The 230,686-nt window shown below is 45.2% G+C and carries 193 protein-coding genes, 6 pseudogenes and 1 riboswitch (1 of these 200 only partly in view); of the genes and pseudogenes, 89 read left to right on the top strand and 110 right to left on the bottom strand.

What is annotated here, in order from left to right; all coding sequences use genetic code 11:
• Window positions 1–101 precede the first annotated feature (101 nt).
• Window positions 102–253, bottom strand: a pseudogene (locus tag EAE30_RS04480) (LysR family transcriptional regulator); the annotation flags it as partial.
• 111 nt (window positions 254–364) lie between these two features.
• Between EAE30_RS04480 and EAE30_RS04475 the strand changes: the two are divergent.
• Window positions 365–1,015, top strand: coding sequence for a glutathione S-transferase (locus EAE30_RS04475; RefSeq protein ID WP_123014861.1), 651 nt, complete (start codon window positions 365–367; stop codon window positions 1,013–1,015).
• Between the two features lie 210 nt (window positions 1,016–1,225).
• Here the strand turns inward: EAE30_RS04475 and EAE30_RS04470 are convergent, their stop codons facing one another.
• Window positions 1,226–1,681, bottom strand: a complete 456-nt coding sequence (locus tag EAE30_RS04470) for a GNAT family N-acetyltransferase (protein ID WP_123014860.1) — start codon at window positions 1,679–1,681, stop codon at window positions 1,226–1,228.
• A 682-nt stretch (window positions 1,682–2,363) separates the two neighbouring features.
• Complete coding sequence (locus EAE30_RS04465; RefSeq protein ID WP_123014859.1) at window positions 2,364–3,305, bottom strand: sugar-binding transcriptional regulator; 942 nt, start codon at window positions 3,303–3,305, stop codon at window positions 2,364–2,366.
• 233 nt (window positions 3,306–3,538) lie between these two features.
• On the opposite strand from EAE30_RS04465, the gene dalD reads away from it, so the two are divergent.
• The 4 genes from dalD (at window position 3,539) to hxpB (ending at window position 8,484) form a co-directional block, all read left to right on the top strand.
• Window positions 3,539–4,906, top strand: a complete 1,368-nt coding sequence (gene dalD / locus EAE30_RS04460; protein WP_123014858.1) for a D-arabinitol 4-dehydrogenase — start codon at window positions 3,539–3,541, stop codon at window positions 4,904–4,906.
• Window positions 4,907–4,915: 9 nt separating this feature from the next.
• Window positions 4,916–6,382 (top strand): xylulokinase, encoded by a 1,467-nt coding sequence (gene xylB / locus EAE30_RS04455; RefSeq protein ID WP_123014857.1) that lies wholly within the window; start codon window positions 4,916–4,918, stop codon window positions 6,380–6,382.
• 101 nt (window positions 6,383–6,483) lie between these two features.
• Window positions 6,484–7,758, top strand: a complete 1,275-nt coding sequence (locus EAE30_RS04450) for an MFS transporter (RefSeq protein WP_123014856.1) — start codon at window positions 6,484–6,486, stop codon at window positions 7,756–7,758.
• Between the two features lie 60 nt (window positions 7,759–7,818).
• Window positions 7,819–8,484 (top strand): hexitol phosphatase HxpB, encoded by a 666-nt coding sequence (hxpB, locus tag EAE30_RS04445; RefSeq protein WP_123014855.1) that lies wholly within the window; start codon window positions 7,819–7,821, stop codon window positions 8,482–8,484.
• 486 nt (window positions 8,485–8,970) lie between these two features.
• Here hxpB and EAE30_RS04440 read toward each other — a convergent pair whose 3' ends face one another.
• The 5 genes from EAE30_RS04440 to EAE30_RS04420 all read right to left on the bottom strand — a co-directional run bounded on the left by EAE30_RS04440 (window position 8,971) and on the right by EAE30_RS04420 (window position 13,895).
• A complete protein-coding gene (locus tag EAE30_RS04440) occupies window positions 8,971–10,335 on the bottom strand; it encodes a TrkH family potassium uptake protein (protein ID WP_123014854.1) in 1,365 nt (454 codons plus the stop codon).
• A 1-nt stretch (window position 10,336) separates the two neighbouring features.
• Window positions 10,337–10,990, bottom strand: coding sequence for a potassium channel family protein (locus EAE30_RS04435; protein WP_123014853.1), 654 nt, complete (start codon window positions 10,988–10,990; stop codon window positions 10,337–10,339).
• Window positions 10,991–11,230: 240 nt separating this feature from the next.
• Window positions 11,231–11,938, bottom strand: coding sequence for a response regulator transcription factor (locus EAE30_RS04430; RefSeq protein WP_123014852.1), 708 nt, complete (start codon window positions 11,936–11,938; stop codon window positions 11,231–11,233).
• A complete protein-coding gene (locus EAE30_RS04425) occupies window positions 11,939–12,964 on the bottom strand; it encodes a sensor histidine kinase (RefSeq protein WP_123015012.1) in 1,026 nt (341 codons plus the stop codon).
• Between the two features lie 214 nt (window positions 12,965–13,178).
• A complete protein-coding gene (locus tag EAE30_RS04420) occupies window positions 13,179–13,895 on the bottom strand; it encodes a glutamine amidotransferase-related protein (protein ID WP_123014851.1) in 717 nt (238 codons plus the stop codon).
• Between the two features lie 99 nt (window positions 13,896–13,994).
• Here EAE30_RS04420 and EAE30_RS04415 point away from each other — a divergent pair, with 99 nt between their 5' ends.
• Window positions 13,995–14,798: an AraC family transcriptional regulator gene (locus EAE30_RS04415; protein ID WP_123014850.1), complete on the top strand. Its 804-nt coding sequence runs from the start codon at window positions 13,995–13,997 to the stop codon at window positions 14,796–14,798.
• Between the two features lie 184 nt (window positions 14,799–14,982).
• Here EAE30_RS04415 and EAE30_RS04410 read toward each other — a convergent pair whose 3' ends face one another.
• A complete protein-coding gene (locus tag EAE30_RS04410) occupies window positions 14,983–15,477 on the bottom strand; it encodes a DUF2938 domain-containing protein (protein ID WP_123014849.1) in 495 nt (164 codons plus the stop codon).
• Window positions 15,478–15,564: 87 nt separating this feature from the next.
• Here EAE30_RS04410 and EAE30_RS04405 point away from each other — a divergent pair, with 87 nt between their 5' ends.
• Window positions 15,565–15,954 carry a helix-turn-helix domain-containing protein gene (locus EAE30_RS04405; protein ID WP_123014848.1) on the top strand — a complete coding sequence of 130 codons (390 nt, stop codon included), beginning with the start codon at window positions 15,565–15,567 and terminating at the stop codon, window positions 15,952–15,954.
• Window positions 15,955–16,171: 217 nt separating this feature from the next.
• Here EAE30_RS04405 and EAE30_RS04400 read toward each other — a convergent pair whose 3' ends face one another.
• The 6 genes and pseudogenes from EAE30_RS04400 to EAE30_RS04375 all read right to left on the bottom strand — a co-directional run bounded on the left by EAE30_RS04400 (window position 16,172) and on the right by EAE30_RS04375 (window position 21,736).
• Window positions 16,172–17,137: a GlxA family transcriptional regulator gene (locus EAE30_RS04400; RefSeq protein WP_123014847.1), complete on the bottom strand. Its 966-nt coding sequence runs from the start codon at window positions 17,135–17,137 to the stop codon at window positions 16,172–16,174.
• A gap of 96 nt (window positions 17,138–17,233) precedes the next feature.
• A complete protein-coding gene (locus tag EAE30_RS04395) occupies window positions 17,234–18,010 on the bottom strand; it encodes an MBL fold metallo-hydrolase (RefSeq protein ID WP_123014846.1) in 777 nt (258 codons plus the stop codon).
• 595 nt (window positions 18,011–18,605) lie between these two features.
• Window positions 18,606–19,121: pseudogene (locus EAE30_RS04390) on the bottom strand (IS30 family transposase); the annotation flags it as partial.
• 2 nt (window positions 19,122–19,123) lie between these two features.
• Entirely contained in the window at window positions 19,124–20,314 is a 1,191-nt protein-coding gene (locus EAE30_RS04385) for an ISL3 family transposase (protein ID WP_123015011.1), read from the bottom strand.
• Window positions 20,315–20,403: 89 nt separating this feature from the next.
• Window positions 20,404–20,853: pseudogene (locus tag EAE30_RS04380) on the bottom strand (IS30 family transposase); the annotation flags it as partial.
• Window positions 20,854–21,025: 172 nt separating this feature from the next.
• Window positions 21,026–21,736, bottom strand: a complete 711-nt coding sequence (locus EAE30_RS04375) for an aspartate/glutamate racemase family protein (RefSeq protein ID WP_123014845.1) — start codon at window positions 21,734–21,736, stop codon at window positions 21,026–21,028.
• Window positions 21,737–22,387: 651 nt separating this feature from the next.
• On the opposite strand from EAE30_RS04375, the gene EAE30_RS04370 reads away from it, so the two are divergent.
• The 3 genes from EAE30_RS04370 to EAE30_RS04360 all read left to right on the top strand — a co-directional run bounded on the left by EAE30_RS04370 (window position 22,388) and on the right by EAE30_RS04360 (window position 24,734).
• On the top strand, window positions 22,388–23,149 hold the full coding sequence (locus tag EAE30_RS04370) for a class I SAM-dependent methyltransferase (RefSeq protein ID WP_123014844.1): 762 nt from the start codon (window positions 22,388–22,390) through the stop codon (window positions 23,147–23,149).
• A 168-nt stretch (window positions 23,150–23,317) separates the two neighbouring features.
• Window positions 23,318–24,193, top strand: coding sequence for an aspartoacylase (locus EAE30_RS04365; RefSeq protein WP_123014843.1), 876 nt, complete (start codon window positions 23,318–23,320; stop codon window positions 24,191–24,193).
• A gap of 232 nt (window positions 24,194–24,425) precedes the next feature.
• On the top strand, window positions 24,426–24,734 hold the full coding sequence (locus EAE30_RS04360) for a hypothetical protein (RefSeq protein WP_123015010.1): 309 nt from the start codon (window positions 24,426–24,428) through the stop codon (window positions 24,732–24,734).
• Between the two features lie 32 nt (window positions 24,735–24,766).
• Here the strand turns inward: EAE30_RS04360 and EAE30_RS04355 are convergent, their stop codons facing one another.
• Window positions 24,767–25,237: a putative quinol monooxygenase gene (locus EAE30_RS04355; protein ID WP_123014842.1), complete on the bottom strand. Its 471-nt coding sequence runs from the start codon at window positions 25,235–25,237 to the stop codon at window positions 24,767–24,769.
• A 138-nt stretch (window positions 25,238–25,375) separates the two neighbouring features.
• Between EAE30_RS04355 and soxR the strand changes: the two genes are divergently transcribed.
• Window positions 25,376–25,819, top strand: a complete 444-nt coding sequence (soxR, locus tag EAE30_RS04350) for a redox-sensitive transcriptional activator SoxR (RefSeq protein WP_123014841.1) — start codon at window positions 25,376–25,378, stop codon at window positions 25,817–25,819.
• Between the two features lie 19 nt (window positions 25,820–25,838).
• On the opposite strand, the gene EAE30_RS04345 is transcribed toward soxR, so the two are convergent.
• Window positions 25,839–26,255, bottom strand: a complete 417-nt coding sequence (locus EAE30_RS04345) for a MarR family winged helix-turn-helix transcriptional regulator (protein ID WP_123014840.1) — start codon at window positions 26,253–26,255, stop codon at window positions 25,839–25,841.
• A gap of 9 nt (window positions 26,256–26,264) precedes the next feature.
• On the bottom strand, window positions 26,265–27,215 hold the full coding sequence (dmeF, locus tag EAE30_RS04340) for a CDF family Co(II)/Ni(II) efflux transporter DmeF (protein WP_123014839.1): 951 nt from the start codon (window positions 27,213–27,215) through the stop codon (window positions 26,265–26,267).
• Between the two features lie 239 nt (window positions 27,216–27,454).
• Here dmeF and EAE30_RS04335 point away from each other — a divergent pair, with 239 nt between their 5' ends.
• The gene (locus EAE30_RS04335; RefSeq protein ID WP_123014838.1) at window positions 27,455–27,934 is read left to right on the top strand and encodes a peptide-methionine (S)-S-oxide reductase; all 480 of its coding nucleotides are present in this window, start codon (window positions 27,455–27,457) and stop codon (window positions 27,932–27,934) included.
• Here the strand turns inward: EAE30_RS04335 and EAE30_RS04330 are convergent.
• Window positions 27,931–28,830, bottom strand: a complete 900-nt coding sequence (locus tag EAE30_RS04330; protein WP_123014837.1) for a LysR family transcriptional regulator — start codon at window positions 28,828–28,830, stop codon at window positions 27,931–27,933. The two genes, EAE30_RS04335 and EAE30_RS04330, sit on opposite strands and share 4 nt — an antisense overlap.
• A gap of 150 nt (window positions 28,831–28,980) precedes the next feature.
• Here EAE30_RS04330 and EAE30_RS04325 point away from each other — a divergent pair, with 150 nt between their 5' ends.
• The 3 genes from EAE30_RS04325 to EAE30_RS04315 are packed head-to-tail and all read left to right on the top strand — an operon-like array spanning window position 28,981 to window position 31,880.
• On the top strand, window positions 28,981–30,156 hold the full coding sequence (locus EAE30_RS04325) for a M20 aminoacylase family protein (protein WP_123014836.1): 1,176 nt from the start codon (window positions 28,981–28,983) through the stop codon (window positions 30,154–30,156).
• 51 nt (window positions 30,157–30,207) lie between these two features.
• On the top strand, window positions 30,208–30,429 hold the full coding sequence (locus EAE30_RS04320; protein WP_199287010.1) for a DUF3311 domain-containing protein: 222 nt from the start codon (window positions 30,208–30,210) through the stop codon (window positions 30,427–30,429).
• The gene (locus tag EAE30_RS04315; RefSeq protein WP_123014835.1) at window positions 30,426–31,880 is read left to right on the top strand and encodes a sodium:solute symporter family protein; all 1,455 of its coding nucleotides are present in this window, start codon (window positions 30,426–30,428) and stop codon (window positions 31,878–31,880) included. Before EAE30_RS04320 ends, EAE30_RS04315 begins: the two co-directional genes overlap by 4 nt.
• 70 nt (window positions 31,881–31,950) lie before the next feature.
• Here EAE30_RS04315 and corA read toward each other — a convergent pair whose 3' ends face one another.
• Window positions 31,951–32,907: a magnesium/cobalt transporter CorA gene (corA, locus tag EAE30_RS04310; protein WP_123014834.1), complete on the bottom strand. Its 957-nt coding sequence runs from the start codon at window positions 32,905–32,907 to the stop codon at window positions 31,951–31,953.
• 148 nt (window positions 32,908–33,055) lie between these two features.
• Window positions 33,056–33,691: a flavin reductase family protein gene (locus tag EAE30_RS04305; protein ID WP_199287009.1), complete on the bottom strand. Its 636-nt coding sequence runs from the start codon at window positions 33,689–33,691 to the stop codon at window positions 33,056–33,058.
• Between the two features lie 275 nt (window positions 33,692–33,966).
• Here EAE30_RS04305 and EAE30_RS04300 point away from each other — a divergent pair, with 275 nt between their 5' ends.
• Window positions 33,967–34,296, top strand: a complete 330-nt coding sequence (locus EAE30_RS04300; protein WP_241967612.1) for a DUF2750 domain-containing protein — start codon at window positions 33,967–33,969, stop codon at window positions 34,294–34,296.
• A gap of 70 nt (window positions 34,297–34,366) precedes the next feature.
• Here EAE30_RS04300 and EAE30_RS04295 read toward each other — a convergent pair whose 3' ends face one another.
• Both EAE30_RS04295 and EAE30_RS04290 read right to left on the bottom strand, forming a co-directional pair.
• Window positions 34,367–35,500, bottom strand: coding sequence for a glycerate kinase (locus EAE30_RS04295; RefSeq protein ID WP_123014831.1), 1,134 nt, complete (start codon window positions 35,498–35,500; stop codon window positions 34,367–34,369).
• A 15-nt stretch (window positions 35,501–35,515) separates the two neighbouring features.
• The gene (locus EAE30_RS04290; RefSeq protein ID WP_123014830.1) at window positions 35,516–36,781 is read right to left on the bottom strand and encodes a GntP family permease; all 1,266 of its coding nucleotides are present in this window, start codon (window positions 36,779–36,781) and stop codon (window positions 35,516–35,518) included.
• Between the two features lie 388 nt (window positions 36,782–37,169).
• On the opposite strand from EAE30_RS04290, the gene EAE30_RS04285 reads away from it, so the two are divergent.
• The gene (locus EAE30_RS04285; RefSeq protein ID WP_123014829.1) at window positions 37,170–37,688 is read left to right on the top strand and encodes an RNA methyltransferase; all 519 of its coding nucleotides are present in this window, start codon (window positions 37,170–37,172) and stop codon (window positions 37,686–37,688) included.
• On the opposite strand, the gene EAE30_RS18735 is transcribed toward EAE30_RS04285, so the two are convergent.
• The gene (locus EAE30_RS18735) at window positions 37,685–37,843 is read right to left on the bottom strand and encodes a hypothetical protein (protein WP_164711788.1); all 159 of its coding nucleotides are present in this window, start codon (window positions 37,841–37,843) and stop codon (window positions 37,685–37,687) included. The genes EAE30_RS04285 and EAE30_RS18735 overlap by 4 nt on opposite strands.
• A gap of 130 nt (window positions 37,844–37,973) precedes the next feature.
• Between EAE30_RS18735 and mdcA the strand changes: the two genes are divergently transcribed.
• From mdcA to EAE30_RS04245, 8 genes are all read left to right on the top strand, one after another.
• Window positions 37,974–39,629, top strand: coding sequence for a malonate decarboxylase subunit alpha (mdcA, locus tag EAE30_RS04280; RefSeq protein ID WP_123014828.1), 1,656 nt, complete (start codon window positions 37,974–37,976; stop codon window positions 39,627–39,629).
• Window positions 39,630–39,633: 4 nt separating this feature from the next.
• Window positions 39,634–40,497, top strand: a complete 864-nt coding sequence (locus EAE30_RS04275) for a triphosphoribosyl-dephospho-CoA synthase (protein ID WP_123014827.1) — start codon at window positions 39,634–39,636, stop codon at window positions 40,495–40,497.
• Window positions 40,498–40,513: 16 nt separating this feature from the next.
• Window positions 40,514–41,665 (top strand): biotin-independent malonate decarboxylase subunit beta, encoded by a 1,152-nt coding sequence (locus EAE30_RS04270; protein ID WP_123014826.1) that lies wholly within the window; start codon window positions 40,514–40,516, stop codon window positions 41,663–41,665.
• Complete coding sequence (mdcE, locus tag EAE30_RS04265) at window positions 41,662–42,459, top strand: biotin-independent malonate decarboxylase subunit gamma (protein ID WP_123014825.1); 798 nt, start codon at window positions 41,662–41,664, stop codon at window positions 42,457–42,459. Before EAE30_RS04270 ends, mdcE begins: the two co-directional genes overlap by 4 nt.
• A gap of 66 nt (window positions 42,460–42,525) precedes the next feature.
• Window positions 42,526–43,479, top strand: coding sequence for an AEC family transporter (locus tag EAE30_RS04260; protein WP_123014824.1), 954 nt, complete (start codon window positions 42,526–42,528; stop codon window positions 43,477–43,479).
• 9 nt (window positions 43,480–43,488) lie between these two features.
• Window positions 43,489–44,115, top strand: a complete 627-nt coding sequence (locus EAE30_RS04255) for a malonate decarboxylase holo-ACP synthase (protein WP_123014823.1) — start codon at window positions 43,489–43,491, stop codon at window positions 44,113–44,115.
• 10 nt (window positions 44,116–44,125) lie between these two features.
• Window positions 44,126–45,049: an ACP S-malonyltransferase gene (locus EAE30_RS04250; RefSeq protein ID WP_123014822.1), complete on the top strand. Its 924-nt coding sequence runs from the start codon at window positions 44,126–44,128 to the stop codon at window positions 45,047–45,049.
• A gap of 28 nt (window positions 45,050–45,077) precedes the next feature.
• Complete coding sequence (locus EAE30_RS04245) at window positions 45,078–46,019, top strand: LysR family transcriptional regulator (RefSeq protein ID WP_164711787.1); 942 nt, start codon at window positions 45,078–45,080, stop codon at window positions 46,017–46,019.
• 34 nt (window positions 46,020–46,053) lie between these two features.
• Here EAE30_RS04245 and EAE30_RS04240 read toward each other — a convergent pair whose 3' ends face one another.
• Window positions 46,054–46,914 (bottom strand): NAD(P)-dependent oxidoreductase, encoded by an 861-nt coding sequence (locus tag EAE30_RS04240; protein ID WP_123014820.1) that lies wholly within the window; start codon window positions 46,912–46,914, stop codon window positions 46,054–46,056.
• 363 nt (window positions 46,915–47,277) lie between these two features.
• Between EAE30_RS04240 and EAE30_RS04235 the strand changes: the two genes are divergently transcribed.
• Window positions 47,278–47,649, top strand: a complete 372-nt coding sequence (locus tag EAE30_RS04235; protein ID WP_123014819.1) for a hypothetical protein — start codon at window positions 47,278–47,280, stop codon at window positions 47,647–47,649.
• A gap of 67 nt (window positions 47,650–47,716) precedes the next feature.
• Here EAE30_RS04235 and EAE30_RS04230 read toward each other — a convergent pair whose 3' ends face one another.
• Window positions 47,717–48,475 (bottom strand): SDR family NAD(P)-dependent oxidoreductase, encoded by a 759-nt coding sequence (locus tag EAE30_RS04230; protein ID WP_123014818.1) that lies wholly within the window; start codon window positions 48,473–48,475, stop codon window positions 47,717–47,719.
• Window positions 48,476–48,691: 216 nt separating this feature from the next.
• Here EAE30_RS04230 and EAE30_RS04225 point away from each other — a divergent pair, with 216 nt between their 5' ends.
• A complete protein-coding gene (locus tag EAE30_RS04225) occupies window positions 48,692–49,453 on the top strand; it encodes a ribonuclease H family protein (protein ID WP_123014817.1) in 762 nt (253 codons plus the stop codon).
• 349 nt (window positions 49,454–49,802) lie between these two features.
• On the top strand, window positions 49,803–51,104 hold the full coding sequence (locus EAE30_RS04220; protein WP_123014816.1) for an MFS transporter: 1,302 nt from the start codon (window positions 49,803–49,805) through the stop codon (window positions 51,102–51,104).
• A gap of 64 nt (window positions 51,105–51,168) precedes the next feature.
• On the opposite strand, the gene EAE30_RS04215 is transcribed toward EAE30_RS04220, so the two are convergent.
• Window positions 51,169–52,569: a M20 family metallopeptidase gene (locus tag EAE30_RS04215; protein ID WP_123014815.1), complete on the bottom strand. Its 1,401-nt coding sequence runs from the start codon at window positions 52,567–52,569 to the stop codon at window positions 51,169–51,171.
• 123 nt (window positions 52,570–52,692) lie between these two features.
• Between EAE30_RS04215 and EAE30_RS04210 the strand changes: the two genes are divergently transcribed.
• Entirely contained in the window at window positions 52,693–53,601 is a 909-nt protein-coding gene (locus EAE30_RS04210) for a LysR family transcriptional regulator (RefSeq protein WP_123014814.1), read from the top strand.
• 25 nt (window positions 53,602–53,626) lie between these two features.
• On the opposite strand, the gene EAE30_RS04205 is transcribed toward EAE30_RS04210, so the two are convergent.
• The 4 genes from EAE30_RS04205 to kdgR form a co-directional block, all read right to left on the bottom strand.
• The gene (locus tag EAE30_RS04205; protein ID WP_123014813.1) at window positions 53,627–53,923 is read right to left on the bottom strand and encodes a hypothetical protein; all 297 of its coding nucleotides are present in this window, start codon (window positions 53,921–53,923) and stop codon (window positions 53,627–53,629) included.
• A gap of 94 nt (window positions 53,924–54,017) precedes the next feature.
• Window positions 54,018–54,728 carry an exonuclease domain-containing protein gene (locus tag EAE30_RS04200; RefSeq protein ID WP_123014812.1) on the bottom strand — a complete coding sequence of 237 codons (711 nt, stop codon included), beginning with the start codon at window positions 54,726–54,728 and terminating at the stop codon, window positions 54,018–54,020.
• Window positions 54,729–54,730: 2 nt separating this feature from the next.
• The gene (locus EAE30_RS04195) at window positions 54,731–56,605 is read right to left on the bottom strand and encodes a DUF294 nucleotidyltransferase-like domain-containing protein (protein ID WP_123014811.1); all 1,875 of its coding nucleotides are present in this window, start codon (window positions 56,603–56,605) and stop codon (window positions 54,731–54,733) included.
• Window positions 56,606–56,691: 86 nt separating this feature from the next.
• Entirely contained in the window at window positions 56,692–57,474 is a 783-nt protein-coding gene (gene kdgR / locus EAE30_RS04190; protein WP_123014810.1) for a DNA-binding transcriptional regulator KdgR, read from the bottom strand.
• A gap of 243 nt (window positions 57,475–57,717) precedes the next feature.
• Between kdgR and kduD the strand changes: the two genes are divergently transcribed.
• From kduD to EAE30_RS04170, 4 genes are read left to right on the top strand one after another with little or no spacing between them, the layout of a single operon-like run.
• Entirely contained in the window at window positions 57,718–58,479 is a 762-nt protein-coding gene (kduD, locus tag EAE30_RS04185; RefSeq protein ID WP_123014809.1) for a 2-dehydro-3-deoxy-D-gluconate 5-dehydrogenase KduD, read from the top strand.
• A gap of 18 nt (window positions 58,480–58,497) precedes the next feature.
• Complete coding sequence (locus EAE30_RS04180; protein WP_123014808.1) at window positions 58,498–59,016, top strand: YgjV family protein; 519 nt, start codon at window positions 58,498–58,500, stop codon at window positions 59,014–59,016.
• 20 nt (window positions 59,017–59,036) lie between these two features.
• Window positions 59,037–59,360, top strand: coding sequence for a cupin domain-containing protein (locus EAE30_RS04175; protein ID WP_123014807.1), 324 nt, complete (start codon window positions 59,037–59,039; stop codon window positions 59,358–59,360).
• Window positions 59,361–59,408: 48 nt separating this feature from the next.
• On the top strand, window positions 59,409–60,044 hold the full coding sequence (locus EAE30_RS04170; RefSeq protein WP_123015008.1) for an RpiB/LacA/LacB family sugar-phosphate isomerase: 636 nt from the start codon (window positions 59,409–59,411) through the stop codon (window positions 60,042–60,044).
• On the opposite strand, the gene EAE30_RS18730 is transcribed toward EAE30_RS04170, so the two are convergent.
• Window positions 60,041–60,181, bottom strand: a complete 141-nt coding sequence (locus EAE30_RS18730; RefSeq protein WP_164711786.1) for a hypothetical protein — start codon at window positions 60,179–60,181, stop codon at window positions 60,041–60,043. The genes EAE30_RS04170 and EAE30_RS18730 overlap by 4 nt on opposite strands.
• A 70-nt stretch (window positions 60,182–60,251) precedes the next feature.
• On the opposite strand from EAE30_RS18730, the gene kdgK reads away from it, so the two are divergent.
• Both kdgK and EAE30_RS04160 read left to right on the top strand, forming a co-directional pair.
• Window positions 60,252–61,190, top strand: coding sequence for a 2-dehydro-3-deoxygluconokinase (kdgK, locus tag EAE30_RS04165; RefSeq protein WP_123014806.1), 939 nt, complete (start codon window positions 60,252–60,254; stop codon window positions 61,188–61,190).
• Window positions 61,190–61,813: a bifunctional 4-hydroxy-2-oxoglutarate aldolase/2-dehydro-3-deoxy-phosphogluconate aldolase gene (locus EAE30_RS04160; protein ID WP_123014805.1), complete on the top strand. Its 624-nt coding sequence runs from the start codon at window positions 61,190–61,192 to the stop codon at window positions 61,811–61,813. Before kdgK ends, EAE30_RS04160 begins: the two co-directional genes overlap by 1 nt.
• A gap of 88 nt (window positions 61,814–61,901) precedes the next feature.
• Here the strand turns inward: EAE30_RS04160 and EAE30_RS04155 are convergent, their stop codons facing one another.
• From EAE30_RS04155 to EAE30_RS04145, 3 genes are all read right to left on the bottom strand, one after another.
• On the bottom strand, window positions 61,902–62,237 hold the full coding sequence (locus EAE30_RS04155) for a zinc ribbon domain-containing protein YjdM (protein ID WP_123014804.1): 336 nt from the start codon (window positions 62,235–62,237) through the stop codon (window positions 61,902–61,904).
• 143 nt (window positions 62,238–62,380) lie between these two features.
• A complete protein-coding gene (locus tag EAE30_RS04150) occupies window positions 62,381–64,612 on the bottom strand; it encodes a right-handed parallel beta-helix repeat-containing protein (protein ID WP_241967541.1) in 2,232 nt (743 codons plus the stop codon).
• Window positions 64,613–64,687: 75 nt separating this feature from the next.
• Entirely contained in the window at window positions 64,688–65,431 is a 744-nt protein-coding gene (locus EAE30_RS04145) for an oligogalacturonate-specific porin KdgM family protein (RefSeq protein ID WP_123014803.1), read from the bottom strand.
• A 636-nt stretch (window positions 65,432–66,067) separates the two neighbouring features.
• Here EAE30_RS04145 and EAE30_RS04140 point away from each other — a divergent pair.
• A pseudogene (locus EAE30_RS04140) lies at window positions 66,068–66,790 on the top strand (sodium:solute symporter family transporter); the annotation flags it as partial.
• A 35-nt stretch (window positions 66,791–66,825) separates the two neighbouring features.
• Here EAE30_RS04140 and EAE30_RS04135 read toward each other — a convergent pair.
• The 5 genes from EAE30_RS04135 to EAE30_RS04115 all read right to left on the bottom strand — a co-directional run bounded on the left by EAE30_RS04135 (window position 66,826) and on the right by EAE30_RS04115 (window position 75,234).
• Window positions 66,826–67,773, bottom strand: coding sequence for an IS30 family transposase (locus EAE30_RS04135; RefSeq protein WP_123014135.1), 948 nt, complete (start codon window positions 67,771–67,773; stop codon window positions 66,826–66,828).
• A gap of 220 nt (window positions 67,774–67,993) precedes the next feature.
• Window positions 67,994–68,743, bottom strand: a complete 750-nt coding sequence (locus EAE30_RS04130; protein WP_123014802.1) for a hypothetical protein — start codon at window positions 68,741–68,743, stop codon at window positions 67,994–67,996.
• The gene (locus tag EAE30_RS04125) at window positions 68,740–72,231 is read right to left on the bottom strand and encodes a T6SS effector BTH_I2691 family protein (protein ID WP_123014801.1); all 3,492 of its coding nucleotides are present in this window, start codon (window positions 72,229–72,231) and stop codon (window positions 68,740–68,742) included. Before EAE30_RS04125 ends, EAE30_RS04130 begins: the two co-directional genes overlap by 4 nt.
• Window positions 72,224–73,120, bottom strand: coding sequence for a DUF4123 domain-containing protein (locus EAE30_RS04120; protein WP_241967539.1), 897 nt, complete (start codon window positions 73,118–73,120; stop codon window positions 72,224–72,226). Before EAE30_RS04120 ends, EAE30_RS04125 begins: the two co-directional genes overlap by 8 nt.
• Complete coding sequence (locus EAE30_RS04115) at window positions 73,120–75,234, bottom strand: type VI secretion system Vgr family protein (protein ID WP_199287049.1); 2,115 nt, start codon at window positions 75,232–75,234, stop codon at window positions 73,120–73,122. The genes EAE30_RS04120 and EAE30_RS04115 overlap by 1 nt, the downstream gene beginning before the upstream one ends.
• Before the next feature lie 200 nt (window positions 75,235–75,434).
• Here EAE30_RS04115 and EAE30_RS04110 point away from each other — a divergent pair, with 200 nt between their 5' ends.
• The gene (locus tag EAE30_RS04110) at window positions 75,435–76,382 is read left to right on the top strand and encodes an IS30 family transposase (RefSeq protein WP_123014135.1); all 948 of its coding nucleotides are present in this window, start codon (window positions 75,435–75,437) and stop codon (window positions 76,380–76,382) included.
• Here the strand turns inward: EAE30_RS04110 and EAE30_RS04105 are convergent.
• The 8 genes from EAE30_RS04105 to EAE30_RS18980 form a co-directional block, all read right to left on the bottom strand.
• Entirely contained in the window at window positions 76,371–76,865 is a 495-nt protein-coding gene (locus EAE30_RS04105; protein ID WP_123014799.1) for a hypothetical protein, read from the bottom strand. The two genes, EAE30_RS04110 and EAE30_RS04105, sit on opposite strands and share 12 nt — an antisense overlap.
• A 314-nt stretch (window positions 76,866–77,179) precedes the next feature.
• Window positions 77,180–78,127: an IS30 family transposase gene (locus tag EAE30_RS04100; protein ID WP_123014135.1), complete on the bottom strand. Its 948-nt coding sequence runs from the start codon at window positions 78,125–78,127 to the stop codon at window positions 77,180–77,182.
• Between the two features lie 172 nt (window positions 78,128–78,299).
• Window positions 78,300–78,632, bottom strand: coding sequence for a hypothetical protein (locus tag EAE30_RS04095; protein WP_123014798.1), 333 nt, complete (start codon window positions 78,630–78,632; stop codon window positions 78,300–78,302).
• 10 nt (window positions 78,633–78,642) lie between these two features.
• Window positions 78,643–78,876 carry a hypothetical protein gene (locus EAE30_RS04090; protein WP_123014797.1) on the bottom strand — a complete coding sequence of 78 codons (234 nt, stop codon included), beginning with the start codon at window positions 78,874–78,876 and terminating at the stop codon, window positions 78,643–78,645.
• Window positions 78,877–78,986: 110 nt separating this feature from the next.
• Window positions 78,987–80,579: an RHS repeat-associated core domain-containing protein gene (locus tag EAE30_RS04085; protein WP_241967538.1), complete on the bottom strand. Its 1,593-nt coding sequence runs from the start codon at window positions 80,577–80,579 to the stop codon at window positions 78,987–78,989.
• Window positions 80,580–80,950: 371 nt separating this feature from the next.
• Window positions 80,951–81,292, bottom strand: coding sequence for a hypothetical protein (locus EAE30_RS04080; protein ID WP_123014795.1), 342 nt, complete (start codon window positions 81,290–81,292; stop codon window positions 80,951–80,953).
• A complete protein-coding gene (locus EAE30_RS18985) occupies window positions 81,292–82,275 on the bottom strand; it encodes an RHS repeat-associated core domain-containing protein (protein WP_241967537.1) in 984 nt (327 codons plus the stop codon). The genes EAE30_RS04080 and EAE30_RS18985 overlap by 1 nt, the downstream gene beginning before the upstream one ends.
• The gene (locus EAE30_RS18980) at window positions 82,221–83,108 is read right to left on the bottom strand and encodes a hypothetical protein (RefSeq protein ID WP_241967536.1); all 888 of its coding nucleotides are present in this window, start codon (window positions 83,106–83,108) and stop codon (window positions 82,221–82,223) included. Before EAE30_RS18980 ends, EAE30_RS18985 begins: the two co-directional genes overlap by 55 nt.
• Window positions 83,109–83,693: 585 nt before the next feature.
• On the opposite strand from EAE30_RS18980, the gene EAE30_RS04070 reads away from it, so the two are divergent.
• Window positions 83,694–84,641, top strand: coding sequence for an IS30 family transposase (locus EAE30_RS04070; protein ID WP_123014135.1), 948 nt, complete (start codon window positions 83,694–83,696; stop codon window positions 84,639–84,641).
• A gap of 57 nt (window positions 84,642–84,698) precedes the next feature.
• Here EAE30_RS04070 and EAE30_RS04065 read toward each other — a convergent pair whose 3' ends face one another.
• From EAE30_RS04065 to EAE30_RS03950, 24 genes and pseudogenes are all read right to left on the bottom strand, one after another.
• Window positions 84,699–85,001, bottom strand: coding sequence for a hypothetical protein (locus EAE30_RS04065; protein ID WP_123014794.1), 303 nt, complete (start codon window positions 84,999–85,001; stop codon window positions 84,699–84,701).
• 3 nt (window positions 85,002–85,004) lie between these two features.
• Window positions 85,005–86,861 carry an RHS repeat-associated core domain-containing protein gene (locus EAE30_RS04060; RefSeq protein ID WP_261809186.1) on the bottom strand — a complete coding sequence of 619 codons (1,857 nt, stop codon included), beginning with the start codon at window positions 86,859–86,861 and terminating at the stop codon, window positions 85,005–85,007.
• Window positions 86,862–87,015: 154 nt separating this feature from the next.
• Window positions 87,016–87,372 (bottom strand): annotated as a pseudogene (locus EAE30_RS04055) (contractile injection system protein, VgrG/Pvc8 family); the annotation flags it as partial.
• Window positions 87,373–87,639: 267 nt separating this feature from the next.
• The gene (locus tag EAE30_RS04050) at window positions 87,640–88,029 is read right to left on the bottom strand and encodes a hypothetical protein (protein ID WP_123014792.1); all 390 of its coding nucleotides are present in this window, start codon (window positions 88,027–88,029) and stop codon (window positions 87,640–87,642) included.
• Window position 88,030: 1 nt separating this feature from the next.
• Entirely contained in the window at window positions 88,031–91,882 is a 3,852-nt protein-coding gene (locus EAE30_RS04045; protein ID WP_123014791.1) for an RHS repeat-associated core domain-containing protein, read from the bottom strand.
• The gene (locus EAE30_RS04040) at window positions 91,875–92,894 is read right to left on the bottom strand and encodes a Rhs family protein (protein ID WP_241967534.1); all 1,020 of its coding nucleotides are present in this window, start codon (window positions 92,892–92,894) and stop codon (window positions 91,875–91,877) included. Before EAE30_RS04040 ends, EAE30_RS04045 begins: the two co-directional genes overlap by 8 nt.
• Window positions 92,891–93,613, bottom strand: coding sequence for a DUF4123 domain-containing protein (locus EAE30_RS04035; RefSeq protein WP_123014790.1), 723 nt, complete (start codon window positions 93,611–93,613; stop codon window positions 92,891–92,893). The genes EAE30_RS04040 and EAE30_RS04035 overlap by 4 nt, the downstream gene beginning before the upstream one ends.
• Window positions 93,601–95,673: a type VI secretion system Vgr family protein gene (locus EAE30_RS04030; protein WP_123014789.1), complete on the bottom strand. Its 2,073-nt coding sequence runs from the start codon at window positions 95,671–95,673 to the stop codon at window positions 93,601–93,603. Before EAE30_RS04030 ends, EAE30_RS04035 begins: the two co-directional genes overlap by 13 nt.
• Window positions 95,674–95,947: 274 nt before the next feature.
• On the bottom strand, window positions 95,948–97,240 hold the full coding sequence (locus EAE30_RS04025; protein ID WP_123014788.1) for a type VI secretion system ImpA family N-terminal domain-containing protein: 1,293 nt from the start codon (window positions 97,238–97,240) through the stop codon (window positions 95,948–95,950).
• Window positions 97,241–97,290: 50 nt separating this feature from the next.
• The gene (gene tssM / locus EAE30_RS04020; protein WP_123014787.1) at window positions 97,291–100,833 is read right to left on the bottom strand and encodes a type VI secretion system membrane subunit TssM; all 3,543 of its coding nucleotides are present in this window, start codon (window positions 100,831–100,833) and stop codon (window positions 97,291–97,293) included.
• Between the two features lie 16 nt (window positions 100,834–100,849).
• Complete coding sequence (tssA, locus tag EAE30_RS04015) at window positions 100,850–102,259, bottom strand: type VI secretion system protein TssA (RefSeq protein WP_123014786.1); 1,410 nt, start codon at window positions 102,257–102,259, stop codon at window positions 100,850–100,852.
• 8 nt (window positions 102,260–102,267) lie between these two features.
• Window positions 102,268–102,921, bottom strand: a complete 654-nt coding sequence (gene vasI, locus EAE30_RS04010) for a type VI secretion system-associated protein VasI (protein WP_241967606.1) — start codon at window positions 102,919–102,921, stop codon at window positions 102,268–102,270.
• A gap of 8 nt (window positions 102,922–102,929) precedes the next feature.
• Window positions 102,930–104,516 carry a sigma-54 interaction domain-containing protein gene (locus EAE30_RS04005; protein ID WP_123014784.1) on the bottom strand — a complete coding sequence of 529 codons (1,587 nt, stop codon included), beginning with the start codon at window positions 104,514–104,516 and terminating at the stop codon, window positions 102,930–102,932.
• Window positions 104,517–104,518: 2 nt separating this feature from the next.
• On the bottom strand, window positions 104,519–107,140 hold the full coding sequence (gene tssH, locus EAE30_RS04000; protein WP_123014783.1) for a type VI secretion system ATPase TssH: 2,622 nt from the start codon (window positions 107,138–107,140) through the stop codon (window positions 104,519–104,521).
• Window positions 107,141–107,166: 26 nt separating this feature from the next.
• Window positions 107,167–107,940 (bottom strand): type IVB secretion system protein IcmH/DotU, encoded by a 774-nt coding sequence (gene icmH, locus EAE30_RS03995; RefSeq protein WP_123014782.1) that lies wholly within the window; start codon window positions 107,938–107,940, stop codon window positions 107,167–107,169.
• A gap of 2 nt (window positions 107,941–107,942) precedes the next feature.
• Window positions 107,943–109,277 (bottom strand): type VI secretion system baseplate subunit TssK, encoded by a 1,335-nt coding sequence (tssK, locus tag EAE30_RS03990; protein ID WP_123014781.1) that lies wholly within the window; start codon window positions 109,275–109,277, stop codon window positions 107,943–107,945.
• 6 nt (window positions 109,278–109,283) lie between these two features.
• Window positions 109,284–109,781 (bottom strand): type VI secretion system lipoprotein TssJ, encoded by a 498-nt coding sequence (gene tssJ, locus EAE30_RS03985; RefSeq protein WP_123014780.1) that lies wholly within the window; start codon window positions 109,779–109,781, stop codon window positions 109,284–109,286.
• A 2-nt stretch (window positions 109,782–109,783) separates the two neighbouring features.
• Window positions 109,784–111,274 (bottom strand): type VI secretion system-associated FHA domain protein TagH, encoded by a 1,491-nt coding sequence (gene tagH / locus EAE30_RS03980; protein WP_123014779.1) that lies wholly within the window; start codon window positions 111,272–111,274, stop codon window positions 109,784–109,786.
• A 2-nt stretch (window positions 111,275–111,276) separates the two neighbouring features.
• A complete protein-coding gene (gene tssG, locus EAE30_RS03975; protein WP_123014778.1) occupies window positions 111,277–112,296 on the bottom strand; it encodes a type VI secretion system baseplate subunit TssG in 1,020 nt (339 codons plus the stop codon).
• Window positions 112,260–114,029 carry a type VI secretion system baseplate subunit TssF gene (gene tssF, locus EAE30_RS03970; RefSeq protein ID WP_123014777.1) on the bottom strand — a complete coding sequence of 590 codons (1,770 nt, stop codon included), beginning with the start codon at window positions 114,027–114,029 and terminating at the stop codon, window positions 112,260–112,262. Before tssF ends, tssG begins: the two co-directional genes overlap by 37 nt.
• Before the next feature lie 5 nt (window positions 114,030–114,034).
• Window positions 114,035–114,472 (bottom strand): type VI secretion system baseplate subunit TssE, encoded by a 438-nt coding sequence (gene tssE / locus EAE30_RS03965; protein WP_123014776.1) that lies wholly within the window; start codon window positions 114,470–114,472, stop codon window positions 114,035–114,037.
• A 2-nt stretch (window positions 114,473–114,474) separates the two neighbouring features.
• Window positions 114,475–115,950, bottom strand: a complete 1,476-nt coding sequence (gene tssC / locus EAE30_RS03960; RefSeq protein ID WP_164711785.1) for a type VI secretion system contractile sheath large subunit — start codon at window positions 115,948–115,950, stop codon at window positions 114,475–114,477.
• Between the two features lie 58 nt (window positions 115,951–116,008).
• Window positions 116,009–116,506: a type VI secretion system contractile sheath small subunit gene (gene tssB / locus EAE30_RS03955; RefSeq protein ID WP_123014774.1), complete on the bottom strand. Its 498-nt coding sequence runs from the start codon at window positions 116,504–116,506 to the stop codon at window positions 116,009–116,011.
• Between the two features lie 202 nt (window positions 116,507–116,708).
• Window positions 116,709–117,743, bottom strand: a complete 1,035-nt coding sequence (locus EAE30_RS03950) for an SEL1-like repeat protein (protein ID WP_123014773.1) — start codon at window positions 117,741–117,743, stop codon at window positions 116,709–116,711.
• Window positions 117,744–118,739: 996 nt separating this feature from the next.
• On the opposite strand from EAE30_RS03950, the gene EAE30_RS03945 reads away from it, so the two are divergent.
• The 5 genes from EAE30_RS03945 (at window position 118,740) to EAE30_RS03925 (ending at window position 123,632) form a co-directional block, all read left to right on the top strand.
• Window positions 118,740–120,425: an RluA family pseudouridine synthase gene (locus tag EAE30_RS03945; protein WP_123014772.1), complete on the top strand. Its 1,686-nt coding sequence runs from the start codon at window positions 118,740–118,742 to the stop codon at window positions 120,423–120,425.
• 78 nt (window positions 120,426–120,503) lie between these two features.
• A complete protein-coding gene (locus EAE30_RS03940) occupies window positions 120,504–121,100 on the top strand; it encodes a TetR/AcrR family transcriptional regulator (protein ID WP_123014771.1) in 597 nt (198 codons plus the stop codon).
• An 83-nt stretch (window positions 121,101–121,183) separates the two neighbouring features.
• Window positions 121,184–122,221 (top strand): NADP-dependent oxidoreductase, encoded by a 1,038-nt coding sequence (locus EAE30_RS03935; RefSeq protein WP_123014770.1) that lies wholly within the window; start codon window positions 121,184–121,186, stop codon window positions 122,219–122,221.
• 2 nt (window positions 122,222–122,223) lie between these two features.
• Window positions 122,224–122,844 carry a glutathione S-transferase family protein gene (locus tag EAE30_RS03930; RefSeq protein WP_123014769.1) on the top strand — a complete coding sequence of 207 codons (621 nt, stop codon included), beginning with the start codon at window positions 122,224–122,226 and terminating at the stop codon, window positions 122,842–122,844.
• Window positions 122,845–122,978: 134 nt separating this feature from the next.
• Window positions 122,979–123,632 (top strand): HAD family hydrolase, encoded by a 654-nt coding sequence (locus tag EAE30_RS03925; RefSeq protein WP_123015004.1) that lies wholly within the window; start codon window positions 122,979–122,981, stop codon window positions 123,630–123,632.
• A gap of 52 nt (window positions 123,633–123,684) precedes the next feature.
• Here the strand turns inward: EAE30_RS03925 and EAE30_RS03920 are convergent, their stop codons facing one another.
• On the bottom strand, window positions 123,685–124,722 hold the full coding sequence (locus tag EAE30_RS03920) for an oxidoreductase (protein WP_123014768.1): 1,038 nt from the start codon (window positions 124,720–124,722) through the stop codon (window positions 123,685–123,687).
• Between the two features lie 217 nt (window positions 124,723–124,939).
• Complete coding sequence (pncB, locus tag EAE30_RS03915) at window positions 124,940–126,247, bottom strand: nicotinate phosphoribosyltransferase (protein WP_123014767.1); 1,308 nt, start codon at window positions 126,245–126,247, stop codon at window positions 124,940–124,942.
• Between the two features lie 296 nt (window positions 126,248–126,543).
• On the opposite strand from pncB, the gene EAE30_RS03910 reads away from it, so the two are divergent.
• The 5 genes from EAE30_RS03910 (at window position 126,544) to EAE30_RS03895 (ending at window position 129,929) form a co-directional block, all read left to right on the top strand.
• Window positions 126,544–127,260 (top strand): NUDIX domain-containing protein, encoded by a 717-nt coding sequence (locus EAE30_RS03910; protein WP_123014766.1) that lies wholly within the window; start codon window positions 126,544–126,546, stop codon window positions 127,258–127,260.
• A 144-nt stretch (window positions 127,261–127,404) separates the two neighbouring features.
• On the top strand, window positions 127,405–127,575 hold the full coding sequence (locus tag EAE30_RS18965) for a hypothetical protein (RefSeq protein WP_241967533.1): 171 nt from the start codon (window positions 127,405–127,407) through the stop codon (window positions 127,573–127,575).
• Window positions 127,572–128,702, top strand: a complete 1,131-nt coding sequence (locus EAE30_RS03905) for a hypothetical protein (protein WP_241967532.1) — start codon at window positions 127,572–127,574, stop codon at window positions 128,700–128,702. The genes EAE30_RS18965 and EAE30_RS03905 overlap by 4 nt, the downstream gene beginning before the upstream one ends.
• Before the next feature lie 531 nt (window positions 128,703–129,233).
• On the top strand, window positions 129,234–129,551 hold the full coding sequence (locus tag EAE30_RS03900; RefSeq protein ID WP_123014765.1) for a hypothetical protein: 318 nt from the start codon (window positions 129,234–129,236) through the stop codon (window positions 129,549–129,551).
• A gap of 51 nt (window positions 129,552–129,602) precedes the next feature.
• Window positions 129,603–129,929, top strand: coding sequence for a hypothetical protein (locus tag EAE30_RS03895; RefSeq protein ID WP_123014764.1), 327 nt, complete (start codon window positions 129,603–129,605; stop codon window positions 129,927–129,929).
• A 141-nt stretch (window positions 129,930–130,070) separates the two neighbouring features.
• Here EAE30_RS03895 and EAE30_RS03890 read toward each other — a convergent pair whose 3' ends face one another.
• Together EAE30_RS03890 and EAE30_RS03885 are read right to left on the bottom strand one after the other, a co-directional pair.
• Window positions 130,071–131,684, bottom strand: coding sequence for an IS1634 family transposase (locus tag EAE30_RS03890; RefSeq protein WP_123014954.1), 1,614 nt, complete (start codon window positions 131,682–131,684; stop codon window positions 130,071–130,073).
• Window positions 131,685–131,899: 215 nt separating this feature from the next.
• Window positions 131,900–132,847: an IS30 family transposase gene (locus EAE30_RS03885; protein WP_123014135.1), complete on the bottom strand. Its 948-nt coding sequence runs from the start codon at window positions 132,845–132,847 to the stop codon at window positions 131,900–131,902.
• 328 nt (window positions 132,848–133,175) lie between these two features.
• Here EAE30_RS03885 and EAE30_RS03880 point away from each other — a divergent pair, with 328 nt between their 5' ends.
• Window positions 133,176–133,496 (top strand): hypothetical protein, encoded by a 321-nt coding sequence (locus EAE30_RS03880; protein ID WP_123014763.1) that lies wholly within the window; start codon window positions 133,176–133,178, stop codon window positions 133,494–133,496.
• Window positions 133,497–133,621: 125 nt separating this feature from the next.
• Here EAE30_RS03880 and EAE30_RS03875 read toward each other — a convergent pair whose 3' ends face one another.
• From EAE30_RS03875 to poxB, 7 genes are all read right to left on the bottom strand, one after another.
• Window positions 133,622–134,932: an alpha/beta fold hydrolase gene (locus EAE30_RS03875; RefSeq protein WP_123014762.1), complete on the bottom strand. Its 1,311-nt coding sequence runs from the start codon at window positions 134,930–134,932 to the stop codon at window positions 133,622–133,624.
• Window positions 134,933–135,066: 134 nt separating this feature from the next.
• Window positions 135,067–136,104 (bottom strand): DUF2955 domain-containing protein, encoded by a 1,038-nt coding sequence (locus EAE30_RS03870; RefSeq protein ID WP_123014761.1) that lies wholly within the window; start codon window positions 136,102–136,104, stop codon window positions 135,067–135,069.
• Between the two features lie 12 nt (window positions 136,105–136,116).
• Complete coding sequence (locus EAE30_RS03865) at window positions 136,117–137,178, bottom strand: HlyD family secretion protein (protein WP_123014760.1); 1,062 nt, start codon at window positions 137,176–137,178, stop codon at window positions 136,117–136,119.
• Between the two features lie 28 nt (window positions 137,179–137,206).
• Entirely contained in the window at window positions 137,207–137,662 is a 456-nt protein-coding gene (slyA, locus tag EAE30_RS03860; RefSeq protein WP_123014759.1) for a transcriptional regulator SlyA, read from the bottom strand.
• A gap of 125 nt (window positions 137,663–137,787) precedes the next feature.
• On the bottom strand, window positions 137,788–139,206 hold the full coding sequence (locus tag EAE30_RS03855; protein ID WP_164711784.1) for an EAL domain-containing protein: 1,419 nt from the start codon (window positions 139,204–139,206) through the stop codon (window positions 137,788–137,790).
• Window positions 139,207–139,452: 246 nt separating this feature from the next.
• Window positions 139,453–140,067 (bottom strand): esterase/lipase family protein, encoded by a 615-nt coding sequence (locus EAE30_RS03850; RefSeq protein ID WP_123014757.1) that lies wholly within the window; start codon window positions 140,065–140,067, stop codon window positions 139,453–139,455.
• A gap of 72 nt (window positions 140,068–140,139) precedes the next feature.
• The gene (gene poxB, locus EAE30_RS03845; protein ID WP_123014756.1) at window positions 140,140–141,867 is read right to left on the bottom strand and encodes a ubiquinone-dependent pyruvate dehydrogenase; all 1,728 of its coding nucleotides are present in this window, start codon (window positions 141,865–141,867) and stop codon (window positions 140,140–140,142) included.
• Between the two features lie 298 nt (window positions 141,868–142,165).
• Here poxB and nhaD point away from each other — a divergent pair, with 298 nt between their 5' ends.
• Together nhaD and EAE30_RS03830 are read left to right on the top strand one after the other, a co-directional pair.
• Window positions 142,166–143,602: a sodium:proton antiporter NhaD gene (nhaD, locus tag EAE30_RS03840; protein WP_123014755.1), complete on the top strand. Its 1,437-nt coding sequence runs from the start codon at window positions 142,166–142,168 to the stop codon at window positions 143,600–143,602.
• A 356-nt stretch (window positions 143,603–143,958) separates the two neighbouring features.
• Window positions 143,959–144,396, top strand: coding sequence for a DoxX family protein (locus tag EAE30_RS03830; protein WP_123014753.1), 438 nt, complete (start codon window positions 143,959–143,961; stop codon window positions 144,394–144,396).
• Between the two features lie 35 nt (window positions 144,397–144,431).
• Here EAE30_RS03830 and EAE30_RS03825 read toward each other — a convergent pair whose 3' ends face one another.
• Window positions 144,432–145,331, bottom strand: a complete 900-nt coding sequence (locus EAE30_RS03825; RefSeq protein ID WP_123014752.1) for a LysR family transcriptional regulator — start codon at window positions 145,329–145,331, stop codon at window positions 144,432–144,434.
• 146 nt (window positions 145,332–145,477) lie between these two features.
• Here EAE30_RS03825 and EAE30_RS03820 point away from each other — a divergent pair, with 146 nt between their 5' ends.
• On the top strand, window positions 145,478–145,858 hold the full coding sequence (locus EAE30_RS03820) for a MaoP family protein (protein WP_123014751.1): 381 nt from the start codon (window positions 145,478–145,480) through the stop codon (window positions 145,856–145,858).
• A gap of 77 nt (window positions 145,859–145,935) precedes the next feature.
• Here the strand turns inward: EAE30_RS03820 and EAE30_RS03815 are convergent, their stop codons facing one another.
• Window positions 145,936–146,190: a DUF3081 domain-containing protein gene (locus tag EAE30_RS03815; RefSeq protein ID WP_123014750.1), complete on the bottom strand. Its 255-nt coding sequence runs from the start codon at window positions 146,188–146,190 to the stop codon at window positions 145,936–145,938.
• A gap of 230 nt (window positions 146,191–146,420) precedes the next feature.
• On the opposite strand from EAE30_RS03815, the gene nagB reads away from it, so the two are divergent.
• On the top strand, window positions 146,421–147,221 hold the full coding sequence (gene nagB / locus EAE30_RS03810; RefSeq protein WP_123014749.1) for a glucosamine-6-phosphate deaminase: 801 nt from the start codon (window positions 146,421–146,423) through the stop codon (window positions 147,219–147,221).
• Window positions 147,222–147,246: 25 nt separating this feature from the next.
• Here the strand turns inward: nagB and EAE30_RS03805 are convergent, their stop codons facing one another.
• Window positions 147,247–147,579 (bottom strand): bactofilin family protein, encoded by a 333-nt coding sequence (locus EAE30_RS03805; protein ID WP_241967531.1) that lies wholly within the window; start codon window positions 147,577–147,579, stop codon window positions 147,247–147,249.
• A gap of 8 nt (window positions 147,580–147,587) precedes the next feature.
• Window positions 147,588–148,538, bottom strand: a complete 951-nt coding sequence (locus tag EAE30_RS03800; protein WP_123014747.1) for a M23 family metallopeptidase — start codon at window positions 148,536–148,538, stop codon at window positions 147,588–147,590.
• A gap of 876 nt (window positions 148,539–149,414) precedes the next feature.
• Between EAE30_RS03800 and EAE30_RS03795 the strand changes: the two genes are divergently transcribed.
• From EAE30_RS03795 to phaC, 4 genes are all read left to right on the top strand, one after another.
• Window positions 149,415–150,155, top strand: coding sequence for an SDR family oxidoreductase (locus EAE30_RS03795; RefSeq protein WP_123014746.1), 741 nt, complete (start codon window positions 149,415–149,417; stop codon window positions 150,153–150,155).
• Between the two features lie 11 nt (window positions 150,156–150,166).
• Window positions 150,167–151,372 (top strand): acetyl-CoA C-acetyltransferase, encoded by a 1,206-nt coding sequence (locus tag EAE30_RS03790; RefSeq protein WP_123014745.1) that lies wholly within the window; start codon window positions 150,167–150,169, stop codon window positions 151,370–151,372.
• Window positions 151,373–151,413: 41 nt separating this feature from the next.
• Window positions 151,414–151,764, top strand: a complete 351-nt coding sequence (locus tag EAE30_RS03785) for a phasin family protein (RefSeq protein WP_123014744.1) — start codon at window positions 151,414–151,416, stop codon at window positions 151,762–151,764.
• A 77-nt stretch (window positions 151,765–151,841) separates the two neighbouring features.
• Window positions 151,842–153,629 carry a class I poly(R)-hydroxyalkanoic acid synthase gene (phaC, locus tag EAE30_RS03780; protein ID WP_123014743.1) on the top strand — a complete coding sequence of 596 codons (1,788 nt, stop codon included), beginning with the start codon at window positions 151,842–151,844 and terminating at the stop codon, window positions 153,627–153,629.
• A 109-nt stretch (window positions 153,630–153,738) separates the two neighbouring features.
• Here phaC and ribB read toward each other — a convergent pair whose 3' ends face one another.
• The 6 genes from ribB to EAE30_RS03750 all read right to left on the bottom strand — a co-directional run bounded on the left by ribB (window position 153,739) and on the right by EAE30_RS03750 (window position 163,443).
• A complete protein-coding gene (gene ribB, locus EAE30_RS03775) occupies window positions 153,739–154,395 on the bottom strand; it encodes a 3,4-dihydroxy-2-butanone-4-phosphate synthase (RefSeq protein ID WP_123014742.1) in 657 nt (218 codons plus the stop codon).
• A gap of 89 nt (window positions 154,396–154,484) precedes the next feature.
• Window positions 154,485–154,623, bottom strand: a riboswitch (FMN riboswitch).
• A 198-nt stretch (window positions 154,624–154,821) separates the two neighbouring features.
• Window positions 154,822–156,711, bottom strand: a complete 1,890-nt coding sequence (locus EAE30_RS03770) for a methyl-accepting chemotaxis protein (protein ID WP_123014741.1) — start codon at window positions 156,709–156,711, stop codon at window positions 154,822–154,824.
• 326 nt (window positions 156,712–157,037) lie between these two features.
• On the bottom strand, window positions 157,038–158,537 hold the full coding sequence (gene putP, locus EAE30_RS03765) for a sodium/proline symporter PutP (RefSeq protein WP_123014740.1): 1,500 nt from the start codon (window positions 158,535–158,537) through the stop codon (window positions 157,038–157,040).
• A gap of 74 nt (window positions 158,538–158,611) precedes the next feature.
• Entirely contained in the window at window positions 158,612–159,313 is a 702-nt protein-coding gene (locus EAE30_RS03760; RefSeq protein ID WP_123014739.1) for a 1-pyrroline-5-carboxylate dehydrogenase, read from the bottom strand.
• A gap of 14 nt (window positions 159,314–159,327) precedes the next feature.
• Window positions 159,328–162,447, bottom strand: coding sequence for a bifunctional proline dehydrogenase/L-glutamate gamma-semialdehyde dehydrogenase PutA (gene putA / locus EAE30_RS03755; protein WP_123014738.1), 3,120 nt, complete (start codon window positions 162,445–162,447; stop codon window positions 159,328–159,330).
• A 186-nt stretch (window positions 162,448–162,633) separates the two neighbouring features.
• On the bottom strand, window positions 162,634–163,443 hold the full coding sequence (locus EAE30_RS03750; RefSeq protein ID WP_123014737.1) for an AraC family transcriptional regulator: 810 nt from the start codon (window positions 163,441–163,443) through the stop codon (window positions 162,634–162,636).
• 448 nt (window positions 163,444–163,891) lie between these two features.
• On the opposite strand from EAE30_RS03750, the gene EAE30_RS03745 reads away from it, so the two are divergent.
• Complete coding sequence (locus tag EAE30_RS03745) at window positions 163,892–164,992, top strand: PEGA domain-containing protein (RefSeq protein WP_123014736.1); 1,101 nt, start codon at window positions 163,892–163,894, stop codon at window positions 164,990–164,992.
• A 157-nt stretch (window positions 164,993–165,149) separates the two neighbouring features.
• The gene (locus tag EAE30_RS03740; protein ID WP_123014735.1) at window positions 165,150–166,973 is read left to right on the top strand and encodes a formylglycine-generating enzyme family protein; all 1,824 of its coding nucleotides are present in this window, start codon (window positions 165,150–165,152) and stop codon (window positions 166,971–166,973) included.
• Window positions 166,974–167,247: 274 nt separating this feature from the next.
• Here the strand turns inward: EAE30_RS03740 and pdxH are convergent, their stop codons facing one another.
• The 5 genes from pdxH to EAE30_RS03715 form a co-directional block, all read right to left on the bottom strand.
• On the bottom strand, window positions 167,248–167,883 hold the full coding sequence (gene pdxH / locus EAE30_RS03735) for a pyridoxamine 5'-phosphate oxidase (RefSeq protein WP_123014734.1): 636 nt from the start codon (window positions 167,881–167,883) through the stop codon (window positions 167,248–167,250).
• A 104-nt stretch (window positions 167,884–167,987) separates the two neighbouring features.
• On the bottom strand, window positions 167,988–169,679 hold the full coding sequence (locus EAE30_RS03730) for a DUF342 domain-containing protein (RefSeq protein ID WP_123014733.1): 1,692 nt from the start codon (window positions 169,677–169,679) through the stop codon (window positions 167,988–167,990).
• A gap of 223 nt (window positions 169,680–169,902) precedes the next feature.
• The gene (locus tag EAE30_RS03725; RefSeq protein ID WP_164711783.1) at window positions 169,903–171,912 is read right to left on the bottom strand and encodes a GNAT family N-acetyltransferase; all 2,010 of its coding nucleotides are present in this window, start codon (window positions 171,910–171,912) and stop codon (window positions 169,903–169,905) included.
• A gap of 145 nt (window positions 171,913–172,057) precedes the next feature.
• A complete protein-coding gene (locus tag EAE30_RS03720) occupies window positions 172,058–173,029 on the bottom strand; it encodes a ParB/RepB/Spo0J family partition protein (RefSeq protein WP_123014731.1) in 972 nt (323 codons plus the stop codon).
• A 7-nt stretch (window positions 173,030–173,036) separates the two neighbouring features.
• Window positions 173,037–174,254, bottom strand: coding sequence for a ParA family protein (locus tag EAE30_RS03715; protein WP_123014730.1), 1,218 nt, complete (start codon window positions 174,252–174,254; stop codon window positions 173,037–173,039).
• A gap of 1,261 nt (window positions 174,255–175,515) precedes the next feature.
• Here EAE30_RS03715 and EAE30_RS03710 point away from each other — a divergent pair.
• The 18 genes from EAE30_RS03710 (at window position 175,516) to EAE30_RS03625 (ending at window position 201,525) form a co-directional block, all read left to right on the top strand.
• Window positions 175,516–177,492: a replication initiator protein RctB domain-containing protein gene (locus EAE30_RS03710; protein WP_123014729.1), complete on the top strand. Its 1,977-nt coding sequence runs from the start codon at window positions 175,516–175,518 to the stop codon at window positions 177,490–177,492.
• Between the two features lie 508 nt (window positions 177,493–178,000).
• A complete protein-coding gene (locus EAE30_RS03705) occupies window positions 178,001–178,201 on the top strand; it encodes a hypothetical protein (protein WP_123014728.1) in 201 nt (66 codons plus the stop codon).
• Window positions 178,202–178,364: 163 nt separating this feature from the next.
• Window positions 178,365–178,574 carry a DUF3283 family protein gene (locus tag EAE30_RS03700; RefSeq protein ID WP_123014727.1) on the top strand — a complete coding sequence of 70 codons (210 nt, stop codon included), beginning with the start codon at window positions 178,365–178,367 and terminating at the stop codon, window positions 178,572–178,574.
• 92 nt (window positions 178,575–178,666) lie between these two features.
• Window positions 178,667–179,386 (top strand): YebC/PmpR family DNA-binding transcriptional regulator, encoded by a 720-nt coding sequence (locus tag EAE30_RS03695; RefSeq protein WP_123014726.1) that lies wholly within the window; start codon window positions 178,667–178,669, stop codon window positions 179,384–179,386.
• Window positions 179,387–180,296: 910 nt separating this feature from the next.
• Window positions 180,297–181,283 (top strand): ubiquinol oxidase subunit II, encoded by a 987-nt coding sequence (gene cyoA, locus EAE30_RS03690; protein WP_123014725.1) that lies wholly within the window; start codon window positions 180,297–180,299, stop codon window positions 181,281–181,283.
• 5 nt (window positions 181,284–181,288) lie between these two features.
• Complete coding sequence (gene cyoB, locus EAE30_RS03685) at window positions 181,289–183,313, top strand: cytochrome o ubiquinol oxidase subunit I (RefSeq protein ID WP_123014724.1); 2,025 nt, start codon at window positions 181,289–181,291, stop codon at window positions 183,311–183,313.
• The gene (gene cyoC, locus EAE30_RS03680; protein WP_123014723.1) at window positions 183,303–183,896 is read left to right on the top strand and encodes a cytochrome o ubiquinol oxidase subunit III; all 594 of its coding nucleotides are present in this window, start codon (window positions 183,303–183,305) and stop codon (window positions 183,894–183,896) included. The genes cyoB and cyoC overlap by 11 nt, the downstream gene beginning before the upstream one ends.
• Window positions 183,893–184,207: a cytochrome o ubiquinol oxidase subunit IV gene (gene cyoD, locus EAE30_RS03675; RefSeq protein WP_123014722.1), complete on the top strand. Its 315-nt coding sequence runs from the start codon at window positions 183,893–183,895 to the stop codon at window positions 184,205–184,207. Before cyoC ends, cyoD begins: the two co-directional genes overlap by 4 nt.
• Before the next feature lie 9 nt (window positions 184,208–184,216).
• Complete coding sequence (cyoE, locus tag EAE30_RS03670) at window positions 184,217–185,086, top strand: heme o synthase (RefSeq protein ID WP_123014721.1); 870 nt, start codon at window positions 184,217–184,219, stop codon at window positions 185,084–185,086.
• A 105-nt stretch (window positions 185,087–185,191) separates the two neighbouring features.
• Window positions 185,192–185,548, top strand: a complete 357-nt coding sequence (locus tag EAE30_RS03665) for a YibL family ribosome-associated protein (RefSeq protein ID WP_123014720.1) — start codon at window positions 185,192–185,194, stop codon at window positions 185,546–185,548.
• Between the two features lie 596 nt (window positions 185,549–186,144).
• The gene (locus EAE30_RS03660) at window positions 186,145–188,598 is read left to right on the top strand and encodes a glycogen/starch/alpha-glucan phosphorylase (protein WP_123014719.1); all 2,454 of its coding nucleotides are present in this window, start codon (window positions 186,145–186,147) and stop codon (window positions 188,596–188,598) included.
• A gap of 87 nt (window positions 188,599–188,685) precedes the next feature.
• A complete protein-coding gene (gene malQ, locus EAE30_RS03655) occupies window positions 188,686–190,872 on the top strand; it encodes a 4-alpha-glucanotransferase (protein ID WP_123014718.1) in 2,187 nt (728 codons plus the stop codon).
• Between the two features lie 209 nt (window positions 190,873–191,081).
• Window positions 191,082–193,268 carry a 1,4-alpha-glucan branching protein GlgB gene (glgB, locus tag EAE30_RS03650; protein WP_390258202.1) on the top strand — a complete coding sequence of 729 codons (2,187 nt, stop codon included), beginning with the start codon at window positions 191,082–191,084 and terminating at the stop codon, window positions 193,266–193,268.
• 341 nt (window positions 193,269–193,609) lie between these two features.
• A complete protein-coding gene (gene hcp-2, locus EAE30_RS03645; RefSeq protein WP_123014716.1) occupies window positions 193,610–194,128 on the top strand; it encodes a type VI secretion system effector Hcp-2 in 519 nt (172 codons plus the stop codon).
• 129 nt (window positions 194,129–194,257) lie between these two features.
• On the top strand, window positions 194,258–196,384 hold the full coding sequence (locus tag EAE30_RS03640; RefSeq protein WP_123014715.1) for a type VI secretion system Vgr family protein: 2,127 nt from the start codon (window positions 194,258–194,260) through the stop codon (window positions 196,382–196,384).
• Between the two features lie 5 nt (window positions 196,385–196,389).
• Window positions 196,390–197,268, top strand: a complete 879-nt coding sequence (locus tag EAE30_RS03635; RefSeq protein ID WP_123014714.1) for a DUF4123 domain-containing protein — start codon at window positions 196,390–196,392, stop codon at window positions 197,266–197,268.
• Window positions 197,269–197,272: 4 nt separating this feature from the next.
• Window positions 197,273–200,773 carry a T6SS effector BTH_I2691 family protein gene (locus EAE30_RS03630; RefSeq protein ID WP_123014713.1) on the top strand — a complete coding sequence of 1,167 codons (3,501 nt, stop codon included), beginning with the start codon at window positions 197,273–197,275 and terminating at the stop codon, window positions 200,771–200,773.
• Window positions 200,770–201,525, top strand: a complete 756-nt coding sequence (locus EAE30_RS03625) for a hypothetical protein (RefSeq protein WP_123014712.1) — start codon at window positions 200,770–200,772, stop codon at window positions 201,523–201,525. The genes EAE30_RS03630 and EAE30_RS03625 overlap by 4 nt, the downstream gene beginning before the upstream one ends.
• 214 nt (window positions 201,526–201,739) lie before the next feature.
• Here the strand turns inward: EAE30_RS03625 and EAE30_RS03620 are convergent, their stop codons facing one another.
• Window positions 201,740–203,353, bottom strand: a complete 1,614-nt coding sequence (locus EAE30_RS03620; protein ID WP_123014954.1) for an IS1634 family transposase — start codon at window positions 203,351–203,353, stop codon at window positions 201,740–201,742.
• Window positions 203,354–203,591: 238 nt separating this feature from the next.
• Between EAE30_RS03620 and EAE30_RS03615 the strand changes: the two are divergent.
• Window positions 203,592–205,592, top strand: a pseudogene (locus EAE30_RS03615) (type VI secretion system Vgr family protein); the annotation flags it as partial.
• A gap of 112 nt (window positions 205,593–205,704) precedes the next feature.
• Here EAE30_RS03615 and tnpC read toward each other — a convergent pair.
• Both tnpC and EAE30_RS19170 read right to left on the bottom strand, forming a co-directional pair.
• Window positions 205,705–206,850 carry an IS66 family transposase gene (gene tnpC, locus EAE30_RS03610; protein WP_315972111.1) on the bottom strand — a complete coding sequence of 382 codons (1,146 nt, stop codon included), beginning with the start codon at window positions 206,848–206,850 and terminating at the stop codon, window positions 205,705–205,707.
• Between the two features lie 14 nt (window positions 206,851–206,864).
• Window positions 206,865–207,125 (bottom strand): DUF6444 domain-containing protein, encoded by a 261-nt coding sequence (locus EAE30_RS19170; RefSeq protein ID WP_315972110.1) that lies wholly within the window; start codon window positions 207,123–207,125, stop codon window positions 206,865–206,867.
• A 96-nt stretch (window positions 207,126–207,221) separates the two neighbouring features.
• On the opposite strand from EAE30_RS19170, the gene EAE30_RS18725 reads away from it, so the two are divergent.
• Both EAE30_RS18725 and EAE30_RS03605 read left to right on the top strand, forming a co-directional pair.
• On the top strand, window positions 207,222–207,383 hold the full coding sequence (locus tag EAE30_RS18725) for a hypothetical protein (protein ID WP_164711782.1): 162 nt from the start codon (window positions 207,222–207,224) through the stop codon (window positions 207,381–207,383).
• Between the two features lie 50 nt (window positions 207,384–207,433).
• Window positions 207,434–208,012 carry a hypothetical protein gene (locus EAE30_RS03605; protein ID WP_123014710.1) on the top strand — a complete coding sequence of 193 codons (579 nt, stop codon included), beginning with the start codon at window positions 207,434–207,436 and terminating at the stop codon, window positions 208,010–208,012.
• 126 nt (window positions 208,013–208,138) lie between these two features.
• On the opposite strand, the gene EAE30_RS03600 is transcribed toward EAE30_RS03605, so the two are convergent.
• The 3 genes from EAE30_RS03600 to EAE30_RS03590 form a co-directional block, all read right to left on the bottom strand.
• Window positions 208,139–209,086, bottom strand: coding sequence for an IS30 family transposase (locus tag EAE30_RS03600; protein WP_123014709.1), 948 nt, complete (start codon window positions 209,084–209,086; stop codon window positions 208,139–208,141).
• Between the two features lie 265 nt (window positions 209,087–209,351).
• The gene (locus EAE30_RS03595; protein ID WP_123014708.1) at window positions 209,352–211,322 is read right to left on the bottom strand and encodes a glycoside hydrolase family 3 protein; all 1,971 of its coding nucleotides are present in this window, start codon (window positions 211,320–211,322) and stop codon (window positions 209,352–209,354) included.
• Between the two features lie 310 nt (window positions 211,323–211,632).
• Entirely contained in the window at window positions 211,633–212,589 is a 957-nt protein-coding gene (locus EAE30_RS03590; protein ID WP_123014707.1) for an AEC family transporter, read from the bottom strand.
• A gap of 496 nt (window positions 212,590–213,085) precedes the next feature.
• Here EAE30_RS03590 and EAE30_RS03585 point away from each other — a divergent pair, with 496 nt between their 5' ends.
• Window positions 213,086–214,480: an SLC13 family permease gene (locus tag EAE30_RS03585; protein WP_123014706.1), complete on the top strand. Its 1,395-nt coding sequence runs from the start codon at window positions 213,086–213,088 to the stop codon at window positions 214,478–214,480.
• An 86-nt stretch (window positions 214,481–214,566) separates the two neighbouring features.
• Here the strand turns inward: EAE30_RS03585 and EAE30_RS03580 are convergent, their stop codons facing one another.
• The gene (locus EAE30_RS03580; RefSeq protein ID WP_123014705.1) at window positions 214,567–215,211 is read right to left on the bottom strand and encodes a DUF2057 family protein; all 645 of its coding nucleotides are present in this window, start codon (window positions 215,209–215,211) and stop codon (window positions 214,567–214,569) included.
• Between the two features lie 257 nt (window positions 215,212–215,468).
• On the opposite strand from EAE30_RS03580, the gene EAE30_RS03575 reads away from it, so the two are divergent.
• From EAE30_RS03575 to EAE30_RS03550, 6 genes are all read left to right on the top strand, one after another.
• On the top strand, window positions 215,469–215,834 hold the full coding sequence (locus EAE30_RS03575; protein ID WP_123014704.1) for a GntR family transcriptional regulator: 366 nt from the start codon (window positions 215,469–215,471) through the stop codon (window positions 215,832–215,834).
• Window positions 215,834–216,706, top strand: coding sequence for an ABC transporter ATP-binding protein (locus EAE30_RS03570; RefSeq protein WP_123014703.1), 873 nt, complete (start codon window positions 215,834–215,836; stop codon window positions 216,704–216,706). The genes EAE30_RS03575 and EAE30_RS03570 overlap by 1 nt, the downstream gene beginning before the upstream one ends.
• Window positions 216,703–217,560 carry a hypothetical protein gene (locus EAE30_RS03565; RefSeq protein ID WP_123014702.1) on the top strand — a complete coding sequence of 286 codons (858 nt, stop codon included), beginning with the start codon at window positions 216,703–216,705 and terminating at the stop codon, window positions 217,558–217,560. The genes EAE30_RS03570 and EAE30_RS03565 overlap by 4 nt, the downstream gene beginning before the upstream one ends.
• Window positions 217,561–217,815: 255 nt before the next feature.
• Window positions 217,816–219,702: a methyl-accepting chemotaxis protein gene (locus EAE30_RS03560; protein WP_123014701.1), complete on the top strand. Its 1,887-nt coding sequence runs from the start codon at window positions 217,816–217,818 to the stop codon at window positions 219,700–219,702.
• Between the two features lie 202 nt (window positions 219,703–219,904).
• Window positions 219,905–220,639, top strand: coding sequence for an IclR family transcriptional regulator (locus EAE30_RS03555; RefSeq protein ID WP_123014700.1), 735 nt, complete (start codon window positions 219,905–219,907; stop codon window positions 220,637–220,639).
• A 163-nt stretch (window positions 220,640–220,802) separates the two neighbouring features.
• The gene (locus EAE30_RS03550) at window positions 220,803–221,561 is read left to right on the top strand and encodes a phosphatase PAP2 family protein (protein ID WP_123014699.1); all 759 of its coding nucleotides are present in this window, start codon (window positions 220,803–220,805) and stop codon (window positions 221,559–221,561) included.
• Between the two features lie 37 nt (window positions 221,562–221,598).
• On the opposite strand, the gene EAE30_RS03545 is transcribed toward EAE30_RS03550, so the two are convergent.
• Complete coding sequence (locus EAE30_RS03545) at window positions 221,599–222,303, bottom strand: DUF445 domain-containing protein (protein ID WP_123014698.1); 705 nt, start codon at window positions 222,301–222,303, stop codon at window positions 221,599–221,601.
• A 255-nt stretch (window positions 222,304–222,558) separates the two neighbouring features.
• Between EAE30_RS03545 and EAE30_RS03540 the strand changes: the two genes are divergently transcribed.
• Window positions 222,559–223,518, top strand: coding sequence for an arginine deiminase-related protein (locus EAE30_RS03540; protein WP_123014697.1), 960 nt, complete (start codon window positions 222,559–222,561; stop codon window positions 223,516–223,518).
• Between the two features lie 91 nt (window positions 223,519–223,609).
• Here EAE30_RS03540 and EAE30_RS03535 read toward each other — a convergent pair whose 3' ends face one another.
• From EAE30_RS03535 to glgX, 4 genes are all read right to left on the bottom strand, one after another.
• Window positions 223,610–224,395 (bottom strand): DUF5718 family protein, encoded by a 786-nt coding sequence (locus EAE30_RS03535; RefSeq protein ID WP_164711781.1) that lies wholly within the window; start codon window positions 224,393–224,395, stop codon window positions 223,610–223,612.
• A gap of 349 nt (window positions 224,396–224,744) precedes the next feature.
• On the bottom strand, window positions 224,745–226,532 hold the full coding sequence (locus EAE30_RS03530) for a GtrA family protein (RefSeq protein WP_123014695.1): 1,788 nt from the start codon (window positions 226,530–226,532) through the stop codon (window positions 224,745–224,747).
• Window positions 226,510–227,472 (bottom strand): glycosyltransferase family 2 protein, encoded by a 963-nt coding sequence (locus EAE30_RS03525; RefSeq protein ID WP_123014694.1) that lies wholly within the window; start codon window positions 227,470–227,472, stop codon window positions 226,510–226,512. Before EAE30_RS03525 ends, EAE30_RS03530 begins: the two co-directional genes overlap by 23 nt.
• A 297-nt stretch (window positions 227,473–227,769) precedes the next feature.
• Window positions 227,770–229,734: a glycogen debranching protein GlgX gene (gene glgX / locus EAE30_RS03520; protein ID WP_123014693.1), complete on the bottom strand. Its 1,965-nt coding sequence runs from the start codon at window positions 229,732–229,734 to the stop codon at window positions 227,770–227,772.
• 411 nt (window positions 229,735–230,145) lie between these two features.
• Between glgX and EAE30_RS03515 the strand changes: the two genes are divergently transcribed.
• Window positions 230,146–230,686, top strand: partial view of a tetratricopeptide repeat protein gene (locus tag EAE30_RS03515; RefSeq protein ID WP_123014692.1) — the 5' portion only. It continues 662 nt past the right edge of the window; 541 of the gene's 1,203 nt are visible here — the first part of the coding sequence; its start codon is at window positions 230,146–230,148; its stop codon lies off the right edge, out of view.

The raw sequence follows: 230,686 nt of genomic DNA, 5'->3' as shown, positions 1-230,686 counted from the left end.
TTGTGGTGCGCTTACACTTAATCGTTCATGCAATAATGTTTAAAGATTACGTCTAACTGGAACGAAAGATTGCAATACGATCAGGACACCCACGGTATCCACTTGCTTTGAAACAACGCACATCTCAACTGTTTTTCCAGCTTGTGCATTTGTGCGCTAAACGCCGATTGTGTCCGAAATACCTGCTGAGCGGCCCGTGTATAACTGACTGTTTCTACAAACGCCATAAAACTGCGAGCGCATCGATATCCATACATCCATCACTTTTATTAATAGAAGCTATCAATACTATCCGTTATACCCAAGCCGACGTTTTTAGTTTACTAAGCACTGACTTACACCACGACTACTAACAGGATGTTCTATGAAGCTTTTTATTGCCAACCAAAATTATTCAACTTGGTCGCTGCGCGCTTGGTATCTCACGCAGCGCTTTAATTTAAACGTTAATATCCACAAATTACCGTTAGGCTCTACCGAGTTTTACACCACGTTAAAACCGTTTGCCGCCAATAATAAAGTCCCGCTGTTGGTTGATGATGACCAGCCTATTTGGGGATCGCTCGCCATTATGGAATATCTCAATGACGCGTATTTAGACAACCAAGCTTGGCCAGCAGATCGCCTCGAGCGGGCAAAAGCGAGAGCCATAAGCGGTGAAATGCAATCTGAGTTCACCGCATTACGCAGTGAAATGCCAATGAATTGCCGAGCGAAACGCCACTTAGTACTGAGCGATGCTGCGCAACGAGATATTGCCCGCATCGATGCCTTTTGGAGCCAGCAGATGACGCAATATCCGCAGCAATGGTTGTTTGGTGAGTGGTCGATTGCCGACGCCATGTTTGCGCCAGTGGCGTTACGCTTTATGACCTATGGCATTGAATTATCCCCTGCTGCCGCGCACTATCAACAGCGTTTAATAAGCGATAAAACGATACAGCGTTGGCTTCAGGAAGCCTCGCAAGAAACGGAAATCGTGGCTGAAGATGAAGCCGGGATTGATATCACTTAGGCATGGCTAAAGGTTGATACACTATCAGCGCTAGCCATAACTTTTATGCTTAAATATTATAAGCCTAACGTATGACTGTCACGCTACTTTGGAGTGTCGTTGATCGAGCACTGTATGCAGACTGTTACGGTGCTCGGATTCAATATGACCTAAACGGCAAGGATGTCATCACTACAATGAAGTGCCAAACGTTGTGAATCCCTCTTAAATTTATTGTGATGTGACAAGCGCCTTAGAGAGGCAAATTGAACGTCTGACACCAACGTACTTACCATATGCATCCGACTCTGCATAAGCGTTACGCAGATAAAAGTTCACTGCTTTTAAATTGACTCTTCGTGTCGACAGTACGGCATTTTTATAGCCTTTTTCAATCGCATAACTTTCAAGTTGTTCAAGTAAATAAGTGCCTGCACCTGATGTATTTGAGTACATTCGCTTCAGTTCACAAATGTCACCTTGGTGGTACCTAAAGACTCCACACGCTACTGCGCTTTTATTTAGATACACCACAATACAGCCATCTTTCAATGAATCGAAAGCATCCAATGAAAACGAACTTTCACCAGAATCCTGAGTAATCTGACTAAGTGAAGAGTTCAATTCTGCTACGAGCGATTGAAAGTCAATGTTGTTGGGTTCTACTTTCTTGTGTTCGAATTTCATACCTATCACATAACGCCAGTAATGGGTTCACCTTAGTAAGTAATGTTCCAAATACAAATATCTATTCATAAGCATTAGAACGAAACTTCCTTTGTTATTACACAGAAGAGTATAATCTCAATAAAACTTAAATGAGTTAAAGTGGTAGTAGAATGTCAGTCACTGCTTTATAAGTTGCTGGGTGCCAATCGGTGCCTTCGTGAAGGCTTGAGCCTAGTGCGGTGAAAGTTGCACGCTGGGTTCTTAGAGGGACGGCACTTGGTAAAAGGTGTCGTCTACTCGATATTTCTGTTTTACACGCCCCATCAGCACACCTTTGTACAAAATCTTGTCAGTGGTTTTGCTAAATTTATTTAGGTGGCTAGGAACTAGAAGGCAGCAGGTTGTAACGGATTTAGGTATAGAACAGTCCTGAGCGGCAAAGGCACTCTTGATACTTGATGTATCCAAAATCTGGCTCAGTTTAGGGGAAGTGCACAATAGCATGCTTATATACTCCAAACTTTACCATTCCATAAATATGAGAATCTATATTTTGCTTGTATTGCTTAGTTAATCTTACTTGCTTGTCATTTACACTTAGTCCCAGAGGGACTTTCATGGTTTTCTCCCATTGCTGTATAGATCCAAGAGAGTTAATAGCACCGATTAAAAGGGTTTTAGTCGCTTATTGGTAATATTGTTATTGGGTTAATAACCATCGTGCGGTTGCCTCATCGGTAACTAATCCATTTATCCAATGCCCTTTTAACGCAGCGAGAATTGCAGAACGTTTATCTTCGCCAAACGCGGCACCAATGCGAGGGCAATCGTTGATGCGTATATCGTAGCTGGTAATGAAGGTGTTGATGGTGCAATCAACCACCTCGCCTTCGGCGTTGATAAAACGGCCCAGGATTTCACCAACCGCACCTTGCAGATTGAGTTCATCAGCCTTGTCGGACGAAATGAAACCATCTTTGATGATCGGGCTTGCTTTACTCAGTGAACCAATGCCTGTAAACACCACACTCGCGCTGTCAGCAACACGGGCAACCTCTTGAAATACGCGCATGCTTGTCCAGAGCTTCAGTTCCTCGCTAGAAGTGGTGTAACGTGGAGCGGGCAATTGGTAATAGTTGGCCCTAATTTTACGCGCTAAAATCAGTGGTACATCGTCATAGTAATTACATTGCCCATCGACCCCCATGGCACTTATCAACGCGACACATTTACTGTTCGGTGATTCGAAATCAATTCGGTTGATCGCTTTTTTCAACGTCAAGCCAGAGCCGATACCGATGACTTGGTTCTGCTGGTCTTTGGTGTATTTGGACATCAATTGAAAACAACCAAACGAGACATTATCCAGCGTCTCATCACTACTGGTGGTGGGTACGATGCTGCATTCCACCAACTGGTACTTTTCTTTGAGCAGCTCTGCGTAATCTAAACAAGTTGAAATTGGATGGTGTAGACCAACCGATACAATTCCTTCTTCTTTCGCTGCGGCGATCAAACGTTGAACCACTGGGCGTGACAATCCTAGCTCAACAGCAATATCGCGTTGATTACGGCCAGAGATGTAGTACATCCAAGCTGCGCGAACCATCTGATCAGTTTTATAAGTGTCATCTTTAGCCACGTTAATTCCTTATTTTCAATGCCTTATAGCATCAGTGAAGTCATTATTTCTTTCTTTGGCGAGTCAATAGCTCATATCTTCTCGCGAATGTTTAATGAATGCAATACCAATCAATTTCCCACAAATGAATAAAAAATATTTAAATGGTCTTTTATTCATTTGTGATCTATAGCTCTTTACTTGTTCTTTTGATCAATTAGGGTGGCATCATTAAACAAAAACAAGGAACTATTATGAAAAACCAATACACGTGGCTTCACATCGGTCTAGGCTCATTTCACCGTGCTCATCAAGCTTGGTACCTACATAAATTGCTCGAATCGGGCGATAACAGCTGGCACATCGCAGCGGGCAACATTCGCAATGATGTGGAAGCGACCGTTGAAGCGTTGAGATCTCAAAATGGCGAGTATGTACTGGAAACGGTCAGCCCAGCAGGCGAACGTGACTACGAAGTAATTAAGTCAATTCAGACTTTGCTACCTTGGCAGGAAGACTTGGCGCCTTTGGTTAACGAAGGAGCGAAAGTGCAGACGAAAGTCATCGCGTTTACCGTCACAGAAGGTGGTTATTATCTGAAAACCGACCACACATTAGACTTAGATAGTACGGTATTAAATGCCGATCTAAATGGTGCTCATCAAACCATTTACGGGACAGTGACGAAAATTCTGGAGCGCCGTATTGCCGATAACACAGGTCCGGTGACATTGCTCAACTGTGACAACGTGCGCCATAACGGTGAACGTTTTCGTGATGGTTTGATGGAGTTCCTCACTCTTACAGGAAAAGAAGACGTTCTTCAGTGGGTAAAAGCAAACACCACATGTCCAAACACGATGGTGGATCGCATTGTTCCTCGTCCTGCGGCTGATCTTCCTACACGAATCAAAGCTAAAACGGGTATTGATGATAAAGCGCCAGTGATGGGGGAAACCTTTATCCAGTGGGTAATTGAAGACGACTTTAAAGACGCACGGCCAGCTTTGGAAAATGTTGGTGTGGAAATGGTGGATTCAGTCATTCCTTACGAAGAAGCGAAAATCCGTATCCTGAATGCGTCTCACAGCTGTATCGCTTGGGCTGGTACTTTGGTTGGTCAGTCATTTATTCACGAAAGTACCCTTACCGATTACATTTATCAAATTGCGCACGACTACGTGAGTCAAGATGTAATCCCTAGTTTGGTCGAAAACGGTATCGATCTGCCGACATACCGTGATGTAGTCCTTGAGCGATTCACTAACCCTTATATTAAAGACACCAACCAACGTGTGGCGGCCGACGGATTCTCCAAAATTCCCGCGATGATCACCCCAACCATGATTGAATGCTATCAGCGTGGAGTGGCTCCTCAGGCGACTGCGATGCTGCCAGCGTTGTTCTTTGTATTTATGTTGCAATGGCATAAAGGCCTACTGCCATATGAATACCAAGACGGCATTCTAGATACGCGTGTGGGGCATGAGATGTTTGAATCCGCTGACCCAATCGCGGTGTATGCGCAAAATAAAGCTTTGTTTGGCGAACTTGCTGAGAATGCGGAGTTTGAAACTCTGCTGCGCGATAAAATTGCTGCTACTTACTCAATGATTCAATAAGGGACTGTCATGTATTTAGGTATTGATCTTGGCACCTCGGAAGTCAAAGCCCTGGTAATTGATGAACAAGGTGAAACGGTTGCCACGCATAGCGCACCGCTGACCATTCAGCGCCCTCATCCACATTGGTCAGAGCAGGCGCCACAAGAGTGGTGGGAAGCGACCAACTATCTGATTGGTACGCTGCGAGAAAAGTGTTCTGAGCATTGGGGGGCAATCAAAGCGATCGGCCTTTCTGGTCAAATGCATGGAGCAGTACTATTAGATGAGCGAGATGAGGTGATCCGCCCCGCTATTTTGTGGAATGACACCCGTAGCCATCAAGAGTGCCTTGAGCTGGAAGCCGCCGCACCAGATTTGCATTACATCGCTGGCAACTTAGCGATGCCGGGTTTCACCGCGCCTAAGTTGCTTTGGGTCCGTAAGCACGAGCCGAACCATTTTGCTCGTATCAACACAGTCCTGTTACCCAAAGACTTTCTGCGTATGAAAATGACCGGACGAAAAATCTCGGACATGTCAGATTCTGCGGGCACGTTATGGTTGGATGTGGCGAAGCGCGATTGGTCGGATTCTTTGCTCGATAAATGCCACCTCAGCCGAGTGCAGATGCCAGATCTGGTGGAAGGCTGTGAAGTTTCGGCATATTTGTCCGCTGAGGTGGCACATAAGTGGGGACTGAGCCCTTCTGTGATTGTTGCTGGCGGCGGCGGTGATAACGCCGTTAGCGCAATTGGTGTAGGCGCCGTGAATCCGGGGGATGCGTTTATTTCTCTTGGCACTTCTGGTGTGCTGTTTGTTGTCAATGAACAGTACCGCCCGGCGCCTGAGTCTGCGGTTCATGCTTTCTGTCATGTATTGCCTCAGCGTTGGCATCAAATGAGCGTCATGCTCAGTGCAGCTAGTTGTCTGCAATGGTTTTGTCGCATTGTTGGCGTGACAGAGGTTGAATTGCTGGAAGGCATCGAGCAGCTAAGTGAGGAAGATAAAGCCAAAGCGCCACTTTTCCTACCTTATCTTTCTGGCGAGCGCACTCCGCACAATGACCCTCAGGCAATGGGGATGTTCCACGGAATGACTCATTCCACCAATCGCGAACTACTGGGCTATGCGGTTATTGAGGGCGTGAGCTTTGGGATTGCCGACGGACTGCGTGTATTGCAGGAGAGCGGCACACACATCGAACAATGCTCTCTCGTCGGTGGTGGTGCACGCAGCGCGTTTTGGGCGCAACTGTTGGCCGATACACTCTGTCTACCTATTGTCACTCATAAAGGTGGAGAAACGGGTGGGGCACTCGGCGCGGCTCGACTGGCATGCCTCGCTTCTGACAAAGCCGTCGAAGATGTGTGTAAAAAACCGGAAATCTTCCGAGTATATCAACCATGTGCAGAGCGTGAGCCCGTGTTGAGTAAGCGTTATGAGCGTTTCCGGGCGCTGTACCAAAACGACTTGGTTTTGCGGTCATGGCATTAGCACTAACAGTCAGATCTTAGAAAGAGAATCACTAATAAAAACAAGGACTACGCCCCTGAAAAGGGGCGTGGGATTCCTTTACCCTACAAAACGAGGAATATATGGAAAATGTAAGCAAACAGTGGCTTGGATTGCCGCTAAATCTGATATGGGGATATATCGCCATTGCTATCTTTATGACGGGAGATGGTTTTGAACTGGCGTTCCTGTCGCACTATATCACCGAGTTAGGTTTTACGCCTGCTCAATCATCTTTTGCGTTTACGCTTTATGGTTTGGCCGCAGCGCTGGCCGCTTGGGTGTCAGGAGTGGTTGCGGAAATTATCACACCGCAGAAAACCATGAGAATCGGCTTTTTGCTGTGGTGTCTCTTCCATGTCTTGTTCTTAACCTTGGGGCTGAGTCAGTCAAACTACGCGTTAATTCTTCTATTCTATGGTATTCGCGGATTGGCTTATCCACTCTTTCTCTATTCCTTTATCGTGGTCATTGTGCACAATGTTCGCAGCGATGGTGTCAGTTCTGCACTTGGTTGGTTTTGGACCGTGTACTCCATTGGTATTGGCGTAGCGGGCAGTTACATCCCAAGCTTTACTATCCCTTGGATTGGTGAATATGGCACCTTGTGGTTATCGCTAGCGTTTTGTGCAACAGGCGGATTGATCGCCATGATTGCCCTGCGTAATGTTAAAACGCCAACCCACATGCACAACCTAACCAATAAACAGAAACTGACCGAGCTGAGCCGTGCCGTCACGCTACTCTATACCAATAAAAATGTGCTCTACTCCAGCTTTGTACGCATTATCAATACTCTGTCGCTGTTTGGTTTTGCCGTCATTATGCCGATGATGTTTGTTGATGATTTGGGCTTTACGACATCTGATTGGCTTCAGGTCTGGGCGGTGTTCTTCTTTACCACCATTTTCTCCAACGTTTTCTGGGGCATAATGGGCGAGAAACTTGGCTGGATGAAGGTTGTACGCTGGTTCGGATGCATTGGAATGGCAGTTTCTAGTCTAGCGTTTTATTACATCCCTCAGCATTTTGGCAACAACTTCTACATGGCGCTGATCCCAGCGATTTCTCTGGGCATTTTTGTGGCCGCGTTTGTACCAATGGCCGCTGTGTTTCCTGCACTAGAGCCAAATCACAAAGGGGCGGCGATTTCTGTCTATAACTTGTCTGCGGGACTGTCTAACTTTCTTGCGCCAGCCATTGCAGTAGTCTTGCTGCCGTATTTCAGCACGATAGGTGTGGTGGTTGCCTATACTACTTTGTATGTATTAGCATTTTTCTTCACTTATTTAATTAAGGTGGATCAACCTGGATTTGAAGCGAGAGGCGTTGAATCGAGTAAAGTGTCCGTTGCGTAGACGGCTTGAGTGTGGCTACGATTTTGGTAGCCACACTTTTTTCTATTTTTTGAGGTAAGTATGAATAAAAAAGCGGTTATTTTTGACATGGATGGTGTGATTATTGACTCCGAACCTTTGTGGCAGCAAGCACAGATTGAATCATTGGCTGGTGTTGGCGTGAGTATCACCCGTCAGGACTGTGAACAACTGACGATGGGTAAGCGCGTTGATGAAATCACGCGTATTTGGTGTGAGATGTACGCACTGTCTATATCAGCGAAAGAGTTGGAAAACCTGATTTTAACTAAGCTGTGTAACCGCATTTCAAGCACGGGTGAAGCAATGACGGGTGTCTATGATGCGTTGAGTTTTTTTTCACAGCAGGGACTAAAGCTGGCACTAGCAACCTCATCGAACCACGTGGTGATAAAAGCCGTTTTTGACCGTCTTCAATTGTGGGATAAATTTAGTGTGATTTGCAGTGCAGAAGACGAAGAGCACGGTAAACCGAGCCCAGATGTTTATCTGACAGCGGCTCGTATGCTAAAGGTCGATGTCTCGGAATGTTTGGTGATAGAAGACAGTTTTGTCGGCATGACCGCCGCTAAAGGAGCGAACATGATGACTTGTATAATTTCTCCATATTGTCAGCAAAGTAAATTTTCTAAAGCAGACAAATGCTATGTCAATTTAGATTGTTTATTGCAGAGTGATCTGCTCCAGCCTGGCTGGACATTTCGATAAGCGACTTCCCACGACTTAAATTAATCCTCTTGTGTTGTTTTGGCAAAGATGTGAGCGAATATGTACAAATACTTTTGTTAGTTCAGAAGTGTTGTTATTTTTTATATGTGGGGTTAGTAGTCCTTGGTATGTATCTAGCAAATGTAATATTTGTAGTTTTCCATGTTGTGGGCGGCTATCTACAAACTCTTCGACTACCTTGAAAATATGTGGGGGTAAAGTCTTGGCCAATGAGTTGAGTCTTTCTTCTATTATCATTTTAACGCCTTTATGAACCTTTCAATTAGGATTTTATAGAATAAAATAGATGAAAATATATAAATATCATAATGTTACTATTTTTTAAATGGGGAATAAGGTGACACTTTTTAGTAATACCTAATCATATCCTAGCCGTAGTCATTAAGGCTCGCTATTATTGATGACACTGCTTTGGTGATGAATTCGTGAAATCTGCGTTCACTTCCTTGTGTTCGTTTTAAACGCTCATCCAATGGCTAATTTTGTCTCCGCAAAACGCAGTTTTTTCTGGCGTGGGCTGGCTAAAAAGTACGCCAAAGTTAATGGTCCCAATCTTCCCATATACATCAAAAAAATGATGATCAGTTCACCCGATGTGGAAAGCTGACCTGTTAAGCCACGAGATAATCCCACCGTGCCTAATGCAGAAATAGCTTCAAACACGACATCTATCATCGGGGCATTTTCCGTCAAGAGTAATGCAAAGATGGCTAACCACGTCACCACAACCGAAATCATCGTCAATGCAAGGGCTTTTCTGATCGTGTCTTTTGCTATTTCACGTTTGAATACATGAATTTGTTCATCACGGCGTAGGTATGCATAAGTCGATAAAATCAACACCATAAAGGTCACGACTTTGATGCCACTGGCGGTACTTAACGAGCCGCCGCCAATGAACATCAGCACCAGAATGATCGCGGTTGTGGCATCTTTGAGTTGATCAATAGCGAGTGTATTAAAACCCGCGGTTCTTGGCGTCACCGCCTGAAACCACGAAGCCAGCCACTTACCTAATTCACTGAGTGGCCCTAATGTATTGGGGTTATCACGCTCGATTAAATAGATTGCTATCACAGCAACCGCATTGATCAGCACGGTTCCCGTTATCATCATGCGACTATAAACCGTCAGCTTTGACCATCGACGATTGCGCTTTAAATCCATCCACACCGAAAAGCCCAACCCGCCAATAATAAAGAGTCCTGTAATCGTCAGGTTAACGACGGGATCCTCCACATAAGGCATCAAGCTATCAGCACTTAAGGCAAACCCTGCGTTATTGAACGCACTGATGGTATAAAAGAAACCGTGAAATACACTGGTTGCCCAGCCAAGTTCATCGCTCCAATACCAAGACAGTATGATCATTCCAACCAGCTCGACGGTGAACGCAAACATCAGCACGGATTTAGCGGTCGCCACAAGCGTCGAGGCATCGGTTTGATCGAAGGCTTCTCTGGCAACCGTGCGCTCTAAAAAGCCAATTTTTCCTCCCAAAGCAATCAAGGTCACAATGGCAAAAGTCATGAGTCCGAGACCGCCACACTGAATGAGTAACGCGATGACCACTTGCCCAAACAAAGTGAACTGTGTGCCCGTATCCACCACCACGAGTCCTGTCACCGTCACCGCTGAAGTCGCCGTAAACAGACTCTGTATCCAAGTGATAGGCTCATGCGCCGCAATAGGCAGCTTGAGTAAGACTGTCCCCAACAGAATAAGCAGTAAAAAGCTGCCACTTAAAATCAGTGGCGGCGCACCGACTATTTTTTTGCCTGACTTGGGTTTGCGTTCTAACGGCGTGATAGAGGGATGCCACAATACCATGTCACACCAACCTTGGAGCGAGGTACTTTAGCTCAGCGCGTGTGCCACATAACAGAATGATATCATTGGCTTTCAAGACAAAATCCTGATCAATCTGATTAAGTACGTCTTGTTCACGTTGGATGAGGACCGTTTGCACGCGGCCTTTGGCACAACCAAGAATGTGTCCAATCGGAGTATCGTGTAATGATGCTTTGATATGAATTTCAACCACATACAAACCGTGGCCTAAGGACAAGTAGTTATTCACCATGGGGTAGTTGAGTGACTGAGCAACACGCACGCCCATTTCCTCTTCTGGATGAATAATACGTTGCACGCCAAGTTTCGAGACAATGGTGTGATGTGCTTTGCTGCTGGCCTTAACCCAAATCTCTTGAACACCGAGATTTTTCAATGCCAACGTGCAAAGCAAACTGGATTGCATGTCTTCCCCAATCGCGATCAATACCGCTTCACTATTGCCAAGATCTAATTCACGCAGCGCGTTTTCATCGGTAGAGTCACAAATAATGGCTTGCGTTAGCTCCTCGACATATTTATCGACAATTTTGGGGTCGCGATCAACGCCCGTCACAGTATGTCCGAGATAGATCAATTCAAGACTGGCCGCGATACCAAAACGTCCGAGCCCAATGACAGTAAAATGTGCCATGACAATACCTTTACTATTTTGTCCAAAAGTGTGGCAATAACATGGCCAACACCGCGAAGTATTTCCGCCAACGCAGGATCATTGCCAGATGTAATATTCAGATGCCTGTATTAAAACACGTGGAAAATTGCTTGCTACCACGTCTAAGTGCGTTGATACGAGGTCTTAATCGACTCAGGCGTTTCTGCTTTAAGCAGACCCATTCGTCCGATATGGAGCATGACCAATCATCAAGTGGTGTTATGAAGATTCATCACGAGGTGACGCCATCGAAACTAAACGGTAGCCGATCCCTGATTCGGTTTTAATGATCTGTTGTTCGTCTGCACTGTCGTTGAGTTTTTTGCGTAACTGACTAACCAGTATGCGCAGATAGTGGGTATCGTCGGTATGACTTTCGCCCCACACCTCTTTCAACAAATCCGTCTGCTTCACCAGTTGCCCCGGTGTCCTCATCAGCATGTCGAGAAACGCAAACTCCTTTTTGGTTAGAATGACTTCTGCATCGGAAAGCCAGCATTGGTGGGTACTTTTTTGTAGCTTGAGCGGACTAAAAGTCACGATATCCTCACCAAAATGGTGACTGACTAAGTCTCGCAGTAGTACCTTAATGCGTACAATAAGTTCTTTAATGCCAAACGGCTTACTGAGGTAGTCATTCGCCCCTGCTTCAAGCAAGCGGATCTTCTCTTCTTCTTGATCGCGTGCCGTGAGGATAAGCACCGGTGTTTTACTTGACTGACGAATAATCGATAGGAATTCAATGCCATCACCATCAGGCAATCCTAAATCGAGCACCACCACATGCGGTTGAACACGCTCAAATTGCACTTTTGCCGTCGCTAACGAGTCTGCTCCTACGTAATCAAAGCCTTCAGCCGCCAAAGAAATACGCATAAACGTTTGGATTTGAGGCTCATCATCCACCACCAGTATTTTGTAATTCATTTACTGTTCTCCTTGTTGACTGCTAGGCAGCACAATCCGAATCAAACAACCTTGTGGTACGTCGACACACTCAATATCGCCTTGGTGGACTGAGATCACACCTTGAGCCACACTCAATCCAAGTCCCGAGCCAGAATCGTCACTTCTTTTTTCCTTGTCGGAATAAAACAGCTCAAACATTCGTTGTGCGTCTTCGGGTTGCAGTGATTGCCCTTGATTGTAAACATCAATCACCACATTCTGCTGGCTCTGATACATCGTCACACTGACCTGTTTATCCTTGGGAGAATAACGCAGCGCATTGTCTAGCACATTGAATAACGCTTGCTCTAACAAAGCCCGACTGACTTCAACCGATGGCACCGCCCCATTTACGACCACCTCAATACGAGTAGTCGATGAGGAGAAACGGCCGATGACACTTTTTACAATGTGTACAATGGATTCTTGTTGCTTCTGGATGCGAACCACGCCGTGCTGCAATTTCGTTGCTTGCAACAGGTTCTCTATGTATTGATGCAAGCGATGACTCTCTTTGATGGCACTGTCGAGCAGTTCATCCTTTTCTTTGGCTTGCAGTTGCATCTGATATTCTTTGAAGGTGGTAAGGTTACCGATAATCCCCGCGAGCGGGGTTCGCAAGTCATGGGATACAGAGAGCAAAATTTGGTGGCGCAATTGCACTTGTTTTAGCGCATTGTATTGACGTCGATATCGCTCGGCGAGTTGGCTGGTGGTAAAGGCCACCACAATAAAAACGACTAAATTGATGATGTCATCTAAGTGGAACATCTGAAGCGAATATCGAGGCGTGGTAAAGAGAAAGTTGAAACTGACGGCTTCGGCAATCGCCGCCACATAAGCGAGTCGTGAGTGACAATGGAGAGCAATGACAACAATAGAAAGCTGGAGTATCAGTAACACAGCCATTGTGGAGCCTAACCAGTGATCAAGTCCGAAAGAGACGACAAGTGCCAAAACCAACACCGACGCGGATAAAAGGTAACGCTTCTGTAGCCAACTCATGGTCATAGCCGTCATTTGAAATGAAAATTTAACAGCGACTCTATCAGATGCGCAATCTGGGTTCGCGTAAAAAAAGCGTAAAAAATGGCGACATCTAGAGATAGTAGCGTCAATCCACTCAAAGGAAGTCACAAACAGCATTGTGACTTCCTCGATTGATTGGTTTAGGTTTTGCAGAGCCAGAGTATTCCCTGAGAAAACACCGAAAAACGACTTAGTGCTTTGATTGATAGTACCGTTCTAATTTATCTAAATACTCATGTAATTTTTGATTCATCTCATCATAGTCATGATGAAGTAAGACGTCTGGATCCTCGACAAATCGATATTTTGCCGCGTCACTGAGATCATCGTTTTCAATTAACAGTGCTACGACATCTTTGGTCAGCTCCATATGGCACTGAAAACCAAACACTAAATCACTATAAGCAACGATTTGTCGCGGACAACCCTCACTGTACGCAATGATTTGTGCCTGTTTGGTTAGCCCTGGCATATCGTTATGCCAATGACCCACGTCCAGAACATCGCCAAAATGGTCAAAGAGCGGATGTGCCAACCCCTCAGCCGTTAACGTAATCGGAAACTTACCGATTTCACGCTCAGGGCTATGGTCGTATTGTCCGCCTAATGCTTGGCCAATCAATTGCGCCCCCAAACAGACACCAATCACAACTTTTCCATTGTGAATGGCTTTTGAAATGACTCCCTGTTCGCGTTTCGCATCAAAGTGAGCACATTGATCCGTGGTTGTTCCTGGAGCTTGAGGTCCTCCCATGACAATCAGAAAGTCAACATCTTCAACACGTTGTGGGAGATGTTCCCCTTCATATACGCGAGAATAGGTGATGGTATGACCATGACTTTTTGCCCAAGACTCATAAGCGCCTGGCGCTTCAAAATATTCGTGAATAATAAAGTGGATATGCATCTTTCTGCCTTGTAAGTAACGATTGGCTTCAAATGCTATATCAAATCTAGATGGCGCACTTTATACTAAATGACAACTAATATAGATAAGCAGCCAACCATGCAAGCGAATGAACTCATACAAGGCTTTTCTAATAAACAACTCATCACCAAAACGATGACAATGGTTTCTGGCTACGTTGATGACTTTCACACGCATCCATGGCATCAAATCGTGTTTCCTCTTAAAGGCTTATTGCAATCAAACATTGGTGATAAATGTGTGATAGTTCCTCACAATGGTATGCTCTATATCCCCGCCAACACCGTTCACAAATCCATCGCCATTACCGATACTCAATTTTTAGCGATTTATCTTAACCCAGATAAATGTGTCCAATATGACGATAAGCCTAAGTCTTGTCTTGTAAACTCATTCATAAAAGAGTTGATACTTATTTTGTTTGAGAACAGCACCCTCTCGCAATCGGAGTCCAACATCACACATTTACTATTGGTATTGCGAGATCAAATCATGACGGCAACCCGTTATGAAATTCCCCTACTCATTCCGACAGATAAACGGCTGTTATCCATTTTTGTGCAGCTTAAGCAGCAACCTGATTTGTCATTCACATTAAGTCAGTGGGCGAAAAAAGTGGGAGCATCAGAACGAACGCTATCGAGGCTATGCTCGAAAGAGTTTTCCCAATCATTTTCACTATGGCGGCAAAACATTCGGTTAGTGTTATCTTTGCAATTGTTAGGCTCAAGAAAGAGCATTCAGGAAATTGCGATAGAATTAGGGTACGCTTCTGATTCTGCCTACATATATGCTTTTAAAAAACTGTTCAATCAGACACCCAGCAAATATCGCACTGAACGCTTAGCGCTAGGATTGACACTCAGTCATTGCTTAACTTAGCCAGATCGTACTGTCACTTGTACACTTTCGGGCAACGTCCTACTAGGCAAATGAATAGTGATCGAGCCATTATGACTCGGTGCTCTAACTCGATTATAGGCAGACATCAGGTAACGAAAATCATGCCCTACCTGATCATTCATAACGTTGAGAAACCATTGTGCGTTATAGAATTTACTCAAATTTAAAAGAAACGAGAATTCAATACCCAAGCCGACCAAAATAAACCCACTCCATAGAAGCTGTGGACCAATAGACTCAGTCCCCTCGCTTTCCATGGCGAAGGAGTTTTACTTGCTGCGACCCCAAAACCAAAGCAAGGTTGGATGATGCAGAAAGGAAAAATCAGCGTAACAACACCAGTAATAAGCGCTGGCAGTATACGCGGGCTGTTTAACCATACTTCTCCCCATAGCAATACATGAATTAAAGCCAAAACGATCCCTATCAAATAATGTAAGCCCCAGCCCAACCGCTTTTCTCCTTTTATCGGTGGTGTGTTCACTATTGTATGATGAATCAACTGACCTCTTGGAATGAAGCTTACCCACCGTACTACCAGTCCATAATCGAGAGGCTGAATTCTTAATACTCGTTTTTGAAAACAAGCCCATGAGTCCATAACTAGAGTAGCACCAATACCAACCAGAATTGTTTGTAGCCATTCCATTGTATCCATTCGAGATTCCTCATTATTTCATTAAAATTTTGCTAGATTGCAGCTATCATACAACTTGAAGTTAACTTTAAGTCAATGAGGAATTTTATGGATATTGCGACCGTGTCCAGTGAGTCTGGATTCAATCCTTCAACACTGAGATATTATGAAAAACTCGGACTTATCCATTCTACAGGTAGAAAAGGACTGCGACGGCAATACGCACCAAACGTACTAAATAAGCTGAGTATTATCTCTCTAGGCCGTTTGGCTGGATTATCACTCAGTGAAATCTCAACGATGTTTAATGAACACGATGAGTTGGCTATTGACCGAGTTTTGCTGACTCAAAAAACGGTAGAGATTGATGCGCAAATTAAACGTCTCAAAGTGGTACGAGATAGCCTAAAACATGTAGCAACGTGCCCTCAACCATCTCACTTAGAGTGCCCATCGTTCCAAAAAATGATGAAATCAGTTAAAAACTATCTGTCTTAGGATCGGTATGGTAAATCAGCGGCGATTCATGGAGAACCAGACAGACAAAATGTATGTAAGCTTACTATTATGTGAGGATCGAACAAGAACGTGCTATCGAGCATCGGCTGGCACGTCTCTGGACATTAATGAGCTACGCTAACCTCCCTAATAATCGGAATTGACATGAGGAAATGTATGGCAAACCTTAGTTGGGGCGCTGAATATTTATCTAAGGCTATTGGTGGAACGTTTTCCTCCAACGGTTGGGGGTCACCTCATAACGCTCTTTAAATTTATCTCTGAAAATGAGAACTGAGCTAAACCCAGTTTTTGCGACAATCTGTTCAATAGACAAATCTGTAGATTCAAGTAGATCCTGAGCCAAGTTTAGTCGCTCAGCCGTCAGCCATTCTCCAAATGACATACCTGTAGCTCTATTAAATTTTCTCGTAAAAGTTCGACGGGTCATCATCACTGAATCTGCTAACTCATCCAGTGAATATTTTTGATTGATATTGCGCCTGATATTGTCCATTAATGCATTGATACGTGAATCAGATGTCGTCACAGGTATTGGTTGATCGATAAACTGAGCTTGCCCGCCATCTCTGTATGGAGGCACAACCATTCTTCTTGCTACTCGATTCGCAATTGTACTGCTGTAGTATTTGCGGAAAACATACAGACAACAATCGATACCTGCGGCAGTACCTGCTGAGGTGATCACCCCGCGATCTTCAACATATAAGGCGTTCGTATCGAGCGAAACTTCTGGAAAGCGTTGACTAAAATCCTGTTCTAATTCCCAATGTGTCGCAGCTCGTTTCCCCGCTAATAAGCCTGCATAGGCGAGAACATAACCACCAAGACATAAACCGACAACCAATGCGCCTCGGGCATGAGCACGACAGAGAGCATTGAGCAACTTTTCATTAGGGCGTTCGTCAATTGTTCTCCAATAAGGTACAGCGATGATGTCGCAATACTCTAGAAAATCAAGCTGCGCCTCTGTATGAATTTCCATACCGATATCAGATAAAATCGGTCCTTCCTCTCCAGCGACAAATTTAAGCTCGAAAAAAGCTTCATTAAGGGTATCTCTTCCAAACACAATGCTAGGGACAGAAATATGAAACGGGCTAAAGCGATTGAAAACAACAACAGCAACGGAAGGAATTTTATGGTTTTCATTGAGATACATAGTTCGTTTCCAAAGTAAAATGCACAGAGCAATGTTAGTACACTACTCTGTGCGGTTCATAAACGCAGGCCATAGGTTTGCTTTATGACATCAAAACTAGATTATCACTGTTTCACCATCTTCTGGAACAAACACAAAATCGCTAATCATATTTGAAGCTGCGTATTCGCGCATTTCTTGAGTAGTCACCAATACATGGTTAACCGCCCCCATATGAGTCGCAACGATTTTCGCTTTAGGTAGCACTTGGTGTGTTTTTAGTACATCTTCTTTACCCATAATAATAGGACCAAAGCCCAGTACATGCGCCCAACCTGTATTGAGAATAACGACACCAGGTTGTTCTTTTTTCATGGTTTCTTCTACACTTGGAATCCAAATCGTATCACCAACCACATATAACTTTTCTTCATCGGCATGGGAAAAAATCACGCCTGTCACTTCACCCAAAATTTCAGCCATTTGATCATGTTGGAACGCTGCATCAGAGCCATGCTGGCAGACGGTACGTGTAAATGAAATACCGTGATAGTCAGTCTCTTCAGAGAAGATTTTAACGTTGGTAAAACCTTGTGATAGAAGAATAGCCTCATCACCTTTGTGCTGTACAAAAATCAATTTATCTTTAGGTAACGCATTCACTGCTGTTTCATCCCAGTGGTCTGGGTGAGTATGAGTTAGAAGAACAGCGTCCACATTGATGATGCTTTCAAGAGGCAGAGGCAATTCAACTGTTGGATTGCGTAAGTGTGAATTTGCTGTTCCTTCAAATCCAGGGTAAGTGCCTTTTGGCGCTAACATTGGGTCAATAAGGAATGTTTTACCTGCATAATCGATGACTTGTGTTGCATTGCGAATTTGTGTGATTTTCATAATTGTGCTCCAGTATTGCTGTGTTTTGCTGTAATGGAGTCATTTTATGCAATAGGATAGACGCTCAAAAGTGGCTTAAAGGACACATAAGGATACTATTGGGACAAAAATTTGTTCTTGGAATTAGTTGTTATTAGATAAATTGAGGGAAACTAATAGAAACCATTTTAGTATTCAACAACTGACGTAACACTGTTTGGGGCAGAAACGTGTTAACAATTTTCCTCTTCATAAAAAAATCTGTATAAATTCATTTTAGACCTAATGATCTAAATCGCTTATTTTACATTAGAGAAATACATTAATACCGCAATCGATTGTTGTATATTATAATCCACGTAATAACTGAAAAATACAATCAGGACACCCACGGCATCCGCTTCAAAACTGGCAAAATCTTTTTACGATCAATTCGGTATATATTTCAATATGCAGAATAACTCTTCTGTAATCACCCATATACATCAAGATATTGATGATCTGTTAAGCCACGAGATAATCCCACCGTACTTAATGCATAAGGGTATTGGTAAAGTCATGTCACGTGAATTTGGTTACCCCCGAATTCAACTGCGAAGTGCGACACTCTCCAATATCAAGAAGCTAAAGCCATCTCCTCAAATATAATGGCTGCCTGCTTGAAGCCTAAACACTTTCTCGGACGGTAATTTATCCGCGATAAAGCGAACTCTATATCGATGTCCGTCACTGTCGTTAGATCGGTTCCTTTCTTCACATATTGCCTTAAAAGACCGTTCGCATTCTCATTAGCACCACGCTCCCAAGAACTGTACGGATGAGCAAAGTACACATCAGCCTTTAATTCTTTTGCGATGGTTTCATGACCTGCAAACTCTCGCCCGTTATCTGCCGTAATGGTATGGACATGTTTCTTATAGGGCTTCAGTAGCTCTATTGTCGCTTTGGTGACATCATCCGCTGACTTAGATGGCACTTTCTTTACCACGTAAAATCGAGTCTTACGCTCTAAAATAGTCACCATTGCACCTGTACCATGCTTACCTAGCACAGTGTCGATTTCCCAGTCACCAAACCGCTCCTTACTGTCAACGATGCTTGGTCTATCATCAATCGAAACGGCATTTTTTAGGTTCATCGCGGCTTTCCGGGGAAAGCCGCTTTTATCTTTAAAAAGAAGTAATCAGTATCTCGATAGCCGTAACCCATTCGCTTGATTAACTTTATCTTGTTGTTTATGCCCTCGAGCGTACAGGTATTGAGTGGATAGCATGCAGAAGCAACGATGCCATGAAGATAAGGTTTGAGCTTTCTTGCGAAGTCCATAAGCGGCTTGATCCCGCTTTCTTGAACTTGCCCCCACCATACGTCCCATAAGTCTCTCGCTTCGCTTTCTGACTGGCATCGCCATAACTCTTTAAGCTGAGAGCCAAGTAAATACGTCACCATTAAGTCCTTGTTCATACTCAGTATCTCACTTAGGTAGCTCTCCTGCTTACTGTCTAAGTTGCCTCTGTTTTTAAGGAGAATCCAGCGAGAGCGCTTAATCCATTGGCGTGCTTTCTTGTCTTGTTTGAGTTGATTCGCTTGATCAACTCTGACTCTATCCATCACTTCCCGACCAAATTTGGCGACCACATGAAATAAGTCGTACACAATGCGAGCGTTGGGGCAATGTTGCTGCACTTCGAGGTCGAAAGCCGTATTCATATCCATCGCAACCGCCCCTATGTTCTGGCAATACTGACCAAGTAACTCAAAGAAGGGACGGATATCTTGTCGACTTCGTCCAACGCCTATCCACAGCACTTGATGCGTCTTAGCATCCGCGATAACGGTGGCATAACGATGTCCCTTAAAGAGCGCAAACTCATCCATGACCAGTTGTTTCAGCTCGGCCCAGTTGACCTCTGGCACCCCATTTTTTAGTCGGCGCTTATCTATCTCCTTAATCGTGTGCCAATGAACGCCCGTCATCTGGGAAATATGCTTAATAGGAAGAAGAGGCAGCAACTGTTCAATATAACTACGTAAGCGGTTAGTTAGGCGCGCAAAAGGTTCAAGCCAAGAAATAGATTCGGTTTTGATACCACAGTCAGGGCACTTGATACGCCTTGTTTGTACGGATAGTTCGACAGGTACGCCGAGCATCATCGCTTCCTTAATCGTTCGCCACTGATAATCATGTATGGCTTGAACATATTGCCCACATGAACACCGAGCGGTTGTGCTGGGTTTGAGAGTAATGGTGATAAGAGAAGACGTTTGAGCAGACTTTACGACATGAAAGCCTTCCCAAAAAGAGGATAGAAAAGTATGATTCATCATGAAAACGGTAGTTTGTGTATGATTTTTGTTTGGCGACTAAACCATATCACTTTCTACCGTTTTTGTTTTAAATTCCCGCTAATCCGCGATGAACCATTTTTTATCGCTGGAGCTTTCTCTTGTTTACCTCGGCGATACCGCTTATGACCTTGTCTCAAGTGACGATATAACTTACCGCCCAAGCGTTTATCTTGAGCAACAAAGCGATAGATCCACTCATGACTGACAGATGCACCAATTTTCGTTAATACATTAGAAATCTGCTCTGGACTCCAATCTGTTTCTAAAAGAAGGCGGATAAAATCGACACGTTCCTTTGGTATTCGGTATTTACGTGCTGTTTTGCGCTTTTTGGTAGACGACATCTGGGCTTCGTTAGGGCAATAATGCTCTCCCTTCCGACCGCGTTTAAGCTCACGGTATACCGTCGAGCGGTGGCACTGAACTGTTTTAGCTATTTCAGGAACCGAAATTCCCCGTTCCAAAAGAGCAGAAATCTGGTATCTTCTGCCTTCGGTCAACTGTTGATAATTCATGGTAGTACTGCTTGTTTCTTTGGCGAGAAGAGCGTACCACTTTCAGCAGTTGGCTTCCTCTTCTACATATTTCCATGAATGTCGCACTTATTATCTGAAATCGGGCCTGTTTAGTGCTAAAAATCCTCCCGTGCCAAGCAAATACCTGCCTGGGCATCATGGCTAAATTCAGCTACTGGCTCAGCCTCATCTTTGCAAAATCGCGAATGACAGCTTCAGCGAGACTTGTTGCCGTATCCACCATCGGCAGCAGCTGTTGAGGATGGCTTTTAAGCAGAGGGCTTATGTCCGTACAGGCAATAAGCAGCGCCTGAGCGCCAGCTTTCTGCGCTAAGGAAATCAGGGTCCCCCACTGTGTTATCACTTCAGGATCGGCAAATCCGTTTTGCTTAATCAGCGCAATTAAACGCGTGGTAATCACGCGTAATGAGTCAGAAGAGACACAGCGCTTTCCCGCTATATGTAGACGTTGCTGATAAAAACCCGCATCAAGCGTAGCCTCAGTCGCAATCACGGCAATGTTCTCCGCTTCATCAGGCAAGTGTTCAAGCGCACAATCGGCAATATGCAGGACAGGAATGCCAGCACTGGCTTCCAGCATCTCAGCGAAGTAACAATGGGCCAGATTACAGGGAACTGCGATCAAATTAACCCCTGCTTTTACCAAATCGCTAATCCCATCGCGCAGTGCTGCTGACATTGCAGCATCTTCAACCACCCGATCAGGGAAAAAAGGTGTCGGCAAGGAAATGATGTGCATTTTGGGATAGTCGATATCGAATTTGGCTCCGTATTGCTTTTGGCACTCATCCACCAACATATCGATAAAAGGCGCTGTGGAGCGAGGCCCCATACCAGCTAACACCCCAAGACTGTATGACATTACGCTCTCTCCTTCTGATAACGCGTAAAATTCATCATGCATAGCGCCAGCAGTAAAGCAAGATAAGTTTTAGGCATGGTCGTTCTCCTTCAATGAATGAATAATCAACGCTGGAACGATTAAAGATTGAAGAATTTCTAAGCTGCCTATGCGGCAGTGAACATATGACAAATGAGTCTTTCGAAACACTATTTTTTTCTAAGCTGCCTGTGCGGCAGTGAACATTTTCATGTTCATCACCCTTTTACAAAACACTTTCTAAGCTGCCTGTGCGGCAGTGAACTAGAACAATATAGCACAAAGCGGCGTAATACCAAGCGCTTAGCACTCACCCCCTAATTTGACCCTTTTCAGTGGCGTATTTTTAACTCTTTGTTTTTATTGATGATTGCAAATAAGAAAAATAAAGGGTCTATGACGCCCTTATAAAACCACTCTAGACCAGTCGCATAGCAATAGTCTATCTATGGCAATGACGTCGGCGTAGAGCGAGAAGAGCATTAAGCAGACTCTTGCGTAGAAATAAGCCATTATTTTCAATAAATTATATCGTTATGGGGTGACATCTAAGAAGCGATTGGTTATCTTCTATTCAGACCGCACGTACAATCGCTAGGCGGCCAAAGTCAGCATGCTCACTAAGGAGAAGTAATGTCTACACAACAATGGAATGCCAATCAATACCAAAAAGATGCTCAGTTTGTGTCTGAATTTGGACGCTCAGTCATTGACTTACTGGCTCCAAAAGCCAATGAGACCATTTTAGATTTAGGGTGCGGAACCGGAGAACTTGCCGAGCAAATCATGCAAGCAGGCACCAATGTCTATGGTGTTGACGCTAGCCCAAGTATGATTGATGCGATAAAAGCGCGAGGACTGAAAGCGGAAGTCATGAGTGGCGATGCACTCACCTTTGATGCAGAGTTCGATGCCGTATTTAGTAACGCAGCGTTGCATTGGATCACCGACTATCACCACGTACTGCAAGGCGTAAATCGTGCTTTGAAACCTAATGGACGCTTTGTCGGCGAATTTGGCGGAGCCGGTAACATCCATGCCCTAACCACCGCAATGCAAGCGGTGATCGAAGCTCATCCGGAAATGGGCACATTCCATAACCCTTGGTACTTCCCAACAGCAGAAGAGTATAAAACGCAACTGGAAAAGCATGGGTTTAAAGTCCATTTCATCGAGTGTTTCTCTCGACCAACACCGCTAGAGTCTGGCGTGGAAGCATGGCTTACTATTTTTGCCAATCACGTCATTTCAGGCATGCCGAGCGAGTTAGAAGAGACCTTTCTTAACGCCACCGCGCAACGAGTCAAACCCCAATTATACTCGCCAGAGCAAGGCTGGATGGCCGATTATGTTCGACTGCGTTTCCACGCGGAAAAGATCGCTGAGAGCGAATAAACACGGTCATAGTCAATGATCAGCTCAAGCTTGGCCATTGCACTCAAAAATCGTTGTGTTAGCGTTCTAGCTAGCGACGTGCGTAAAGAGCGCCACAACACACGCTGGCGCTTATTCACATTGTAATACGCATTCCCACCACTTCATCCAGTTATAAGGTCAGACATCATGGAAGCTATCGATAGCGTACTGCTCGTTTCGGGAACACACGGCAATGAACTTTCAGGGATTTACCTGCATCATTTAATACAACAAGGGCTCTATCGTACCGAGCGCGACTCTTTATCTGTTGAAACGCTCATCGCCAACCCCGCCGCCATGGACAAGGGGCTGCGCTATGTGGATCAAGATTTGAATCGCCAATTTAACGCGCGTGCGCGTCAAAACGCCCAGTCCGGTAACGAAACCCGCCTTGCCCACTCTCTTCGCGAGACCTATGCAGACCGTGAGCAACAAATGGTGATCGATTTACACAACACCACCAGCAATATGGGCGCAACCCTCATATTATTGTCCAGCTCTCCTTACTACAAAAAGATGGGCGCGTATGTCAAACAGCAGATGCCCAATGCGTATATTCTATTTGAAGACCAAATTGCTTGGGAAGAACAAGCGTATTTATGCAGTATGGGGAAAAATGGTGTCATGATTGAAGTGGGCGCACAGGCGCATGGTGCACTCCAATTTGAACCATTGGAATTAATGAAAGACATGCTGACCGCCGTGTTGGATTTTATTGATCTCGCCAACCGTAACGCTCTACCAGCCTTAACCCCAAACTATGAGGCGTACTTCTATCTCGGCCCTGTCACACTGCCATTAGACGAACATGGTGTGAGAACGGCCATGGTGCACCCTCGCCTGGATGGTCGAGACTTTGAGGTACTGCGCCGCGGTGATCCTATGTTCATCACGTTCTCTGGCGACGATATGGTATGGGACAAAGACGAGGACGTGTATCCTCACTTTATCAATGAAGCGGCGTATTGTCTCAGCCACGTCGCGATGGAATTGGCCCAGAAAAAGACCGTATCACTGAGCTAAACACACCCAGTAGGTTGGCGGGAATGATGGGTTAAATAACCAGCACATCGCCCGCCATTGCTGCTTTTCTACGCAAATTTGACACAATTAACCTCATCTCTTACACAATCTCATCGTATTCTCTCATTACCGTAAACAAACTGTCATGAGAAATGCGTACAGTACGTCTGCATTCAAGCATGGCGGGCTTAGCCATGTCATCGATATAATTAATAATGAAAGGCATGACACATTGACTAAACAGCTGCACAACCTCGACCAAGCAATCATTAAGTTGCTGCAACAGCAGGGGCTAATCAAAAAAGAAGCCGAAGCGCGTTTAAAACAAGAAGTGTATAAACTTGATGCAAGCGAAGTGGCCAAAATCAAAAACTACACCACGCATTTTGGCTTACGCTCTCAAGATGTAATGATCAATGAGATTCTCGAGTTACGCCGTGAAGCCATGTATAACAGGCTGATTCGTGAGGCTGAGGCTCCTCGAATGCTTCCCTCTTCACGCGTCTCGCCACGCTACTTCGAAGCCAGCATGGCCCACTAACTAAAAAGAGGAGCCGTCTCGGTATTACGGCTCTATATCAGGTAATCATCACAGACCGTAATGCGATAGCGAGTCTGTGAGTCAAGTAGACAGGCTCGCATCTGTTCACGGGCTTTAAGGTAATTCTCACCGGTCAGCGTGTGCTGTTTTTCCCATTGTTCACGACTTGGCCACTGTGCATACGCAACGTACACATCTGGTTTATCGGTTCTATGTAAACGTGAGCCATAGCTGCCACATTGCAAATAGATCCCCTCGGTGACGGTTCGCCAAGCTTGGCGGAAATCGCGGTGACAATCCGGTTTTAAGGTGAATTCATAGACCGCAATAAACCGGTCTCGCGCTACGGGTTGCTGAAAAGCCAAACGTCTTATCCGCCAACGGCGGCCCAATCGTGTCAGCCAAGCCAGCAGCGCATGTGTCTTCCTCTTCACTCGCCAGGTTGCCTGCTCTTGATAAGTTTTTGTCAGTAACGTTGGAATGTAATCGTGATAGTTCAACATGGCGCTTCCTTGTGTTCGCATAACCACAACACGCAACGTATCAATTAAGCGTGTTTGTCATTGATGATGTCTTCGGTATTGAGTATGCTAATTCCTCAAGTTAACTTGAGGTCAAGGCTTTTTTAGGGAGAAAAATCCATGGAGATGAGTGTCGGAGAAGTGGCCAAACGCACCGGAGTCAGTGTGGCCACATTGCACTTTTATGAGGAAAAAGGATTGATTTTCAGCACGCGGAATGCGGGGAATCAACGGCGCTATCAGCGTGCGATATTACGCCGCATTGCGGTCATCAAAGCCGCGCAGCAAGTAGGGTTAACGTTACAAGAAATTGTTCAAGCGCTGGAGATTCTTCCCAAGCACAAAGCGCCAACAGCAGAGCAATGGCAAACGCTCAGTCAAGCGTGGCATACATTACTTGAAAACCGTATCACCAGCTTGAAAATGATGCAAAATCAACTCGGCAGTTGCATTCAATGTGGATGCTTGTCGCTTGAGCACTGTGCGTTATATAACCCCGAGGATAAACATGGTATTTATCAATCGGGGGCTAAGCTTATCCATCACCAGCCCCAAGAATCATAGCCAATGGGCATCAAACCGATTAGAACTCCTGATTCACTCGCGCTAATAATGCGCTTAATTGCTGTTGTTCATCCTGAGTAAGCCCTTTGGTAAGCTCCTCAGTTAAGGCGAGATGAAATTGATTATGATGTTGATAAATCTCACTCCCTGCCTCAGTCAGCTCAACCACAATCGAGCGACGGTCCTGCTCACTGTATTGACGAGTCAACAATCCTAATTTCACCAGCTTATCCACTTGTACGGTCAATGTGCCAGTGGTCACTCCAAGATGGTGCGCTAAGGCTTTCATATTCATGGCACCGTGATTACCCAGCGCTTCAAGCGTATGAATCTGCGCGAGCGAATAATCCGATTCCCGTACCACGGACGATTCCCACGAGGCCATCTTATCGTAAAACTCGGTTAATACATGACTTAGTGACGCAATCGATGACATACTGCTCTCCTAGCTAGGGTTCACTTCAATCACAAGGTGTTCAATCTTATCAAACTCTTGCAAACGTTGCTTAAAGTATGCAGGTTGACGATCTTGCTCATCGTGAACCACCAGAGTCGCACAAAAGTGATCGGCACTGACTTTCCAAATATGCATATCCTTAATGGTCACTCCCTCAGACTGTAACACGTCAACAATCTTCTCTTCGTAATACTCATCGATCGCTTGATCCAACAGCACTGGCGCGGTTTGCTTCATTAATCCCCAAGCCCACTTACTGATCACGATACTGCCGATCACGCCCATCATCGGGTCAAGCCAAATCCAACCGACATATTTGCCCATGATCAATGCGCCAATCGCTAAAAGCGATGTCAGTGCATCCGTCAGCACATGAATATACGCCGCCTTTAAATTGTGGTCGTGATGACCGTCTTGATGGTGATGTTCATGGTGTTCATGATGTTCATGATGTTCATGATGTTCATGATGTTCATGGCCATGATGATGGTGGTCGTGGTCTTGTAGCAACACCATGCTTAATGCATTAACAATCAAACCAATCACCGCCACAAAAATCGCTTCATTGAATTCGATGGACACGGGATTCACGAAACGATCCACGGACTCTAACGCCATGCCCAGCGCAACGATGCCTAAGATCAATGCACTGGTGTAACCTCCGAGCACGCCAACTTTGCCCGTGCCATAGGAGTACTTGCCACTGTGCTTGTGTTTACGCGCGTAGCGATAAGTAAATAAGGTAATACAAAAAGCGGCGGCGTGGATTCCCATGTGCCAACCGTCGGCCAAAAGCGCCATCGAGCCATAGAGTGAGCCAGCCCCAATTTCTACCACCATGGTGATGAAGGTCAACGCCAACACATAGCGGGTTTTCTTCTCATTCTCAGCATCAAAATAGGAAAACGTCTCTAATTTTTTGCAGTCAGGTATCTTCATAGCCATTTACTTTGATTATCAAATAATAATTAAGACTAGATTATTTGATAATCAAAGTAAATAGACAAAATAAGGCAGACAATTCTTTCTGACCACCAGTGTATTCATCTTGGCTTGTCACCTGCTATCGTGTGAGCGCTATCGTGTGAGCGCCATCGTGTTGACATTGTGTGATAGGATTGCGTGAATTGATAAGCTGTGTGCATCCTTGCACAGCACTATGCATAATGGAAAAGACAATGGAAGAGATCGTACTCGCAGGCGGCTGCTTATGGGGCGTGCAAGAATTCATCCAATACATCCCTGGCGTGCTCAGTACCGAAGCAGGCCGCGCAAATGGCACAACCAATACGACGCAGGGCCCGTATGATGGCTATGCCGAGGCGGTGCGCGTCACCTTTGATCCCCACACTCTGTGCGTTGAAGCACTGATTGAACACCTGTTCGAGATCATCGATCCCTACAGCATCAATCAGCAAGGGCCCGACCGAGGAGAAAAATACCGTACTGGCATTTACAGCGAACAGGCCGAGCATCTGACACGTGCTCGTCGCTACTTCGCCTCTCGTGCTGACGCCGCGCAAATCGCACTGGAAGTGCTCCCGCTGACCAACTTTGTGGCGAGCGACGAAGAACACCAACATCATTTAAGCCGCTACCCAGAAAACCATCACTTATGCCCCATTCCGTGGGAACTGTTGCATCGCTATAAGCGCTAGTTTTTGGCTGTCGTCTCGAGGCTTTTCGCCAGTTGAATCATATTGTCGAGCATGGGGTTTCGCGTGTCTTTTTTCCAAACGAGGTTCAAATCCAATGGTAGGGTTTGCAAGTCATCAAGTTCGAGTATGCACACGCCAGCCATGGATTCAGACACCGTGGAACGAGGCACGATCGTGCAACCGACACCAGAGGCGACAATCGCCAGCATGGTCATGCTGTCATTGCCCGTTTCCACAATTTTGGGGGTAAACCCACACTGATCAAAGTATTGCGCTAATTGTTCGTGATAGTTCGGACTGTTCTCTTTATCAAACCACACAAAATCATAGTCACACAACTGCCTCAAGACACGCGGTGGATCGCTAAGAATGGGCGAACAATCAGGGACAACAAAGACGAGATGATCCCGATAAAGGGTTAAACGTTCGAACTGGGGATCATCGGGCGGGAAAATCACGACGCCCAAATCAATATGATCATCGCGCAGCGCGACCATTTGTGGCCCTGACAACAGCGTATTGAGTTTGAGCATGACATGGGGATAACGCTCTCGAAAGGCTTTCAGCAGCGAACTAAGCTCTTCAACCCACAACAACATAATGGTTGTCCCGACGCGTAATTCTCCTAGCATCCCCTGCTCGGTGCATACCGCTTTATTTTTGGCGTCCTCAAGATCCGCCAACACCTTACTCGCCTCTTTCAGAAACACTTTACCAGCGGCGGTTAAGGCGACGCCGCGCGCGGTTCTTTCCAGTAACTGCACACCAACGGACGCTTCTAAGGCTTTAATTTGGCGGGTTAGCGCCGGTTGCGCGATATGAATTTTTCGCGCAGCCGCTGAGAGCGAGAGCTCACGAGCGACAGCAATAAAATAACGAATCTGGCGAATTTCCATGCTCTTTTCTCATCCATACCGAATTGTTATCGGTGTTACACCTATTTGATATTTTCCTTATACCTTGAGGAATGTAACACTGAAATCGTTGACATAATACCACTCAGTATTCGGTCTTAAGCGATAACCAGCATGACAAGGAAGTAAGCTATGGAGAGTTTTTTTACCGAACACCACGCGTCATTAGTGCAATTACGTCGTGAGATTCATCAACACCCTGAGCTCGGGTTTGAAGAATTCAAAACCTCAGAAAAAGTTAAAACCATACTGACGCAGTTAGGCATTCCCTACATCGATAACCTAGGCGAAACGGGCATTGTTGCAACCATCACAGGTCAGCAGCAAGATAATGGTCGACGTATTGGCTTACGTGCCGATATGGATGCCCTTCCGTTGCAAGAAAAAAATACCCATGATTATGCGTCCAATGTTGCCGGGTGCATGCACGCATGCGGGCACGACGGCCATACCACGATATTGGTTGGCGTTGCACAATATTTGGCGCAGCATCGCGATTTCTCGGGCACGATTTACCTGATTTTCCAACCGGCCGAAGAAGGCCGTGGCGGCGGCGATCGCATGGTCAAAGATGGCCTATTTACGCGTTTCCCGATGGACGAAATCTATGGATTACATAATTGGCCGTATCTGGCCGCCGGTAAGATCGCAGTATTAGATGGGCCGGCCATGGCAGCCGGAGATCGCCTTGCCATTTCCATTCGAGGACTAGGCGGGCATGGCGGGGCAACGCCGCACCTCACGATCGATCCCGTCCGTATCAGTGCCGACTTAATCACCACTTTGCACACCATCATTGGTCGTGAAATTGCCCCTCTGGATCAAGCGGTTCTCAGCCTATGCGCCATTCAATCAGGGGATATGAATGCCTTTAATGTGATTCCTGATACCGCAGAAATCATTGGCACCGTCAGAACGTTTAAACCTGGCATTCAAGATCAAATGGAAGCCGCAATCAAGCGCATCTGTGCGGGCGTCGCTGCGACCTATGGCGCCGACATCAGCGTCGATTACCAATGCATTATTCCAGCCACAATCAACACCCCCGCCTGTGCTCAATTTGTTCGCGAGACGATTGAAGCCAACTTCGCAGACGGCACGCTCGATACCGAAACACCCCCCACATTTGGCGGAGAAGATTTTTCCTACATGCTCAACCAAGTACCGGGCGCTTACATTTTCTTAGGCAGTGCCCGACACGATGAGGACGAACCGCTGCATAGTCCTCATTTTGACTTCAATGACGACGTCATTCCAACTGGCGCAAAACTGTTAACGGTGACCGCATTGAACGCACTTGAACGTTAATTTAACGCGTCATTAAGGCGCAAAAAACAGTTCATTCTAATGGAGGGACCCATGAAGAACCGTAAATATCCTATGCACCCCGTAATGATGGTGTACTTCTTAATCTGTGCGCTCGCGATGATTTGGCCGGGCGCAACGCTCGCGAATCACATCGAGCCAATGATCATTGGCTTACCTTTTTATCTATTTTGGTACTTCGTATGGCTACTGGTGACGTTTGTCGGGTTGGTCATCTGCTATCAAATGGAAGACGAAAAGGAGGATGACGCATGAGCCACTCATCTTTGGTGATCACAGGCATCACCGTGATCTATATGATTGTTATTCTATGTGTGGGGTTATCCGCAAAACGCGGTCAAAAATCCACATTGGAAAACTACGTTGCAGGCGGCCGCAGTGTCGGCTTCATCGTGCTATTTTTTATTTTTGGCGCGGAGTGTTTTTCGGCATCGGCGTTTTTAGGCACGCCCGGTTGGGCCTACAGCAAAGGCATGCCGGTACTGTATATCGTCGCTTACCTCACTTTAGGGGTGGTCGTCTGGTGGCTTATGGGGCCGAAAATAGCCAATTCGGGGCGGCAAAAAGGGTTGCTGACCCAAGCCGAGTTTTTTACCGCGCGATACCCCAATAAGGTTTTGGGGGTATTTATTGGCATCATTAGCTTAGCGGCGATGATCCCCTATTTAACCGTACAAATTGCCGGAGCTGGCATGCTCTTTCAAAGCGCAACGGATGGCGCCATTCCCTTTTGGCTCGGTGCCCTGATTGCTACCGCCGTGGTCGCGATTTATGTGTTTGTCAGTGGCCTAAGTGGTATTGGTTGGACCAACTTACTGCAAGGCATCATGATGGTCGGCATCGCTTGGTATCTCGGTTTAGCCACGCCAGAGCATTTCTTTGGTGGCGTGAGTAACATGTTTGAGCAAATTAAAGAGAAAGCGCCCGAGTATCTCACCATGCCGGGCGCGACGGGGATGGGCTGGGGTGCGTACACCACCGCGATTTTAGTCAGCTCACTGGGTATTGTGATGTGGCCGCATATCTTCATGAAATTCTATACAGCCGAGAGCGGGAAAACCTTAAAACGCGTGTTTGTGTTTTATCCGCTATACGGGCTGATTATGATTCCACTGATATTCATTGGCTTTACCGGAGTCTTAGTGTTTCAAGGAGAGCCGCTAGCCAAAGCCGATGATGTTTTGTTGGAACTGGTCATCCATCGTGTCGGGTTCTCCGACTGGGTCATCGGTATCGTCTTGTCAGGAGCATTGGCAGCCGCAATGTCAACCGCCTCCAACTTGGCACACACCAGTGCCTCGATTTTCTCCAGAGATATTCTCTATCCAATGCCCATGTTTAAACAGATGAATGAAAAGCAAATGCTGCGACTGACACGCATTGGGGTCATTGTGGTATCGCTTCTCGCCTACGCCTTAGCCATGGCAAAAATTCCCACCTTAGCCGCGCTACTTTTGGCTGCGTATGGGATTATTGTCCAGCTTTTCCCCATGTTGGTCGGCGCGCTCTGGTGGAAAAAAGCCACAACACCCGCCGCCGTTTCTGGGTTGATTATCGGCTCAGGATTGACCTTGTATTTCCAACTGTTCGGCCATAGCCCATTTGATTGGAACGGTGGATTTATCGGGCTGATCGCCAATAGCGTGATATTTGTCTCTGCCAGCTTATATAAACCCGCAACCGCTAAACACACGGCTGAAGCCTAAACGCATCGGCCCAATACACAACAGGGCGAGTTCGTGATGAACTCGCCCTGTTTATTTTTATCGCGTCTGGCTATAACCAACCTTTGCGTTTGAAATACCAATACGGGGCAAACCCCGAGGCCAGCATCAAACCGAGTGCAAACGGATATCCGCCTTTCCAAGTTAATTCCGGCATGAACTGAAAGTTCATCCCGTAAATACTGGCAATCACTGTCGGCGGTAAAAAGACCACCGAAGCAATCGAGAATATTTTGATGATCTGGTTTTGTTCAATATTGATAAAACCTTGAGTCGAGTCCATCAAAAAGTTGATTTTATCGAACAAAAACGTGGTATGAGACATGAGCGCTTCAATATCATGACCCACTTCGGTAAACGTCTCACGGTGCTCATTACGCGATTTTAAATTCCGTAATAAGAAAGAAATGGTGCGCTGAGTATCCATCAAACATAAGCGAATTTTACCATTGCTGTCTTCTAAGCGTGCCAGTTGACTAATGCTATCCTCGAGATCCGCATCATCGCGCTCAAGCACATCATGACTGACTTTCTCTAACTGGCGATGAATGTCTTCTAAAAGGTCGGCATGGTTCTCGACTTTTTGCTCAAACAAGGTCACCAGCAAACTATCCACATCGTTGCAATAAATCTGACCGCGGCGAGCGCGCAAACGTAATAAGCGAAAATCGGCGACATCACCATCGCGAATCGTGATTAAGCGCTTTTTTTGCAAAATACACGCCACCGTTACCGAGTTATGCCGCCCCTCAGATGGCGATAAAAATAACGAGTGGACGTGAATACCAGATTGGTCAATGAAACATCGTGCTGAGGTTTCAATTTCATCCACATCGTTCGACTCAGGGAGCTCCATACTCCATAACGAGCTGATTAAGTACCGTTCTTCGTCGGTGGGGTCATGTGCATCAATCCACTCGGCTTGAGCGACAAATTCACGTAAATCGCTGTACTCATCGGTTGGCATTGCGGTAATCACGCCCTGCTCGATTCTAAAAAATCGCAGCATCTGATACTCCTCTACTTGAATACGAGTCGACTCGTTGTTCGTGCCTATTCTTATTGATGTCCTTTATTTTATCCGTCCATTAAGACAGCGGGCTTTCACTTCCATGAAAGCCCGCTTCCGTGTCTTGACACTCAGTATACAGGATTTTTTAATCAAGAGGATACTGAGGACGGAACAGATGAAACTCGGTTGACTCGCTGATGCCAAAGTACGTCGAAGGCCCACCAGCACGCATGACGGGCTGGGCTTTAACGGTTTGGAAGACGCCTTCTTCGAGGAAGCGATTGTCGATATGCACGCCCACGACTTCACCGAGAACCAACCAGTTGTCGAGCGCATCGGCACTGGCCGATTGCAATTGGATTAATTGGGTGAGTTTGCATTCAAAGGAAACGGGAGCTTCAGCGACTCGCGCCACGTTGACTAATTTCGACGCCACCGGCGTTAAACCACTATGCTCAAATTCCGAGACCTCCGATGGCACTGGAGCGCAGCTTTGATTCATTTTCTCCGCCAAAGATCTCGTGGTCATATTCCAACAAAACTCACCCGTCTCTTGGATGTTGCGCACGCTGTCTTTCCAGCCAGCACTCGCGAACCCAATGATCGGAGGCGTATTGGCAAATGCATTGAAAAAACTGTAGGGCGCTAGATTATCCACCCCTTGTGCCGACCGCGATGAAATCCAACCAATGGGCCGTGGGGCGATGATGGCTTTAAACGGGTCATGGGCTAAACCATGTCCATGCTGCGGTTCATAGAAATGACTGTGTTGCGACATCATAAGCTCCTTTTCACGCTCATTACGTTGTCAATAATGATTTCATCTTAACACTCACGTTCATCAGGTAAACCACAAAAACCCGATTGCCCTCTGTCCCTCATACTCAGTATCATGAGTGTCACGGCCATCGCGATAGCTGCGGTTTGTGACAAACTGCTTTCGAGATCACCGACTCTACCGTTATACTAGCTAGGAATGTTTCCACAAATAAGCAAGGGCTGTGCATGACCACAACAATCGCGTTAGACCAACTTCCCAAAGATCCGACGGAACGAATGAATCTGTTTTTTAAAGCGGTCGCGACCGATCATAAAATTTGGTTGTTGATCGATGAACACGGCAGCGTATTGCTCTCGGCCGAAGACGAAGACTGCGTTCCAGTCTGGCCAAGCCACGATTATGCGGCGCAATGGGCGACCGATGACTGGGAAGGTTTTACACCGGAACCGATTTCAGTGGCAAAATGGAAAAGTCGTTGGACGACCGGTTTAGAAGACGATGAACTCTCGATCATTGTGTTCCCAGATCAAGAAGGGGAAGGCATTATCCTATACCCTGACGAGTTTGAATTCGAACTGCAAAAGCGCGAAGCCAAACGTCGCTAACCCTCGAGATGGTGTGATTAAAAAGCCCGCTAGGAGCAAACGCTCCAGCGGGCTTTTTTGCAGCACGAACTTAACGTGGTAAGCGATATAACGCCGCGATATTACGTGCAGTGAGCGTGATATTTTGCGAAGCGTGACTCAGTGCCGTGGCAAGATCCACCGCACCATTGACCACCGAGAATACCGCGTCAATGCCGTAATCATGCACCACACCACAGTCTGACGAAAGACTGCCCGCGATACCAATCACCGGGCAATGATGCGCTTGCGCGACCCGAGCGACGCCTGCGGGCGTCTTTCCATAGATAGTTTGACTGTCTATGCGCCCTTCGCCGGTAATCACCAAATCAGCGTCAGCGACATGAGTCGCCAAATCTACAGCCTCCATGACGATATCAATGCCCGGCTTCAAAGTGGCCTGTAACAAGCCAAGTAACGCGGCGCCTAAGCCCCCGGCCGCGCCAGCACCCGCAAGGTCTTTTACATCTTGTCCCAAATCACGCTGCATCACCTTAGCAAAATGCGCCAAGTTATCATCAAGCTGTTTGACCATGTCGGGTGTCGCCCCTTTTTGCGGACCAAAGACTTGGGAAGCGCCCCTCGGCCCACATAATGGATTGTCCACATCACACGCCACTTCGATATGCGTTGTCGCCAAACGCGCATCCAGTCCCGACATGTCAATCTGCGCCAGCGTATGTAACGCCCCGCCTCCATGGGCGATCTCTTTGCCGTGGTGATCGCGCATGTTAATCCCCAACGCCTGTGCCATCCCGGCTCCACCATCATTGGTCGCACTGCCCCCAATACCAATGATGATATGTTGAATACCACGATCTAAAACGGCTGTAATCAGCTCTCCAGTGCCATAAGTGGTGGTGATCCGCGGGTCCCGCTGCGCCATCGGCACATGCTGTAAACCGGAAGCTGATGCCATTTCTATCACGGCTGTGTGCCCATCACCCAACACGCCGTAAAAAGCCTCGACCGGTGTGCCAAGCGGGCCGGTGACATAGCAGTGAATGATGTGTCCACCTGTCGCATCAACCAGTGATTGCACCGTGCCTTCTCCGCCATCTGCCATCGGCAATTTAATGTAGCTCGCATCGGGAAAAATCTGTTTAAACCCTGACTCTATCGCCTCAGCCACACCCAAGGCTGTAAGACTTTCTTTATAAGAATCTGGGGCAATGACAATCTTCATGTTTTCTCCTCAGGATTAGACAAACCATCCAAACACACCAAAAATGAGCACAGACACCGAGGCGATCGTGAGACCAACCGCTGACTCATAAGGGAGCAGTGTTAACCGTTCTCGAATGTTCATATGAACCGAGCCTCCGGTGGAATGAAAGAAGCTGCCATGGGGCATATGATCCAAAACTGTCGCACCGGAGTGAATCATTGCCGCGCCCGCCAACGCAGGCACACCAAGATCTAAAATCGTGTGACTAAATACATTCGATGCAACCGCAGTGCCCGCAGTCGTCGACGCGGTAGCAAGCGACATAAGCGCACCAGAAAAAGGCGCCAGTAAATACGACGGCAATCCAGAGACGGTTAATACGTCAATCAAGCCCTCTTTGAAGCGCGAATGGGCAATGATGCCAGCCAATGTCCCAGTGCCTAATAACATAATCGCGACAGGCGCCATTCGATTTAACCCCGAGACAGCAAACTGATTGAGCCGTTTAAAGCGCCCCATCGCCATCGCTCCGATCATGCCTCCCAACGGCAGCGCAATGAGGGGATCAACATTGATGTTGGCAATCGGTCGCAGGGCCAATAATGCGATCGCCACAACCGGTGCTACCATGGCCGCTACGAACGACGGCAACGTCGAATAGTCGACGGCGACCACTTCATGTTGCTGAACTGGACTGCCTGTATTAACAAGACGCTTGGCAATATAATACGCCATTACCACACCACATAACCCCGGAATCACCCCGGCCGCCATGACCGAGGTTAATGGGACATGGAAAGCATCAGCCGCGGCGATCGCGTTAGGGTTCGGCGACATGACATTCCCCGCTTTACCGCCCCCAATCATGGCCAGCAAAATCGCTGTTTTGGAAAGCTTTGCACGATGACCAATGGCTAAGGCAATCGGCGCGACGGTGATCACCGACACATCCACAAACACCCCAACCGCAGTAAGAATCATCGTCGCTAACGCCAAGGCAAACAGCGCCCGCGTTTCCCCCGTCTTTTTGACGATGGTTTCAGCAATCGCTGTCGCGGCGCCCGATTCAATCAGCACGCCGGCTAACACCCCAGCGGCAAGAATGCGCAACACTGAGGTGACGATGCCTTGCGCTCCGCCAATCATCAGTTGCACGGTATCCGTGAGTGACACGCCGCCAACCACACCGCCAACTAACGCCCCAATGATCATGCCATAGGCGGGCGGGACATGTTTTAAAATCAAACCAATCGCAATAATCAGGGCAACCAACGCCCCCAGAGTTGAAACCTCAGTCATGATCGATATCCACAACAATAGATGAAAAAATCAAAATAAGATCAATAGATTAACATTGTAAACTCCGGATGGAACACGACTTTTGTCACGCGATGTTCTAGGGTTAGGTCTGCATCACTCTTTTTCATAAATTTTCATAAAAAACGAATAATTAGATCGATATACCTTGAGAATTGGCACGAAAAAAAGTAGCGATACATGGGTCACGCCCCTCATGAATCAAGCCGTATCCTCACCGTACCGCCAGCTTTCGACGTCTCTCATGCTCCGTCATTATCACAACGAGGCTCATTCAGTCGTAGCACTTCGCGCGGGTTCGATCAATAATCTGCGGGTATGTGAGCGGATCTCAGGCTCCATTTTCAAATAGAACAGAAGAAGAACCACAATGACAACAGAGTCCACGGTCATTATCGGCCTATATAACCCGAAAAGTCCCGCCAATGTTGGGGCTGTCATGCGGGCAGCTGGCTGTTACGACGCCACCCAAGTGCGTTATAACGGCGTACGTTATAACCGTGCAGTAAAACTACAAACGGATACGAAGAAGGTAAAATCGCGGATTGAGTTGGTTAATAGCGACAATCTGACGGACAATCTCAGTGACGATGTCAAAATTGTCTGTGTTGAGTTAGCCGTTGGCGCCACCTCATTACCAGAGTTTGTCCACCCGCAGCACGCCATTTATGTGTTTGGCCCTGAAGATGGCTCCTTACCACAACAAGTGGTGGACCAAGCGGATCACGTTGTGTACGTTCCCACCAACGGATGCATGAACCTCGCGGCAACCGCCAATGTTGTGCTTTACGATAGGCTCGCGAAAACCTTAGGGGACATCGACGATCAGCAACAAGTCATTGCCAATCGTGATAATAGAAACCGCTTAAAGGTCAAATCACGCCCTTAAGTCAACCGCCACCAACACGGCAACTCTCGCGGTGTATTCTGAAGGCCTAAACCTCGTCCGATTAGGCCTTCGACTTCTCTGAAATACCACATCTCTGGCGCCATCCGCGCAGACAAATCGACCAACCAGCCCCCCATCTCCTTGTCTTGGTTCATAAAAAACATTATCACTTTTTGTATATAGAACCCTCATTTATGCTCATTTTATAACGATCTCATCCTCGTATGATGGTTTCACGGAGCTACTCCACGTAGCGTTATATCCCTCATACCAAGAAGGTGTCTTATGTCGAGAAAACAATGGACCACCAAACGAGCTGAGAAACAGGCACGCGTTGCCAGCGTTGCTCATCTGGCCGATGGCAAGGTTCTCCCAACGGCGCACATCGTTGAAGCGTTGGAGCATTTGATCAAACCTAACGATCGGGTTGTCCTCGAAGGCAATAACCAAAAACAAGCGGATTTCTTAGCACGCATGCTCGAGAAGGTGAATCCGGAAAGCGTTCATGATCTGCATATGATTATGCCAAGCGTCAGCTTGCCATCGCACATGAATATTTTTGAAAAAGGCATCGCCAGTAAACTCGATTTTGCCTTTGCTGGCCCACAAAGTGTGCGTGTGGCACAAATGCTGGAAGATGGCTTATTAGAAATTGGCGCTATCCACACGTACATTGAATTATACGCCCGCCTCTACGCTGACCTCATTCCCAACGTTGCTTTAGTGTGCGGCTTCAAAGCCGACCAGTACGGCAATCTCTATACTGGCGCCTCCACTGAAGACACGCCAGCACTGGTCGAAGCGCCAGCATTCAAAGACGGATTGGTCATCGCTCAGGTGAACGAAATCGTCACCCAGACCGAGGAGTTAGATCGCGTCGACATTCCCGGTGACTGGGTCGATTTCGTTGTCCAAGCGGACCAAGCGTTCTATATCGAGCCACTCTTTACTCGTGACCCACGCCTGATTAAAGACACCCATATTTTAATGGCGATGATGGCGATTAAAGGCATTTATGCCAAACACGGCGTACAAACGTTAAATCATGGGATTGGCTTTAATACCGCCGCCATCGAGTTGTTATTGCCCACCTACGGTGAACAGTTGGGACTCAAGGGCAAAATCTGCAAACACTGGACATTGAATCCTCACCCCACCCTCATTCCTGCCATTGAGTCTGGTTGGGTCGAAACCGTTCATTCCTTCGGTGGCGAACTGGGTATGGAAAAATACGCGGCAGAACGTTCGGATGTGTTCTTCACCGGACCCGATGGCTCGATGCGCTCAAACCGCACGATGTGTCAACTGGCTGGGCAATACGCCGCCGACATGTTCATTGGCTCAACCCTGCAAATGGATCCGGAAGGTAATTCATCCACCGTCACACATGGCCGCTTGGCCGGCTTTGGCGGCGCACCAAACATGGGACACGATCCACGTGGCCGTCGTCACGCCAGTGATGCGTGGCTTAACATGATTACCGATGAAGAAAAACAACACGACATTGTTAAAGGTCGCAAATTGGTCGTGCAAAGCGTCGAGACGTATCAAGACGGGGCGACCTCCACCTTTGTCGACCAGTTGGATGCCGTCGACGTCGCCAAAAAAGCAGGCATGGCGACCGCCCCTGTCATGATTTATGGCGATGACGTGACCCACCTTTTAACCGAAGAAGGCATTGCTTACCTCTATATGGCGAAAGACATGGAAGAGCGTAAAGCCTTGATTTGCGCAGTCGCTGGTGTCTCACCCTTTGGGCAACGAGTAACACAAGCACAAATCAAAGCATTCCGTGACGCGGGCAAAGTCGCAACACCGGAAGATTTGGGCATCAAACGCAGTGATGCCAATCGCTCATTACTCGCCGCGAAAAGTGTGGCAGACCTTGTGAAATGGTCCGATGGCTTATACGAGCCACCCGCCAAATTCCGTAGCTGGTGATCCTATGCAAAGTAATCAGAGCCATAGCAACCGTCATTCGGCACAGCAATACATCGGTGAGTATGCACAAGCTGCCTTAATTGCCGAAGCTCGCTTAACGCCAAAACCTGGGCTAGTCGATGCTCAAAATAACGGTTCTCATGATGACTTAGATTTGGCGCTTATGATTCGCTCTGCCTCTTGCCTCACGCCCTATTTTACTGAAATGGCGGCGGCGGGCGACGGTCAACCTGTGTCGCAATGGTTGCGAGAAACCATTGGCCGCATTGGCCGCGAAGCAGAAGCTTGCATGCTGGCAGAAACCCATGGGGTCAATACGCATCGCGGTGCTATTTGGGCGCTAGGGCTGTTAAGCACCGCCACAACCATGACAGGCAAGGCGTGCCAATCTGCGACCCATATTTGCCAGCTCGCGGGGCAGTTAGCACAGATTGAGGATCGCCATGCGCCTGTCACCTTTAGCAAAGGGCAGCGTGCAAGCAATCACTACCAAGTCAATGGTGCCAAGCAGCAAGCCCAGCTCGGCTTTCCTGCCATTACGCGCCATGCTCTGCCTACTTTGCAGCATAGCCGTCGGCTCGGCCATAGTGAAACAGAAGCGCAGCTCAATGCGCTGTTGTCACTCACTGCCCACTTGACCGACACCTGCGTGTTACACCGTGCCGGACTGGCCGGTCAAATGCACTTGCAGCAATGCAGCCGTGACATTCTTGCGCAAGGTGGCGTGAGCACATCACAAGGCATGGCGCGATTGCAACAACTCGACCGCGACATGATCGCGTTACACGCATCACCGGGTGGCGCCGCAGACTTGCTTGCGGCCACCTTATTTGTCGACTGGGTGACTCACCCAGCACAATCCAAATAACTGGGAGGTTCCAACCATGGAACAACTAACCTTTTCCTACGCAGCGCACTCTTCAATCGATACGATGGTGCGAGTCGGGAACGTCGGTTCAGGGGATCTAGAAATCCTACTTGAACCCACAGATAAGCACCGTATCGAAATTGCATTAATTACGTCGGTGGACAACCGTCAACCCTTATGGGACGCCATATTTCAGCGTCAGTTCGCTGAGAACGCCCCCGCGATGCAAATAACGATTAACGATTTTGGCGCCACGCCAGGCGTCATCGGTTTACGACTGGTGCAAGCCCTAGAGCAAATTACCCATGCGCCTGCACCCGCAACAGCAAACCCACTTGGCACCATTTCTTTCATTGAAATGAGTGCTCGGGAACGCGCTAAATTCCTGTTGGATGCAGGAACATGTCGAGAAATCATGGGCAACCAACATCACTCTTTCTCACCTTGGCTGGTTCCACAAGGCATTGTGCCACAGACCGATGATGGCTGTGTGGTCGCCAAAGGTACGATTGATGGCAAGCCAAGTGTCGTCGTCGGCATTGATGGCACCTTTCAGGGCGGCGCAATAGGCGAAATCTCCGGTGCCAAAATGGCGGCGGCTTTGGAGTTGGCCTTGCAAGATGCCAAAGCAGGCAACCCGACCCAAGTCGTCTTGTTATTAGAAACCGGTGGAGTGCGCTTACAAGAGGCCAACTTGGGTCTCGCGGCGATTGCCGATATCCATGCTGGCATCGTTGCACTGCGTCAGTACGTGCCGGTGATTGGTGTGGTGGCCGGTTCCGTGGGCTGCTTTGGGGGTATGTCGATTGCCGCAGGATTATGCAGCAACCTCCTTGTCACGCAAGAAGCGCGTCTTGGTCTGAATGGCCCACAAGTCATTGAACAAGAAGCGGGCATTGAAGAATACGACTCTCGCAATCGTCCATTTATTTGGTCATTCACGGGTGGAGAGGCACGCTTTGCCGCTCGCTTTGCGGATGTGTTCTCCGAAGACAATGCTCAGCAAATTCGGTCTGATATTTCGAATATTATTCACCAAGCGTTACCGACCTCCGTGCGCTGCGAACAGGTGGACCGCTTCTTGTCCGTCTTTAACCAAATGGATACTGCGCAGCAAGCTACCCCGGATCTGGTTCGTCACTACTTCGCTCAAGGAGAATCCAAATGAAACATCGTGGTCTAACCTGGCTAACCGCCTTAACAACTCATGGTCACAACGTAAGCGGCTTTGCTCCTTCCGTCAAAGTCACCGATGGCACCATAGGCCAATATAACGCGCGCTTTATCGCCGTAGTGCCTGATGAAAACAACCCATTTCCGCGGGCTCGTCAGGGGGAAGTCGGCCTGTTAGAAGGCTGGAATCTGGCGAAAGCAATCCGTGACATCGTCGCCAAAGACGCGCATAGCGATAATAAAACCGCCATTGTGGCCGTGATTGATGTTCCTTCACAAGCCTATGGTCGTCGCGAAGAAGCCTACGGCATTCATCAAGCCCTCGCCGCCGCGGCAAACGCCTATGCGACGGCACGCAATGCCGGCCACCCCGTGATCGGTCTGATTGTCGGAAAAGCCATGTCGGGCGGATTTTTAGCGCACGGTTATCAAGCGAATCGCTTAATTGCCTTAGAAGATGAGGGCTGTATGGTCCACGCCATGGGTAAAGCTTCCGCAGCACGGATTACCTTACGTTCAGTCGCGGAGCTCGAGAAACTCGCCGCCACCATCCCTCCGATGGCCTACGACATTCAGAGCTACAGTACGCTGGGTTTATTGTGGAAAAAAGTCGCCGTTGACAACGCCGAGACGCCGACACCCCAAGACGTTGCGCAAATCGACGCCGCTTTAATCGCAGCATTGAACGATATTGCCAGCGATACAGAGCGCGATTTATCCGGCCGCTTACACAGTGCTAACCGCCAAGCCTCCCTTCAGGTTCGTCAGTTGATGGCGCAAGAGTGGTAACGCTTATCTAACGCGTTATAGCCCTCAATACAAAGGGTTATAACGCCATTTTGAGGTATATTATTTATGTTTCACGCTATAATAAATGCTATTGCACCCATTTTTGTTGTCCTCGGGCTCGGATATTTTTGTGGCTATCGAAAAATAGCCGACAATAAAAATGTCTCTGTGCTCAACGTGTTTGTCATGCGCTTTGCACTCCCCACCGCGTTATTTACTGCAACATGGCACACCCCTGTGGCAGGATTTATCAGTAAACTGCCGCTGATTGCCATTCTGGTTCTCGCGATGTGGTTATTGTGGGCAGCGACTTACTTCATCGCTCGCCGTTATTTTAACAAAAAGCCCGCCCAAGCTGCGATTTATGCGCTCACCATCTCCTTACCTAATTACGCGGCCCTCGGTGTACCGATTCTTAGCGAAACCATTCAAGGTGCCTCCACCAGCGACATCGCCCTGAACGTTGCCATTTCTATCGCTTGTGGATCGATTTTCCTCTCGCCACTAACCTTAATGGTATTGGAAAAAGAAACCAAACCCGAATTTAAACACGCCTCAATGGGATCGCTGATCATGCCGTTATTGATCAAAGCGTTCAAAAATCCCATCGTGTTATGGCCAATCATCGGGACCATATTCTCTTGTTTTGGTACAACCATGCCTGCACTGCTTACTCATGCGTTAAGCCCTCTCGCAGCAGCGGCTGGCGGCGGTGCACTATTCTTAACCGGGCTGATTGTTTCGGCGCGTCGCCTCAACATCAATCGTGCGGTATTGACCGGCTTTGTTTTGAAAAACGTCGTTCAACCTGTCATTGCTTATGGCATTGCCATCACCTTTGGCTTGCCCGCGACCCTGCTTGCCGCGTCGGTTTTTCTTATCGCACTGGCAACCGGCTTCTTTGGGGTGATGTTTGGTAACGGCTTTGGCGTTCAGGACGAAGATTCAGAGGGTACACTCTTGCTCTCCACAATCCTCTTCGCCATCACAATGCCTATCTTTATGTACTTTCTACTTTAAGAGGCCACCATGGATCTCGATTACGCACCACACGATCTATTATGGGTCACCGACGTCGCCGACAGTAGTGCCTTGCCAGCGTGGTTTTCTCTCGCGGATCTCGACGTCCGCCCGGTAGTGGTGAGACGAGCGCCTTCTGAATCCGACCGCATTGCGGTCGGCATTCGCGGTCAACAACGCCATGAACGTCACGCCTGTTATGTGTCATCGAAGGCCGTCATTCGACAGTTGACCCCCGAAGACATCGTGGCGCAGCAAGGTTGGCACACACAGGCACTGCGTCACCCTTTACCTCATTGGCAAACGCTAGAGGCTCTCTGCCATATTATGCAGTCAGCCAACCAATCATGGGGAATTAACGGCAGTTTGGCGTTTGAACTCGCCACTGGTATTCCCACCGCCCATGCCGCCAGCGATATTGATTTACGCTTACGCTGCCAGCGGCCCATTGAGCGTGAGCGGTGTCAGCAGATCGCCGAAAGTATTGGACGGTTACCACAGCGTTGTGATGTGCAAATAGAAACCCCTTACGGAGCATTTGCGCTGAATGAATGGCTAACCGCGAAGCGCGTTATGATCAAAAGTCATGGCGGTCCTTATCTAACCGATACCCCTTGGCAAGCCCTCAATCACTAAGGAACCCTTTATGACGACGTTATTCACCTTTCCTGGTCAAGGTACTCAGAAAGCAGGAATGCTCCATTCACTCATGGCTTTTGAGGTTGGGCGCGAATTGGTTGAGCGAGCCAATGACCATTTACACGAAGATGTGCTTGCGCTGGATACCCGAGAAGCACTGAGCAACAATCGTAATACCCAATTGGCACTGACGATTTGCAGTTATGCGTACGCGGAAATATTGCGAGCACACGCCATTGAACCCGACTATGTTCTGGGGTTATCCATTGGCGCGTTTCCTGCAGCGATCAGCGCACGCTGTCTTCGCTATGAACACGGCTTATCGCTTGTCGCGCAGCGCGGAGAATTGATGGCCAATGCCTATCCAGAAGGGTATTCAATGGCGGCTATCATTGGCTTGTCACTGACGACGGTGCAGGAGCTTATCGAGCAAGCTGCGCAAGCCAACCACGTGACTTACATTGCCAATATCAATACGCCAACTCAAATCGTGGTTTCTGGCAATAATCTGGCGTTGGAGTATTTGTGTGCCCTCGCGCTACAAAAACAAGCCACTCGTGCCCATCGGCTCAACGTCAATGTGCCGTCACACTGTGCACTGCTCGCCGAACAAGCGGAGCAATTTGCCGACGCGTTTACCGCCATTCCTTTCGACCGCCCGACAACGACTTATGTGAGTGCGAATGCGGCACGCGTTCTCTACCCACCCGCTCGTATTCACGACGACTTGATCCATAATATGGCTCGACAGGTCCATTGGTGGGAAACCGTTGCCATGTTAAAAGAACGCGGCGTCACTCTGGCAATAGAAATAAGCCCTGGCAGCGTTCTTACCGGATTGTGTAAAGCCAGCATGCCAGACACGATATCGATCGCACTTGATAACGAAAACCTTTCTAACCTAGAGGCGTTAGTGCGAAGATATGGTTAATCCCCATCATCCAGACTACCGAGGAACTATGCATCGACGCCTACCTACCACGATTAAGCGCTTAGAAGTGTTTATAAGTTATATGGAACATCAAAATATGAACCATGTGGCGGATGCACTCAACGTCAATACCCTGTCGGTATATCGTTCGATTCATGGGCTTGAAGAAGATTTGGAGTGTATCCTGTTTGAAAAACGAGGCAGAAGCTTAGTGCCGTTGCAATCGGCGCATATTTTATATGAGCACGCGTTACCGGCATTAAGCGATCTCTCGCGCGCGATTGATAACACGCAAATTTCAGCAGGGATGGAACCCAAGCGGCTACGCATTGGTTCGGTTAATTCATTGACCATTGATTTGGTGCCGCATTTGCTCTCTGCGTATAAACAGCGCCGACCAGATGTTGAGTTAGAATTTCATTCCGGCTCAAACTGCGACCTGATTGAGCAGCTCAAACGCTCCGATCTCGACGTCGTGATGATTTATGGCGATCAACGCTTGGAAGAAAGTTCTCAGCACACCGCGCTGAAACTGTTTGATGATAAGTTAAGCTATACCATTGCCAAAAGTAGTCCACAACCGGCTCAACACGATTTGCCGATCACTACTTCGTATTTGAAAACCCAAACGTTTATGACGCTGACTCAGGGGTTTGGTTTACGAGAAACCTTCGATAAAGTCATGGTAAAACTCGATGGACAAATCCGCATTCACTCAGAATTTTCCAGTATCTTTGGCTTGAGCTTTGCGTTAAAGGCAGGAAACTACGCGGCTCTGTTGCCCTCTCGCATGTCCGAAGTCTCCGAACAAATTGGATTATCTTTCTATCCACTTGCCGACGACATCGCAGAATCCCATGGGATATATCTTTTGATGAACCGAGCCAGTGAACATAACCCAGCCATTAGAGCCTTAACCGCCGAATGCCGGATGTACAGTTTGCGTTGGCAAACCATGCCGCATCTCTGACTGAGTTATTCCTGACGCTTAACGTGACGAGGTCTTATCGATTGACCTTGTGGGCAGCCGCAATATCTTCCTCTGCATAGCCCGATTTTTTCGCTTGTTTGAAGGCTTCATTGGTTGCCGCAGCCGTCGGTAGTGGTTGCTCAAGTCTATCGCCAAGGGCGAGCGCTAAACGCAGATCTTTTTGCATGTGTTTCAACGGAAAACTGGTGTCATAGTTCTCTTCTAAGCACATTTTCCCCTTGATATTGAACATCGGATTGGCCATTGCGCCTGCCGCGAGAACGTCTAAAATCGCTTGTCCCTCTAAGCCGGACTTTTGCCCTAATGCCATCCCCTCGCTGAAAATATTGAGCATACCGCCCATGATCATATTCACAACCAACTTCATATTCGCGCCTTGACCAACGCCACCTAAATACGGCGCCATTTTGCCCATAACGTTCAATGCGGGCAGCGCCTCTTGATATAATGACTCATCACCAGCGGCTAAAATCACTAAAGTACCGTCTTCTGCGGGTTTCTTCGTCCCCGATACCGGCGCCTCTAAAAATCGTCCGCCAGCGTGATGAATCAAATCCGCAATCGTACCGGATGTCTTATCATCAACGGTCGACATATCGACATAACCACGGCCAGCGCCTATGCCCGCGGCAACTCCGTTCGGCCCCTGACAAATGGCCAACGCCGCCTCCGGATCCGCCACCATCGCAAACGTAATATCACAGGCTTGTGCCACAGCTTTCGGCGAGTCCCCGAAGGTCGCACCATGCGCAACTAACTCCTCGCATTTTTGACGATTGCGATTCCACACCGTGACCTCAAATCCCGCGTTAACTAAGTTTAGCGCCATGGCTTTACCCATAATCCCCAAACCAAGAAATCCAATCCGACTCATGTTGTCTCCTTTTTATAGCCCTTTGCGATACATACCATCCATCATGCCACAGAACTCTCACAGCGGATATCTCGAAAGCGCCGCCAAATTGCCCCCGCTTTTACGACCCAACCTACACCATCGAGCAGGATGATTAGCCAATCACCCAACCCCCAGCGCGTGGCGGCGCGACGATTGACGCTCTAGCGCCCAAAGCAAACTGCTCACAACATAACCATAACTGGTCATTTACTGACAAAAGCCACTATTTTCTAAAATAAATATGACATAACTGTTTAATATTCAATCACTTGATATTGTTTTATTGCAATGAATTGAATATTATCCTGCGCGTCTATTTATCCCGAACTTAGGAAAATAATAATGAAAAAATTATGTCTAATCGGCGCAATGATGGCGACACTCGTGACAACCGGTTGTTCAACCCGCGTTGCCGACTTCACCATCGCTTCAACAAAAAATGTGAATCTTAACAGTGGCGATTTCATCAAGGGAAAACGCGTCACAGGAACGGATACACGCGCTATTGTGCTCATTCCAGTCGGCACCCCAAATATCAAAGAAGCCGCAGACGATGCCATTGAAAAAGATCATTGTGCGGTCGCTCTGACCGATGTCACCACCGATTACTCTCACTTCGCACTGCTGTTTGGTTACAGTCGTTTTACCGTTGAAGGGGATTTAGTGATTGATAAGAATCAACCGGGCTGTGAGAACTGGACCAGTAAAAAATAAAGCTTAGTCCTGCAGTCAAACACTGGGCATGAAGCAAATCATGCCCAGTCGCTCACTCAGTGTGAATTTATTGACGATGAATGGCGAACAACGACCACGCTTGATCGGTCGGCATGACTTCCATGCGATTAATATTCATGTGATCCGGCAGTGTCGCGACATAAAACATCGTATTGGCAATATCTTGCGCAGCGAGTGCACGGGTCCCTTGATACAACGCATCCGACGCCGCCTGATCCCCTTTGGTTCTCACCAAGGTAAATTCCGTTTCCGCAATGCCCGGCGCAATATCCGTCACCCGAACCCCAGTTCCCAATAAATCGCACCGCAAGTTATAACTGAACTGTTTCACAAAGGCCTTCGTGGCACCGTAGACATGACTGCCTGGGTAAGGCCATGCCCCCGCTATCGAACCGACGTTAATAATAGAGGTGCCATTACCCACTCGAATCAAAGTGGGAAGCAATGCGTGTGTCACATTGACAAGTCCTTTGATATTGGTATCAATCATCGTATGCCAGTCATCCAACTCAACCGATTGAGAAGGCTGCGGAGCCAGCGCCAATCCGGCATTATTAATCAAACAGGTCACATCTTTAAACGCATCAGGCAACGATTCAATAACGGCCGCCACTTGCTCCTTATCACTGACATCCATGGTTTGGTAATGCACTGGCACCGATTGAGATAACTCTTCGGCAATCGCTTGCAATCGGTCTTCACGGCGCCCGGTAATGATCAAAGACCACCCTTCTTGAGCGAATTTGGTGGCCGCGGCACGGCCAAATCCAGAGGTTGCCCCAGTAATAAATACGATTTTTGACATGTTTCATTCCTTTTCAAATGAGAATCGCTATCGGCGATTATAAACACCGCTATTTCAAAAATGCTATCGAATTCCACGCTCAACAGCGCATGCACGACGTTTCCTGCAACCCGATATCAACCACGGTTGGCTATTGACCTTATCAATAAGATGACTGATGATGCAAACTTGTCGCGAGAGACATCATTCTGATTTGAGAAAGGGGAAACATACGGTTTGGCTAAAAAATATTACGTGGTTTGGAAAGGCCGTCAACATGGTATTTATACGACTTGGGAGCAATGCAAACAACAGGTCGACGGTTTTACGGGCGCAAAATTTAAATCCTACCCTTCATTAGCCGAAGCAGAAGCAGCATTTGGCGCACAGCCAGCGCCAGTGCGTCGTACAGCGGCAACAACTAAACCGCCCACAAAAGCCAAATCAGCGGCATTAACCCAAGCACAAATTGAAGCCATGCCGTTTGATATCAAAATATTCTCTGATGGCGGGTGTGAACCCAACCCGGGCAAAGCAGGCACTGGCTTAGCGGTCTATGAACATAACCAGCTTAGTGAACTGTGGTTTGGTCTCTTTCAAACCTATGGCACCAATAATACCGCTGAGTTGCATGGGTTACATCATGCCCTCTTAATGGCGCAAGACAAACTGAGCCTAGGTCAATCGGTTGCCATTTTCTGTGACTCGAAATATTCCATTGATTGTATTACACAATGGGCACCGGGTTGGGAGAAAAAAGGCTGGAAAAAAAGCGGCGGAGAGATCAAAAATCTCGAGATCATTCAACCCGCCTACCGCTTATATCAAGCGTTAGCCTCACGTATTACAATTCACCATGTTAATGGTCATGTGGATATCGAAGGCAATGAATTAGCGGATAGAATGTCGATTGTCGCCATTGATACTCAAGAAACCGACTTGATTCGCTATCGCCAACCATACAACATCCCTGAGATTATGGCATTGCGTACGGGATAAATAAGACGGCTGACGGGGTTTCATCAACTCACGTTAATCCCCGTTGCCACCCAGTTTAGCGAGTCAATCCTCTGCACTTTTCTAGACTGGGTAGTGCAATCGCGATCTTTTCTCTTTGCTATTATCAAGTATGTGCCCCAGATATGCAAAAACTGGCATACCATTAAAAATCTAATAAAATGAATTCGTTACATCAGATTATTCACGCTTCCCTCTGATATAAACCTCCCATGTTTTGCTTTGCAAAAAAAGCAAAGATGAATTCATAAATTAACAATTGTGCCAAAGCATTGAACCTCCTAGTATCGAAAAATAACGGACGATTCTATTTAATTACAGGGAGTAATTTATGTCTGATGGCGTACTTGCTAATAAGCAGACCTTGAAATCCAACCAGAAACTTTCAGATCGCAAACTATACAAACTGATTATTGCATCCTCGATAGGTAATGCCTTGGAATGGTTTGATCTTATCGCTTACGCCTTTTTTGCTGGAACCATTTCTAAGCTCTTTTTCCCGACAGATGATACAACACTGTCATTAATGCTGGCGTTATTTACCTTCGCAATGTCGTATTTAATTCGCCCAGTCGGAGCGATTATTATCGGCAGTTATGCCGATAAATCAGGTCGAAAATCCGCCATGCTGCTGACGATTTGGCTGATGATGGCCGGCACATTTTTGATTGCGGTCATGCCGACTTACGCGAGTATCGGTATCTGGGCACCGATCGGTATTTTACTGGCTCGTTTACTACAAGGCTTTTCAGCTGGTGGCGAATTTGGTAGTACCACGGCAATGTTGGTTGAACAATACCCCGAGCGTAAAGGCTTTCTGTCTAGCTTTATGTTCGCTAGCCAAGGGATCAGCGGTTTATTAGGGGCTGGTTTTGGTTTGGTACTGACCGCCTTGCTTAGTACTGAACAATTAGAAAGCTGGGGCTGGCGCATTCCTTTCATCTTCGGGCTGCTGATTGGCCCAGTCGGTTTATACATCCGTCGCCACATCGAAGAAACGGGCGAGTTTGCCCACAAAGAAGAAGAACCGAAGGTGCCCGTTGCTGCGCTGTTTAAATCACATAAACGCAGCATCATTTACACCATTGGTGCGATGATGTTATCCACCTCTGTGACCTATTCCATTATCTTTATGCCAACCTATGCGAGCAAATTTTTAGGCATGAGCAGTTCGATTGGTTACGGTGGCACATTAATCAGTTACGCAGTTTTGACGGTGCTAACACCATTTATCGGGACACTCTCCGATAACATTGGTCGTACACGCGTAATGATCGTTGCATCTGGTCTGTTCTTCTTAACTGTCTATCCAGCGTTCACACTGCTCTCCACCCACCCAACGTTAATCATGCTCGCCAGCGTACTCTTTTGGCTCAGTATTCTTAAAGCCATGTACTTTGGTGGCTTACCTGCATTGATGTCTGAACTGTTTCCCACCCACGTGCGCGCAACCGGTATGTCTCTAAGCTATAACATCGCAACAACGGTATTCGGCAGCTTCACCCCAGCGTTATTGGTATGGTCAATCAGTGCAACTGGCGATTTGCTTGCGCCAAGCTATTACCTATTACTGACGTGTTGTGTCAGCTTGGCGACCATGGTGGCTATTCGTAAGCACTTTAACATTCGTTAGCTTCTTTGCCATTAGTTAAAGGGCTCCAACAGGAGCCCTTTTAAATCGTCGGCATAACATTGGGTTAACCAGGCCAATTCTCACCTAAATCCCAAAATACGCCCGCCGCCGATGCCAGCCCCTGTTCTACGACACTGACCAGTAAATGTTCATCCGGCGCATGTTGATTACAAGACGGATAAGAGTGTGGCATCCATACCGTGGGCAAAGCTAACACATCTGCAAAACAATGATTTGGGATGGTTCCACCTAAATTCGGTAATACGGTCACCGTTTGCTCTAGTGAGGCTTGCATCGAGTCTTGCACAAAGCGAACCCATGGATGGCTCGGGTCTAAGCGTGTCGCGTTATATCCCCCTTCATAAATCACTTCAATGTCATCGAAATCGTGGGAGACAAAATGCGCCTGAAGATTGGCAATGAGATTTTCCCAATCAGTGCCAGAAACCATGCGCAAATGACAAACGGCTTCAGCCGAATCTGGAATCGCCCCCACGGGCTTAACGATATTCCCCGCACCGAACGCTATCACTTCTAAGGTATTCGAACCAAACAATCGCTCACCTTTCGTCAGGTGCGTTTCACCCCAGGCTTCGTTCAATGTCGGATCGCCCTCATTGCCACCCACCGGTAACGCTTGCATCATATTCGCCACCAAACCTTGAGGCTCTGGCGCTTTGAGCACAGCAGGCAGCACTTGGCCTGTTTTGGAAACTAACGTGGCTAACGCATGATTAAGGCGGATAGCGGCATTGGTGATCACGCCTCCCCAGTTCCCTGAATGACGCGCGCCATTGCCCGTCTGACACCGTAAGCGAAACTGACATACACCACGAGATCCCAAGAAAATGGTCGGCGTTGCGGCATTCAAACGCGGCCCATCTGACGCCAGAAACACATCGGCTTGTAGCGCGTCTTGATGCTCGCGACAAAACTGCTCTAAGCCGATTGAGCCGACTTCTTCGCTCATCTCGAATAATATCTTAACGTTATAACCAAGCTGACCCTCACGCTGCTTGAGCACCGCTTCTAACGCCATTAAATTGATGGTGTGTTGGCCTTTATTATCCGCAGTACCACGTCCGAATAACTTGTCGCCAATCTGCGTTAACTCCCAAGGATGCGTGCCGTCCATCCACAATTGTGCTTGACCATCAGTGACATCACCATGCCCGTACAGCAATAAAGTGTGACTCGATGCCGATTCAATGCGCGTTGCGATCATCAATGGCGGTTTGCCCGCGACTGGATTATTAAACTGCTCACACTCAAACCCCAATTGGGTCAGGTAAGGCTCGATCTCTTGGGTCAGATAAACCGACAGCGCTTCTGCTGCATCTGGGTTCTGACTTTCCGTTGCCATCGCCACACGCCGGGAAAGTGTTTGGTAAAATTCACCATTGTGGAGAGTCTGCTTTGCCAGCGTAACCGCTGCGGCACGTCCGATATCGCTCGATTGTGTCATGATTTATCCCTGTTTTCGCGTAAAACACTCGCTCTGCTATATCGGATTAGCATATGATGACTAAAACTTTGCCACAATTATCAATTAGGCAAAAAATTGTTATCAAAAATAGAAAGAACCATTATGCATGACTTCTCTTTGAAATATTTCCATGCCGTTGCCCAGACTGGCTCTCTCTCGGCCGCTTCTGAACAACTGCACGTCGCCATCTCAGCCATCAGTCGACAAATCAGTCAGCTAGAGGCTCAGCTTGATGTGACTTTATTTGAAAGAAAACCACGTGGCATGTCATTAACGTCGGCGGGAGAAGTTCTTTATACCTATTCGCTGCGCAATACCGTCGAGTTAAGCAACGTGATTTCGGAAATGAAGGGACTAGACAGCGTCAAAATGCAATCTATTGCTTTGGCGAGTCCCGAAGGGATGGCTTGGGACTTTTTACCTTACGTGATGGCGTGCTTTCGCGCTCAAAACCCCAATGCGATTTTTTCTCTTAAGGTGGTTGAGTCAGCAGAAGCGACCCAATTGGTGAAAGAAGGCGTGGTCGATGCCGCGCTCACATTCAGCTTGCAAATCGAACAAGGTGTCGCGGTCGCCTTACAATCCCCCGCGCCAATTTCAGCATTACTGTCAGCCAACCACCCTTTAGCCAACAACACGCAGCTCAGTGTTCGTGATTTAGCGAATTACCCACTGGTCCTATCCGAGCCTGGTACCACCTTAAGTTACTTATTCGATATTGCGTGTCATTTAGCCGGCATTAGTATTACCCCCGCTCTAACCACCAACTCTATGGGGGCACTGTATACCTATGCCAAAGAGAATACCGATGCTATCGCTCTATGTGGCGAGTTAAGTGTCAGCCGAATCGCCAAACGAGATGGCTTGGTATTAATACCGATGCAAGAGCCATCGTTGTTGCAGCGCAGTATTCAGTTACAAGTGATGTCACACAGAAAACCACCGTCTATCGTGCAAGATTTTTTAAGTTTTCTAAGCCATATGCTTAAGAACGGAGAAACAAGCCAGTAGGCAACCTTAAAAAAGCGTCACAGTTTTAACCATGGTGTGGCTCAGCAGGTATGCGCTGATTTCTCACTAAGCCACGCCGAACGTTTTTGCACATTTTGCCGAATTGGCGCAGCTCATCAAACGTCGGTGTAATACCACGACTCATCGCATTTTCCCAATACGTCAGCTCTGTATCGACTAATTCCATCAGTTTCTTCGGACACCCTTGGCATTCATTATCTGGCCCGCACACAAAGGTATCCGCTTGATATAAAGGAAACTCTGCTTTCACTGCGTCGATAATGTTATGCATAGCAGTCATGCGATCCGGCTTATTTGCCATCCCTACCTCAATAAACACAAAAATAGCAGGGTTATTATAACGGTGTCGCGGCCAAAAAATGCGAAATGGTTATCAAAATGCAGGCTCAATGGAATCAAAGAATCAGCTCCGACAACTGCGGTACATGCCCTTTGAAGAGCGTTCGTAGTTGTGCGGTAAATAATTCCGCAGTTGCCAGAGCATCGAGCGAGGCAGAATGAGCCCTATACGCTGGCAGCTTATAACGCTGCCTAAGAGCACTCAGGTCGAGTTCGCTCGCGGTTTGCATTCGCCCATGAAAAGTGAAGCGTTTTTCAATATGAAGCGTGTCTATCCACCAACACGGCAACTCGGGCAATTGATAACGGCGTTGAACATAGTCATCAATGAAGGCTTTTTCTATACAGGCGCCATGCACCAGCGCCACTTTTCCTGCCAGTTGCGCAAATAGTGCCTCCATGACACGCTCTAGCGCCTGACCGTGAGCAAGGGCGTGAGGCATTAATTGATGAATTTCTGCCGAGCGAGCATTCACGTATTGATCATGGTAGATATACGTTTCTTCACTCGCATCCGTGTCCATGACGTGATCGGTCATCGGCACCCACCCAACACTCAGGATTTGGTCCTGCGTAGCATCAACGCCCGAGGTTTCAAAATCGAATGACAGCATGGGCATGTCGCTAACAACATCATTTACATTGGGTAGCGGTATTCGGGCAAATTGCTCCATTCCTGATGCAAGATCGGTCCGCTGACCTAACTTTTGATGAATTTTTTCAATACGATGCACCGAATTAAGCCGTCGTCTGAGAAAGGCAATCATGATCATCCCTTAATGAATCGCAGTTTGGCAACATCTTGTAACTCACTGATCATTTTAAAGGCATCTTTTAGATGCTTACGCTCAAAACTACTAAAACTGTCAGGTTCAATGTGATTATCAGGCGTTTTATTCTGCTTAATCGCTTGTAATTGGTGTTGAAAGCGTACTTGAGTAATAAATTTGTACGCGCCAATAATGTTTTGGCAACTGTCCTCCGACATCGCACCGTTCTCGGCAGCGTAAATAAAACGGGCTTCGGTTCCAGTCATACTGCCCCCCACCGATAATGAGAAAATGCGCGCTAAATCAATGATCAAATTCAGGGCATATTTTTTGATATTTAAAGTGTGGCTGTTTTCACCGCCTTTTTCTAAGACGAGGTGATTAAAAATGCCAAGAGGTGGCTGCGTGTCAATCGCGTCTCTCACTAATGCGGGTAAAAAGGTATGGCTATCTTGGAGGCAACGATGTAAATGGTGTTGCATCTCTGTCACCAGATTCATATCTCCATGAATACCACGAACCTCAAGAAAGACACTAATACTTAACAATTGATTGTATTCGGGGCTCGCCACCCACTTAGTGTAATACGATTTCCATGTACTTAGAGGCTGACACCATTTCGGTGAGGCAGCCATATACTTACCATCGCATAATGGATACCCACATGCTGCCAAACCATTACACACACGCATGGCCAAATGACGAAAATACAACTGATACTCCGGTTTCGCTTCGTCCGCCAAGACCAGAGCGCTGTCTTGATCCGACAACATATGAACTTCATTTCTGGCATGTGAGCCCGCGACAACCCATGCATAGCGGCACGGTGGCGGTCCAAGTAAGTCCTCACTCATTTGAATTAAGCGGCGAGTGAACGCATCCATAATCATCGACATCACACGCCCTTGGACTTCGGCACTCACGCCCCCCTCGACCAACGCTTGGAAAATCGTATATTTTTCGTCTTTCAATGCGATCAAGGCCTGCTCTGAGCTGGCGTATTTGATTTTTTCTAGCAAAAATAACGCTTGGGTTTTGTGGTTGTGGACCAAATGCGATGTGGTCAATAAGCCAACGACACGCTGCTCATTCATCACCGGTAAACAACGAATATTATGTTCCAGCATCAGAGAAATGGCCTGAATCACCTTATCATCGGCTTGGATCACCAGCGGGTTACGGGTCATTACATCGTCTATCGGGCGATGGGTTTCAATGCCTTTGGCGACTACGCAGCGTGTCATATCACGATCCGTTAAGATACCGATAATGTTGCCATTCTCCACCACCACCGCACATGAGCTATGCATCGACTTATCATAACCACTCATTCGCTCAGCCACATGACGAATTGACGTCCCTAACTCCACCACAGTAATATTATCACTCGCAACTTCCGAGACACGCTGATAAAACAGACCCTTTTCATTTTCATACGCGCCAACGCCCACTGCTGAGTGCAAACGACGTGTCGCTTGTCCCGCAAAGTAATCGGCAAATTCGGGATGTTTCTTACAAACTTGTTGAACTTGGTGATGAGGAACTAGATACAATAAAGAGTCTTCGATTGCCGTGGCTTGATAACCCTCTTCTGCGTGAGTCAGCGGGGCTAAAAACGTGAAACCAAATTGATCATCCGCCCCCAAGCGCGCACGCAGTTGCCCACTAGGGTGGCGCTGTTCGATCGCCCCTGAGCGAATAATATAGAGAAATTTATCCTCGCAAAGCACGCTAAATTCAATTCGCTCGCCGGCAGCTAAGTAACGAACTTTTACGTGTTCGGCCAACGACATGACAATGCCAGAGGGAATCTTATCAAAGGGATCCAAACGGATAAGAAAGTCGTAAATGTTAGGTATTAATGAAGAATTCAAGCACCACCTCTAATTTTAAAACGGTGTTTTAATATCCTCATAATACAAAAAAGCCAACATCTTGGATGCTGGCTTTTTCACATTTTTTATACTGGGTAATCGTAAAAACCAAGGTTCTCAGAAATAGTGCGGCAGGCTCGATGCAGCATAGTAACGTATTCAAGCTTACGCGATTCATCGAAGCGAATCGTTGGAAAAGACATAGAGACCGCCGCAATCACACTGCCAAATCGGTCATACACTGGCGTCGCAATGCAGCGTAAACCTTGCTCTTGTTCTTCATTATCTTCGGCAAAATGTTGTTCACGTACTATCGCCAGTTCTGCTAATAACTGATCAACATTGCGCACGGTCCGCGGGGTATTTTGAACAAATTCGACGTCGCGTAAGGTACGACGAACAAATTCTTCTTCACGCTCTGCCAGCAAAACTTTACCAATTGCCGTACTGTACAAAGGATTACGACGCCCAATTCTTGAGTACATTCTTAGATTATAACCTGAGTCAATCTTGTGTACGTAGATAATGGCATTGTCATCGAGCGCACCTAAATGCAGAGCTTCATTGGTTTGCTGGTTGATGTACTGCATTTCTTTATTGGCGAGTTCGGCAATGTCGACATACTCTAAAGACTTCGAGCCGAGTTCAAACAACTTGAGTGTTAAAGAATACTTATCCGCCTCACCTTCTTGTGACACATACCCTAGCGTCTTCATGGTCTGCAAAAATCGATAGGTTGTCGCTTTGGACATCATCAAGCGCTGTGACAACTCAGAGACACCAATCTCCTTTTGCTCACCAAGAGCCTGTAAAATACTGAATACTTTTAATACCGACGATACCGCTTCTGGTTGAGTTGATTTTTCCATTCATAATCCCCTTTTAGCTATCTCCACATTATAGCGACTTGTTATTGACGTACCAGTATTTTTAAAAAGCCTTTTCAGAATTTTGAAACCTTGCACAGCTCAATGAATAAAAAAGAAGATCTGAATCAAGATTTTTGAAACATCTTTTCAATAAAAATTGCAAAGCGTTTTCCTATGGAACATGATGAATACCTACACCGAGATTAGGTCGGTATTTCTTCATCTTTTCGTAAGGAAGTTACTATGGTTCTTGAATCATTCAGTCTTAAAGGCAAAGTGGCCATTGTCACGGGTTGTAATACCGGTCTTGGTCAAGGTATGGCATTAGGATTAGCACAAGCAGGCTGTCATATCGTCGGTGTCAACCTCTCGGCCCCCACGGATACACAGCAAAAACTTGCTGCAATCGGAGCTCAGTTTCTCGATATTCGTGCCAATCTCATGACACTCGATGACATTCCCTCGATTATTGAACGCGCTGTCGCTGAGTTTGGTCAGATTGACATACTGGTCAACAATGCAGGCATCATCCGCCGAGCCGATGCGATCGAATTTTCTCAACAAGACTGGGATGACGTCATGGATATCAATGTGAAATCCGTCTTTTTTATGTCTCAAGCGGTAGCAAAACAATTCATCACCCAAAAAACCGGTGGAAAAATCATCAACATTGCGTCGATGTTATCGTTCCAAGGCGGTGTCCGCGTACCGTTTTATACCGCGGCGAAAAGTGGTGTGATGGGAATTACCCGTTTAATGGCCAACGAATGGGCCAAACACAATATCAATGTCAATGCGATCGCTCCGGGTTACATGGCGACCAACAATACCGAAGCACTACGAGCCGATACGGAGCGAAATAAAGAAATAGTCGAACGCATTCCAGCTGGGCGTTGGGGTACTCCAGATGATCTTGCAGGCCCTTGTGTGTTCTTATCTTCAAACGCGTCAGACTATGTGAATGGATATACGCTTGCGGTCGATGGTGGCTGGTTGGCACGCTAAATCATAAAGGATAACTGAGTGACGGTTTATGACTTCGCACAATGCCTAGGCTTGGTGAGTTTTGGGTTGGGCATTTCGACGTTTTATCAAGAAAATGACCGCCGACTCAAAATAGTGATGCTGGTTTTTAACCTCAATCACCTTGTGCATTTTGTGCTACTTGGCTCGCCCGTCTCTGCGCTGAGCACGGGTCTATCTGCCTGCCGTACGGCAAGCGCACTTTATACGTCATCCAAATGGGTGGCGGGAATATTCGTTGTCATTGGCGTCAGCCTCAGCCTACACACTGCAGAACATTGGTATGACTTGTGGTCCATGGCTGGTATGACCATTGGCACAATTGCCATTTTTACCTTAACAGGCATCGCAATGCGAGTCGCGTTCATTATTGGAGCCGTATGTTGGTTAATTAACAACATCCTCGTCGGGTCCATCGGTGGAACCTTACTCGAAGCCACATTACTTTCAATCAATAGCTTGACGATTTACCGCTTAGCTCGTGACAAGAAACGGGCACTCGCTCGCCAAGCACTGTAAATCCTATATGGGAGGCCATCATGTTTGTTTATAACCGCGATGTAAAACTTGAAGACTTAGGTGACGGCGTAAGCCGTAAGATACTGGCATATAGCGAGCATATTATGTCGTGCGAGGTACATTTTGAAAAAGGCGCGGTTGGCGCTCTACATCACCACCCTCATGAACAACTGACCTACGTGTTGTCGGGGTCTTTCGAATTTACCATTGGTGACGAGAAAAAAGTCGTTAATCAAGGGGATGTTCTTTATAAACAACCGAATATCGAGCATGGTTGTGTGTGTTTAGAAAAAGGCGTCTTGCTCGATACCTTTACCCCGATGCGCAAGGATTTTATCGCATAACCTCTTGCACGGTTATCAATACGGATTCATTCCAAAGGAGACACAATGATGAAAATTGCACTAATGATGGAAAACAGTCAGGCGGCAAAAAATGCCACGATTCTCAATGAACTCAATACCGTAACAGAGCCTTTAAATCACGATGTGTATAACGTCGGGATGTGTGATGACAATGACCATCATCTCACCTATATTCACCTCGGTATCATGGCAAGCCTACTATTAAACTCGCAGGCGGTTGACTTCGTCGTCGCTGGATGTGGGACAGGTCAAGGGGCGATGATGTCTTTGAATGTCCATCCTGGAGTGGTATGTGGCTATTGTTTAGATCCTTCCGATGCCTTTCTATTCAATCAAATCAATAATGGTAATGCATTAGCTCTCGCCTTTGCGAAAGGGTTTGGTTGGGGAGCCGAGCTGAATGTACGCTATATTTTCGAGAAAGCATTCACTGGCGTACGTGGAGAAGGCTACCCCAAAGAGCGAGCAGAGCCGCAACAACGTAATGCCAGTATCCTTAACGCGGTAAAACAAGCCGTAGTTAAAGATAACTATCTCGATACGCTACGCGCCATCGATCAAGAACTCGTTAAGACAGCCATCGCAGGCCCTCGCTTCCAAGAATGCTTTTTCACTCACTGCCAAAAACCTGACATTGCCGCTTATGTGAAATCATTGCTTTAATGCCAAGATTGAACCGGATGTGACTTAGTAATCCCAAGCCAGCGCAATGCTGGCTTTTCCCCTCCGATAGTCAGAAAGTCGGGCTTGATGGCCCACCATAAAGCAATAAAGACTGACATCACAATTAAATAAACCATTGTTTTAATTTTATTGTTTAAAATGGATAATTATATAATAATGCGCGCTAAGGGCATAAGGAGATATACCATGAAATCAACGAATATCGCCATTGTCGGCGAATGCATGGTAGAGCTACAACAAGCAGGTGACTTATATAAATCCGGTTTTGGTGGGGATACCCTCAATACCGCGGTCTATCTTTCGAGACTGACGAGCCAATACGGTATCGAGACCGCCTATTTTACAGGATTGGGGCGCGACCCTTTTAGTCAAGCGATGTTGAGATCCTGGCAGGAAGAAGCGATCGATACGACGCACGTACGGATTTCAAACTCAAAACTACCGGGGATGTACGCCATTGAAACCGCAGTGGATGGCGAGCGCAGTTTTTATTATTGGCGCAATGATTCAGCCGCCAAATACTGGCTGCGTGATATCCCAGTTAACGATCTCGCCAAAGAATTCTCACAGTTCGACTGGGTATATCTCAGTGGAATAAGCTTAGCAATACTCCCCACCGATTGTTTGGACATCCTCTATCAGGCGCTATCACTCTGTCACCAATCCGGAGTCAAGGTTGCCTTTGACAATAATTATCGCCCTAAGCTGTGGGAGTCACAGACGCAAGCACAACATGTCTATAAAACATTCATGGCACTCACAGATCTCGCCTTTTTGACCTTTGAGGATGAGATCGCATTGTGGGGAGACAGTCACGAAGAGCAAGCCATTACTCGCGCACAGCAATGTGGCATTCAAGAAATTGTGATCAAGCGTGGTGCTAAGCCGTGCATGATCATCGCTCAGCAAGAAAGGGAGAGCGTGGCCGCTCAATCCATTGAGCATGTCGTCGATACGACAGCCGCTGGCGACTCATTCAGTGCCGGCTATCTTGCCAAGCGTATCATCGGCGGCTCACCATACGCGGCCGCACAACTTGGTCACCAGCTTGCTGGTACCGTGATTCAGCATCGTGGCGCAGTCATAGCACGCGACTTGATGCCTCAAATTCAAGGACATAACTAATGAGTGATTTAAATCAGAAACTGAGTGATATAAAAGTTGTACCGGTTATCGCCATTCAAGATGCCAGCAAAGCCGTGAAGTTAGCACAAGTATTAATGGATAATGGACTGCCGTGTGCCGAAATTACCTTCCGCACGAGTGCGGCCATCGAATCCATTCAACGCATCCGAGAAGCGTTTCCTGATATGCTCATTGCAGCCGGCACCGTGTTAACAACAGCGCAAGTCGATGACGCGATACAAGCTGGCGCAGACGTGATTGTGAGCCCCGGATTCAATCCCACAACAGTCAAATACTGCCAACAACGCCATATCACCATCATTCCCGGAGTGAACAACCCAAGCTTAGTAGAGCAAGCTATGGAAATGGGCCTTAACACCTTGAAATTTTTTCCTGCGGAAGCCTCTGGTGGCGTCGATATGTTAAAAGCGCTCAGTGCCGTTTATCCCGTCACGTTTATGCCAACTGGCGGCATTAAACCAAGCAATGTAAAAAGCTACCTCACACTTCCTAATGTGATTGCCTGTGGTGGAACTTGGATGATTCCGAATGACTTGATTGAAAATGAGCAATGGGATGAACTGGCCAAGCTCGTCAAGGAAGTGGCAAACATCATCGCTTAAAGCGCGCTCCACTATCAGAGGAAGTACTGTATCAAGGGTTCAAGCCCACCGCCTTAATTGGCGGTGGGCTTTCTTGCGTAAAGTCACACTACGCTTTTTTCACAAAGTGAGCGGTGATCATCATGTCTCCGGCCCCATCCACTTTGCAATCGAGCTGATGATCTTTGCCGTCACCGATATGTCGAATCACCGCTTTAGTCCCTATTTTAAGCACTTGTGAGCGGCCTTTGACTTTCAGATCTTTGGCAATGGTAACTTTGTCACCCACGGCTAATTGAGTACCGTTTGCATCTTTTACTACGAGGATGTCTTCTTCAATGGTCTCATCTGGATTCCATTCATGAGAACATTCTGGACATATCAAATACGCAAGATCGGCATACACATAGTCCGACTCACATTGTGGGCAAGGTGGGTAGTTCATGAAGACATCTCATTGTTCATGGTGATCAAAAAGAGACGTATCATACCCTAATTTGGCGGCACCAATAATACAATCGATGATTAGCCACGTATAAAAAAGCCTCACCTAAGGAGGGCGAGGCTTTTACCAGATTGGCATTCTTATCAATGAAGGCGTAGTGCTCTGATGTTTTGCACGGCTTGCTGACCTGGAACCCTTGCATGTTGATCCACCCGAGCTGCGTGTTTGAGTTGTTCTAACCAAGCCCCAGTAACAGGACGGCCTTGAGCATCAACAGTGACTTCTTTTTGTATAAACCGATTGTTGTGTAGGGTATGACCATGTACCACATCACTATACCGACTGCGAACATAGAATCGATAAGACTGATTATCTGTCAATGTGCCTTGTTTTACCTTTGCGGTATAAGGACTTTTACGAAATAAATAATTAAACCGTTTGTTGTCTATCGAGAGATTGTGCTCGACTGTTAACGCCCCCGGGTTAAAGTTATCCGTAAATCCATCCATGTGGTTATGAAACGCAAGACTATTTTTTACACTATGAGCAACAGGAAGTCCTTCACCACCCAGCTTGAATCCGTTACCACGTGTGCCTCCTCTCGCTTTCTCAGTTAAGGTTTGTCCATTCATATAAGCCACGGAGTCAATGATGGTCACCGCACCATTTGGACCATCTTCCACTTTATTAAACAAGTCATAACCGTCATCAATGTTATGGTGAGAGATACAACGAATTAATGCATTACCATCACCGACACGCATTTTAACGGCAAAACCATCAGCATTAATCTGCCCTTTATCCATATTGTTGTCGCTTTCGCTATCCTTCACCACATTGTAGCTCGCCCATAACGCACGCCCAATATTACTGGGAGAAGAGATTTGGAAACCAGTATCTGGCGCATTATGAGTATGCATATGATCAAATTCATTGTGACTACCATGAACAATTAACTGTCCACCATCCTCTTCCAGATGAGATACGCTCCAATAACTCGCCTCATGCATGTATTGGCCTTGAATACGCGCATGCTTACCTTGAGCTTGCAACACTTTCCGGTGATTTGACGTTCCGCTTGCTTTGAGAGGAATAGTGAATGCAGGATAATCACCGTCTTGCAGTAAAATCTTGCCACCTGGGGGTAACACACTGATCGCTTGTTGCAGCGTTAAATGCCCGCCTGTTCCATCTGGGTTCACCACAATGGTCTCAGGCTCGGCCATCGAGACTTTTATCACCGTTTGCTGATATGTTAACGGACTTAAGTCTGGACCTTCAATGGGTTGAAATGCTACGTCAAATTGCGTTTTTTGCTGTTCCAATGTGGCGTGGTAGCGAAACATATCTCCAGCTTTGATCGGTTGAGTGTGAGCCACTTCGTGCCCATCTTGTTGCAATCGATAAACTCCCGAGTAATTGGCCCGAGCTTGAAAGATATAATTTTTTGTTGCAGAACGGTCGGAGGAGGCAGGCTGTAATACTGGGCGAACTAATTGGGCATGATAACGTGGCGCATTCGGTGTATTGGCAGCAGAAAGCATCAAATGAACATCACTCACCGTCATTTTGGCGTTGCGCGCGGCAAAGAAACCCACATACTGATGCTCGCTCTCTTGCATCTGGACAATATTGGCATTGGCCCCTTTAACGAGCAATACTTGACGGCGTTGACCATCCGAGTAACTGACTGTGTAACCTTCATCGGAACGAGACAATGTCATGCGATATGGATGTGTCTCACCAAACGAGACGCCTTTGACATATTCCGTTCGACTCATTCGGTTACCCGCCGTACCCCATGGTTGATAGATCCCCTCTCGAAAATTACCGTCAATATTCACTAATCCGTTATCGCCTTTTTCATTGGCTCGAATCACGTTCATCACCATATTAGAGGCCGCAGGAAACTCTTCCTGACCTTGTGGCTGTGGATCCATCCTCGGTTTACCAATCACATCTCGTACCATCAAACCCGCACCCTCTTGACGATTAGGGAAGGCGCCAGTCTCTGGGCCAAGTTGATGCAACACAACCGTAGCAGATAAAGAAAAATTCACATTCGCCGGCAGTTGCGTGTAGTAAAACGTGCCTCCTTCATGGGAGTTTGCTAATTTTCCACCCCGACTTTCAATCGTAAACTGCGATGCAATCGGGCCGGGTTGCACCTTATGACCACGTGTCGTGACCTGGTTGAGGCCGACTTTATTGGGTAAAATGGTCGATCCAAAGTTGCGATCCGTCGATTGCCCAAATGTTATTGCTTGCCATGTTAACGCTTGGCTATTCGTCATAACGTTGTCGCTAGATTGTGGAGAGCATCCCACCATACATAGTACAGCGGTCATCGACATCATCATCGATAGTTTTTTCATAGCAATGATTCCTATAATGCGAAAGCTGATTGCGATCCCCTGCAAGTCCGCTTTTTGATTGATGGTCAGTGTTGTTTAGAAGCTGTATTTCATGCCGATACGGATTCTTGGACGCCATTTGTCAGGGGTAGTATCGCCTTGATAAACGTAATCTCCAGACTTATAAGGTTTAATACCTAGCTCCATGAATGGCGCCCACTGACTATCAAATCCGGAGTACTCACCTTTTATATTCCACTCCGAGAACCAAGATTGACGGTCTTTCCAACGTGGAGAGGACGAATCCGGATTAAAGGTGTAATCAACATCCATCGTCAATTTTATGTTCTCAATACCTTTATAACCTGCGCTAAATGTCCAGCGGTTATAGTGGCTATTCGTCGCATCTGAACCCTCATCGGTATGCTGTTTATTCTCATAATGATACCGATGCCGAAACGACACACTCCAATCATCATTGACCTTATAACCCAAGGTTAAATTGAACTGATGCCCAACACGATCAGACTTCGATTCCCACTTGTACTGAGGTTTTAAACTCCATTGGTCATCAATGTGGTACAGATAACTCACATTGGCCTGATTGCCATTACCTGTTTGTTCGCCCAATGCATCCTCATTTTGGCTTTTCCATTTGGCTTCTATTTCAAAACCAACCCCATTAGAGAAACGATTTCCTACCGCTACGCGATCTGCCTGCTGCGCAGCTTGACCATCGTAACGAGGAACAAATTCATGACGGAGGTTTATGTATGACGCCTGTGCTGTGGTTGCGACCATAGCCAAGGCCAAGGTAGAGATACACATCAAATTATTCATTTTGAAATACCGTTTTATTTTAAAAAAATCACATCAATAAAATACGACGATTTCAAAAATTAAAAAGATAATGATTTTAATTTTGTGATCAAAAAACAACAATATTTTTATTAAAAATAAATATGTGACATAAATAAAACATTATTTCATTTTTAAAAAATATAAGAAGTGTAAAAGATTTAAATCGTGAGAAAACACCCAATCACATATTCAATACTATGTATTTACCCACTAACACTGACGATACCGGTGACAGATCTAGCGATAAACTCGTTGAAATACATGATTATCTATAAAAGTAGATACATCTAAAAATAACAAATAATACATTGTTTTTATTTGAAATATTATTGCTATGAAAACTCAGCACTCATAAATCGAGTCATCCATCACTCCACCGGTCAAAAATCCTTCCCCAAATGGACACAAACAGTACCACAGTACCAGATATACTCTAACCAAAGTCACTAAGAATCCATCATTCCCTCATAGAATCATCCCCTAACTTTCCGTGAAACCCGTCACATATCTTTATACATTTACATAAATGAACCGATGTTTCGATTTGAATCACAGTTGAAAATCAATAACGAAAATATACTTCGATAAAATTAAAACATCGTTTTGGAGAATACTATGGAATACGACTATCTGGTGATAGCTGGTTACTTTGCATTAATGATTATGATCAGTGTGTTATTCAAAAAAATGGCGAGTAAAAGTACGAGCGATTACTTCCGGGGCGGTGGGAAAATGCTTTGGTGGATGGTTGGTGCAACCGCTTTTATGACCCAGTTTTCCGCATGGACATTTACCGGGGCTGCTGGTAAGGCTTTCAGCTCAGGCTTTGAAATTCTCGGCGTGTTCATTGGTAACATGGTCGCCTATGCATTTGCGTACTTCTATTTCGCAAAACGTTTTAGGCAAACACGCGTAGACACTCCGACTGAAGGCGTACGACGTCGGTTTGGTAACGGTAACGAGCAATTCTTTACGTGGGTTATCATCCCACTCAGCGTATTAAACGCTGGAGTCTGGTTAAATGGATTGGGCGTCTTTGCGTCTGCAGTTTTCGATACCGATATAAATCTGACCATCTATTTAACTGGGGCTGCGGTACTCTTAGTCTCTTTAATCAGTGGCGCATGGGGGGTAGTCGCCTCCGACTTTATTCAAACCCTCGTTGTCGCGGTGATTTCAGTCGCGTGTGCAGTCGTCGCTTTATTTGTCGTTGGCGGTCCAGGAGAAATCATTGATAAATTTCCAGGCGGCTTCGTGGTTGGTCCTGATATGAACTATCCATTACTGATCGTCGGGTCCTTCTTATTCTTTATTGTCAAACAACTGCAAAGCATTAACCCGAATTCAACTGCGAAGTGCGACACTCTCCAATATCAAGAAGCTAAAGCCATCTCCTCAAATATAATGGCTGCCTGCTTGAAGCCTAAACACTTTCTCGGACGGTAATTTATCCGCGATAAAGCGAACTCTATATCGATGTCCGTCACTGTCGTTAGATCGGTTCCTTTCTTCACATATTGCCTTAAAAGACCGTTCGCATTCTCATTAGCACCACGCTCCCAAGAACTGTACGGATGAGCAAAGTACACATCAGCCTTTAATTCTTTTGCGATGGTTTCATGACCTGCAAACTCTCGCCCGTTATCTGCCGTAATGGTATGGACATGTTTCTTATAGGGCTTCAGTAGCTCTATTGTCGCTTTGGTGACATCATCCGCTGACTTAGATGGCACTTTCTTTACCACGTAAAATCGAGTCTTACGCTCTAAAATAGTCACCATTGCACCTGTACCATGCTTACCTAGCACAGTGTCGATTTCCCAGTCACCAAACCGCTCCTTACTGTCAACGATGCTTGGTCTATCATCAATCGAAACGGCATTTTTTATCGCTGGAGCTTTCTCTTGTTTACCTCGGCGATACCGCTTATGACCTTGTCTCAAGTGACGATATAACTTACCGCCCAAGCGTTTATCTTGAGCAACAAAGCGATAGATCCACTCATGACTGACAGATGCACCAATTTTCGTTAATACATTAGAAATCTGCTCTGGACTCCAATCTGTTTCTAAAAGAAGGCGGATAAAATCGACACGTTCCTTTGGTATTCGGTATTTACGTGCTGTTTTGCGCTTTTTGGTAGACGACATCTGGGCTTCGTTAGGGCAATAATGCTCTCCCTTCCGACCGCGTTTAAGCTCACGGTATACCGTCGAGCGGTGGCACTGAACTGTTTTAGCTATTTCAGGAACCGAAATTCCCCGTTCCAAAAGAGCAGAAATCTGGTATCTTCTGCCTTCGGTCAACTGTTGATAATTCATGGTAGTACTGCTTGTTTCTTTGGCGAGAAGAGCGTACCACTTTCAGCAGTTGGCTTCCTCTTCTACATATTTCCATGAATGTCGCACTTATTATCTGAAATCGGGCCTCTTCTACATATTTCCATGAATGTCGCACTTATTATCTGAAATCGGGTGTTTTTAAACAATGATTTTGACTGCTTGATATTGAATATTAATGATCGATTTATTCTAATTAATGCTATTTAATAGGATTTTGTTCTCGATAAGATTTAAACATTTTTTGCATAAACTCATCATTATACGCATCATTACTCGTTTTTACTCTAAGAAAATCAGGCTGCTTTAATATCATATATAAATTGTTTATTATAATATTTTTTGTATCTTCATTATTATAAAAAAGCTTTGTATCTCCGCAGTTTATAGGAGCACTACTCACAAACATGATATTATGTTCATCATAGATATCATAAATTTTCACTTCACCCCAAAATAGATAATTCCTTTTGTCAACTTTAGGTTTAAAATCACGAAAGGCGAACGACATCAATGCAAATGCTCCTGCCCCAACAAATACCGCTGGGCCAACTACAACCGCTGCGACAACACAAATTCCCATTCCAAACCAAGCAAACCCTCTAAAAAATCTATAAACTGATTCCGGAATATTTTGCTGTGTATAGGTAATGACCCCTTTTTGGGTTAATTGATAACAACATTTATTATCAGACAATTGCAGAAAGTAGACAAAATAGCATGCTAGAGTTAATCCTACATACATAGGGATCAATGTTATATAAGCTTCTTTCAGTACTACAAACCAAGTATATAATATGCCAACGATTAACATAGGCAAAGCACCAAGACAAAACCTAGCTAGCTTACTATTTTTCCCGATGATAGCAGGATAAATCGCTTCCCATTCAAAGATAATCTCTTCGCTATCGAGCTGTGCTTGTCGTTGTTTTATCTCTTCATTGGAAATCATGATGCGCTCACTGTCAGTTCATTTACGGTCACAGGTTTACGTAATACGTCTTGTGCGGATTTCAATTCAAGTTGTCCTTGGTTTTTCCCTTGTGTAGACATGACATAACCAATTTTTTCCGTCGACAGAATATTAGAAGGGACATCCAAGAATATATTGTAAGCAATATCATTCTGTTTAAGTAACGCCACGGTATATACAGGTCGTTCACTTTCTCGATCAATAGACCATTCCCCCTGAGTATTCACAAGTTTTGGAGCAACTTTATCAGAATCAAATTTATACCTATTCGTTGGCGCGATGTACTTAGTACTGATATTTAAGCCAATGGTTCTCCCCTCAAAGACTTTAGGCATAACGATTTTTAATTCCCAGTCATAGGTCTCTTGAGCCATACTAAGATGATCAGACACAACGTATTTAATATTGACTTTTTCTAGCGAAACACTTGGCTGATAAATCAGATTTTCCAGTCGTTTGATTTCTTCTTCCACGCTCCATTCATCATTATAATCCACACCCCAAGTCGATTGCCGTAACCATTTCGCCATTTTCGGCAATGTAAAGACAGCAATAAGTACTGTGGCGAGTAAATATACAATACCCGCCACCCACAAACCGGTGACAAATATAGGTGCAAACATTACACCAATACTCAGTTGCATACCACTTCGGATAGCAAGTGAAAGCCCTGCTTGTGCTAATGATATACCCCCTTGTAAGGCTAGAGCAGTAAACTTTAATCCATAAAGTACTTTTTCCGCACCTGAATTGCTATGGCTCCACATTTCACCCCAGCAATTGGCGCCTTCCAGCGCGGCGGCAACCGCGCCTAAAACACCGGCTGCTAGCGTTCTCATGATTAATTTATTCGCGAGTGCTTTACCGCCTCTTTGAGCCACATAAGAAAAGTCATTTTTCTCCCATCCATTGATCATAACTTGAGACCAAGATTTATCACGAAACACCGAAATCACCGCATTGGCGGTCCAAGCCCAAGTGGAAATCAGCTCTCGATCGGCGGCATCAAAACTGTCATTCTCGTTGTTTTTAAACTCATAGGCTTGGGTCACCGAATTGAGGTTAATCACGTTGAGTACCGCAATCAAACTGCCTAAACCACCCAGGTATTTCCACGCCTCTTTGCTCTGATTAATGTTCTTTAGAACCTGCTCTTTGATCGTGTGCACTTGGCTGCGCAACTCTTGATTGGCAAGCGTGACAAACTCGGGCTTATCGAGTTCAAGTTGCACCTTCTCGGCTTCAAACGCCTGACGTTCTTTGGCAATGTGCTTATCATTAACCGCCATGCCACCGCGAGCAAGGCTATTGTTAAAGTTTATGAGTCGGTTTTGATACTCTAATACTCTACGCTGATACTGTTTAAGCTCAGCTTTAAAATTGTTATTGGCTTTAATGGATGCCTTTTTACCTCCGCCGAGCTTATGCATCAACATCATTCGAAAAGCACTGGTCAGGGAATGTAATGCGTTCACATTAGGATTACTGCTGGTTGTGGACTTCAGGTACATCAGGTTATCCATCATGGCACTGAAATAACCACTTGCGTGACTTTGATACACCGTTTTGAAGGACTCTATCGACTTTCTCACCGGGAGCACTAACGCTTGATACCACTGCTGATCATCCAGCCGGGTGTCATAGATAAACGCTTGCGATTCTGAAATCCGTCCTAATACATTCCCCCAATCTCCCGCCGAGCCCAACGAGGCCGCGCTGATATTTTGTTCATTAATTGGATTTGCTGCCTCCAGTGCTTGCCATACCTCTTTTGATAAAGCGAATGGCGCTAAACTCACTAGATTATCAGGGTGACTCAATGACAGTAAACCGACAAACCGCTGCGTCAATGCCTCATCTATCGCCGTATTTTTGAGCATCATTACGACTTGGCTGGCAATCGAGAGAAAATACGCCTGATCAAAACTGTGTTGATTATCTAACCCCAGGGCAAGTGGATTCTTACTCAACTGACGAACGGCGGCTTCCACTTCATTAAAGCGCTGGGTAATGACTTCATTTTTCCCTTGCGTTTGCTGATAAAAATCCAATAGGAACGAATATAGGCCCTGCTCGCCATCTTCATCAAATAAACGAGCTTGCTCGGGAATTTCACTCTCTTTGAGCTTACAATATTGCTCACGAAGCGCTTCATTAATGTCAATCCCACATTGGCTTTTTAATTGCTGAATATTGTTATCGAAATTGGGATAGTTACGTCTAACCATAGATTCAGCATCGTCATCACTTAACGCTAATATCCCACCACGCGGCATACGTTCGACTTCCTGATTAAACTCATAATCCGTTTTGAGTAGCTGATTTAAACGTTCCTCATAACGTAACTCTAGAATTGGATCATTTTTCAAATGCTCAGAAAGCTCAGCAGCGGAGAGCTCATCGGTATCGTGCAGCGTGTCGGGTAACGGCACCGCGGCGATTTTCCGCGTGATTTCCGCCATGCGCACTTTGTGAGTCTTTTGCTCACTGCCGACCACCTGCTCTTTTTCCGCCCATGAGAGTGCTAATTGCGCGGTTAAATCACACAAATCGGCTAGCGGATCATCGAGGGCTATAAACAACCCTGCGGTTTTATCAGGCAGCGTATACTCGTTTATCGTCGCTCTGGGTTTGACTTTCACTAAAGGCGTGTCGTTCACGCGCTTCTCAAGCGCTTCTTTTTCAGGTGTGGCTGGAAATGGCAATGTAACAGGCTTATCGTCAATGCCATTCATTTTCATGAATTCGTCATCGGATACATTTAAGCCATGTAGCCAGCCTAAGCCTAATTCTTCCGGTTCCGGTTGGGATGGTTCGGTTTGTTTAAGCGGAGTGCAGGTGGTCGTAAACATGTCTTTATAAAGTAGGCTGCCCCCATTATCGATATCCGCCACCGCTTGAGTCAATCCCTCATAATACCCCGCATGATTGCGATACAGGGATTGACCGTGACAATAATTATTGAGATCCAGCTTGCGCATCCATTTTTTACGATCTGATGCGTGAGAGCGCATGTGCTCACACACGCGCCATGTCCAACGATGATAACTAAAACCGAGATACAGCGTATGCTTAGCCGGATACGATAAATACACCTTACTTTCGCCGGCACTGCCACGCTCTTCTGGCGCTTTGCTGGCTTCATCAGCACCCCAATTATATTTAATCAGGTTGGCCCCATCGACTTGATACTCATTGAAAGTCTCGCCATCTTCATCATACACATACAGCCACCCATCACGCAGGCGACGCATCGTATATTTGGCATGCTCTAAATCAAATGGACCATGCCAATCGCCTTCTTCAGGCAATGGGTTAAGCTGATGACCGTTCTCATCCACATCATCAATCGCGTAACGGACGGGGATAATCGCGACACCTTCGCCACTCACTGGGCAACGTTTTGACGGTGAGCTCGCGTCAGTATCACGACCTTTGTTTTTACTTTCTGTAACTGGATTAGCCATTGGATTGTTCTCCTGCCTCGCCTTGTACTGACGTTTCGTAATATGCCCATGCCATCTCTGCGGCTTTTTCTATTCGTTGGGAAGGGGTGGATGCCGATGGTTTCGTCATTAATGTATAGATATTGGGGTGTCGCCTCTCAATGTGTTTGGGGTTATCCCCCACACACGCCAGCACGTTAAAGTATTGCAACAAATCACGTTCTGTCGTAAAACCTTGTTGATACCCGATTGTGGCATGGTCATGAATCCAACCCCCAAAATCAAGGTGCTTACCACGAACCTCAGGGAAGTAACGATCGAGATGCGCGGCGATCGTTTCTAGATTATTACGCCAGGAAATCCGCCCCAACTCTTGCCATACCTCATCATTAAGCACAAACATGGTCTCGCTATCGAGTGAGATGGGATTTTTAGGCGCATGCAGCACCTGCCACCCTAAACGCGTGGGCAACCATGCCGTTTGCATTGCGCCCCAAAAAGGTGAATCCGCATGACTCAATAGTACCCAAGCCACTTCGGAATGGGCCATTTTTAGCATCACCTCACTGTGATACGGTGTCTGCACTTGAATAAAACGACGATAATAATCTCGAAGACTGTCCAGAGGCTCATCTGAGCTAAAAAAGAAACCCGCGGTAATATCATTGAGACTAAAAAACCATTGCTTCACCTCTGCCGTTGCACGCACCATGTAGGGAGAGACTTCCTTTAAGGCATCATAAGGCGGATACAAATACATCGGCTCAATATCTAAATGACCGGGTAATTGATACAAGTACGTAACAAGATTGTCGACTTGGCCGCCATCAACAAACAAATACATTGGCGTATTCACATCGTGCTCAGCAAATGAGGGTTTTAGTTCGCTTAATTGAAATGTGACTACCATTATTTCGCCTTACAACTCTCTGCGACAGAGGCTTTCCCTTTCAGTGCTTCCACTTGCTGGCCAACCGCCAATTCATCCAACTGAGCGACGCTCTCTTGTGGTACCTCGGCCGCTTTTACTTCTTCACTCGCTCCCGATTGAGACGCTACCGCACTCGGCATGATGCCTGCGGCTAAAGCTTTGATTTCTTTTAAGGCTTTAGGCAGTAAGGCGGCGAGTCCTGCGTATCCGGAGCCTGCGCCTGCGCTGCCACCGGAGTTGATATTGATGGCTGAGCCAACCACGGTTACCCCTGCTGCGTCCATTTTGATAAAGCTACCGCCCACTTTGAGGGTCATTTCATCCCCACCGTTTAACACAATCTTGTTACCGGCTTTGAGATGGACCTCACTACCCGCATCCACAATGGTTTTGTCCGTGACTTTTTGTTGCAGTGAGCCTTTTATATCTACATTGTGATTTTTGGTAATTTTAGTGCGGCTCTCGCCACGGATCGTCAAATGACGGTTATTTTTGACTTGGCTATAACTATCGCGGTCAACGGTGAGATGTTTATCGTTATGAATCAGCTGTGTATGATCGTTTTCAATCAGCCCTTCATAGTCTTTTTGCGCATGCACATGAATTTGCTCGCTGTCCGCTTGATCTTCAAAGCTCAGTTCATTAAACCCTTCCCCTTGATGGGTCTCTGAGCGGATCACGGTTTTGGTTTTATTATCTGGCAATGGATAAGGTGCGGTATTGGTCGCATGATAAGTACGGCCGGTGATGATCGGCTGATCGGGGTCACCATTTAAAAACGAGACAATCACTTCGTGGCCAATCCGTGGAATGGCAAGCATGCCATATTGCGAGCCTGCCCAACCTTGTGACACGCGTACCCAGCATGAGCTATGTTCATCGGCAGACGAATACCGGTCCCATGGAAAATGCACTTTCACACGCCCGTAATCGTCACAGAAAATTTCCTCGCCTTTCGGACCCACGACTATTGCCATCATTGGCCCATCCACCAGCGGTTTCGGTTGCGGGGTGGCACGCCAATTCACCGTGCTGGGAATGGCCGTAAACTGGTTTGAGTAAGTGGTGGCGCCACTGCCGCCTTCTTCTTCTAGTGCTTGAGGCTGGGTGCCTTGATGGGTGACCGCCACCAGCACATAATCGGCATTCATCGCCGTATCAAGGTGCTCAGAAAGCGTGAAACCATACCCCGCTCGCAACGCCGCTTGGTTGCTTTTCCCGCGGAAAGTTTTGGCTTCACGGCGCAGGTACTCTAAACGAATTTGGTTAAACGCTTTACCGGATTCATCATCTTTGAACCGACCAGGCGAATCAAAATGTTCGTAATCGGTCAATTGATAGTCCATATTTTGCCCACGCGCTTGCTGAGCAAATTGATACGCTGGCTTTTTAAAACTGTAATCTTGCAACGCCGTGCTGCTGACTTCGCTGCGAGTATGGGCATTCAATTGTGAAATATACGGCTCATCATTGGTGCCACCTACCAGCGCATTATAGGGAACCGGCGCACTGAGTGAAGGCAGGTTGGCGCTCGCATCGGTAAACACTAACGTGTGCTTGCCTTGCTTATGGGTAAAGTTATACACCAGTCCCTCTTCGGCGGCGAGACGATGTAAAAAGGCTAAATCCGTTTCCCGGTATTGCACACAAAACTCGCGCTGAGCACACGTCCGTTGCAAATTAAAGGCATAATCATTAATGCCCATTTCTTGTAGCAAGGTGGACAAGATGTCAGGGACCGTTTTGAGCTGAAAGATACGGCTGTTTTGACGTAAGGATAACCGTTCCAGTGTGGGGACCAGCGTTAAAGAATAATAGGTAAAGCGATGACCAATATCGCCTTGCGTAAACTGGCGTACAATGCCATTGATACGCTGCACCACCTCGTCATTACGAAACACAGTGACATCCACGGCTCTATCCACCACCTGCTGTGGCGTGATGGTCGATTGTCGGCTTGCTAATTCAAATCGATAGTGAAAGCCGTAGCACGGTTGCCCTTTGAAGACACTCTCTGATAACGATTCATGCCCTTCAAAGCGATGGACAACCAACGTATCGTCATCTAACCCATCGATTTTACTTATAATTATCCTTGGGACTTACCTTTCGTGGATGTCACATATTCAACTCGTTTAGTCGCAAGAACCGTAGAGGGTAAATCTAGGAAAATGTTATAAGCAATACCCCCGATTTCAGATAATAAGTGCGACATTCATGGAAATATGTAGAAGAGGAAGCCAACTGCTGAAAGTGGTACGCTCTTCTCGCCAAAGAAACAAGCAGTACTACCATGAATTATCAACAGTTGACCGAAGGCAGAAGATACCAGATTTCTGCTCTTTTGGAACGGGGAATTTCGGTTCCTGAAATAGCTAAAACAGTTCAGTGCCACCGCTCGACGGTATACCGTGAGCTTAAACGCGGTCGGAAGGGAGAGCATTATTGCCCTAACGAAGCCCAGATGTCGTCTACCAAAAAGCGCAAAACAGCACGTAAATACCGAATACCAAAGGAACGTGTCGATTTTATCCGCCTTCTTTTAGAAACAGATTGGAGTCCAGAGCAGATTTCTAATGTATTAACGAAAATTGGTGCATCTGTCAGTCATGAGTGGATCTATCGCTTTGTTGCTCAAGATAAACGCTTGGGCGGTAAGTTATATCGTCACTTGAGACAAGGTCATAAGCGGTATCGCCGAGGTAAACAAGAGAAAGCTCCAGCGATAAAAAATGCCGTTTCGATTGATGATAGACCAAGCATCGTTGACAGTAAGGAGCGGTTTGGTGACTGGGAAATCGACACTGTGCTAGGTAAGCATGGTACAGGTGCAATGGTGACTATTTTAGAGCGTAAGACTCGATTTTACGTGGTAAAGAAAGTGCCATCTAAGTCAGCGGATGATGTCACCAAAGCGACAATAGAGCTACTGAAGCCCTATAAGAAACATGTCCATACCATTACGGCAGATAACGGGCGAGAGTTTGCAGGTCATGAAACCATCGCAAAAGAATTAAAGGCTGATGTGTACTTTGCTCATCCGTACAGTTCTTGGGAGCGTGGTGCTAATGAGAATGCGAACGGTCTTTTAAGGCAATATGTGAAGAAAGGAACCGATCTAACGACAGTGACGGACATCGATATAGAGTTCGCTTTATCGCGGATAAATTACCGTCCGAGAAAGTGTTTAGGCTTCAAGCAGGCAGCCATTATATTTGAGGAGATGGCTTTAGCTTCTTGATATTGGAGAGTGTCGCACTTCGCAGTTGAATTCGGGCGACATCAATGCAAATGCTCCTGCCCCAACAAATACCGCTGGGCCAACTACAACCGCTGCGACAACACAGACTCCCATTCCAAACCAAGCAAATCCTCTAAAAAAGCCATATACTGATTCTGGGATATTTTGCTGTGTATAGGTAATAACCCCTTTTTTGGTTAATTGATAACGACATCTATTATCAGATAATTGAAGACAGTAGACAAAATAAAAGGCTAATATTAATGCCGAATATATGGGAAACAACATAATATAGGCGTCTTCCACTATAACAAGCCAAGTCAATAACATTCCTACAATTAACATGGGCAAAGCACCAATACAAAATCTTATTAACTTCCCATTTTTACCAACAATAGCAGGATACATCGCTTCCCATTCAAAGATAACCTCTTCGCTATCTAGCTGTGCTTGCCGTTGTTTTATTTCTTCATTGGAAATCATGATGCGCTCACTGTCAGTTCATTAATGGTCACGGGTTTATTTAATACATCTTGTGCGGACTTTAATTCCAGTGACCCTTGGGATTTACCTTTGGTGGACGTCACATACCCGACTCGTTTAGTCGCAAGAATCGTAGAAGGTAAATCTACAAAAATGTTATAACCAATACCTTTCTAGAACGGTAACATACAGAGTAGATGAGGATTACACTTCCTTTAAACAGTTCAAGAGTCTTAAGTATGACGATTGGTGGGTTAAAACTCAAACAGCCAATTATGCCCGAATTCAACTGCGAAGTGCGACACTCTCCAATATCAAGAAGCTAAAGCCATCTCCTCAAATATAATGGCTGCCTGCTTGAAGCCTAAACACTTTCTCGGACGGTAATTTATCCGCGATAAAGCGAACTCTATATCGATGTCCGTCACTGTCGTTAGATCGGTTCCTTTCTTCACATATTGCCTTAAAAGACCGTTCGCATTCTCATTAGCACCACGCTCCCAAGAACTGTACGGATGAGCAAAGTACACATCAGCCTTTAATTCTTTTGCGATGGTTTCATGACCTGCAAACTCTCGCCCGTTATCTGCCGTAATGGTATGGACATGTTTCTTATAGGGCTTCAGTAGCTCTATTGTCGCTTTGGTGACATCATCCGCTGACTTAGATGGCACTTTCTTTACCACGTAAAATCGAGTCTTACGCTCTAAAATAGTCACCATTGCACCTGTACCATGCTTACCTAGCACAGTGTCGATTTCCCAGTCACCAAACCGCTCCTTACTGTCAACGATGCTTGGTCTATCATCAATCGAAACGGCATTTTTTATCGCTGGAGCTTTCTCTTGTTTACCTCGGCGATACCGCTTATGACCTTGTCTCAAGTGACGATATAACTTACCGCCCAAGCGTTTATCTTGAGCAACAAAGCGATAGATCCACTCATGACTGACAGATGCACCAATTTTCGTTAATACATTAGAAATCTGCTCTGGACTCCAATCTGTTTCTAAAAGAAGGCGGATAAAATCGACACGTTCCTTTGGTATTCGGTATTTACGTGCTGTTTTGCGCTTTTTGGTAGACGACATCTGGGCTTCGTTAGGGCAATAATGCTCTCCCTTCCGACCGCGTTTAAGCTCACGGTATACCGTCGAGCGGTGGCACTGAACTGTTTTAGCTATTTCAGGAACCGAAATTCCCCGTTCCAAAAGAGCAGAAATCTGGTATCTTCTGCCTTCGGTCAACTGCTGATAATTCATGGTAGTACTGCTTGTTTCTTTGGCGAGAAGAGCGTACCACTTTCAGCAGTTGGCTTCTTCTTCTACGCTTTCCATGAATGTCGCACTTATTATCTGAAATCGGGATAAATCTAGTCCATCTCAGCCAGCTAACTTGACCCCATTATTTTTGTTTTAAGTTGACATCAGGAAATTAAAATTTTTCAGCTGTCACTAAATCATCCATTAAGATTCCTATCTTATCTATTTCACCACATTCTTTCTGAAAAATATCTGAACTTTCATTTTTCGAGCTAACCAATAGCTCATTTCCATCAGACGTTACAGCAAAAGATATAAGTCCAGTTTTATCATCATAATTATTGACATCATATATATCTAAAAAATACTGTAATTCCAGAATGAAACCAACCTTTTTGAACTTAAAAGTAGCAGGTAATTTTCCATTATTTTTTTCATAAAAACCCATTAGACTTTCAGGTAAAGAAAAGCCCGAAACATCTTCAAAATTAACTTTATTTATCATAACAACCTACCTATTCAGGATATGCGGTAAAAAATTTACCACTATTAGGATCAAATCTAACAACCGCTTTGTTAGTTTGTGATTCAGTAAAAGGACCTCTATTGGCATGAGTTCCTTGGTTTTTAATACTTAGCCCTATTTGTCTATCAAATTGAACTGGTATTTCATTTCTAGACTTGTTTTTTTTCTTCTCAAGAATAGCGCGTCTCAATGTCTGATAATGGTCCTTATGAGTTAAAAACATACTAGCCTTTTTTGTTGGAAGTCCAGGTTCTCCGGTGGTGGGGTTTGGATAATTTATATCTTGAACCCTTTTATACTGTGATTGAATTCCGGTTTGAGCTCCATGCTTGTCTAGAGAGTGACATTATCAGTACCATATAAATTCTCCAAAAGCTCAACTCTCTTCTTATAGTCCTCCTCAGTTAAAGATGATTCTGGTGGAGTACTTTGACTTGAATTAGTAACTTGGGGACTATCATTTTTTTTACACGGTCCCTTACCAGGAATATCATGCAACCCCAACGGATCCACCCACCCCGTCGGATTCGGCACATATTGGTAGTTATTCAAACCACCGGCAAGGCCAATGGGGTCGATGGTGATGAAACGCCCTGCACTCGGATTATAATACCGGTGACGGTTGTAATGTAACCCCGTCTCCGCATCAAAATACTGACCTTGGAAGCGCAGTGGGCTGTCGATTTTCGCAACGGTTTTCTTAAACACATTCCCATAAGCGCGATATTGTACCGACCAAACCGTGTCACCTTGTGGGGTGGTAATATCTAAAGGCGTACCGATTTGGTCTAGGTGGTAGTGATAAACCTCTGCTTCTATACCTTCGCCTTTCAATAAAGCGAGCGGGCGGAAGGTACCGGGCTCATACACATAGCTTTGATACTGCTCGCTGTTGGTCATTTCCGCGATGAGATTATCGCCTTGCCATAAAAACTCGATGGTGGTTTCCACACCGGTTTTGTCCATCACTCGTTTTTCAATACGGCGACCAAAGGCGTCGTAGCGGTAATGCGCTTGGCTACCATCGGGCATGGTGACCTTGATTAAGCGATGCTGGCAATAGTATTCGTAGTGCGTGACTAAGCTTTGCTGTTTGCCGCGGCTTTCTTTGATTAACCGGCCAAACTCATCGTATTCGTAATGGCTATCGCCATTAATTTTCAGTTGGTTGCCCGGCGCATGCTCAAATAGCTCACTGTTTTTCAGATTGAGGTGATTGGGTATGAGGTTACCTGTCGCATCATGCGTGAACTGCTCATCCAAATTGCCCCGCACCGCGGTTAGCCGAGACAGAGGGTCGTAATCATAAAACGTGTCGCCGCGCTGCTTATCGGCGATGTGCGTTAGGTTGCCCGCCCCATCATACGCATATTGGCGGCGCTGCTTTTCACGCCCTTGCACCATTTGCGATTGGTTCACGAGGCGACCTTGGTCGTCATAGTTAAAATGACTTTTGAGCGCGCCTTGATTACGCATCATTTCCAAGCCATTTTGGAAAATATGCTGCGTTAGTACCTTATCATTAAGATGTATCGCTCTTAACACGCCGCCTTTGGCCCGCTGATAAGACAAGACATTGGTATCCGGCAGTTGCCATTGGCTCAGTAGCCCTAGCGCATCGTATTCATAGTATTGCGATGACCAACCGGCGTGCGATTCAATCACACGGTCCATGATGTCATAACGCCACGCTAACGGCGTTTCACCGTCATCGACCGAAGTGAGGTTACCGTTAGCATCGTATTGATATGCTATTTTTGAACCATCCGGCAGCGTTTTTACCAGCAACCGACCGAGCGCATCACGCTCAAAGGTGGTTTCAAGCTCAGTGCCACTGGTGCCGGTTTCCACTTTACTTAAGAGCTTACCGTTTAAGTCATAGGTGTACGCAAGGCTTCGGCCGTCAAACGTGGTTTCTTTGCTCACTAACCCGTTCGGGAGATAATCAATATGATAGGTATACAGCGTGGTGTAACCCGCTATCTAATAGCATGAAGAGTGACTGTTTACTAAAACGATTATACGATGAGATATTGAACGCTTCTAAGAAATAGACAATGCCCACCCAGAACTGGATTAAAGCATTGTCTCAACTGGAGAGCCACTTGATTAGGAACTGAGATGGAGTATTAACTATTTTAGCCAAAGTTAGCTTAGACAGAGTTATGATCACGCTCTTATATTATTCTCAGTGGTCCGCTTATTTTTTCTAATCCCTCCAATCACTGTTCATAGACTCATGACTAGCAGGCAGACCAGATGCTAAATGCTCTTCATTGAAATGATGAGCATAAAAATTATTCATATTTATCTTCAGATTCATCCAGTATATTTATCAGTTCTTCTCTAGATATTCTATTATCATCATTAATCTTGCCTTCCCAATCTTCTTCTGAGGATATTTCAACGATATACAACTCCACACCAATAGAATCAAAATATCTAAGAATACTACGAATTTTCTTTGCAACTTCCGAGTAATCGTTTAAGAATAATTCTGCTGTAAAGAAAACACCTTCATAACCATAACCTAATGTCTTTTTAGCTGCGACTAATGACATACCTAAAGTCTTATGCAGAAATTTTGCAGCGTCAATATTATCCAATGGCTTACTAACTGATATAGATATTTTAGACATTAAAACTCCTCCTTTACATTAACATTCAATGGTTTCCCACTCGTTTCATTTCTAAAGTTTCCACCGTGCCAACGATATAAATGCTCATATTTTGTTGCCGGATACAAATTCAGAGGATTATCCGCTAGATGAGGATAAGATAAAGCATTATATCGATGGTGCGCTTCCATTGTATTACCCTCAAATTTAGGTTTTTTGCCATTTAATATAGCTTCTGTTTGAGCCTCATCCCACTTCCTAGTTCCCGGTTGACCGTTTTTAAGTCTTTTCTTTTCTGATCTCCAAAATCTATCAACACCACGATTACGCCTGTTACTAAAACGTCTATCCCAATCATAATGCTGATATTCTCGTTGAGAAACGGTCCGTTGTTCAATCTTATTCTTTATTACCTTGCGTTGTGATGCACTTAAAGGTTGATAAGGTGTAGAATAACTATTTAAATCGGGCAAACTAGGTTCACCAGACAAATCTATACCTTCATCAGAAGTAGCAGAATGGCCAGGACAGTTACCGACCTCTCTCGCCAACCCCAGCGGATCCACCCATCCCGTCGGATTCGGCACATATTGGTAGTTATTTAATCCACCGGCAAGGCCAATGGGATCGATGGTGATGAAACGCCCTGCATGGGGATTATAGTACCGATGGCGGTTGTAATGTAACCCCGTTTCCGCATCAAAATACTGGCCCTGGAAGCGCAGTGGGCTGTCGATTTCCGCAACGGTTTTCTTAAACACATTACCATAAGCGCGATATTGTACCGACCAAACCGTGTCGCCTTGTGGGGTGGTAATATCTAAGGGCGTGCCGATTTGGTCAAGATGGTAGTGATACACCTTCGCATCTTGACCTTCGCCTTCTAGCAGCGCCAACGGGCGGAAGGTGCCGGGCTCATACACATAGCTTTGATACTCCTCGCTGTTGGTCATTTCCGCGATGAGATTATCGCCTTGCCATAAAAACTCGGTGATTGTTTCCACACCGGTTTTGTCCACCACTCGTTTTTCGATACGGCGACCAAAGGCATCGTGGCCTTGATTAAGCGATGCTGGCAATCGTATTCGTAGTGCGTGACTAAGCTTTGCTGTTTGCCGCGGCTTTCTTTGATTAACCGGCCAAATTCATCGTATTCGTAGTGGCTATCGCCATGGATTGTCAGTTGGTTGCCCGGCGCATGCTCAAATAGCTCACTGTTTTTCAGGTTGAGGTGATTCGGTATGAGGTTACCTGTCGCATCGTGCGTGAACTGCTCATCCAAATTGCCCCGCACCGCGGTTAGCCGAGACAGTGGGTCATAATCATAAAACGTGTCGCCGCGCTGCTTATCCGCGATGTGGGTTAGGTTGCCCGCCCCATCATACGCATATTGGCGGCGCTGCTTTTCACGCCCTTGCACCATTTGCGATTGGTTCACGAGGCGGCCTTGGTCGTCATAGTTAAAATGACTTTTGAGCGCGCCTTGATTACGCATCATTTCCAAGCCATTTTGGAAGATATGTTGCGTTAGTACGGCATCATTGAGATGTATCGCTCTTAACACGCCGCCTTTGGCGCGTTGATAAGACAAGACATTGGTATCCGGGAGTTGCCATTGGCTCAGCAGCCCTAGCTCGTCGTATTCATAGGATTTCGACGTGCCGTTGGCGCGCTTGAGATACACCAAACGCTCGGCTTTGTCCCATTGGTATTCGGTAACCCCACCAACAGACGATTGCTCGTAAATCACTCGGCCAGAAATATCATGGCGGTAACGGGTCGTTGAGCCATCGGGTAACGTTTCGCCAATCAGCATCCCTAAGCGGTTCCACGACAATATATGCTCACTACCGTCTGGGGGATTTGACAGTCGATAAGTTACCTTGCTCGTTTAACAGTAGGTGTTCTTGTTAAATTTATTGCTCAATAAGATAAAGCCATTCTTGGTAGGTATGTCTTTTATTCATATCACATCTCCTTTGGGACTTGAGATGTGATCATCGAGTGGGCAAAGCCTGATTAAAATGTGGGGTTTGTGGGGCGCTTATAATTCTAATTTTCTAGTTGTCATTGTTCACCTCGTTAGTAGTTGTACTCACTTAACTCAGTGTCCAAAACTGCTATATCAGATCAAAAAATGCCCGCTCTCCGGTTTAACTAGATAAATCAGCGCACGGGCATTTCCTCTAGACGTAACATGATACAAAGCACTTGCGTACTCAATCCGTAATGGTCGACTCATCTTTTCTTATCGACTACTGTGTATAAGATAAATGAAGTCCATCACAGCTAGTTAGGCAAAAGGCAAGACTTTACCCCCGATTTCAGATAATAAGTGCGACATTCATGGAAATATGTAGAAGAGGAAGCCAACTGCTGAAAGTGGTACGCTCTTCTCGCCAAAGAAACAAGCAGTACTACCATGAATTATCAACAGTTGACCGAAGGCAGAAGATACCAGATTTCTGCTCTTTTGGAACGGGGAATTTCGGTTCCTGAAATAGCTAAAACAGTTCAGTGCCACCGCTCGACGGTATACCGTGAGCTTAAACGCGGTCGGAAGGGAGAGCATTATTGCCCTAACGAAGCCCAGATGTCGTCTACCAAAAAGCGCAAAACAGCACGTAAATACCGAATACCAAAGGAACGTGTCGATTTTATCCGCCTTCTTTTAGAAACAGATTGGAGTCCAGAGCAGATTTCTAATGTATTAACGAAAATTGGTGCATCTGTCAGTCATGAGTGGATCTATCGCTTTGTTGCTCAAGATAAACGCTTGGGCGGTAAGTTATATCGTCACTTGAGACAAGGTCATAAGCGGTATCGCCGAGGTAAACAAGAGAAAGCTCCAGCGATAAAAAATGCCGTTTCGATTGATGATAGACCAAGCATCGTTGACAGTAAGGAGCGGTTTGGTGACTGGGAAATCGACACTGTGCTAGGTAAGCATGGTACAGGTGCAATGGTGACTATTTTAGAGCGTAAGACTCGATTTTACGTGGTAAAGAAAGTGCCATCTAAGTCAGCGGATGATGTCACCAAAGCGACAATAGAGCTACTGAAGCCCTATAAGAAACATGTCCATACCATTACGGCAGATAACGGGCGAGAGTTTGCAGGTCATGAAACCATCGCAAAAGAATTAAAGGCTGATGTGTACTTTGCTCATCCGTACAGTTCTTGGGAGCGTGGTGCTAATGAGAATGCGAACGGTCTTTTAAGGCAATATGTGAAGAAAGGAACCGATCTAACGACAGTGACGGACATCGATATAGAGTTCGCTTTATCGCGGATAAATTACCGTCCGAGAAAGTGTTTAGGCTTCAAGCAGGCAGCCATTATATTTGAGGAGATGGCTTTAGCTTCTTGATATTGGAGAGTGTCGCACTTCGCAGTTGAATTCGGGCCTTATTATTGTATGAACATTTTATTTTTCGGATATATCATTTTCACACTCCCAAAAAGAAACACTTTCCATAGCTCTCTCAATATCATCCATATCATCGTCACCTAGGCTTCTATCAAATTTCTCAGAAATAACAGCTCTAATCGTCGCCAAGTCTTCACTGACACCACATTGATCAATAAATCGACATGTCGCTAATGAATAATCCATCTCAGACTTATCTCTATAGTGAGACCCAATATTATGTAAAGAAATAAGGATCTTCTCTATTCTTTGTAAAATATCAATTGCCTCATCACCTCTTAAGATAATTTTATCATTCATAGCTTACTTTCTCTTAGTCACTTTTTCATTACTTAGTAAAACATCACCTTTAATAGTGAGTTCTAGCGTTCCGTACCTAGGGTTCTTCACCCATTCTAACATCGATGTGGGAACATCAGTTTCAATATAATCCCTACCTCTTCCTTGTTTAATTTGATATTTTTTCTCAGCTTTAACTTGATTTAACGCTTTCTTATTTGCCAATTCGACATATACACGATTATTGTCTTGAGCTCTAATAACACCTTCTTGTTCAATACTTTTAGAACCCTTTCTGTTAGTGTAATGCCTTACTCTAGTAGTCTCAGTTTGGGCAATTGAAACTTCAGGATTATCCACATCATCTGATTTCGAATCCTGTTGTCCTGATGGTTTCTTACATGGTCCCTTACCAGGAATATGAGTCAACCCCAACGGATCCACCCATCCCGTTGGGTTCGGCACATACTGGTAGTTATTCAAACCACCGGCAAGCCCAATGGGGTCGATGGTGATAAAGCGTCCTGCACTCGGATTATAATACCGATGACGGTTGTAATGTAACCCCGTTTCCGCATCAAAATATTGACCTTGGAAGCGCAGTGGGCTGTCGATTTCCGCGATGGTTTTCTTAAACACGTTACCATAAGCGCGATATTGTACCGACCAAACCGTGTCGCCTTGTGGGGTGGTAATATCGAGCGGAGTCCCGATTTGGTCAAGATGATAGTGATACACCTTCGCATCTTGACCTTCGCCTTTTAGCAGTGCCAGCGGGCGGAATGTACCGGGCTCATACACATAGCTTTGATACTGCTCGCTGTTGGTCATTTCCGCGATAAGATTATCGCCTTGCCAGAGAAACTCGGTGGTGGTTTCCACGCCGGTTTTATCAATGACGCGCTTTTCAATACGGCGACCAAACGCATCATAGCGATAGTGCGCTTCGCTGCCATTCGGCATCACCGCATGAATTAAGCGGTGCTGGCAATCGTACTCATAGTGCGTGACTAAGCGTTGCTGTTTGCCGCGACTTTCTTTAATTAAACGGCCGAACTCATCGTATTCGTAGTGGCTATCACCATGAATGTGCAGTTGATTGCCCGGTGCATGCTCAAATAGCTCGCTGTTTTGCCGGTTGATGTGATTCGGTATGAGGTTACTGGTCGCATCGTGCGTGAACTGCTCATCCAAATTGCCTCGCACTGCGGTTAGGCGAGACAGTGGGTCATAGTCATAAAACGTCTCACCGCGCTGCTTATCGGTGATGTGCGTCAGATTGCCCGCGCCATCATACGCGTATTGGCGGCGCTGCTTTTCACGCCCTTGCACCATGTGTGATTGATTGACGAGGCGGCCTTGGTCGTCATAGTTAAAATGACTTTTAAGCGCGCCTTGATTACGCATCATTTCCAAGCCATTTTGGAAGATATGCTGAGTCAATACCGCATCATTGAGATGTATCGCTCTTAACACACCGCCTTTGGCACGCTGATACGACAAGACATTGGTATCCGGCAGTTGCCATTGGCTCAGCAGCCCTAGCGCATCGTATTCATAGTACTGCGACGACCAACCCGCATGCGATTCAATCACACGGTCCATGATGTCATAACGCCACGCTAACGGCGTTTCACCGTCATCAACCGATGTGAGGTTGCCGTTCGCATCGTATTGATACTCTATTTTTGAACCATCCGGCAGCGTTTTTACCAGCAACCGACCGAGCGCATCACGCTCAAAGGTGGTTTCAAGCTCAGTGCCACTGGTGCCGGTTTCCACTTTACTGAGCAGTTGACCGTTTAGGTCATAGGTGTACGCAAGGCTCCGGCCGTCAAACGTGGTTTCTTTACTGACTAACCCGTTCGGGAAATAATCAATGTGATAGGTTTCACCCCGTTCGTTGGTAATGTCACTAATGAAGTTCTTTAAATTATCGTAACGATAGCTAAGGCTAGTTCCGTCTGGATTAATGACTCGGCTGACAAGGTGACTATTCTCGCCATACTCATAGGATGTTTTATTACATGCCCTACTCCTGCATAATAATCGAGAGGATTTCAGGGACGGTCTTTAACTGAAAAATACGGCTGTTCTGGCGCAGTGATAAGCGCTCTAACGCTAGGACAAGCGTCAGTGAGTAGAACGTAAAGTTGTGGCCAATGTCTTTTTGGCCAAAATGACGAACGATACCGTGCACACGCTGGACCAACTCGTTGTTTCGATAAAACGTCAGCTCTGCGGTTTTATCGATCAGTTGTTCTGGTGTGAACGTTGATTGGCGACTTGCCAGTTCCAAAGCATAACGAAAGCCAATACAAGCGTCACCTTGCACGCCGTCGTCAGAGAGGGATTCAAGCCCTTCAAAACTGTGAACGCGAAGCGCGTCATCGAGAAATGATGGATAAAGTACCCGTCATCACATTAATGCGAACGACAATATCGATCTACAGCTACTTTATGCTGGGATATTAAATATTTGCAAAAAAACGGACAGTGCCATCCAGAGTTAGAGTCTGCCACTGTCTCAATTGGCGATCCACATTGAAGCTCGTTTAGATATTTAGTCATAATTAGCTGGCAAAAATTTCTGAACGCCTTAGTGTTTTCTTTAAAAATAAAAACGGCTTTCTCAAGAAAGCCGTGATAAATAATTTAATTAAAAAGATATAAAATCAAATAGTTTTCTAAAATAAAAATCAACTTCTGGATATTTATTAAGAAGCTCCTCAGATTCTTTCCTACTAAGACCAAAATCTTCAATTATTACTGTATTTCTTTTATATGATATACCATACAATGCATTTTCAGCTTTATCATCAAAAGGCCAAATAGGATCAAAACCAATTATGCTGAAAATATCTGCTAAAGGTCCATCAAAATCAAGTAAGTCAAAAATATACGACGGAATATCATCCACATCAGATTCTCGTATGATGTTTTCTAACCACACTTTAAACTCATCTAAAGTAAGGCACTGACAAAACAAACATGAAACTGCGAATGCAATATCTTTATCATCATCTTCTTTCAAATGATAGTTAACCATTTTATTTCCCCTTTGACATTGACTCACCACCAATGTGCCCTGTTTTACTATGTATCCTGTGAGGAACTAATTGCATTCTACCCCAATCCTGGTGGTGGTGCCAAGTAACCCCTGGTATCTTACTTTTACCTGCATTTATAGCCTCTAGCTGTGTAGAACTAAATCTTGATTTAGGAATATGACCATTCTCTATAGATTCTTTCAAATCAATAGATGCTGCTTTCATCTGCTGTGTATAAGAAAGATCGTTAAATTTACTTGTTGGTATACGTGTATCATAAACACTATAGTCATCAAATATGGGATAACCTTTAAGATCATAAGGGACACCAGTAACAGGATGTCTCTTACTTGCCCATTTTACATTTTTACCAGATACAGGTGGTACAGTTGTTGATATAACATTTTCTGAACCATATTTTTTTTCTAACCCATCTCTTATTGCTCGAGAGTTATAAGGAACACTCCCTCCACAAACACAATCACCCTCAACACTCGCCAACCCCAACGGATCCACCCATCCCGTTGGGTTCGGCACATACTGGTAGTTATTTAAACCACCGGCAAGTCCAATGGGGTCGATGGTGATAAAGCGCCCTGCACTCGGATTATAATACCGATGACGGTTGTAATGTAACCCCGTTTCCGCATCAAAATACTGACCTTGGAAGCGCAGTGGGCTGTCGATTTCCGCAACGGTTTTCTTAAACACATTCCCATAGGCGCGATACTGCACCGACCAAACCGTGTCACCTTGTGGGGTGGTAATATCCAGCGGCGTCCCGATTTGGTCTAGATGGTAGTGATACACCTCAGCACCTTGACCTTCGCCTTTTAGTAGCGCCAGCGGGCGGAAGGTACCGGGCTCATACACATAGCTTTGATACTGCTCGCTGTTGGTCATTTCCGCGATGAGATTATCGCCTTGCCATAAAAACTCGGTGATAGTTTCCACACCGGTTTTGTCCATCACTCGTTTTTCGATACGGCGACCAAAGGCATCGTAGCGGTAATGCGCTTGGCTGCCATCGGGCATCGTGGCCTTGATTAAGCGATGCTGGCAATCGTACTCATAGTGCGTGACTAAGCGTTGCTGTTTGCCGCGGCTCTCTTTAATTAAACGGCCGAACTCATCGTATTCGTAGTGGCTATCACCATGAATTTGCAGTTGGTTACCCGGCGCATGCTCAAATAGTTCACTGTTTTTCAGGTTGAGGTGATTCGGTATGAGGTTACTGGTCGCATCGTGCGTAAATTGCTCATCCAAATTGCCACGTACCGCGGTTAACCGAGACAGTGGGTCGTAATCATAAAACGTGTCGCCGCGCTGCTTATCGGTGATGTGCGTCAGGTTGCCCGCGCCATCATACGCGTATTGGCGGCGCTGCTTTTCACGCCCTTGCACCATGTGCGATTGATTAACGAGGCGGCCTTGGTCGTCATAGTTGAAATGACTTTTAAGCTCACCTTGATTGCGCATCACTTCCAGCCCATTTTGGTAGATGTGCTGCGTTAATACTTCGTCATTGAGATGTATCGCTCTTAACACGCCGCCTTTGGCACGCTGATACGACAAGACATTGCTATCCGGCAGTTGCCATTGACTCAGCAGCCCTAGCTCGTCATATTCATAGAATTGTGATGACCACCCCGCGTGCGATTCAATCACGCGATCCATAATGTCATAGCGCCACGCTAACGGCGTTTCACCATCATCGACCGACGTAAGATTGCCATTTTGATCGTATTGATACTCTATTTTTGACCCATCAGGCAGCGTTTTAACCAGTAAGCGCCCAAGCGCATCACGCTCAAACGTCGTTTCAAGCTCAGTGCCGTTGGTGCCAGTTTCCACTTTACTTAAAAGCTGACCGTTGAGGTCATAGGTGTACGCCAAGCTCCGCCCATCAAAGGTGGTTTCTTTACTCACTAAGCCATTGGAATGGTAATCAATGTGATAGGTTTCACCGCGTTCGTTGGTAATGTCACTAACGAAGTTTTTCACATTGTCATAGCGGTAGCGCAAGCTCGTGCCATCGGCGTGGATCACTCGGCTCACAAGATGGCTGTTGTCACCGTACTGATACTCGGTTTTATGGCCTTTTTCATCCACTACGCTGGTGACTTTACCGTAAGCGTTATACGTAAAAGACTGCGACGTGCCATTGGCGCGTTTAAGGTAGATCAGGCGATCAGCTTTGTCCCATTGGTATTCGGTAACCCCACCAACAGACGATTGCTCGTAAATCACTCGGCCAGAAATATCATGGCGGTAACGGGTCGTTGAGCCATCGGGCAACGTTTCGCCAATCAGCATCCCTAAACGGTTCCACGACAGCGTATGCTCACTGCCATCTGGGTACGTAATTTTTGATAGGTTGCCTTGCTCGTTATAGGTATACAGCGTGGTGTGACCCGCCGGATCTTTTTTCTCGGTTAAATCGCCTTCGTAGTTATGGAAAAAGCGCCACTTGGCTTTACCCTTAGTGACTTTAAAAATCTTGCCTTGTAAATAACTAAACTGGGTAACGTTGCCTTCGGGATCGGTGGTTGAAGCTCTAAATCCCGCCTCATCATAGGTATGCAAGGTTTCATTACCTAAAGGATCGACGTCTCTAACAAGGTTACCGGACTCATCATATTCTTGTACACGTTGCGCACCATCCGGATCCGTTGTACTCAGCAGTTTGGCGTTATCATCATGTTGATAAGCGGCACTGCTGCCATCCGGATAGACAACCTCGACACTGTGTTCGTCATCGTTCCAGTTGTACTGAGCATCATACCCAGTATTACTCCAGTGCCGGACACAGCGAACATCTTTACCTTCGTTTTCCCACTGCCAATAAAACTCGATACCGCCAGCCATACGACGCAATGTGATCACATGTTCGCGATCGTAGGTGTAATCTTCCCCTTCATTCGCTTCATTGCGATCAGACACCAAATGACCGACGTCATCATAGTGATAACGATGTAACACTCGTTCGGTATGCCATTGACGTTGACCAGCATCATCATCGGAAAAAGTGCGTAATTCAATGCCGCTAATGGCATCGTGCTGATAGTCTAACCACAAGGCAATCCCTGCAGGATTGATTACCGCCTGCGGACGCTTAAAACGATCGCGCATAATCACTAACACATTGCCATAGTTATCAGAAATTTTGCTAAGATAGCCCGTATCGCCCTTACGCTCAAAGTGCAGAAAGTCACTACCGGGGGCGGCTAAAATGTACTCATTAGGTTTATCACCTAAAAATACCGCAGCCCCCCCTAGCAAGTTATAAATCGCTGGGCGCGTGGTACTTGGCTCAGGTAAGGCGACCGTCGCGTTCTCATCATTACGCCAATGAACTTGCCCGCCAGCAAAGGTTAATTGATGCGATAAGCTATGACTCCAGCCATAACCTAATCCATCATTCAATTCGACAGCGGACGTACGATAAGTACGCTTGAAAGTGAAATTAATCACACTCGGTAAGGATACGTCCTCTATCGACAATAACTCTTCGCCAGTGACCATTGAAACAGGACAACCGTCTGTACACGTATTTTTCTCAGACTGGGTAGAGTCCCCATTGTGATTTTTCGCAGGTGTATTCTCTTGATCGCGAGATTGCTTCTCTGTGATTTCTGTGTGCGATTGACCCTTGCGTTTTTGCGCGCTAGCCCCTTCTTGCGTCACATCATTCACACGCTGAGATTTCTTTTGACTCCTGTTAAAATCGCCCTTCCCGGATGTCGATAATTTTTTTATTAACGCAATATTGTCGTCCGCATCTTTTTGAACGATTTTAACGATGTTTTCTATTTTCCCTAATACAGCGACTGCTTTTGCATGCCTAGCCATTTGTACTACCCTCTATTTGTCCAGCAACCGACGCTGTATCTCTTAATCGATTAACATTTTTCAAAATGGCTCCACCCGGAATCACGACCATCAAAATCACTTCAACGAGGATGGACGCTAAACTGGTTGAAAGAAAGTTCAATATCTGTAAAGGGCTCAAAAGCTTTATCCAACAATACACGGCTTTAACACATAAAAAACAACGCGCTTCATCTTGCAGTAACATCAGCATTTTCGCAGCTTCTTCTTTCGACTCTTGAAGTTTTTGTGCAATAAGCTCAGGGTTATCCATATACTTACCCAGTAAATCGGCTAATTGTGACGGGTGAGAAAGTAGATGAAACAAGTCAGAAATATCATCCCAAGCGCGAAGTAATTCTTGCACCATGTTATGCAAGAACCGCTCAACTTGCTCGCTTACATCAATATCACCTGTGATATAGTCTTTCCATTCAGCACGCTGAGTTGACTTCCACTCTTGCTCTAGCCAATTCATTAAGTTCGTTAAGGTAGAATCATAGGAATTCATCAATGCTTTAACATCATCGTCACTGACATCCGGGTGAAAGGTAATGTCGAGCTTTTTACCGCCATAGACCTCAAGATCAAGTTCGAGCAGGGCACAACCGGTTTCATCAATGGTACCTGTCATCTCCGTGCCCGGGATGTCGTTGTAGCCGTAGTAATCACCTTTTTCAACCGCCACGATGGTAAAATCGGTATTACCAATAGGGATAAAAGTTTCCGCCTCAAAACAGTGCACTAACGTTAATTTTCCATCAAGCGGACAAGACACCATATTGGCTTCAATTTCTTTATCATCAATATCAGCTGATTGCTCTTCACCGTTAACGATCACTTTCTGATCCATATCAAGCGCCCAGCCATAGAGCCAATTCGACGCTTCTTCTTGATACTGCTTAATGGATCCTTCAAAGTCTGCTTTAATCGCGGCAAATTTTTCATCGAGCGACTGTTCGATTTGCTGATCTTGAGTCATAGCTTCATTCATCGATAAACCTCTCGGTGAAATGCTTGATATAGATAGTGATTAAGAGATATATCAGGGTTTGTCTTTTTAAAACGTTGAACTAAATGGGTTGTTTTCGCTTTGACGATCGGTTCCGGGTACGCGAAGTACAGATCCGCACATTCTTCTTTTAGCCACTGCAAACTGTTCATGATCAGCATGGATAAATCGTCTTCCGTTAGCGCTTTAACCACACTCTCTGGCACGCTCCACCATGGAAATTCTTGTTTGCTGGTCTCTTTCACCTCGGTGTTGTGCACGGCATCATGGCCGTTTGTCCACACCGCCATCGGCCCCATGAGCTGGCTGCGTTCGCTGTCGTCACACAGCTCGGCGACTTTCAGCCCAAAGCGCGGGTCAAAAAAGCGGAAGAACACATAATCGCCGTTTGGCATCCACACTTGGGTTAATCCTTGTAAGTGCTCTCGGACTAACGCATAAGGCTGCGCTGCGCCCACCAGCATACCCCAATCGTCAGGCGCCTCATCACTTTGCATCCACGCCAAGAATGGGTGTTTCGCATCCACCGCGGCAATGCGTGGCATCACGGCTTTCCAATCTTCATAAGGCGTGCCAAGCCACAAGCCCAATACATCGTGCCCGCCATGCTCATGAAACGCTTGCAGCACGGGCGTATCACTGGTGGTATTGAGCACCACATACCACTGCAACTGTGGGTTATCCTCGATTATGCTGAGCATGCGCCTTCCTTACATTTTTCACATTCTTCACAGAACGGCGCCGCCGATTTCATGGTGGCCACCTGTGCAGGCGTGAGAATGGGTTTCGGATCCGCGGGCGGCGCGTCCACTTTCCCCGGCTGAATCGCGCGCTTGCCCGCATACGCGGAGCCCGAGCTCGCACTGCCCCCCGCGTTTAACGTCACGGTTGGGCCTGATAAGGCAACGCCTGCACTATCAATTTTCACAAAGCTTCCACCTGTGGTGAGGGTCAGCTCAGCGCCGGCTTCGACCACTAATTTCGCGCCCGCTTTCAGTGAAATTTCTTGTCCCGCATCGACCGCCAATAAGTTTCCGACTTTATATTGGTTTTGCGCTTCGGCTCCCGTGATCGTGCCCACTTCTTCAAAGCAATCTTTATTCACCGAGCTGCGGTTTTCACCCATGATGGTGGTGTGCTGATTTTTACCAATCTTAGTAAAACTGTCATGATCCACCGTATTGTGCTTATCATGATGGATCATCTCAGTGTGATCGTTATTGACAATCGCTTCGTAATCTTTTTGGGCGTGTAAGTATATCTTTTCACTGTCCGCCTGATCTTCAAAACTCAGCTCGTTATAGCCTTCACCTTGGTGAGTGGCGGTGCGCATCACGGTTTTGGTTTTGTTGTCCGGCAGTGGATACGGCGTGGTATTGGTTGCATGATAGGTACGCCCCGTGATAATCGGCTGATCGGGGTCACCATTCAAAAAGGTGACAATCACTTCGTGCCCAATACGTGGCAATGCTATCATGCCATATTGGCTGCCTGCCCATCCTTGTGATACGCGAACCCAACATGAGCTTTGCTCATCGCTGTTTGAATAGCGATCCCAAGGAAAATGGACTTTCACTCGCCCATACTTGTCACAGAAAATCTCTTCGCCTTCAGGCCCCACAACGACCCCGATCATCGGGCCATCGACTTGAGGTTTCGGCTGGGGTTTCGCCTGCCAAGTGACCGCCGCAGGGACGAGTGTAAATTGGTTCGCATACAGCGTTGCACCCCCCCCCGCATCTTCCTCTAGGGCCTGAGGCTGCTTACCTTGATGACGAATCGCCACCACTAAGTAGTCACCGTTAACATCGTCATTAAGATGCTCACTTAAAGTAAATTGATAACCAGCGCGTAACTTCGGTTGATTACTCTTACCCTGAGCCGTGCGTGCGTTGCGGCGCAAATACTCGGTACGAATTTTGGTAAACGCTTCGCCTGTGGCATCGTCTTTAAAGCGGCCGGGAAAATCAAAATGCTCATATTGGGTCTGTTGATAATCCATCTCCACACCATCAGCATGTTGTGGGAAGGTATAGGTCGGTTTTTTAAAGCTGTAATCTTCCAGTGTGGTGGTGCTGACGCCCATGCGAGTATCCACGCTCAAGCGAGAAATATACGGCACATCCACTGTCCCTCCAGATAAGGAGTTATACGCAATATTGCCATTGATCTTCGGTAAGCTTTCTGTGCTATCGGTAAACAACACCGTGTGCTTGCCTTCTTCGTGGATAAAGCTATAAATCAAGCCTTCTTCCGCGGCAAGGCGGTGCAAAAACGCCAAATCGGTTTCTCGATACTGCACACAAAACTCACGCTGCGCACAAGTGCGTTTCACCGAAAACGCATAATCGTTAATGCCCATTTCTTGCAGGATAATCGAGAGGATTTCAGGGACGGTTTTTAACTGAAAAATACGGCTATTTTGACGCAAAGATAAGCACTCTAACGCCGGAACAAGCGTCAAAGAATAGTACGAAAAATGATGCCCAATATCTTTTTGAGCAAAGTGACGAACAATGCCATGCACACGCTGCACTAATTCATTATTGCGATAAAACGTTAATTCTGCCGTTTTATCGATCAGTTGTTCAGGTGTAAAGGTTGATTGGCGGCTTGCCAACTCCAAAGCATAACGAAACCCGATGCAAGCGTCCCCTTGCACGCCATCATCAGAGAGTGACTCAAGTCCTTCAAAACTGTGTACGAGAAGCGCATCGTCTTCGAGCCCTTCGACTTGTAATTTAAAGCCTAACGTTGCCATTCTGCCAATTCCTTCTACCCATCATGGTGGGGGTTTACCCTGCTGTGAATGTGCAGTGGTGATCATGTGTTGAATGTATCGTTCTATGCGCTAAGCCTTGCTGTCAGGGCTTAGTGAATAAAACGCTACCGACGGATTTTTTGCCACGAACCCCAACAACGAGCAAGGTCAATGCCAACTAAATCATACGGATAATCAATAAGCTAAATTCACATAAAACATATTAAGGCAAGAAGTTGCTCATTTTGAGCAACTTCTTGCTTCCTGCCACAATTTATTGCCCAATAACTGTGGGCGTTGAGGCATTAACGTTGAGCCTCTGCTGCAGTTGTATCATTTGCCAAGCCAAACTGTTGAGTCGTTGTTTTAACACAACAAACTCTTTATTGGCTTTGTTCATCTCACCTTGTTTTATCAAGGTTTGCACATAATCCACTCGGCCGTACACCGGTGAAAGACTGACGGCGAAATCTTCTAAATCTTGTGTATGCTGCTGTAATGCTCGCAAACGCCCTTTTTTTGCCATTAAAGACACATTCGCCATCAATGTTCGTATTTGACGAAAGCGTTCCACAAAACGCTGAGTTTGCGCAAGTGCCGCCTGCTGGTTTTTATGCAATGTTTCCGCCAATGTCACAACCTGAGGAGACTGCGGATATAAAGTGGTTAAGACTGACATTTGCTGCTGAGCTTGCCATACATGACTGAAAACCGAAGTATGCAAATGACTCTCAATTGACGAGGCATACAAAGGAATAAAGTCCCCTTCCCAGCGAGATAATTGAGCCGCGGAAACTCGATCTTGATAGCGCTGCGCTTGAGCCGATGAGTTCAACAAAGGGACGGATTGCGAGGTTGCATAATCATCCTGATGAAACCAAGGTATTCGTTGATAACCGAACCATGCGGCCACCACCAACGCACCTCCACACAGAAAAGCCGCCACGAGTCGCCAATAATGGCGAGTGCGTGGCACCCAGTTATGTAACGACTGTGTTTCCTTTTCTTCGCGTTTGAGCAGCGTATGGTAGCGGGCTTCTATACGGTCAATGTGTTCAAAAAGTGCGTAACCTAGGCTCTCAAAATCAATCAGTTGCTGTGGCTGCTGCTGTTCCAATAGCTGATGCAAACGCTCACAATACCGCTCAGCACGGTATAAATCGCGGAGCTCTTCATAACTGGGTTTAAGATCTTTAAGCTCTCTAGCCACTCGGCTATTGACCCAGTCAAAAATATCTTTGCGGGCGTTGCATTGTTTGGCACTCGGGCTCAGCTGCATACTTAAATAGGCCGCTAACATTTCGAGCCCATTCGCTAGCCCCGTTAAGCCGCTGACTTTTAAACTGGCCACGGTAAAGTAGCCAGTCATGAGTAAATCAAGGCCGGGTCCCTGTGCCAAACGTTGGCAACAAGCATAAATTTCATCCCAATTAGGACCGCCAGCTAAGGGGTTGAAGCGGCGATTAAGTTGTTCCCGTACTGTTTCGTAATCAGCGAGATCACGAATCTCGTGGGAATCATCGGTAAGATAGTAATAGCGGTTGTCCAGAAAAATCGTATTCTGCATGTGGTGATCGCTCTGAAAAAAGGAGCGAGTTTCCTCGCTCCTTGTTCGGGTTAGTACAAAGATTTCGATAATCTGAAGGACTTAAAGACGCGCTCGGTAAATGGATTCACATTCCCTTCGGCATTAATGCGATAAATCATTTCCCCACCATCAACATCAAATTTGTAATCCACTGATGTTGCGCTGGCAGAAACCACATCGCCGTGGTCTAGCAAACGGAAGAATGCCCATGGACCTTGAATACTCAAGCTACGTGGCGAGACATTACGTTTGGTTGGGACCAGCGTCACTTTAGACACTGCAGAATCACGCAGTGTATTCGGCCAAATAAACTCAACATTTTCACGGGGACCATGACTATAGGTGAGGTACTGACCATCCACATTCATCACACTACGACGTTTATTACCGGTTAGACGCAATGGCTCAACTGAGAAGCTCACATCCAATACCCCTTTACGGTTAAAGAAGGCATCGCGGATGGTCTCCGCTTGTTTGATCTCATCAAGCACTTGTTGACGAACAATGCTCTTACCAGTATCGCCATCCCCTAGATTAACTTTCTCATCAATGAACATTTTCAATTGATTGTTGTAGAAGCTATCTAGCGTGCCACCCGGCGCAAAGAAGGATTCAAAATCTTCCAATGAAACATCTTTACTCGACGCTGGGTTAAATGGATAACGGTTCGCCAATTTCTCTACGTACACACGGTAAACATCGTCGTGCCAGCGAGTTTCAAGGTGTTTGATGGCCGATTGCTTAACTACATACCAACTTTCATCCGCCAATTTACTCATCATGTCATTGAGTGGCTTCGGTAAGCCGGATGCAATACGTTTGAGTGTATAAATTGGATCGGAATTGACCAGTTTTAAGCGAGACTTGGTCGCATCCAGCGCTGCGGCTCCTTCATCAGGCGCATCCTGAATACCTTTCAGGTAATTTTTCAACTCTCCAATCGACGCTAACACTTCTTGGAAGTACGCGGGTTTATCGCCCACAGGTTTCAACATGCTGTTAAGTTCTGAGAACGGCGCAGCAATCATTGAGCCTACTTTATACTTCGAGGTCTTCACTAATTCATCGTTCGCGTCATCATCATCCAGTGATGGATAGATTTCCGTATTGTTGTCTAACGTACGTAGCATACGCTGCAGTGGTTCAACATTGCTGGTAATCTTATCGAGCACGGTGACGGCATCGTTAATATCACTGAAGTATTTCACATCAATTTCATTAAGCGCCGCTCGCCAAGTACTGGTGTAATCGGCAACATACAGTTGGCGAATTCGATCGCGCAGTGCTTGCTTATCTGCTTCGCTAAAGTTCGCCGACTTAGTTTGGCCAAGTACCCAACTGTCGATAAGAGCTAACTGAGAAACCGATTCAGACTTCGGCATGAAGTAATCTTCAAATCCATGCTTGGTCAGCATTTGCGGAATATAGAGTTTGCTGCTGTTAACCGCGCGCTCTTCGAATACCTCATCAAACACTGGGCCAATAAGGCTACGCAAGTTGATAGCAGGACCAAGTACCGTTTGTGCATTAAGCTTCAAGTTACGATACACACGTTGCTCATTAGGCATCGAGCCCAGTTCCTGCTGAACACGCGCAATGGTCTTGTCATAAGGGCGCATAATTTTATCCGCCATTTTGTCACCATGTTGACGATCAGCAGTCAAATCCGTATGCAGCATTGCATAATCTAAATGCTCCAGTAACTCGCTTTGTGTCTCACGTTGACCAGAAAACTGCTTTTGCCAATGCTTAGCAAAGTAATCCACCACATAATCGTTATAGCGACCACTTTTATCTGTCATCATGCGGTAAACACGCAGCATGGCAAGCTTGTCTTCATCGGTTTTGGCATTTTTTAAATCCACCATTACATCAGACATCAGCAAGGGTAGAAAACGCGTTTCCAGCAAGTTTAAGTAAGTTTCTTCCACACGAGGACCAATCGTATGACCTTGGTATAAGCCAAAGTCCGAGACATATTTGGCTTTATCACGGAAGAATCCAAACTCCAAAGTGGCTTGTCGAATTTTATTCAGCGGTTCTAACACTTCACGTTGTGACGCCATACTCGCATTGGTAGGAAACTCATGCTTATACTGGTTCACTTTGGTCAGTACCGCATCAGCATGCTTGATATTCGCGCGATAATATTGCTGCCACGTTCCAATCAACAATACAGAAGCGATACTACACGCCAGTACAGAAAGACCGATTAAGCGACGTTTTTGACGCGTTACTCGGAAGTTATCGGACGCCAATCCTGCTTCTGGATAAATGATGTTAGTAAATAACTTCTGTGTGAAATACACCGTTGAATTTTTGGCATGTTGCGCGCGATTAATCGCATGGGATAAACCATAACGACGAGACGCAGCATCATCAAAGGCATTGGTGGGAACCCCTTGCTGATACACCGAGGTAAAGTAAGCACCACGTACCAGTGCGGACGTCGAAAATTGGTCACTCGCCAACGCTTCTTCAAAGAACTGCGTCAGAATGTCTTTCAAACCAGCCATTTGACGCGTGAAGCTATAAATCGCATTACGCTCTTCTAATGGCATGGTTTCTGATACCGCACTTGGCAATAAGTCATGAATGCGCTCAACAAATTGCGCATAATCGGTGGAGAACTCTGTCAACCAATGATCCAAGTCGTCAATAGAGTCTAACGAGAAGGTAAAGCCTAAGACTTCTTCACGCTCGGTCTTCGAGTAATTTTTGAAGAACGGTTCGAAACCATACAAAAGGTCCAGTTTAGTCAAGGTGATATAAACCGGTAAACGTGTCGATAAGGTTTCCATCAATTCACGTAGACGTGCACGCAACAAGTTTGCGTAAGCTTTACGTTCACTCGCTGTAGCTGTGGTTAATTGTGACACATCCAGTGCCAGCACGATCCCGTTCAAAGGGCGACGGCTACGTGTATCGTCAAGCCACTTCACAAAATGTTGCCATAAACGACGTTCTAATTCGCCATCATTATCACTGTCATGATGACCTTGAGTCAGTAACTCGCCATCGGGATCAATCAAGACAGATTCATCACCAATCCACCAGTCAAACGAATAAGGGTTTTCACTTTTTTTGCCTGATGCACGGCGTACCGATGAAAACAGAAAGTTTTGCCCAGAGCGGTTGATCAGGCTCGTTTTACCCGCATTTTCCAAGCCCATCACCAAATACCATGGCAGTGCGTATAAGTAGTTGTGCTTGTTCAAGTTCTGTTTCATGTCGACCATGACTTGGTCGAGTTCGACTTGTTGGCGCTCTTCGTAAACTTTGATCGGGTCTTCACGCAATTGCTCATCGCGTTTTTGTTGTGCTTCAAACACTCTGAGTTTACGTGCTTGCCATAATCCCCACAGACCAAAACATCCTAGGGTAAACAAACTGCTCGCAATCGCACGCTGTGTGATCGATTCAAGCGGTTTCACACCGTAAATGTCTAGCCATGGTCCCGCCCACCAAATCGCTACATTCAATAAAATGAAGGTAGTGAATAGCAAAATCGGAAAAGCAGAAACCATGCCTGGCTTCAGCTTTTTCGCTATCCCGAAAATATATTTCAACATGGATTACACCCTTCGTTTATTCTGACGTTGTGTTTCTTTCTAATTGTTCAATGAGTGACGGTTCCCATTCAGTAACGCTCATGGTAGTCACCTGATTATGTAACGTTTGATACTGCTCTTTTGCCATAGCATCTAAATGATGAGTCTGCATGACATCGGCAGACAATAAACGCCAATAAAACTTATCTCTTGGCTCTGTCGCATTCACCAGCCCATCGTTTAGCATATTGAGCGCAACCGCGATGCCCCCTTCTTTGGCCATGGTAAATGCCTCCGTTCGCTTCTCTTGCCAATCGCCTCCAGCGCTTTGAGCACCGGACGATTGACGTTGCGCAGCCAGCCAATCTTTCACGGCATCGGTCACAAACGGTTCACCACCTTTGAATTTCAAATCGTATAAAGACGGTAAACGCGCAAGAAACTGTTCAGTCTCTTCCACAATGGCCTTACACCACTCTTTTTGCCCCAGTGCTTCAGCAATGGTAAAACTCATCAAGTGCCCTTCAAACCAATAAGGGGCAAGCGTTAAGCTTTGCTCAACTTTACGCCACAGCGCCAAATCGGGATGACGCATTTGATCTTGATAATCTTTCACGCGATCTTGCTGCATACCGCGCAACATGGTCTCACCATCAGACTTATGATCCGGCAATGACGTAATGCCACCCCATACCGCATAACGACGCAACCGAACGGATAACGCAATACCAAAATCTTGCTCTGCTAAAAAGTCCGCGACCTTCAATAAGGTCTGTTTCGCGGCTTTATCACTCGAATTATCGATGGATAATGCGCTACTGCTCGTGGTCGTCGTCCGTACCGGCTCATCCGCCGTTGCGTTTTGCGGTTGATTTTTTTCGACCGTTTTACGCTCTTCAATACGACGTAATTCTGTGCGAATTTTACTGGCAACAGAGACCACCGAATCTGAGGTTAGACCTTTCTCTTCAATGACCTTTTCCCACGCCTCTAGGCTTTCAAGCAAGGCTTCTCGGGCTGTTGAGTCGTAGCGATTAAACTCCATTTTTTCGAGTAATAACGCAAATCGCTGCACCATCTGACTGAAAAACTTACGACGTGGTAAGTTGCCGCGCTTACCCGGAGCTGGAAAACTGTCTTCCCAATAATGGCTCATAAAGTCGGTCATCACATCAAAGGACGCTTTGAAGCGCGATGGACTGACATCATGATGTAAGCATTGCAGAAGGTAAACTAATAGTTTGATATCTTTACTCTTTTCTTCGAGTAATTTAATCGTACTGTGTTCAACCTCTTCCCACTGCACGCTACCGTGGGACAATGAACCGACCTTCATCATTTGATCTTCAACGAAATCAAACAAAGGATCGTCAAACAAACGCTCTCCGACGGGTGATTCACCGGGGATCGGTTGGGTAATGCAGCGGCGGTATTCTGATAATTCCATGACCCCTCCTACCAGCCGCAACGATCGCGTAAGGCAGATAACTGTGTAGCAACATCACGAGTATTAAAGCGCAAGCCATCCACAAAGCTGGCGTTCGAGCGTAGCGTCAAACTTGGACCTTGAGTCATGGCTTTCATCATGCGTATCGCGGGTAAGCCACGTGCTGACGACATCAGTACGCCAACATCATCGCTGCGCCAATACTGCTCTTGCCCCCCGGCGACCGCAATACGAATACGTCCATCTTTGACGGGTTTCGGTAGTGCAATTTCAACACGGCTAAGGTTATGCATACAGCTCATCAGTAATACGGGTTTGGCATTCCCCGCAAACTGAGTCGACGCGTTGGTCGCGGTGAAGGCAATCCATGCGCTACTGCCACGCCCCTCTCCTTGCGTCACCAGAGCACGCTGCTCATTGCCCGCGTCGTGGGCCGCTTTCATGGCACGTTGCCATGCGCTTGGGTACGCCTGACCTTGACTTTGTTCGATGTTAATTGGGGTATTAAATACCTTATCAAAACAATCCAGCCGCTCAAGGCGACCAGTAATTTTACTGCATTGCTGTGCTTGTTTTAGCCTCGTGTCTTTTGGTGCTGCCGAAACGGAAAACGCACTCAAAACACAGGTGCTCAATAAAATAGGGCAGAGAGTCACACTCAACTTATTCATTAGGATTTGATCTCCAATTTTTGGCATTTGTAAGCAAGTGTACGTTTAGGGATCCCTAAGCTTTCTGCAGCTTTAGCACGATCCCCTTCAAACAGAGATAAACGCTCGCGAATAATCGTGGCTTCAAATTCATTTAATGCCTGCTTAAGATCGTTAACGACGCTAAAATCTCGCGCACTTTGCGTCGGTGTTGCCACTGTCGATGCCTTGGCCACTGTTGCATCAGGCTCATGTGGTGTATTGGGCTCAGCTAACTGTGCTAACGAATCAATCCGATGGGCAAAACACGCTTCTTTCACTTGCGTTCCATCCGCGGTTTGGGCACAGCCAAACTCAATCAAGTGTTTAAGTTCACGGACATTGCCAGGAAAGTTGTGCTGTTTCAGGCAATCAATGGCTCGAAAATCTAATCCTCGAACATGCTTGCCTTGCTGTTGATTGTATAAATCGACAAAATGCTGACCCAACTGTTCAATGTCTTCTATACGCGAAGCGAGACTTGGCAACGTGATCGGATATTGGAACAAACGGTAATACAGATCCTGACGAAACGCTTTACTACGTACTTGTGCAATCAAGTTAACGTGGGTGGCCGAAACCAAACGAAAATCAGAGGATTGCTCTTCTTTGCCACCAACAGGACGGAAAGTATGCGACTCCAATACACGCAGTAGCTTGGCTTGCAGCGCTAACGGCATATCACCAATTTCATCAAGAAATAGTGTGCCACCATTCGCTTGAGCGATGAGTCCTTGCTTATCACTGTCAGCCCCAGAGAATGCACCTTTGGCATAGCCAAATAATTCACTTTCTAACAAATTTTCTGGAATCGCGGCACAGTTAATCGCGATAAACGGTTGGTCTTTACGCGACGATAAGTCATGCACAGCCTGCGCGGCCAACTCTTTACCCGTCCCCGTTTCGCCTTGCACCATCACAGACAATTGGGACTGTGCAGCGCTAGCAATCTGCTCTCGCAAGCGTTGCATGGCGTCACTGTTACCAATCAACTTACGCGATAACTGGCTAGCCAGAGATTGCTGAGCCGAGCTACGTCTATAATCGGATAACGATTCTGATAAGGCTTGGCGATCTTTCTCTTCACGCTCCATCTCGTTTAAGAGCGCCCACTGATGTGAAAACACGTCAACAAAACGCAGGAACGCGTCGTCTTGAAACGCCCCTTTGACCGCACCGCTTTCACCGACCATCACCAGCAACGATTGAACCTGTTTTTCACCGAGCGGCAATGGTTGAATCAAGACCGAGTCAAACATACCGACTTGGGCAGTCAACTGAGCAAATGCTCGATTTGACTGCCAAAAAATCAGATCATCCGCGCCTAAGTGCATCGCATTAGATGAGTGCAACACATGAGCAAACGGATTATCAAAATCCGTTACTGCCCATGCGTAAGTCGATGTCGTACCCTGCGAGATGAGCTGGCGTCCATCCGAAGATGGCACCAGCAACAGGCAGTTTGAGAGTCCGAGTTCTCTTGACACGACATCAATAAAGCGTGTCACAAGCGGTTGGGGCTTTCTCAATCCTACAAGATCGGTCGCGAAAGCTAGCCAGTTACTCATGGTTATTCAACCTCTCCGATGAATTCACCGTCAGAGGCTGATAAAACGATACGCGTCACCGGCTCTTGAGCCGCCAACTTATTAAGCAATGCTAAAGACACTGGAGGGAGCATTTGTCCTTCAATGATGGCTTCTAACATCCGCGCACCATTTTCCGCTCGTGTTGCTCTTCCCAGAATTTCTTCAATCAGCGCATCTTCAATAATGACTTCAGCCCCATAACGCTGAGTAAACAATGCTTCCAAACGAGACAATTTGCCTTTAACGATCTCTTTGAGAACCGCACTGTCTAACGGCATGTAAGGAATGACTTCCATACGTGCCAACAATGCAGGCTTAAAGAACGCCGCCAGCTCTGGGTATAAAGCGTCATCCAATGCAGGAATGTTATCAGCATGATCGACAATGGTTTGAAACCCTAGATTCGATGTCAGGAAGAACACCACGTTTTGGCAATCGATCTTACGGCCTTCACCATCATTGAGTTCACCTTTATCAAACGCTTGATAAAAGATGTTCAACACTTCAGGGTGCGCCTTTTCGACTTCGTCTAACAACACGACCGAGTATGGCATTTTACGAATGGCTTCCGTCAAAACACCACCCTCGCCGTAGCCAACATAGCCCGGAGGAGAACCAATGAGACGAGAAACCGTATGTTTTTCTTGGTACTCCGACATGTTAATCGTGGTTAAGAATTGCTGACCACCATAAAGTTGCTCGGCAAGCTGGACCACCGTTTCCGTTTTACCGACCCCACTTGGACCCACCAGCAAAAATGCGCCTTTCGGACGACCAGGTCGACGCAGATCCGCACGCGCAGTTAATAAGTGGCGATGCACACGTTCAATCGCAGTATCTTGTCCTTTGATGGTTTGACCCAACATTTCACTCAAATGCGTAATTTTGTGCAATTCGTCAGAATTCATTTGATCGACTGGAACCCCAGTCCAATCAGCGATGACATTCGCAATTTGCTCAGCATCGACTTGTGGGTACATCAAGCGTTCTTGATGGGGAATGGTATCTAACTCTACGTATTTGTTTTTCAAATCCGCGGTCAATGAGGCAACCAATTCGGCATCCACTTCTTCCACTTCTTCCGCTTCAACCGCTTCCATCAGCTCCGCACGCAAGGCAACAATCGCTTCGACAACAGTACGTTGCGTATTCCATGCTTCCGTCAATGTGGCGGTTTCGGTTTCCGCTTGATCTTCTTGCTCACGCAGCTCATCAAGTCGCGTGGTATTCACGTCTTGACCAAGATAAGTGGCGCGCTCCAGCATTTGAATTTCAAGTTTGCGCTGATGACACTCGGTTTCTAACAAGCTAATGCGCGTCGGTGGCGTCGTCATATTGATGGCGATACGCGCACAGGCGGTATCCAAGACATCAATCGCTTTATCCGGTAGCTGACGTCCCGAAATATAACGCGCTGAGAGCTCCGCTGCCGCTCGTAGCGCGTCATCAGAAATCAAAACGTTGTGCGCTTTTTCATACACGCTATTTAAGCCACGCAATATATCCACGGCTTGATCGATACTCGGTTCATCCAATTTCACCAATTGGAAACGACGCGTCAAAGCGGGATCTTTTTCAAAGTACTTTTTGTACTCTTTCCAAGTAGTTGCAGCAATCGTGCTTAACTCACCCCGTGCCAACGCAGGTTTTAATAGGTTGGCTGCGTCACTGCCGCCTTCTTGGTTACCAGAACCAATTAACGTGTGGGCTTCATCAATAAAAAGAATGATAGGTTTCGGCGCGTTTTTAATGCCATCAATAACGCCCTTGAGACGTTTTTCGAATTCACCTTTCACCGATGCGCCAGCTTGTAGTAAGCCTAAATCCAGTGAATATAGGTCGATATTACTTAACTGAGTCGGTACGTTCCCGGCCACAACACGTAAAGCTAACCCTTCGACAATGGCACTTTTACCAACACCCGCATCTCCCACGACAATCGGGTTGTTTTTACGACGACGACATAGAATATCGATCATCTGGTTCAGTTCGGTTTCACGACTTAACACCGGATCCAATTCGCCATCGCGAGCTTGCTGGGTGATATTCGTGCAGTACTTGTGTAAAGGCGACGAGTCACTATTCAGTGCTGAGGCTTGCCCTGCCTTTTTGTCCGTTTTTTCAACCACGGTTTCTGCCGATTCAGACAAAATGGTCGCAAAATGCTTCGAGAGATTTTCGCGGTTGATGTTTTCAAGCAGTTTAATCAGTTTTAAAGGGAGATAACGATCAGCACGCGTGATCGCCGCAAGAAAGACGGCGCCAGAGCGTAATTCCGATTGCTCTAACGTTGTGGTCGAAAGCAACCACGCTTCTTGCAACACTTCGACCAGCAACGGAGAAAATGCCGGATAGGTATCTAAACTTTGCTCACGGGCATAGCTTGCCGATAGCGCTTGTTTAATACTATCAAGTTCAATATTCGCTTGCTTCAAAATGATACGCACATCCGATAACGGGTTATCAGTCAATACATCCAGATAATGCTCAAGTGTCACTTCTGGATGTTGGCGCTCAATACATAATGATGCAGCCTGCTCTAGCGCGAGTTTGCTCTGCGCGTTTAGTTTTGCAATGAGAGTCGGTAATTCAATTCGGATCACAACGTACACCTAGCCTAAAGTTATTATTAAAGTAATTGATTCAGTTGATTGACAACATCGGACGATTTTTCGTGGAGTATCACGCTATATCCCAAGAAAACGCCCACCCACAATAGGGCAAAGCCGACGAATATAGACCATATCGGTAATTGATGACTCAACTTATAGCGCGATTGCACCACGTGATCGGTTGCACTGGTCAGCGCGCTGGCGGGTTTTTCTTCTAAGCCTTGAATCAATTCATAAAGACGCGTGATCACACGTTCGCGTTCAATGTGTCCGCCATCCATGACTCGATACTTTCCTTCAAATCCCAAGATGAGACAGTGGTAGATAAACTCGAGCAGTGGTTTATAACGTTTCGGTTCATCTTCAAGACGACCTAATATGGTAAAGACTTTTTCGCCTCCCCATGTTTCGTTATGAAAACGAGATAACATAGAGTGTTCGGCCCATACGCTGGACGCGCCCCACTCTGTGCCCATCACGGCTTCATCCAAAAATGCACAAAGGATATATCGATAAGCCATTAAAATTGCGTGCTCATAGCCTTGCTCTGATAACTCAATTTCGATCGCTTTAATTTCTTCAATCGTTTGGTGATATATTTGCTCGATATTGTCGCAATCGGTTAATGAACGAACGCGCAGCGACAATCCAAATAAGGGAGTGGCTGCATCGATCAACGTATTAGGATTATCCCCACGCAACTGAAACCAATAATCTTGGTCATAGTTAATTTGATCGACGTCATCAAACAATAAATCACTGTATTGTTGATCTCTTTTTCCTACCGCCATACTTAGCTCCTAATAGCCCAAAATTGCAGATCCAGATCTTCAAATGCCGCGGCAACGTGGAACGCAAATCCACTCGAATTTTTCAGCATTCCCCACGCTTGACTCGATTTGTCCAACTGGTAATAGGTATACCCAGCATGATATGGCAACTGACGTGGTGCCACTGGCAAAGAAATCAGAGGGATACCTGGTAATTGCAATGAGATCAGCTCACGGATTTTCTCAACAGACGACACTTTGGTTTGCTGAGTAAATAAACGACGTAACTCTTCTTGTGGCATGCGTGCTTTAACCGCAATAATAAACTCAGCACTTTCCATAAGTTGCGGATCGTGTACTGGTGCCACCATAAGGCCGAACTTACGTTTATCCAATTGAATCGCAACAGCGCGTGGTTCTAGTACCACACTCAAGCTCTGACGCAGATTACGAATAAGAGGGCCAAACGACTCGCCAGGCATATCATGGTTATAAGTCGGTAGTGTTGGCGGCACTCGGCTTTCAGACGTAAAGGTCGATAACTCACCACACACACAAGACAAGCATTCAAATAGACGCTCAGGATGTAAGCTGCGCAACTCTGCGAGATGTTGCATCTGTGGTTGTAAGCGATTCAGTGCTTGCAACAACATAAAATCCGAAACATCCGCAACGCCGCCCTGTGACGGTGCCGAAATACGCTGAGCAATGTTTTTCGCCCGCTCTCTCATCAAACCCGACATTTCATTAATAAAGCGATGCAGATTAGTGTGACCCACTACATTGTAGTGACACGGCATAAAATCCGGATCAAGCACGACACTGCCATCGGGACGCTTCTCCATAATGCGACCGATCGCGATTGACGCATAAGCACTGCGATCATCACGCTCTAACATCAGTTGCATTTTCACGGGTGAGACATCTAGCGTAGTGGTGTCCCCTTGCGGCGTATGAACATCACGCACGTCGAGACGACGACTTTCATAACGGCCAGTGCCTTTTTCCTCTGGCCAATTGACTTCCATCAACGATTCACTGCGCAAAGGTATCGCAAGATATATCAACTGGTTAGCCAGTGAAGCGTCTTCAATCTCTAGGGCATCAGGTAACGTATCTTCCTGAGGAATACGAAACGCGGTGCCGTCGGGCATAATGCCCACCGCACTTTCGATGGCAATACGACCAAAAGACAAATACTCAGGGTTGAGCGACAACTCTGACACCCCGTAGAGATAACGGCTGGCCGCACTGATTCGCTCATCAATGTAATATTCCGTGTAGCGTTGTTGTTGCTGAAAATGTTGTGGCTTAATGAACAAGCCTTCATTCCAGATAACGCGATTACGTGCAAACATGGTCTATCATTCCACCCGTTTTAATTTGACGTTATAGTCTTTAAACAACATCAATAAATGGTATACACGCCCTTTATTGATGACTTTTACCGCTTTTTTCCATTCACTGAGCTCTGGATCCGCAAAATGCGCGACGACACCAATGTAATGGGTCTCTTTACTGACCGGAATCGAATCAACAAACTTAAATTGACCGGGCATCAAGACATAGTCATAGCTTTTGACATAGTTGCTTTTCAGTGCGTCTTCATAGTCATTTTTTAGCTGATCGTAGTCGGCCGACATGAACATTGAGTCATCTTGTAACTCAAAAACTTGAATCTCGATCGGTGAGGCTTCACCCCAAATACTCGGGTTCACACCCTCGTCTGCGACTAAGCTAAACGTGACTTTCGTTTGCTGTTTCGCTGGGTTGTTCGCTTGCTCTGATTCAGTTTCAGAAGAGCCACTACTACACGCGGTCAGCACCAGCAATGGAAACAGCAACAACAGCAGTTTTTTCACAATTACAACTCCATTTGCTTTTCACGAATTTTCTTATCGTAGGCTTGTTCAAAAATTTCCCAGAATAACTTTTCAAAGCCACGTTGACGGTCAGACGTCAGTTCTTTGTAGTAATTGCAGTACATCTCCCACGCCCAAGCTTCATTGTTGCCCGCGTTCTTATCGGTATTACGTTTGTAATGCTGAAAGCGACGTAGCAGTACTTGCGGTGAAAATGCCGCCAAAATTTGAGTCAATGCTTCTGACGTTGCAAACTGCATCGCTTCATTATGGTCACGCACATTTTTAAGACTTTCAGAAATTGCAGCAGGTGCAGATAAGTGCACTAAACTCTTTTGCGAGTCATACATGGTGTGGACGGTGTCTTCATATGACATGCCCAAACGTAGCGGGTTATCTTCAATCGGTTGCAAGTTACGGTTCATCGTACCAAAACGGCCATCACTCACTTGCTGATGCAAATCGAGTAATCCTTTAATACACGCTTGTAATGATTCGCCAAGTTCTTGAGACAAAAGATGCATACGTTGCATGTCACTGTCATTCGATACATCAACGCCTAAACCTTGAAGCATTGGACCAGTTAGTAAGTGGTTACTACCTGAACTTGATTGGTTTTCATCACTCGCCGAAGAGTGTTTACTCTGATCCGGCTGAATGCTTTTCGCGACTTCTTCTTCTAGTAAATCTAATACTTTTTCATCCATTGCGGAGCCCTCTGATACGTTGTTAGTCGTCGTGTCATTATTATGTGTAGAAAGTGAAGGTTGAGGCGATGGCTGCGGTGCAACGGGCGCCGCCTCAGTGTGTTTCTTTTTACTGCCGAAACCCAAAATGCGCTTTAAACGGATAGATGATGTCATTTCATACTCACTGTCAGCTTGAGGGGTGTAACTCAAATCATTTAGAACCAAATTGTCTTCAGGAACGAGAGACCTTGGCTCTTCCAATTCATGAACGATAGGATCGTCAATGAGCGATTCAGCTTCCTCACTAGAACTCGCGGAGGCTTCTAACGCCAATAATGGGTCGGCATCCACCTTTACCTCAGCTTGTGACTGCTCACCCTGTTCTTCTTCCGAAGCGTCTGCTAATAAATCCACTTGGTTAGAGGAAAACATCAGCTCCAGCGGCTTTTCTGTCGAATCGTCTTCTGTTGCCCCAACCAACACTCTTAAGCGGTATGGGCCAACGCTGATTTCATCTTTGTGTTCTAGCTGAGCCAGTTGATTCATACCCAATGGCATATGTGAACCATTCACGTACGTTTCACCACAGCGGTCACGTAAGCAATACGCACCATCAATCGTCACCACTTCGCAGTGCACGGGCTGCACTTTGCCTTGGGTATCCTTTAAATGCCAAGTGGAGAAACTGTCTGAGCCAATCGTTCCCCCCTCTGGTGTCCAGCGAGACTGAGCCGATAGCCCTGATTCAAGTAATTGAACATTGGTTACCAATAAAGTAAGCGAGGTTGAGTTTGCTGGAATCATGGTTATTGTCTCACTTGAATTAATACATGTTGGTCTTGAACATCTTCGCCGAGAAAAGAGGTCCAGCCGAGCGCTACGGAATCTTGCGAATTTAACTGCATTGGAGGCGTTTCATCTTCCGCCATAGTCAGCTCTAAATCATAAGCCATCTGTTCTCGCAAAATAAATTCAACCAATTTGATCAGCGATTGATGCTCTTTGCCTGATGGCAAGAAATCAGCAAATCGCTGACGGCTTAATTGTCCTATTTTGATAATGAACTTGCCGTTGCAATCCATCACCGTTTCGCCAGCCATGGTGTTGACCCCTAACTGAGCGTTTTGCATACCCAGCGCCATTTGCTGCGCTCGGTCAATATCCACTTTACGGCGCACCCATTGTTGAATACTGACATCAGGTAAATCAAAGCAGTGCGCAATGATGCCCGCGACCACCTGTGGTGAACGGCTACGCCCAGCCAATGTGCCCGCATAGGCCAGCATTTTGCACCAGTTAATCGGCGTATCACCACGTAAGTCAGGATCGCCTAACCCTACGAGCGCAAATAACTGTGCAGAAAAATTATCTTGTGCATCCGGCTGAAAACGAATGTGGTAACGATATTTTCGCCACACTCGATACACTAAATTAATCAGTCGGTTACTAAAAAAATCAAAAAATGGCTGTTTAAAACCACCAGGGTCTTCTGTTGCCAACTGCTCAGTAATAAAACCTGGCAATGGAGATTGTGCTCCGGATAAACCAAAAAAGTTGGTCAACATCACCAAACGGTCATCATCGCGATCATATAACGCTGATACATCCGAGGGCGAAAAACCCAAACTGGGATTGGCACTAAATACGAGCCGACACTGCCGTTCCCAATCTTCCGACTCTGGGTTAATACCTTTTATTTTTTGTAATAACTCAACCAATTGATAAAAGTTGTACGAACGAACATTTTCCGGCAAGCTCGCTGAGGTTACCGGCTCGTTGTCAATCTCTTCTAGATCAACGGTTGCATCCCGGTCTGTGTTCCCCATGTGTACTTCTCTTGGTTAGTAACATTTAGAATGATTAACTCATGAAATGAGTTAATGCTGGCATACAGTGAAAAGAAATGACTTAACACCGTTCCAAACAAGAACAGATCCCCTTCCGAGCCAAATTTACTTTGGTCAATATGCATCGTGCTCTGTAAGCCTCTTACCGGTAATCCCCGTAAAATTTTATCCACTGGCTTAGAATCAATGCGTTGAATGCCTTCTAAACGTTGCTTCCCTACTCGCTCTGCCTGACGGTCAACCAAGGCACGAAAGTCGTACGCACGCAGTACGCTGCTCAGGGCATCTTTCGACAGCAGTGACAAATAATTCAGCGAAAGATTCGAAATCAAGGTCCACAGTAGACTCCCATCAAGCACCGGGCGCAGTGACTGAGTCGGGACAGTAATATTACGAAACGTTGCGTAAGGGGGCGACGTATCTGTCGGTTCACAGATATCACCCACGCCAAGCTCTAGAGGTAACAAGCGGTTGGTACACGTCAATTTTACCGACACGGCTTCATCGACATCCGTGGAAATCGTTTCATCACTACGTACAAATGAGAGGAAGGTGTCAAAACCATCACCGCGGATACTGTCTTTAGTACGAGTACGGAAATACAAGGCCTTACGCCCACGCACACGCTCCACTTCGTGCTGAAAGCTCTCAAAGGCCGAGTAGACGCGTTTTTCTCCGCGAATACGGCGTCCTGCTTGTGTCGAATCTTGCCAGCCCGTTACTGAATCCACACTGAACACCTCATAGTGAGAAGGGTGTCGGCTAGAAGGCATAATGCGGTATTCGGATTTCTTTCCGGTTAAATCGATCGGGTCGGCATCGTGTTCGAACAAGTTGATGACGGGCGTACAATACAGTTGAAAGTTATCACGGCGCACCCGCACATCGGTTGGCAATGTTTTAGAAAAACTGATTTTAAGTGTGAAATCACCATGTACAGATTTCGGCAGCGCTTTATCCAGCCCCATGACATCAATGAAGTGAAAGGCTTCTGGAAACGACAAATACTCTTGCAGAATACGGTAACCTTCATACACATTTTTGGGATAAGGTAACAGGGACTGTTCCGCATCAAACCCCACCGTTGAAAAGGCATCACGAGGTAAGGCAAACTCGACACCGTTCACTTCCACACTCATTTTATGTAGATAATGATTCAACCATAAGTACAGCATTTGCGAGCTGTATTTATCGCCGCCAAGATAAAAGCGTAAGTTATCGAGTAACGCTTCTCCGGCACTAATGTCACCGTTTAAACACATATCAAGACGAATAACACTGGCTTGACGCGAGTGCTCAGCGTTGATATCGACCATCTGTAAAGGATATAAATTCACATCACGACAAGTACGAAAATGGCACTTTGTACCAAAGACCGGTTTGCTATCGAGTTGAGTCCCGCGTTCAACGGTTTGTTTTTCACTCACACTTTTATCTGGATCGAATGCCACCACACTCATGCTAGGAACTGGACGCAAGTAGTTTGGCCACAACATATTGATAATAGAGTGTGTTAACTCGGGAAACTCATCTTCCACTTTCTCACGCAGACGCCCAGTCAAAAAAGCGAAACCTTCTAATAAGCGTTCGACATCCGGATCGGTATTACGACCATGCAGGAATCGCGCAAGCTGAGGATGAATTTCGGTAAATTCCTGTCCTTGCTCTTTAAGAAAGGCGAGCTCTTCTCTGAAGTACTTATCTTGAGTCATATAAATTAGTACACTCGGTATTGTCGATTCTGATCCAGTAGCAAGTTGAACTGAACCTTGTCATGTAACGCTTCGCTATTGAGCGTGGCAACAATGTGGAATCTTAGCGTCAGTGGGTCATGCTCGTTAAGCTCTGAACGAACCTGAATATTGGTTAGACGAGGTTCGTACGTTTTTAAGCAGTGTTGAATCGCTAAACGAATACGTAACGATAAATCCATGGTTTCTAGCGTGGCATCATTAAAATCGATCAACCCAAGTTGAGGTGAGCTTTCCGCTCCTCCCACTCGAGAGTTCAAGATATTAGATACGTTCCGCTTCACGGACTCGAGCACATCCCATGCCTCTGGCCCTTGGGTCAAAGACATGGGTTTGGAGCCGGCTTCTAAACGTTCAAAGAAGCCAACGCCAAATGCACTCTCTTCAGGTGCAATGTAAGTCATAATTACGCTTGATCCAGACGGCCAACTAACGACAACTCGAAGTTCGCACCCATATATTTAAAGTGTGGACGAACCGCAAGAGACACTTGATACCAACCAGGGTTGCCATCTACGTCAGACACTTCGATTTTTGCTGCACGAAGTGGACGACGGCTGCGAACGTCTGCTGGTGGGTTTTCTTGATCAGCAACGTACTGCTTAATCCAACCATTGAGTTCACGTTCAAGATCTTGACGCTCTTTCCAAGAACCGATCTGTTCACGTTGAAGCACTTTAATGTAGTGAGCCAAGCGGTTGATGATCATCATGTAAGGTAGCTGAGTACCTAATTTGTAGTTGGTTTCCGCTTCTTTACCTTCTTTGGTGTTCGGGAACACTTTAGGTTTTTGAATCGAGTTCGCAGAGAAGAACGCGGCGTTGTCACTGCCTTTACGCATCGTGAGTGCAATGAACCCTTCTTCGGCTAATTCGAACTCTTTACGGTCAGTAACCAAAACTTCCGTCGGGATTTTGGTTTGTAGCGTGCCCATTGATTCAAAAACGTGGACAGGCAAATCTTCTACGGCACCACCACTTTGTGGACCAATGATGTTTGGACACCAACGGTATTTTGCAAAACTATCCGTTAGACGAGTCGCAAACGCAAACGCGGTGTTACCCCACAGGTAATGTTCATGCGAGTTGCTCACATTCTCTGCGTAGTTAAACGTTTTAACTGGGTTTTCGATTGGATCGTAAGGCACACGTAGTAGGAAACGAGGGGCAGTTAGACCTAAATAACGCGCGTCTTCTGATTCACGTAATGCACGCCATTTGGTGTATTTAGGGCTTTCAAAAATCGATTTAACATCTTTGATGTTAGGCAGTTCTTCAAACGAATCGATACCAAAGAATTCAGGACCAACGCTTGAGATAAATGGAGCATGAGCCATGGCACCAAGCGCGCCCATGTACTGAAGCAATTTCATGTCCGGTGTTGATGGTGTAAACGCGTAGTTACCAATGATGGCACCCGTTGGTTCACCACCAAATTGACCATAACCTGATGAATATACGTGTTTATATAGACCAGACTGAGCCGTTTCTGGCGCAAATTCGAAATCGTCTAACAATTCGTCTTTTGTTACGTGTAGGATGTCTACCTTGTTGTTCTCACGGAAATCGGTGCGATCAACAAACAACTTAAGGCCACGCCAAGACGATTCCATCTGTTGGTAAGATTCATCGTGCAGGATCTCATCCATCTGTGAACTGATTTTTTTATCCAGTTCCACTAGCATTTGGTCAACCAGCGATTTGTTGACAGGCTCTTCTGTTTGATCAGAACCGATTAAATTTTCGATAAAGGCCGCGACACCTTTTTTTGCAATATCATAGCCTTCTTCACTCGGTGCAATGCGAGTTTGTGACATGATTTCATCTAAAAGACCGCCTTCGGCGAGCTGCGTATTCTCTTGCAAAGATTCAGTTGTAGACATCAGCTTTGTTCCTAATTATTTGTTTATTGGCAAAATCGTCAAGTCAGCCTAGTCGGCTTTACTCGCTATCCGGATTCACTAAGTTCAATTCTGCAAGTAATTTTTCACGTGATTCTTCAGACGTTAATAGGTCTTGAAGACGATCGCGGAATGCAGGGATGTTGCCTAGTGGACCTTTTAGAGCAACGAGAGCTTCACGCAACTCGACAAGCTTCTGCAATTCAGGAACTTGTGATGCAACAGAATCTGGAGAAAAATCCGCTAAAGAATTAAAATTCAAATCCACAGCAAGTTCAGCATTTTCGTCATCAGACAGCTTATTTTTCACCGTGGTACTGATTTTCAAATTGCTCTCACGCATCACTGATTCAAAGTTGTTTTTATCAACAGAAACAGTTGAACGTTCTTCTACGGGTGTCTCTTCTGAATGCCCTTTAAAATCACCCACTACGAGTGTTTTTAATGGTAATTCAATTTCTGCTTGCTGGTCGCCTGTGGCGGGTACATATTTGATATTAATACGCTCTTTTGGAGCGACACTTCCTTCTTTAGACATGATCTGTCTCCACTACCTATGCCGATTGTTGTAAACCGCAAATGTCTTATTAAAAATAGACTCACTTGCTGTTACGTATATAAAGTTCGTTGCCGTAGCCAGAGTTATTTGGACCAAGGGTAACGAACCTATCACTAACGTTGCTTAAAATTTACGCTACATTACAAATAAAAACGCATATTTATATGTATAAAACTAATAATCACACATCCCAAAATAAGTCGTGATTATAAAAATCCGGTTTTTCTTTTAATTTTTCTTCAATATTTTTTGACGCTTTCAATTCATCCGGTGAAATAACTTTCATTAAATCGGAATAATGCTGCTCAATATTTTTATACAGTTCATCGAGACGGTCGTCACCGGCGGTATCCAAATACACATCAAAATACGCCTTTGCCGTTGCCAAATCTTTCTCAACAAACTGATAATTCGAACTATAGCCACTCAAAATCATCGCAACCGCTGCCAACGAGGTCAAATCCCCTTCTTTCACAGCTTGTTTGCGCCACTCCAGGGCTTGCTTGAAATCACCCTTATCTTCCAGTAGCTGGATAATTTTTCGTATTGCGGGAATATAACCTTGCTTCGCCGCCTCTTCATACAAATCATACGCGGCTTGCTCACGACTACCGGATGTCCAATAGCTGCCTGAGCCCTCGGTGATCTCACGAGCTTTTAGCATCAGCGCTCGCGGATAATCGCGATCAACCGCTTCATCTAAATAATAATGAGATAACTCTGGGTTGGATTTTTCATAGTATTCAGACAGTGCAAACAACGCTCTTGTCGGCTGAGTTTGCCCTAAGGTAACAATGGCATTGAAATATTCGCGTTTCCAATATTGACGCTCACGAATACGCAACCACTCGCCACCTTGGTACAAACTTTTCATCGCGCGGATGTTGCCATCGTGCGCAGCAAGTAACAGGTAATCACGCGCTTTCATCGGTGTACGAATGGTTGTTTTATAGTTCGAGAGCTCCATCGCATACAGGTAAGCCGCTTGTGCATCGCCTTTGTCAGCGGCATATTTTAAGTAGGTGCGAGCTCGGATGTTTTTGAATTGAGCACGAAGATTTCGTCCTTCAATATAGGCTTGATGAGCAGTAAGCTTTTGCAGATCATAAGTTTCCAAGCTGCTATCATTTTTCTCTGCGGCACTGACACCGCCAGATAAAACAATCGTTGCAATAAGGACACTGACTGATACGGCTTTGTTAGCTGAATTGAACACTGCAACCCCTTAGTTAAAACACTAATCTTAAAATTTCCCCGCACAAAAAATTTGTGCTTCGGTTAAACATTTTCGTTCAAATTGAACGACTTAAGGCTAGTTTTTCTAAGTAACTGCTGATTTACACAAGGAAATTACCTTAGGTAAAACGTCAAACACGCCAGTTTAAAGCGTGAGCATAAAATCAAAAACGGTTTAGCGATATGTAATACTTATGAGAAGTAAGTTGTAAGCCTTTTTTATTAGAATTTACATTCATGTTTTCGTATAACCTGAAGAACTTACTCTACTTTTTATTGAAATAACAGAAGCCTAGCCAACCTCTATCATCAGTGATTTATATTAGTCGCAAGAGTATATTCCAAATCATGGAGTCAGTAATCGGATGTTGAAATTTTTGCGATAAAGATTCCAAAAACACCAAAACCCATCCGCTTTACAATTTTTTAACTTTGTTATTTTTATGTCAAAACACTGAGCGTCAGGCTTTTTACGCTTTAAATAATTTGCAATTTTCTGGTTCTTCGTGAAATACACGTAAGATAATAAAGATAGTTACCGGGATGTCGTTACTGATAAAACAGTTTTAACATAACTTTACATTGCTAACTTTTATCTGACACTACGCATGGTAATTATTGGAGCGACATCACAAAACACCCTTATAATGTCAATTTAATATTAAGAATATTCTCGTGAAAAATTAATAACTCGGTGTTTAATACATAATCCCACTCAATAATGAACCAATACAGCATCAATAAAAAACAGGTCTCATCCTCATCATTACTATATTATACAATACGACGTATTATAAATAACCCTTGCACTTCCTAATCCAAATATCCATATATTGCGGTAATTGATCAGTGACTCACATTCATAATATGGTGGTGCTGACGTCCTCTTAACTGACATTTGTCTGGCATCAAGTGCTGACATTGTTGTATGTGATCAGTACAATCCTTGCCACATTATATCTAGGTACCTTCTCTCATGTTTAATACCGCGACTCGCTTCCATACATTTCAGACGTGCATTGATGGACTCTCGTTACCAGACGCGTTTACTTATCCGTTCTGTTATGATCCCCATCCCCTATGCGAAGTGGCGGCGCAGGAGTTACAAACCTATTTAGCCGAACAAAACGATTGGCACCACCCCTTTGGCCTGGAATATGACTCTGAAGATGACCATGGCAAAATGTTTGGGGTGCTCGTTGTCAAAAATGCTCATGGTGACCTCGGATATTTGTGCGGTTTTTCTGGTTTATTAGCAGGCTCGCTCCACCAGCCAGGATTTGTGCCACCGGTGTATGATAGAGTCGGACACTCCGATACCTTCAAGCAAAAATCAGATTACATTGCGTCCCTTAACGGGCGTGTCAACCAACTGATGCATTCACCAGAACGCGCCGAGCTATACCAGCAGAAAAACACACTACTCGAACAAGCATCAGCAGAGCAGGCAACACTGCGCCAAACCATTATTGAGCAAAGGCAATGGCGTAAACAAGAACGTCAACGCCTACATGCACAATATGCCGACGAAACTCTTGAAAAACACTTGTATGATTTGGGACAACAGAGTGTAAAAGAGAAACGCCAGCAAAAGCAGCTCAAACAGCACTGGTCGGCGCAATTGAGCGATATAGATAACAAAATTGCAGCGTTTGAACACACCATCCACCAACTCAAAAATGAACGACGTGCGTGCTCTTCAGACCTGCAAGCATTCTTATTTTCCCAATACCACATGCTCAATAGTCAGGGAGAAAGCCGCTCTCTGTTAGAGATATTCAGCGTCTACCCTGACACCATCCCCCCAGCAGGGTCCGGTGAATGTGCCGCGCCTAAAATGCTACAATATGCGTTTCAGCACGCACTCACGCCTGTGTGCATGGCGGAATTTTGGTGGGGCAAGTCATTGAAATCAGCCATTCGTCAGCACAAGAAATTTTACCCAGCCTGCCAAACAAAATGCTATCCAATTTTATCGTACATGCTAAAAGGCATTCCGATGGATGACAATCCGTTATTGGTGAACCAAGGTGCTGAACTCGACATTGAGGTCGTCTATGAAGATGATGCGATCATTGTTGTCAACAAGCCGGCAGAGCTTCTATCCGTACCGGGCGTGCATGTCAAAGATTCGGTGTTAACTCGCTTACAGAAACAATATCCGGATCGCGACGGTGTTTTTGTGCTTCATCGGCTGGATATGTCTACCTCCGGCTTACTGGTTTTTGCCTTTACACGCCGAGCCAATAAAAACCTACAAAAACAGTTCATCACTCGCCAGGTTGAAAAGCGCTATGTCGCTCTGCTGGATGGGAAAGTGAGTGCTGACTCCGGAGAAATCCGGTTGCCACTGAAAGCCGACCTTGAAGATCGACCAAGACAATGTGTTTGCTATGACGAAGGCAAAGCGTCGCATACCACTTGGGAAAAAATAGCAACCAATGCACATGGAGAAAGCCGCCTGTATTTATACCCACACACAGGCAGAACGCATCAGTTACGTGTTCACTGCGCTCATTCAGAGGGGTTAAATATGGCGATCAAAGGCGATGACCTCTATGGGAAACAGAATCAGCGTTTGCATCTTCATGCACAGCAGCTAAGTTTTGCACACCCTTATACTCATGAAAAATTGTGCTTTGAATCCGAAGCGAACTTTTAAATCCTCTTAGAATTCGCCGATAGAGAGAAGATGAAGACAACACTAGACGACCGGTCTAATTTCAGTTAGTTTAGCATTATGAATACGAAAACCATCAACACCAAACAGCATATTCTAGAGGTAGGGTATCACCTTGTCTCCAAGAAGGGATTTACAGGAATGGGCTTATCAGAGCTACTCAAGGCCGCTGGTATTCCTAAAGGCTCGTTTTATCATTATTTCCAATCTAAAGAGCAGTTTGGAGAGACGTTGCTGCGTCGCTATTTTGATCAATACCTAGCGCGAGTTGAACTGCTATTTCAAAGCTCAGAAGGCAATCATTACCAGAACCTGATGAGATTTTGGCAATACTGGGTTGAAAATAACCGTTATCTTTGTGACTCTGGTCAGTGCTTAGTGGTTAAGCTTGCCAGCGAAGTGAGTGATCTGTCGGAATCCATGCGACAAGTTCTCACGACGGGAACTCGTCAAGCCGTCCACTTAATCGCGGTATGTATTGAACAAGGTAAACAGGCCGGCGATATTCAAGTCAATGACAGCCAAGCTATGGCTGAGCACTTGTATGAATATTGGTTAGGAGCTTGCCTGATGAATAAAATTCACCAAGACGACCAGAGTCTTGAACGAGCATTAGTAAGAACGGAGCGACTGCTGCAAGGCACTCGCCCTCTATAAAGATAGGCCCCATGCACATCACTCCAAGAGCGGTGCGTATGGCAACTAACTAGACGACCAGTCTAATTATAAGGAAACTCGCGATGAATAAGATTGAAAACCAACGTTTGGTTCTAGCTTCACGCCCTCACGGTGCACCAACGCAAGACAATTTCCGTTTAGAAACCGTAGAAATGCCTGAGCTGAAAGAAGGCGAAGTGTTACTGAGAACCATCTATTTGTCTCTCGACCCTTACATGCGTGGTCGTATGAGCGATGCGAAATCATACGCGGCATCGGTTGAAATTGATGACGTAATGGTCGGAGGCACGGTATCCCAAGTCGAGCAGTCGTCTAACCCTGATTTTCAAGTCGGTGAATGGGTCGTTGGCTATACCGGCTGGCAAAGCTATGCCATTTCAAATGGTGAAGGATTATTGAAACTGGGCATGAACCCCGACAAGCCTTCTCATGCTCTAGGTATATTGGGCATGCCAGGTTTCACTGCCTATATGGGATTATTGGATATTGGTAACCCACAGCCTGGTGAAACCATCGCCGTTGCTGCTGCGACAGGACCTGTCGGTGCCACCGTTGGGCAAATCGGTAAGATAAAAGGCTGCCGAGTTGTCGGTATTGCGGGCGGTGAAGAGAAATGTCGTTACGCAGTGGAAACATTAGGTTTTGACGCGTGTATCGATCATAAAGCCGACGATTTTGCTGAGCAATTGGCCGCCGCTTGCCCAGATGGCGTCGATGTCTATTTTGAAAATGTGGGCGGTAAAGTGTTTGATGCTTTAATGCCATTGTTTAACCCTAAAGCTCGTATTCCGCTTTGTGGCTTGGTGTCTCAGTACAACAATACAGGGCTTCCTGATGGTCCAGATCGTCTATCACAACTGATGGGCCTATGCTTAGTCAAACGTATGCGCGTGCAAGGTTTCATTATTTTTGATGACTATGGACATCGTTATCAAGAATTTGCAGACCAAATGTCACAGTGGGTATCTGAAGGTAAAATCCATTATCGTGAACAAATGGTGGAAGGTCTCCAAAATGCCCCAGACGCATTCAAAGGACTGCTCGAAGGCAAGAACTTCGGTAAGCTGGTTGTGAGCATTAATCGCCCATTGGAGCAATAAACATGATTACCCTACACCACCTTAATCAATCACGCTCTAAGCGTATTATCTGGCTATTAGAAGAGCTTGGCGTTGATTATCAAATCAAAGCGTATCAACGCGATGCGGTCACTCATCTCGCACCAGAAGCGTTGAAAGCCATTCATCCGCTGGGTAAGTCTCCTGTCCTCGAAGATAATGGGCAAGTGATCGTCGAATCCGGTGCGATTACTGAATATTTGGTTGAGCGTTATGGCAAGCACTTAATGCCAGCACAAGATTCCGTCGGTTATGTTGAGTATTTGCAATGGCTACACTTTGCGGAAAGTTCGGCTATGCTGCCAGCGTTAATGACTTTATTCGTTGGTATGGAGCCCGTAAAAACTGAGTTTTTGGCTTCGTATGCCTCGACAGAGCTAAGTAAAGTCATGTCTCATTTAGATAATGTATTGAAAGACAAAACCTATCTTGTCGACGACACGTTATCAGGCGCGGACATCATGATGTCGTTCATCCCAGAAGTTCTGACTATGCTAGAGCAATTGGATCATTATCCGCATATCCAGCGCTATTATCAAACGCTCTTAACCCACGAAAAATTCCAACGAGCCAATGAGTTAGAGCAAAAATACGAAGCAGCATAATCATTTGTCTGCTTACCGAGCCCTAAGTGAAAAAATTCAGTTAGGGCTTTTTTATTTTCAACGATAACGGCTTGTTCTTGACAAAGAAACTATGCTTCAATAGCCACTCATTCCCAATGACGTTTATGGTACCTATGAAGTATAAAGCCGCAATATTTGATATGGATGGACTGTTACTTGATACAGAACGAGTATGCATGTCTATTTTTGAAGAAGCCTGTCAGGTCGTTAACGTACCTTTTCTCAAAAACATCTATCTAGAGATCATAGGCCGAAATGCTGCTGGCATTGAAGAAGTCTTGAAGGCTGGCTATGGTCCTGACTTAGACTACCCAACACTTCATGATGTCTGGCGGGAGCGCTATAACGCTGTGGTCACGCAACAAGCCATTCCGGTCAAATCCGGAGTGGTCGAATTATTAACGTGGCTAACGGAACATGACATTCCCGTTGCCGTTGCGACATCAACTCGCCGAGAAATTGCGGAGATTAAGTTACGCCTCTCAGGTCTAGACCGCTTTTTTGAGTGTTACGCGACAGGCTGTGAAGTGACACAGGGTAAGCCGGATCCTGAAATTTATCATCTTGCTGCCCAAAGACTGAATCAACGACCTGAAGAGTGTGTGGCTTTCGAAGACTCAAATAATGGCGTTCGCTCAGCGATGGCAGCAAAGATGCATACCTATCAGGTGCCTGATTTGGTCGAGCCAAGTGACGACGTGAAACAACTCGGGCATACTATTCTACCGAGCCTGCACGATGTACTTGCAGAACTGAAGGCTCAGTAAGACAGCGACAATGGAAGCACCATGTGCTTCCATTGCAACCATGCTTCAATGGCTACAGCATAATACGCCGCCCAGACTGATGACTTTCCAATGCTGCTTCAATCAAACGAATCGATTGAAGCGCTTCTTCGGCTGGGACAGGGTTCCCCTCCCCCGTTCGAAGGGCATGTGCGATATGTTCAAAATAGCGATGATAGCTACCTGACTGAGTCACCACTTCATCGGGCTCTGCCTCCTCTTGATACACCGTTCCTGACTGCTCATGGAGACTTTGATTCCAGCTCTCGCTCAAGGGAATGAGTCCAGCTTTAAGATTACGCTCCTGGTCATCTAAGCCATATTTGATATATTTGGCTTTGGTTCCCAGTACTTTGTAACGCAGATTAGGTTCAGGGCTGTATAGATTGGCGTGTAAGTTGACAACACATCCATCGTAATCCAAGGTCATGTTGACATAATCAACCGTGGTCCCTTTTGGCCGCATTATTCGACATTGCGCCGTGATCGCTTCTGGCATCCCAAATAGACATACGGCTTGATCAAGTAAATGCGGACCGAGATCAAACAAAATTCCCCCACCATTGGTATCTAACTCCCTCCAACGCTCGCGAACGGTTGGTCGGTAGCGATCAAAATGCGATTCAAAATACTTAATGTCACCCAGTTTTCCTGACGTGATAAGATCGCGTAATGTCATAAAGTCACCGTCCCAGCGGCGATTTTGGAAAACGCTTAATATGCAGTGATGAGTATCGGCGATCTCAATGAGCTTTTCGCCTTCCGAGCTTTGAATAACAAACGGTTTCTCTAAAATGACATGCTTTCCCTGCAATAACGCAGCTTTAGCAAGTGGGTAATGCACATCATTAGGCGCCGTTATAATAACCAGATCAGCGTCACTCTTTTCAAACATCTCATAGGGGTCTAAATAGCAAGTAATATCAGGCCACTGTTCATGTAACTGTTCAGATTGGCGAGAGCTAACCGCCACCCATTCAAACGCAGGATTTTGCAAAATGTAGGGAAGATGAAACGTTTTTGCAGAATAGCCATAACCGACGATGGCCACTTTAATCGGAGCTTGAGACATAATAAATCCTTCCTTAAATACAGCACAAAATTCAGCGTAGTACTGTCAAGACAACCTTCATTATGTGCTTCTCAGTGATGTCAGCAAGCGAAGAGTGAGAAATTTGTGAGACTCACGCCATTGAGAGCAATCGAGCCTCGTCCGTCTATCAATCGGTGAATCAGTAACAAAAAAACCATAGTATTAACTATGGTTTTTTATCCTCAATGGTAACGCGCTACGCGGCAGCAATATATTGGCGCTTACTTTTCTTAATGCGCTTTAATTCTGATATCAACGCTTCAATATCAATATCAATATCAAAACGCCGCTTTAGATTGGCTAAAAAGATCGGATCTTCGCACATGGCTTTTTCCGGTTCATCACTAATTTTTGCCACCGGACGGCCATTACACTCCGTTAATTTAATCACAATCGATAATGGTTTATATTCATTACCTTGATCATTCTTCCAGCCAGCGAAGTCATTCGTTAAGAAGGTGCCAATACCAAAAGAGACTTGGATACGATCTTGGAAGTACTCGCAAATATCAAGCGCTTCATCAAAATCCAGTCCATCGGAGAAAATAAACACCTTGTCCTTAGGGTCCACCCCCATCGATTCATAATGTTCAATCATTCGGTCGCCCCATACATAAGGGTTCCCTGAATCGTGACGAATGCCATCATAAGCTTTGGCTAAATGATGATTAAAATCCTTTTGAAATGCGTTTAACGTCAACGTATCCGTCGGCGCAATAGACAATTGCCCACCAAATACTTTCAACCATTGTTCTAACGCAACACGTTGTGAATCTTTGACATTGACTAACGCTTGGTGCCCCATAAACCACTCATGAGCGATGGTACCAATCGGACGTAAACCGAATTCTCTCGCAAAATGATAGTTACTTGTCCCCAGCAATAACTCAGGTATCGTTTCCTGTAGGTAAGCAATCACATCACGCTGAACATTTCCGGAAAAACGGCGACGAGTCCCCATCTCCGTTAAAGTGAAATTACGAATACCACGGCGTGCAATCTCAGCTTTTAAATGCGCAACCTTCTCATGCAGCACGTGTTTAGGGAGAGCGTCAGGAACATCACTCCAACGTAAACGACTGCGCACTTCTGACACGATCGACATAATGATGGTTTCGTACAAAATCGTGTCACGCCACGTTCCTTCAATACCGATACGCAGCTGCTTTTTGCCATCATGTTTTATGATGCCGAGGTGGACTTGACGTTCAGGTTGGAAATGGAAATAACGCAACGATTGAAGAAAGGAAGACGTTAAGTGTGGCGAACTCTCTGCCAGATACACCAAATCCGCATCAGAAAAGCGCAAAGAGCTCAGTAACGCAATCTCATGACGAATTTCATCTAACAATTCAGTAATGTCTTCGTCACTACGAACAATCAGTTCATAGCGCACTTGAACATCAGGATACAAGGAATGTATTGCCTGCATCATGCTGATTTTATATGCATCTAAATCTAGCAAACTGCGAATGATTGTTGGGGAAAACAGGCCAGAGTTCATAAATGCCTTCCTTTATAACAAGTAAAGTCTCGTTAGTAACATTATGTTGCTAACTTTAAAGAGGACAATAAAAGATGTTTCTTGGTTTGTCAACTTATGTGACAAACCAAGCACGACTTATGGATGAGTAAAATACACTTACTAGACACCAATCGCAGAATTCTTATCCCAACGACAATGCAAGAGATCGCTTTATAAACAGCAAGATAAATTTAGTTTGTCACAATTTGTTATTTACGATTGACCACGATGTCCAGCTTGCCTAAAATGAGCCGACTACTAATTAGGAATACTCTATGATTGTCTCGATTGATTTAGTCTGTTTACGTCTTACTGCACAAGGTATCAAGGTATTACTCGTAAAACGCCAAAATCCTAACCGTCCCGATTGTGGAAAGTGGGCTATTCCTGGTGGCCTCGTCTATGACCAAGATTGGTCCCACACTGGCGGAGAGCCAGCGGATGACGATTTCGAGTCAGCCCGACGTCGCATCTGCCGTCAAAAGGTACACACCTACCCTAACTTCATTAGCGATCCGATCGTTAACGGCAACCCCAAACGCGATCCTGATGGTTGGAGTGTCAGTATTTCTCACTACGCTCTGTTGAATCCTTCGAACGTGAATCAAATTGAAAATTCAGGGATGGATGCCGACCGAGCCAATTGGTTTGATCTCTCAGAGCTAATGCAAGGCAGCATGACACTGGCGTTTGATCATACTTCTCAAATCAAACATGCATGGAGTAAACTGCGCGCCGCCGTTGAGTATACCTCTGTCGTCTTATTTTCATTAGAGAAGGAGTTTTTGGTCGCCGATATCATCGACGCTTATGCAAAATTTGGGGTTGAGGTTAGCCGAATGACCGTCAAACGTCGTCTCATCGAAACTGGCGTCATTGTCAGTGCGAACAAACTCGCCTCTTCGAGCCGCGGTCGTGGGGGCAAACCCGCAAATGTGTATCGTTTAGCAAAAAATCAAGTCACTTACTTTCAAACGTGTTTACGCGGTTAATGAGCTAAAACGACACGCGAAGACACCGCACGACGCTTGCTTGTGGCGGTTTTATTCGGATACACTAACCCCGCTGATAGACATACGGGCAAGCGAGTACGATGCCTCGCGGATTGCATCTTTTATTCTCGTTCATGGATGATAATGACTCGATTAACCACCACGTTCAGTGGCTACCTACTGTTTTTGAGCTTAATCCTTTCTCTCGTGGCCCAGTTTACTGGTCTATTCGCCAGTTTTTGGGCGGGTATTCCAATTTGGTTGGCAACGTTCTTATGTTTTCCTAATCTGAAAACGTCGCAAAAAAACAAGTGACGGTACTACTCAGCATCGGTGGTATTGGATTGCTTTACGGTGCCTTTCACCAGCTCGATACCAGTTTGCTGATACGCGCGATCTCGGCAAATCAAATGGTCGTGACCATGTTAATCGCCGTGGGGTTTCTCAGACTATTCTCCACAGAGTCGATGAACATGGAAAAGCCACTTCCAGTAGGTAAGCGCTCACTTATTAAAACACTGATTGGCGTCCACTTGTTCGGTTCAGTGCTCAACATGTCATCAGTGCTGATTGTCGGTGATAAGTTAGCTCGCCATCACCCTATCTCAGTACCACAAAGTGTCACGCTATTACGAGGATTCGCGATTTGTGCCTTTTGGTCGCCTTTTTTCGCTTCCATGGGTATGGCTCTCACCAATGCTCCGGGTGCACAATTAAGTACACTCATTGTATTTGGTATTCCAACGGGGATTGTGGCTTTGGCATTCAGTGCCTGGGAGTTATCACGGCAAAACAACATGGAGACGGTTGAAGGGTTCCCGATTAACATTCAATCACTCTGGATGCCCGCTTTACTCGCCTTGGTCGTCATTGCGGCGCACCTAAACTGGCCGACAGTGAGTGTATTATCGCTCGTCTCGCTCACTTCGCTCGCTTTTATCACGGTGTGGCTCGCCCTAAGCGAAAAACGTCAAGGCGTAACAATTGCAGCTCAACATATTCGATCAGGTATTACACACTCAGCCGGTGAGTTTGCGTTATTCGCTTCTGCATCAATATTAGCGGCGGGTGTCGCGGCATTATTATCATCACTACACCTGCAGTTGGCCCCATCACACTTTGGCTTTTTCGCATCAGTCTCAACCGTGCTGATCCTCATTATTCTCGCGGTGACAGGCATGCATCCGGTTACCAGTGTTGTGATTGCGGGTAGCATTCTTGCGCCATCTGTCACCGACCCGAATTTACTGGGATTAACTTTATTAATGGGCTGGTCACTAGGAATCACACTGTCCCCATTTTCCGGAGTACAGCTCAGTATTCAATCTCGTTACCATATCTCCGCGTATCAGCTATTTAAACACAATTGGCGCTACGCCATCGTGATGTATGGATTTTGTACATTGATCCTATGGATTTATACCTCTTGGCACATGTCTTAATACTTGACCACATACTCGAGTTAACCCATCCTCCTTCGTCTTTGCTTGAGAACAATAACGAAAACTAAAAGAATCAAATTCTCATAACGCTTACCAAGATTTCTATCTTTTTAACTATTTGATATCTATAAAAAATAAAAAGTAAAAAAATCAAAATAAGGTAAATAAAGAATTTATATCATTTTTTAAACGTGATCTATATCACAGTGTTATACTTCTCAAATCGATTCTGTGGGTAGTAACATTTACCGATACAACTCCATAGCGAATGATTGGTCACCGCTTGGCAATATCGCGAATGTTGAACGTCACACCGCGCAACGAAACCAATCCGATCAATATCTCTTTATTCCCGTATTTTCGTTGTGGCTGTATCAAGACGCAATGAAAACTAGATGACTAGTACGCTTTATCATTCAACTTTTTTGATTCTTTCGATTGAAAAAACATGATCGAGTTCACAAAAAATTAGGCCTATCATCTTCCCCACAGTAACGAGATAGACATACATTATTTAGTTAGGAGTAACACATGAAATACATTGCAACCGCGATGACAGCAGCCGCACTATCAATGAGCTTTAATGCATCTGCAGCAAATCCTTCAGACATTGCCATTCAAGTGTCATCAAACGCTAACCAAGCGAAAGTTCAAGTCACCGAAGCGGGTCATCCTTTGAAAAACTACCCGATAACAGTCGAAGGCTTGCATACTGAACATTTGAAAACGGCTAACGACGGTTCTCTTACTATCTACAACCACAGCAGCCACTCTCAAACAGTGAAGTTCATTGTAGACAAAGATGGACAAACCGTGACTAAACAACGCTTCATGGCTCACCAAAGCTAAGCTGTGTCACTGGCAATAAATGACAATAATGACATCTTTTTAGGAGGAAACATGAAAAAGCTTACAGCCTTACTCACCGCAACAGCTTTAACTGCATCATTTGCAGCATCAGCGGCATCAACAAATCATGAGTTACAATTGCAAGTCTCTACGGACGCCAATCGCGCTGTAGTGAATGTACTCAACGATGGCGCACCGCTAACAAACTACCCGATGACCATTAAGGGCTTGAACAGCACAATGAATAAAGTGACCTCTGATCAAGGCACTGTCACCATCACAAACCATGGCTCTCATCCACAGCGTGTTACCTTCATTGTTACAGATCCACAAGGTAATACCGTCACTAAACAGCGTTTCATTGCTCGAGAAAGCTAAGTAAACACCGACAATAGAAGGACAGCAATAATGGAAATGGATTCCAATTTGCACTGATAATGGCTTAACAGTTTGTTAAGCCATTTTATTATCTATAGAAAATAAACCATGTATTAATACTACCGAGATTCCGCAGCCAATTTAGGAATAAACTGCTTCATACAGTACACCAAGAAGCTTAAGCAGCCGAGTCTGATGCTCTTGAACACCCGTTATGAAGCTTTGGCCGCCAAATTCGAGTGTGTCGATACCTTCGAATTTTAAGAATACCCAACGTGCCGTCGGTTTAGTTGTCGTCTTGTTCTTTACCATGCTAGGAAAGAATTCCTCGGTCTTAGTGAGACTCTCTCGGATTTTGTGCTCTAAGCTCGCGTAAACGAGTAGGCTCAGCGTCATGATCATCAGTAGTGCCTCGATTCGCTGAGGTTTCTTCAGGAAAATTGATGATGTTAAGAACTCAGGGCTTTTCAAAAAGCGAAAGCCGCGCTCGACCTTTTGCTGAGACTTGTAATGTTCAAGCAATGCAGCCATTGTTAGGTCGGTGTTGTCAGTATCGTTGGTGGCGAGAATAAACATACCTACTTTAAGCTTGGCCAGTTTCACCTTTTCTAGATCGGTATAAGGCGTAGCATCTATCAAATAGTGGTATCCCGTTGGCTTTTCATCTTTCTTCGGCCGACCACGACCTGAATAAATTGGCTCTTTAACGATGGTTGATTGCGCGAAGCCAAGCAAATGACACTGGCTGGCGAAGTCGCTCATTGCTTGCTCGGCATCCACTGCGCAAGCAAACTGCTTTTTCTTTAGTTGTCCCAGCGCTTTCAGCTCTTTGGTGATATTTTTGTCTAAGTTCTTATAAAACGTTACCTGTTCTCGCTTGGTTGCTTGTTCACTATGAATCAACAGCCACTTCTGAGATACCGAGCCATAATCAGCGTCAACCCAACAACCCGAGTAGCCATTGCCGATATGGCTCAGCTGCTCGGGCTCAAGGTTCATTAAGGCCTCTTTGGCTGATTTAATGGTCATTGGAACACGCGTAATAAACTTCTGTTGTTGCTCATCCAGTGAACGAATGCTCTCTTCGGTGTACAAAGCGGCATCGGCGATGAAGTAGCGACTGTTTTGAGCTGCCTTCAGGCAATGAATATGCCGTTTAGTGACCTCTGAGAATGCCTTAGCATCGTTGGTGTTGCCACTAAGCGCTTGCATGTAAACAGGCAGGCCAGCTTGGTTTTCGCAAATCAACTCAAGGACCACTTGATTTAGCTCTGGACGGTGGTCTCGGCTGTAGCCTTTTACCAGCTTGATGGCATTAAGATCTTCGTCCTGGGCGTATTCACCATCGACATGGAAGCTAGTGATATCAAGGTGGACAGAGTCTGTTTTAAGTCCTAGCTTATCAACGACATGCTCTGCTATCGCTTGATAAAGTGCGGAGACATCTGCTTCATATAAAGCATCTAACGTGCGTCCGAGTACATCGTCCGTTAAATGGTGAGCTTCAATATCTTTAGCAAGCAACTTGGCAACAGGCTTCGTCTCGAAGAAGTCAGAAAACATATGCAGCGTTCTGCTGTGAAAGCCAAGACCATTGAGAATCATCGCCAAGACCGCATCGCCATGTGAAACGTTGTGATCCGAGTACTTGGGAATGATGCGATCAATAATACCAGGTAAACCGATTTCATGGCAGAAAGCAGCGATCAGCCCTAAGTGATCTAGGCGTTTAATGACAGGTTGAGCAGCAGACATAATAAAGTGACCGTTAAATAACAGTAATAGATCAAAACTGGGGATCGCGGTCAAGAGGTCTGTCGCACTAACATTTGTAAACGATCACTGGATCACATTGTTTTAATTCTGAAATTGGCTGCGGAATGACGGATACTAAATAATATTAACAAAACATTGTCTTTAATTTGTTATTTATCCCCGAATTCAACTGCGAAGTGCGACACTCTCCAATATCAAGAAGCTAAAGCCATCTCCTCAAATATAATGGCTGCCTGCTTGAAGCCTAAACACTTTCTCGGACGGTAATTTATCCGCGATAAAGCGAACTCTATATCGATGTCCGTCACTGTCGTTAGATCGGTTCCTTTCTTCACATATTGCCTTAAAAGACCGTTCGCATTCTCATTAGCACCACGCTCCCAAGAACTGTACGGATGAGCAAAGTACACATCAGCCTTTAATTCTTTTGCGATGGTTTCATGACCTGCAAACTCTCGCCCGTTATCTGCCGTAATGGTATGGACATGTTTCTTATAGGGCTTCAGTAGCTCTATTGTCGCTTTGGTGACATCATCCGCTGACTTAGATGGCACTTTCTTTACCACGTAAAATCGAGTCTTACGCTCTAAAATAGTCACCATTGCACCTGTACCATGCTTACCTAGCACAGTGTCGATTTCCCAGTCACCAAACCGCTCCTTACTGTCAACGATGCTTGGTCTATCATCAATCGAAACGGCATTTTTTATCGCTGGAGCTTTCTCTTGTTTACCTCGGCGATACCGCTTATGACCTTGTCTCAAGTGACGATATAACTTACCGCCCAAGCGTTTATCTTGAGCAACAAAGCGATAGATCCACTCATGACTGACAGATGCACCAATTTTCGTTAATACATTAGAAATCTGCTCTGGACTCCAATCTGTTTCTAAAAGAAGGCGGATAAAATCGACACGTTCCTTTGGTATTCGGTATTTACGTGCTGTTTTGCGCTTTTTGGTAGACGACATCTGGGCTTCGTTAGGGCAATAATGCTCTCCCTTCCGACCGCGTTTAAGCTCACGGTATACCGTCGAGCGGTGGCACTGAACTGTTTTAGCTATTTCAGGAACCGAAATTCCCCGTTCCAAAAGAGCAGAAATCTGGTATCTTCTGCCTTCGGTCAACTGTTGATAATTCATGGTAGTACTGCTTGTTTCTTTGGCGAGAAGAGCGTACCACTTTCAGCAGTTGGCTTCCTCTTCTACATATTTCCATGAATGTCGCACTTATTATCTGAAATCGGGTCTAACAATAATAAAAGTAGTATTTCTTATTAGCATAAGATAGAATAAAATTACTCTACAAAACCAGCGAATAATTCATACTTCCCTTATTTTCAATACTTATATTGTTCTAATTTTTAGGCCATCTTAGTTTAATAATTATAATCTATATCGCCATCAATATAGATTATAATTATTTGCACGTTGAGACATTATAGTTCCTTAATTAGGTAGGAGTACACATATGAAATATATTGCAACCCTCATCGCCACTGCCGCTATTTCAATGAGTTTTAATGCATTGGCCGCAAAAGCCTCCGATATTTCTGTTGCTGTTTCATCTCACGCAAATCAGGCCAACATTACGGTCACTGAGAACGGAAAACCATTAAAAAATTATCCTTTCACTGTGAAAGGTCTGGTTACCACTGAGAAAAAAACCGGTCAAGATGGTTCAGTCACCATTTATAACAACGACAGTACATCGAAAACCGTAACTTTTATCGTTAAAGATGAAGATGGAAAACCAGTGAAAACGGACATATTTTTAGGCTATCAAGAATAACGACGTTGTAATTGCCTTCCGTCGTTTCTAATCAGCGATGTGAGCTGAATACGGCGATTTATTAATACATCATAAGATATGAATACGCTTTAGGGCTTAGCAATGTGCTAAGCCCTAATTTTTTATTAGGAAAGTAACGTTAATCCTAATTCTGAAGCTGTCTGCTCTCCCATCTGAATTAATTGATCAAGCACTCGTTCTCCATCAGCTCGCAATCCATTATGTTCATATTCATTGGTAATCCACGCTCGAGCGTAAGGAATCGCGTCAAGCGTTTCTTTGGTCAACTCCATATCCACAAACATATCGTCCGCATAAACGGCACAACTTATTGGAACAGCATTGTGACTCAACGTATCGGGAGAATAGAGCATGGACCAATCAGACTTTTCCGCCAACTGCATGGCGGCCGTTTTTAAAGGTTGTAAGCACTGATACTGCTCAAACATCCACGGATACACCATTTCCCCAGTAAATAAAAATGGTTGACCAGATTGATAATGGAACTGAGGATATTCATCTCGAATACGGTGGGCAGACCAACGTGAGGCACTGCTCTGACAATAAATAGACTCATGCAAAATCGCATAAATCGGATTAGTCTGATAAGCCTGAGCCATGAGCATGTCATTGAGAAATGCATAATTTAATACCGATTCGCCATTGACGCTAACAAAGGCACTTTCCAGAGCATAATAAGTCGGTAAAAAACTATCACTCACACCAAAGCGAATACCGATTTGCTGAAATTGCTCTACCGTAAAGCGCTGCCCATTGGGTAAATACACCTCATGAGATAACAAATAATCGGCAATATCTCGGCACCAAGTTTGCGCCTGTGGAAACTGTTGAAAGAAACGCTGATTTTTTCGCTGGGTATGTTGGTAGGTAGCGCGATATACGTCATCGGCATGACGCACTATCGAAGGGACGCCACCGGTGATATAACTGCGCAATAAAGAGTTCGGAAATAGCGAAAGATACGTCAGCGAGCAAAAGCCGCCAAAACTCTGACCGAGAATCGCCCATTGCTGAATTCCCCATTGTTCGCGAATTGACTCCGCATCTCTGACAATATTATCAGCACGGAAATGACTTAAATAGGTGACTTGCTGTTCGCTGGTCAACGACGCCAATGTTTCATGCGTGACTGGCGAACTAAGACCCGTCCCACGCTGATCAAGCAGTAAAACACGAAATTGCTGTAATGCTCGCTTCATCCAGCCGTGGTTCGCATCCATCCTAGGAGATGGGAAACCGGGTCCACCTTGAAAAAAAACCAACCAAGGCTTATTAGAGTCGGTCTCATTGGCTATCTCAACCGAGCGAGCGAAGACTTGCAAATGCTCACCAGTAGGAGCCTGATAATCTAGCGGCAAAGTAAAGTAGTGGCCTGTATAGCGGATCCCATCATTGACAAAACTATTCGTATTCATTGATTTTGCATTTCCTTAGCAAAGCACCATCTTAAGTCAAACGCCTACGTTATCACATATCACGTTAAGCTCAAGATGAGGTTTTCAGGGCCAAAAAAAGGCCTTCAGTTGAAGGCCTTTTAATGTAATCAGTGCTATTCGTTAGTAAAACGAGTCGCTGGAAAACGATTAAGAATAGTATGCACAATGTAAGTCAGTAATAGTGTAATGACAATCGCACACAAAATACTGCTAACACGATACAGAGCACTAAAAATCAAATCGCCCCCCGGCATCAAATATTGACCAAATAAAATGCCCAGCGTTGTTAATCCGCCAAACCCAGCCCCTGAGCCACTGGATTCCTTAACATGCATAAAGCCAAATAACATCGCGCCAATCCACAACAAAGGAACCACAAAAATCAGCATATCCGACCAATCATAAAGAATGATCTGCGCAAAAATGCCAAACGTGACCCCCATGATGGTTCCCATGGCACGCTTACGGGCATAGCCCATTGCTCCATTCCAATGCATCGGGAACATCAAGAGAATCGTGGTCGCTTGTGCTGACATCGAATCCTTCAAGTCCATCGTTTGAAAGACTAAAAATGACAATGTTGCAATGCTCGCGCCTAGCAAAGCTTCATGTCGCAGACGATGTGCTCTCTTCACCTCGCCTGGTGGCGGTGGCGGATTTCTGATCTCAACATCAGGGATCAGCCACATCATAAAAAAGGCAATAATAATCGAGGTAATATTGGCGACCACCAAGCTGACGATAAACGCATTCACGTCCGTCGCCTGAAAGCTTGCGAAGTGCAACATGACACTCAAGCTCAATACGCTATTCGCCCCAAACAGAAAGTACTTACCGCGTGACATACACGCAAATTTAGATAAGAACATTAAGAAGGCCAATAAGGTCATTATCCCTGGGTGCCCCCCAAAGAAACCGGCAATTAACCCCACTTCCAGACTACATACAACGGCAGATGCCAACATCTGGCGAGCAGCATGCATCGTCATGGTTGGGAGCATACCCAGCAACAAAACGGGAGTCACAGTGAAAAAGACACCGTTACTCCATCCAAACACTTTACAAAAAGTAAAGCCGATACTGGCCCCTGTAGCAATTCGTAAACACTGCCTGAAATCATTTTCAGACATGGAGTGATCCCATAACTTCATCATGCCACCTTATTAGTAGATGTAGTGAAGCAGACTAATGAAACGAATTTGCAAGCGTGCAAACATGGCAACCAAACCATTGTCAGGAATCAATTGCACCGTCGCCTTTGCTCCAGTATTAAAGTGCATATCATGAGGATTCACTAAAGCTAAGTGTACTCGCATACGCTGAGCGTCTCGCACCCAACGATTCGATGAACTTGGCGTCGCTAGGCGACCATTGGCATCAAATTGTCCCGCGCTGACACCCGCATCAATGGACACAATGCGGGCATCGAAGATTTGCCCGGGTTTACTGTCAAACGACACTTCAGCATGGTCGCCAACAGTATAATGACGTAAACTTTTCTCTCGAAAATCGGCGATGATATCCATGTTATCTGCGACCAACGCGATCAACGGCGTTCCCGCGGTGGCATAGGTACCAGGCTCTAATTGCAAGTTCGTCACTGCACCATCATGATCCGCAACAATCTTGGTGTATTTTAAATTGAGTTTGGCTTGCTCAAGTTGGTTTCGCGCAGCACGAATACTTACATTATTATCGTCATCTAGGGCGCCACGAGAAACTTGCAACTCCTTCAATTTGGCTTGAGCCGCTTGCAAATTCGCTTGAGCCGCAACCGCAATACTGTTTGCGTCATCAAACTGCTGACGTGATGTCCCACTGCGCTTAAAAAGACGGCTCAACCGATGTGCTTCGCGCTGCTTTTGTTCCATCACAATGCGCTGCGCCTGAACCGTGGCTTGCGCCGCCATGATAGAAGAATCAAGCTGAGCATTTTTCTGTTTGACCAAATCCAAATTGATTTTGGCTTTTTCGACAGCCAATTGATAGGGTTTCGGATCCACCTCAAACAGCACATCCCCTTTATGCACGAGTTGGTTATTCTTCACATCAATAGCAATAATTTGTCCATTAACTCGAGTAGAGACTTTAGTCACGACACGCGTCACCATCGACTGTGGGGTCAAAGGCATCACAAAATCTGCGATTAAGAAGTATGCAAATATAATAAGAAAGACCGCGCTAGATATTTTAATCCAGCGCGCAAATTTTTGATCGGGGGTCATAAACGCCTCTTTTTATTCAAAGTTGACTTCATTCGCTAAGCATTTTTAGGGCGTTACCAGTCATGGTATTTAATAAAAGGGAAAGTTTTTCAGCGTCTTCACAAGCAATACCAGACAAAATATCACTGCGTACTTGCACGATACGCGCTTCCATCTTGGTAAGAAGCTGTTTCCCGTCTTCCGTTAAACACACTAAGCGGCTGCGCTTATCATGTTCACACGGATGACGAACAACCAATGCTTGTTGTTCAAGTTGACTGAGTGTTCTCATTAAAGAAGGCAATTCGATTTCCAATGCCGATGCCAACTGTTTTTGTCCAACATTATCGCCAAGCCGACGAAGCTTCCACAAGGCCGTCCAACGTGGATGCGTTAATCCTAAAGGGGCAAGCTCTTTATCTGCCGCCATTTTCCATACGCGGGAAACTTTAAGTAACTGTTCGGCAAGAGATAACTGAAGAAAAACATCAGAATCGTGGATCATTGGTGTGCCCTATTGTCTTAGCGAAGGCAGAGTATAAATTACTTAGCATGCTAAGTAAATAACTTGTGAGCAAAATCACAATTCCATCTTTGACTTAAGGGTTTACTCGCCACACCAGAGCAACACTAAACGCAATATTGAGAAATAAACTGCTCCAATGGCATCGGCTTTGCGAAATAGTAACCTTGGAAATAATCGACGTGTCGCTCATTCAAATACTGAGCTTGATAAGCAGACTCGATTCCTTCAGCCACGGTAGGTACCCTAAGCCTCTCAGCTAAGTCCAAAACATTCGCAACAATATGGTCATTGGCATTATTTTCATCAATCATATCAACGAAGCTTTTATCGATTTTTAATAGATCAAATTGAATATTTTTCAGATAAGTCAGAGAAGAGTGACCAATGCCAAAATCATCCAAAGAAATCTTAATCCCCTTAGATTTAAGCTCATGAATACCATCGAAGAAGCGTTGATCATCGGGAACTTCAACCCGCTCCGTGAGCTCAAGCACCAAACTGCATTGCTTTAACTGAACTTGTACCACCATGCAATCGCGCAACAAGCAGGGGTCAATCAGTTGAGTGGCACAAATATTAAAGGCGATATGAAAATTCTCCGGTAATCGATGTTGATACTCGGTCAGTGAATAAACCAGTTTCATGACTAATCGATTAAAAATTCGATTAATTTGCCCACTGTGTTCGGCAGTAAGGATAAAATCGTTGGGAGCAATCATTCCTTTTTTATAATGTTGCCAACGAACGAGTATCTCAGCGCCCGTTAGTTGTCCACTGCCATTAAATATGGGTTGTAAAAAAGGCACGAACTCATCCCTTTTTAACCCTCGTCTGATCGCAATAATCATCCAGTCAACTCGGATTAAATAGCGATACGCTAATAGCCCAATCAGAAACGATAAAGCCACTAAAAAAACAAAGTAGTAAGAATAATTAATCAAAAAATAGTTGGTATAATTACTGTCATCTATCGTGTAATACACCTCTAGATATTGATTATTTGAAATAAAGTGACCATCCGGATCCAAACTATCAATTTTTTTTATCCCGGAGCGCGAGACTTGATAACCATCCACCACAAAAGTTGGCGTATAGTAATTCATTTCCGTGTAGAGAATGTCTTGGATGATGAGGCTATCAATCCCAAACTTGACTGTATCTTTCCATGTTTTGAGGCTTAGTAAAAACACATCGGAATTTTTGACTAACGGACTCGATGGAATGTATTTAATTGATACGCGTTTATCACTACTTCCTAACGTGTAAGGAACTTTTTTATCTAGGCTAATCGTACTGCAATAAATGTGCTTGTCATTGGTTTGGGACACGGAGCGAATGTAAGGATTCGCCAACACAAATTGTTGCGCTTCTAGTAAGAATTCTTGGCAGGTCGAACGGTGATTATCAAGCTTTATGTAATAGTCGGTTAAGATATTTTCAAACAATAAGTCAACATCTAACGAGATCGCACGCGAGTGAGTAATGGCGTATTGGTTTATCGTATAATGGGCTCGATAAACCATGAGAACTCCACCAATGATGATCAAACATAACGTCAACAAGATAACCGCAACGCTTATCTTATATTTGATTTTTGAAGCATAGCCCAAAGAAAACCCCTCGCAATAATGACTTCGTTGGCAACAAACTATAAAAAGTATCAATTGATTATAGCTTAATTATTACGGTGACTTGAACTAATGCAAAAAATCAAAAATATCAATTAATTAAATGTTAATTACCTCGAAATATTGATCATTAACCGTGCACTATGGCGTGGCAAAGTGGTCATGATGAAGAAAATGCTCAATATGGCCAATAACCTCGTCGCTGTATAACAAACTTAAGTGTGTATTGGAGGTCGCCACATGGTCTTTCATACCTTCGATACGGGTTTCATCGATCGTAACCGTCCCATCAGATGCATCTTTGAAACCATAGAATAAAGGCAGAAATCCCACTTGAATTTTGCCTGCAATACAACCAAGACTCTGTGGTAGATCCCATACATTATCTTTAGGCTCTAAACCAAAATCGACGGAGTTACCCAGAATGCTCCCCATCCCTATTTTTTCAATCCCCTTCACAATACGAGCGCCTTGCATCGGAGACCCCAACGTCACTACGTGAGACACCTGCTCGACGCTAAGTTGTCTATCCTTCAAGTAGCGCTGAATCATTAAACCGCCTAAGCTATGCCCAACTAGCGCGTTGCCCGACTCAGCTAACGCGTCATCGATCTCTTTAAACAGGGCTTCGGGCTTAATATGGGTTGTACTGTAATTGATCAAATGAGTCGTATGACCCATTGCAGCAAGACGCTCACTTAACGGCTTCATAACGGACGCATTCATATAGAGTCCGTGTAAAATCACTATGTTCATGCTATTCGGTCTTCCTTTGCGTAAAGCGCCTCCCTAATGAGAGGCGCAGCGTAAACGGGATTCGGCCTAAGTCTAGCGCAACCAATTGGTTTTGCTTAATTCCATAATCTCATCACCTTGCCCATTAATAATCGCTTTCAACATATACAAACTAAAGCCTTTCGCTTGCTCGAATTGTATTTTCGGTGGCATTGCCAGCTCTTGCTTGGCGGTATCAACTTCGAGAACAACAGGTTCGTCACTCTGTAAAGTATCTTGCAATGCACTGGCGAGGTCTTCCGGTTTAGAAACGTGCACGCCTTTGATGCCGCAAGCTTGTGCGATAGCCGCAAAACTTGGATTGTCTAAATCGGTATCATCCGACAAATACCCCGCAGATTTCATCTCCATTGCGACAAAGCCGAGTGAGCGATTGTTAAATACCACAATTTTTACTGGCAGGTTCAATTGTTTTAACGAAAGCAGATCCCCCATCAGCATAGAGAAACCGCCATCCCCACACATTGCAATCACCTGACGCTGACGATCGGTAGACTGAGCCCCCATGGCTTGCGACATCGCATTCGCCATAGAACCATGACTGAACGAACCAATTAAACGGCGCTGACCGTTCATTTTAAGATAACGCGCAGCCCAAACCGTTGGCGTCCCTACATCACAGGTGAAGATCGTATCCTCATTGGCGATTTCACTGATCAAACGTGTTAGGTATTGAGGGTGAATCAGCCCTTGCTTAGAGTCGCCTGACGCTTTGTCATCCAGAGCTTGACGCGCATCTTTATAATGTTGCGTACAGCGCATTAAATGCTTATCACAACGATCGGAATTCAGCAATGGAATGAGTGACGCTAGAGTAGACTTCGTATCACCAAGTACACCGAGATCAATTTGAGTATGTCGCCCCAACGATGCTGGATTATTATCAATCTGTAGAATCTTGGCATGGCTTGGATAGAAGGCTCGATAAGGAAAGCTGGTTCCCACCATCAATAATGTATCGGCTTCTTCCATCGCATAATACCCAGAGGCAAATCCGATCAGACCAGTCATCCCCACGTCATAAGGATTATCGTATTCGAGATACTCTTTGCCGCGCAATGCATGAACGATCGGCGCCTGTAATACGCGAGCCAATTCAACCACATCTTGCTGAGCGCCTTTCACGCCAGCCCCGCACAGCAAGGTAATTTTTTTTCCCTCATTTAACATCTCTGCCAATTGTTGGACGTCGTCTTGTTGCGGCAACAGCTGCGCTGGCTTAGGCACTGTCCATTTAGGTTCAGCGCCATCTGGCATTGGTTGTAAAGCGACATCACCGGGCAGCACCAATACCGCCACATCATTATGCAAAATGGCTTGACGCATGGCCGTTTCTAACATGAATGGCATTTGTTCTGGATTGGATACGAGTTCACAGAAAACACTGCAGTCTTTAAAAAGCTCCTGAGGGTGAGTTTCTTGAAAGAAATTAGAACCGATCTCTGAAGAAGGAATGTGGGCGGCAATCGCGAGAACAGGCACCTTATTGCGATGACAGTCATATAGTCCATTAATTAAATGCATGTTACCTGGTCCACATGAGCCTGCACAGACCGCTAACTTCCCAGACATGTGGGCCTCAGCGCCTGCTGCAAATGCGGCCACTTCCTCATGACGAGTGCCTAACCACTCAATTTCGTCCACTTTGCGTAGACTATCACTTAATCCATTTAACGAGTCCCCTGTGACTCCCCAGATACGTTGCACTCCCGCCTGGCGTAGTGTTTCTGCCACAAAAGACGCAATGGTTTGATTACTCATCGATCACTCTCCACTTATCCTGTCATTGGGTAGGTAACTACACAGCAACCATACCTTTCCTTACTATGTAGCGTAGCTCATCTTATATTGCGCTTACTGGAAGGGCGCTTCAAGTCATGCCAATAAGAAAAGACAGAGTCCTAACATAGCGGTGTCAGGCCAAAGCATGGCAACGTTACCATTGCACCATGCATGGAAAAATAGTCGTCAAAAGCACGGTTAATTGATTTAGTGCAGGATGCTTCTCGCCAAGAGCCCCTACTATTTCTGGTAGAGATGACATTATGGAGTCAAATGGATGAAGCATGCTACGTATCAAATACTCGTCTTTTTAAGTTTATTGTTCCCCAAGCTTTGCTTAGCAAGCGATTCTCAATCTATTCCAACGCTCACTCACACCTGGTATGGATACATCGCTATCGCGATTTTTGTGATGGCGTACGCGGCCGTTATCTGTGAAGAAAAATTGCACTTACATAAATCGAAACCCGTGTTACTTGGGGCTGGATTAATCTGGGGAATGATCGGTTGGGTCTACGCTCAACATGGGCAATCAGACGTCGTCGAGCAGGCTATTGAGCATAACTTGCTGGAATACGCCGAATTATTACTCTTTCTTCTAGTGGCAATGACCTACATTAGCGCCATGGAAGAACGTGGCGTGTTTGATCGTTTACAATCTTGGATGTTACAGAAAGACTTTCAGTTTCGAACCTTGTTTTGGGTGACTGGCGGATTGGCCTTCATCATTTCCCCAATTGCCGATAACTTAACGACGGCTCTACTCATGTGCGCGGTGGTCATGAAACTAGGCGCCAACAATCAGCGTTTTGTGAATCTTTCTTGCATCAATATCGTCGTAGCGGCCAATGCGGGCGGCGCTTTCAGTCCATTTGGCGATATTACAACACTGATGGTATGGCAAGCCGGAGACGTGCAATTTAGTCAATTCTTCTTATTATTCATCCCTTCATTGGTCAACTTTATGATTCCAGCACTGATCATGACCTATTTCCTCCCGAATGAACATCCAACGGTCATTCATCATCATCACGAGATGAAACGTGGAGGCACCGCCATTGTCGGGTTATTTTTATTGACCATACTGACCTCGGTGAGCTTCCATTCTCTCTTAGGTTTACCTCCTGTCATCGGCATGATGTTAGGACTCGCCTATTTGCAGTTTTATGGATTTTATCTGCGCATCACCTTCCATCAAGCAATCAGCAAACGTAAAAATCAAGCACTCCAAGAAAAAGACCAAACCACGCTCGCAGCGATGGGTAACATGGTGCCATTCGATGTTTTCCAGCGAATCGCCAGAGCCGAATGGGACACCTTGCTGTTCTTTTATGGTGTCGTGATGTGTGTTGGTGGATTAAGCTTACTAGGGTATTTGTCGCTGGTATCCAACGTTATGTATTCTCAATGGAGCCCGATGTCAGCCAACATTATGGTGGGCGTCTTATCCTCCATCATTGATAACATTCCAGTGATGTACGCGGTCCTTACGATGGATCCTGCCATGTCACTAGGACATTGGTTGCTCGTCACCTTAACCGCGGGAGTCGGCGGCAGCTTACTGTCGATCGGGTCGGCGGCGGGGGTCGCACTTATGGGGGCGTCTAAAGGACGATATACATTCGCTGGACACTTCAAATGGACGCCTGTGATATTACTTGGCTACTTGGCGAGTATTGCCTGTCATGTGCTTCTTAATCATGCGTTATTTTGAGTCACGTCAGTGTCAGTTGCCATATTGGTTGAGCGACCAATATGGCAGCAGAACCACTTGCCCTGGCCACGCTATACCATTTAAATATATTGAACATGAAAAACAGCATATGCTTATTAAGCAATCAATGAACAAAGAAAATGTCATTAAAACATCACAGAACTGGTCATTTTCTTGAAAAACTTCTCTTATTTTGTCCAATTGATAGTCATTATCAGCATTACCCACAAAAATTCATGTTCTAAAAAATTGAACAAGTATGTCGGAATTACCTTGTTATTAATAAATTAAGAATCTCATAGACTGAGTTCCTACACGCATTTTGCGTCTGATTGATAACAAATGGAATGACACCTATGAGCCTGATAAAACGACTATCTACTTCCCATCAAAACTTTGCACCTTTAGCACTTCGCGTCCCTGCTGGGATCATTTTTATGGCTCATGGCAGCCAAAAACTTTTTGGCTGGTTTGGCGGTTACGGACTGGAAGGTACGAGCAAATTTATGGCATCAATGGGGTTAGAACCGGGCATGCTAATGGCAACACTGGCAGGCAGTGGAGAGTTCTTCGGCGGTTTGTTGTTGCTGATAGGTTTAATGACACGACCAGCGGCAGCAATCACGGCTTTCACAATGCTTGTGGCTATCTTTAGTGTCCATATTGAGCACGGACTGTTTCTCTCCAATGGCGGATTTGAATACGCGCTTGCGCTTTTTGCTGTCTCGATTTCACTTCTCATCAGTGGCGGCGGCAAATGTGCAATGGATAATTCGTTAGCCGCGAAAAAATAACCAGCGCACCTTATAGAGACAATAAGAGACAAGCACTAGGCTTGTCTCTCCTTCTCGTATGCACTCGCCTTTTTCAAGCTATAAGCCGTAAAGGGATCAATACTTTTCACTAACTGCTCAACTTGCTGGATCGCGGCCAGCGATGAACTATTTTTTCGGTAACTCAAAAATACAGGCCGCAGCCAATCATCGACACCTTCCACCACGTACAACTGTTCAGTCGCTAAGAAAGGCGCAACAACCGAAACCGGTAAGTAAGCCGCCCCCGATTTCTCTAAGATGAAATCTAAGGCAATCCGAGCGGTTGACGTACGTAGATATGGAGCCGGTACATTGGGATGTCGCTGTGCATGCTCGGACGCAAAGCGCGCTCCCCAGTCCACATACACATAATGATGAGAAAACACCTCGTCCAAAGGTTGCGGCTGAGTCGATACCAAAACCAGTAGCATTTCAGCGACTTGCTTACATTCCAATTCATCACTTTTGATCGGATCAAAGGCGAACGCCATATCCAACGTACGTTCCGATAATTGTCGAATGAGATGCTCGCGAGACATCAACTCGGCAATGAAACCATAGCCTTCAAAGGCATCGGTCACTCGGCTCAAGCAATGCTGCAAGTAGCCATCCCAGATATTTGGCGTACCACTCATTGTCAGCTGTAACGCTTTGTCACCTTCGAGTGATAACTCATACTTCGCTTGCTGCAACGTATTCACCATGACTTCCGCGTAACCGATCAATCTTTCGCCAGCCGAGGTCAACTTAATGTTGTTACGATCACGAGTAAATAACTGAGTATCAAAAAAACTTTCTAATTGTTTAATGCGAGCGCTCACCGCAGCTTGGGTTAGATATAAGTTCTCAGCCGCTCGGCCAAAATGGCGAACCTTCGCTAATTCTAAGAAAGTGCGAAACACTTTGACATCCATAGACAATCTCAACGCTTAGTTAATCTGATTAATCAACACTTTTAATCACAACAATAAAAAAAATTTGTTTTCCTTTTGACAAAATTACGCCTAATTTTCGCCTTAAGCAATGGTATACATCAATAGCATGCATGAATGAGGCTGATATGTTAGATACTACATTTCGTCAAGGAAAAAAACGATTTTACGACAACAAGAAATTCTCTCGTGGTTTCGCAAAATCGGGAGACTTTACCTTAACGGAGGAAAATCTCCTAACCATTTATGGTGAAACAATGCTGGGTTTAGAGCAAGGTACACTGACGGCAGAGAACCCAGAAGAAACTCAATTTCTGAATGTGTTGCAACAGCCTGAACTCGCTCAAACTAAGCTAGAAAAAGTGTGGCTTAAATACACACGCCTAGCTAGAGGTCGCAAACGTTTTCACACGCTGCATGGCCACAATAAGCCGGATGATGATGTCAGCGATTACGTGGATACAGATGCGGACAACGACTCGATGGTCTCAGACCAAGAAGCGAGCTAAGCTAAAACCCCATCGCTCACATTCAATAAAAAACCTTACCTTCTCACAGGTAAGGTTTTTTCTATCAATACAGCTATCTATAAGGCTACAATCGCATCAATCTTCTTCAAAAAGTCCTCTTTTTGATGTTCACTCTGATAATCAAGATTGTACGTATTATGAAACCCAACAGATAGCTCCACCCCGCTTCCTCTTAAATACACGCTATATCCATCGTAATCAGAGTAGGCTTCGATCCCTTCGTAAATTTTGCCAAATTCTGTTGGTTTACCATGCTTCATAATGTTTTCGTAAGCATGCAGTATTTTGGTTTGTTCAATTTCATTTTTCATCTGATCGAATCCTCAGTTGAGTTTACACTGAGTATGGGGGTCAAAAGATCAGACAACAAGGGTCACAAACCAGAATACTTTTTTTACTATATAAATAAAGATACAGTATTAATAAGACTTGACGTATAAAAATCATAAAAAAACGCGTTATTAAGCAAAAAATCTCGCTAATAAAGCTAACTTATTTTACAATAAAAAATATATGATTAAAGACTATTGAGGTCAATGTTATGAGACTGATTCCATTACATAACGCAACGCAAGTTGGAGAATGGGCGGCTGACCATATTGTGCGCCGCATTAATGCTTTTAACCCGAATGAAATGCGTCCTTTTGTTCTAGGTCTACCGACAGGAGGGACACCTCTCGCAACCTATAAAGCATTAATCGCTCGTTGTAAGCAAGGAAAAGTAAGTTTTAAACATGTTGTGACATTTAATATGGATGAATACGTTGGTTTACCAGCAGAGCACTCTCAGTCTTATCGTTCGTTTATGTATGACAACTTTTTTAACCACATTGATATTCAAGAGAGCAATATCAATTTATTAAACGGGTCAACCGACGATCACGATGCGGAATGTGCACGTTATGAACAGAAAATTGCCTCTTACGGAAAAATCCACCTCTTCATGGGAGGCGTAGGAACAGACGGGCACATCGCTTTTAACGAACCAGCCTCGTCATTATCTTCCCGAACTCGCATTAAGACACTGACAGAAGACACGAGGATCGCTAACTCACGATTTTTTGATGGGGATATCAATCAAGTGCCTAAATACGCGCTCACTATTGGTGTAGGCACGTTACTTGATGCAGAAGAAGTCATGACCTTAGTAGTGGGCCACAATAAAGCGTTGGCGCTACAAGCTGCAGTGGAAGGTTCCGTGAACCATATGTGGACGGTATCGGCGTTACAATTACACAATAAGGCCATCATCATTTGCGATGAACCTGCCACCCAAGAACTAAAAGTGAAAACTGTAAAATACTTTTCACAACTTGAAGCGCCAAATATCGCCGGATATTAACGCTGGGCATGATCACTAGGTAAACTTACTCGCCACTCTGCTGAGCTTTGTTACGTTCAGCAGAGTTTTTTTGAGTGTCTTTAATATCACAGAGATCCACCACTGGCTTCTCTGGCGCCGATGCTGTAACCCCTTTAAAGCGCCCACCAGCTTCAATGCTTAAATCGTCACTATAAATGGTGCCTTCAACATCACCTTTACTGAGTATTTCGACTTTATCTGCATAGCAAATGCCATTGAATCGGCCATTAACAATAAAATGCTCAGCGTAGACATCTCCTTTGATGGATCCGCTTTCACTGATGACTAATTTTTTATCCACATGGGTCTGTCCATCAATTTCACCGTCAACTTGCATGTTATTCTCTACTTTGAGTTGTCCGTTAATTGAACATCCTTTTGCAATGAGAGTTGTAACTGAGCGCTGGCTCTTTGTTCTATGTTGTTGACTAAAGATTCCCATCTTATACCTTTTATTTTCGTAAATATCGTATCGAAATTATTCAACCCCCACTCAACAAATGGTTTGGGATTGAGCGAACGTCCAACAAATCTCACTTCATAGTGTAGGTGTGGACCCGATGATAGACCCGTATTACCCGAGTACCCTATCATCTCTCCTTTTCTGACAAAGTCGCCCATACGTAGCTTGAAGCGACTCATATGTGAATACGAACTGGTAAAACCAAAGCCATGCTGAAGACGCATATAATTACCCGCTCCTTCATGGCTCGGGCGAGTCACTTCAACAACGCCATCGGCTGTCGCGTATATCGGCGTACCACGACTGACTGCGAAGTCCTGTCCGCGATGAAACTTTACTTTTCCTGTTATCGGGTGAACACGCTTTCCGTACCCTGAAGACATACGCCCCTGTTTCACAGGATGCCCACTCGGTATAGAGTTGAGCATAATGACACGCACAAAAGAGGTAATAGCAGCGATATCCAAGCGCTCTTCTATATCCGCTTGCTCGGTATCATCGACACCGAGTACTTTCTCCAAATCACCCAATCTATCGGAAACAATTTGTATTTTCTCTTCACGCTCCAATACATCATTTTGCAGTTGGTCTTGTAATGCTTTCAGCGAAGAGACCTCTTCATTTAAAGAAAGAGACTGTGTTTCCAATTCTTTTTGTTTGTGTTTGGCAAAATCCACCTCACTGGATAAATAGTAGATGACGCCAGCTAATGTCAGGAGCGCAAAAACAAAGAGGTAGCCAAAGCCTTTCCAGAAATGACGATACCATTTTCCAACATGAAAATGCTTGGTACCACCAATAGAAGATATTGAAATAACTAAGCTTTCTTTCATCTACTCACATCATAGTTCGTTTTTTGTGCGCTATATTATCAGGTTAAAAACAGACAAAAAACCCGTTATATAGCCATTTTTAATAAATAGCTCATTAGAGGTAGGAAACACAACCAACGCATCGTGAGACAATCATACCCTAACGAAAAAATCCTTAGATGACATCAAACATGCCACATGTTTCGCCTCGACAGTTTGATGTGGGTTATCATTCACAGATTAAATATCACATATTTCAAATTATATTTGGTTATAACCCCATTCTAATCAGATCACCAACGTGAAAAAAAGCAAAGCGAATCATACTATATTAGCAATGTATCAAATTAATATATTGTTCAAAAAGAATTTTAAAGTCAACCTATTTTTTCTTTTCATAAATTAATGGGCAGTTATATACAATGATATATTCAAAAAAATAATATTAAATTCTCTTAAATGTTAATAATTCATAATAAAAAGACACTTAGCCATTAATTCACGCAAAAAATCATTAATGGTGATTTTAAAATCTACTTTTTAGTTATAAAAAACAAACTTAATTAAAAACGAAAATAATGTAAATAACAAAAAATTAATAAGCCACAAAGAAAACTAAAATAATTTAAAAACATATACTTAAATAATTAATACAATCAATATAGTAAACTAAAACAAGATAAATCAAACCATCAATTTGAAATATATCGTATTCTTTATATATTTTAGAGTAGTGTCATAATTTTAAATAAATGTAATAACTAGTATTAATGGTTCGGCATATATGACATATGTTTTTTCGCCGAGGGTGAACTATTACATGTTTTTAAACCTGAATGACATATGTGTCGTCATCTTTTTATCACCAGATAATCGATATTGAACGGAGTCTCTTTTATGAAAAAAGTCGCTTTAATTACAGGCGCTTCAGGCGGAATTGGGTCTGCCATCACTACGCAATTAATCAAAGATGGATTTAAAGTTATCGGAACTTATTTAAACGATACAGATGAGCAAGCGAAGAACTGGGTAAAAGAACAAGGATTCTGCGATGACGAACTGCGCTTATTAGAGTTAGATGTCACCAAAACTGAACATTGCGAAGAAGTGCTGTCCAAACTGTTGGAAGAAGAGCGGCACATAGACGTCATTGTGAATGCCGCTGGCATCACACGAGATGCGGTATTTAAAAAAATGACTGCAGCCGACTGGAATGCCGTTATCAATACGAATTTAAATAGTGTCTTCAATGTCACCCATCCGTTATTTCCATCCATGTTGGAAAGAGGCAGTGGGCGTATCGTGAACATCACCTCCGTCAATGGTATTAAAGGCCAGTTTGGCCAAACCAATTACTCCGCAGCAAAAGCTGGCATGATCGGTTTTACCAAAGCATTGGCATTAGAAGGCGCCAGAGCTGGCGTCACAGTGAATGCGGTCGCTCCTGGCTATACGGCCACCCCGATGGTGTCAAAAATGCGCGATGAAGTACTGGATTCTATCAAAGCGCAAATTCCGATGAAACGTCTCGCAACACCAGAAGATATTGCAGGTGCAGTCTCGTATCTGGTCGGCGATTCAGGCGCTTACATCACAGGTGAAACACTGTCCATCAACGGCGGCTTACACATGCATTAAGGAATATCATCATGGAAAAAGTTTTTATTGTTGCCGCCAAACGGACCGCTCTTGGATCTTTTGGTGGCTCATTAAAAAACGTCCCTGCAGGTGAACTTGGTGCTTGCCCTATTCGTGCGCTACTCGATGAATCAAAGCTGAATGGCGAACAAATAGATGAAGTGATCATGGGCAACGTCATCGGTGCAGGCCAAGGAATGAATATTGGTCGCCAAAATGCGCTCAACGCAGGCCTTCCCGTTACGGTACCCGCTTATACGGTCAACATGGTCTGCGGTAGCGGTATGAAGGCGGTGATGGATGGCATTTCCCATATCCGTAGTGGAGATGCACAAGTTGTGATTGCGGGTGGCGTTGAGGTGATGTCAGCCATTCCTTATGCCGTCTCTGGCTCTATTCGCAATGGACACAAAATGGGACACACACAACTGACCGACTTAATGATTAATGACGGTTTAACGGATGTATTCAATCAATATCATATGGGGCTTACCGCAGAGAATATCGCCAAAGAAGTGGGTATCTCTCGCTCAGAACAAGATGCATTCGCGGCCGAGAGTCAACGTAAAGCGGTCGCCGCGATTGAAGCTGGCAAGTTTCAGGAAGAAATTACCCCAGTTGAGATCAAGCAACGTCGAGACACCATCCTCTTTGATACGGATGAATACCCAAAAGCGAATACCTCACAAGAAAGCTTATCAAAATTGCGTCCTGCGTTTGATAAAGAAGGGAGTGTAACCGCAGGCAATGCCTCCGGCATCAATGATGGGGCCAGAGCTATCTTGCTCGCGTCCCAGTCAGCAGTACAGCAATATCAACTGACGCCTCTTGTCGAAGTTGTGAGTTATGCTCAACACGGGGTCGATCCGAAAGTCATGGGATTAGGCCCAGTTGGTGCCGTCACAAAAGCCCTAAATAAGGCACAACTTCAACTCAGCAACATCGATCTATTCGAACTCAATGAAGCGTTTGCCGCACAAGCGTTAGGCGTCATAAAACAGCTTGCTGAGACACATCAAATATCCACATCCACTATTGTAGAAAAGGCCAATGTAAACGGAGGTGCAATCGCATTAGGACACCCATTAGGAGCATCAGGCAACCGTATTTTGGTTAGTCTGGTTCATGAAATGCGCAAACGCGCAAGTCAGTATGGTGTGGCGTCATTGTGTGTCGGTGGAGGCATGGGCACAGCAGTGATCGTCAAATCGATCTAGTACAGTAACGGACAAAATCACCCACAATTAGGAGAGTATCAATGTATACCGAATTCTTTAAAACATTTACCGATCAAGCAGAAAAAGGGCTTGAACCATACGTTAAATTCAACAAATTAATGGCAAAAAATGTAGAAACGTTGACAGAAATGCAACTCAATGCCATCAAAACATACAGTGAAATGGGATTGAGCCAAGTGAAAGCGGCCAGTGAAGTTAAAGATGTCACTACGTTGACCCAGTTCAACAGTGAGCAAATGAGCGCTTTCTCAAAACTGTCTCAACAGATGGTAGAAGACAGCAATAAACTCCAAGCGATCGCGAAAGAGTTTAAAGATGACTTTGACAAACTTTCGACAGAAAACATGAAAACAGTGACTCCAGCTAACTAAGCCATTCTCAACTAAGCTAGAGTCCACGCCGTCGCTGTCAGGCAGACGGCGTATTTTCTGAAGACAGGAGTCTCAACATGTATCAAAACTTCTTTTCGGAGTACTTGGTTAAAGTCCAAGAAGCCAATGCCCATTGGTGGAAAAATTGGGAGGCGAACAAACAAGCACTGAATTCACCGGTCAACAACGCGTTACGAGAAATCAACTTCGATGATACAGCGAAACTGCTAGAGCAGGCAGCCAACCAACCTCAAGCCATTGTAAAGTTACAATCTCAATGGTGGGAGAAACAGTTAGAAATTTGGCAAAATATCTTTCTTGATCCGAGCAACACAAGCTGTGTTGAACCAGAAAAAGGAGATAAACGTTTTGCTGACGAAGCTTGGCAATCGGATGTGGTGTCTAATTTTATTAAACAATCGTATATTTTGTTTAGTAAAACGTATTTAGAGGCCATCGAATCAGTCGAAGGTTTGGATGAAAAAGCCAAAGAACGCTTAATGTTTTTTTCTAGACAAACCATTAATGCACTGTCCCCCTCCAATTTCATTGCCACCAATCCTGAATTACGACAGCTCACCATCGATAAGAATGGTGCCAACCTCATGACAGGGTTAGAACAATTAAAAGAAGATGTAGAATCAAGTGCAGAAATTTTAAAAATTCGCATGACGAATCAGAAGGCATTTCGTATTGGACAAGACATCGCCACAACCCCCGGTGATGTTGTCTATCGCAACGATCTGTTTGAACTGATTCAATATAAACCGATGACAGAACAGGTTAATGCGACCCCTCTGCTTATCGTCCCGCCTTACATCAATAAATACTATATTCTCGATTTAAGAGAAAAGAATTCAATGGTTCGCTGGCTTGTCGAACAAGGGCACACGGTATTTATGATGTCGTGGAGAAACCCTGGTGTTGCACAGCGCGATGTGGAATTTGGTGATTACGTGACCGAAGGGGTCACCAAAGCCGTCAGTGCCATTGAAGACATCACTGGCAAAGAACAAATTAACGCGATTGGGTATTGTATCGGCGGAACGATTTTAGCTTCGACCATTGCCTACTACGCGGCTAAACGGATGAAAAAACGCATCAAGTCAGCGACGTTCCTCACCACTATCCTCGATTTCCAACAACCCGGCGACATCGGTGTATACATCAATAAACCGATTATCGATGCGGTTGAAATTCAAAATGATCTGCGCGGCTACATGGATGGAAGGCTCATGAACGTAACGTTCAGCTTGTTGAGAGAAAATTCACTGTACTGGAATTACTACGTCGAACATTACCTTAAAGGGAATGATCCAGTGGATTTCGATCTGCTTTACTGGAACAGTGATGGCACCAACCTGAGTGCCGCAACCAGCAAATTCATGTTACAAGAGCTCTACCTCAATAATAAGTTAGTACAAAACAAGGGCGTGAAAATTGGTGGCGTTTGGATTGATTTGAAGAAAATCAATATTCCAAGCTACTTTATTTCTACGAAAGAAGATCACATCGCTTTATGGCAAGGGACCTATAAAGGCGCCCTACATATTGGTGGTCAAAAAACCTTTGTGTTAGGACAATCCGGTCATATCGCAGGGATAGTCAATCATCCAGCGAAAAATAAATACGGTTTTTGGCTGAATGAAACGTTAAGTGACGACCCGGACACATGGTTGACTGAAGCGTCGCATGAAGACGGTTCTTGGTGGACACACTGGAACAACTGGGTAGCACAATATGAAGCAGAAGAGAAAGTGGCACCTTACCCTACAGGCTCAGAACAATACCCAAGTTTAATGCCTGCTCCGGGGCGCTACGTGAAAGTAACGCTTCCAGTGGAGACCTCAGAACACGCACAGTGATGAGCGTTCTCTTGAGAAAAGAGCGACATATATGCCGCTCTTTTTCTTTTTTACAGTGTAAATGTGAGCTCAATATGGGGCAGACAAACTCGGTGCATCGGCGCAAAGACTAAGCAAGCTGAGCCATTTTTTGTTGTCGATAAGAAACCAAATCGTCAATCGTCAGGACGGGCATGTCATGCTTACGGCCAAATTGAACGATCTCAGGCGTTGTCGCCATGGTGCCGTCCTCATTGGTGACTTCACAAAGCACCCCGAATGGAGACAACCCCGCCATTTGCATTAAGTCGACCGTTCCTTCTGTATGCCCACGACGCGTCATAACACCACCAGCTCTCGCTCTCAATGGAAACACATGTCCAGGATGACATAAATCTTCAGGTTGTGCGTCTAAACGCCCAGCGGCCTTGATCGTCGTCACTCGGTCTTTCGCAGACACCCCTGTGGTAACACCGTGCTTGGCTTCTATCGAAATGGTGAATGCGGTTTGATTGGCGCTGTCATTGACCGCGACCATTGGCGTTAACTTGAGCTTTGTCGCATGCTCATCACTCATGCAAATACACACAATGCCACTGCATTCACGTATCATGAGTGCCATTTGTGCATCCGTTAAATGATCAACCGAATAGATAAGATCGCCTTCATTTTCACGATGCTCATCGTCTAAAAGTAATACGCCTCGCCCTTGTCGTAATGCGTCTAGTGCATTATCAACGCGAGTAATGGAATCGCCGAAATCGGCAAGTAATGATGACTGATTCATGGTTAAGCTCCTAACGAATACCAGAATCAGGGCATAGAGGGACAAAAAGCAAAAGCCGCACATCGCCCGAAAGCGACATGCAGTCTGTTTATCATTCTCTCTCATCCGGACTATGACCGTCGGCTCTGGACTTTGACCAGATCTGCTGACCTCGACGTATCGAGCGCTCGTGGGCTTACCTTGCGGCCTACCACCGGTGGGGAATTGCGCCCCGCCCTGAGAATAAAAAAATAGAATATCAATGAGCGTTCATGGTAGCGCTTCCTTGCCACGATGAAAAGCCGCTATGCCCTCACTTTTACAGAAAAAACATCGGATTGTGAAAATGTCGATGTGCTCAATAACAACAAAAACCACGCGCTAGATAAATAAAAAAGAGCACCAAAGGTGCTCTTTTTGCTCAATCAAAATCCAGGCAGTGCCTTATTACAACTTAAAGCGAGAAATTTCTTGTTCTAGCTGATTTGCCATATCATGCAGCTCTTTGGCTTTCTCAACGGCGTCTAGCGCATCCGCAGCCAACTGCTCACTCACTTCACGAACCGACTCTGTATTCTCATTGATGTCCGACGTTACAAGTGATTGCTCTTCAGCGGCAGAGGCAATTTGCGTCGCCATATCGCTAATATTGCGAATGGCATCGCTAATCGCTTGCAAGCTTTCCGCGGTTTGATTGACATCATCCACACTGGTTTCAACCAAGTTATGACTATCAGTCATGACCGTCACGGCATTCTTAGTCACATTTTGTAGGCCGGCGATTTTGGTTTGAATTTCTTCAGTAGACGCATGGGTGCGCTGTGAAAGCACTCGCACCTCATCGGCCACAACTGCGAACCCACGGCCCTGTTCGCCAGCGCGCGCCGCTTCAATCGCAGCATTCAATGCTAACAAGTTGGTTTGTTCAGCAATACCACGGATGGTTGATAAAATTGTCGAGATTTCATTCGCGTTTTCTTCAAGCTCACCAATGATCGAGACAGCGCTGGTTAACTCTTTAGCCAGTTGATCAATCGACTGCTTACTTTGTTGCATTTGCTGATAGCTTTGTGCGCCAAGCTCAACCGATTGGTTGGCATTGCTCGCCGTATTGTCCGCATTGCCTGCAATCTCGGACGTGGCCGAGGCCATTTCTGTCACGGCAGTCGCCACCATGGTAATCTCATCCTGCTGACGCTGAATACGTTGACTGCGCTGATTAGCGGCTTCTGCAGAACTATTGGCTCCTTCATTAAGGTGGGTACTCACTTTCTTCACATTGACGACCATACCGTGCAAGCGCCCAATGAACTTATTGAATTTGTCCGCAAGAATGCCAACCTCATCAGAACTCGTCACTTCTAGACGTCGAGTTAAATCACCGTCACCTTCAGCAATATCCGTCAAGGCATTCGTAATGTTAATTAATCCGCGCAGCTGCATGGAGACAAACAACGACGTGATAATTCCCATGACAACCAAAATACCCAGACCGATCAATAGTTGCGTGATCAACATTTTGTGCAAAGGTTGCTCTAATACCGATTTGTCCATCACCATGACGAGATTCCAATCCGTATTCGCAATATCACTCGCCATCAAGACAGAAGAGCGACCATCAATATTTGCAGCCAGTTGCTCTTGGCCTCTTACAGCTTGAGACAGTTTAGTCATTGTTAACTGAGGAGAAATATCGGTGATATTCTTAAGAATCATATCCTTTTTAGGATGAGCCACAATCGTGCCATTATCACTCACCAAAATAGCGTAACCGTTACCGGGGGCTTTTATCGACAATACATCCCTAATAATTTTATCAAGCGCCAAATTCGATGCCGCCACCCCCACAAGTTGACCATTTTCCATCACAGGTTCCGCTAACGTCACAACCAACGCTTGCATGGTGACGCTGACATAAGGCTTCGTCGTCACCGCTTTGCCCTCAGCTTTCGCTAATTTGTACCAGCCACGAACCCGTGGATCGTATCCGGCTTTATTCAGCGATGGATCTTGTCGGTGCATGTCGCCATTTTCTTGGCCATAATACGTTAGGCCAAACGAACCTGATGTATAGGCTTGACGTAAAAAAGGAACGACATCAGCTTGTGGATTGGCAGTAATTTCTCGGGCGAGGCCATGAATGGACGCTTGCTTGGTCTCTATCCAATCACCAATTCCTTTGGCATGGGCAGTCAGCGTATTCAAACTTTCGCTCTCAATATATTGCCATGTCTCGTTCTTAAAAGACTGATAACCCGCGGCTAATAAGGCTCCTGTTGTTAACGTTATCGCGATGACAACAGAGAAAACCATTTTTCTCTTCAAGGTAAGTTGCATCTTTATGCTCCTTGGGGGATTCATTATTGTTTTATATTTATACTTATACTTAGTCGTTTTCACTCATAATTGATGATGAGAATAGATAACTACGCACAGTATATATAGCGGCTAGAAGTGCAGAACATATAACGCGTTAAACAATAATGTGACAAATATCACATTGTAATCCTCATTTTCTAACACTCTCGCCACAATATCTCGCAAAAATCGCTCAATGATGGATTAAACAGAGACCGAAATGGCGTAACGTTTCATCGCCCTAATGAGAAGAGTAAAAAAAGGCCTCGTAATGTACGAGGCCTTTTCAGGAAAATTCACTTTACTTAATCGAGTGTTTCCAATTGATTTAAGTACGTTTTATGTTGTTGAACCACAGACTCATCAGGGCCATTGCCCAGTTTACTGACGACCACAATCACAAGCGTCGATAAAATGAATCCCGGAACAATCTCATACAAATCAAAGATGCCTCCAGTCATTTGTTTCCACCATACGACCGTGACACCGCCAACGACGATACCAGCAAGCGCGCCGTATCGCGTCATACGAGACCAATATAAACTCAACAATAAGGCAGGGCCAAAGGCGGCGCCAAATCCACCCCAAGCGTAAGACACAAGACCGAGTACTGAGCTCTCCGGATCCATGGCTAAACTCAAGGCAATCAGCGAAATGACAATCACGCCAATACGTCCCATCATCACAACTTGTTTTGAAGTGGCTTGCTTATTGAATATTTCTTTATAAAGGTCTTCTGAAAACGCAGATGATGACACCAATAACTGAGAGTCAGCGGTACTCATTATCGCGGCTAAGATTGCCGCCAACAAAATACCGGCAGCAATAGGATGGAACATTGCATTCACAAGCAACATGAACACTTTTTCACCATCTTGTAAGGCAATACCCGGATTATTTTGCACATAAAGCAAACCAACCATCCCGGCCAGCAACGCACCACACATTGAAATGGCAGTCCAAATCACAGCAATACGGCGAGCAGTTTTGATGTCCTTATTTGAACGCGTCGCTTTGAAACGCGCTAGGATATGTGGCTGACCAAAGTAGCCCAATCCCCAAGCGACCAGCGAGATAATCGCAATGGCACCTAACGGTTTACCATCAATAGAATTCCAAAACGTCAACAGCTGTGGATTAATATCGTTCATTTGCGATTGGAAAGAGCTAAAGCCCCCTTCTCCATCTAACGCCACCAATGGAACGGCAACCAACGCCGCAGACATGAGCAAGCCTTGTACCAAATCTGTCCATGCAACGGCTAAGAAGCCACCAAATAAGGTATAAGACACCACACACAAGGTACCAATGACGACGGCGTAGCGATAATCCAACCCAAAGACCGTTTCAAATAACTTACCTCCAGCGACTAAGCCTGCACTGGTATAGAATAAGAAAAATAGCAAAATGAAAAAGGCCGACACGCTCTGGATCAATGATGACTTATCGTTAAAGCGTCGTGCAAAGAACTGTGGCAACGTCAGAGCATCGGTAGTGATGCTGTATGTCCGTAACCGTTTTGCAGCAATCAACCAGTTCAACCACGTTCCGACTAATAGGCCCCCAGCAAGCCATGTTGCTTCAAATCCGGAAGCATAAGCATAACCAGGTAAGCCCAGCAAGAGCCAACCACTCATATCTGAGGCTCCTGCCGATAACGCGGATGGCCAAGGGCCTAGCGAGCGTCCACCTAAAAAATAATCGGTTGAGTTTTTGGTTCGTTGATAAGCGTATAATCCTATCGCTAACATCAGAACCAAATAGACAACGAAAGTGCCTGTGATCGCTATGCTACTTGTATCCATATACAAATCCTCTATGTAACTCACGCTTTTCCCTGTCTTATCCAACTTACGAGGAGACGAGCGGAGTAGTTAATTTAGTGAGCGCTACTACCAAGCTCTAGTAAACTGGCGTTGCCACCCACTGCGGTGATATTGATGGTACGCGTGCGTTCAGTGATAAAACGTAACACTAAGTTCGGATCTCGTGCCCAAGGTAAGGCAACCAAGTCCGTTTCACTCACTAAACTCACAAGCACACCAGAGCGCATTGCAAGCGCGCGATTCAATGTCATTTCCATATCCGTATCACCAATCAATCCAACATTACGCACGTCAGACTCTAATACCGAGTCATAGCTATCCAGTGGTAACGTGATCAACAGATGAGACGGTAACATCGATTGTTCGTAAGTCTCGTTTAATTGATTAAGAAACTCAATGTCATCACTGCAAATAATGACACAATTTCCGGCACTTAACGCAGCCGTGCACTGCGCTATTGTTGCTTTTTGCGCATTGACCCCAACACTTTGTTGGATCAAGAGCGTGACCCCGCGACCGGTTGTATACAATTCGTTCGTTTCTCCGGTCGGCCCAACCAAATGATGAATGTCAGCCACTTTGCTTTCACAGTGCGTTAACTGATACTGCATCACTTGCGCTAACTCGATCCGTTGTGGATAGAGTTTTTGCTGCCAAGATAATAACGCGTCCTTTTTATAGTCGAAACGAGTTTGCTGCCAGTTGTCCCAAGCAGACTCAGCATCTGCAAATCGCGTATTAGGATGTACTACCATCGAAGTTCCCTCTCTTAATCGTACTGTGCTTGAGTAAAGCGATATAAATAATGTGGCCCACCCGCTTTAGGACCGGTTCCTGATAAACCTTGCCCACCAAAGGGTTGCACCCCTACGACAGCTCCGACTTGGTCACGGTTAATGTAACAGTTCCCCACTCGTGCATGCGCTTCGATCCATCGATAGGTCGTTTCATTTCGACTATGTACTCCCAATGTCAACCCGTAACCTGTCTGGTTAATACTATTGAGCACCTGTGGCAACTCACTCGCCTTATAACGAACAATATGCAGTATCGGTCCGAAATGCTCTTCTTGTAACACGTTAATTGAGTCGATTTCAAATGCACACGGTGAAACAAAGTCCCCATTTTGACATTCGTCTGGAATCGTTAACTCGGTAACCAGTGTTTGTGTGGCTTTCATATGCGCAATATGGGCGTTCAATTTATCGCGAGCATTCGCATCAATAACTGGGCCAACATCTGTAGAGTGTTCATAAGGCAGGCCGAGTCGCAACTCATGCATCGCACCTTTAATTAAACTAATGATACGCTCTGCAATGTCCTCTTGAACAAATAACACACGAAGTGCCGAACAACGTTGTCCAGCAGAAGCAAATGCAGAACGCAATGCATCTCTCACCACCTGCTCAGGCAGTGCGGTACTATCCACGATCATGGCGTTCTGTCCGCCAGTTTCGGCGATCATAGGCACAGGTGTTACCTCACGGTTCGCTAACGCTTGATTGATCTTTTGCGCCGTGTTGGTGGACCCCGTAAAGGCCACTCCCGCGATTCGCGCATCAGAGGTCAGCGCTTGACCAATATCCGCACCAATTCCGGTGAGTAATTGAATAACACCATCAGGAAAACCTGACTCTTTCATCAACTCAACAGCACGACATGCAATTAACGAGGTTTGTTCCGCTGGCTTCGCAACAACAGTATTCCCGCTGACCAAAGCCGCTGTAATTTGTCCCAAGAAAATAGCTAACGGGAAGTTCCAAGGACTAATACACGCAATAACCCCTAAGCCGCTTCTCTGATAATTGAACGTTTCTCCAGTAAAATCGGTAAACGTTTTTGCCGAGAAAACATCGGATTGCTTGGCGTAGAAGCGACAAAAATCGACCGCTTCTCGTACTTCATCAATGCTATCGTGAATGGTTTTTCCCGCTTCCATATGACAAAGCGCCACTAACTCAGCTAAGTTGTCTTCTAAGCTATCAGCCAAAGCCTCTAATTTTTCAGCGCGAGCTTGGTAGCCCAATGCTTGCCAATCAGGCAATGCCGCTTGCGCTCCTGCAATAGCCTCGGACACATGATCAAGGGTGGCATAGGAAATATGCCCAACGGTCACGCGCCGATCGAAGGGTGCGGTAACGGCGTCAGACGTATGATCACCCTTGATCATGCTTTCGTCTTGTTTATAGCCATTGATGATCGAGGCTCCAGACCATACATGGCTTAACCATGAGTTAACCAAAGCGTCAAAAGGTGTTGCTTCACTTTCAATATCAATATTGATCCCACGTGAATTACGACGCTGCGGATAGATCTGTGCCGGTAACGCAATGCGATCATTGTGCAATGTTGGCTGTGCCAGTAAGGCATCCACAGGATGCTGGTTCAGTTCTTCGATTGGGCAGCGAGCATCAATCAAGCGATGGACAAAGGAGCTATTAGCCCCATTTTCCAGTAAACGACGCACGAGATACGGCAACAAATCTTTATGACTGCCGACTGGAGCGTAAATACGCACATCTTGTCCATATTTTTTAAGCACTTGATTAAACAATGCTTCACCCATACCGTGTAAGCGCTGAAATTCAAACTCTTTATGAGTGGCCATGACGGCAATAGAACTGACGGTTTGCGCGTTGTGCCCAGCGAACTGAGGATACAAATGACCTTTGACATGATCACTCAATAAGAAGCGTGCGCATGCCAAATAAGACACATCCGTAGCTTCTTTACGGGTAAAGACGGGGTAATTATCATAACCGCTCTGCTGTGACCATTTGATCTCGCTATCCCAGTATGCGCCTTTTACTAACCGCATAGGGATGACATCACCGAGAGATTTTGCCAATGCCGTTAACCAAACCAACACGGGTAACGCACGTTTAGAGTACGCTTGGATCACTAACCCAAATTTCCCCCAACCGCGGACACTTTCATGGCGATAGAGTTTTTCAAATAATAGTAAAGAAAGCTCTAGACGATCCGCTTCTTCAGCGTCAATCGTAATCGCAACATCATGATGGATGGCATGCTTAAGCAACGACAACATGCGTTGATACAATTCATTCATCACGCGATCCGTATTCGCCACTTCATAGCGAGGATGAATGGCGGATAACTTAATGGAGACCGACGCTGGTGGGCTAGTTTTACTATCAGATTGATTACTGCCCACCGCCTCGATAGCCATGAGATAATCTTGATAGTAGGCATTTGAGTCTTCGGACGTTAACGCGGCTTCCCCCAACATATCAAAGGAATAGGTGAAACCTTGCTCGCGCATCGGTTTGCCATTTTTTTGTGCTTCGCTCATTGAACGTCCTAACACAAATTGGTGCCCCATGATTTTCATGGCTTGCTGCATGGCTTTACGAATGACGGGCTCTGATAATTTGTTCACCAAACGGTTTAATGCTTGTTTCGGGCTGGTTTCGTCCGGGTTTTTTAACCCGACGACTTTACCGGTCAACATCAACCCCCAAGTGGACGCATTCACAAACACAGAATCCGAACGATTCAGGTGTGATTTCCAATCGGCGACACTTAAGCGATCTCGAATAAAAGCATCAGCGGTGTCGGTATCAGGAATGCGCATCAAGGCTTCAGCAAGACACATCAGTAAGATACCTTCTTGAGTGTCCAAGCTGTATTCGAGAAGAAGAGCATCGATCATCTGCACGGACCGTTTGTCGTTACGGATCGCAGTAATTAACTCGGCCGTATTGGTACTGATCTGGGACTTTTCTTGCTCAGTCGGTGTTGCGAGGGGTAAAAGTTGTTGTAGCCATTGTGATTCATCCACCATGTACAAAGGTGAAATCTCTGCCCAAAGCTGGTCGAGAGGTTGATCAACCCATTCAGGTTGTAATACATCCATTGCGTTAAACATGCGTTGTTCTCCATGCCCGCTGTTGATTTCCGGAAATTCCGTCTACTAGCTTGGCAGTGTATTTTGAGTCTGAAAAGAATACTTGTGAAAACCTCCGGTTTTTTTGTCAAAAACTTGGCTTATTAACAGATTTGCTACACCACAAAGGAGGAATTATTAACAACTAAGACGTGGGCATACACACGATTATTTGGAGAATTGGGAAGGCGAACACCCGACTTGCCGAGAAAATGTATGACTAAAGACACTCGCGCTGGAAAAACCCGTCGCTTCTGAGATTTGGCTCATCGTTAACCGTCCCTCTTCAAGCAATTGTTTGGCTTTATCTATGCGCTTTTTGACTAAATACTGATAAGGCGTTGTTTTGGTTGCCTGTTTAAACCGCTCGTGAAACTGACTTTCTCCGAGAAATACTGCACCAGCCAGCTGAGCAACGGTAATGGGATACGCCATATTTTTCTCTATGTAACGATCAATGACATCAATATCGAAGCGAGACGCTCGCCACTTTAACTGGAAGGCAGAGACGTGCCGTTGCAAAATGGCGATCAGTGTATCGTTACAGGCACGACTCAACTGCCAGTCATCAGGATAGGCTTGCATTTCACTGGTTAAGATACGAATCAATTTCTGGATCTGTGCATCCAACTGAAAATACATATCGCGTTTCGCCAGTTCATTGAGCTGGGAGATCAGTAGTGGTTCATTATCACTCGGCACACGCATATTAAGCACTAAAATATCGGAGCGCTGACTGATTCCGCCAAACGCATGATCGGCCCCACAGCGCACCACACATCCTTGACCAGGATGAACGATGTTGCCCACCCCATTGACCTCAAATTCCATCAAGCCTGTTAAACCGATAACCACTTGCGTATGTTCATGTTCGTGACAAGCCATTTCAGGTGGTAACCTAACCAACTCTGCGGGCTTTAATGCTGAGGATAAAGGGATAGGATCACTTGACGATGAAGAGGTATACAGGTCATCCATAGCACAACGTTCCTTCGTTATTTCGCGACTGACTGATCAAGTTATCCTCAACGTGTGTCCGATTCAAGTTTAAAATATCATGAACCATCAAAAATGAATCGCAACCCACACAGCCTACTGAAAAAACTGCTATATTCATAAACGAAGATAAAATCTTCAACTCGGAACAATGATCAAGTGCACATTAATTACGGTTAATGTCTATTCAACTCTAAAAATAGGGCGACATATGTAACAAGAAGCTTGCATAATTTATTTAACAGCTCAAAATGAAGAGTGGATATTTATAAAAGATAAAAATCAGTTACCTAGTTTGTTACTACACTTTTATAAACGAAACCAATACGAATAGTTACTATAAGAGTCAGCGTGTTCACTATGCTGTCATAAGATTGTCTTTCCCACTGTTTTCCTTCGGTGGTAAAACGTAGAATTGTTGCAGGGACCTATGATCAAACATCGCATCCCAGCGCTATTACTTGCGCTAAGCCCATTTTGGGCAATAACATCAGTACAAGCTAACGACGTCGACTCCGTCGATCAAGTGGCGAGTATTGATGCAAAACTAACGAACAAACAGAGTGATATCGATACGCTCACGACTGAATATAACGAGCAGGCGAGTCAGCTCCAGCAAAAAAAGAATGAGTTGGCAAAGCTAAAACGCGAAAGCAAAGAACTGCAAACGAAGCAGGAGCGAGCCAAATCAGAGCTGGATAAACAATATCGCCAATTATTAGACGCCCCTGAAACTGACTTGGTCAGCTACCAAAAAGCGTATCAAAAAGCATGGAGTGATGTTAAAGACAACCAATCCGCTCAACTCGATAAGCAACAAACCATTACAGAAAGCGAGATGGAACTCTCTCGTAAAAAACAAAAATTAGCGCGTGTTAAAGCCGAATATTCCAACCTTCAAGAAAGTCGTATTGAAGCGCGAGTGAAACGTTTGGAAACAGAATTGCGTGAAAGTAGCGCGATAGAAACCAGCTATAAAACCAATTGTTCGACCACAATGACATTGGGTGAATGTGCGAGCCAAGGCCATCATTTAACCAAACAGAAAGCTGTTAAAACTTTTCGCAATCAATTATTAAACAAGCTTACTGAATCATCGTTAGCCAAACAAAACCTCAAAGGTGTCGAACTCAATATTACGGTCGAAGATTCGCAAATTGTGCGTAGTGGTTTTGAGGGAAGCAATGATTACTTCACGCAAATTCGTGCTCAAATACAAGCAAAACCAGAGACCGTAGCGGCGTGTAAGCTACTGAATGTATCCTCTCGTTATTGTTTAAAAGGGTCAAGTAAGGCTCAAAAAAGGCAAGATAAGCAATGGGCTACAGTAACATTACGCTCAGATCAGTACGGTGACTCAGTGACCATTAATGGCATCAATTATGGCAGTACACCGATCGAGATCGTATTGCCTATTGGTCGCCATCAGGTGACTATCGCGAAAAAAGGATTTGAAACCTACAACCGAGTCGTCACGATCAATGGCAATGATACGGTTTGGGTGAAACTTCGTCCAAACAAAAAGAACTAATTCTTAAAGTCAGTCAATAGTTATTAATTGATAACTAACACATTTCTTGCTTTAACGTCATTTTGTTACTAAGTTATTGAAAGATGACTTCTTACAAGATGGCGTTTTCGTTTAGAATAGCGAGAATAATTTCATTAGCTAACTGAAGTAGATAATAATGCGATACGGTTTACCCGCTCTGTTATTAGCACTCTCTCCTTCTTTAGTCGTCACGGCGGCTTATGCAGCAGACAATAACGTGTCTTCTGTCAGCGCCATTAATGACGCGCTATTAAATAAAAAGACAGAGTTGCAGGATGCACAAGCAAAGAAACAGACTCAACAGAAGGCTTATCAACATAAGCAGGACGAGCTGCGCCAATTAGAACAGAAAGCCGATGCGCTCAATAAGCAGCTACAAGCGGCAAAACAGGCGTTACATCAAGCTTATGATGAGATGTTAACCAAGCCAAACACCGATATTAGTTCAGTCAAAAGCGCTTATCAAAAAGCATGGTCGCAGGTTAAAGCCAATCAAAAAGAACATTTGAGCGTTCAACAAACGCTGGATGAACTTCACGCCACTATTGAGCAACAAGACCAACACATTCAGCAGCTCGCTGTTGCGCGAGATAAACTAAAAGCACAGAAACGCCAAGCTCGTGCACACCGTTTACAGGGTGAACTAGAGCAAAAGCATGAGCAAAAAATCCGCTTCACGAATCGTTGCAGTCGTAATATGACCATTGCTCAGTGTGCGACCCAAACCAAAGAACTGGGCCTACAAAAAGCGGTGAATCAATACCAGCAATGGTTGGTGAACAACGCGACAGAAACCGATGTGATCAAACAACATGTCAACAATGTGTCGCTGAATATTCATTTGCTTACCCATCGCACGCTGAAATCTGGCTTTAATAACAACAATCAGTATGAAACCGTTATTTCAGCCGAACTCGAAGCTCGTCCAGATAAGGCAGTGGCATGCCAATTACTCGGCTTCAATCAATCAGATTGTGTCGATCCAGAGAAACTGGCGCAATCGCAAAAAAATCAACCTGTTGCTTGGGTCAGTCTAACCGTTCATTCAAACAAATATCACGATCACATTATGGTCGATGACGTGAATTACGGTAGCACGCCAACCGACATCATGCTGCCAGTTGGTGAGCACGAAATTACCATCACCAAAGAAGGCTATCACGACTTTACTAAAACGCTTGATATTCGCTCTAATTACACGTTACGTGCGGTTTTGAAAGAACAGGCCAATATTTTAAAAGCAGGGCACAAATTCGCGGATTCATTGAAAGGTGGCTTAAAAGCCCCAGAAATGATCACCATGATTCCTGGTGAATATTTAGTCGGAGAACACGCAAACCATAAGATCGTCCTTGATCATGCTTTCGCATTGGGAGCGACTCCTGTGACAGTTGGTCAGTTTGAAACTTTCATTAATCAAACGAATTATCAAACGGATGCGGAACTTAAACACTTATGTATCTCAGTGAATGAGACCCAATTTACCCCGCTTTCCGACAGCTACTGGCGTAATCCAGGCTTTAGACAAACGGCTAAACACCCAGTTGCCTGTGTCAGCAAAAACGATGCTCAGGCGTATACCGCTTGGCTCTCCAAGCAAACTGGATTCAAATACCGCCTGCCTAGCACTAACGAATGGGAAATTGCTGCTCGCTCAGGCAGTCAAAGTGACTACTGGTGGGGGGATGAATTTGGTGCCAATCATGCCAATACTGGCTGGTCCGGTAGTCAGTGGTCAAACAAAAGTACCTCACCGGTCAAGTCTTTCGACCCTAATCATTTTGGCTTTTATGATATGGTTGGCAATGTGTGGGAATGGACCAACGATGAGCGAGGAATGGCAAGAGGTGGAGCCTGGAGTTTCTCACCTGACGTAGCAAAAGCGTATAGTCATTTATTCATTGCGCCTGATACTGCCGCAAACTATGTCGGTTTTAGAGTCGTCAGAGAACTGCAATAAGCATAAACAAGCACAAATAAAAAAAGGGAGCATAGCTCCCTTTTTTTATTTTATGTGATACCTGTTGAAACCGAGGCATTGAAAAAAGCATTGTTCGTAATAATTGAGAGAAAACCTAAAAAATATGGCTTTCTATAATTAACCCTAACAGTGATAAAACGAGAAAGGCAAGCATTGGTATGGGTTACACAGTAACATTGCTTAAAATGGCGTAGAGAAAGAAAATGACCATACCAGCGTGGAACCTCAGCCTCTATCACTAAGCTCAACTCAATTAAGGCGCGAGACGGTCAATTATCCATTCATTCCCTTCCCGAGAATATAGAAAACGATCATGCAATCGATTTTCACCTCCCTGCCAAAACTCGATACTGGTTGGTCGAATGCGAAACCCACCCCAGAAACTAGGAACTGGAATATCTCCTTGGGCAAATTTCTTTTTCAATTCTAAAAACGTCGCTTCTAAGACACCACGCGCTGAAATACGACGACTCTGACGACTGGCAATGGCCGCAATTTGACTGTCCTTGGGACGCGAAGTGAAATAACGCATATTTTCTTTAGCCGTCAATTTCTCAGCGACTCCAGTGATATGAACTTGCCGCTCTAATGGATGCCATGGAAAGTGCAAACTGACCCGTTGATTATGTTCTATATGTTGGGCTTTACGACTTCCTAAATTGGTATAAAAAACAAACCCATCCTCTTCCACGTTCTTTAGAAGAACAATACGTTGAAAAGGTTGCCCATGCTCATCAACGGTCGCAACCGTCATGGCCGTTGGGTCCGTCAACTTTGCATCCACAGCCTGAGATAACCATAAGTTAAACTGATCAACAGGGTTTGTTTGTAAGTTATCTCGTCTTAAACCTCCGCGAGTATATTCGCGGCGCATATCTGCAAGTTCCATTTTTACTCCAACTTTGCCTCAGTGTGTTTTCAAGATCCAATAGACATTCCATCCATTGCTTTTAATGAATGAACTCGAAACCACACATTATCATTTGTCTCTATCTAGATCGTGATACTCTCATCACCTACGGGAATATCTTCATTATTCATTTTGGCTTCGCATTGGATTTCGTATTGATTGAAATAAAATACCGAAGGACCATGGATACGCTTAGTCGTCACTTTCTCGCCACCAAAACATATCGTAACATGGGTGAAGACTTTGTTAGTGGCTTCTACTGTGTTCTCTTTCAGTAAGACATCAAGCTGCTCATTGGTTTTTTCTACCGCTAGCTTCGCTTTCTCCATCTGTGCGGTCGCGACTTTTTTCTGATGGTCGATGAGATCAATGTCCTCTTGAGAGCGCTCACTTTTATCGCGTTTTTTAACGACCAGTTCTTTACGAACGATGTCCATCGTTGCCTCTTGCGCTTTCACATACAAGGCTTTTTGCTTCGCCAAACGTTCTTTTTGTAAAGCAAATTTGGCGTAAGCCTCAATGACCGTGGCCGTATCCCCTTCCACGCCCAATTGATAACACACCACTTTACCACCGACTTTAGCATGGCCACCGCTTAATGTACCTTGTGTGCTATTTTCATCGGTGACATACAGATTATCGCCACAGCGAATGTCATTTCCCATCGCGTGTACGGTGAGATAGATATCGTGATTAGCTTGCAGTTCTGCATACTGAGCATAATTGGCTTTAATGGCGCCACCGGCTTTCACGACACACGTTTTAGTATCATCATCTTGTTCAGAGTGGCCAATGATGCCTTTCGCAACAGTAATACTTCCTTGGGCCTGCACATTCGCCGATTCAATAAATCCACCCACCGTGACATCGCCTGTTGCGCGGACAATCATACCGGGTTCGACGTCTCCGGCAACAATCACCGAGCCCTTAAACTTAACATGGCCTGTTGCAACGCTCACATTGTTTAAGCAAAGCGCCTGCTCCACATCAACGGTTTTATCTCGAATAATGGGCATGCCAGAGGTTGTCGCAAGCAAGATATTCGGATTATCAGGAGAAATATGTGTTCCATTGCCTTCTTGTAACGTGACATCTTCACCCGGTTTTGGAGCAAGAATCTCACCGAGTACATTAAATCCTTCGCGGCCAGGAGTGGCAGACAAGCGCTCCATCACAGGGTCATTTTCTTCTACAGTAATGGTGCTACCGAAGTCTCGCATATCGACTTTAAAAGCATCATTGTCTTTCGGAGCAAGAACCCGTTTCATGACGTCCTTAATCAGGGGTTTCAGATAAGCGTTCTTACCATCTTCCACGTCTTTACCTTGTGCGAAGAGTTGGGTAAATGTTTCCCCCGGTTTGAGTGCTTGACTCGCAACAAGCACTTTCTTCAGGCTTGGCTTATGAATGCCCTTTTTGATCCCCGCATCAGAAATCGCTTTGACAATCTCGTCAGCAATCAGTGACCGACCGCCATAAGCACCAGTCACTGTCATGCTTGCCTGCATTTGATTGGATGAGACGGTGATCTCGAGCGTCGCGTTGCGTTTTTCTGCTACCACGAATCCCTGATAAACAGACGCATCTCCCGAACGTCCAGCATTAAGGAATTTATCAATGCCTTCATCCAAGGGACAATAGTCTGCAACACCAAGCTCTTGCAATGCATCCTTTAATGCTCGCTTGTCTAGTGCTGAATCGAATGTCTGTGATTCAGTCATCTTCGCAATCACTCTTGAATTGTCGTTATCAAGTCCGACAAAGTCTTTCCACATATAGCCTAACCCGAAGTAATTTATAGATTTTCAGTTTACCTAACTTTATGGTACTTACAAAGACAGTTAGCACGAAAAACACGATGAGATCGCTTATCCCCCCTCACCTGCTAATTTACACTGTAAATATAAACGAGGTTAGCATTGATTGACAATTTACAGTGTAAACCTAACCAATAACAGCCTTCCATTTACAGTGTAAATAGTTAGCCGACTCACACCCTCATTTACACTGTAAATAATCCCACGTTTGCAGCTCCGCACAGATTGTCTGTTCAACCTGCTTTTTCCCAGTCAAATTATGCTGCCGAGCGCATTCGCCCCATGAACGTTTTTGGACCACTTTATTAAACAATAGACTCGACACGGGTTGCTGCATAGTAAGACGCGCGAGGATAATCTGATATAGGTTACCCGCGACAGATTCATAATTACTGCCGCCCAACGCATAGCGATGTACCAATGAGTAAGATACATCACTCACTGGATACGTTTGCCCGATAAGCGCCTCTCCCACTAACGGCATTAACACCGCTGTCTCGACGGCGCGAAAAGTATCATTCAATTCAAACAGCAACTGTGTGCGAAATTGTTGTAATGCCTCAGCTAACCACTGGAGGTTATTCGCTTTAACCATGAGTGCAGAATAGCGGCCACTCGCCTGATCACGTTTAGAGCCTAACTTAACGGTGACAAATCCGTTGTTACGCCAAAACGCTAACAAGGAAGGAGTGCAACCGAAACTGGTGGAAAGAAAATCTGTGCGCACTTGATCGCCAACAAAACGCAGCAACTGACTGCCAATCCCCTGCCCTTGAACGTCTGGGTGAACAGCAATTCGCATCACTCTCAGACTCGCTTGCTCAGCCGCGCTGGCAATGCCTAATTGATTGGCCAACGTGACCGCCCCCAAATGCCCTCGAGGCCGTCGTTTACCCAAACAAATATCCGTCACAAGTGAAGGATCCAACTGGCCTTCTAAGACGCCTAATACACACCCGACGACCGTATCTCCTCGAAATGCTGCGACGATGCGTATCGCCTCATCCGTGAGTACTTGGAAGACATCATTAGGAGACGTTTGATAATGGGCACTCACCAATAGCGTAAAAATCTGCTGCAACAACCCAGTGTCATCAAGCATGTTCTGCGCCGTCAGTTGACGTAACTCATAACCTGTAGCGTCTTTAAGCGTCGGTAACCGATGGTTTAACAACAGCGTATCGCGATACCATGCTTCAAGCGGATCGCCAGAACACCATCGGATGGGTTGAGTCATATGCATAAGACGGGTCTCGGGCCGTTGCTGCCTTAGCCACCGCTGGAACGTCAGAGTAAAACCACGCCCGCATCCTTCATAGCCATTGATCGTGGTCGAAAATACAAGGCGATGATGTTGCTCGACTAATGATTGCAGCATAGGAACAGGAAACGCGGCGGCTTCATCCACCAAAACGAAATCGTAGAGATCAAGTTCTTGTAGCAGTTGGTCCATCGCCACAAATTTAAGCGATGCTTGGCCGAGGTAGAAGCCGTCTTTGCGTTGCGAGACATCCGGGGCGTGCGCGAGTAAATGAGTAAACAAAGGGACGATGGCACGTTTTGTGGGCGCAGTAACGGCGATGCGAAGCTGGCTTGATTGCATCAGTTCGGCACTCGCAATTCCCAAAGCGCTGGTTTTCCCTCGTCCTCTATCAGCGGTGAGAATCAATGGACGTTTGCGATGTCCTTTGGCAACACGCAGGATGGAATCGACAGCGGTCTGCTGCTCGCTATACGGGTCATTGTCTTGTCCAGTCATATGCTCTGAGGGTAGGGCTGGCACAGATTGTCTCGTCAACCGCAACAGATGAGACAATTTCTGATTTAACCATTGATTGGCCGCCGAAGACTCTTGCAACTGACCAATAAAAATCAGTAATCCACCACCAGACAACGTTCCTATCGCTGCACTGAAACTATTCGCATCCCAAGGCTGGGATAAATTCCAAATCATTAAATGGCTTTCTTGCCCCAAGATTTGCTGGCCTTGATGAGTGGATAAGTTGCAACAACGCTCGCCACCGTTGAAACCGAAACATAGAATACGTTGCTCTCGTGGCCAGTGCTCAATCACTGTCTGGCAAATCTCGAGAGAGCAACGTTCTGTATCCTCGACAACAACACCAAATCGGCAATTTCGCGTTATCGCTATGTGGTGCAAGTTCTGTAGAAAAGTATGTTCAGACGTCATGTTCATCATCTAGTTAAGTACACGGTTTGATGGTATCACAGACTGAAAACTGACGAACGCAACACGTAGAAGAATCGAGTTTTTTCTTCAAGCACAAAAAACCCGCCAAGGCGGGTTCATAGAAAACGGAGTGACAGAGCGTTGATTACTGAAGTTTACTCTCAATAAACGCCAAGATTTCACTCATTGTCTCATCATCGACCTTTTTCATATTCAGCGATAGATTGGTACCTTTACGAACGTAACTCGCACGTCCTTTGATGAGATCGACTTTGGCACTTTCTTTTTGCTTGGGCGGTTCGAGATCTTTAATCCACTCTTCTAGCATCTCAGTCACTTCTTTGGTGATACGAGATACGCCTTGAGCCTCACAACGCTGCCAGACATACGTGCCGTTGTCATAACAACGTTCAACCAACTGCTGCTGTTTTTCACTATCTAGCTCGCTGAACTGTTTATGCAGTTTGACGATAGTTGGTCGGCCTAACTCAACCACATTCGGGTAAGCTTTCAATAACTCAAGCGGAAGCGCCGCCGCTTTCAACGCACCACTCACTAACGCCTCGCTGCATTGGAACATACGAGCCAATGCTTTTTGATCCGTCGCCTCACCACTATCAAGCTTCGCTTGCATTTCTTTGCCGCGTTCATACAAAGATAGTGGTTTATGCGCGTTCGCGACATCAGAAAGAAATTTTGCATGCTCAGCATTAATGTTATTGGCAACATAAATCAAGAATGGTTTGCCCGCCAAAATACACGACATCCGACGGCGGCTACCATCAAGCACTTCAATCTTACCGTCCGCAGACCGACGCCCTACCGCTGGGTATTGTTGACCTTTATCACGCAGCGTAGTTAACACATCCGACAACGCATGTTCATTCAAAAACGCCTGTTCACGAGCGTTTTCAGCAAACACAACCGTCGCCGATTGTACTTGCTCCGCGGGTATACTCATCAATTCAAACGTGACTTGCTGCTCACCAGCCACAGCTAATTCAATAACTTGAGCTTGTTCCTTCGCAGCGGTTTGCGCTTCCAACGGTGTGGTCGCACGGCGCTTATCTGCTTTACCAAACAATTTTGCATTCAGCTCAGATGTTTTTAATGCCATTTTTTCATTACCCCTGATTCAAGGAAGCCCAGTTACTATGAAGAACGCGCTCGAGTTCTAAAGAACTTTTTTGTACTGCATCTTGAGCGGTAGCTAATGTCTTCTTACCGCCTTCAAAATCGCCGGACGTAAGGTCAAATACGGTGCTGTATGTATCAGCACAAGTTTCAAAAGCACGACTACGAGGAATCGTCGCCATCATGACTTGATCCCCCAACAAATAATTCATTTCGGTTAATACCGACACCTGTTTTTTATTATCATCTTCAAACATGGTCGGCATCAGGCGCACAAACTCCAACCCCTGCCAATCCGCGGGAAACATTTCATACACCGTTGGGAGATGTTGAAAGAAGTTCACCGTCGACGCCCAATCTAACCGTTTTGCCGCACACGGAATGAGCAAGGCATTGGACGCGTACATTGCATTCCACACCAACGGATCAACGTGTGGCCCAGTATCAATCATGATGATATCAAAATCATCGGCAATCTTATCAATCAGTTTCTGTTTCAACAGACGCACAATATCCAACGATTGATTCTTGGACAAATGCTGCCACGCCTCTGCATTAAACATAGCGTCTTCTGGGAAGGCAGAAATCGTCCGTAAGTTAGGATACTGAGTTGGCAGTAATACGTTTTTGTCCAAAAACTCGCTATCGACTTCAGTGCCTTCAGGAACGTTATCCAGCATAATATCAACGGCTGAGTAGATATTGGCATTTTCACTTAAGCTAACTTGTGGGTTCAAAAATAGGCGCAGTGACCCTTGCGGGTCCAAGTCGATAAGACAAATACGGTAACGTTTATCCAAGTTCAATGCGAGGCAAGCGGCTAAATGTACCGCCGTCATGGATTTTCCCGTGCCACCCTTTTGGTTCTGAACATTGACGATCCAGGGCTTATTATCCGCACTTTTCTTACGTTCATGAAACTTCGGCACGCCCGCCGCATCCATCAACATGTGTGCTTCAGCGAGAGAAATTGAATAATGATTTGCGTTATTTTTAGTAAATTGATGGCCTGCCGCTTCTAGCTTGGCAATCGCATCATCCAGTTTACGACGAGTTAATCCTGAACGCGTTTCCATTAATGCCTTAGACATCGGTGGAAAATGTTCATCACGCCGCTCTTCTAAAACTATCTCTATGCGATCCGCTTGTACTTGTTGAGTTTGCTCAGCGAGTTGGTAGAGATTTTCAATCGTATTTTCTCGTTTCATTGCCTGATTCCGTCAGTAGGGCCTTGATAATTGAATTGTACAGCATAGCAATTAATTTACAACAAAAAGGTGTACGAATACTTATATCGAGATATCGCATTAAATACAACTTAATTTAGCTATAGTATGAACAAACTCAATAAACATCATCAATTTTTTGTTAATACTTGTCGTCAAAACTCGCAAACATTTAAAATGTGACAGCGTCACTTATTTACAATGTAAACTAACTGACTCAATACGTTTATCCAACTCAGTTAGCTCGGAACGATTACATTCGCTCGCTAAATTACGGTATGTGTCATTTCAAATTGAATACCTACAAAAAATCACTGAATCAAGAGCACATTATCATAAAATACGATCTCGTGAGTACAACAATACCATATTGGAAGCATGATCAAGGACGTCATCATGATCATGCTTCCTGTCGAGATCGACCATATCGGAACGATGATCAAGCGAAATTTCGTCGATAATCAATATCATCAATGAGTCAGATGCAAGAGGGTAAGGACGGATCAATGATCAAGATAATGATCCTTACGGAAGCATGATAAATTATGGCTAAGTTACGGCAAACGTCAGATGTACCAATGCATAAAGCCATATCAAACCGGTTAGACAATACGATGCAAGGTTGTCGAAATCACGAGAGTGCCGCATGACTTGCCTTGATCATGTTTACGCGATAGGCAGTTGTGAAGGGGGATTGGCGCACAATGACTGGCATCTGTCACTGCATGACGAAAAACGCTTAAAATAGCAGCAATGAGCCACGAATATGACTTACCTTGATCATGCTTTCGTGACAAATACGCGATAAATCCACATTGGAAATGACATAAAATAGCTAAAATGACGCAGTATATCTTCAGCCGATGACAAAAAGACGATCGTTCTGTGGATAACCTGTGATCACACGATGATCATTGTTGCGGAATGTCTTTGATCATGTGTGCGAATCCATGATGATCATCGATTCGCAATCACATGATCATGCTTTCTTTACTATCATGATCATGGTTTCAGTTATTCAATGATCATGCTTTCGAGAGATAAAAATTTATTGCCTTTAAAAACATAATCTTACATGCTATTTCAAAGCCAGATCATATGATCATATTAATCAATATTAATCAGATTAAGCAAAAAGATCAGTTATTTAAAACTTAAAGATTTTTCTTTATTTATGATCAAAACTTCATTATGCTTCATGGAAACATAGCGATATTACGGTTAACGTGATGCGGAAACAGATATGAGCTCTGAAGAAAAATTATTGATTAAAGCCCCACGATCGCACAAAGATGGGCATCTATTTGAAGTATCAGAAATTGCCGTAGATTGGATTGAACAATACCAACATTTCAAAGGCGTCACCAAAAGCATCATCGAATTATTGAATTTGATCTCGCTACAGGGTTTTCGTAGCAAAGATGGATTGGTGTCAACGACAGAGCTTATTGAAGCGACCGATGGAAAGTTAACACGCGCGGCCATTCAACAACGGTTACGTGCAGCCGTGCAAGTGGGTTTGTTTATGCAGATTCCTGTTAAGTTCGAAGAGGGACTGGCCGGAAAAACCATGCTGCATCGTTTCATTAATCCCAATCAACTTATCTCGGTATTGGGTTCAACTAGCCTTGTTACCGACTCGGTCAAACAATCTGAAAAACGCAAGCGCTCTAAAGCATTAGCTCAAACTCAAGTGAATCAACGCTTGTTGCATGAGCATGGTTTGAATATGCCACCAGCCATGAAAGACGAAGCCGACCAATTTATTGTCTCACCGACAAATTGGGCGGGAATTATCGATCAGGCACTTGCTCCGCCACGTACTCGTAAACAATATCAAAAATCCATGGTATCGATCTCAGGAACACGCGCTGTGATCGAAACACGATCGTCAAAAAATATCATGACCGTTGACGATCTCATGACGTTATTTGCCCTGTTCACACTCACAGTGCAATATCACGACTCTCATCAAGAAGATTATCATCTCAATGCCAGTCATGTGCCTAATAAGACCCCATTGTACATTACCGATATTCTTCAATTACGCGGCAAAAAAGACAGCGGTCCTGCGAGGGATTCTATTCGAGATAGCATTGATCGGATCGAATTTACCGATTTCCAACTCCACGAGCTTACCGGACGTTGGTTAAGTGAAAATATGCCAGAAGGCTTTAAAAGTGATCGGTTTCGTTTCCTAGCTCGCACCATAACCGCTTCAGAAGAAGCACCAACGGAAAATAGTGATGGTGAAATTCGTATAAAACCGAATTTATACATTCTGGTTTGGGAACCTTCGTTTTTTGAAGAATTGTTAACTCGCGACTACTTTTTCTTATTTCCACCAGAAATTCTTCGCCAACATACTCTGGTGTTCCAATTGTATTCTTACTTTCGAAGCCGAATGTCACGTCGTCATACTGACGTTATGTTATTAAGTGAGTTAAATCAAAAGCTTGCTCGTAATATTGAGTGGCGACGCTTTTCGATGGATCTGATTCGTGAATTAAGAAAGCTCTCTGAAGGTAAAGGCGATCAGAGCATGTTTGTTGTCAACCTATGGGGATATCACTTGACGATCACCACATTGGTTGAGAAAAACAAAGTGCAAGATTATGAAGTCGATATCAAGTGCGATGTGGAAGAAGTTTTACGCTATTCTCGCGCTCGTACTACGAATGCAGGTAAACGCAATATGGCGCCTACACTGCCTAATCCGCTGCGTAACGAAATGGTATCGAAACAAAAACTCGAAGAATTGTCGCAAATTATCGATGGTGAATTTGAACCGATTCAACGTAAGCCTTCTTCGTCGAGAGGGAATCTCGGGAGACGAGTTAAGTTGCGTAAGCACTTGGTTGAAATAAATGCCGACGAGATCACCATTACATTATCGAAATATACCTCTTCAGAAGCGCTAGAACGCAGTATCATTGCGTTAGCCGCGATGACAGGACATTCTCCTAACTCGATTCGAGAAGAGTGTGTCGAGTTGATTGATAAGCTTGAGCTACTCAAAGTGGGCGAGCAGGTCGTGCCTTATGAAACCCTGAGTAAAGTCATCGAGCTGTATAACTCCCAATCCAACCGCCGTCACTTATCCATAGAGCGCCTTATCTCTGGGCTTGCGGTACGACGCAAGGTGAGTAAGAAAATTTTAGAAGGGCACCTGGATGACAGCGTTTTCCAAGTGCTAGATGAATTAACCTTAGAAGTCTAGATATCAACAAACAATCAACATAAGCTTGACGTAAGTCTGACATTGCTCACCGTCAAGCTGGGTATTCTTTACCCCGAATAGACAACCTTTTGTCCTATCTAACTACATAGATTGGCTCATATTGTTATTACATTCATTCTGAATAGTTTTGGCGAGTACTCTTAGAGTCCTCGCTTTTTTTTTGCCTGTCTCTTTTCCCTTGATCATGCGTCCGCTGAGTGAGAAAAACTCCAGCGGTGGTTATCGCTTATTGGGCAATTCGAAATGAACATTGTCATAATGCCGATGATCGTCTGGCATGGATCCTCAGTCAGCTAGAGTAAAATGCGACGCGGATCTTCTAAAGATATAGCGACCTCGAACAAGTTACAAAAATTATTGAACAGCCTTATGCGCTATATTGACAATCTTAGGTTTACTTCACAATCCATCTCTAAAGTGCTTAACATAGTGGGTAAGGTTTGATAAAGATGACCTTGTCCAATACATGGTTTTTTGGAGGTACCCAATGTCAATTAATTCTCTTAACCATGACGATATGGCTAATATGGCAAGCAAATGGGACTTTATGGATGAAGTTGATGCTCTGCAAGGTGAGGGCAAAGGAATAAAGTCAGCGGAAGCTCGTCGTCGCATCGAAATTATGCGTGATATACGAGATAGCGGTTTATCGATTGAGGAAGCTCGCGAACTTGGTCTGTTAGACTAATACACTCACACGTGATTGAATTCAGAAGGGTGGCGAATGCCACCCTTCATATTTTTGGATGTTTATTGGTGGATTCACTGGTATTACGCACTTTTCCCCTTAATTTTTCTATTGTCTCTATGCTATATTGCTCAGCTAAGTGTTTCGATTGAAGAGTACCAGCATGTCTTACAACCTTGCGCAGCTAGATCCCAAAGAAAAAAATAAAATCGAGCTCGATAAACAAGCCTCTTTTATTGTTTGGAAAATCAAGCAGGGGAAGTCAGGACCAGACGCAATCACTCAGCAACTGAAATCCATTCGTCATGATGATGAAAAGCAGTGGTTTCAACAATCTGTCGATAAATACAAACGAGTGATGGGCGTCGCTTAGACGAACGCTTATGTCTTTGCAGGGGGAAATTGAAATGACGTTTTCTTCTGCTAAAATCCTCCGCAATATACAGAACCAGAGAGAACATCCCGATGGGAAGAAGTTTTGAAGTGCGCAAAGCCTCAATGGCGAAAACTCAAGGCGCAAAAATTAAAGTCTTTTCCAGATACGGTAAAGAAATTTACGTTTGTGCGAAAAATGGTGGCGCAGACCCGGAAGCAAACTTATCGCTTCGTGCTCTCATATCGAAAGCGAAGAAAGACAATGTTCCAGGCCATGTTATTGATAAAGCGCTAGACAAAGCCCGTGGCGGCGGTGGTGAAGATTATGAAACCGCTCGTTATGAAGGTTTTGGCCCTGGCGGTGCAAGTGTGATCGTCGACTGTTTAACCGACAACGGTAATCGTACGTTCCAAGACGTTCGTCAGTGCTTTGTGAAAACAGGGGCGAAAATTGGTAGCCCAGGTACCGTATCACACATGTTTGAGCATCAAGCGGTATTCCAATTTAAAGGCGAAGATGACGAGCCTGTATTGGAAGCGTTGATGATGGCTGATATTGATGTCAGTGATGTCGAAGCTGAAGACGGTGTAGTAACGGTTTTTGCTCCTCATACTGAATTCTTCAAAGCCAAAACGGCATTGACTGAAGCGTTCCCAGACACAGAGATTGATGTAGAGGAAATCACCTTTGTTCCGCAAACCTATACGGATGTGACGGGCGAAGATGCAGAAGTCTTCCAAAAATTCTTGGATTTATTGGATGACTGTGATGATGTTCAGCAGGTCTATCACAACGCCAATCTAGCGTAATATTGACTGTTTGTGAGCGTATAGACAGCGATAAACCGGACCTCGTGTCCGGTTTTTTTATGTTTATGCCGTAAAAGTTTGTGAATGGATTGCATAAGATACGCAAACCGTTAACATTGTTACGTTAGTCATCGTCTAAGTCAGTGAGTGTCCACTCACATATCTGGTCACGATGGGATCGCTCCTTTGTGATTGTAATGTCGCTTGTCAGTCAATGGCATCGATATGCGGTGCATGGGATGTCCAGTCCGTTAGCGTAAGAGGCTTTCGCTTCAGAGGGGAACAGGCCTCAATGCGAACGCGTTTATTCGTCTATAGCGTGGTATGCAGCGACGTTTTGTGTCGTAGGGTATTCACTGCATGAATGCTCATTTTGCGTGTGTTAAGCTCACTGAAATCGAACATCGGTGATTAACAAAAAGGTCGCGAAGTCATGTGTTCATTAGGTTTTGGAGCATCGATATGAGAGTGGGGTATGCAGTGTTGTCTCGAACGATACATGATTTACCGCACGTAATGTGGGGATTGTTGCAAAATAGCGTATTTTATACGCACGCTATCACGTGACGACTACACTCTACATATGGATAGAGATGAGACTATCTAAAGAGGGCATTATTTTGGTATCATCATAAATGAAAGTTAAGATTGCATTTTAATATACTGTGATTGCCCACTTTTGTAAGCATAATGCGCTCTTTGTAAAGGAATGTTTTTATTATGTGATAACTGTTCTCTACTTGTTGTTTTATATAGAGCTCTTATCCATGATAATACACTCTTTGTGAACATTTCATTATGGAATCTGATCGTTTGATCAGCGCATTAAAAAACCTGTAAATCCACCGCAGATTCCTAAAGTGCTCACTTTAGTTTTTGGAATTTGCAAATAAAACAGTCGAGAAAGTCAATGGAAGCCTCAAGATATAAAAGCATCATATCGAAGGCAGGGATACTTATGCTAGCCCTCGCTCTTTCGGGATGTAAGTTTGTATTACTTGATCCGAAAGGCGACATCGGTGTTCAAGAGAAAGAGCTGATTCTTACTGCTCTGGTTCTTATGCTGATTGTTGTCATTCCAGTGATACTGATGACGATTTATTTCGCCTACAAGTATCGGGCCAATAATACAAAACAAGAAGAGTATGCACCGGAGTGGTCACACTCAACGAAAATAGAGTTGGTTGTGTGGATAGTTCCTATCGTTATCATTGCGATTCTTGCAACGATAACATGGCACTCAACGCATCGCTTAGAGCCATCTAAACCGATCGCGAAAGATGGTCAAGAAACAATGACTATCCAAGTGGTGGCATTAGATTGGAAATGGCTATTTATCTATCCGGATCAAAAGATCGCTACTGTTAACTACGTAGCTTTCCCAGAGAAAACACCGGTGAAGTTTAAGCTAGTCGCTGACAACATTATGAACTCCTTCTTCATTCCTAGTTTAGGAAGTCAGCTCTATGCAATGCCTGGCATGGTGACTCGTTTACATCTTATCGCGAATGAAGCAGGCGAGTATCGTGGTATCGGTGCAAGCTATAGCGGACATGGTTTCTCTCATATGAAGTTTAAAGCGGTTGCATTACCGGACCAAGCAAGCTTTAACGAGTGGGTCGCTAAGGTGAAAACTTCTGATAAATCGATTCATGATTTTTCTGATTACCGTAAGCTTGCAGCGCCAAGTGAGAATGATCCTGTTACATATTTCTCATCAGTTCCTAAGGGATTGTTTAATGATGTTGTGCTTCAGTATCCAGGCAACATGATGGCAGATATGCATTCTAAGAGAGAGCAGTTCGAAAAATCACATTCTTCAGAGTCTATGCACATGAATATGGACGCTGATACGCATGAGTCGGAACATGCTGATACGACTGAACATAAAGGGTAATTGAGATGTTTGGAAGGTTAACTTTAGAATCGATTCCATATCACGAGCCTATTATCGTGGTAACAATGGCAATCATTGCTATTGTAGGTTTAACGGTTGTTGGCTTGATAACAAAAGCTGGCAAATGGCAGTACCTATGGAACGAGTGGTTTACATCAGTAGACCATAAAAAACTGGGCTTTATGTATATTGCCGTCGCCATGGTTATGTTGGTACGGGGATTTACTGATGCGGTGATGATGCGAAGCCAGCAAGCGTTATCCGCTGCGGGTGAAGCGGGCTACTTACCTCCGCACCACTACGATCAGATCTTTACGGCTCACGGCGTAATCATGATTTTCTTCGTAGCGATGCCGTTGGTCATCGGTTTGATGAACGTGATCGTTCCGTTGCAAATCGGTGCTCGTGACGTCGCGTTCCCGTACTTGAACAACTTGTCTTTCTGGCTATTTGTGGTAGGGGTAATCCTGACCAACATGTCGTTAGGTTTGGGTGAGTTCGGCCGTACAGGTTGGCTGGCGTATCCGCCATTGTCAGGGATTAAGGCAAGTCCGGGTGTGGGTGTCGACTACTGGATCTGGGCACTGCAGATCTCTGGTGTTGGTACGACGTTGACGGGTGTGAACTTCTTTGTGACCATTCTTCGCATGCGTGCACCAAGTATGCCAATGATGAAAATGCCAGTATTTACTTGGGCATCACTGTGTTCAAACATCCTGATCATCATCTCTTTCCCAATTTTAACAGTGACAATTGCACTGCTAACTTTGGACCGCTATTTAGGTTTCCACTTCTTCACCAATGATTTGGGTGGGAACATGATGATGTATATCAACCTGATTTGGGCATGGGGTCACCCAGAGGTGTACATCCTCATTCTGCCTTTATTCGGTGTGTTCTCAGAAGTGACAGCAACGTTCTCACGTAAAAAACTGTTTGGTTATACATCTCTAGTATGGGCAACGATCGTTATTACTGTGCTAGCGTTTATTGTTTGGCTGCACCACTTCTTTACGATGGGTGGTGGCGCGAATGTGAATGCCTTCTTTGGTATTGCCACGATGGTCATTTCAATCCCAACCGGGGTTAAGATTTTCAACTGGCTATTCACCATGTACAAAGGCCGTATTACCCTGACTACCCCTATGATGTGGACGGTCGGCTTCCTGATCTCGTTCAGTATCGGTGGTATGACTGGCGTATTGATGGCGGTACCAGGTGCTGACTTCGTTCTTCATAACTCTGTGTTCCTGATTGCGCACTTCCATAACGTGATTATCGGTGGTGTTGTCTTCGGGTGTTTTGCCGCAATCACTTACTGGTTCCCAAAAATCTCTGGTTTCAAATTGAATGAAACTTGGGGTAAACGTGCGTACTGGTTCTGGTTGATTGGCTTTATTTTGGCATTCTTGCCACTTTACGCGCTTGGCTTTATGGGTATGACTCGTCGTATCAGCCAAGATATCAACCCAGAGTTCTTCCCATTCTTGGCTGTGGCTGCGTTTGGTACTGCACTGGTTGCTATCGGCATTATTTGTCAATTCACACAGTTCTATGTGAGCTACCGTGATCGTGAAGATAACTTAGACGTAACGGGTGATGCATGGGATGGACGTACGCTTGAGTGGTCAATTCCTTCTCCACCACCATTCTACAACTTTGCTGTAATTCCAAAAGCGGATGAAATTGATGCGTTCTGGTATCAAAAACAGCGCGGTGAACATGACATCGAGAAAGAAGTCGAATACGAGCGCATTCACATGCCGAAAAATACCCCAACAGGGATGTATGTTTCGCTGTTTGCTCTTATCTTAGGCTTTGGCATGATCTGGTACATCTGGTGGTTAGCGATTATTGGTATTGTCGGTGTGGTTGCAACGTCAATCTGGCATAGCTTTAACGATGACGTTGATTACTATGTTGAAGTCGATGAAATCAAAGCAATTGAACAAGCGCATCGTGAACGTGTCCGTGCGGCACAAGCGAAGCAGAATGCGGATAATAATGGGGAGGTGAACCATGCACGCTAATGAGCATGCACACGATCACCATGACGCAGGTGCCAACAAGCTATTTGGTTTTTGGATTTACCTGATGAGTGACTGTATTTTGTTCGCAAGTTTATTTGCAACATATGCAGTTCTAGAGAACGCCACAGCGGGTGGCGTTTCTGGGCGTGACATTTTCGAACTACCATTCGTGTTTGTGGAAACCATGTTACTGCTGGTAAGTAGTATTACGTTTGGTTTCGGCATGATTGCGATGAAGAAGAAGCAAATTGGTGCTCTTAAGTTATGGATGGTGATTACCTTCCTACTAGGCGCTGGCTTCATCGGTATGGAAATCTATGAGTTCCATCATCTGATTGTGGAAGGCTACGGACCAGACAGCAGTGCTTTCTTGTCTTCATTCTTTGCATTAGTCGCGACTCACGGTATCCACGTGACCTTTGGTCTTATTTGGCTAGCGGTTGGTTTAATCCAACTTAGCACCAAAGGCCTGACAGAGACCATGGAAACGCGCTTTGGCTGTTTGAGCCTTTTCTGGCACTTCCTTGATATTGTTTGGATTTGTGTCTTCACATTCGTTTATTTAGTAGGGGTGATGCAATGAGTAATCAACACGCCGAATCTAGTGTGAAGGGCTACGTTGTTGGATTTATTATGGCGTTGGTATTAACCATCGTGCCATTTTATTTTGCAGCGACTCAAAGCCTGCCAGAGACCACTACGTACATCATTATGTTTACGTGTGCCATTATTCAGGTAATCGTCCACTTCATTTATTTCCTTCATATGGAAATTAAAACTGAAGAAGGGCGCTGGAACTTTGTCTCTTTGATGTTCTCAGCAATTGTTGTTTTCATCGTGATTGGGGGTTCTATCTGGATTATGTGGAACCTCAACATCAACATGGCAATGTAGGCTTTTTGTATGCTTAAAGGTTATCTCTCTATAACTAAGCCAGGGATTATCATTGGTAATCTCATCTCAGTAGCGGCGGGGTTTTTCCTCGCTGCTCAATCAGAGGCATTCAGTGCTTACACGCTGTTATGTACTTTGTTGAGCGTGGCAATGGTCATTGCATCAGGCTGTGTTGTTAATAATATCTTTGATCGAGATATTGATGCCAAAATGCAACGTACTCGTAATCGGTTGCTCGTCAAAGGGGAAGTCGACAGTGATCGCGCTTTTGTCTTTGCTCTTGTGCTGCTGTTGGCGGGTACTGGCCTAATTTATCGGGAGGTAAACCCGTTATCGGCTGTAGTTGTACTGTTAGGGTTTGTGTTTTACGTCTTTTTCTACACCATGTGGTATAAACGTACATCGGTTTATGGCACGTTGGTGGGAAGTATTTCTGGTGCAGTGCCTCCGCTTGTCGGTTATGTGGCTGTGACCAATTATATTAACGTAGAAGCTTTACTGTTATTCGTTCTATTTTGTTTATGGCAAATGCCGCATTCTTATGCGATCGCCATGTTTAGAATGGACGATTATCGTAACGCCAACATCCCAGTCCTGCCTGTGGTTGCAGGGATAGAGAAAGCACGTAAACATATGATGGCTTATGTTGTGGCTTTCAATGTTGTCGCTTTTGCGCTGTACTACTTTGGCCAAGCTGGCTATGAATATTTAGTTGTTGCTGGCGCAGTGTGCTTTATGTGGACGCGTGTGACTTTCCGAGCTATTGAAAACAATGATTATGTGACATGGTCAAAATCGGTTTTCAAGACTTCCCTGATTGTGGTCATGGGAATAAGCTCTGTGCTTGGACTTGAGCTGGCGACTATGGCATTGATTTAGCAAACACCGCTTGAATGATTTTTATAAAAAGGCACTCTTTGAGTGCCTTTTTCTTTATGGGTGTTATACTGCCGCCCTTATTTTCTAGACAGAGCCGAGAGCCTCATGAGTTTAAATACCGAACTTCAAAACCTTAACAATCGCCTTGAGACGCGTCGCAAAAAGCTGGATACGGCTCGTCAGCGCGGCGATCAAGAGCTTATCAGTCGTTTTACCAATGAGATTGCTGAACTTGAAAAGCAACAGCACCAAGTAAAAAGTAAACTGCAGTACGATGTTGATAAAAAGCGCCGTACTTTAAACGATATGCCGTTCTCTCGTGAATTAACCAAAGCAGAGCAAGCCGATTTGGGTAAACTGAAAAAGTCGGTCAAAGGATTGGTTGTCGTTCACCCAATGACCAAAGAAGGCAAAGCATTGCGTTTAGAAGCGATGACCGGATTTGCCCCTAAGCCATTCTAAGCCAGAATAGGGTTGTAATGAGGTAACGTATTGCGTTTCCTCATTATTCTGTTTCTCGGCGGCATAGCGCTCGTTCTATCCAATCTCTTTTCGGTATTCTTTCTATACCTTTTTCGCTTTCTTCTACTCCGCTTATCTCGCTTATTCAATAACCCCGCGCGCCTTCTGGCCTTACTGCACTGCATTACTGCAAATTTATTGTCTTACCGATCCACTTCAACTGTGAAAGCTCTCACAATATCGCAGAGTATATTGTGTAGAATATTTAACCAGTTTGCGAATTTTAATGTAATAGTTTGCATGCTCGTATACAGAGTGTGATCTGAGATTTATATTGGAAACAAATGATCGGAAATATCATTGGCCTGACTAAAAGCACAACTAATGTTTATACAGGACTATGTTTTAGTGTGGATCCTCCTGTTTTTATCATGTTGATTTGATTAGCTTGTATCAGGTTGGATTACCGCATCGTAGTGACAGGATGTGTGCTACACCCCAGATAAACCATGGACGATTCGCAGTCGAAATGAAGTGGTCATCCTCAGGTATAGCACGTCGCCTTTTAGATGGATGACAATAAGCGAGAACTTTCGATGAAACCGACCCAGACCCACCCGTTTGATAAAAAGTTATTTCAAGACAATGTTAAGCGTCATTTGAATGTCACGTACGCAACGACGGTAGAGAATGCTTCTCCTCATGTCTGGTACTTAGCCATGGCAAAAGCACTGGCAGAGTTAACCATGTTGAATTTGCTGGAAACTGAGCAAGATAAACAGGTGATCAAAGCGAAAAGCTTAAATTACCTGTCGCTTGAGTTTTTGATTGGCCGTTTAACCGGCAACAACCTGATCAGCTTAGGTCTGTATGACGACATTCATGATGCAATGCAGGAACTGGGGCATAGCCTCAGTGATTTGCTGGAAGAAGAGCGCGACCCATCATTAGGTAACGGAGGCTTAGGCCGTCTTGCGGCGTGTTTTATGGATTCCTGTGCGGCGATGGAGTATCCCACCGTCGGATACGGCTTACATTATGAGTACGGTTTGTTCAAACAGTCATTCCAAGACTGCCGCCAACAAGAGGCTCCCGATGCTTGGCAAGGCATTGAAGGTTATCCGTGGGAAGTCCCTCGTCCTGAATTACAACAAGATATCGGCTTTTATGGCCACGTTGATGTGGAATACATCGATGGGGAAGAGCGTCGAACTTGGGTGCCGGGAATGCAAGTGCAAGCCATGCCATGGGATCTGCCGATCGTTGGGTATGAAAATAACACGGTTTATCCATTACGTTTGTGGGAAGCACGAGCGATTGCACCGTTCTCTTTAGAAAGTTTTAATAATGGCAATTATTTTGAAGCGCAGCATGCGTTGATTGATGCCGACAACATTACCAAAGTGCTTTATCCCAATGATAACCATGAGAAAGGGAAGACATTACGGTTGATGCAGCAGTACTTCCATAGTGCGGCTTCTATCCGTGATATTTTACGCCGTCATCTCGCAGCGGGCTTTTCATTGGATGAGCTACCAGAGTATGAAACCATTCAATTGAATGATACCCATCCAACCATCGCCATTCCCGAGCTCATGCGTATCTTTATCGACGAACAGGCAATGCCTTGGGAGCAAGCATGGGGGATTTGTAGTAAAACATTTGCCTATACCAACCATACACTCTTACCGGAAGCGTTAGAGACTTGGGATGAAAGCTTGATCCAACGTTTGCTACCTCGTCATATGGAAATCATTTATGAGATCAACCGACGCTTCTTACTCGAGGTGAGCGATAAATGGCCGGGTGATGTCTCAAAACAGCAAAAGCTGTCCATCATTCAGGAAGGATTCCATCGTATGGTGCGTATGGCGAACCTATGTGTGGTCGGCTCTTATGCCGTAAATGGCGTGGCGGCGTTACACTCGGATTTAGTTAAGCGTCATCTCTTCCCAGAATTTCATGCGTTATACCCAGAGCGTTTAACCAATGTGACCAATGGCATTACGCCGCGTCGTTGGTTGAAGTTTTGCAATCCAGACTTGTCTCAACTGATTTCTCAAAAAATTGGTGATAAGTGGCCAGCCCATCTTGAGCAATTGGAAAAGATGGCTGAGTATGCGGATGATCGCGACTTTCAAGAACAATTTATGGCCGTGAAGAAAGCCAATAAGCAACGTTTGGCTGACTGGGTTCAAGAGCATATGGACATTGAGTTAAATACGGATGCGATTTTCGATGTTCAGATCAAACGCTTACATGAGTATAAGCGTCAGCACCTCAACATGTTGTACATACTCTCGCTTTATCATCGTTTAAAAACGGACGAGAGCTTCGATATGCATCCACGGGTGTTTTTCTTTGGGGCCAAGGCGGCCCCTGGCTACTATTTAGCGAAAGAGATCATTTATGCGATTAACAAAATCGCTGAAACGGTCAATGCTGATCCAGACACGAACGATAAATTGAAAGTGGTCTTCATACCTGATTATCGCGTCAGTATCGCTGAAATTATTATCCCTGCGGCCGATGTATCCGAGCAAATCTCCACCGCCGGTAAAGAAGCGTCGGGCACGGGTAACATGAAGTTAGCACTGAATGGCGCGTTAACCATCGGAACGATGGACGGTGCGAACGTTGAGATTCGTGAAGAGGTCGGTGATGACAACATTTATATCTTTGGACTGGATGTAGATGGTGTCGATGAAGTGAGGGCCAACGGCTATAACCCTTATGATTGCTATCAAGCGGATCCGTTACTTAAAGAGTCGCTGGACCTTTTGGTTGATGAAACCTTCACGCCTGGTGAGCCTGGTAAGTTACGTGCCACCTATGACAGTCTGTTAAATGGGGGAGACCCATATTTAGTCTTGGCGGATTTTGCTTCCTATGTGCAAGCACAAGAAACAATTGATCGCGATTACCGTGATACTCAAGTGTGGGCAAGGAAAGCCATCTTAAATACCGCGATGATGGGTAAGTTTAGTTCCGATCGGAGTATTCGTGACTATGTCAATCGCATTTGGAAGCTGATACCTGTTACCCGTTAATCGATAAAGGCAAAGTGAATGCTCACTTTGCCTTTATTTATATTGTGAGAGTGCTCATTCAACGTCAAGCTGGGAGGCTGTCAGACGATGATTAATACCGCAACGTTGCACCGTATCTCTGAGTTTATTCCGATAGCCAACCATTATATCAACGCGCGTGGTGAGCATACCGATGTGTCACCCAGTGTCATCGAAGCGTTGTTGCTCGCTTTGGGTTACGACACCAGTAGTGATGAAGCCCTGATAGCCAGTGTCGAGCAAAGACAGACACACACCGTGATTCCAACGGTTCTCGTCGTTAATCAAGCGGATGCCATTACTTTTCCTATCGAATTGCCCGCCTCCTCCTCAATGGAGACATGGTCATGGCAAGTGCTGACTGAGCAGCAAGCGCAGTATCAGGGCACATTAAGTGAGGTTATTGGCGATTATGAGCACACCGATCCCCCCATTATGGTGACGTTGCCGTGTGATCTCCCCCTTGGCTATCATCAATTGATGGTGAACAACAAACGAGACTCTTCGTGTTATCGCATGCGAATCATTGTCGCGCCTCCATCCTGTTATAAGCAGCCCGAATTACAGCAAGGGAAAAAATTGTGGGGGCCAAGCATACAGCTATACACTTTAAAAAGTGCCCACAATTGGGGAATGGGAGATTTTGGGGATTTACAGCATTTAGTCAAAGACATCGCATCGAGAGGAGGCGATTTTGTTGGTTTGAACCCGATTCACGCGTTGTTTCCCGCCAATCCAGAAGCAGCCAGCCCATATAGCCCATCGTCTCGTCGTTGGCTTAATGTATTTTATATTGATGTCACCATGGTGCCAGAGTTTACCCATAGCGAGGCGTTACAAGAATTGGTCAATAGCCCGCTTTTTGTACAACAGTTACAGCAGGCGCGAGCAACGGAATGGGTCGATTATTCACAGGTCGCTGCGTTAAAAATGCAGGCGTTCCCATTGTTGTATGCGCAATTTAAGCAGCAGCACCTTTCATCAAATACTGAGCGAGCCCAGGCGTTTCATCGGTTTGTTGAAGCGGGTGGGGCGAGTTTATGGCAACAGGCGACATTCGATGCATTGCATACTCACCTCCAGCAGCAACCCAATACCGTGTGGGGATGGCCTGCTTTTCCAGACGAGTATCGCCGTTATGAATATGCGGCTGTGACTGAGTTTGCTGAGCAGAACACGGAGCAAGTGGCGCTGCATTTGTATTTGCAGTGGGTGGCCGCAGAACAAATCGAGCAGGCTCAGCAATTGGCGATAGAGCTGGGAATGGCGATTGGCCTCTATCGAGATCTTGCGGTGGGAGTGGCAGATTCAGGGGCAGAAACGTGGTCTGACAATAGCAGCGTCGTGCTGGATGCCAGCGTAGGGGCCCCACCGGATATTCTCGGCCCATTAGGACAGAATTGGGGATTACCACCGATTAACCCTGAGCACTTACAAGCGACTGGGTATGAGTTGTTCATTGAATTATTACGCCGCAATATGCAGCATTGCGGGGCGCTACGGATTGACCATGTGATGGGATTATTGCGTTTATGGTGGATTCCGAAAGGAGAGAGTGCCATTAATGGTGCGTATATGTATTACCCCGTCAGAGAGATGATGTCTATTTTGGCGTTGGAATCGCATCGACAACAATGCAGCGTGATTGGCGAGGATTTGGGGACCGTTCCTGATGAAATGGCGGATTTGTTGCGCAATGCCGGCGTCCATTCTTACAAAGTCTTTTTCTTCGAGACATCGCCCACCGACGGGGGATACATTTCTCCTTCTCATTATCCTGAACAGTCGATGGCAACGTTATGTACTCATGATATGCCGACCCTACGAGGGTTCTGGCATTGCGATGATCTGAAAATGGGCGCTGAGATTGGTTTGTATCCGGATGAGCCAGTATTACAGCGCTTATTCGATGAAAGGTTACGTGATAAACAGCAGATATTAGACTCCGTTGCTGGGCACCATCGCTTACCGGAAGGGATAAGTATGGATGCGTTGTCCGTGCCGATGAGTACAGCATTGAGTGATGCGTTGCAGTTACATGTTGCTGCTGGGCAGTCAGCGTTATTAAGTGTACAGTTGGAAGATTGGCTCGCGATGGACAAACCTGTGAATGTGCCGGGGACGGTAGATGAGTATCCGAATTGGCGACGTAAACTTTCGCAGGATTTGGAGCAAATTTTTGCGCGGGATGAGGTGAATCGTATCGCACAACAATTAACGACGCAGCGTGAACAAGTGAGCCAGAACAACGAGTAAGCCGACGTGTTTTCGTTTGCTGGTGGACAAGAAATCTTGTATCGGTCACGCCATGCTGTACTAGGCTTCACTATTATTACATTGCCGTAATATTCTCTTTAGAGGGTATTGATATTTTACAGGCGAATGCTATTTGCCTTGTGATCATGGAAGACAAAATTTGCTGTCTAACGCGAAAGCGTTCAGTAAATTTCGGGAGTTTTTTGACGTTGACTATATTGAATAAACCATCGAAATTGCACACCATTTACCAATCGCTTGAACAGGTGAAATGCGCCGACCCGTTTGGTGTGTTAGGTCCATACCTTCCACACGATCAAGGCGCATTACGCGTCTGGATGCCGGGTGCTGATCATGTCTCTGTGATCATTGACGGAGAAGATCCAATGGTGATGCAGCGCGAAGGTGAGGGCGGATTTGTCTTGTCTCAGGATCGCGATCTTCGCTTGACCCATTATCAGCTTGCCATTGATTGGGCGGGTCAGCAGCAAGTGCTTGATGATCCCTACCAGTATCATGATATTTATGTCGATTATGAGGCGCTGCATACACCGGTCACCATGTATCATGAAATGGGCGCGCAAGTGGTTGACTTACAGCGCGATGGAAAAACCATTCAAGGTACGCGTTTTCTGGTGTTTGCGCCGCATGCCTCAACGTGCAGCTTAGTGGGGGAGTTTAACTATTGGGATGGCCGTCGTACGCCAATGCAGCGGCTCGATTATGGCTTATGGGGCATTTTCATTCCCAACCTACCACAAGGCTCACAATATAAATTTGAGCTCAAAGGTCCCAACGGCGAGCTCTTACCGCACCGCGCCGATCCATGGGGATTTCAGGCTGAGCAATACCCATCCTTGGCCTCGGTTACTTATGATCATTCGCAATATCAATGGCACGATACAGAGTGGCAAACACGACCTGTGACGGATAAGCGCAGACAGCCTTTGTCCTTCTATGAGTTGCATGCCGGCTCTTGGCGTCGAGGAGATGATCATCGGTTTTTGACCTATCGTGAATTGGCGGATGAGCTTGTTCCCTACTTAACGGATATGGGGTATACCCATGTTGAGTTGATGCCCGTCTCTGAATACCCATTTTATGGCTCGTGGGGTTACCAGCCGGTCGGATTATTTGCCCCGACGAGTCGTTTTGGCTCCCCCGACGATTTTAAATATTTTGTGGATCAATGCCATCAAGCCAATATCGGGGTGGTGCTTGATTGGGTGCCTGCCCATTTTCCCGCCGACAGTCATGGATTGGCGAATTTTGACGGTACGCCACTGTTTCATGATCCCGATCCACGACGCGGATGGCACCAAGATTGGAATTCCTATATTTATGATATGGGTAAAGAGCATGTTCGTCGCTTTTTGGTGTCTAATGCGCTGTATTGGTTCGAGCAGTTTCATATTGATGGGATTCGCGTCGATGCGGTTGCTTCCCTGTTGTATCTTGATTATTCAAGAGAGCATGACCAGTGGGTGCCCAATATCGATGGTGGACGAGAAAATTACGATGCCATCGCCATGCTCAAATGGATGAATGAAGAAGTGTATCGCCATTTCCCGAATGCGATGACCATTGCAGAGGAGTCCACCGCGTATCCGGGCGTGTCAGCGCCTACGTTCTTAGGTGGGCTCGGATTTGGCTTTAAATGGAACATGGGGTGGATGCACGACAGTTTAGATTATATGGCGCAAGATCCGATTCACCGTCGTTACCATCACAACACCATTACGTTTCCATTGATTTATGCGCACAGCGAAAATTACATTTTATCCTTGTCTCATGATGAGGTGGTGCATGGCAAACGCTCTCTGATTTACAAGATGCCGGGAGACGAATGGCAGCAAACCGCCAATTTACGGGCGTTCTTTGGGTATATGTATGCACAACCGGGTAAAAAGCTCAATTTCATGGGATCGGAGTTCGCGCAAACCAGCGAATGGAACCATGACGATCAATTGCAATGGTTTTTGCTGGCTTTCCCTCGTCATAAAGGGATGCAAACATTAGTGCGAGATCTGAACCATTGCTACTGTGCTGAGCCAGCGTTATACCAGTTAGATAATGAACCCGCTGGCTTTGAATGGCGGTTGTCTGATGCTGATGAGGCAAGCATTCTCGCGCATGAACGTTTGAGTGCCGATGGGCAACGTATTTTGGTGATCAGTAATTTTACTCCAGTACCACATGATGATTTTCGTCTTGGTATTCCACAGGCAGGTCAATATCAATTGCTCATGAATACCGATGATGGTCGCTATGACGGCAGTGATTATATGGTGCATACGTTAGTACAGTCCGAAGAGAGAGAGAGTCAAGGTCTACCAAACTCGTTGCACTTACGTCTTCCACCTTTAGCGACGGTATTTTATAAACTCATTGATTAAGTGTTCTTTGAGTCGATCGCTAAATGGTGAATGTGTCGTGAAATGACGCTCGATTTACACTATAAATCGGGCGTTTTTTCTCTTTCAATAACGGTATCTCACCGGCAAATTTTGTGCACAATCCCGCTTTGAAGCGGGATCACACTTTCTTATTGAGCCCCGATCGTTAACTTGCCCGCTGAGCAAGATCTTGCTCATAATTAGGCAGCTTGTTGCTTTAATTATGAATTGTTTATTATAAGTGACTGATTTTTATAGATGATAATATTGGCATCGACCTTGCTCTTTCTATAGGGACATCGCGCTGTGCGCATCAATCATTTTTTAGAAAGGAATTTGCAATGCCAACTCCATGTTATATCTCAATTGAAGGTCAAACTCAGGGTCTTATTACTGCTGGTGCATGTACCGCAGATTCAATCGGTGACTCATTTGTTGAAGGTCACGAAGACGAAATGTTGGTTCAACAATTTGATCACAACGTGACAGTACCGACTGATCCACAATCTGGTCAGCCATCTGGTCAACGTGCTCACAAACCCTTTAAATTCACTGTTGCACTAAACAAAGCGGTTCCATTGCTATATAACGCATTGGCATCTGGTGAAAAAATGTCAACAGTAGAACTAAAATGGTACCGTACTTCTATTGAAGGTAAACAAGAAAACTTCTTTACTACCAAGCTTGAAAATGCATCGATCGTTGATATTCATTGTGAAATGCCACACTGTCAAGATCCAGCGAAAGCAGACTTTACCCAAAACGTTACGGTTTCTCTGTCTTACCGTAAAATCACTTGGGATCACATCAACGCAGGAACTTCAGGTTCTGATGACTGGCGTAAACCAGTCGAAGCGTAATTCACCACGCTTGCGAACGATTCGCCTACCCCACGGGGTAGGCGAACTATTGAACCTTAAGCTCAACGCATTGTATGGTGTTCTGAGCTTAAGGTTTTACTGTTTTAAGAACGTATAGGAATCATGGGTATGGCTAAGCTAGGTTTTTCAATTAAAATCGATGGGTTAGATGACGATACGTTGGTTGTCCATCGCTTTGAAGGGCATGAATCGTTATCAGAGAGTGTCTTCAAAGGGCAACCGTGCTACGGCTTTCACTATCGATTTGAATTAGCAAGCCGACAATCGACCATCACGCCACCGCAGGTGGTGGATAGAGCCGTGGATGTCACTGTGTTTCGTAATGACGAGGTGGTGCAGCGTATCAATGGTATTGTACGCCAGTTTACGCAAGGCGATATTGGTCATCGCTTTACCTATTATTCTTTAACGCTGGTCCCCACACTGGAACGGTTATCCTTACGTCAAAACAGCCGTATCTTTCAGCTCAAAACGGTCCCTGACATCTTGTCCACCTTGCTACAAGAAATGGGCATTAATGATTATGCCTTTAATTTGCAACGGACGTGTGCTCAGCGCGAGTTTTGTGTGCAATACCGGGAAACGGATTTAGCCTTTTTACATCGTCTCGCCGCCGAAGAGGGACTGGTGTATAACTTTACCCATGAGCAAGGCAAGCACACGTTAGTGTTTACCGATGCAAGCGCCAACTTGCCGTCACTCAGTGCGCCGGTTCCCTATAATGCGCTGGCAGGTGGCACCAATGATGAGCCGTATATTTCACAATTGAATGCCCATACTCGCAGCGAAGTCAGTAGCACGGCGTTGCAAGATTACAGTTTTAAAAAGCCAGCGTATCAATTTGCTCAGCAAGCGCGTGGGCAAAATATGGACTATCAATTGACCGATTACGAACATTTTGATTCGCCTGGTCGGTTCAAAGATGATGAATCCGGTAAAGCGTTTAACCAAATTCGTTTAGAGTACCTGCGCCGTGAAGCCAAAACCTTCCGCGGGAAAAGCAACCAAGCGGCGTTGCGAGCGGGGTATGGTTTCACGCTTTCTGAGCACCTTGATACGGCGATGAATGCCGATTATGTGCTGGTGGCGGTCACCCATCAAGGCACCCAGCCTCAAGCATTAGAAGAAGAAGGCGGCAGTGGCGCCACCACTTACTCAAACCAGTTTACGGCGATTCCCAGCACGGTGAATTGGCGTGCCACCCCGCAGCCGAAACCGCTGGTGGATGGGCCAATGATGGCGATAGTTGTGGGGCCGAAAGGGGAAGAAATTTTCTGTGACGATAACGGGCGTGTGAAAGTGCATTTTCCATGGGACCGATATTCGTCTGCCGATGAACATAGCTCATGCTGGGTACGCGTGTCACAAGGTTGGGCAGGCTCGCAATATGGCATGCTTGCCATTCCACGGATTGGCCACGAAGTGATTGTCTCGTTTTTAAATGGCGACCCTGATCAGCCGATCATCACCGGCCGTACTTATCATGCGACCAATACCGCGCCTTATCCACTGCCGGATAATAAAACCAAAACCGTGATCCGCTCTGAGACCCATCAAGGGGAAGGGTTTAATGAACTGAGTTTTGAAGACCAAGCGGACAGCGAGCAAATTCATGTGCATGCGCAAAAAGACTATGAGGGGCTGATTGAAAACGATCATACACAGCTGATTCATAACGATAAACATCTCACCGTTGATCGCGATAGTTATAGCCAAGTCAAAAATAACCGTCACTTGACGATCCGTGGAGAGAGCCGCACTAAAATTACCAAAAATCACAATGTGGATGTCAAAGGCTCACTGCAACAAAAAGTCACGGACAAAACCATTGTGGATGCGGGCAGTGAAGTGCACCTTAAAGCTGGGAATAAGATTGTGTTAAACGGCGGCGATGAAATGACCCTCAAAGTCGGCGGTAGCTTTATCAAAATGGACGCCGCCGGAGTCACGGTGGTCGGCTCCGCGATTAACATCAACTCTGGCGGCAGCGCAGGCGCAGGCTCAGGCTATGCCGGACTCGCTGCCTTACTGCCTAAAGCACTCAAAGAAGTCAAAGCCTTAGCCGAAGCCGTTATGCCCAGTGCGGTGGCATCGCAAACTGGGGCGAGTGAAGAGATCAAGTCGGCTGACGTCCCGCAAGAGAACGTGGCTCAGTTAGATGAGTTGGCGGTGGGTCAGCAAGTGGAAGCATTGAAAGGAAAAGCCCCTGTGGCCGAAAACTGTAAGGCGAAATAAAGGCGATGATATTTCAGTTACGCGATTTAAAACCGTCATTTGCTGAGCAAGATGCGAATACGCCGCTGTATTTGTTTATTGATGGCGGCCAAGTGGACAATCTTGCGACGCGTTTATACCAATTATCCAGTCATTTGGATATTGAGCCAATGTATTTGTATGCCCCTTATGATGCATTGAAATCGGTCTCTCCGTATATTATTCGTGCGACGGCAGAGGTGAGACAATGGTTCTTTAGTCTCAATGATATCACGGCAGGCTTCTTTTTTAGCTCAGATGCACCGCTCGACCACCTGCGTGATTATTATCGCCGTTTTATTCAAGTACAGGCGCCGTATGGCAGTGATGTCATGCTTAAAATGGCCCATTCAGAAGTGGCATGGGTCTTATTAAGTCATGCTGACTCGCCTTTTTGGGGCGCAATACAAACGGCATGGTTACCCACGCGCTTAGGATGGCAGGTCCTGCATGCGCCTAAAACCCCAATCGCACTCGATGACGAGACGATGTTTGTGCTCAATGATAAAGTGTGGGAAGAGTTGGGGCGCATTGCTTGGCGCAATAGCCTAGAAACCATTGCCGCGCACCTTGATCGTTGCTTCCCTGAGGAGCGTAGTAAGCAGTCTGATTTTGGCCGTTGGATTGATGCGCATGCCGCAACAGGCTATCAACAAGGCTTTACGACCGAGCGTGATTTGTTGCAATACTTTAACGTGTTGGCGTGTGTCGGGGATAACCCGAAACACATTGAAAAGCGCCATCCTAATATCTACACATTAATGACGAAACCGTCGGTATCCACCCCTTCGCAACGCATAGAAAAAGCCGCAGAGATGGCATGGGCATATTATGAAACGTCAGTACAAGGCAAGGTAGGAGAATAATCCAATGGCGAACCCAGTACAACAAAGTAAACAAAACGGTAGCGATACGGATCCGAATTCACCCGCTAAAAGCTGCCCAGTCAGTGGTGAAGGCGTGGCGATTATTCCTGTGCGTTACGCCATTGATGATGTGGATGAGCAAGGCAATCAGCTCAACTCACTGCCTGAAGAGGGTGACTGGCAAGGCCCGTTTGAGTTAGAGCATGCCAAATACACCATGCGACGCCTGCGTGATGGTTGGCTGTATGTGTATGATGAAGATGGAGAAACCTTCCACGAATATCAAGTCGATGGGGCGGATTTGATCAAATACGATTGGGGCGCCGACGAATCCAGCAACGCTCCAGAAGAGCGTGGCAGTGCCGGTGAAAGTAAGGTGTATTTGTCTTATCCCGCGAAACACACACTGTATCTCGGCTTTAGTTATCACCGCTGGACATGGCGCGTGTGTGAGCACATGCGCTCGCACGCACCGGATCGCAAAAAGTGGATGCGTAAGCTGGATCTGAATAACTATTGTCATAGCCAATCCCTGTATCGCAATCATGCCGGTTACTATGAAGGGTTGACCAAGGCGGTAGCGGATATCGATGATGGGGGAAGCCTACTGCATAAAGACATGTTTGCGACCACGTGTACCCCGTTAAAACAAACTGACACCACCCAATCGGAACCAGAAGATCTGGGCTTAGGTTGGTTACATGGTTTCAATGGTTCTGATGATGAATTCATGAAAATGAATGGTATTGACGATAAGCCCGTGACCCTTCCGTTTAACCCAACACCGGAACGTGATGCGCTTGAACAACGCTTGAATGACACGCCCTTAGTGAAAGTGAAACCCAGAGCCACAATAGACGATTACAGCCTGCCCGATAAAACTAAAGGCGTGTTTATTGCACTGGATGACCCATTGGCGGATTTGTGTGATTTAACTGCGCAATTAGCACAGGCTTGGGCGGAAAAAGAGCGGGTTATCGGCAGTGAGCAAAATACACACAAAGTGCGCATGGCGGAAATTACGCGAAAAATCGCCGCGGTGCCAGTACCAGAGACATTGCACGATACCGATGAGCTCTCCGCCGCTGAGCTGGCGGAACATTTAAAAACGGATCCGGTTTTGGAACTCCGTTACGAAGAGCGTTTAAATCAGTTACTCCAGATCGACTATAAAATTAATCAAAAAGCTGAAGCATCATCCAGTAACAGTAACTCGTTATTGGCTATGGATTCTAAGACAGCGAGAAACATCGCTAAAATGCAATATCCAAACTTTGATAATGATATTCAGCAACTAAAAAGTCAATGTGGGATTGACATTAATAAAGCGCTGCGTGAGCAATATCGTAAGCTCAAAGAGAGTGAGATTCCTGAGCAAGCACGTTTATTTGATGACGACGGTGAGCAGGGCCTATATTCATTCCTATTGGATTTTTATCAGCAAACGCAAGGGAAAAATGCAGTCATTACCCAGCGCTTTAATGAGCTGGAAGCCGCTGTCCGCCAACTGAGTAAAAATCCACTTGCCTTTGGGTTAGATAATCAACACAGTTTTGATCAGGCGTATTTTCTCTCAATGGCCAGCCAAGTGGTACTGATGCTCAAAAATACGGCGATTGATGAGGCATTGACGCAGCGATTTGCCCGTTTAATGTCGTTGGATAACCCAGATAATCTAGTGAGTTTGGCGCCCTTTGCCCTTTCAAAAGAGGTGTGGGAAGCCATCGAGAAATTAAACCCGATTCATGAACACAATATCAGTGCGGCATCGTTTGGCTCAGTCGGGGATTGGGGTAACGTGCTCGGTCGCATAGCGGAATCGCAAGCGTTTATTTATGAGACGCGATTGGATGACCAACAATGGTATCAAGCATTGGTGCTCCCAGTGAGAAAATCGCTTGAAGCGTTTAAAACGGTGTATCAAAGTCACGCAAGTGGTGCCCTCAGCGCCATTGTGGATAATGTGGTGTCTTTGAAGTCTACCACGACCAGTAACCCGAATGCGAACGCGCTGCATTCGTTGACCAACGCTTTTCGTGTGATGTTAATGCATAGGCTCGGCGGTAGTGAAAACGCATTAGTGACGGCCAATCACCAGTATCAGGCCGAGCTCCAACAGTACCAGAATAAAATACTCGATTATCAGCGGCGGTTAACGTTATTTCGTAATCAAGTTGCTCGTGGCGGCATGGGCGTTAATGATAAGCATCTATCAAAAACCCAGCAGGCTTTTGAGTCCGAAAAAGTGCAACTCGAACTCGATAAGCCCGAATTTGTTACCCTCGCCAATCAAGAGTTGCGTAATCAAGCACGCACCATCAAGGAGAAAGTGCTTAACAATATTAACAATTCAAAAGAGGCGTGGAATAAACTCGGCGGTTTAGGCAGTTTGATTGCGGTACTCAACGTGATCAATTTAATCTCGGTTAGTAACACCTACGAGTTTAAGAATAATGAAAATGACAGTTTTGATGCCGCCGACCGAGAGCTGATTTCCACCTGGGCCTGGACCGCCAATGCGGTAATCTCGGTATTTCGTGATAAGTCATGGGCGTTAGTGCAAAAAGAAGGATGGCATAAGATGGTTATATCTGATGTTTTATCCTTAGAAGAAGGGAAAAATTTAGCTAACAAATTAATCATAAGAACACTGGCAGCGGGGGCTTTCGGCGCGGTTGCCGCCGCGTTGGAAGGTACCAATTGCTGGGATGAAATATGGAGTCATAGCAATTCCGGTGCTGAGAAAGTACTTTATGGCTTTAAATTTGGTGCTTTAGCACTACAAGCAGGTATTTCATTAACACAAGTTGGGCTGTCGCTTGCTATTCGAAGTGGGGCGCAACTGAGTCTTGGAGTCATGTTTGCCCCTATATTCGTTACTGGTTTGTGGGTGGCCGGTATTGTTTATTTACTTGCAACGGTACTTATTGCTATCTTTACCTTACCCAAAATGGCCAAATGGCTGCGTCAATCAACGTGGGGTATCGATACGAACGATGAGTGGAGCGTAGAGGAAGAAATCAAACGATTAGAAAATCTCATCTATCAGCCAAATGTTTTCCTAGAAAAAGTCAATATTCAAACCGTTGTGTCTGATTATATGAATATGGTTGAGCAAACGTATGATTGGGCATTAAAAATCTTTATTCCAAAAGTATTTGCGGGAAGAACCATGGGTTTAAATATCAGTACTCAGTACAGAGTGCCGACGAATATATCTGAATTTGATTCTGAAAAAGTTGCCCCAAAACTTGTGAATACTCAGGGAGCATGGTCTACTGACCAAGAAAGTAAGGCTCCTATATATACCGTGGTATTACCTAAACAGGATGATATCGTTTATAATATTTTCTTAGACTTACCTTCTAATATATTGTCAACAGAAAAAATTGGCTATGTCACATCCACACAAGGGAAAAACCAAGGACCACTTGAATTAAAATCGGCACAACACGTATTACGTCAACCGGTGACCGTCAATGAACTCACAGTGAGCGCATCATGATTTCCAAAGAAGAAATAAAACAACGCCAAGCCCAGCTCGATAAGGAACCTATTATTTATGAATGGGAAGCGATTTATCCTGCGATAGTGGGTAAAAATGGGAAGCTAATAAGGTTTTGTATTGGTGCTTTACCGTTATTAATCGTTGCTATACTATATACTTGGTTTGTGGTGCACAAAGAAGCTTATATAACGTTAATTCCCATGTATATAGGATTAGGTTTAGCTTGTTATTTTGTCTACTTTCTTCAATTGTCTGATAACAAATGTCGTTATCAATTAACTCAAAAAGGCGTCATTACCTATACTCAGCAAAATATTCCTGAATCAGTGTACGGCTTTTTTAGAGGATTTGCTTGGTTTGGGATGGGGGTTTGTGTGGTTGCGGCTGTTGTGGTCGGCCCAGCGGTATTTGTTGGGGCTGGTGCATTTGCTTTAATGTCGTTCTCTTTCCGTAATTTTAAACCCCAAATCGACAAAGATAATCATATATTTATCAATGATATTAAGATCTTTGATATTTATGATGAAAATCATATCATGTTTATGAGTAAACCTTTCTTTATTGCAGCTAAAACAAGACTTTTCTATAATACATTAGAAGAAAAAAAAATAATTTTAGAAAAACTTAATAAGATATTAATTGAACCAAGTTTTGCCCGTTTCACTTCGACCAAAGAAGCCTATCAAGATGATTTTATAAAAAATGCCTTTAAGCTACATAATGAAATGTATAGAGAAAACCAAGAATAAAACAACTTTTATTTATTATTGAGTTCACTACTTATTTTTATAAATTAATTTTCTGAAAAGACGCTCCTTGAGCGTCTTTTTTAACGCAGATTGAATTTGAGTTTTATAAACCGTCACGACTATCGTTGCTAATGTTTTCTTAGACTTGCCTTCCAACATATTATCAACAGAAAAAATTGGCTATGTCACGTCCACCCGAGATTCCGCAGCCAATTTAGGAATAAACTGCTTCATACAGTACACCAAGAAGCTTAAGCAGCCGAGTCTGATGCTCTTGAACACCCGTTATGAAGCTTTGGCCGCCAAATTCGAGTGTGTCGATACCTTCGAATTTTAAGAATACCCAACGTGCCGTCGGTTTAGTTGTCGTCTTGTTCTTTACCATGCTAGGAAAGAATTCCTCGGTCTTAGTGAGACTCTCTCGGATTTTGTGCTCTAAGCTCGCGTAAACGAGTAGGCTCAGCGTCATGATCATCAGTAGTGCCTCGATTCGCTGAGGTTTCTTCAGGAAAATTGATGATGTTAAGAACTCAGGGCTTTTCAAAAAGCGAAAGCCGCGCTCGACCTTTTGCTGAGACTTGTAATGTTCAAGCAATGCAGCCATTGTTAGGTCGGTGTTGTCAGTATCGTTGGTGGCGAGAATAAACATACCTACTTTAAGCTTGGCCAGTTTCACCTTTTCTAGATCGGTATAAGGCGTAGCATCTATCAAATAGTGGTATCCCGTTGGCTTTTCATCTTTCTTCGGCCGACCACGACCTGAATAAATTGGCTCTTTAACGATGGTTGATTGCGCGAAGCCAAGCAAATGACACTGGCTGGCGAAGTCGCTCATTGCTTGCTCGGCATCCACTGCGCAAGCAAACTGCTTTTTCTTTAGTTGTCCCAGCGCTTTCAGCTCTTTGGTGATATTTTTGTCTAAGTTCTTATAAAACGTTACCTGTTCTCGCTTGGTTGCTTGTTCACTATGAATCAACAGCCACTTCTGAGATACCGAGCCATAATCAGCGTCAACCCAACAACCCGAGTAGCCATTGCCGATATGGCTCAGCTGCTCGGGCTCAAGGTTCATTAAGGCCTCTTTGGCTGATTTAATGGTCATTGGAACACGCGTAATAAACTTCTGTTGTTGCTCATCCAGTGAACGAATGCTCTCTTCGGTGTACAAAGCGGCATCGGCGATGAAGTAGCGACTGTTTTGAGCTGCCTTCAGGCAATGAATATGCCGTTTAGTGACCTCTGAGAATGCCTTAGCATCGTTGGTGTTGCCACTAAGCGCTTGCATGTAAACAGGCAGGCCAGCTTGGTTTTCGCAAATCAACTCAAGGACCACTTGATTTAGCTCTGGACGGTGGTCTCGGCTGTAGCCTTTTACCAGCTTGATGGCATTAAGATCTTCGTCCTGGGCGTATTCACCATCGACATGGAAGCTAGTGATATCAAGGTGGACAGAGTCTGTTTTAAGTCCTAGCTTATCAACGACATGCTCTGCTATCGCTTGATAAAGTGCGGAGACATCTGCTTCATATAAAGCATCTAACGTGCGTCCGAGTACATCGTCCGTTAAATGGTGAGCTTCAATATCTTTAGCAAGCAACTTGGCAACAGGCTTCGTCTCGAAGAAGTCAGAAAACATATGCAGCGTTCTGCTGTGAAAGCCAAGACCATTGAGAATCATCGCCAAGACCGCATCGCCATGTGAAACGTTGTGATCCGAGTACTTGGGAATGATGCGATCAATAATACCAGGTAAACCGATTTCATGGCAGAAAGCAGCGATCAGCCCTAAGTGATCTAGGCGTTTAATGACAGGTTGAGCAGCAGACATAATAAAGTGACCGTTAAATAACAGTAATAGATCAAAACTGGGGATCGCGGTCAAGAGGTCTGTCGCACTAACATTTGTAAACGATCACTGGATCACATTGTTTTAATTCTGAAATTGGCTGCGGAATGACGGGTCCACACAAGGGAAAACCCAAGGACCACTCGAATTAAAATCGGCACGAAACGTATTAAATCAACCCGTGACCGTCAATGAACTCACAGTGAGCGCATCATGATTTATTACGCCGCAGCAAGTTGTCGATCGCGCGGTTGATTTAACTCTCTATCGTAACGGTGAAGAGGTGCAACGGGTTAACGGCATTGTGCGTCAATTCTCACAGGGCGATATTGGCCATCACTTTACTTACTATTCGTTAACCCTCGTTCCCGCACTCGAACGTTTATCCTTACGTCAAAACAGCCGTATTTTTCAGCTTAAAACCGTGCCGGAGATTTTGTCCACTTTGTTACAAGAAATGGGCATTAATGATTATGCGTTCAATTTGCAACGCACCTGTGCCCAGCGTGAATTTTGTGTGCAGTACCGCGAGACCGATTTAGCCTTTTTACATCGCCTTGCGGCGGAAGAAGGCTTGGTGTATAGCTTTACTCATGAGCCTGGCAAACACACCATAGTCTTCACCGATGCAAGTGCTAACTTACCGTCTATCGGCCAGCCCGTGCCGTATAATGCGTTGGCGGGCGGCGCTCATGATGCGCCTTATGTGAAGCAGTTCAATGTGCATACACGCAGCGAAGTGAGCGCCACCGCCTTGCAAGATTACAGTTTTAAAAAGCCAGCGTATCAATTTGCTCAGCAAGCGCGTGGGCAAAATATGGACTATCAATTGACCGATTACGAACATTTTGATTCGCCTGGTCGGTTCAAAGATGATGAATCCGGTAAAGCGTTTAACCAAATTCGTTTAGAGTACCTGCGCCGTGAAGCCAAAACCTTCCGCGGGAAAAGCAACCAAGCGGCGTTGCGAGCGGGGTATGGTTTCACGCTTTCTGAGCACCTTGATACGGCGATGAATGCCGATTATGTGCTGGTGGCGGTCACCCATCAAGGCACCCAGCCTCAAGCACTAGAAGAAGAAGGCGGCAGTGGCGCCACCACTTACTCAAACCAGTTTACGGCCATTCCCAGCACGGTGAATTGGCGTGCCACCCCGCAACCGAAACCGCTGGTGGATGGGCCAATGATGGCAATAGTCGTGGGTCCGAAAGGCGAGGAAATTTTCTGTGACGATTACGGGCGTGTGAAAGTGCATTTTCCATGGGACCGGTATTCGTCTGCCGATGAACATAGCTCATGCTGGGTACGCGTGTCACAAGGTTGGGCAGGCTCGCAATATGGCATGCTTGCCATTCCACGGATTGGCCACGAAGTGATTGTCTCGTTTTTAAATGGTGACCCCGATCAGCCGATCATCACCGGCCGTACTTATCATGCGACCAATACCGCACCTTATCCATTGCCAGATAATAAAACCAAAACCGTGATCCGCTCAGAGACCCATCAAGGGGAAGGGTTTAATGAACTGAGTTTTGAAGACCAAGCGGACAGCGAGCAAATTCATGTGCATGCGCAAAAAGACTATGAGGGGCTGATTGAAAACGATCATACACAACTGATTCATAACGATAAACATCTCACCGTTGACCGCGATAGTTATAGCCAAGTCAAAAATAACCGTCACTTGACGATCCGTGGCGAGAGCCGCACTAAAATTACCAAAAATCACAATGTGGATGTCAAAGGCTCACTGCAACAAAAAGTCACGGACAAAACCATTGTGGATGCGGGTAGTGAGGTCCATCTCAAAGCCGGTAACAAGATTGTGTTAAACGGTGGGGATGAGATGACCCTCAAAGTGGGCGGTAGCTTTATCAAAATGGACGCAGCAGGGGTGACCGTGGTTGGCTCAGCCATCAATATCAACTCCGGTGGCAGCGCAGGCGCAGGCTCCGGATACGCAGGACTCGCCGCCTTACTGCCTAAAGCCTTAAAAGAAATCAAAGCCTTAGCCGAAGGCATCATGCCGAGTGCGGTAGCGTCCCTGACGCCGGCCGATCCTGAGCTTTATGCTCTAGCGAGTCCTGAATTAATCAGTGTTGAGGCACTAGAGCAAATGGCGATGGACAATACGCCACTCGCTAAAATGTGCCAAAAGCAGGCGGACGGAAGCTGTCCTAGGACCGATTGCCCATGTGCTAGCGCAGAGGAAACAGCATGAGTTTATTTAGTCGTGTAAAGCAGCCACAAGGCGAGCAGTGGCTGGTGGTCGATAAAGTACGCGTGCCAGATATAGAAGGTAACCGTTCACCAGTAGGTACTTGATTTGCTCGCTATAGGTTGAACACGTTGGGATAGGGTTGGCGTGCGGTGACCGCTTGTACTATCTCAGAGAGTACTGCATACGTTGATAGTCCGCGTTTTTTACACGTCTCAACAAGCGAGTGGATGCGACCTCTAAATTTATCACCCGCATCGGATGTCGTTCCATAGCTGATTTTTCTCTGAATGACGCAACCACGTATGCGCCTCTCCGCTTCATTATTTGTCAGCGGTATTGAGGTATCGTTCAGGAACAACCATAAGCTTTGCCTATGCTGCTGCAATTTTTCGCATCGTCCTTTATATCTTTGGACTATCAGTGTACTGCCTTTTTCAAGCCAGTCATCGAGGGATTTTTGCAGTCGTTGCATTCGCCGAAGATATTGACCGTGCGTGATTTCCTTTCTTTCAAGACGATGACGAATACGGAAAATCATATTGGCAATCAGAGTTAAACGACGGCCGACGTAAGCGGTATATCCTCCGCCACTATAGTCCGCTATTTGTTGAAGGTTACGTGTGACATGCGACCAGCAGAGTTGATGTTTTTCTGGGTTTATCCAGTTGTAGCTTGGGCATTGGTCACTCACAACGAAGCCTGAGTAATGTTCACCAAGCACCGTTTTCGCAGAATGCATGGAACGAGAGAATAAGATTTTCTCATAAACAAGGTTTTCACTGGCCACAAGCCAGCACCATCGAAGCCCTTCTTCGTCATTACGAGGATGAGAGGTTTCATCAACATGTACCAGTGGTGCGGTTTGGATACTATCTCGAATGGCTTGGTGGAGTGGCGTTAACATCGAAGCGACTTTCGTTTGCGCTTCGCTAATGGCTCCAATAGAGAATGTGGTTCCAAATTGCTCTTTCAGAAGTGAGCGGGTTTTACGGATACTTAAATGGTACTGACCGGCTAATACCGCAATATAGCTGAGAAGATTCGGCCCCATGATCCCTTGAGAAACATGGTCAGGTTTCTTTGCTCTGAGCAGTTCATTGCAGTGCTGGCATTGTCCTGAATACAGTCGGTACTCAGTAATATCTATCGTTGGTTTAGGAATTTCATGGACCTGGTGACGATAAAAAGGCGTGTCATGAACCGTGACGTCAGTGTTACCGCAACATGGACAAGTTGAGTCAGGAAAGCAATCAACCACGACATCACTGTCTTTTAGTTCTGAGAGTTGTCGTTGATGCCCTGAGTGACCCGGTTTAGCTCCGCGCGAATGGCGACCACCAGAGCTTTGAGCTTTTTTCTTTCAGCTCGCTCTTTTGGCCCATCGGTTGAAGGAGGTTTTGAAGAGTTGGAGCAATTGGTCTTGAGTTTATCTTCATAAAAACGCAGTTGTTCCCACAGCTCTTGAATGAGTGCGTTAGCTTCTTTGATATCAGAAGCCACAGGTGGCGCTTCTGTGAATTTGGATTTTTTCATTTTCATGCAAACAGGATGACGCTTAGAAATGATCACTCAACAGTAAAATGTGGATCCAGTGCTGTTGATCACATTTGATATGTCAATGGGGGGCTGGTGAACGGTTACGATTTGCCCTCTACGATTCTTGCGACTAAACGAGTCGGGTACGTGAAGTCCGCCAAAGGCAAATCCCAAGGACAACTCGAATTAAAATCCGCACAAGACGTATTACGTAAACCTGTGACTGTGAATGAACTGACAGTGAGCGCATTATGATTTCCAATGAAGAGATAAAACAACGGCAAGCATAGCTCGATAGAGAAGAAGTGCTTTATGAGTGGGAAGCGATTTATCCTGCTATTGTTGGTAAAAATGGGAAGTTAATAAGATTTTGTATTGGTGCTTTGCCCATGTTAATTGTAGGAATGTTATTGACTTGGTTTGTTATAGTGGAAGACACCTATATTATGTTGCTTCCCATATATTCGGCATTAATATTAGCCTTTTATTTTGTCTACTGTCTTCAATTGTCTGATAATAAATGTCGTTATCAATTAACCAAAAAAGGGGTCATTACCTATACACAGCAAAATATTCCAGAATCAGTATATAGCTTTTTTAGAGGATTTGCTTGGTTCGGAATAGGGGTTTGTGCTGTTGCAGCTGCTGTGGTTGGCCCTGCGGTATGTGTTGGGGCTGGGGCATTTGCATTAATGTCGTTCGCCTTTCGTGATTTTAAACCTAAAGTTGATAAAGATAACCATATATTCATCAATGATGTTAAGATTTTTGATATTTATAAAGAAAATCATATAATGTTTATGAGTAGCCCTTTCTTTATTTTTACTAAAACAAGGCTTTTCTATAATACACTGGAAGAAAAAAATAATTTTAGAAAATCTTAATAAGGTATTAATTGAACCAAGTTTTCTCCGAGTCGAGACGACGAAAGATGCCTATCAAGATGATTTTATAAAAAAAGCATTTAAGTTACACCCGAATTCAACTGCGAAGTGCGACACTCTCCAATATCAAGAAGCTAAAGCCATCTCCTCAAATATAATGGCTGCCTGCTTGAAGCCTAAACACTTTCTCGGACGGTAATTTATCCGCGATAAAGCGAACTCTATATCGATGTCCGTCACTGTCGTTAGATCGGTTCCTTTCTTCACATATTGCCTTAAAAGACCGTTCGCATTCTCATTAGCACCACGCTCCCAAGAACTGTACGGATGAGCAAAGTACACATCAGCCTTTAATTCTTTTGCGATGGTTTCATGACCTGCAAACTCTCGCCCGTTATCTGCCGTAATGGTATGGACATGTTTCTTATAGGGCTTCAGTAGCTCTATTGTCGCTTTGGTGACATCATCCGCTGACTTAGATGGCACTTTCTTTACCACGTAAAATCGAGTCTTACGCTCTAAAATAGTCACCATTGCACCTGTACCATGCTTACCTAGCACAGTGTCGATTTCCCAGTCACCAAACCGCTCCTTACTGTCAACGATGCTTGGTCTATCATCAATCGAAACGGCATTTTTTATCGCTGGAGCTTTCTCTTGTTTACCTCGGCGATACCGCTTATGACCTTGTCTCAAGTGACGATATAACTTACCGCCCAAGCGTTTATCTTGAGCAACAAAGCGATAGATCCACTCATGACTGACAGATGCACCAATTTTCGTTAATACATTAGAAATCTGCTCTGGACTCCAATCTGTTTCTAAAAGAAGGCGGATAAAATCGACACGTTCCTTTGGTATTCGGTATTTACGTGCTGTTTTGTGCTTTTTGGTAGACGACATCTGGGCTTCGTTAGGGCAATAATGCTCTCCCTTCCGACCGCGTTTAAGCTCACGGTATACCGTCGAGCGGTGGCACTGAACTGTTTTAGCTATTTCAGGAACCGAAATTCCCCGTTCCAAAAGAGCAGAAATCTGGTATCTTCTGCCTTCGGTCAACTGTTGATAATTCATGGTAGTACTGCTTGTTTCTTTGGCGAGAAGAGCGTACCACTTTCAGCAGTTGGCTTCCTCTTCTACATATTTCCATGAATGTCGCACTTATTATCTGAAATCGGGCATAATGATATGAATAGAGAAAGAAATAAAAACCATCAATAGGAAATTTATTTATATTTTTTATCTCATTTTTAAGTTTAAGATTATCAATTATTAATTTAAAAAAAGACGCTCTTTGAGCGTCTTTTTGGTTTTTATATGAAGTCCAATTCTCGCCCTTTTACAAACTCATCCCAAACCCAATCGGGTAGAGTGGGTTTTTACTGTCATGGGGGAGATCGGAGTGCTGTTTTTTAACGGCTTTCATCGAGCGGGGGAGCTCGTAGGGCAAGTGTCCGTTAATTGCATGTTTACCGGTCATGGCATTAAATAACACGGTATCATTGGCACCAAAGTTGGCAATAATGGCGGACGAAGAGTGATTAATCTGACTAAGCACCGTTGGCCTGTCTAGGTACATGTTGACAACGGTTGGCACTATTTTGGTGGCTTTTTGAATCATCGCATAATCTCCATCATCCTTTGCAAAAGTCAGCGGGCCTTCATGTTGGCGGACACCAAAGAAATAATTTGGATGCGGGTGACTATAAGGACTGGATACCCGTAATAACGCCACATCAGCTTGCTCAAGTGTATCCACAACATGTAAGCCTGCGGCTTGTGCTTTTGCTGCGTCCATTTGATATAAGAACACTTTGGTGCCGGTTTTTAATGGCAGTATGTTATTGCGGTTTTTGAGGAGCACCAGTGAGCGTGCCTGAGCCTCATCGGCGAGTGCTTGATTGTGCGGCGCACCTAAGCTTTCTCCTGCTTTATCCGGATCCACGAATGGCGCTTCAAATAACCCCGTGGCGAACTTTTGTTTCATGATTTTGACGACAGCGTGGTCGATGTCGTCTTGGCTCAAGTCCCCCTTGTTCACTGCAGACACAATAGGGGTTGGATCAGCGACGCCACCAAATTGGTCGACGCCCGCTTTGACGGCTTTGATAAAGCGTTGCTCTATTGACAAATCACCGACGCCCCAAGACATCCCCAAATCTTCCGGTCTGCCTTCTTTGCCGTCTTCGGCGCCATGCAAACATGTGTTATTACAATCGGCCGTGATGAGCCAATCACTTAAGATCACACCATCGAATTGATATTGATTGCGTAATAGATCCGTGAGTAAGTAGCGATTAAATCCTGCCCCCACTTGAGCAATCGGTTGGCCGTCTACTTTCACGCCCTGTAGGATGGAATAGGTAGGCATAATGCTCGCCACATTCGCATCAAAAGCGCCAGTAAATGGATAAATATGTTGGTCTAAATTGTTGTCTTCAAAATTGGCGTATTGACCGTAGGCGCTATGGCTATCCCAACCATCTTTTGCAGCGCCGTACCCAACCCAATGTTTGACCACAGTGATAACACTACCTGCGTTGAGTCCGTCACGGCCGTTTTGCATGCCTTCTACGTAGCTCTCCACCATATCATGCACAGTTTGTGGGTCTTCCCCGAATGTGCCCTGAATCCGAGCCCAGCGCGGCTCAGTGGCGAGATCGGCTTGTGGAGACAATGCTTCAGTGATGCCGACAGCGCGATACTCTTGGCGCAGAATGTCGGCATATTGGCGCGTGAGCTTTTTATCGTTGATGGCGGCAAAACCCGGTGACTCTGGCCATTGCGAAAATTTCCCGGCGGCGGCGCTATCAATGTCATCGTGTACAGAGTAGTGATAGGCGTTGCGTGGGTCGGTACTTATTGTCACAGGGATGCCTAAAGGAGTGTCTTCTGCGAGTGCTTGCAGCGCATTGTTTTGCTCGGCGAAACGCTGCGGATTATCCCCATCTAAGCGCGTGATCATGGCATTCACATGATCGGTTTGAATCATTTTCTTGAGTAAAGTCAAATCATAGACAGGCCCACGCCCTAATACACTGCTTGGTGAGGGAGCGGACGCATGCATCATCGCGCCTGCTTTTTGCGAGAGCGTCATGCGCGAGACAAGATCGTTGGCGCGTTGCTCATCGGACAGTCGCCAATCTTCATAAGGATTGAGTTCGCCATCTCGATTGAGATCTTTAAATTGGTGGTTATCAACGGTGATTAAAGGCACGTGATCGGCCGTCAATGTCGGTTGCTGAGTTGCCGCCAAAACGCTTAACGGCAGTAGTGCCAGCGGTAATGAAAGTAAGGTGTATTTTTGCATGTAGGGCTTCCTTTCTTATGATTATAAAAAAACCTGAGCGCAGTGAAAGCACCCAGGTTTTGCCTGTCTAGACAGTCACAATCCGGTTGAAATCAAGAGTAAGGGGTTAAGTGCTGATGTGTTGTAATGGCGATCACACGTTGTTGAAAGAGAGAATTGATATGCGTTAAGTGTGATAGGCCAATAATAAATTACCTACGATTTTTGAGTGGCTTATCAGTACTGTTAGGAAGAGAAGGCGTCACCTTACATGAACCGTTAAGGTGACGAAAGAAGGCCGTATTGAAGCCGGTACCTCGGCGTTAAAACGTTAGAACAGTTGGAATGACGACAGAGTAAAAATACCAATCGTACAGGTTAATAATGATAATACGGTGGTGATTGCAATAATATTCGCGGCCAGTGCGGCGTTGCCACCCATGGCTCGCGCCATCACATAACTTGTCGCGGCGGTGGGGGATGCACTCATTAGGAATATGATGCCAAGTTCTAATCCCTTGAAGCCACAGAGGAGCCCTGCGCCAGTGATCAACAGCGGTGAGAATACGAGTTTTGTCAGGCTGGCAAACCACGTTGGTCCTTTATCTGAGCTCATGGCTTTAAGGTCTAAGGAGCCGCCGGTGCATAAAAGTGCTAACGGTAACGTCATATTTGCAAAATAATGGCCCGCATCCGAGGCAATCTTAGGAATCGGTATCGATAGCGCGTAAAACACAAACCCTGTAACGATGGCAATAATCAGCGGATTTTTACGGATGCTTTTTAGCATGACTCTTGTTGCTTGTGCTGTCGATTGCGATCCTTTCGGGGTCAGTGTGATCACGGCTTGAACATTGTAGAGCATGGTTGTACACGCGACATACAGCGCCGCTAACGCCACGCCGTTACTGCCATACGCATTCGCGACGTAGGCTAAACCAATAATCCCCGTATTGGAGCGAAAGCCGCCTTGAATGATGACGCCGCTATCCGGGTTATTTTTAAATACTTGATTCGTTGAGAAGGTGGAGAATAGGAAAAAGGAGAAGTTCGCCACGACAGCAAACATCACTAACGACGTACTTGAGGCAAAATCATGATCGGATTGCACAATACTTAAAAATAGTAAGGCCGGGAGAGTGACTTTGAACACAACTTTTGAGGCGACATCAATAAAGTTCTCATTGATGAGGTTGATGCGTTTAAATATCACACCGAGTACGAGCATTAAACAAATAGGCCCAGTAATTGACGCAGAAAATGCCAACTGATCCAAAATGGTAGACATAGGGATTCCTAGTAGAACTGAAAATCTTGCTATAGAGGTAAGTGTGAATTGTTTCACATATCCAACAGGTTGAGAAGTGTTATGGAAAAGTAATATGTGTAAATAATCATCACTATTTTTATTTTTTGAGACAGTTTTGTCTATTTTTAGCCGTTTTAATTATAAATGTTGATGTTTCACTGCCTATTTCTTATGAAAGTTATTTTAATCATGGTTTTTTATTTATTTTGTTGTTTTAAAAGATATTATTATTTTTTATAAACGGATTATCTATAGATTTGCAAGCCGTATTCAATGGTAAATAGGATCATCCAGTCTGTTATTGTCAGTGTAGGCGTCAATATGTGATCTGAGCATTGTTTTTAGTATTTTATCATGAGGTTACCAGTGAGTAATCGAGCGAGTTTTGATTAGCTTAACAATGTTTCAACGTGTTTTAGCCTATAACGTAGGGCACGAAACGATAGGATACTCGACGGCATAAAGGAAAATAACAATGACAACAAATAGAAATGATCAGGTCCCTCTGCCTAATAACACTCGAGAGTGGTTATTTAACCGAAATAGTCTGATTGTTATTGCTGATATTATTTTGTTCGCGATTTTGTATAACACATTACCTTATGAGCCGAACGTGGTGTTAGGGTTGAGCATTTTGGTGTTTACTGCGGTGTTATGGCTGACCGAAGCGTTACATGTCACTGTCACCGCGATTTTAGTGCCGATCATAGCTGTGTTATCGGGGGTGTTTAATACACAAACGGCGCTCAATAACTTTTCCAGCTCGATTATTTTCGTTTTCTTGGGAGGGTTTGCATTAGCCGCAGCACTTCATCAACAAGGTCTGGATAAGGTTATTGCAGATAAAGTTCTTATTCTGGCCAAAGGGCGTTTAAACATCGCGGTGTTTTTGCTATTTGCGGTGACCGCCTTTCTCTCAATGTGGATCAGTAATACGGCCACCGCTGCCATGATGTTGCCACTGGTGTTAGGGATCCTTGGCAACGTGGATAGCCAACAAGGTCATCGAACCTATGTGTTTGTGTTACTGGGAGTGGCATACAGCGCCAGCATCGGCGGTATTGGCACACTGGTCGGCAGTCCACCTAATGCGATTGCCGCTGCGGAAGTTGGATTATCGTTTACTCAATGGATGTCGTTTGGCTTGCCGACCGTGATTATTTTGCTACCGGTGGCGTTACTGGTGATGTATTGGGTCATCAAGCCGGATCTCAGTGGTAATTTTGAGGTCAACCATAAACCGGTTGCTTGGGATAAAGGCAAAGTGGTGACGCTGGGGATTTTTGCATTAACCGTCTTCTTCTGGATTTTCAGTAAACCGATTAACGGCTATTTAGGTGGGTTTAAAAGTTTTGATACGATCATTGCACTTGGGGCGATTGTGTTAGTGAGTTTCGCCCGAGTGGTGCACTGGAAAGACATAGAGAAAACCGCGGACTGGGGCGTTTTATTGCTGTTTGGTGGTGGTATTTGTTTAAGTAATGTCTTAAAGCAAACTGGCACGAGTGTATTCTTAGCTCATGAGCTAAATGCACTGATTTCTCAGTACAATATTGTTGTCATTATTATTGTGATTACGTTGTTCGTGGTGTTTTTGACTGAGTTTGCGAGTAATACCGCGAGTGCAGCGCTATTGGTGCCTGTCTTTGCAACGGTCGCTGAGGCGCTCGGACTCTCTCCGGTGTTGCTCTCTGTGTTGATCGGTGTCGCGACGTCATGTGCCTTCATGCTGCCGGTTGCAACCCCACCGAATGCCATTGTGTATGGTACGGGTTACATTAAGCAACAAGAGATGATGAAAGTGGGGATTTACCTCAATATTGTCTGTGTAATTTTGTTGACCACGATCGCTATGCTGTTGTGGCGCTAGTAGTTAAGCTTATCACCATACCTATTGTTATATAGATAAAAAGGAGCTCGTTGTGCTCCTTTTTGTCGTCTACTCTTGTGGCCCAATTATTGCTGATTCACAAACTGCTTAAAACGCGCTTTTGCTTGCGGAGTTGCTTTTGAATACCAGAAGTGCAGCATTTGCTCAGCGGTATTATCGGCGGGTTGGACATTTTTCGGCAATGGTTGCTGACCATTCATTGTGGTTTGTGCGGCCGCGACACCAATGGCTGCGACTCCACCTTTACGGTTGTATTCGGTGACCTCTTTTGGGTAATCACGCCCAATCTGTAAACCTTCTTTAATTAACTTATCTTGTTTTGCTTTGATGGTGTTGCCGTCACTATCCACCAGAGACCATGACATGTTATCGATTTTTTTCTCCGCATTACGGCGGTTACGATAGTCTGGAAAATTAAAAGAAATGGTTTCATCTTCTGCCGTAAAGGTGGCGAGGAGCGGTTCACTTTCTACGGTATAGCGATCATTACCTTCTGTGAAGACGGGCTTATAGCGAAACAGTATTTGATGTTGACCATCTTTTAAGTCAATGGTTTTGACCGCATCAAATAACCCACCATTTTCATGAGGTTTGGCACTATCGACAACCAGCATATCGACGGAACTGGGCACTTTGATGGTGACGTTGGCTGATGCCGAAGCAGCAAACGTAAGGGCGAGTAAGCAGGGTAACGTTGTTAATGTTTTCATTCGAATGGTCCTTTATATCGCTAATGCGTATTGGTAAAAGAGGGTGCCGATATTTGTGGGTAAAAGCAAGGTCGCTGTATGAGTAAATGCTTAAATTCATAAAAATATCACATGAAATCACATTATTATGAGCTTCTTTGCTCAAGGGTACAATCGAATGCCGTGTCGATTCGTGAGAAAAATCGATCACAATCCTTGCATCTTGTGACTATAAGATATAGTGTTATAGTTAACTATAACACCACGTAGGTTTTACGATGGAATGGCACGATAAAGAACCCATTTATCGACAATTGGCTGAGCATGTTCGTGAGCAAATACGTCTCGGACAGTGGCAAGAAGGACAAGTATTGCCTTCCGTTCGCCAAGTTTCGATGGATTTAAAAATTAATCATTTAACGGTTGCCAAAGGTTATCAGTGCTTGGTGGATGAGGGGCTGGTAGAGAAGCGACGAGGCCAAGGAATGTTTGTCTGTTCTGGTGCTCAAGAAACCCTGAAATCCGCGCATCGTCAGCATTTTTTAGAGGTTCAGCTTCCTGAGCTTGCGACAACATTACAGCAGTTAAATATTGATATTCCTGAGCTGGTTGTTCATTTACGAACCATCATGGAGAGAAAATAATGAAGGCGTTAATCACGGCACGTAACTTAAGTAAAACTTACTCCCAAGCAAATGCAGAGTATGCGATGCAAGGGCTCGATTTTATCGTACAACCTGGGCAAGTTCTTGGATTGTTGGGACATAATGGCGCTGGAAAATCGACGTTGATTCGCTCTTTATTAGGGTTGCAAGCGTTTGAAGGTCAGGTTGATATTAATGGTTGTGATCCTATTAAACAGCATGCTCAAGCGATGAGAAACATCGCCTGTATCTCGGATACGAATAGTTTATCGGACTGGATGACGGTACAGCAGCTGGTGGATTATACCGCGGGGGTGCATCCGGATTTCAAAAAGCCGCATGCTCTAGAGTTGCTGGCTAAAACATCGATTTCTCTAAAAAGTTTGATTGGCGCATTGTCCAAAGGAATGAAAGTGCAGGTGCATCTTGCGCTTGTGATGGCGACTCAGTGTCGAATTTTGATTTTGGATGAGCCGACGTTAGGGCTGGATTTGATGTATCGCGATACATTTTATCGTCAAATGTTGACGTGGTTTGAAGAAGGTGAAGGTCAACGCTCAGTGATCATTGCGAGTCATGAAGTGGGTGAAATTGAGCATCTCTTAACGGACGTGCTGATCTTAAAACAAGGCCGACAAATTTTGCATTCCACTATGACAGATTTAACGGACGAGTTTTTTATACTCGAAGCGCCAAATACTCACGATGCCCAGATTAAAGCGTTCGCGCCGATCGCATCGGAATCCGGTCTAGGAACTACACGCTGGCTATTACGTGGTCATCAACGAGAGGTGCTAGAGCCATGGGGTCATATTTACACTGTAAAATTGGCGGATGTCTTTATTGCGTTGCAAAAGGAGCATAATCTATGAGTGTTTTTATCACATTGCTTAAAAAAGAGCTCATTGAGCATCCGCGCGTAATCAAAGGTCCGCTATGGACTGGTATTGTCAGTATTGCATTAACCTTGTTGTTTATTACTCAGGGCAATGTTTCTGTGCATGTTGAGATGAATAATTTCAACGACATGAATCAAGCGATGGGTTCTTCTTTCATGGCGGAACAAGGATTAACGAGCTTTGATCATTTAAATATTGCGCTGTTTTTCGTTGGTTTGGTTTCCTTGTTAATGACCACGACGTATTTCCCGAAAACGTTACGCAAGGAGCGTACGGAAGGGAGTGTGGTTTTTTGGCGCAGCATGCCTATTTCTGAATGGCAAATCTACGGGTCAAAGTTGGTCTTTGGCTTAGGGGTGATTCCAGTTATCTGTTCGCTCTTATTCCTCTTGATTCAAGCTGAAGTGAGCTTGTTTTCTGCGTTGTTGACATCCAATCGATCGTTTTCATATTACGCACTGACCATGCTCGAAGGTTTTCTGCGCTACTTAGGGGTGATGGGGGCCATTTCGTTATTCAGTCTACCGATTGCTTGCGTGGCCATGTTGGTGTCGCAGTTTATTAAGTCGCCATTACTTGCCATGATTATTGGCGCTTATGCGATTCAGTGGTTAACGCCGTCGCTGCTAGGCACTCATGCGCTCAGCCACTTAGTGTCTGGAGTATCGTCTGTGCCATTTCGTCTTCTCTCAGGGGATGCTTTGATGGGAACGTTGCAGTGGTATGGCGGATTTAGCTTAGGGGCTTATTTCTTACTCGGGGCGCTCAGCTTGTGGTTTAGTTGGCAATACTATCAACGCAATGCCCTGCCTTGGCAAAAAAGTTAGCCTGCAAACAAACGGAAGTGACGTGTTCACTTCCGTTTTTGCGATCTCAATAGAATAGTCAACTCGCTGACTATTCATTTTTTATGCCTACTTCTCATTTAATTCATGCAGGAAAAAATATAATCGTACGGCGCAATAGTTTTATGGAACGGATGGCTTTACCTAATCGATTAGAGGCATCCACACCCACAGGGCTGCGTCATACCATTATAAAAAGAAATGAGTCATAAAAATAACTGAGTCGTAGGATTTAATATGTTGAAAAGTTTATCATTGAGAACGAAGTTGGCGTTAGCGGCGAGTCTGGCGATTATTCTCGGCAGTTTAATTGTTGAAACGCTGGCGTTTCAATCCTCGTTGTCACGCTTAGATAAGAGTATCGATCAGAGTTTGGACAACTCATCGTCTTCCTACAATCAATACGTTGCGGATTGGTTGCAGGTAAAATCACGTGTGATGACATCCTTACATTCCCAAATACCAGACAGCGAAATTGTCGACAGACTGATTCAGCTTAAGAAATCGGCGGGTTTTGATAATGTCTTTTTGGCGTATCCAGACGGGTCGCAACGTAACGCCAATGGCGTGACCTTAGCGAAAGGGAACGATGATCCACGCCAATGGGGATGGTACAAAAATGCGCAAGCCAACCCTAGCCGTGTGTTTATGGATAACCCAACGGTTGCTTCTGCCACTGGCGCCAATGTGGTCTCGATGGGGAAAGCCATCACCATTAATGGACAGTCGCTGGTGTTAGGTGCGGACATGCAAATTACCGATATCATCAATACGATGAAGCAAGTCGTATTACCCGGTGAAGGTTACATGTTTATTGCCAATCGTGAAGGCAATATTTTTACTTATAAAGACACGGATTTATTAAATAAAAGCGTCAATCAATTGGGGTTGAATTTCGCTGATATCCAGCAAAGCGCCAATCAAGGACACCGTTTGTTAGTCGACGTCGACGGACAAGAAATGGATCTCTTTGCTAAGCCAATACCAGGGACGGAATTGAGTACGGTGATTGTGCTTAATCACCATTCATTAATTGCACCGCTATACCATTCATTGTGGTTCCAAGTCATTGCGACGGTTATTGTTGTGATTCTTTGCGTACTCTTATTTAATGTATTGTGTAATGTATTACTTAAACCATTGAAAAATGTTTCTTTAGCGCTCAAAGATATTGCTGATGGCAATGGTGACCTGACACGACGTATGCCTGTTGAAAGCCAAGATGAGATTGGCGATCTGGCGAATAATTTTAACCGCTTTGTGGAAAGTTTACAGGCGTTGATTAGTCATATTCGTCAGCAAGCAGAGCAATTGAGCCTGCAGGCAACAGAATCGACTCAACATACCAATCGTTCCGTTGCTGAGCTGGAAACACAACAGCAAGAAATTACATTGGTTGCTACCGCTGTGACAGAAATGTCTTCTGCGACGCAAGAAATTGCTTCTCATGCCGATCATACTGCCAATGCGGCGCACCAATCATCAGAAAATACCGACAAAGGTTTCACGTTAGTTGATAACTCTCGACGTTCGATTACGCATTTAGCGGAAGAAGTGCAACGCGCCGCGGGCGTCATTGCTGAGCTGAATCATCACTCACAAGAGATTGCAACGGTGTTAACCTCCATTCAGGAAATAGCGGAACAAACCAATCTGTTGGCATTAAATGCCGCGATAGAAGCGGCTCGCGCCGGGGAGCAAGGTCGCGGGTTCGCTGTTGTGGCTGATGAAGTCCGCGTGCTTTCTCAGCGAACTCATAAATCGACTGATGTGATTAAAGCGACCATTTCGACATTACAAAGCAACACGCAAAAAGCCGTTGATATGATTTCACAGAGTGAATCGCTTGCTCAGCACTCCGTAGAAGATGCCGATAAGGCGACAGAAGCGTTAGACGCGATTCGAGCCTCCGTGACCTCAATCAGCGATATGGCGACACAAATTGCCACGGCTGCGCAAGAGCAAACGCATGTCACCGATGAAATCACCGCCAACATTACTTCGATTAAAGATGTGACGGATCAACTGGTCGATGGCGCACAGCATGCCTTAGTGCAGGCCACGGATTTGAATGGTCAATCAGAAGATCTTAAGGCAAAAGTAGCGACGTTTAAATTGTCCTAGGACGCGACTCTATTGATAAAGGGCCGATATGACTGCGTGCATGTCGGCTTTTTTTGGGTGTCAAAGCCAGTGCTTAGGGGCTATTTATCGAGAGGATTGTATTTAATTCTCAAATATTAAGAAATAAAGAGATAGGTGTATTTTCTATTCCCAAAATATAAGAAAATAATCAACGGTATGATTTCCTTAAGGTTAGACAACAATGAAAACCACCACCTCGAACGCAAGCCTAGTTAATGAGAAAGCATTGCAGTTATTAATGCAAGTTGCGGTTAATGAGGAGCCAGTGCCAGCCAAAGTGTTAAGTGAACAGTTACAGGTACCATTAAGTAGCTTATATCGACACCTGAAATTGCTGAAAGAATGGAACCTGATTGAAGAGAGTGCTCACGATAAATCGTTAATTATCGGACCGGCGGCTCTGTTATTAATGCGCAGTTATCGTGGTAGTCCGCATAACCTTGAAGAAGTGGATGCCGTGTTGTCGCGTTTACAAAAGCAGACTGGAGAAATGGCCGCGTACATGGTGCCAGTGGGGTATCGAGCTTTGTGTGTCAGCCAAAAAGAGAGCATGCAGGCGCTTCGTTGTAGTTTTGTACAGGGGCAAAGCCAGCCATTATTGCGAGGGGCTTCATCGAAAGTGATGTTGGCATTTTTGCCAGAGGCAAGGTGTGAAAAAATACTGTGTCATTTTGGTGAAGAGCATCGATTAGAACAATGGCAGCAAGATCTAGAGCAAATTCGTCAACAGGGATACGCATGTAGCACATCAGAAATCGACTCGGGTGTGTCGGGAGTTAGCGCGCCAGTGATGAAAGGATCGAAACTGATAGGAGCAGTGACGGTGATGGTGCCAGCTCATCGCCTTGAAGCCAATAAGCAACGCATCATTTTACATGTTCTCCAAGCCTCACGGGCTTTACCTTTGAAAAACTAAAAACCCTTAATGTTATTGTAAGTTCATGTTTTATATAATCATATTCCCTGTTCCGACCCGTTTCTTTTGGGTGACAATAACAGTGAATTTACAGAATACTGATACAACTCGTTGCTATGCGAATTACACTACATGGGTAGTGTAGAAGTTAGGAAGGGTTGATATGAAATTCATTCGCTGGAGAGAAAACCGCGACAAAAGAGTGTATTTGTTGCTGTGTATTATCACGTTAATGATTGGCATGACGTGCGTTTTCTTCTGGCCAGTGAACTTACTTAAGCAACCAACCCCGATTCTTGGCTTTACCATGCATTATCTTTCCGACTCCGCGCAAGGCTGGGTCGCCGCCTGTTTTGTCCTAGTTTGGTTTGTATGGGCATTAAAAGGCTCGTCTTACTCAACACAGCGCTGCTTGAGTTTGGTCGCGCAGATGTTCATCTTATTTTTGATCGCTAATATTTTGAAATTGGGAATCAAAGATTTTACTGAGATACCAAGACCTTATACCACTGTGATGACGCAACATTTGTTGCTGCCTGAACCCGCTCATTTTTATAAATTAGGTGTGGCTCAAAAGCTTGATGTTCTCAATGATATGCAAAGCTATATCTCTCATTGGCGATTAGAGTCATGGAAGCAGCACTTAGATTATGCGTTTCCATCGGGACATACGATTTTTGTCACCATTTGTGCGTTGTTCTTTGGGTCATTATTTATTGAACAAAAACGCTATGTTTCTCTCGGAGTACTCGTCCTCTGGGCCTTGGGAGTGGCATATTCACGCCTATGGTTAGGCATGCATAGCCCCATCGATTTGGTTGGTGCTGTGGCTTTAGTCGGTGGGTTATATTGGTGCGTGCCTAGGCACTATTCGGTAGAGCGCATTAAGAGTCTACCTCTGATGAATCGAGAACGTTCTTAAATGAAAAAAGGCCAGTCATTGAACTGGCCTTTCGGTATTAAAGCAGCAGCGTCGAAACGATACCTATGACGCCACCAAAGATGCCTCCCCAAACGACCAGCCAGCCAAGGTGCTCTTTGATCATCTTTTGCACCATTTCTTTGACCAGTTGTGGTGTTAGCTCATTGAGGCGTTGCTCAATGATGCTGGCGATTTTTTCCTGAATCTCTTCTTGAACCATCTCGGATTGGAGTTGCGATTGCAGTGCCTTTTTGACAGTGTCACTTTGGCTGATGCTTTTCATCGATATTTGCATTTTTTCTATGAAAGGTTCTCGCATTGGCTGCAGGGCTTCTACGCCACCAAACATGGATAACATACTACCGAACTTGGATTGTTCGATGACTTCTACGAGAGAATCAAATGCCGGATTAAAATCAACACTGGCAATAACCGGCTCCAGATCGATACCATTTCCTGAAGTGGTCTCTTTTTGTAAAAAGCGTTGAATATTGTCTGATGTAAAAAACTGCTCCATCATTAACGTTTTTATGGCGGCCTTGAACGACTCGAAACGAGCTGGAATAACCCCAGAACCGTAAAGTCCCGGCACTTTTTCAAACAGCATATGAATCGCTAGCCAGTTGGTTATGGCGCCTGAAAAAGCAAATAAACCGGCATTGAGAGCGAGATCATTGTGCATGAAGTAGCCGGTGACAAGCAAGATGAGAGCGATGAGGTTCGTAATAACACTTTTATTCATAAGAAGTCTGTTTGTTGAGAAACATGATAGTCTGAATTCTAAGAGAAAACGGAGCCAGAGAAAAGGTATGAATGAGCTTGGCTTTGGTTTATGGAACTGATCGATCAGTCACGGAAGTGAAGAGACTAGGAAGATAAGATTCACTAAATGGTGTTTAAATTGTCAATGGTCTTTATTACACGGTCAGGTAACGTTGCCGAGAGTGAGAGAAGTATCTAGACTAACAATGAAACTATCTACGTAGTGAGTGACGTTATGCAAAACAAATTGGCTCAACCTTTTTATCCACGCCATGGGCAGTATGCCGATGCGGTTGTCGTTGTCCCCCCGAAAGAATTTCAGTTTAATGAACAAACAGCAGGCGATAATGAATTCCAGACGCCTTTATCACTCACCACCGAGACGGTTCAACAGCGAGCAATGGTGGAGTACGAGCGGCTTGTGAATGGGGTGCGCGAGGCGGGTGTTACGGTCATTGAATTTGATTACCCACTGTCAGAGACTCCGACGCCTGATGCGGTATTTCCGAATAATTGGTTTAGTACGATGGCCGATGGGCGCTTGATTACGTTTCCAATGGCCTCAGAAAATCGTCAAGTTGAAGTGCGTCCAGAGGCTCTATCGACAGTATTAAAGCAGGCTGGCTGGGCTGTACAAGGCGTGGACACGTTCTCTCAATACATTGCGGTTGAAAAATATCTAGAGAGTACCGGCGCAATGGTGATGGATCATCATGCTGGCGTTATTTATGCTGCGTTGTCGCAGCGGTGTGATGAAACGGTATTAGACGAATATGCTGCCCACATCGGTTATGAAACCGTTCCGTTTAGAACAAGCCTGCCTTCCGGTCAGAGTGTGTACCACACGAACGTTATGATGGCGTTGGGGGAGGCGTTTTGTATCATTTGTGATGAAGTCATTGAGCCAACACAACGACGTGCCGTGATTGAGCGTCTCATGGCTAATAAAGACGTGATACATATTACGATTGAACAGATGAATCGTTTCTGCGGAAATGTGTTGGTCGTAATAACAGAGAGTGGCAAACCGGTGATTGTTCTTTCCCAATCCGCTTATGAAGCCTTCCATCCGGACCAACTTCAACGGTTACGTCAGTATGGCGAGCTATTGCCAATCGATGTCACGACCATCGAGAAAATCGGCGGTGGCAGTGTGCGTTGTATGATGGCGGAAGTGTTTTTGCCGCGCATTTGATATCAGTAGTAAAAAAAAAGAGCGGTGAGCCGCTCTTTTTTATTGCCAATAGACAGGGGTTGTCAGGCCCCTTTGTCATCATTCATGATAATCAGGATACAAGCTCTGCGTCTTTCATCTTTTGCTTCAGGTATAAGATATTAGGCACTGCTTGAATGTTATTACTGGCAAATAAGTCCATCACCTCTTGATGATCATATTCGCTGGTACGGTAGCCAATGATGTGCATGATATCATCCGGTTGCAGGAAGTAGGTTTTTCCCCAATCGGTGTAGTTTGGAGCGCCTGTAAATAACGTCAGTGTTGTAGGGTAGCCATTGGCTTTAAGTTGCGGTAATAGTTGGTCAAACATACCGTGAGAACCTTGATTATTCAGCGTTGTGACGAGCCAGTCTTCCAGCGCCGCGCCAAAAAGCTTGATTTGATGGGTTTCTAGCGGTTGAGTGGCGAGATGACATTCGCCATTGGTTTCAATGTACGAGATGAGGCTGATATCGGATAAATCGGTCAGTGAGTCCAGTGACCACCACTGTGAATATACGCCTTTAGATGCTTTGCCCCATGATTTACGAGCACTGATTTTGGTTTCGTCTTTTAATTGGCGGATAGTAATATCGTTACCAATGGTCATGCGACGTCCACGCACTTGGCTGACTTGTTCACCCTCATAAATAATGTCATATTCAATAACGAACTCAGGTTCGATATCAATATTCTCACCTTTGGTTGGGTAGTGGATAATGGCATCGGTTGTCAGTGAGGACGCATTGTGATCGATAACAAATAGCCCACTTGGATGTTCGTTTTCTTGTACGTTTTCTGCGCCGGAGAGGTGGCCAGCATAGTTGCCGATCACACCCATAGTAATAGAATTCAAAATATCTCCTGTGACCTGTGTCTGTTGTGATAAGTTATCAATAAGAGGCATTATTGTTATAAAAGGGTATGCCTTTTGTGGCTGGTTAACCTAGCACATATTAGAAAGGTTAATGATGGCTTCCTATCCGACAACGGTCACGTTTGCTTGTGATGTTTATGAACTTTTTAAATTTAATGATTTTAATTGGTAAGTGAAATTAGGGAAGGTTATCAGTAATTTACCATTCATATATTAAGCATTATCTTGGTAAAGAAGGCGATGCCCATCTTTGAGTGTGCGGCAACGTTATCATGCAAAAACGCGCACCGACTCCGGTGCGCGCTGATGACCATCAAAAGAGCGATGATTACTCGAAGTGAACGTAGAGCGTGCGGTCTTTAATCGAGACTTCGGTTTCCCCCTTAATCGGCGTCTTTTGGTGGATATAGTTGACCGTAATGGCGGAATCTGGCCATCCTAGTTTGTAGAAATACGGACGAATCATATGGTATTCCAAGTTTGATAAGTTATTAAATTGCTTAGAGTGTGTGACGTTTTTTAGCCATTCACTCATCTTTTCCTTATCCACGGTTGCTACGATCTTATCGTATTTAGACTTATCAGCAATTTTGTGGTTTACATCATTTTTTTCAATGACATTCGCCATAATGATCCGCGTATTATTGTATTTATGGTTGTAGCTGTATGTCTGATAGGCCAACGGAATCAGCAGCAGAATAAGGTTGATATACTTTGCCCACGGGTGTTTTAGCAGGAACACCACCATGGCAATGCCGAGCGGTAGCGTGATACCCGAGCGAAGCGGCACGTGCACACCCAACACAATCACACTGGCATAGATGGAAATGATCACTGCAAGTACGACTAAGAAATACTTCACATTGTCTTTCACTGTGAGCAGCGTAATTCCCAGCGCGGGCAGGTAGAACCATGGGCTTAGCTCCGAAATGTAGTTGGCATTCCGAGTAAAGTCACCCGCACTTTTATCGACATTATTAAGTAATGATTCAAAACCTGTTAATGGGGTTTCTTTACGCCATGACGCCATTTGCATGAAGTGAGCGTGGCCTTCAAATATCCAAGTGTAGAGATAAATGAGCCCATTACCGATGAGATAGCCCAGAATGTAACCCGCAGCCCACCACAGCATAAAGACCAAAATATCTTTGTAATTACGGTCTTTTAGGTAGGCGAGATAGATTAACGGCATCACAAAATAGAACGCGGGATAGGTGGCAAAGAGCAGCACACCTGAGATGAGTAACATACTTGGTATGGATAAGCGGTTACGGTAATAGCTAAATACCGCCAACATGATACAACCTGGTAGTAGCGTCATTGGCCATTTGAACAGCATGGTGTAGTAGGGGATATTCATTACCGTCAGTGCAAAAAATGCGGCTAACCAACGATCACGGCTGAGGGAGCGTGACACGTTATAGCCAAATACACCAATGAAAAGAAAACAGAGAGCATTGGCTAATTGGGGGTTCAAACTGCTACTGATTGGAAAAACGGCAAAGTTAATCCAACGACCTTCCGAGGTAAACTTGTCTGCATAATGCGCCATATATGGCAGGGCATCATGGGCGATATTGATGAGGACGGAGGTATAAATATTATGCAGTGTGACTGCAAGACACGCGAGAAATAACGCGGCGCGAATTAACGATGAGACATTCATAGGATGCACCTCACCTGCGATGTTTTGAGTAAGTGTTTTCAAACTAATACCATTTTTAAAAATGCGTTGATAGCCTATATAGTTCATTGTCATGGACACAAAAATACTGAAAAACTGTCCAATGTACGCGTTGATATGTAACCCTGATACCAGTAGATACAAGCTGAGCGTACTTGCTCCTAATGAGGCAAGATTAACCAGAATGAACGGAATTAACTGCCCTTTCTGGTGCTGACTATTAAAGACAAATCCGCGGTTAAGAAGAAAACTGCACATAACACCAATGCAGTACGCGAGCACAGAAGCCAGAATATAATTATCGAGCAACTGAAAAATAGTCACAAAAGCGAAGTAAGACACGGCGGTATTTAAACCGCCGACCGCTGCAAACCGTAGCTTTTGTTTGGCGTTTGTATACAGCGTTTGCTTAATCGAGGTCAGATTCATCATCTTTTCTCGGTTGTTTGATGTCTTTTTTGACGATATACAGTGGCCTATCTTTTGATTCACTATAAATACGCGCGATGTATTCGCCTAAAATACCGATAGAAATCAATTGCACGCCCCCGATAAATAGCATCGCAACGAGCATGGATGCCCAACCAGATTGCCATTGGTCCGTCGCTAAGCGGATATAAATGGTATAAAACAACATGACGAGCGCGATACCGGAAGAAATAAAGCCAGTAACGATGGACAGTTTGAGCGGTTTGACGGAAAACGAGAGGATGCCATCTAACCCGAATGACAACATTTTTTTCAGTGGGTATTTGGTTTCGCCTGCAAAACGCTCATTACGTTTGTAGGTAATCGACGTTTGATTGAAACCAATCCAACTGACCATGCCACGAATGAAACGGTGCTTTTCTGGCATTGCATTTAGTTGATCAACCACTTGACGGTCCATCAAACGAAAATCGCCTGTGTCTAATGGAATAGGAACTTCCGATAAGTAGTTGAGTATGCGGTAGAACCATTTTGCTGAGGCGAGTTTGAAGCGTGATTCGCCTTCACGATTTTCCCGAGTTCCATAGACGACATCATAGCCTTGTTCCCAAAGTTTGATCATGCCATCGATCAGTTGCGGTGGATCTTGTAAGTCTGCATCAATCAGAACGACGGCATCCCCTGTACTTGCCTGAATGCCCGCAGACACGGCAGGTTGGTGACCGAAGTTACGTGAAAAGGATATCAGGTGGATATTGTCATGTTCCTTACTGTACTGCAGTAATTTACTTTCGGTATCGTCCGCACTGCCATCGTTTACGAACAACAGTTCGAATTGATAGTTCTCAATACCTTGGGTCACTTGTAACATTTCTGCTACGGTCTGATCGATTACCTCACTTTCGTTATAGCAAGGAATTACCACTGAAACGGTTTTCTGCATAGGGATCACCTTTTTATTTCCCCAACGGGGCGATAACTTTTACACTCAAATATTGATATGCACAAACAATCACTTAGCCATTTATCATTCTTTATTAAAGCGGTGCTGTGTGATTTTAATTTATCGGCAATGTGCAACGTTAACGATTAATGTCAGTCTATTTGAGCAGTTTAATATCAAGGGAAAAACAGGGTTATGTTAATAAACTGCCACAACTCAACCATCCGTATTGTTGAGATGTGACAATTTAACTGGCAGGAGGGACAATCATATTCAATCAGGTTGGCGATGATGCCTTTACTTGGCCGAAAAATATAAAATCGACATGGATGTTGGCAACTGTAAGCGTTCTTTTTCTGTGATACCTAACTTTTTATTGTGGAGGTTATTGGTATCACAGATGATTTGCCACTGCTGTTGTTTATCCGTCGGTAAACGAAAGCGAGCGGGGGCACGACTTTGATTGATGAGGTAGAGCATTTCGTCACCATCCTCGTTCATTCCTAAATGCAGTGCAACGGACGATACCTTGTCCCAATCTTCCATATTCATCTCTTGACCATCAACGCGACGCCAAAATACGCGATTGTCATTACGGGTTTCACCACTGAAGGCACGAATAAATGGCACCATATATTGTTGGCGAGCTTTCATCATTTTCGCTACCCAGTGACGAAAGACTTCTTGTGACGAATTGAGCTCCCAATTGAGCCAGCTTAATTCATTATCCTGACAATATGCGTTGTTGTTGCCTTGCTGAGTATGCGAAAGGAGATCAGCGGTCAGTATGTGTGGTATACCGAAAGCAAATAACATGCTGGTGACCATATTGCGCTTTTGACGTTCTCGGCGACTTTTTATCGTGACATTGAAGGTTTCACCTTCTTCCCCATAATTATCAGAGCGATTATCACCATGACCATCTTGGTTATTTTCACCATTGGCTTCATTATGCTTATGTTTATAAGTCACCAGATCTTGCATGGTGAAACCGTCATGGTAAGTAATGTAATTGACCGTTAACTTAAATGGCCAATTGGCGGCACTATATAAGTCGCGCGAGCCCATAATACGCGTCGCAAAATCGTTCAGATAGCCCGCATCGCCGCGCCAAAAGCTGCGTGCGACATCGCGGAGCTTGTCATTGGTCTCATTCCAACCAAACGGGAAGTTCCCCACTTGGTATCCATTGGGACCAATATCCCAAGGCTCGGCAATCAATTTTATGTCTTTAAGAATTGGATCTTGAGCAATAGCTTTGAAAAAGCCGCCATCGGCGCGGAATTGATCGCCATAGCGACCCAATGTAGCGGCTAAATCGAAACGAAATCCGTCAATATGGTAGTTTTGTACCCAGAAGCGCAACGTATCCATGACGAGGTTGAGTGAGGGTTGATAGGCTAGATTCAGGGTGTTCCCACAACCGGTAAAATTCGCAAAATGCTCTTCATGCATTAAATAATAGTGCGGATCGAGTGCTTTTAGGTTAAAAATGAGACCATTATCCCCGCCTTCTGCTGTGTGGTTGTATACCACATCGAGTATCACTTCTATACCGGCTTTATGCAGCTCGCGCACCGCCGTTTTCAGTTCGGTCACTGCGTCTTTATGGGCATAGCGAGGATCAGGAGCCATAAAGAGATAAGGGTTGTAACCCCAATAGTTGACCATATCCATTTCGAGCAAATGCGGCTCATGCATGCAGGCAGCGATAGGCAACAACTGTAACGTATTGATATTTTGTTGCTGATAAAACTCCAGCATTGGTTCACTGACCAATCCTAAATACGTGCCATTTTCGCGCGGTGGTACATCTGGGTGTAACTGAGTGAGCCCTTTCACATGGGTTTCACACAATATCATCTCTTCTCTAGGCCGTTTGGGCATGGTGCTATCTTGCCAATCAAAATGGTCTGCTGTGACAACACACTTAGGTAAGGTGAAACTGGTTTTTTCATCGAAGGGTGGGGTGTAGTGTAACGGTGCGGATATCGCTTGGGCGTATGGGTCGGAGATATAATGGGCTTTATCATTGATTGTCACAATAAATCCGTATAACTGACCTTCCTTAATGTCAGGGATATACGTATGTTTAATATGGGCATAGTTATGTTGCAGTGGATGTTCAGTGTAGTGTTCGCCCAATTCATCAAACAGCACTAATTGGATATCTGAACTGGCAGGCGCATAGATAGCAAAATTGCACCCGTGAGAGTTAAGTGTTGCGCCGAGAGGGTAAGGAGTAGAGACCAGATCATTCATGATAATATTCAACTTCTTCCATGTGAGTGATGACTTTTTCAGCCTTAACCTTTAGTTAAAGCCTTTGTTTTTAATAGGTCAAGGTATGTAATTGAAAAATACGCCCTGCGAGGTATGGTTTTTTCATGAGAAACCGCGTAATTAAGGGGCTGTTTTGACTTTATTATCAAGACTCTTCAGCATGCTTTTATCTTTTCCGTGATGTTCATCGTAAGAAAAGGCCATGGTGCGATCGAATCATCAGGGCTCCAGCATTTTCTCTGGTTAAATACGTGTTATGGAGATAAATCCTGGCGGTGAGGCATTGAGCGTGCGTCAGGTATGATAAGCTTTATTACAAATTGATGTCTTTAGTCTGAGTGTTAACTGGTGCTCGGATGTCATAAAACTAAGAGAAAAGAACATTACTTCATGGATAATATTGGAATTGCGGTCGGTGTTTTAGGGGTTTCCCTTATCCTCATTTTTATTTGGATGATTGCGTTATCGATGCGCAAACGTCGACTAAAAGAAGAAAAAGCGGCCAAAGAAATCGCCTATCATAAAGCGTTGCAACGCATGCGCGAGCAAGAACATAAAGAACGTTTATTCAAAGCGGAGTCCGGTCATGTGCCAACGATGTTGTATTTGGCGAAAGAGGCTGAACGTGGCAATAGCAATGAGGCGTTTTTTTGGTATGAAAAAGCGGCGTCCATGGATGATAGAAACGGTATCTTTGGCCTTATCCGCTTAGCGAAGCGTATGCGTACTGATGTCATCATGAACGAAAAAATTCACTTTTGGGAGACATATATACGTGCGCAAGATGGCGATCTCTTAGCCAAGATGGAAGTCGGAAAACTGTTCATTGAAGGTACGGGAACGGAGGTAAACGTTCAGCGAGGGTTGACGTTTATGCAGGAAGCCGCGGAGAAGAACGTTATCGATGCCATTTTGTTTATGGCCGATTGGT

Origin of the sequence: Vibrio zhugei, from assembly GCF_003716875.1 — a bacterium.
In the GTDB taxonomy this organism is placed as follows: domain Bacteria; phylum Pseudomonadota; class Gammaproteobacteria; order Enterobacterales; family Vibrionaceae; genus Vibrio; species Vibrio zhugei.
The sequence above is the reverse complement of the archived record's forward strand: the minus strand, read 5'-3'. Positions and strand labels throughout refer to the sequence as shown.

What these genes read in the sequence shown, in the direction of transcription:
- EAE30_RS04475 (WP_123014861.1), top strand. Translation starts at nt 365, where the DNA reads ATGAAGCTTTTTATTGCCAACCAAAATTATTCAACTTGGTCGCTGCGC.
- EAE30_RS04470 (WP_123014860.1), bottom strand. Translation starts at nt 1,681, where the DNA reads ATGAAATTCGAACACAAGAAAGTAGAACCCAACAACATTGACTTTCAA.
- dalD (WP_123014858.1), top strand. Translation starts at nt 3,539, where the DNA reads ATGAAAAACCAATACACGTGGCTTCACATCGGTCTAGGCTCATTTCAC.
- xylB (WP_123014857.1), top strand. Translation starts at nt 4,916, where the DNA reads ATGTATTTAGGTATTGATCTTGGCACCTCGGAAGTCAAAGCCCTGGTA.
- EAE30_RS04450 (WP_123014856.1), top strand. Translation starts at nt 6,484, where the DNA reads ATGGAAAATGTAAGCAAACAGTGGCTTGGATTGCCGCTAAATCTGATA.
- hxpB (WP_123014855.1), top strand. Translation starts at nt 7,819, where the DNA reads ATGAATAAAAAAGCGGTTATTTTTGACATGGATGGTGTGATTATTGAC.
- EAE30_RS04440 (WP_123014854.1), bottom strand. Translation starts at nt 10,335, where the DNA reads ATGGTATTGTGGCATCCCTCTATCACGCCGTTAGAACGCAAACCCAAG.
- EAE30_RS04435 (WP_123014853.1), bottom strand. Translation starts at nt 10,990, where the DNA reads ATGGCACATTTTACTGTCATTGGGCTCGGACGTTTTGGTATCGCGGCC.
- EAE30_RS04430 (WP_123014852.1), bottom strand. Translation starts at nt 11,938, where the DNA reads ATGAATTACAAAATACTGGTGGTGGATGATGAGCCTCAAATCCAAACG.
- EAE30_RS04425 (WP_123015012.1), bottom strand. Translation starts at nt 12,964, where the DNA reads ATGAGTTGGCTACAGAAGCGTTACCTTTTATCCGCGTCGGTGTTGGTT.
- EAE30_RS04420 (WP_123014851.1), bottom strand. Translation starts at nt 13,895, where the DNA reads ATGCATATCCACTTTATTATTCACGAATATTTTGAAGCGCCAGGCGCT.
- EAE30_RS04415 (WP_123014850.1), top strand. Translation starts at nt 13,995, where the DNA reads ATGCAAGCGAATGAACTCATACAAGGCTTTTCTAATAAACAACTCATC.
- EAE30_RS04410 (WP_123014849.1), bottom strand. Translation starts at nt 15,477, where the DNA reads ATGGATACAATGGAATGGCTACAAACAATTCTGGTTGGTATTGGTGCT.
- EAE30_RS04405 (WP_123014848.1), top strand. Translation starts at nt 15,565, where the DNA reads ATGGATATTGCGACCGTGTCCAGTGAGTCTGGATTCAATCCTTCAACA.
- EAE30_RS04400 (WP_123014847.1), bottom strand. Translation starts at nt 17,137, where the DNA reads ATGTATCTCAATGAAAACCATAAAATTCCTTCCGTTGCTGTTGTTGTT.
- EAE30_RS04395 (WP_123014846.1), bottom strand. Translation starts at nt 18,010, where the DNA reads ATGAAAATCACACAAATTCGCAATGCAACACAAGTCATCGATTATGCA.
- EAE30_RS04385 (WP_123015011.1), bottom strand. Translation starts at nt 20,314, where the DNA reads ATGAATCATACTTTTCTATCCTCTTTTTGGGAAGGCTTTCATGTCGTA.
- EAE30_RS04375 (WP_123014845.1), bottom strand. Translation starts at nt 21,736, where the DNA reads ATGTCATACAGTCTTGGGGTGTTAGCTGGTATGGGGCCTCGCTCCACA.
- EAE30_RS04370 (WP_123014844.1), top strand. Translation starts at nt 22,388, where the DNA reads ATGTCTACACAACAATGGAATGCCAATCAATACCAAAAAGATGCTCAG.
- EAE30_RS04365 (WP_123014843.1), top strand. Translation starts at nt 23,318, where the DNA reads ATGGAAGCTATCGATAGCGTACTGCTCGTTTCGGGAACACACGGCAAT.
- EAE30_RS04355 (WP_123014842.1), bottom strand. Translation starts at nt 25,237, where the DNA reads ATGTTGAACTATCACGATTACATTCCAACGTTACTGACAAAAACTTAT.
- soxR (WP_123014841.1), top strand. Translation starts at nt 25,376, where the DNA reads ATGGAGATGAGTGTCGGAGAAGTGGCCAAACGCACCGGAGTCAGTGTG.
- EAE30_RS04345 (WP_123014840.1), bottom strand. Translation starts at nt 26,255, where the DNA reads ATGTCATCGATTGCGTCACTAAGTCATGTATTAACCGAGTTTTACGAT.
- dmeF (WP_123014839.1), bottom strand. Translation starts at nt 27,215, where the DNA reads ATGAAGATACCTGACTGCAAAAAATTAGAGACGTTTTCCTATTTTGAT.
- EAE30_RS04335 (WP_123014838.1), top strand. Translation starts at nt 27,455, where the DNA reads ATGGAAGAGATCGTACTCGCAGGCGGCTGCTTATGGGGCGTGCAAGAA.
- EAE30_RS04330 (WP_123014837.1), bottom strand. Translation starts at nt 28,830, where the DNA reads ATGGAAATTCGCCAGATTCGTTATTTTATTGCTGTCGCTCGTGAGCTC.
- EAE30_RS04325 (WP_123014836.1), top strand. Translation starts at nt 28,981, where the DNA reads ATGGAGAGTTTTTTTACCGAACACCACGCGTCATTAGTGCAATTACGT.
- EAE30_RS04320 (WP_199287010.1), top strand. Translation starts at nt 30,208, where the DNA reads ATGAAGAACCGTAAATATCCTATGCACCCCGTAATGATGGTGTACTTC.
- EAE30_RS04315 (WP_123014835.1), top strand. Translation starts at nt 30,426, where the DNA reads ATGAGCCACTCATCTTTGGTGATCACAGGCATCACCGTGATCTATATG.
- corA (WP_123014834.1), bottom strand. Translation starts at nt 32,907, where the DNA reads ATGCTGCGATTTTTTAGAATCGAGCAGGGCGTGATTACCGCAATGCCA.
- EAE30_RS04305 (WP_199287009.1), bottom strand. Translation starts at nt 33,691, where the DNA reads ATGATGTCGCAACACAGTCATTTCTATGAACCGCAGCATGGACATGGT.
- EAE30_RS04300 (WP_241967612.1), top strand. Translation starts at nt 33,967, where the DNA reads ATGAATCTGTTTTTTAAAGCGGTCGCGACCGATCATAAAATTTGGTTG.
- EAE30_RS04295 (WP_123014831.1), bottom strand. Translation starts at nt 35,500, where the DNA reads ATGAAGATTGTCATTGCCCCAGATTCTTATAAAGAAAGTCTTACAGCC.
- EAE30_RS04290 (WP_123014830.1), bottom strand. Translation starts at nt 36,781, where the DNA reads ATGACTGAGGTTTCAACTCTGGGGGCGTTGGTTGCCCTGATTATTGCG.
- EAE30_RS04285 (WP_123014829.1), top strand. Translation starts at nt 37,170, where the DNA reads ATGACAACAGAGTCCACGGTCATTATCGGCCTATATAACCCGAAAAGT.
- EAE30_RS18735 (WP_164711788.1), bottom strand. Translation starts at nt 37,843, where the DNA reads ATGAACCAAGACAAGGAGATGGGGGGCTGGTTGGTCGATTTGTCTGCG.
- mdcA (WP_123014828.1), top strand. Translation starts at nt 37,974, where the DNA reads ATGTCGAGAAAACAATGGACCACCAAACGAGCTGAGAAACAGGCACGC.
- EAE30_RS04275 (WP_123014827.1), top strand. Translation starts at nt 39,634, where the DNA reads ATGCAAAGTAATCAGAGCCATAGCAACCGTCATTCGGCACAGCAATAC.
- EAE30_RS04270 (WP_123014826.1), top strand. Translation starts at nt 40,514, where the DNA reads ATGGAACAACTAACCTTTTCCTACGCAGCGCACTCTTCAATCGATACG.
- mdcE (WP_123014825.1), top strand. Translation starts at nt 41,662, where the DNA reads ATGAAACATCGTGGTCTAACCTGGCTAACCGCCTTAACAACTCATGGT.
- EAE30_RS04260 (WP_123014824.1), top strand. Translation starts at nt 42,526, where the DNA reads ATGTTTCACGCTATAATAAATGCTATTGCACCCATTTTTGTTGTCCTC.
- EAE30_RS04255 (WP_123014823.1), top strand. Translation starts at nt 43,489, where the DNA reads ATGGATCTCGATTACGCACCACACGATCTATTATGGGTCACCGACGTC.
- EAE30_RS04250 (WP_123014822.1), top strand. Translation starts at nt 44,126, where the DNA reads ATGACGACGTTATTCACCTTTCCTGGTCAAGGTACTCAGAAAGCAGGA.
- EAE30_RS04245 (WP_164711787.1), top strand. Translation starts at nt 45,078, where the DNA reads ATGCATCGACGCCTACCTACCACGATTAAGCGCTTAGAAGTGTTTATA.
- EAE30_RS04240 (WP_123014820.1), bottom strand. Translation starts at nt 46,914, where the DNA reads ATGAGTCGGATTGGATTTCTTGGTTTGGGGATTATGGGTAAAGCCATG.
- EAE30_RS04235 (WP_123014819.1), top strand. Translation starts at nt 47,278, where the DNA reads ATGAAAAAATTATGTCTAATCGGCGCAATGATGGCGACACTCGTGACA.
- EAE30_RS04230 (WP_123014818.1), bottom strand. Translation starts at nt 48,475, where the DNA reads ATGTCAAAAATCGTATTTATTACTGGGGCAACCTCTGGATTTGGCCGT.
- EAE30_RS04220 (WP_123014816.1), top strand. Translation starts at nt 49,803, where the DNA reads ATGTCTGATGGCGTACTTGCTAATAAGCAGACCTTGAAATCCAACCAG.
- EAE30_RS04215 (WP_123014815.1), bottom strand. Translation starts at nt 52,569, where the DNA reads ATGACACAATCGAGCGATATCGGACGTGCCGCAGCGGTTACGCTGGCA.
- EAE30_RS04210 (WP_123014814.1), top strand. Translation starts at nt 52,693, where the DNA reads ATGCATGACTTCTCTTTGAAATATTTCCATGCCGTTGCCCAGACTGGC.
- EAE30_RS04205 (WP_123014813.1), bottom strand. Translation starts at nt 53,923, where the DNA reads ATGGCAAATAAGCCGGATCGCATGACTGCTATGCATAACATTATCGAC.
- EAE30_RS04200 (WP_123014812.1), bottom strand. Translation starts at nt 54,728, where the DNA reads ATGATTGCCTTTCTCAGACGACGGCTTAATTCGGTGCATCGTATTGAA.
- kdgR (WP_123014810.1), bottom strand. Translation starts at nt 57,474, where the DNA reads ATGGAAAAATCAACTCAACCAGAAGCGGTATCGTCGGTATTAAAAGTA.
- kduD (WP_123014809.1), top strand. Translation starts at nt 57,718, where the DNA reads ATGGTTCTTGAATCATTCAGTCTTAAAGGCAAAGTGGCCATTGTCACG.
- EAE30_RS04175 (WP_123014807.1), top strand. Translation starts at nt 59,037, where the DNA reads ATGTTTGTTTATAACCGCGATGTAAAACTTGAAGACTTAGGTGACGGC.
- EAE30_RS04170 (WP_123015008.1), top strand. Translation starts at nt 59,409, where the DNA reads ATGAAAATTGCACTAATGATGGAAAACAGTCAGGCGGCAAAAAATGCC.
- EAE30_RS18730 (WP_164711786.1), bottom strand. Translation starts at nt 60,181, where the DNA reads ATGGTTTATTTAATTGTGATGTCAGTCTTTATTGCTTTATGGTGGGCC.
- kdgK (WP_123014806.1), top strand. Translation starts at nt 60,252, where the DNA reads ATGAAATCAACGAATATCGCCATTGTCGGCGAATGCATGGTAGAGCTA.
- EAE30_RS04160 (WP_123014805.1), top strand. Translation starts at nt 61,190, where the DNA reads ATGAGTGATTTAAATCAGAAACTGAGTGATATAAAAGTTGTACCGGTT.
- EAE30_RS04155 (WP_123014804.1), bottom strand. Translation starts at nt 62,237, where the DNA reads ATGAACTACCCACCTTGCCCACAATGTGAGTCGGACTATGTGTATGCC.
- EAE30_RS04150 (WP_241967541.1), bottom strand. Translation starts at nt 64,612, where the DNA reads ATGAAAAAACTATCGATGATGATGTCGATGACCGCTGTACTATGTATG.
- EAE30_RS04145 (WP_123014803.1), bottom strand. Translation starts at nt 65,431, where the DNA reads ATGAATAATTTGATGTGTATCTCTACCTTGGCCTTGGCTATGGTCGCA.
- EAE30_RS04135 (WP_123014135.1), bottom strand. Translation starts at nt 67,773, where the DNA reads ATGAATTATCAACAGTTGACCGAAGGCAGAAGATACCAGATTTCTGCT.
- EAE30_RS04130 (WP_123014802.1), bottom strand. Translation starts at nt 68,743, where the DNA reads ATGATTTCCAATGAAGAGATAAAACAACGACAAGCACAGCTCGATAGC.
- EAE30_RS04125 (WP_123014801.1), bottom strand. Translation starts at nt 72,231, where the DNA reads ATGGCTAATCCAGTTACAGAAAGTAAAAACAAAGGTCGTGATACTGAC.
- EAE30_RS04120 (WP_241967539.1), bottom strand. Translation starts at nt 73,120, where the DNA reads ATGGTAGTCACATTTCAATTAAGCGAACTAAAACCCTCATTTGCTGAG.
- EAE30_RS04110 (WP_123014135.1), top strand. Translation starts at nt 75,435, where the DNA reads ATGAATTATCAACAGTTGACCGAAGGCAGAAGATACCAGATTTCTGCT.
- EAE30_RS04105 (WP_123014799.1), bottom strand. Translation starts at nt 76,865, where the DNA reads ATGATTTCCAATGAAGAAATAAAACAACGGCAAGCACAGCTAGATAGC.
- EAE30_RS04100 (WP_123014135.1), bottom strand. Translation starts at nt 78,127, where the DNA reads ATGAATTATCAGCAGTTGACCGAAGGCAGAAGATACCAGATTTCTGCT.
- EAE30_RS04095 (WP_123014798.1), bottom strand. Translation starts at nt 78,632, where the DNA reads ATGATAAATAAAGTTAATTTTGAAGATGTTTCGGGCTTTTCTTTACCT.
- EAE30_RS04090 (WP_123014797.1), bottom strand. Translation starts at nt 78,876, where the DNA reads ATGTTTTTAACTCATAAGGACCATTATCAGACATTGAGACGCGCTATT.
- EAE30_RS04080 (WP_123014795.1), bottom strand. Translation starts at nt 81,292, where the DNA reads ATGTCTAAAATATCTATATCAGTTAGTAAGCCATTGGATAATATTGAC.
- EAE30_RS04070 (WP_123014135.1), top strand. Translation starts at nt 83,694, where the DNA reads ATGAATTATCAACAGTTGACCGAAGGCAGAAGATACCAGATTTCTGCT.
- EAE30_RS04065 (WP_123014794.1), bottom strand. Translation starts at nt 85,001, where the DNA reads ATGAATGATAAAATTATCTTAAGAGGTGATGAGGCAATTGATATTTTA.
- EAE30_RS04050 (WP_123014792.1), bottom strand. Translation starts at nt 88,029, where the DNA reads ATGGTTAACTATCATTTGAAAGAAGATGATGATAAAGATATTGCATTC.
- EAE30_RS04045 (WP_123014791.1), bottom strand. Translation starts at nt 91,882, where the DNA reads ATGGCTAGGCATGCAAAAGCAGTCGCTGTATTAGGGAAAATAGAAAAC.
- EAE30_RS04040 (WP_241967534.1), bottom strand. Translation starts at nt 92,894, where the DNA reads ATGAATGAAGCTATGACTCAAGATCAGCAAATCGAACAGTCGCTCGAT.
- EAE30_RS04035 (WP_123014790.1), bottom strand. Translation starts at nt 93,613, where the DNA reads ATGCTCAGCATAATCGAGGATAACCCACAGTTGCAGTGGTATGTGGTG.
- EAE30_RS04030 (WP_123014789.1), bottom strand. Translation starts at nt 95,673, where the DNA reads ATGGCAACGTTAGGCTTTAAATTACAAGTCGAAGGGCTCGAAGACGAT.
- EAE30_RS04025 (WP_123014788.1), bottom strand. Translation starts at nt 97,240, where the DNA reads ATGCAGAATACGATTTTTCTGGACAACCGCTATTACTATCTTACCGAT.
- tssM (WP_123014787.1), bottom strand. Translation starts at nt 100,833, where the DNA reads ATGTTGAAATATATTTTCGGGATAGCGAAAAAGCTGAAGCCAGGCATG.
- tssA (WP_123014786.1), bottom strand. Translation starts at nt 102,259, where the DNA reads ATGGAATTATCAGAATACCGCCGCTGCATTACCCAACCGATCCCCGGT.
- EAE30_RS04005 (WP_123014784.1), bottom strand. Translation starts at nt 104,516, where the DNA reads ATGAGTAACTGGCTAGCTTTCGCGACCGATCTTGTAGGATTGAGAAAG.
- icmH (WP_123014782.1), bottom strand. Translation starts at nt 107,940, where the DNA reads ATGGCGGTAGGAAAAAGAGATCAACAATACAGTGATTTATTGTTTGAT.
- tssK (WP_123014781.1), bottom strand. Translation starts at nt 109,277, where the DNA reads ATGTTTGCACGTAATCGCGTTATCTGGAATGAAGGCTTGTTCATTAAG.
- tagH (WP_123014779.1), bottom strand. Translation starts at nt 111,274, where the DNA reads ATGATTCCAGCAAACTCAACCTCGCTTACTTTATTGGTAACCAATGTT.
- tssG (WP_123014778.1), bottom strand. Translation starts at nt 112,296, where the DNA reads ATGGGGAACACAGACCGGGATGCAACCGTTGATCTAGAAGAGATTGAC.
- tssF (WP_123014777.1), bottom strand. Translation starts at nt 114,029, where the DNA reads ATGACTCAAGATAAGTACTTCAGAGAAGAGCTCGCCTTTCTTAAAGAG.
- tssE (WP_123014776.1), bottom strand. Translation starts at nt 114,472, where the DNA reads ATGACTTACATTGCACCTGAAGAGAGTGCATTTGGCGTTGGCTTCTTT.
- tssC (WP_164711785.1), bottom strand. Translation starts at nt 115,950, where the DNA reads ATGTCTACAACTGAATCTTTGCAAGAGAATACGCAGCTCGCCGAAGGC.
- tssB (WP_123014774.1), bottom strand. Translation starts at nt 116,506, where the DNA reads ATGTCTAAAGAAGGAAGTGTCGCTCCAAAAGAGCGTATTAATATCAAA.
- EAE30_RS03945 (WP_123014772.1), top strand. Translation starts at nt 118,740, where the DNA reads ATGTTTAATACCGCGACTCGCTTCCATACATTTCAGACGTGCATTGAT.
- EAE30_RS03940 (WP_123014771.1), top strand. Translation starts at nt 120,504, where the DNA reads ATGAATACGAAAACCATCAACACCAAACAGCATATTCTAGAGGTAGGG.
- EAE30_RS03935 (WP_123014770.1), top strand. Translation starts at nt 121,184, where the DNA reads ATGAATAAGATTGAAAACCAACGTTTGGTTCTAGCTTCACGCCCTCAC.
- EAE30_RS03930 (WP_123014769.1), top strand. Translation starts at nt 122,224, where the DNA reads ATGATTACCCTACACCACCTTAATCAATCACGCTCTAAGCGTATTATC.
- EAE30_RS03925 (WP_123015004.1), top strand. Translation starts at nt 122,979, where the DNA reads ATGAAGTATAAAGCCGCAATATTTGATATGGATGGACTGTTACTTGAT.
- EAE30_RS03920 (WP_123014768.1), bottom strand. Translation starts at nt 124,722, where the DNA reads ATGTCTCAAGCTCCGATTAAAGTGGCCATCGTCGGTTATGGCTATTCT.
- pncB (WP_123014767.1), bottom strand. Translation starts at nt 126,247, where the DNA reads ATGAACTCTGGCCTGTTTTCCCCAACAATCATTCGCAGTTTGCTAGAT.
- EAE30_RS03910 (WP_123014766.1), top strand. Translation starts at nt 126,544, where the DNA reads ATGATTGTCTCGATTGATTTAGTCTGTTTACGTCTTACTGCACAAGGT.
- EAE30_RS18965 (WP_241967533.1), top strand. Translation starts at nt 127,405, where the DNA reads ATGACTCGATTAACCACCACGTTCAGTGGCTACCTACTGTTTTTGAGC.
- EAE30_RS03900 (WP_123014765.1), top strand. Translation starts at nt 129,234, where the DNA reads ATGAAATACATTGCAACCGCGATGACAGCAGCCGCACTATCAATGAGC.
- EAE30_RS03895 (WP_123014764.1), top strand. Translation starts at nt 129,603, where the DNA reads ATGAAAAAGCTTACAGCCTTACTCACCGCAACAGCTTTAACTGCATCA.
- EAE30_RS03890 (WP_123014954.1), bottom strand. Translation starts at nt 131,684, where the DNA reads ATGTCTGCTGCTCAACCTGTCATTAAACGCCTAGATCACTTAGGGCTG.
- EAE30_RS03885 (WP_123014135.1), bottom strand. Translation starts at nt 132,847, where the DNA reads ATGAATTATCAACAGTTGACCGAAGGCAGAAGATACCAGATTTCTGCT.
- EAE30_RS03880 (WP_123014763.1), top strand. Translation starts at nt 133,176, where the DNA reads ATGAAATATATTGCAACCCTCATCGCCACTGCCGCTATTTCAATGAGT.
- EAE30_RS03875 (WP_123014762.1), bottom strand. Translation starts at nt 134,932, where the DNA reads ATGAATACGAATAGTTTTGTCAATGATGGGATCCGCTATACAGGCCAC.
- EAE30_RS03870 (WP_123014761.1), bottom strand. Translation starts at nt 136,104, where the DNA reads ATGAAGTTATGGGATCACTCCATGTCTGAAAATGATTTCAGGCAGTGT.
- EAE30_RS03865 (WP_123014760.1), bottom strand. Translation starts at nt 137,178, where the DNA reads ATGACCCCCGATCAAAAATTTGCGCGCTGGATTAAAATATCTAGCGCG.
- slyA (WP_123014759.1), bottom strand. Translation starts at nt 137,662, where the DNA reads ATGATCCACGATTCTGATGTTTTTCTTCAGTTATCTCTTGCCGAACAG.
- EAE30_RS03855 (WP_164711784.1), bottom strand. Translation starts at nt 139,206, where the DNA reads ATGGTTTATCGAGCCCATTATACGATAAACCAATACGCCATTACTCAC.
- EAE30_RS03850 (WP_123014757.1), bottom strand. Translation starts at nt 140,067, where the DNA reads ATGAACATAGTGATTTTACACGGACTCTATATGAATGCGTCCGTTATG.
- poxB (WP_123014756.1), bottom strand. Translation starts at nt 141,867, where the DNA reads ATGAGTAATCAAACCATTGCGTCTTTTGTGGCAGAAACACTACGCCAG.
- nhaD (WP_123014755.1), top strand. Translation starts at nt 142,166, where the DNA reads ATGAAGCATGCTACGTATCAAATACTCGTCTTTTTAAGTTTATTGTTC.
- EAE30_RS03830 (WP_123014753.1), top strand. Translation starts at nt 143,959, where the DNA reads ATGAGCCTGATAAAACGACTATCTACTTCCCATCAAAACTTTGCACCT.
- EAE30_RS03825 (WP_123014752.1), bottom strand. Translation starts at nt 145,331, where the DNA reads ATGGATGTCAAAGTGTTTCGCACTTTCTTAGAATTAGCGAAGGTTCGC.
- EAE30_RS03820 (WP_123014751.1), top strand. Translation starts at nt 145,478, where the DNA reads ATGTTAGATACTACATTTCGTCAAGGAAAAAAACGATTTTACGACAAC.
- EAE30_RS03815 (WP_123014750.1), bottom strand. Translation starts at nt 146,190, where the DNA reads ATGAAAAATGAAATTGAACAAACCAAAATACTGCATGCTTACGAAAAC.
- nagB (WP_123014749.1), top strand. Translation starts at nt 146,421, where the DNA reads ATGAGACTGATTCCATTACATAACGCAACGCAAGTTGGAGAATGGGCG.
- EAE30_RS03805 (WP_241967531.1), bottom strand. Translation starts at nt 147,579, where the DNA reads ATGCAAGTTGACGGTGAAATTGATGGACAGACCCATGTGGATAAAAAA.
- EAE30_RS03800 (WP_123014747.1), bottom strand. Translation starts at nt 148,538, where the DNA reads ATGAAAGAAAGCTTAGTTATTTCAATATCTTCTATTGGTGGTACCAAG.
- EAE30_RS03795 (WP_123014746.1), top strand. Translation starts at nt 149,415, where the DNA reads ATGAAAAAAGTCGCTTTAATTACAGGCGCTTCAGGCGGAATTGGGTCT.
- EAE30_RS03790 (WP_123014745.1), top strand. Translation starts at nt 150,167, where the DNA reads ATGGAAAAAGTTTTTATTGTTGCCGCCAAACGGACCGCTCTTGGATCT.
- EAE30_RS03785 (WP_123014744.1), top strand. Translation starts at nt 151,414, where the DNA reads ATGTATACCGAATTCTTTAAAACATTTACCGATCAAGCAGAAAAAGGG.
- phaC (WP_123014743.1), top strand. Translation starts at nt 151,842, where the DNA reads ATGTATCAAAACTTCTTTTCGGAGTACTTGGTTAAAGTCCAAGAAGCC.
- ribB (WP_123014742.1), bottom strand. Translation starts at nt 154,395, where the DNA reads ATGAATCAGTCATCATTACTTGCCGATTTCGGCGATTCCATTACTCGC.
- EAE30_RS03770 (WP_123014741.1), bottom strand. Translation starts at nt 156,711, where the DNA reads ATGCAACTTACCTTGAAGAGAAAAATGGTTTTCTCTGTTGTCATCGCG.
- putP (WP_123014740.1), bottom strand. Translation starts at nt 158,537, where the DNA reads ATGGATACAAGTAGCATAGCGATCACAGGCACTTTCGTTGTCTATTTG.
- EAE30_RS03760 (WP_123014739.1), bottom strand. Translation starts at nt 159,313, where the DNA reads ATGGTAGTACATCCTAATACGCGATTTGCAGATGCTGAGTCTGCTTGG.
- putA (WP_123014738.1), bottom strand. Translation starts at nt 162,447, where the DNA reads ATGTTTAACGCAATGGATGTATTACAACCTGAATGGGTTGATCAACCT.
- EAE30_RS03750 (WP_123014737.1), bottom strand. Translation starts at nt 163,443, where the DNA reads ATGGATGACCTGTATACCTCTTCATCGTCAAGTGATCCTATCCCTTTA.
- EAE30_RS03745 (WP_123014736.1), top strand. Translation starts at nt 163,892, where the DNA reads ATGATCAAACATCGCATCCCAGCGCTATTACTTGCGCTAAGCCCATTT.
- EAE30_RS03740 (WP_123014735.1), top strand. Translation starts at nt 165,150, where the DNA reads ATGCGATACGGTTTACCCGCTCTGTTATTAGCACTCTCTCCTTCTTTA.
- pdxH (WP_123014734.1), bottom strand. Translation starts at nt 167,883, where the DNA reads ATGGAACTTGCAGATATGCGCCGCGAATATACTCGCGGAGGTTTAAGA.
- EAE30_RS03730 (WP_123014733.1), bottom strand. Translation starts at nt 169,679, where the DNA reads ATGTGGAAAGACTTTGTCGGACTTGATAACGACAATTCAAGAGTGATT.
- EAE30_RS03725 (WP_164711783.1), bottom strand. Translation starts at nt 171,912, where the DNA reads ATGACGTCTGAACATACTTTTCTACAGAACTTGCACCACATAGCGATA.
- EAE30_RS03720 (WP_123014731.1), bottom strand. Translation starts at nt 173,029, where the DNA reads ATGGCATTAAAAACATCTGAGCTGAATGCAAAATTGTTTGGTAAAGCA.
- EAE30_RS03715 (WP_123014730.1), bottom strand. Translation starts at nt 174,254, where the DNA reads ATGAAACGAGAAAATACGATTGAAAATCTCTACCAACTCGCTGAGCAA.
- EAE30_RS03710 (WP_123014729.1), top strand. Translation starts at nt 175,516, where the DNA reads ATGAGCTCTGAAGAAAAATTATTGATTAAAGCCCCACGATCGCACAAA.
- EAE30_RS03705 (WP_123014728.1), top strand. Translation starts at nt 178,001, where the DNA reads ATGTCAATTAATTCTCTTAACCATGACGATATGGCTAATATGGCAAGC.
- EAE30_RS03700 (WP_123014727.1), top strand. Translation starts at nt 178,365, where the DNA reads ATGTCTTACAACCTTGCGCAGCTAGATCCCAAAGAAAAAAATAAAATC.
- EAE30_RS03695 (WP_123014726.1), top strand. Translation starts at nt 178,667, where the DNA reads ATGGGAAGAAGTTTTGAAGTGCGCAAAGCCTCAATGGCGAAAACTCAA.
- cyoA (WP_123014725.1), top strand. Translation starts at nt 180,297, where the DNA reads ATGGAAGCCTCAAGATATAAAAGCATCATATCGAAGGCAGGGATACTT.
- cyoB (WP_123014724.1), top strand. Translation starts at nt 181,289, where the DNA reads ATGTTTGGAAGGTTAACTTTAGAATCGATTCCATATCACGAGCCTATT.
- cyoC (WP_123014723.1), top strand. Translation starts at nt 183,303, where the DNA reads ATGCACGCTAATGAGCATGCACACGATCACCATGACGCAGGTGCCAAC.
- cyoD (WP_123014722.1), top strand. Translation starts at nt 183,893, where the DNA reads ATGAGTAATCAACACGCCGAATCTAGTGTGAAGGGCTACGTTGTTGGA.
- cyoE (WP_123014721.1), top strand. Translation starts at nt 184,217, where the DNA reads ATGCTTAAAGGTTATCTCTCTATAACTAAGCCAGGGATTATCATTGGT.
- EAE30_RS03665 (WP_123014720.1), top strand. Translation starts at nt 185,192, where the DNA reads ATGAGTTTAAATACCGAACTTCAAAACCTTAACAATCGCCTTGAGACG.
- EAE30_RS03660 (WP_123014719.1), top strand. Translation starts at nt 186,145, where the DNA reads ATGAAACCGACCCAGACCCACCCGTTTGATAAAAAGTTATTTCAAGAC.
- malQ (WP_123014718.1), top strand. Translation starts at nt 188,686, where the DNA reads ATGATTAATACCGCAACGTTGCACCGTATCTCTGAGTTTATTCCGATA.
- hcp-2 (WP_123014716.1), top strand. Translation starts at nt 193,610, where the DNA reads ATGCCAACTCCATGTTATATCTCAATTGAAGGTCAAACTCAGGGTCTT.
- EAE30_RS03640 (WP_123014715.1), top strand. Translation starts at nt 194,258, where the DNA reads ATGGCTAAGCTAGGTTTTTCAATTAAAATCGATGGGTTAGATGACGAT.
- EAE30_RS03635 (WP_123014714.1), top strand. Translation starts at nt 196,390, where the DNA reads ATGATATTTCAGTTACGCGATTTAAAACCGTCATTTGCTGAGCAAGAT.
- EAE30_RS03630 (WP_123014713.1), top strand. Translation starts at nt 197,273, where the DNA reads ATGGCGAACCCAGTACAACAAAGTAAACAAAACGGTAGCGATACGGAT.
- EAE30_RS03625 (WP_123014712.1), top strand. Translation starts at nt 200,770, where the DNA reads ATGATTTCCAAAGAAGAAATAAAACAACGCCAAGCCCAGCTCGATAAG.
- EAE30_RS03620 (WP_123014954.1), bottom strand. Translation starts at nt 203,353, where the DNA reads ATGTCTGCTGCTCAACCTGTCATTAAACGCCTAGATCACTTAGGGCTG.
- EAE30_RS19170 (WP_315972110.1), bottom strand. Translation starts at nt 207,125, where the DNA reads ATGAAAAAATCCAAATTCACAGAAGCGCCACCTGTGGCTTCTGATATC.
- EAE30_RS03600 (WP_123014709.1), bottom strand. Translation starts at nt 209,086, where the DNA reads ATGAATTATCAACAGTTGACCGAAGGCAGAAGATACCAGATTTCTGCT.
- EAE30_RS03595 (WP_123014708.1), bottom strand. Translation starts at nt 211,322, where the DNA reads ATGCAAAAATACACCTTACTTTCATTACCGCTGGCACTACTGCCGTTA.
- EAE30_RS03590 (WP_123014707.1), bottom strand. Translation starts at nt 212,589, where the DNA reads ATGTCTACCATTTTGGATCAGTTGGCATTTTCTGCGTCAATTACTGGG.
- EAE30_RS03585 (WP_123014706.1), top strand. Translation starts at nt 213,086, where the DNA reads ATGACAACAAATAGAAATGATCAGGTCCCTCTGCCTAATAACACTCGA.
- EAE30_RS03580 (WP_123014705.1), bottom strand. Translation starts at nt 215,211, where the DNA reads ATGAAAACATTAACAACGTTACCCTGCTTACTCGCCCTTACGTTTGCT.
- EAE30_RS03575 (WP_123014704.1), top strand. Translation starts at nt 215,469, where the DNA reads ATGGAATGGCACGATAAAGAACCCATTTATCGACAATTGGCTGAGCAT.
- EAE30_RS03570 (WP_123014703.1), top strand. Translation starts at nt 215,834, where the DNA reads ATGAAGGCGTTAATCACGGCACGTAACTTAAGTAAAACTTACTCCCAA.
- EAE30_RS03565 (WP_123014702.1), top strand. Translation starts at nt 216,703, where the DNA reads ATGAGTGTTTTTATCACATTGCTTAAAAAAGAGCTCATTGAGCATCCG.
- EAE30_RS03560 (WP_123014701.1), top strand. Translation starts at nt 217,816, where the DNA reads ATGTTGAAAAGTTTATCATTGAGAACGAAGTTGGCGTTAGCGGCGAGT.
- EAE30_RS03555 (WP_123014700.1), top strand. Translation starts at nt 219,905, where the DNA reads ATGAAAACCACCACCTCGAACGCAAGCCTAGTTAATGAGAAAGCATTG.
- EAE30_RS03550 (WP_123014699.1), top strand. Translation starts at nt 220,803, where the DNA reads ATGAAATTCATTCGCTGGAGAGAAAACCGCGACAAAAGAGTGTATTTG.
- EAE30_RS03545 (WP_123014698.1), bottom strand. Translation starts at nt 222,303, where the DNA reads ATGAATAAAAGTGTTATTACGAACCTCATCGCTCTCATCTTGCTTGTC.
- EAE30_RS03540 (WP_123014697.1), top strand. Translation starts at nt 222,559, where the DNA reads ATGCAAAACAAATTGGCTCAACCTTTTTATCCACGCCATGGGCAGTAT.
- EAE30_RS03530 (WP_123014695.1), bottom strand. Translation starts at nt 226,532, where the DNA reads ATGATGAATCTGACCTCGATTAAGCAAACGCTGTATACAAACGCCAAA.
- EAE30_RS03525 (WP_123014694.1), bottom strand. Translation starts at nt 227,472, where the DNA reads ATGCAGAAAACCGTTTCAGTGGTAATTCCTTGCTATAACGAAAGTGAG.
- glgX (WP_123014693.1), bottom strand. Translation starts at nt 229,734, where the DNA reads ATGAATGATCTGGTCTCTACTCCTTACCCTCTCGGCGCAACACTTAAC.